The 230,686-nt window shown below is 40.7% G+C and carries 221 protein-coding genes and 9 pseudogenes (2 of these 230 only partly in view); 96 read left to right on the forward strand and 134 right to left on the reverse strand.

All coding sequences use genetic code 11. From position 1 onward, the window contains the following. From IAE45_RS00565 to IAE45_RS00620, 12 genes are all read left to right on the forward strand, one after another. Nucleotides 1-261 carry the end of a solute carrier family 23 protein gene (locus IAE45_RS00565; protein WP_081118672.1) on the forward strand. Its footprint begins 1,020 nt before the window's first position, so the window shows 261 of its 1,281 coding nt (coding positions 1,021-1,281); its start codon lies off the left edge, out of view; the stop codon is at nt 259-261. Nucleotides 262-308: 47 nt separating this feature from the next. Next, the gene (locus IAE45_RS00570) at nt 309-1,235 is read left to right on the forward strand and encodes an aspartate carbamoyltransferase catalytic subunit (protein WP_096742686.1); all 927 of its coding nucleotides are present in this window, start codon (nt 309-311) and stop codon (nt 1,233-1,235) included. 31 nt (nt 1,236-1,266) lie between these two features. Next, a complete protein-coding gene (locus IAE45_RS00575) occupies nt 1,267-2,550 on the forward strand; it encodes a dihydroorotase (RefSeq protein WP_200124426.1) in 1,284 nt (427 codons plus the stop codon). 1 nt (nt 2,551) lies between these two features. Next, the gene (locus IAE45_RS00580; protein ID WP_200124428.1) at nt 2,552-3,631 is read left to right on the forward strand and encodes a carbamoyl phosphate synthase small subunit; all 1,080 of its coding nucleotides are present in this window, start codon (nt 2,552-2,554) and stop codon (nt 3,629-3,631) included. Nucleotide 3,632: 1 nt separating this feature from the next. Then, the gene (gene carB, locus IAE45_RS00585) at nt 3,633-6,818 is read left to right on the forward strand and encodes a carbamoyl-phosphate synthase large subunit (protein ID WP_200124435.1); all 3,186 of its coding nucleotides are present in this window, start codon (nt 3,633-3,635) and stop codon (nt 6,816-6,818) included. Between the two features lie 21 nt (nt 6,819-6,839). Continuing rightward, complete coding sequence (locus IAE45_RS00590) at nt 6,840-7,616, forward strand: dihydroorotate dehydrogenase electron transfer subunit (protein ID WP_194194543.1); 777 nt, start codon at nt 6,840-6,842, stop codon at nt 7,614-7,616. Further along, on the forward strand, nt 7,616-8,539 hold the full coding sequence (locus IAE45_RS00595) for a dihydroorotate dehydrogenase (protein ID WP_200124437.1): 924 nt from the start codon (nt 7,616-7,618) through the stop codon (nt 8,537-8,539). The genes IAE45_RS00590 and IAE45_RS00595 overlap by 1 nt, the downstream gene beginning before the upstream one ends. After that, the gene (gene pyrF, locus IAE45_RS00600; RefSeq protein ID WP_081118667.1) at nt 8,539-9,258 is read left to right on the forward strand and encodes an orotidine-5'-phosphate decarboxylase; all 720 of its coding nucleotides are present in this window, start codon (nt 8,539-8,541) and stop codon (nt 9,256-9,258) included. The genes IAE45_RS00595 and pyrF overlap by 1 nt, the downstream gene beginning before the upstream one ends. Beyond that, nucleotides 9,255-9,890, forward strand: coding sequence for an orotate phosphoribosyltransferase (gene pyrE, locus IAE45_RS00605; RefSeq protein ID WP_086292399.1), 636 nt, complete (start codon nt 9,255-9,257; stop codon nt 9,888-9,890). The genes pyrF and pyrE overlap by 4 nt, the downstream gene beginning before the upstream one ends. Nucleotides 9,891-10,046: 156 nt before the next feature. Then, complete coding sequence (locus IAE45_RS00610; protein WP_017144366.1) at nt 10,047-10,724, forward strand: carbonic anhydrase family protein; 678 nt, start codon at nt 10,047-10,049, stop codon at nt 10,722-10,724. A gap of 310 nt (nt 10,725-11,034) precedes the next feature. Continuing rightward, on the forward strand, nt 11,035-11,937 hold the full coding sequence (locus IAE45_RS00615) for an AraC family transcriptional regulator (protein WP_200124439.1): 903 nt from the start codon (nt 11,035-11,037) through the stop codon (nt 11,935-11,937). A 14-nt stretch (nt 11,938-11,951) separates the two neighbouring features. Further along, on the forward strand, nt 11,952-12,443 hold the full coding sequence (locus tag IAE45_RS00620) for a pyridoxamine 5'-phosphate oxidase family protein (protein WP_200124441.1): 492 nt from the start codon (nt 11,952-11,954) through the stop codon (nt 12,441-12,443). Between the two features lie 252 nt (nt 12,444-12,695). Here the strand turns inward: IAE45_RS00620 and efbA are convergent, their stop codons facing one another. Together efbA and IAE45_RS00630 are read right to left on the reverse strand one after the other, a co-directional pair. After that, on the reverse strand, nt 12,696-14,396 hold the full coding sequence (efbA, locus tag IAE45_RS00625) for a fibronectin-binding protein EfbA (protein WP_200124443.1): 1,701 nt from the start codon (nt 14,394-14,396) through the stop codon (nt 12,696-12,698). Between the two features lie 107 nt (nt 14,397-14,503). Next, nucleotides 14,504-14,902, reverse strand: coding sequence for a DUF1622 domain-containing protein (locus tag IAE45_RS00630; RefSeq protein ID WP_077453383.1), 399 nt, complete (start codon nt 14,900-14,902; stop codon nt 14,504-14,506). Nucleotides 14,903-15,027: 125 nt separating this feature from the next. Here IAE45_RS00630 and IAE45_RS00635 point away from each other — a divergent pair, with 125 nt between their 5' ends. From IAE45_RS00635 to IAE45_RS00845, 43 genes are all read left to right on the forward strand, one after another. After that, complete coding sequence (locus IAE45_RS00635) at nt 15,028-15,603, forward strand: hypothetical protein (RefSeq protein WP_077453382.1); 576 nt, start codon at nt 15,028-15,030, stop codon at nt 15,601-15,603. 377 nt (nt 15,604-15,980) lie between these two features. After that, nucleotides 15,981-17,033, forward strand: a complete 1,053-nt coding sequence (gene trpX / locus IAE45_RS00640; RefSeq protein ID WP_096742696.1) for a tryptophan ABC transporter substrate-binding protein — start codon at nt 15,981-15,983, stop codon at nt 17,031-17,033. Between the two features lie 76 nt (nt 17,034-17,109). Further along, entirely contained in the window at nt 17,110-17,994 is an 885-nt protein-coding gene (locus IAE45_RS00645; RefSeq protein ID WP_081118660.1) for an ABC transporter permease, read from the forward strand. Next, nucleotides 17,994-18,752 (forward strand): ABC transporter ATP-binding protein, encoded by a 759-nt coding sequence (locus IAE45_RS00650; protein ID WP_200124445.1) that lies wholly within the window; start codon nt 17,994-17,996, stop codon nt 18,750-18,752. The genes IAE45_RS00645 and IAE45_RS00650 overlap by 1 nt, the downstream gene beginning before the upstream one ends. Before the next feature lie 415 nt (nt 18,753-19,167). Further along, on the forward strand, nt 19,168-20,037 hold the full coding sequence (locus IAE45_RS00655) for a shikimate dehydrogenase (protein ID WP_170924090.1): 870 nt from the start codon (nt 19,168-19,170) through the stop codon (nt 20,035-20,037). Between the two features lie 31 nt (nt 20,038-20,068). Next, the gene (gene aroF / locus IAE45_RS00660) at nt 20,069-21,094 is read left to right on the forward strand and encodes a 3-deoxy-7-phosphoheptulonate synthase (RefSeq protein ID WP_077453378.1); all 1,026 of its coding nucleotides are present in this window, start codon (nt 20,069-20,071) and stop codon (nt 21,092-21,094) included. Nucleotides 21,095-21,130: 36 nt separating this feature from the next. Then, nucleotides 21,131-22,186, forward strand: a complete 1,056-nt coding sequence (gene aroB / locus IAE45_RS00665; RefSeq protein WP_200124885.1) for a 3-dehydroquinate synthase — start codon at nt 21,131-21,133, stop codon at nt 22,184-22,186. 19 nt (nt 22,187-22,205) lie between these two features. Continuing rightward, the gene (gene aroC / locus IAE45_RS00670) at nt 22,206-23,372 is read left to right on the forward strand and encodes a chorismate synthase (RefSeq protein ID WP_200124447.1); all 1,167 of its coding nucleotides are present in this window, start codon (nt 22,206-22,208) and stop codon (nt 23,370-23,372) included. Nucleotides 23,373-23,416: 44 nt separating this feature from the next. Further along, nucleotides 23,417-24,502 carry a prephenate dehydrogenase gene (locus tag IAE45_RS00675; RefSeq protein WP_200124449.1) on the forward strand — a complete coding sequence of 362 codons (1,086 nt, stop codon included), beginning with the start codon at nt 23,417-23,419 and terminating at the stop codon, nt 24,500-24,502. Nucleotides 24,503-24,511: 9 nt separating this feature from the next. Continuing rightward, nucleotides 24,512-25,801, forward strand: coding sequence for a 3-phosphoshikimate 1-carboxyvinyltransferase (gene aroA, locus IAE45_RS00680; RefSeq protein ID WP_200124451.1), 1,290 nt, complete (start codon nt 24,512-24,514; stop codon nt 25,799-25,801). Next, nucleotides 25,798-26,304, forward strand: coding sequence for a shikimate kinase (locus IAE45_RS00685; RefSeq protein WP_077453374.1), 507 nt, complete (start codon nt 25,798-25,800; stop codon nt 26,302-26,304). Before aroA ends, IAE45_RS00685 begins: the two co-directional genes overlap by 4 nt. A 1-nt stretch (nt 26,305) precedes the next feature. Next, nucleotides 26,306-27,187, forward strand: coding sequence for a prephenate dehydratase (gene pheA / locus IAE45_RS00690; protein WP_077453373.1), 882 nt, complete (start codon nt 26,306-26,308; stop codon nt 27,185-27,187). Next, nucleotides 27,162-27,632: a GNAT family N-acetyltransferase gene (locus tag IAE45_RS00695; protein WP_200124453.1), complete on the forward strand. Its 471-nt coding sequence runs from the start codon at nt 27,162-27,164 to the stop codon at nt 27,630-27,632. The genes pheA and IAE45_RS00695 overlap by 26 nt, the downstream gene beginning before the upstream one ends. Before the next feature lie 117 nt (nt 27,633-27,749). After that, on the forward strand, nt 27,750-29,024 hold the full coding sequence (locus IAE45_RS00700) for an LCP family protein (protein ID WP_200124455.1): 1,275 nt from the start codon (nt 27,750-27,752) through the stop codon (nt 29,022-29,024). 93 nt (nt 29,025-29,117) lie between these two features. Continuing rightward, on the forward strand, nt 29,118-29,966 hold the full coding sequence (locus IAE45_RS00705) for a DegV family protein (protein ID WP_005235946.1): 849 nt from the start codon (nt 29,118-29,120) through the stop codon (nt 29,964-29,966). A 176-nt stretch (nt 29,967-30,142) separates the two neighbouring features. Beyond that, nucleotides 30,143-30,682, forward strand: a complete 540-nt coding sequence (locus IAE45_RS00710) for a GNAT family N-acetyltransferase (RefSeq protein ID WP_200124457.1) — start codon at nt 30,143-30,145, stop codon at nt 30,680-30,682. Further along, nucleotides 30,679-30,939, forward strand: a complete 261-nt coding sequence (locus IAE45_RS00715; protein ID WP_200124459.1) for a TfoX/Sxy family DNA transformation protein — start codon at nt 30,679-30,681, stop codon at nt 30,937-30,939. The genes IAE45_RS00710 and IAE45_RS00715 overlap by 4 nt, the downstream gene beginning before the upstream one ends. Nucleotides 30,940-31,136: 197 nt before the next feature. Then, nucleotides 31,137-31,616, forward strand: a complete 480-nt coding sequence (locus IAE45_RS00720) for a DUF6530 family protein (RefSeq protein ID WP_005235941.1) — start codon at nt 31,137-31,139, stop codon at nt 31,614-31,616. Between the two features lie 18 nt (nt 31,617-31,634). After that, nucleotides 31,635-33,902, forward strand: a complete 2,268-nt coding sequence (locus tag IAE45_RS00725; protein ID WP_200124461.1) for an AAA family ATPase — start codon at nt 31,635-31,637, stop codon at nt 33,900-33,902. Between the two features lie 125 nt (nt 33,903-34,027). Further along, on the forward strand, nt 34,028-34,663 hold the full coding sequence (locus tag IAE45_RS00730) for a hypothetical protein (protein ID WP_200124463.1): 636 nt from the start codon (nt 34,028-34,030) through the stop codon (nt 34,661-34,663). 84 nt (nt 34,664-34,747) lie between these two features. Further along, nucleotides 34,748-35,416: a hypothetical protein gene (locus IAE45_RS00735; RefSeq protein ID WP_060791926.1), complete on the forward strand. Its 669-nt coding sequence runs from the start codon at nt 34,748-34,750 to the stop codon at nt 35,414-35,416. A gap of 15 nt (nt 35,417-35,431) precedes the next feature. Continuing rightward, a complete protein-coding gene (locus tag IAE45_RS00740; protein WP_200124465.1) occupies nt 35,432-36,280 on the forward strand; it encodes a sce7725 family protein in 849 nt (282 codons plus the stop codon). 126 nt (nt 36,281-36,406) lie between these two features. Further along, complete coding sequence (locus tag IAE45_RS00745; protein WP_189372271.1) at nt 36,407-36,559, forward strand: hypothetical protein; 153 nt, start codon at nt 36,407-36,409, stop codon at nt 36,557-36,559. Between the two features lie 862 nt (nt 36,560-37,421). Beyond that, entirely contained in the window at nt 37,422-37,826 is a 405-nt protein-coding gene (locus IAE45_RS00750) for a type II toxin-antitoxin system RelB/DinJ family antitoxin (protein ID WP_200124467.1), read from the forward strand. A 4-nt stretch (nt 37,827-37,830) separates the two neighbouring features. Beyond that, the gene (locus IAE45_RS00755; protein WP_200124469.1) at nt 37,831-38,100 is read left to right on the forward strand and encodes a type II toxin-antitoxin system YafQ family toxin; all 270 of its coding nucleotides are present in this window, start codon (nt 37,831-37,833) and stop codon (nt 38,098-38,100) included. A gap of 58 nt (nt 38,101-38,158) precedes the next feature. Continuing rightward, nucleotides 38,159-38,455 (forward strand): hypothetical protein, encoded by a 297-nt coding sequence (locus IAE45_RS00760; protein WP_200124471.1) that lies wholly within the window; start codon nt 38,159-38,161, stop codon nt 38,453-38,455. Between the two features lie 17 nt (nt 38,456-38,472). Then, nucleotides 38,473-38,811, forward strand: a complete 339-nt coding sequence (locus IAE45_RS00765; RefSeq protein WP_200124473.1) for a DUF961 family protein — start codon at nt 38,473-38,475, stop codon at nt 38,809-38,811. A 3-nt stretch (nt 38,812-38,814) separates the two neighbouring features. After that, nucleotides 38,815-39,207: a DUF961 family protein gene (locus tag IAE45_RS00770; RefSeq protein WP_200124475.1), complete on the forward strand. Its 393-nt coding sequence runs from the start codon at nt 38,815-38,817 to the stop codon at nt 39,205-39,207. A gap of 233 nt (nt 39,208-39,440) precedes the next feature. Further along, nucleotides 39,441-39,665 (forward strand): hypothetical protein, encoded by a 225-nt coding sequence (locus IAE45_RS00775; protein ID WP_200124477.1) that lies wholly within the window; start codon nt 39,441-39,443, stop codon nt 39,663-39,665. 8 nt (nt 39,666-39,673) lie between these two features. Next, nucleotides 39,674-40,090, forward strand: a complete 417-nt coding sequence (locus IAE45_RS00780; RefSeq protein ID WP_200124479.1) for an antirestriction protein ArdA — start codon at nt 39,674-39,676, stop codon at nt 40,088-40,090. A gap of 10 nt (nt 40,091-40,100) precedes the next feature. Next, complete coding sequence (locus IAE45_RS00785; protein ID WP_200124481.1) at nt 40,101-40,415, forward strand: LPD11 domain-containing protein; 315 nt, start codon at nt 40,101-40,103, stop codon at nt 40,413-40,415. A gap of 11 nt (nt 40,416-40,426) precedes the next feature. Beyond that, on the forward strand, nt 40,427-40,939 hold the full coding sequence (locus tag IAE45_RS00790; protein ID WP_200124483.1) for an antirestriction protein ArdA: 513 nt from the start codon (nt 40,427-40,429) through the stop codon (nt 40,937-40,939). A gap of 119 nt (nt 40,940-41,058) precedes the next feature. Continuing rightward, nucleotides 41,059-42,441, forward strand: a complete 1,383-nt coding sequence (locus IAE45_RS00795) for a hypothetical protein (protein ID WP_200143113.1) — start codon at nt 41,059-41,061, stop codon at nt 42,439-42,441. A gap of 165 nt (nt 42,442-42,606) precedes the next feature. After that, complete coding sequence (locus tag IAE45_RS00800; protein ID WP_200124487.1) at nt 42,607-43,782, forward strand: XRE family transcriptional regulator; 1,176 nt, start codon at nt 42,607-42,609, stop codon at nt 43,780-43,782. A gap of 12 nt (nt 43,783-43,794) precedes the next feature. Continuing rightward, a complete protein-coding gene (locus IAE45_RS00805; protein WP_200124488.1) occupies nt 43,795-44,193 on the forward strand; it encodes a hypothetical protein in 399 nt (132 codons plus the stop codon). Next, nucleotides 44,190-45,152 carry a conjugal transfer protein gene (locus IAE45_RS00810; RefSeq protein WP_200124490.1) on the forward strand — a complete coding sequence of 321 codons (963 nt, stop codon included), beginning with the start codon at nt 44,190-44,192 and terminating at the stop codon, nt 45,150-45,152. Before IAE45_RS00805 ends, IAE45_RS00810 begins: the two co-directional genes overlap by 4 nt. Before the next feature lie 16 nt (nt 45,153-45,168). Then, complete coding sequence (locus tag IAE45_RS00815) at nt 45,169-45,399, forward strand: TcpD family membrane protein (protein ID WP_200143114.1); 231 nt, start codon at nt 45,169-45,171, stop codon at nt 45,397-45,399. A 3-nt stretch (nt 45,400-45,402) separates the two neighbouring features. Continuing rightward, the gene (locus IAE45_RS00820; RefSeq protein ID WP_200124494.1) at nt 45,403-45,879 is read left to right on the forward strand and encodes a TcpE family conjugal transfer membrane protein; all 477 of its coding nucleotides are present in this window, start codon (nt 45,403-45,405) and stop codon (nt 45,877-45,879) included. Beyond that, on the forward strand, nt 45,824-48,328 hold the full coding sequence (locus IAE45_RS00825) for an ATP-binding protein (RefSeq protein WP_200124496.1): 2,505 nt from the start codon (nt 45,824-45,826) through the stop codon (nt 48,326-48,328). Before IAE45_RS00820 ends, IAE45_RS00825 begins: the two co-directional genes overlap by 56 nt. A gap of 15 nt (nt 48,329-48,343) precedes the next feature. Beyond that, nucleotides 48,344-50,329: a CD3337/EF1877 family mobilome membrane protein gene (locus tag IAE45_RS00830; protein ID WP_200124498.1), complete on the forward strand. Its 1,986-nt coding sequence runs from the start codon at nt 48,344-48,346 to the stop codon at nt 50,327-50,329. Beyond that, a complete protein-coding gene (locus tag IAE45_RS00835) occupies nt 50,326-51,408 on the forward strand; it encodes a glucosaminidase domain-containing protein (protein ID WP_200124499.1) in 1,083 nt (360 codons plus the stop codon). The genes IAE45_RS00830 and IAE45_RS00835 overlap by 4 nt, the downstream gene beginning before the upstream one ends. 8 nt (nt 51,409-51,416) lie before the next feature. Then, nucleotides 51,417-51,980: an EF0163 family protein gene (locus tag IAE45_RS00840; protein WP_200124500.1), complete on the forward strand. Its 564-nt coding sequence runs from the start codon at nt 51,417-51,419 to the stop codon at nt 51,978-51,980. A gap of 13 nt (nt 51,981-51,993) precedes the next feature. Continuing rightward, nucleotides 51,994-52,398, forward strand: a complete 405-nt coding sequence (locus IAE45_RS00845) for a hypothetical protein (protein WP_200124501.1) — start codon at nt 51,994-51,996, stop codon at nt 52,396-52,398. Nucleotides 52,399-52,485: 87 nt separating this feature from the next. On the opposite strand, the gene IAE45_RS00850 is transcribed toward IAE45_RS00845, so the two are convergent. Continuing rightward, nucleotides 52,486-54,405: a BglG family transcription antiterminator gene (locus tag IAE45_RS00850; protein ID WP_200124502.1), complete on the reverse strand. Its 1,920-nt coding sequence runs from the start codon at nt 54,403-54,405 to the stop codon at nt 52,486-52,488. A 180-nt stretch (nt 54,406-54,585) separates the two neighbouring features. Between IAE45_RS00850 and IAE45_RS00855 the strand changes: the two genes are divergently transcribed. The 10 genes from IAE45_RS00855 (at nt 54,586) to IAE45_RS00900 (ending at nt 62,093) form a co-directional block, all read left to right on the forward strand. Further along, nucleotides 54,586-54,906 (forward strand): PTS sugar transporter subunit IIB, encoded by a 321-nt coding sequence (locus IAE45_RS00855; RefSeq protein WP_200124503.1) that lies wholly within the window; start codon nt 54,586-54,588, stop codon nt 54,904-54,906. 111 nt (nt 54,907-55,017) lie between these two features. After that, nucleotides 55,018-56,268, forward strand: a complete 1,251-nt coding sequence (locus tag IAE45_RS00860) for a PTS sugar transporter subunit IIC (protein WP_200124504.1) — start codon at nt 55,018-55,020, stop codon at nt 56,266-56,268. 2 nt (nt 56,269-56,270) lie between these two features. Further along, nucleotides 56,271-56,621: a PTS lactose/cellobiose transporter subunit IIA gene (locus IAE45_RS00865; RefSeq protein ID WP_200124506.1), complete on the forward strand. Its 351-nt coding sequence runs from the start codon at nt 56,271-56,273 to the stop codon at nt 56,619-56,621. An 18-nt stretch (nt 56,622-56,639) separates the two neighbouring features. After that, nucleotides 56,640-58,115, forward strand: a complete 1,476-nt coding sequence (locus IAE45_RS00870; protein ID WP_200124508.1) for a glycoside hydrolase family 1 protein — start codon at nt 56,640-56,642, stop codon at nt 58,113-58,115. 77 nt (nt 58,116-58,192) lie between these two features. After that, nucleotides 58,193-59,095, forward strand: a complete 903-nt coding sequence (locus IAE45_RS00875; RefSeq protein WP_200124510.1) for a tyrosine-type recombinase/integrase — start codon at nt 58,193-58,195, stop codon at nt 59,093-59,095. Next, entirely contained in the window at nt 59,082-59,609 is a 528-nt protein-coding gene (locus IAE45_RS00880) for a hypothetical protein (RefSeq protein WP_200124512.1), read from the forward strand. The genes IAE45_RS00875 and IAE45_RS00880 overlap by 14 nt, the downstream gene beginning before the upstream one ends. 1,065 nt (nt 59,610-60,674) lie before the next feature. After that, the gene (locus IAE45_RS00885; protein ID WP_081119453.1) at nt 60,675-61,043 is read left to right on the forward strand and encodes a hypothetical protein; all 369 of its coding nucleotides are present in this window, start codon (nt 60,675-60,677) and stop codon (nt 61,041-61,043) included. Nucleotides 61,044-61,080: 37 nt separating this feature from the next. Next, the gene (locus tag IAE45_RS00890) at nt 61,081-61,359 is read left to right on the forward strand and encodes a hypothetical protein (protein ID WP_077453357.1); all 279 of its coding nucleotides are present in this window, start codon (nt 61,081-61,083) and stop codon (nt 61,357-61,359) included. Beyond that, nucleotides 61,356-61,643 carry a hypothetical protein gene (locus tag IAE45_RS00895; protein ID WP_200124514.1) on the forward strand — a complete coding sequence of 96 codons (288 nt, stop codon included), beginning with the start codon at nt 61,356-61,358 and terminating at the stop codon, nt 61,641-61,643. Before IAE45_RS00890 ends, IAE45_RS00895 begins: the two co-directional genes overlap by 4 nt. Nucleotides 61,644-61,739: 96 nt before the next feature. Then, the gene (locus IAE45_RS00900; RefSeq protein WP_086292379.1) at nt 61,740-62,093 is read left to right on the forward strand and encodes a DUF2200 domain-containing protein; all 354 of its coding nucleotides are present in this window, start codon (nt 61,740-61,742) and stop codon (nt 62,091-62,093) included. 316 nt (nt 62,094-62,409) lie between these two features. Here the strand turns inward: IAE45_RS00900 and rsgA are convergent, their stop codons facing one another. Together rsgA and mgtE are read right to left on the reverse strand one after the other, a co-directional pair. Next, nucleotides 62,410-63,351, reverse strand: a complete 942-nt coding sequence (rsgA, locus tag IAE45_RS00905; RefSeq protein ID WP_081119455.1) for a ribosome small subunit-dependent GTPase A — start codon at nt 63,349-63,351, stop codon at nt 62,410-62,412. Between the two features lie 152 nt (nt 63,352-63,503). After that, nucleotides 63,504-64,868 carry a magnesium transporter gene (mgtE, locus tag IAE45_RS00910; protein ID WP_200124516.1) on the reverse strand — a complete coding sequence of 455 codons (1,365 nt, stop codon included), beginning with the start codon at nt 64,866-64,868 and terminating at the stop codon, nt 63,504-63,506. 407 nt (nt 64,869-65,275) lie between these two features. Between mgtE and IAE45_RS00915 the strand changes: the two genes are divergently transcribed. Then, entirely contained in the window at nt 65,276-66,232 is a 957-nt protein-coding gene (locus IAE45_RS00915; protein ID WP_200124518.1) for a DNA/RNA non-specific endonuclease, read from the forward strand. Here the strand turns inward: IAE45_RS00915 and IAE45_RS00920 are convergent. Further along, a pseudogene (locus tag IAE45_RS00920) lies at nt 66,226-66,396 on the reverse strand (LexA family protein); the annotation flags it as partial. The gene IAE45_RS00915 and the pseudogene IAE45_RS00920 sit on opposite strands and share 7 nt — an antisense overlap. 341 nt (nt 66,397-66,737) lie before the next feature. On the opposite strand from IAE45_RS00920, the gene IAE45_RS00925 reads away from it, so the two are divergent. The 5 genes from IAE45_RS00925 (at nt 66,738) to IAE45_RS00945 (ending at nt 69,767) form a co-directional block, all read left to right on the forward strand. Further along, the gene (locus IAE45_RS00925) at nt 66,738-67,223 is read left to right on the forward strand and encodes an AmiS/UreI family transporter (RefSeq protein WP_081119459.1); all 486 of its coding nucleotides are present in this window, start codon (nt 66,738-66,740) and stop codon (nt 67,221-67,223) included. A gap of 293 nt (nt 67,224-67,516) precedes the next feature. Continuing rightward, nucleotides 67,517-67,909, forward strand: coding sequence for a hypothetical protein (locus IAE45_RS00930; protein WP_200124522.1), 393 nt, complete (start codon nt 67,517-67,519; stop codon nt 67,907-67,909). Between the two features lie 61 nt (nt 67,910-67,970). Next, nucleotides 67,971-68,510, forward strand: coding sequence for a sigma-70 family RNA polymerase sigma factor (locus IAE45_RS00935; RefSeq protein ID WP_077453345.1), 540 nt, complete (start codon nt 67,971-67,973; stop codon nt 68,508-68,510). Then, the gene (locus IAE45_RS00940; protein ID WP_200124524.1) at nt 68,500-69,294 is read left to right on the forward strand and encodes a hypothetical protein; all 795 of its coding nucleotides are present in this window, start codon (nt 68,500-68,502) and stop codon (nt 69,292-69,294) included. The genes IAE45_RS00935 and IAE45_RS00940 overlap by 11 nt, the downstream gene beginning before the upstream one ends. A 305-nt stretch (nt 69,295-69,599) precedes the next feature. Next, nucleotides 69,600-69,767: a hypothetical protein gene (locus tag IAE45_RS00945; RefSeq protein ID WP_170920176.1), complete on the forward strand. Its 168-nt coding sequence runs from the start codon at nt 69,600-69,602 to the stop codon at nt 69,765-69,767. A 244-nt stretch (nt 69,768-70,011) separates the two neighbouring features. Here the strand turns inward: IAE45_RS00945 and IAE45_RS00950 are convergent, their stop codons facing one another. Continuing rightward, entirely contained in the window at nt 70,012-71,337 is a 1,326-nt protein-coding gene (locus tag IAE45_RS00950) for a dihydrolipoyl dehydrogenase family protein (RefSeq protein ID WP_200124526.1), read from the reverse strand. Between the two features lie 181 nt (nt 71,338-71,518). Here IAE45_RS00950 and IAE45_RS00955 point away from each other — a divergent pair, with 181 nt between their 5' ends. Continuing rightward, nucleotides 71,519-71,707: a hypothetical protein gene (locus IAE45_RS00955; protein WP_005226063.1), complete on the forward strand. Its 189-nt coding sequence runs from the start codon at nt 71,519-71,521 to the stop codon at nt 71,705-71,707. A gap of 62 nt (nt 71,708-71,769) precedes the next feature. Here IAE45_RS00955 and IAE45_RS00960 read toward each other — a convergent pair whose 3' ends face one another. The 3 genes from IAE45_RS00960 to IAE45_RS00970 form a co-directional block, all read right to left on the reverse strand. Continuing rightward, nucleotides 71,770-72,747, reverse strand: a complete 978-nt coding sequence (locus IAE45_RS00960) for a Gfo/Idh/MocA family protein (protein WP_200124528.1) — start codon at nt 72,745-72,747, stop codon at nt 71,770-71,772. A 23-nt stretch (nt 72,748-72,770) separates the two neighbouring features. After that, a complete protein-coding gene (locus IAE45_RS00965; RefSeq protein ID WP_325123414.1) occupies nt 72,771-73,211 on the reverse strand; it encodes a heme-binding protein in 441 nt (146 codons plus the stop codon). 72 nt (nt 73,212-73,283) lie between these two features. Continuing rightward, nucleotides 73,284-74,309 (reverse strand): Gfo/Idh/MocA family oxidoreductase, encoded by a 1,026-nt coding sequence (locus IAE45_RS00970; RefSeq protein WP_200124530.1) that lies wholly within the window; start codon nt 74,307-74,309, stop codon nt 73,284-73,286. 204 nt (nt 74,310-74,513) lie between these two features. Between IAE45_RS00970 and IAE45_RS00975 the strand changes: the two genes are divergently transcribed. From IAE45_RS00975 to IAE45_RS00990, 4 genes are all read left to right on the forward strand, one after another. After that, on the forward strand, nt 74,514-75,407 hold the full coding sequence (locus IAE45_RS00975; protein WP_200124532.1) for a MurR/RpiR family transcriptional regulator: 894 nt from the start codon (nt 74,514-74,516) through the stop codon (nt 75,405-75,407). Next, on the forward strand, nt 75,404-76,369 hold the full coding sequence (locus tag IAE45_RS00980; RefSeq protein ID WP_200124534.1) for a Gfo/Idh/MocA family protein: 966 nt from the start codon (nt 75,404-75,406) through the stop codon (nt 76,367-76,369). Before IAE45_RS00975 ends, IAE45_RS00980 begins: the two co-directional genes overlap by 4 nt. A gap of 160 nt (nt 76,370-76,529) precedes the next feature. Continuing rightward, complete coding sequence (locus tag IAE45_RS00985; RefSeq protein WP_200124536.1) at nt 76,530-76,754, forward strand: hypothetical protein; 225 nt, start codon at nt 76,530-76,532, stop codon at nt 76,752-76,754. 177 nt (nt 76,755-76,931) lie between these two features. Continuing rightward, a complete protein-coding gene (locus tag IAE45_RS00990; protein WP_200124537.1) occupies nt 76,932-77,408 on the forward strand; it encodes a GNAT family N-acetyltransferase in 477 nt (158 codons plus the stop codon). A 71-nt stretch (nt 77,409-77,479) separates the two neighbouring features. Here IAE45_RS00990 and IAE45_RS00995 read toward each other — a convergent pair whose 3' ends face one another. Both IAE45_RS00995 and IAE45_RS01000 read right to left on the reverse strand, forming a co-directional pair. Further along, the gene (locus IAE45_RS00995; RefSeq protein WP_200124539.1) at nt 77,480-78,523 is read right to left on the reverse strand and encodes an AI-2E family transporter; all 1,044 of its coding nucleotides are present in this window, start codon (nt 78,521-78,523) and stop codon (nt 77,480-77,482) included. 172 nt (nt 78,524-78,695) lie between these two features. Continuing rightward, nucleotides 78,696-79,034 (reverse strand): triphosphoribosyl-dephospho-CoA synthase, encoded by a 339-nt coding sequence (locus tag IAE45_RS01000; RefSeq protein WP_254844540.1) that lies wholly within the window; start codon nt 79,032-79,034, stop codon nt 78,696-78,698. Between IAE45_RS01000 and IAE45_RS19275 the strand changes: the two are divergent. Beyond that, nucleotides 79,024-79,203: pseudogene (locus tag IAE45_RS19275) on the forward strand (LysR family transcriptional regulator); the annotation flags it as partial. The gene IAE45_RS01000 and the pseudogene IAE45_RS19275 overlap by 11 nt on opposite strands. 63 nt (nt 79,204-79,266) lie before the next feature. Here the strand turns inward: IAE45_RS19275 and IAE45_RS01005 are convergent. The 17 genes and pseudogenes from IAE45_RS01005 to IAE45_RS01085 all read right to left on the reverse strand — a co-directional run bounded on the left by IAE45_RS01005 (nt 79,267) and on the right by IAE45_RS01085 (nt 91,005). Next, entirely contained in the window at nt 79,267-80,016 is a 750-nt protein-coding gene (locus tag IAE45_RS01005; protein ID WP_200124541.1) for an SDR family oxidoreductase, read from the reverse strand. A gap of 14 nt (nt 80,017-80,030) precedes the next feature. Beyond that, complete coding sequence (locus IAE45_RS01010; protein WP_077453319.1) at nt 80,031-80,450, reverse strand: cupin domain-containing protein; 420 nt, start codon at nt 80,448-80,450, stop codon at nt 80,031-80,033. Continuing rightward, nucleotides 80,451-80,795, reverse strand: a pseudogene (locus tag IAE45_RS01015) (carboxymuconolactone decarboxylase family protein). It abuts the gene before it with no gap. Continuing rightward, a complete protein-coding gene (locus IAE45_RS01020) occupies nt 80,764-81,330 on the reverse strand; it encodes a flavodoxin (RefSeq protein ID WP_077453315.1) in 567 nt (188 codons plus the stop codon). Before IAE45_RS01020 ends, IAE45_RS01015 begins: the two are co-directional and overlap by 32 nt. Nucleotides 81,331-81,494: 164 nt before the next feature. Beyond that, nucleotides 81,495-82,376 (reverse strand): annotated as a pseudogene (locus IAE45_RS01025) (LysR family transcriptional regulator). A gap of 416 nt (nt 82,377-82,792) precedes the next feature. After that, nucleotides 82,793-83,497 (reverse strand): flavodoxin, encoded by a 705-nt coding sequence (locus tag IAE45_RS01030; RefSeq protein WP_200124545.1) that lies wholly within the window; start codon nt 83,495-83,497, stop codon nt 82,793-82,795. 437 nt (nt 83,498-83,934) lie between these two features. Next, nucleotides 83,935-84,306 (reverse strand): hypothetical protein, encoded by a 372-nt coding sequence (locus tag IAE45_RS01035; RefSeq protein WP_233618903.1) that lies wholly within the window; start codon nt 84,304-84,306, stop codon nt 83,935-83,937. A gap of 400 nt (nt 84,307-84,706) precedes the next feature. Then, nucleotides 84,707-84,958 (reverse strand): hypothetical protein, encoded by a 252-nt coding sequence (locus tag IAE45_RS01040; protein ID WP_096742733.1) that lies wholly within the window; start codon nt 84,956-84,958, stop codon nt 84,707-84,709. Between the two features lie 272 nt (nt 84,959-85,230). Next, nucleotides 85,231-86,181 (reverse strand): zinc-binding dehydrogenase, encoded by a 951-nt coding sequence (locus tag IAE45_RS01045; protein WP_200124547.1) that lies wholly within the window; start codon nt 86,179-86,181, stop codon nt 85,231-85,233. Nucleotides 86,182-86,500: 319 nt separating this feature from the next. Further along, a pseudogene (locus IAE45_RS01050) lies at nt 86,501-87,647 on the reverse strand (tyrosine-type recombinase/integrase). Further along, nucleotides 87,647-87,838 (reverse strand): DUF3173 family protein, encoded by a 192-nt coding sequence (locus tag IAE45_RS01055; protein WP_200124549.1) that lies wholly within the window; start codon nt 87,836-87,838, stop codon nt 87,647-87,649. Before IAE45_RS01055 ends, IAE45_RS01050 begins: the two are co-directional and overlap by 1 nt. A gap of 404 nt (nt 87,839-88,242) precedes the next feature. Further along, nucleotides 88,243-88,719 carry a family 1 glycosylhydrolase gene (locus tag IAE45_RS01060; protein WP_200124551.1) on the reverse strand — a complete coding sequence of 159 codons (477 nt, stop codon included), beginning with the start codon at nt 88,717-88,719 and terminating at the stop codon, nt 88,243-88,245. Continuing rightward, nucleotides 88,628-88,993, reverse strand: a pseudogene (locus IAE45_RS19335) (recombinase family protein); the annotation flags it as partial. The gene IAE45_RS01060 and the pseudogene IAE45_RS19335, both read right to left, overlap by 92 nt. A gap of 317 nt (nt 88,994-89,310) precedes the next feature. After that, on the reverse strand, nt 89,311-89,481 hold the full coding sequence (locus IAE45_RS01070; RefSeq protein ID WP_200124555.1) for a hypothetical protein: 171 nt from the start codon (nt 89,479-89,481) through the stop codon (nt 89,311-89,313). Nucleotides 89,482-90,003: 522 nt separating this feature from the next. Then, a complete protein-coding gene (locus IAE45_RS19155; protein ID WP_267907339.1) occupies nt 90,004-90,132 on the reverse strand; it encodes a hypothetical protein in 129 nt (42 codons plus the stop codon). 5 nt (nt 90,133-90,137) lie between these two features. After that, on the reverse strand, nt 90,138-90,620 hold the full coding sequence (locus IAE45_RS01080; protein ID WP_200124559.1) for a JAB domain-containing protein: 483 nt from the start codon (nt 90,618-90,620) through the stop codon (nt 90,138-90,140). A 256-nt stretch (nt 90,621-90,876) separates the two neighbouring features. Continuing rightward, entirely contained in the window at nt 90,877-91,005 is a 129-nt protein-coding gene (locus IAE45_RS01085; protein ID WP_233618904.1) for a DUF960 family protein, read from the reverse strand. Between the two features lie 356 nt (nt 91,006-91,361). Here IAE45_RS01085 and IAE45_RS01090 point away from each other — a divergent pair, with 356 nt between their 5' ends. After that, on the forward strand, nt 91,362-92,843 hold the full coding sequence (locus IAE45_RS01090; RefSeq protein ID WP_200124561.1) for an AAA family ATPase: 1,482 nt from the start codon (nt 91,362-91,364) through the stop codon (nt 92,841-92,843). Between the two features lie 431 nt (nt 92,844-93,274). Here the strand turns inward: IAE45_RS01090 and IAE45_RS01095 are convergent, their stop codons facing one another. Further along, the gene (locus tag IAE45_RS01095) at nt 93,275-93,382 is read right to left on the reverse strand and encodes a DUF3789 domain-containing protein (protein ID WP_200124569.1); all 108 of its coding nucleotides are present in this window, start codon (nt 93,380-93,382) and stop codon (nt 93,275-93,277) included. Nucleotides 93,383-93,731: 349 nt separating this feature from the next. On the opposite strand from IAE45_RS01095, the pseudogene IAE45_RS01100 reads away from it, so the two are divergent. Then, a pseudogene (locus tag IAE45_RS01100) lies at nt 93,732-95,023 on the forward strand (ISL3 family transposase). A 127-nt stretch (nt 95,024-95,150) separates the two neighbouring features. On the opposite strand, the gene IAE45_RS01105 reads toward IAE45_RS01100, so the two are convergent. The 6 genes and pseudogenes from IAE45_RS01105 to lepA all read right to left on the reverse strand — a co-directional run bounded on the left by IAE45_RS01105 (nt 95,151) and on the right by lepA (nt 102,093). After that, nucleotides 95,151-96,857 (reverse strand): retron Ec67 family RNA-directed DNA polymerase/endonuclease, encoded by a 1,707-nt coding sequence (locus IAE45_RS01105; RefSeq protein ID WP_200124571.1) that lies wholly within the window; start codon nt 96,855-96,857, stop codon nt 95,151-95,153. Nucleotides 96,858-97,077: 220 nt separating this feature from the next. Further along, a pseudogene (locus IAE45_RS01110) lies at nt 97,078-98,187 on the reverse strand (FtsK/SpoIIIE domain-containing protein); the annotation flags it as partial. A 263-nt stretch (nt 98,188-98,450) separates the two neighbouring features. Continuing rightward, complete coding sequence (locus IAE45_RS01115; RefSeq protein WP_200124572.1) at nt 98,451-98,765, reverse strand: type II toxin-antitoxin system RelB/DinJ family antitoxin; 315 nt, start codon at nt 98,763-98,765, stop codon at nt 98,451-98,453. Then, nucleotides 98,761-99,147 (reverse strand): annotated as a pseudogene (locus tag IAE45_RS01120) (cell surface protein); the annotation flags it as partial. The gene IAE45_RS01115 and the pseudogene IAE45_RS01120, both read right to left, overlap by 5 nt. Before the next feature lie 90 nt (nt 99,148-99,237). Next, a complete protein-coding gene (locus IAE45_RS01125; protein ID WP_200124573.1) occupies nt 99,238-100,149 on the reverse strand; it encodes a helix-turn-helix domain-containing protein in 912 nt (303 codons plus the stop codon). 108 nt (nt 100,150-100,257) lie between these two features. Beyond that, entirely contained in the window at nt 100,258-102,093 is a 1,836-nt protein-coding gene (lepA, locus tag IAE45_RS01130; protein WP_074535928.1) for a translation elongation factor 4, read from the reverse strand. Nucleotides 102,094-102,238: 145 nt separating this feature from the next. Between lepA and IAE45_RS01135 the strand changes: the two genes are divergently transcribed. From IAE45_RS01135 to IAE45_RS01150, 4 genes are all read left to right on the forward strand, one after another. Continuing rightward, nucleotides 102,239-103,453, forward strand: a complete 1,215-nt coding sequence (locus IAE45_RS01135; protein WP_077454510.1) for a GNAT family N-acetyltransferase — start codon at nt 102,239-102,241, stop codon at nt 103,451-103,453. 51 nt (nt 103,454-103,504) lie between these two features. Then, nucleotides 103,505-103,990: a nucleoside 2-deoxyribosyltransferase gene (locus tag IAE45_RS01140; RefSeq protein ID WP_010748216.1), complete on the forward strand. Its 486-nt coding sequence runs from the start codon at nt 103,505-103,507 to the stop codon at nt 103,988-103,990. After that, nucleotides 103,991-104,656 carry a hypothetical protein gene (locus tag IAE45_RS01145; RefSeq protein ID WP_200124574.1) on the forward strand — a complete coding sequence of 222 codons (666 nt, stop codon included), beginning with the start codon at nt 103,991-103,993 and terminating at the stop codon, nt 104,654-104,656. Between the two features lie 276 nt (nt 104,657-104,932). Beyond that, complete coding sequence (locus IAE45_RS01150; protein WP_005226019.1) at nt 104,933-105,118, forward strand: hypothetical protein; 186 nt, start codon at nt 104,933-104,935, stop codon at nt 105,116-105,118. A gap of 56 nt (nt 105,119-105,174) precedes the next feature. Here IAE45_RS01150 and lepB read toward each other — a convergent pair whose 3' ends face one another. The 4 genes from lepB to clpB form a co-directional block, all read right to left on the reverse strand. Continuing rightward, nucleotides 105,175-105,744 (reverse strand): signal peptidase I, encoded by a 570-nt coding sequence (lepB, locus tag IAE45_RS01155; RefSeq protein ID WP_008380056.1) that lies wholly within the window; start codon nt 105,742-105,744, stop codon nt 105,175-105,177. 167 nt (nt 105,745-105,911) lie between these two features. After that, nucleotides 105,912-106,865, reverse strand: a complete 954-nt coding sequence (locus tag IAE45_RS01160) for an ABC transporter ATP-binding protein (RefSeq protein ID WP_200124575.1) — start codon at nt 106,863-106,865, stop codon at nt 105,912-105,914. Continuing rightward, nucleotides 106,862-108,403, reverse strand: coding sequence for an ABC transporter permease/substrate-binding protein (locus tag IAE45_RS01165; RefSeq protein ID WP_200124576.1), 1,542 nt, complete (start codon nt 108,401-108,403; stop codon nt 106,862-106,864). Before IAE45_RS01165 ends, IAE45_RS01160 begins: the two co-directional genes overlap by 4 nt. A gap of 164 nt (nt 108,404-108,567) precedes the next feature. Continuing rightward, complete coding sequence (gene clpB / locus IAE45_RS01170) at nt 108,568-111,174, reverse strand: ATP-dependent chaperone ClpB (RefSeq protein WP_096742745.1); 2,607 nt, start codon at nt 111,172-111,174, stop codon at nt 108,568-108,570. 307 nt (nt 111,175-111,481) lie between these two features. Between clpB and IAE45_RS01175 the strand changes: the two genes are divergently transcribed. Then, nucleotides 111,482-113,008 carry an ABC-F family ATP-binding cassette domain-containing protein gene (locus IAE45_RS01175; protein WP_233618905.1) on the forward strand — a complete coding sequence of 509 codons (1,527 nt, stop codon included), beginning with the start codon at nt 111,482-111,484 and terminating at the stop codon, nt 113,006-113,008. A gap of 38 nt (nt 113,009-113,046) precedes the next feature. On the opposite strand, the gene IAE45_RS01180 is transcribed toward IAE45_RS01175, so the two are convergent. From IAE45_RS01180 to IAE45_RS01235, 12 genes are all read right to left on the reverse strand, one after another. Continuing rightward, nucleotides 113,047-114,078, reverse strand: coding sequence for a lysylphosphatidylglycerol synthase transmembrane domain-containing protein (locus IAE45_RS01180; RefSeq protein ID WP_081118567.1), 1,032 nt, complete (start codon nt 114,076-114,078; stop codon nt 113,047-113,049). 27 nt (nt 114,079-114,105) lie between these two features. Then, on the reverse strand, nt 114,106-114,378 hold the full coding sequence (locus IAE45_RS01185) for a DUF1294 domain-containing protein (protein WP_005235800.1): 273 nt from the start codon (nt 114,376-114,378) through the stop codon (nt 114,106-114,108). A 33-nt stretch (nt 114,379-114,411) separates the two neighbouring features. Then, entirely contained in the window at nt 114,412-115,320 is a 909-nt protein-coding gene (locus IAE45_RS01190) for a diacylglycerol/lipid kinase family protein (protein WP_200124580.1), read from the reverse strand. 100 nt (nt 115,321-115,420) lie between these two features. Continuing rightward, nucleotides 115,421-116,653, reverse strand: coding sequence for a peptidase T (pepT, locus tag IAE45_RS01195; protein ID WP_200124582.1), 1,233 nt, complete (start codon nt 116,651-116,653; stop codon nt 115,421-115,423). Between the two features lie 11 nt (nt 116,654-116,664). Next, nucleotides 116,665-117,783, reverse strand: coding sequence for a Nif3-like dinuclear metal center hexameric protein (locus IAE45_RS01200; protein WP_279612837.1), 1,119 nt, complete (start codon nt 117,781-117,783; stop codon nt 116,665-116,667). Further along, nucleotides 117,780-118,475, reverse strand: a complete 696-nt coding sequence (locus IAE45_RS01205) for a tRNA (adenine(22)-N(1))-methyltransferase (RefSeq protein WP_086292329.1) — start codon at nt 118,473-118,475, stop codon at nt 117,780-117,782. Before IAE45_RS01205 ends, IAE45_RS01200 begins: the two co-directional genes overlap by 4 nt. 95 nt (nt 118,476-118,570) lie before the next feature. Then, the gene (locus IAE45_RS01210) at nt 118,571-119,032 is read right to left on the reverse strand and encodes a hypothetical protein (protein ID WP_200124593.1); all 462 of its coding nucleotides are present in this window, start codon (nt 119,030-119,032) and stop codon (nt 118,571-118,573) included. Nucleotides 119,033-119,058: 26 nt separating this feature from the next. After that, nucleotides 119,059-119,988: a primosomal protein DnaI gene (dnaI, locus tag IAE45_RS01215; RefSeq protein WP_200124595.1), complete on the reverse strand. Its 930-nt coding sequence runs from the start codon at nt 119,986-119,988 to the stop codon at nt 119,059-119,061. Beyond that, nucleotides 119,988-121,364 (reverse strand): replication initiation and membrane attachment family protein, encoded by a 1,377-nt coding sequence (locus IAE45_RS01220; RefSeq protein WP_200124597.1) that lies wholly within the window; start codon nt 121,362-121,364, stop codon nt 119,988-119,990. Before IAE45_RS01220 ends, dnaI begins: the two co-directional genes overlap by 1 nt. Before the next feature lie 13 nt (nt 121,365-121,377). After that, the gene (gene nrdR / locus IAE45_RS01225; protein ID WP_005226004.1) at nt 121,378-121,848 is read right to left on the reverse strand and encodes a transcriptional regulator NrdR; all 471 of its coding nucleotides are present in this window, start codon (nt 121,846-121,848) and stop codon (nt 121,378-121,380) included. Between the two features lie 203 nt (nt 121,849-122,051). Next, nucleotides 122,052-122,693, reverse strand: coding sequence for a FusB/FusC family EF-G-binding protein (locus tag IAE45_RS01230; protein WP_200124599.1), 642 nt, complete (start codon nt 122,691-122,693; stop codon nt 122,052-122,054). Between the two features lie 246 nt (nt 122,694-122,939). Further along, nucleotides 122,940-123,269, reverse strand: coding sequence for a hypothetical protein (locus IAE45_RS01235; RefSeq protein WP_008380072.1), 330 nt, complete (start codon nt 123,267-123,269; stop codon nt 122,940-122,942). 176 nt (nt 123,270-123,445) lie between these two features. On the opposite strand from IAE45_RS01235, the gene IAE45_RS01240 reads away from it, so the two are divergent. After that, complete coding sequence (locus tag IAE45_RS01240) at nt 123,446-124,225, forward strand: ABC transporter ATP-binding protein (protein WP_200124601.1); 780 nt, start codon at nt 123,446-123,448, stop codon at nt 124,223-124,225. Between the two features lie 159 nt (nt 124,226-124,384). Here IAE45_RS01240 and coaE read toward each other — a convergent pair whose 3' ends face one another. The 27 genes from coaE to IAE45_RS01375 form a co-directional block, all read right to left on the reverse strand. Next, nucleotides 124,385-124,978, reverse strand: a complete 594-nt coding sequence (coaE, locus tag IAE45_RS01245) for a dephospho-CoA kinase (RefSeq protein WP_086292322.1) — start codon at nt 124,976-124,978, stop codon at nt 124,385-124,387. Then, nucleotides 124,975-125,817, reverse strand: coding sequence for a DNA-formamidopyrimidine glycosylase (gene mutM, locus IAE45_RS01250; protein ID WP_200124603.1), 843 nt, complete (start codon nt 125,815-125,817; stop codon nt 124,975-124,977). The genes coaE and mutM overlap by 4 nt, the downstream gene beginning before the upstream one ends. Nucleotides 125,818-125,832: 15 nt before the next feature. After that, nucleotides 125,833-128,478, reverse strand: coding sequence for a DNA polymerase I (polA, locus tag IAE45_RS01255; RefSeq protein ID WP_086292321.1), 2,646 nt, complete (start codon nt 128,476-128,478; stop codon nt 125,833-125,835). Between the two features lie 125 nt (nt 128,479-128,603). Continuing rightward, the gene (locus IAE45_RS01260) at nt 128,604-129,296 is read right to left on the reverse strand and encodes a Bax inhibitor-1/YccA family protein (RefSeq protein ID WP_200124605.1); all 693 of its coding nucleotides are present in this window, start codon (nt 129,294-129,296) and stop codon (nt 128,604-128,606) included. Continuing rightward, entirely contained in the window at nt 129,289-129,762 is a 474-nt protein-coding gene (locus tag IAE45_RS01265) for a MaoC family dehydratase (protein ID WP_005225996.1), read from the reverse strand. Before IAE45_RS01265 ends, IAE45_RS01260 begins: the two co-directional genes overlap by 8 nt. A gap of 142 nt (nt 129,763-129,904) precedes the next feature. Next, on the reverse strand, nt 129,905-131,239 hold the full coding sequence (gene murC / locus IAE45_RS01270; RefSeq protein ID WP_077454527.1) for a UDP-N-acetylmuramate--L-alanine ligase: 1,335 nt from the start codon (nt 131,237-131,239) through the stop codon (nt 129,905-129,907). A gap of 114 nt (nt 131,240-131,353) precedes the next feature. Next, the gene (locus IAE45_RS01275; RefSeq protein ID WP_077454528.1) at nt 131,354-131,818 is read right to left on the reverse strand and encodes a SprT family protein; all 465 of its coding nucleotides are present in this window, start codon (nt 131,816-131,818) and stop codon (nt 131,354-131,356) included. Beyond that, nucleotides 131,815-134,001, reverse strand: coding sequence for a Tex family protein (locus tag IAE45_RS01280; RefSeq protein WP_200124607.1), 2,187 nt, complete (start codon nt 133,999-134,001; stop codon nt 131,815-131,817). The genes IAE45_RS01275 and IAE45_RS01280 overlap by 4 nt, the downstream gene beginning before the upstream one ends. A gap of 136 nt (nt 134,002-134,137) precedes the next feature. After that, nucleotides 134,138-134,872 (reverse strand): metallophosphoesterase family protein, encoded by a 735-nt coding sequence (locus IAE45_RS01285; protein ID WP_200124609.1) that lies wholly within the window; start codon nt 134,870-134,872, stop codon nt 134,138-134,140. Between the two features lie 164 nt (nt 134,873-135,036). Beyond that, the gene (locus IAE45_RS01290; RefSeq protein ID WP_081118582.1) at nt 135,037-135,408 is read right to left on the reverse strand and encodes a VOC family protein; all 372 of its coding nucleotides are present in this window, start codon (nt 135,406-135,408) and stop codon (nt 135,037-135,039) included. Nucleotides 135,409-135,430: 22 nt separating this feature from the next. Continuing rightward, entirely contained in the window at nt 135,431-135,844 is a 414-nt protein-coding gene (locus IAE45_RS01295; protein ID WP_042890719.1) for a DUF1149 family protein, read from the reverse strand. 92 nt (nt 135,845-135,936) lie between these two features. Next, nucleotides 135,937-136,989, reverse strand: coding sequence for a SepM family pheromone-processing serine protease (locus tag IAE45_RS01300; protein ID WP_077454533.1), 1,053 nt, complete (start codon nt 136,987-136,989; stop codon nt 135,937-135,939). Then, nucleotides 136,979-137,473 (reverse strand): pantetheine-phosphate adenylyltransferase, encoded by a 495-nt coding sequence (coaD, locus tag IAE45_RS01305; protein ID WP_005231326.1) that lies wholly within the window; start codon nt 137,471-137,473, stop codon nt 136,979-136,981. The genes IAE45_RS01300 and coaD overlap by 11 nt, the downstream gene beginning before the upstream one ends. 1 nt (nt 137,474) lies before the next feature. After that, nucleotides 137,475-138,029, reverse strand: a complete 555-nt coding sequence (gene rsmD / locus IAE45_RS01310) for a 16S rRNA (guanine(966)-N(2))-methyltransferase RsmD (RefSeq protein WP_081118584.1) — start codon at nt 138,027-138,029, stop codon at nt 137,475-137,477. A gap of 100 nt (nt 138,030-138,129) precedes the next feature. Continuing rightward, nucleotides 138,130-138,474: a YlbG family protein gene (locus tag IAE45_RS01315; RefSeq protein WP_200124611.1), complete on the reverse strand. Its 345-nt coding sequence runs from the start codon at nt 138,472-138,474 to the stop codon at nt 138,130-138,132. Beyond that, complete coding sequence (locus IAE45_RS01320) at nt 138,461-138,889, reverse strand: YlbF family regulator (protein WP_200124613.1); 429 nt, start codon at nt 138,887-138,889, stop codon at nt 138,461-138,463. The genes IAE45_RS01315 and IAE45_RS01320 overlap by 14 nt, the downstream gene beginning before the upstream one ends. Continuing rightward, nucleotides 138,876-140,006: a CAP-associated domain-containing protein gene (locus IAE45_RS01325; protein WP_077454536.1), complete on the reverse strand. Its 1,131-nt coding sequence runs from the start codon at nt 140,004-140,006 to the stop codon at nt 138,876-138,878. The genes IAE45_RS01320 and IAE45_RS01325 overlap by 14 nt, the downstream gene beginning before the upstream one ends. A 15-nt stretch (nt 140,007-140,021) precedes the next feature. Continuing rightward, nucleotides 140,022-143,450, reverse strand: a complete 3,429-nt coding sequence (locus tag IAE45_RS01330) for a pyruvate carboxylase (protein WP_200124615.1) — start codon at nt 143,448-143,450, stop codon at nt 140,022-140,024. Between the two features lie 22 nt (nt 143,451-143,472). Then, nucleotides 143,473-144,636, reverse strand: coding sequence for an FtsW/RodA/SpoVE family cell cycle protein (locus IAE45_RS01335; protein WP_077454538.1), 1,164 nt, complete (start codon nt 144,634-144,636; stop codon nt 143,473-143,475). 2 nt (nt 144,637-144,638) lie between these two features. Continuing rightward, on the reverse strand, nt 144,639-144,938 hold the full coding sequence (locus IAE45_RS01340) for a YlaN family protein (protein ID WP_010748186.1): 300 nt from the start codon (nt 144,936-144,938) through the stop codon (nt 144,639-144,641). 369 nt (nt 144,939-145,307) lie between these two features. Continuing rightward, nucleotides 145,308-146,342, reverse strand: a complete 1,035-nt coding sequence (locus IAE45_RS01345) for a diacylglycerol kinase (protein ID WP_081118589.1) — start codon at nt 146,340-146,342, stop codon at nt 145,308-145,310. Between the two features lie 10 nt (nt 146,343-146,352). Beyond that, nucleotides 146,353-147,783, reverse strand: coding sequence for an Asp-tRNA(Asn)/Glu-tRNA(Gln) amidotransferase subunit GatB (gene gatB / locus IAE45_RS01350; protein WP_005225979.1), 1,431 nt, complete (start codon nt 147,781-147,783; stop codon nt 146,353-146,355). After that, nucleotides 147,780-149,252: an Asp-tRNA(Asn)/Glu-tRNA(Gln) amidotransferase subunit GatA gene (gene gatA, locus IAE45_RS01355; protein ID WP_200124617.1), complete on the reverse strand. Its 1,473-nt coding sequence runs from the start codon at nt 149,250-149,252 to the stop codon at nt 147,780-147,782. The genes gatB and gatA overlap by 4 nt, the downstream gene beginning before the upstream one ends. Further along, a complete protein-coding gene (gene gatC, locus IAE45_RS01360; protein ID WP_005225977.1) occupies nt 149,252-149,557 on the reverse strand; it encodes an Asp-tRNA(Asn)/Glu-tRNA(Gln) amidotransferase subunit GatC in 306 nt (101 codons plus the stop codon). The genes gatA and gatC overlap by 1 nt, the downstream gene beginning before the upstream one ends. Nucleotides 149,558-149,772: 215 nt before the next feature. Further along, on the reverse strand, nt 149,773-151,803 hold the full coding sequence (gene ligA / locus IAE45_RS01365) for an NAD-dependent DNA ligase LigA (RefSeq protein WP_200124619.1): 2,031 nt from the start codon (nt 151,801-151,803) through the stop codon (nt 149,773-149,775). Between the two features lie 13 nt (nt 151,804-151,816). Then, complete coding sequence (pcrA, locus tag IAE45_RS01370) at nt 151,817-154,060, reverse strand: DNA helicase PcrA (RefSeq protein WP_200124621.1); 2,244 nt, start codon at nt 154,058-154,060, stop codon at nt 151,817-151,819. Nucleotides 154,061-154,274: 214 nt separating this feature from the next. After that, nucleotides 154,275-155,741: an alpha-amylase gene (locus tag IAE45_RS01375; RefSeq protein WP_081118593.1), complete on the reverse strand. Its 1,467-nt coding sequence runs from the start codon at nt 155,739-155,741 to the stop codon at nt 154,275-154,277. Between the two features lie 205 nt (nt 155,742-155,946). On the opposite strand from IAE45_RS01375, the gene IAE45_RS01380 reads away from it, so the two are divergent. The 3 genes from IAE45_RS01380 to IAE45_RS01390 are packed head-to-tail and all read left to right on the forward strand — an operon-like array spanning nt 155,947 to nt 159,555. Then, nucleotides 155,947-156,702, forward strand: a complete 756-nt coding sequence (locus IAE45_RS01380; protein WP_086292307.1) for a DeoR/GlpR family DNA-binding transcription regulator — start codon at nt 155,947-155,949, stop codon at nt 156,700-156,702. Then, complete coding sequence (pfkB, locus tag IAE45_RS01385; RefSeq protein WP_200124623.1) at nt 156,699-157,616, forward strand: 1-phosphofructokinase; 918 nt, start codon at nt 156,699-156,701, stop codon at nt 157,614-157,616. Before IAE45_RS01380 ends, pfkB begins: the two co-directional genes overlap by 4 nt. A gap of 13 nt (nt 157,617-157,629) precedes the next feature. Continuing rightward, complete coding sequence (locus IAE45_RS01390; protein WP_086292305.1) at nt 157,630-159,555, forward strand: PTS fructose transporter subunit IIABC; 1,926 nt, start codon at nt 157,630-157,632, stop codon at nt 159,553-159,555. Nucleotides 159,556-159,597: 42 nt separating this feature from the next. On the opposite strand, the gene IAE45_RS01395 is transcribed toward IAE45_RS01390, so the two are convergent. Continuing rightward, a complete protein-coding gene (locus IAE45_RS01395; RefSeq protein ID WP_200124625.1) occupies nt 159,598-160,929 on the reverse strand; it encodes a hypothetical protein in 1,332 nt (443 codons plus the stop codon). 129 nt (nt 160,930-161,058) lie between these two features. Here IAE45_RS01395 and IAE45_RS01400 point away from each other — a divergent pair, with 129 nt between their 5' ends. Beyond that, nucleotides 161,059-161,235 (forward strand): SPJ_0845 family protein, encoded by a 177-nt coding sequence (locus IAE45_RS01400; RefSeq protein ID WP_200124627.1) that lies wholly within the window; start codon nt 161,059-161,061, stop codon nt 161,233-161,235. 111 nt (nt 161,236-161,346) lie between these two features. On the opposite strand, the gene IAE45_RS01405 is transcribed toward IAE45_RS01400, so the two are convergent. From IAE45_RS01405 to IAE45_RS01440, 8 genes are all read right to left on the reverse strand, one after another. Continuing rightward, a complete protein-coding gene (locus tag IAE45_RS01405; protein WP_200124629.1) occupies nt 161,347-162,228 on the reverse strand; it encodes a helix-turn-helix domain-containing protein in 882 nt (293 codons plus the stop codon). Between the two features lie 170 nt (nt 162,229-162,398). Then, complete coding sequence (gene yihA, locus IAE45_RS01410) at nt 162,399-162,983, reverse strand: ribosome biogenesis GTP-binding protein YihA/YsxC (protein WP_077454549.1); 585 nt, start codon at nt 162,981-162,983, stop codon at nt 162,399-162,401. A gap of 71 nt (nt 162,984-163,054) precedes the next feature. Further along, nucleotides 163,055-164,299, reverse strand: a complete 1,245-nt coding sequence (gene clpX, locus IAE45_RS01415; RefSeq protein WP_200124631.1) for an ATP-dependent Clp protease ATP-binding subunit ClpX — start codon at nt 164,297-164,299, stop codon at nt 163,055-163,057. A 226-nt stretch (nt 164,300-164,525) separates the two neighbouring features. Continuing rightward, on the reverse strand, nt 164,526-165,809 hold the full coding sequence (tig, locus tag IAE45_RS01420; protein WP_005225965.1) for a trigger factor: 1,284 nt from the start codon (nt 165,807-165,809) through the stop codon (nt 164,526-164,528). Nucleotides 165,810-165,928: 119 nt separating this feature from the next. Beyond that, on the reverse strand, nt 165,929-166,876 hold the full coding sequence (locus IAE45_RS01425) for a hypothetical protein (RefSeq protein WP_140964819.1): 948 nt from the start codon (nt 166,874-166,876) through the stop codon (nt 165,929-165,931). Nucleotides 166,877-166,913: 37 nt separating this feature from the next. After that, complete coding sequence (locus IAE45_RS01430; RefSeq protein WP_200124633.1) at nt 166,914-167,744, reverse strand: RDD family protein; 831 nt, start codon at nt 167,742-167,744, stop codon at nt 166,914-166,916. Between the two features lie 2 nt (nt 167,745-167,746). Next, a complete protein-coding gene (sppA, locus tag IAE45_RS01435) occupies nt 167,747-168,778 on the reverse strand; it encodes a signal peptide peptidase SppA (protein WP_086292300.1) in 1,032 nt (343 codons plus the stop codon). Between the two features lie 31 nt (nt 168,779-168,809). Beyond that, complete coding sequence (locus IAE45_RS01440; RefSeq protein WP_200124635.1) at nt 168,810-169,100, reverse strand: hypothetical protein; 291 nt, start codon at nt 169,098-169,100, stop codon at nt 168,810-168,812. Between the two features lie 445 nt (nt 169,101-169,545). Between IAE45_RS01440 and glmS the strand changes: the two genes are divergently transcribed. Next, entirely contained in the window at nt 169,546-171,357 is a 1,812-nt protein-coding gene (gene glmS, locus IAE45_RS01445) for a glutamine--fructose-6-phosphate transaminase (isomerizing) (RefSeq protein ID WP_140964823.1), read from the forward strand. Between the two features lie 285 nt (nt 171,358-171,642). Here glmS and glmM read toward each other — a convergent pair whose 3' ends face one another. The 4 genes from glmM to nifJ all read right to left on the reverse strand — a co-directional run bounded on the left by glmM (nt 171,643) and on the right by nifJ (nt 179,019). Beyond that, a complete protein-coding gene (glmM, locus tag IAE45_RS01450; RefSeq protein WP_077454554.1) occupies nt 171,643-172,998 on the reverse strand; it encodes a phosphoglucosamine mutase in 1,356 nt (451 codons plus the stop codon). Between the two features lie 39 nt (nt 172,999-173,037). Next, nucleotides 173,038-174,129: a CdaR family protein gene (locus IAE45_RS01455; protein ID WP_200124637.1), complete on the reverse strand. Its 1,092-nt coding sequence runs from the start codon at nt 174,127-174,129 to the stop codon at nt 173,038-173,040. After that, a complete protein-coding gene (cdaA, locus tag IAE45_RS01460) occupies nt 174,126-175,007 on the reverse strand; it encodes a diadenylate cyclase CdaA (RefSeq protein WP_005235688.1) in 882 nt (293 codons plus the stop codon). Before cdaA ends, IAE45_RS01455 begins: the two co-directional genes overlap by 4 nt. A gap of 301 nt (nt 175,008-175,308) precedes the next feature. Further along, nucleotides 175,309-179,019, reverse strand: coding sequence for a pyruvate:ferredoxin (flavodoxin) oxidoreductase (gene nifJ, locus IAE45_RS01465; RefSeq protein ID WP_200124639.1), 3,711 nt, complete (start codon nt 179,017-179,019; stop codon nt 175,309-175,311). Between the two features lie 227 nt (nt 179,020-179,246). Here nifJ and IAE45_RS01470 point away from each other — a divergent pair, with 227 nt between their 5' ends. After that, entirely contained in the window at nt 179,247-179,762 is a 516-nt protein-coding gene (locus tag IAE45_RS01470; protein ID WP_200124641.1) for a DsbA family protein, read from the forward strand. An 88-nt stretch (nt 179,763-179,850) separates the two neighbouring features. Here IAE45_RS01470 and whiA read toward each other — a convergent pair whose 3' ends face one another. The 7 genes from whiA to uvrB form a co-directional block, all read right to left on the reverse strand. Further along, on the reverse strand, nt 179,851-180,786 hold the full coding sequence (gene whiA, locus IAE45_RS01475) for a DNA-binding protein WhiA (RefSeq protein ID WP_005235679.1): 936 nt from the start codon (nt 180,784-180,786) through the stop codon (nt 179,851-179,853). Nucleotides 180,787-180,804: 18 nt separating this feature from the next. After that, nucleotides 180,805-181,806, reverse strand: a complete 1,002-nt coding sequence (locus IAE45_RS01480; RefSeq protein WP_077454412.1) for a gluconeogenesis factor YvcK family protein — start codon at nt 181,804-181,806, stop codon at nt 180,805-180,807. Beyond that, complete coding sequence (gene rapZ, locus IAE45_RS01485) at nt 181,803-182,693, reverse strand: RNase adapter RapZ (protein WP_077454413.1); 891 nt, start codon at nt 182,691-182,693, stop codon at nt 181,803-181,805. The genes IAE45_RS01480 and rapZ overlap by 4 nt, the downstream gene beginning before the upstream one ends. Before the next feature lie 113 nt (nt 182,694-182,806). After that, on the reverse strand, nt 182,807-183,517 hold the full coding sequence (locus tag IAE45_RS01490; protein WP_200124643.1) for an amino acid racemase: 711 nt from the start codon (nt 183,515-183,517) through the stop codon (nt 182,807-182,809). Between the two features lie 3 nt (nt 183,518-183,520). Continuing rightward, nucleotides 183,521-184,774, reverse strand: coding sequence for a carboxylate--amine ligase (locus tag IAE45_RS01495; RefSeq protein WP_200124645.1), 1,254 nt, complete (start codon nt 184,772-184,774; stop codon nt 183,521-183,523). Between the two features lie 308 nt (nt 184,775-185,082). Continuing rightward, nucleotides 185,083-187,899, reverse strand: coding sequence for an excinuclease ABC subunit UvrA (gene uvrA / locus IAE45_RS01500; RefSeq protein WP_077454416.1), 2,817 nt, complete (start codon nt 187,897-187,899; stop codon nt 185,083-185,085). 13 nt (nt 187,900-187,912) lie between these two features. Next, the gene (gene uvrB, locus IAE45_RS01505) at nt 187,913-189,904 is read right to left on the reverse strand and encodes an excinuclease ABC subunit UvrB (protein ID WP_077454417.1); all 1,992 of its coding nucleotides are present in this window, start codon (nt 189,902-189,904) and stop codon (nt 187,913-187,915) included. A gap of 270 nt (nt 189,905-190,174) precedes the next feature. Between uvrB and IAE45_RS01510 the strand changes: the two genes are divergently transcribed. Both IAE45_RS01510 and IAE45_RS01515 read left to right on the forward strand, forming a co-directional pair. After that, a complete protein-coding gene (locus IAE45_RS01510; RefSeq protein WP_077454418.1) occupies nt 190,175-192,328 on the forward strand; it encodes an amino acid ABC transporter substrate-binding protein/permease in 2,154 nt (717 codons plus the stop codon). Nucleotide 192,329: 1 nt separating this feature from the next. After that, a complete protein-coding gene (locus IAE45_RS01515; RefSeq protein WP_077454419.1) occupies nt 192,330-193,067 on the forward strand; it encodes an amino acid ABC transporter ATP-binding protein in 738 nt (245 codons plus the stop codon). 50 nt (nt 193,068-193,117) lie between these two features. Here the strand turns inward: IAE45_RS01515 and IAE45_RS01520 are convergent, their stop codons facing one another. From IAE45_RS01520 to IAE45_RS01575, 12 genes are all read right to left on the reverse strand, one after another. Further along, on the reverse strand, nt 193,118-193,357 hold the full coding sequence (locus tag IAE45_RS01520; RefSeq protein WP_140964833.1) for a hypothetical protein: 240 nt from the start codon (nt 193,355-193,357) through the stop codon (nt 193,118-193,120). Nucleotides 193,358-193,776: 419 nt separating this feature from the next. Continuing rightward, nucleotides 193,777-194,232: an S-ribosylhomocysteine lyase gene (locus IAE45_RS01525; protein WP_008382180.1), complete on the reverse strand. Its 456-nt coding sequence runs from the start codon at nt 194,230-194,232 to the stop codon at nt 193,777-193,779. 12 nt (nt 194,233-194,244) lie between these two features. Then, complete coding sequence (locus tag IAE45_RS01530; RefSeq protein ID WP_077454420.1) at nt 194,245-194,889, reverse strand: class I SAM-dependent DNA methyltransferase; 645 nt, start codon at nt 194,887-194,889, stop codon at nt 194,245-194,247. Nucleotides 194,890-194,891: 2 nt separating this feature from the next. Then, nucleotides 194,892-196,037 (reverse strand): cystathionine gamma-synthase, encoded by a 1,146-nt coding sequence (locus tag IAE45_RS01535; RefSeq protein WP_200124647.1) that lies wholly within the window; start codon nt 196,035-196,037, stop codon nt 194,892-194,894. After that, the gene (locus IAE45_RS01540) at nt 196,027-196,992 is read right to left on the reverse strand and encodes a PLP-dependent cysteine synthase family protein (protein ID WP_077454422.1); all 966 of its coding nucleotides are present in this window, start codon (nt 196,990-196,992) and stop codon (nt 196,027-196,029) included. Before IAE45_RS01540 ends, IAE45_RS01535 begins: the two co-directional genes overlap by 11 nt. Nucleotides 196,993-197,394: 402 nt before the next feature. Continuing rightward, nucleotides 197,395-198,495, reverse strand: a complete 1,101-nt coding sequence (locus tag IAE45_RS01545; protein WP_077454423.1) for a glycerol dehydrogenase — start codon at nt 198,493-198,495, stop codon at nt 197,395-197,397. Nucleotides 198,496-198,682: 187 nt separating this feature from the next. Further along, nucleotides 198,683-199,852, reverse strand: coding sequence for a molecular chaperone DnaJ (gene dnaJ / locus IAE45_RS01550; RefSeq protein WP_005235650.1), 1,170 nt, complete (start codon nt 199,850-199,852; stop codon nt 198,683-198,685). Between the two features lie 126 nt (nt 199,853-199,978). Next, nucleotides 199,979-201,808, reverse strand: a complete 1,830-nt coding sequence (dnaK, locus tag IAE45_RS01555; protein WP_005225936.1) for a molecular chaperone DnaK — start codon at nt 201,806-201,808, stop codon at nt 199,979-199,981. Nucleotides 201,809-201,860: 52 nt separating this feature from the next. Further along, a complete protein-coding gene (grpE, locus tag IAE45_RS01560) occupies nt 201,861-202,448 on the reverse strand; it encodes a nucleotide exchange factor GrpE (protein ID WP_077454424.1) in 588 nt (195 codons plus the stop codon). 38 nt (nt 202,449-202,486) lie between these two features. After that, nucleotides 202,487-203,530 (reverse strand): heat-inducible transcriptional repressor HrcA, encoded by a 1,044-nt coding sequence (gene hrcA / locus IAE45_RS01565; protein ID WP_005225934.1) that lies wholly within the window; start codon nt 203,528-203,530, stop codon nt 202,487-202,489. Between the two features lie 182 nt (nt 203,531-203,712). After that, nucleotides 203,713-204,903, reverse strand: coding sequence for a radical SAM family heme chaperone HemW (gene hemW / locus IAE45_RS01570; RefSeq protein ID WP_081118617.1), 1,191 nt, complete (start codon nt 204,901-204,903; stop codon nt 203,713-203,715). A gap of 440 nt (nt 204,904-205,343) precedes the next feature. After that, entirely contained in the window at nt 205,344-205,991 is a 648-nt protein-coding gene (locus IAE45_RS01575) for a hypothetical protein (RefSeq protein ID WP_200124649.1), read from the reverse strand. 162 nt (nt 205,992-206,153) lie between these two features. On the opposite strand from IAE45_RS01575, the gene IAE45_RS01580 reads away from it, so the two are divergent. Then, complete coding sequence (locus IAE45_RS01580; RefSeq protein ID WP_200124889.1) at nt 206,154-206,975, forward strand: aldo/keto reductase; 822 nt, start codon at nt 206,154-206,156, stop codon at nt 206,973-206,975. Nucleotides 206,976-207,111: 136 nt separating this feature from the next. Here IAE45_RS01580 and iadA read toward each other — a convergent pair whose 3' ends face one another. The 4 genes from iadA to truB form a co-directional block, all read right to left on the reverse strand. Next, nucleotides 207,112-208,296, reverse strand: coding sequence for a beta-aspartyl-peptidase (iadA, locus tag IAE45_RS01585; RefSeq protein ID WP_200124651.1), 1,185 nt, complete (start codon nt 208,294-208,296; stop codon nt 207,112-207,114). Nucleotides 208,297-208,326: 30 nt separating this feature from the next. Continuing rightward, entirely contained in the window at nt 208,327-210,018 is a 1,692-nt protein-coding gene (gene yfcC, locus IAE45_RS01590; protein ID WP_200124891.1) for a putative basic amino acid antiporter YfcC, read from the reverse strand. A 239-nt stretch (nt 210,019-210,257) separates the two neighbouring features. After that, nucleotides 210,258-211,211, reverse strand: coding sequence for a riboflavin biosynthesis protein RibF (ribF, locus tag IAE45_RS01595; protein WP_081118621.1), 954 nt, complete (start codon nt 211,209-211,211; stop codon nt 210,258-210,260). A gap of 2 nt (nt 211,212-211,213) precedes the next feature. Continuing rightward, nucleotides 211,214-212,140: a tRNA pseudouridine(55) synthase TruB gene (gene truB, locus IAE45_RS01600; protein WP_140964845.1), complete on the reverse strand. Its 927-nt coding sequence runs from the start codon at nt 212,138-212,140 to the stop codon at nt 211,214-211,216. A 122-nt stretch (nt 212,141-212,262) separates the two neighbouring features. Between truB and IAE45_RS01605 the strand changes: the two genes are divergently transcribed. Continuing rightward, the gene (locus IAE45_RS01605) at nt 212,263-212,841 is read left to right on the forward strand and encodes a phosphatase PAP2 family protein (RefSeq protein WP_015509588.1); all 579 of its coding nucleotides are present in this window, start codon (nt 212,263-212,265) and stop codon (nt 212,839-212,841) included. Nucleotides 212,842-212,892: 51 nt separating this feature from the next. On the opposite strand, the gene rbfA is transcribed toward IAE45_RS01605, so the two are convergent. From rbfA to IAE45_RS01665, 12 genes are all read right to left on the reverse strand, one after another. After that, the gene (gene rbfA, locus IAE45_RS01610) at nt 212,893-213,243 is read right to left on the reverse strand and encodes a 30S ribosome-binding factor RbfA (RefSeq protein WP_005225925.1); all 351 of its coding nucleotides are present in this window, start codon (nt 213,241-213,243) and stop codon (nt 212,893-212,895) included. Between the two features lie 32 nt (nt 213,244-213,275). Next, nucleotides 213,276-215,981 carry a translation initiation factor IF-2 gene (gene infB / locus IAE45_RS01615; RefSeq protein ID WP_200143115.1) on the reverse strand — a complete coding sequence of 902 codons (2,706 nt, stop codon included), beginning with the start codon at nt 215,979-215,981 and terminating at the stop codon, nt 213,276-213,278. Nucleotides 215,982-215,993: 12 nt separating this feature from the next. Further along, nucleotides 215,994-216,296 (reverse strand): YlxQ-related RNA-binding protein, encoded by a 303-nt coding sequence (locus tag IAE45_RS01620; protein ID WP_015509584.1) that lies wholly within the window; start codon nt 216,294-216,296, stop codon nt 215,994-215,996. Beyond that, the gene (rnpM, locus tag IAE45_RS01625; RefSeq protein ID WP_005225922.1) at nt 216,289-216,585 is read right to left on the reverse strand and encodes an RNase P modulator RnpM; all 297 of its coding nucleotides are present in this window, start codon (nt 216,583-216,585) and stop codon (nt 216,289-216,291) included. The genes IAE45_RS01620 and rnpM overlap by 8 nt, the downstream gene beginning before the upstream one ends. Nucleotides 216,586-216,601: 16 nt before the next feature. Then, complete coding sequence (gene nusA / locus IAE45_RS01630; RefSeq protein WP_077454434.1) at nt 216,602-217,816, reverse strand: transcription termination factor NusA; 1,215 nt, start codon at nt 217,814-217,816, stop codon at nt 216,602-216,604. Between the two features lie 21 nt (nt 217,817-217,837). After that, a complete protein-coding gene (gene rimP / locus IAE45_RS01635; protein WP_077454435.1) occupies nt 217,838-218,311 on the reverse strand; it encodes a ribosome maturation factor RimP in 474 nt (157 codons plus the stop codon). Between the two features lie 207 nt (nt 218,312-218,518). Further along, on the reverse strand, nt 218,519-218,857 hold the full coding sequence (locus IAE45_RS01640) for a DUF2752 domain-containing protein (RefSeq protein ID WP_200124893.1): 339 nt from the start codon (nt 218,855-218,857) through the stop codon (nt 218,519-218,521). After that, on the reverse strand, nt 218,857-219,291 hold the full coding sequence (locus IAE45_RS01645) for a DUF4234 domain-containing protein (RefSeq protein WP_086292276.1): 435 nt from the start codon (nt 219,289-219,291) through the stop codon (nt 218,857-218,859). Before IAE45_RS01645 ends, IAE45_RS01640 begins: the two co-directional genes overlap by 1 nt. A gap of 176 nt (nt 219,292-219,467) precedes the next feature. Then, complete coding sequence (thrS, locus tag IAE45_RS01650; RefSeq protein WP_005235617.1) at nt 219,468-221,408, reverse strand: threonine--tRNA ligase; 1,941 nt, start codon at nt 221,406-221,408, stop codon at nt 219,468-219,470. Nucleotides 221,409-221,720: 312 nt separating this feature from the next. After that, nucleotides 221,721-221,897, reverse strand: coding sequence for a 2-hydroxymuconate tautomerase (locus IAE45_RS01655; protein WP_005225916.1), 177 nt, complete (start codon nt 221,895-221,897; stop codon nt 221,721-221,723). Between the two features lie 70 nt (nt 221,898-221,967). Further along, nucleotides 221,968-222,483: an ASCH domain-containing protein gene (locus IAE45_RS01660; protein WP_140964848.1), complete on the reverse strand. Its 516-nt coding sequence runs from the start codon at nt 222,481-222,483 to the stop codon at nt 221,968-221,970. Further along, nucleotides 222,453-223,325, reverse strand: a complete 873-nt coding sequence (locus tag IAE45_RS01665; protein WP_140964850.1) for an aminoglycoside 6-adenylyltransferase — start codon at nt 223,323-223,325, stop codon at nt 222,453-222,455. Before IAE45_RS01665 ends, IAE45_RS01660 begins: the two co-directional genes overlap by 31 nt. A 140-nt stretch (nt 223,326-223,465) precedes the next feature. Between IAE45_RS01665 and helD the strand changes: the two genes are divergently transcribed. Beyond that, a complete protein-coding gene (gene helD / locus IAE45_RS01670) occupies nt 223,466-225,745 on the forward strand; it encodes an RNA polymerase recycling motor HelD (protein ID WP_096742796.1) in 2,280 nt (759 codons plus the stop codon). A gap of 66 nt (nt 225,746-225,811) precedes the next feature. On the opposite strand, the gene IAE45_RS01675 is transcribed toward helD, so the two are convergent. The 7 genes from IAE45_RS01675 to IAE45_RS01705 all read right to left on the reverse strand — a co-directional run. Next, on the reverse strand, nt 225,812-226,471 hold the full coding sequence (locus IAE45_RS01675; protein WP_077454441.1) for a hypothetical protein: 660 nt from the start codon (nt 226,469-226,471) through the stop codon (nt 225,812-225,814). A gap of 212 nt (nt 226,472-226,683) precedes the next feature. Continuing rightward, complete coding sequence (locus IAE45_RS01680) at nt 226,684-227,406, reverse strand: YebC/PmpR family DNA-binding transcriptional regulator (protein ID WP_200124653.1); 723 nt, start codon at nt 227,404-227,406, stop codon at nt 226,684-226,686. A 79-nt stretch (nt 227,407-227,485) separates the two neighbouring features. Further along, nucleotides 227,486-228,652, reverse strand: coding sequence for a nucleotidyltransferase (locus tag IAE45_RS01685; protein ID WP_140964853.1), 1,167 nt, complete (start codon nt 228,650-228,652; stop codon nt 227,486-227,488). A gap of 27 nt (nt 228,653-228,679) precedes the next feature. Then, on the reverse strand, nt 228,680-229,408 hold the full coding sequence (locus tag IAE45_RS01690) for a class I SAM-dependent DNA methyltransferase (protein WP_140965084.1): 729 nt from the start codon (nt 229,406-229,408) through the stop codon (nt 228,680-228,682). Beyond that, the gene (rsfS, locus tag IAE45_RS01695; RefSeq protein WP_034695537.1) at nt 229,408-229,749 is read right to left on the reverse strand and encodes a ribosome silencing factor; all 342 of its coding nucleotides are present in this window, start codon (nt 229,747-229,749) and stop codon (nt 229,408-229,410) included. The genes IAE45_RS01690 and rsfS overlap by 1 nt, the downstream gene beginning before the upstream one ends. An 11-nt stretch (nt 229,750-229,760) precedes the next feature. After that, nucleotides 229,761-230,360 carry a bis(5'-nucleosyl)-tetraphosphatase (symmetrical) YqeK gene (gene yqeK / locus IAE45_RS01700; RefSeq protein ID WP_200124654.1) on the reverse strand — a complete coding sequence of 200 codons (600 nt, stop codon included), beginning with the start codon at nt 230,358-230,360 and terminating at the stop codon, nt 229,761-229,763. Further along, nucleotides 230,350-230,686, reverse strand: the 3' portion of a protein-coding gene (locus IAE45_RS01705) for a nicotinate-nucleotide adenylyltransferase (protein WP_005225906.1). Its footprint extends 305 nt past the window's final position; only the last 337 of its 642 coding nucleotides appear in the window; its start codon lies beyond the right edge, outside the window — the gene reads right to left on this strand; the stop codon is at nt 230,350-230,352. The genes yqeK and IAE45_RS01705 overlap by 11 nt, the downstream gene beginning before the upstream one ends.

Consider the following 230,686-nt stretch of genomic DNA (forward strand, 5'->3'; position numbering starts at 1 on the left):
CCTGGTCCAGTCATCTCAGGGATCAGCTTCCTGCTCTTTGGCGTCATCGCTGCCAGCGGGTTGAAAATTTTGATCGACAACAAAATCGATTTTGATCGTAAGAAGAATTTGATCATTGCGTCAGTGATCCTTGTGGTAGGAATCGGCGGTCTTGTATTCACGGTCGGTACCTTCACCTTATCTGCAATGGCGTTAGCAACTGTCCTAGGAATCTTCTTGAATCTTATTTTACCTGACAGCTCTCGCAGCGAAGAAAAATAACTTGTGCCAACTCATCGTTTAAACAGAAACAAAGGAGGAATTCATTCATGATTATTCAATCCGAAAGAATCAGCTTAAAGCATCTTTTGACGGTCGAAGCATTGACGGACCGTGAAGTGATGGGACTCATCCGCAGAGGACAAGAATTCAAAAGAGGGGCGAAATGGATGCCCCAAAAGGAACAGTATTTCGCAACAAATCTCTTTTTTGAAAACAGTACTAGAACCCACAAAAGCTTTGATGTTGCTGAGAAAAAACTAGGGATCGAAGTCATTGAATTTGAAGCCTCCACCAGTTCTGTTCAAAAAGGCGAGACCTTGTATGACACGGTCTTGACGATGTCAGCTCTGGGCGTAGACGTGGCAGTCATTCGCCACGGCGATGAAAACTACTACGACGCTTTGATCCAAAGCAAAACGATCCAGTGCAGTATCATCAATGGCGGGGACGGCAGCGGCCAACACCCAACACAATGTTTGTTGGATCTAATGACGATCTATGAAGAGTTTGGGCACTTTGACGACTTGAAAGTCGCCATCGTAGGTGACATCACCCACTCACGGGTCGCAAAATCAAACATGCAAATGCTCAAGCGACTTGGCGCAAAAGTTTTCTTTTCAGGACCGAAAGAATGGTACGACGAAGAGTTTGAAGTGTACGGTCATTGGCTGCCATTAGATGAATTAGTGGAAGAAGTTGATGTCATGATGATGCTTCGTGTCCAGCACGAGCGCCATGATGGAACGGAAAGCTTTTCCAAAGAAGAATACTTAAAAAATCACGGGTTGACCGTCGAACGGGCAGCCAGAATGAAGGAACATGCGATCATAATGCACCCAGCGCCGGTCAATCGCGATGTGGAATTGGCTGATGCGCTAGTTGAAAGCTTACGCTCACGAATCATTACACAGATGTCGAATGGCGTCTTCGTTCGAATGGCGATTCTTGAAGCAGTATTAAATGGTAAAGCCTAACAGTCAAAAGGAATAAGAGGAGGAAGTTTACATGAAAACACTCATTAAAAACGGTAAAATCATCAAAAAAGACAATCACTGTGTTCCTGCAGCAATTTGGATCGAAGAAGGAATCATTCGCGGGATCGGTACAGCATTTCCCGAAACAGATTTTGACGAAGTCATCGATGCCAAAGAGCAATTGATCACACCAGGGTTAGTGGATGTTCATGTACACTTCAGAGAACCAGGCTTTGAATACAAAGAAACAATTGAAACGGGTAGTAGGGCAGCAGCTCGTGGTGGGTTCACAACAGTTTGCGCAATGCCTAACCTTGACCCAGTTCCTGATACACCAGAAAAATTAACAGCTGTATACGAAAAAATCAACGCAGATGCGTCAATCAATGTCTTACAATACGCGCCGATTACAGAAAACTTGCGCAGTGAAACATTGACGGATGCAGCTGGAATGAAAGCTGCTGGCGCTTTCGCCTTGACGAACGATGGCGTGGGTGTTCAGACTGCAGGCACAATGTATCTGGCAATGAAGCAAGCAGCCGAAAATGACTTGGCTTTGGTTGCCCATACAGAAGATGATTCCTTACTCTTTGGCGGCGTGATGCATGCTGGTAAAAAAGCGGAAGAACTTGGATTGCCAGGGATCTTGAGTGTAACGGAAGCATCTCAAATCGCTCGGGATGTGCTTTTGGCGGAAGCAACAGGAGCCCATTACCATGTCTGCCATGTCTCTACGAAAGAAAGTGTTCGAGTGATCCGAGATGCCAAAAAAGCTGGCATTCATGTGACAGCCGAAGTTTCTCCCCACCATTTACTTCTGATCGATGAAGATATTCCTGCCGATGAAGGCTTTTGGAAAATGAACCCACCATTACGTGGGCAAGAAGACCGTGAAGCGTTGATCGAAGGTCTACTGGATGGCACGATCGACTGTATCGCGACGGATCATGCACCGCATGGTTATGAAGAAAAAATGCAAAGCTTTTTAAAAGCTCCCTTTGGCATCGTCGGATCAGAATATGCCTTCCAATTGTTGTACACTCATTTTGTAAAAACAGGACGCTTTACCTTACAGCAATTAGTGGATTGGATGACCGTGAAACCAGCATCAATTTTTGGTCTAAGCGCCGGAACGATGATGGTCGGAGACAAAGCCGATCTCGCAATTTTTGACTTAGAATCAGCTTATAACGTGGATCCTAAGCAATTCCTATCAAAAGGAGTCAATACGCCTTTCGGTGGATGGACGTTATATGGGGATACAAGTTATACATTTGTAAATGGAAAATTAGTATGGCAAAAAGGTGGGCAATAATATGAAACGTTGGCTTATTTTAGAAGATGGAACATACTTTGAAGGCGAAGGCTTTGGTGCCAGTATCAATGTTTTTGGTGAGATTGTTTTTACCACCAGCATGACGGGCTATCAAGAAGCCATTACGGATCAAAGCTTTAACGGACAAATCATTACGTTTACGTATCCGATGGTAGGAAATTACGGCGTCAACCGAGACGACTACGAATCAATTTCACCGACTTGTAAAGGGGTCGTTGTGAAAGAACACGCGCGTCTAGCGAGTAATTGGCGGAAGCAGCTGACGTTAGATGAATTTTTAAAACGCAAAAATATTCCAGGGATCGCAGGAATCGATACACGCGCGCTGACAAGAAAGATCCGTCAACACGGAACCATGAAAGCGAGCATCGTTGATGCGGGAGATGTCTTTGACCATGCCTTTGATCAATTAAAAGCAGCGGTTTTACCAACCAATCAAGTGGCACAAGTCTCCACCTCAAAACCTTATCCAAGCCCTGGAACGGGTCGCAATATCGTGGTCATCGACTTCGGCTTGAAGCATAGTATTTTACGAGAGCTGTCACGTCGCAACTGCAATCTAACGATTTTGCCATACAATACGACAGCGCAAGAAATTTTAGACCTCGCACCAGATGGCGTGATGCTGACGAATGGACCGGGCGATCCTAAAAGCTTGCCAGAAGCAATTAAAATGATACAAGGGATTCAAGGCAAGGTACCGATCTTCGGGATTTGTTTAGGCCATCAGCTCTTCTCATTAGCGAATGGGGCAGATACCTATAAAATGAAGTTCGGTCACCGCGGATTGAACCATCCAGTAAGAGAAATCGCCACTGGTCGGATCGATTTTACCTCACAAAACCATGGCTTTGCTGTGGATGAAACATCCATCGATCCTGAAAAACTAATGGTGACCCACGTCGAAGTGAACGATGGCACGATCGAAGGGGTTCGTCATCGCCGCTACCCAGCATTCAGTGTCCAATACCACCCAGATGCGGCACCGGGCCCGCATGATGCAGTCCACTTATTTGACGAATTTTTAGAGATGATCGATGCATGGAAGGAGCAGAACTAATATGCCAAAACGTACAGATATCAAGAAAATCATGGTTATCGGTTCTGGACCGATTATTATAGGACAAGCGGCAGAGTTTGATTATGCCGGCACACAAGCTTGTTTAGCTTTACGAGAAGAAGGCTACGAAGTGGTGTTAGTCAATTCGAATCCCGCAACGATCATGACGGACAAAGAAATTGCTGACAAAGTCTACATTGAACCAATCACATTTGAGTTTGTCTCACGGATTTTACGTAAAGAACAGCCTGATGCAATTTTACCGACGTTAGGCGGACAAACGGGCTTGAATATGGCGATGGAATTAGCCAACTCGGGTATTTTGGATGAATTAGGAATTGAGTTGCTAGGAACCAAATTAGCAGCAATCGACCAAGCAGAAGACAGAGATCTATTCAAACAATTAATGGAAGAATTGGATCAACCGATCCCAGAATCTGAAATCGTGTCAACGGTGGAAGCAGCAGTTGAATTTGCAAAAAAAATCGGCTTTCCAATCATTGTTCGTCCAGCATTTACGCTAGGGGGAACAGGCGGCGGCATGTGTAACAATGAAGAAGAGCTGCGCCAAATCGCTGAAAACGGCTTGAAGCTCTCGCCAGTGACCCAATGCTTGATTGAACGGAGTATTGCTGGGTTTAAAGAGATCGAATATGAAGTGATGCGAGATTCTGCTGACAACGCGATCGTCGTTTGTAATATGGAAAACTTCGATCCAGTCGGCATCCACACCGGCGATTCCATCGTCTTTGCCCCTAGTCAAACACTGTCAGATCATGAATACCAAATGTTGCGAGATGCGTCATTAAAAATTATTCGCGCATTAAAAATCGAAGGTGGCTGTAACGTTCAATTGGCGCTTGATCCTCATAGCTTCAACTACTATGTCATTGAAGTAAACCCAAGGGTTTCTCGTTCGTCTGCACTAGCAAGTAAAGCAACAGGTTATCCAATTGCCAAATTGGCAGCAAAAATTGCCGTCGGTTTAACATTGGATGAAATGAAAAATCCAGTCACAGAAACCACCTATGCAGAATTTGAACCGGCACTAGACTATGTTGTGGCAAAAATTCCTCGCTGGCCGTTTGACAAGTTTGAAACGGGGGAACGTCGATTAGGAACACAAATGAAAGCAACTGGAGAAGTGATGGCGATTGGTCGTAATATTGAAGAGTCATTACTGAAAGCTGTTCGTTCATTAGAAATCGGCACATATCATATCGAAATGAAAGAACTAGAAGCTCTTTCTGACAATGATCTGATGGAAAAAGTCATCAAGGCGCAAGATGATCGCCTATTCTACGTCATGGAAGCCATCCGAAGAGGGTATACCATCGAAGATTTGAATGAAATGACGAAAATCGATTTATTCTTCTTAGATAAAATGCTTCACATCTTTGAGATCGAACAAGCATTAGCAAACGACCCACAATCCCTTGATGTGTTGAAAAAAGCCAAGCAAAACGGCTTTGCGGATAAAAAGATCGCTGAGCTGTGGGAAACCACAGAAGCTGAGATCCGCACGCTACGCCATGAACAAAAGATTTTGCCAGTCTACAAAATGGTGGATACATGTGCCGCAGAATTTGAATCAGCAACGCCTTATTTTTACAGCACCTATGAGTTTGAGAATGAAAGCAAACGTAGCGCAAAAGAATCTGTTCTTGTCTTAGGTTCTGGACCGATCCGAATTGGTCAAGGCGTGGAGTTCGATTATGCGACTGTACATTCGGTGAAAGCGATCCAAGCTGCTGGCTATGAAGCAATCATCATGAACAGCAATCCCGAAACGGTTTCGACTGATTTTTCTATCTCCGACAAGCTGTACTTTGAACCATTGACCTTAGAAGATGTCTTACACGTGATCGATTTGGAACAACCCATTGGGGTCATCGTCCAATTTGGCGGGCAAACGGCGATCAATTTAGCCGAACCTTTGGTGAAAGCCGGAGTCAAAATCCTAGGCACCAGCATTGAAGATCTTGATCGTGCCGAAAACCGTGATCTCTTTGAGCAAGCATTACAAGCGCTAGATATTCCGCAACCACCAGGGGATACAGCGACGAACGAACAAGAAGCAATCGCCATCGCTCAAGAAATCGGCTATCCTGTTTTAGTTCGCCCAAGTTATGTCTTAGGGGGACGTGCGATGGAAATCGTGGAAAACCAAGCCGATTTAGAAGATTATATGCGTCATGCAGTGAAAGCATCACCAGAACATCCTGTCTTGGTCGATCGTTACTTGGTCGGTAAAGAATGTGAAGTCGATGCTATCTGTGACGGCAAAACTGTTTTGATTCCTGGAATCATGGAACATATCGAGCGTGCAGGGGTCCATTCAGGAGATTCAATGGCGGTCTATCCACCGCAAAATCTTTCGGATGAACTAATTGCTACGATCGAAGAATATACCAAACGCTTGGCATTAGGTTTAAATTGTATCGGTATGATGAATATCCAATTTGTCATCCATGAAAACAAAGTGTATGTCATTGAAGTAAATCCTCGTGCTAGCCGAACCGTGCCATTTTTAAGCAAGGTAACAGAGATCCCAATGGCCCAAATTGCCACGAAGGCGATTCTCGGAGAAGAAATCACAGCGTTAGGTTATCAAGACGGACTTGCGCCAACACCAAATGAAGTACACATCAAAGCACCGGTCTTCTCCTTTACAAAACTTTTAAAAGTCGATACTTACTTAGGCCCTGAAATGAAATCAACAGGTGAAGTAATGGGATCAGACAAAGATTTGGCAAAAGCACTTTATAAAGCTTTTGAGGCATCAGGCCTGCATATTCCTGAATTTGGAAAAGCACTTTTCACCGTTGCAGACGAAAGCAAAGAAGAGGCAGCAGCGCTGGCGGCGCGTTTCGTAGAGGTAGGCTTCACCTTATTGGCTACCAATGGAACCGCTGATTACTTTGAAGAAAAAGGCCTGCAAGTGACACGAGTTGCTAAAATCTCTGATCAACAAGCAGAAGAAACGGTTGTTGATTTGATCCGTAAAGGAACGACCCAAGTAGTAGTCAATACCATGGATAAAGATCGCCAAAATGCAACGGAAGACGGATTTATCATTCGTCGAGAAGCAGTGGAACATGGTGTACCGACCTTTACTTCTCTTGATACAGCGGATGCAATTCTAAAAGTGATGGAATCCCGCAGTTTTTCAACAAAAGCAATTTAACGCAGATAAAGGAGTTTTTTGATGAAGCAAGAAATCATGATCATCAGCAAACAGCGTCAACTGGCACCGCGGATTTTTGAAATGACATTGACGGGTGAGTTAGTCAATGAGATGAGGACCCCTGGGCAGTTTCTGCACCTACGGGTTCCTCAAAATGCCTTTCTTCTTCGCCGACCGATCAGTATCAATCATATCGATACTGAGAAAAAAGAATGCCGTATCATTTATCGGGTCGAAGGAGAGGGGACACGAATTTTTTCAGAAATGACCGTTGGTGATCCAATCGATGTGATGGGGCCGTTAGGAAATGGGTTTCGCTATCATCATTTAAATCAAGGGGACACTGCATTTATCGTAGGTGGCGGTATCGGTGTACCGCCGCTCTATGAATTATCGAAACGTTTGACTCAACAAGGCGTCCACGTCATTCACTTTTTGGGTTTTGCCAGCAAAGACGTCATGTATTATGAAGAGGAATTTCGCGCACTAGGAGACACGAGGATTGCTACCGATGATGGCAGCGCTGGTTTACAAGGTAATGTTGGCAACCTGTTATTAGCTGCAGAGCAAACACCTGCGGCGGTCTTTGCCTGCGGGAATAACGGTCTTTTAAAAACCACCGCCCAGCTTTTCGAAGACCTCCCAGATGTTCAATTATCCATGGAAGCACGAATGGCTTGTGGGATGGGTGCCTGTTATGCCTGTGTTTGCCATACGAAAGATGATGAACAAGGCACAAAAAGTGTCAAAGTTTGTGACGAAGGGCCTGTATTTCAGGCGAGAAAGGTGGTCATTTAATGTCGATCAACGTCGAGCTACCCGGATTGAGTCTGAAAAATCCGATCATGCCTGCCAGCGGCTGTTTTGGGTTTGGTGCAGAATATGATAAATATTATGACATCAGTCAATTAGGTGCGGTGATGATCAAAGCGACCACACCTGAACCACGTTTCGGCAATCCAACCCCAAGGGTAGCAGAAACGCCTAGCGGTATGTTAAATGCCATCGGGTTGCAAAATCCTGGGTTAGAAACGGTCATGAATCAAATATTGCCGGACTTAGCTCAAAAACACCCCGATTTGCCAATCATCGCGAATGTTGCCGGTTCGACTGTCGAAGATTATGTTCTTGTGTGTCAGGAAATCAGTCGAGCAGAAAATGTCAAAGCGATCGAACTGAATATTTCTTGCCCTAATGTCAAGCATGGCGGTATCATGTTCGGCACCGATCCTGCGGTTGCTGGTGCATTGACTGAAGCGGTCAAAAAAGTCTCGCAAGTGCCAATTTATGTCAAACTATCGCCGAATGTGACGGATATCGTCCCAATTGCGCAAGCGATCGAAGCAGGCGGCGCCGACGGGTTTACGATGATCAATACACTTTTAGGCATGCGGATCGATCTAAAAACACGGAAACCAATTTTAGCCAACCAAACCGGAGGCTTATCTGGACCAGCTATCAAACCGGTGGCGATCCGTCTAATCAAACAAGTGGCGCAAGTTTCTCAATTACCAATTATTGGCATGGGGGGCGTGATGTCAGTGGATGATGTACTGGAAATGTATCTGGCAGGTGCTAGTGCTGTTGCAGTCGGAACCGCAAACTTTACCGATCCTTACATTTGCCCGAAATTGATTGAAGAATTGCCTATCCGAATGGCAGAATTAGGGATCCCTTCTTTGGAACAGCTGATAAAAGAAGTGAGAGAGGAGCATATGTGATGAGTGAACGGCCAATTATTGCCCTAGATTTCCCCAACAAACAGGCTATTGAAACATTTTTAGCGCAATTTCCTGCGGAAGAAAAATTATTTGTAAAAGTGGGAATGGAGATTTTCTACCAAGAAGGGCCAGCAATCGTTACTTGGTTAAAAAACAGTGGCCATGATATCTTTTTAGATTTAAAACTACATGATATTCCCAATACAGTAGGACGAGCAATGGAGCGCTTAGCTTCTTTAGGTGTTTCTTTGACGAATGTTCATGCAGCCGGCGGGATCGAAATGATGACTGCTGCTAAAAACGGCCTACAAAAAGGAACCCCGACAGGACAAAAAGTCCCTGACTTGATTGCAGTCACCCAATTGACCTCCACTAGCGAGGCACAAATGCATCATGATCAGCAGATCATGACGTCACTACAAGAAAGTGTCATCCATTACGCCACTTGTGCCCAAAAAGCTGGATTAGACGGTGTTGTTTGTTCCGCTCACGAGGCAAACCAGATCAAGCAAAGGACAACCGATGCCTTCATACGCTTGACGCCTGGTATCCGACCAGCTGGCAGTGAAGTTGGCGATCAAAAACGGATCATGACACCTGCACAAGCTCGTAAAGCAGGGGCTACCATGATCGTTGTAGGACGTCCGATCACCCAGTCTAAGACACCCTATGAAAGTTATTTGCAAATTAAACAAGAATGGAAGGAAGCTAGCCAATGAAGGAACAATCCAATCAAATCGCCAAAGATCTTTTAGACATCGAGGCGATTTTCTTACGACCCAATGAACCATTTACGTGGGCCAGCGGTATCAAAAGCCCTATTTATTGCGACAATCGAATCACCATGAGTTATCCAACTGTGCGTCGTGCCATTGCGAAAGGCTTAGCTGCAGTCATCAAAACCACTTACCCAGAAGTAGAAGTGATTGCAGGGACCGCAACAGCCGGGATTCCCCATGCTGCATGGGTCGCTGAATTGTTAGATTTACCAATGGTTTATATTCGCAGCAAAGCAAAGGAACACGGCAAAGGCAATCAAATTGAAGGACGTATTCAGCCAAATCAAAAAATGGTCGTCATTGAAGATTTATTGTCAACAGGTGGCAGTGTCTTAGAAGCTTGTGAAGCAGCCAAAAGAGAAGGAGCCGACGTATTAGGCGTTGCTGCGATCTTTACTTACGAACTGCCACAAGTTCAAGAGAATTTTGAGCAAGCAGATCTACCATACGTGACTTTGACAAACTATACGGCTCTGATCGAGTCGGCTTTAGAAACGGGTGCTATTCAAGAGTCTGATGTTGCCCTGTTACAAGAGTGGCGTAAAGATCCTGCTGCTTGGTTGAGTGAATAAGGAATTGAAAAAGAAACGGATATGTGAGGGAATGACCAAGCATATTCGTTTTATTTTTACCTATTTTCTGATAGCATTGGGAGAAAGTTTTTTGATAGGAAGGGCTGTTCCTTGCTGTCAACTTGAATTAGGAGGCTGTTTTTTTTGAAAAGAAATATGGACGTTCCCTGGAGTTATTCCGGAGACAATGGACCTGAACATTGGCACACTTTGTGCGACTGGTATGCACAAGGTGCCGAATTTCCGTACCAATCCCCAATCGCTTTAGTCCACGATGAGACCGAAGAACCCATCGATCAGGACTTGGCTTTTCACTATAAACGAGAGCGGTTCACGGAAAAAGAATTCAAAAATACGATTCACTTCGTTCCTTATAATAAAGAAAGCTATGTCACGTTTAAAGGGATCAACTACTATTTGACGGATATTCATTTTCACATGCCGTCTGAACACATTATCGATGACGAGCAGCAAGAATTAGAGTTTCATCTCGTTCATATGAATGATGACGGAGAAAACTTGGTCGTGGGTATCTTATTCAAATTGACGGATAAACTCAACTGGATCTGCAATCAGCAAGACGACAGCATCTGGGACTTTGAGAACCATACCCAATGGTTTGATCCGAGCATGTTCTTGCCAGAGCGCACTCATCATTTTCATTATGTGGGTTCCCTGACGACCCCGCCAACGAAAGGTCCAATCAACTGGTTTGTCTTTGACTGGATTGGTGAGATGAGTCGTCGCTTTATTTTAGAATTCCGCGAAGAAGTATTAGAAAATAATAATCGTCCATTACAAGACCGCAAAGATCGGCCTATTTATTTCTATTGATTTATAAAAATAGTTCCTTTTACGTAGTTTTTCTTGGAATTCTCTAATGATTATCCTATAAAACACGACGTAATGAGAACTTTCAAGGAATACAATAGTTTAAAAATGAACTGACAAAAAAAGACGAAAACGCTCGTCTTTTTTTATTTTTATATCCATCGAGTTCAAAGACTATGCTAAACTAATCAATAAGCAGTTTCTAAGCATAAGTTCTATTGTGAAATAAAATACAATTAAATCAATTGAAAAAGAGCAGACACGGTAAAGCTTTTTTGGCTGAATATTTTATAGTGAAAGAAAGGAAATCCATATGCATGCATGGGAAGCAATCCAAAAATCAATCGATTATATTGAAGACAATCTTGCCGAGCCATTAGAGATCGAAACGTTAGCACAAGTCGCATCCCTTTCTGTATTTTATTATCAACGCTTATTCACCCGTTTAGTTAAAATTTCTGTTAGGGAATATATAAAACTGCGTCGTCTGGCCAGAGCCGCTAATTTATTAAAAGACAGAAAAAGTCGAGTCATTGAAGTCGCTTTTGAGGTTGGTTTTAGCAGCCATGCAGTATTTTCAAGAACCTTTAAAACCGTTTATGGACTTTCGCCTTCTCTTTACCAAAAAGCGCCGATCGGCTTACAAAATTTTGATAAGCCAGATCTATCTTTAGGGTATATTGTCACAGAAGAAGGTAATCCATTGATCAGTGAAGGGGTCGTTTTGGAGATTCAGAAAAAAAGAAACAAGCAACCAATGATTTTTTATGGCGTTATTGGTTATTATCCATTTAAATATGGAAAAATGCTGGGTCAACGAACAGGAATCGACCCTATTGATGAAATTTGGCGTGATTTTTATCAAAAGATTGCAAATCAGCCTCGCACTGATCATTGCCTGATCGGTGTTTCATTTCCGGGAGATGCGCCAGAAGGGTACTCAAGTTACTTTGTTGGCCAATTAAGTGACGGTACGCAATTATCGACCCTCATTGAATGGACGCTACCAGCACGTGATTACATTGTTTGCAGCTTTGATACGATCTCAGAGCAACTGATCATCAATATGGGAAAGGCGATGCGTTATACCCGTTTTTGGCTCAAGAAAAATGGTTGGATTGCTGAGGATTTTTTTCCAGAGCTATATCGAAAAGGAAACAATCGGGTTACACATGTCGAATTATGGATTCCTTTTAAAAAAAGAAGAGAGATGTAAGGAGGAACAGAATAATGACTCACCAGTATGAAGAAGGAATAAAGCTGCTTGAAGAAAAATTTGGGCATTTCAAAGACAATGTGATTGCCCTTGCGACGACAGCTTGTGACAAAACTGCAGAGGGACACATACAACCAGTCGTTCGAGAAGTTGATGCTTTTTATGAAGAGGGCATTTTTTACGTGTCGACGCACGAACAATCCAATAAAATCAAGCAAATCAAAAAGAAGCCAGCAGTTTCTATTGCTGTCAGTGGTGAATGGTTTACCGCGATCGGTCAAGGGGAGAATTTAGGTTGGGTGCTAGACCCTAAAAATGCAGAATTAAGAAGCAAAATTCGCAAAGCCTTTGTTTGGTACGACGAAGTCAACAACGAGAATGATAAGGGCTGTTGCTTTCTGGCGATCCGTTTGACTAAAGGAACCTTGAATATCAATCACTGGGAAAAGCTGTATCATTTTGATTTTGAGAAGAAAGTCACTATGGAGGATGGCGGGATTTATTAGCCAGCAGAAACTATTAGCTGCAGGTGATGTTCAATTGCCATTCTAGCGGATCTAGCAGATATGTCGATGGCTGAATTCTGAGAAGGTTTGCCTTTTGTGATTCAAGCTAAGCAAAATTGTTGTTGAAAGAGCAGTAGATAGAACGAAAAAGCATAAAAACCGATCACAAGCGCGTGCCTCTTCGCACCGCTTGTGATCGGTTTTTTGATTGATTACTTTATGATTTTTTGATCCGAATAAATTTAGGAACAGCTAGGACTGTTTTAATCTTAAAATACCCTCATCAGGTGTTACGTATAAGGTTTTTTGATTCTCATAAATGACGAATCCAGGCTTGGCACCATTCGGTTTCCGAATATGTTTGACTTGCACATAGTCCACCGGTACTTGGGCAGATTGACGATATTTTGAGAAATATGCGGCAAGCTCTGCAGCTTCCATTAAGGTTGTCTCGCTAGGATCGTCCGAACGAATGATGACATGCGAACCAGGAATGTTTTTAGTGTGTAGCCAGATATCACTCTTACGAGCTGTTTTTAAAGTCAGTTGGTCATTTTGTAAATTGTTTTTTCCGACGAGAATTTCTGTTCCGTCTGAAGAAACAAATCGTTCCGGTTGCGAAGGGGCGACTTTTTTACGTTGCTTCGTCCGATTTTTGACATAGCCTTGTGCGATCAGTTCTTCCCGAATAACCGCTAGATCCATTGGAGAGGCAATTTCTAATTGGGCTAACACGGATTCGAGGTACGCGATTTCTTCTTTCGTTTCGGCAATCTGCTGATGGATCAATTTAACTGCGTTTTTCAATTTCTGGTATCGCTGAAAATACTTCTGAGCATTTTGATTAGGAGAAAGAGCGGGATCTAATTTGATCGTCAAAAGCCGATTCTCCTCATAATAATTTTCCAAATTAACGGATGTAGCACCACGAGGCACTTGGCTCATAAAGGTCGTCAAGAGTTCACCCTTTTGGCGAAACTCCTCGGCGTTTTCTGAATCCCTCAAGGTTTGCTGGCGTTTCTTTAACTTCAGCTGGTTACGCTTCAGTTCATTTTCAACCTTTTTCAGTAGTTCGCCACCTTGTTGTTTGACCCGATCTCTTTCCGCCTTATCATGGTAAAATGCATCTAAAAGCTCGCTCAGAGTCTGATAATGGGTGACAGTGGTGGTCGCATCAATCAATGATGCATAGGGAATAGGCGTAAAATATTCCTTTTTCTCTGACCGGAGAAAGCTTGGTGTTAAATCTTCCGTAAGCTCTGAAAAGAAAGTTTCCCACTGACGCAGTTTTTCATTAGGATTGGCACTGATTCGGGCAATCAATTCTTCTGCGGTATCACGGCCTAAGCCTTGGAATCGTTGTTGCAGTTCTTTTGCCGTCAAGGGATCGAGAGTAGATAATTCTTCAAAAATCTTGGTGCGAGAGGCTGTGAAAGGATTAAGCGTCGATTGCTTTGGTGGTGCAACATAGACAGCACCTGGCAATAAGGTGCGATACGTATTTTGTGAATGACCAATGTGTTTAATTGTATCGACAATTTTTCCGCTTGTCTTATTCATTAATAAAATCGTACTGTGACGGCCCATTAATTCGACGATCAAGACAAGGGCTTGCAAATCACCTAATTCATCTCGTCGGGTAAAATGAAAATGGATCACACGGTCATTGTCGATTTGTTCGATTGATTCTAGGATCGCCCCTTCTAAATATTTCCGCAGCATCATCAAGAAATTCGGTGGGGTCTCTGGGTTGCTATAGGCGATCGTTGTGCATTGCACACGGGCATAGGTAGGGTGAGCGGATAGCAAGAGTTTGTGATTTTTCCCTTGGGCACGGATCACAAATACGACCTCGTTTTCATAAGGCTGATGAATTTTGTTCACGCGTCCACTAGTTAATTGACTCTGTAATTCTTTGACCATTAAATGGGTAAAAACACCATCAAAAGACATATTGTTCCCTCTTTTCTTTTAAGGATAGTTTGACTGAGGGATTGATCCTTCTAATGTCAAATATTCCTATCTATTATACCGAAGAATCGGTAGAAAAGCCATGACAGCTAGCTTTCCTTTTTCTTGGCAGGCTGATGATCGGTGGTTTGCAAAGCCCGTTCGATCTCTTTGTTCAAGAAATAAGAGATGACTGTTCGAATAATAACGACTGCAGCTAGACGTACGATGTCTTCGAAGGTGGGGTGGATGATTGTCTCAATTATATCTGCGGCAATCAAAATCTCCAGACCTAACAAGACGTAACTTCCTAAATAATTGCGAATAAAATTGTTTTCTCTGGCTGCTACCAAACGATCCTTTTCTGTTAATTCGTAACGCACAAAATCAATGCCTGCAATCAATACACCCCAAACGATGACGAAAATGGAGAGAAAGTTCAAACAGACAACGATGAAATCGAAGATTGGATTGGCTCCAGTCATCAATGAATCAGCTAGATTATGCATAATGACTCCTTTACCGTTTTCTTTTATCTTACCGAATTATTGAGGAAATGTGAAGTTTCTTGACGTTCTAGAAGGGAATTGATAGTATGAAATAATAGTAGTATTTTTAAAAAGGTGGGCAAATTATGGAACAAGTGAAAAGCTTTGTTCATTACACGAAAGAAAAAGCAGTAGAAAGCTGGCAAGCTTTTTTAGATGATCTCTACCGAGATCAGAAAAAAACGATTTTCACGCTGATCGGGGGGATTCTTTTCGCTTTGATTTTCGCCGGTTTGATCGTCTTTTCTCAAAATCGTATCAACGCTTCTCTAGTGGATCGGATCGCTTTTGATAAGCTACCTTCAGAAAAAGTACAACCATTGCCTTATCTGACAGCTGACAAGACGATTCGCGAAACAAGAGCGATTTCTGTGATGTATAGTAAACCGAGTGGTGCTCAGTTGGATCAAGTGTTTGATCTGATCCAAGCACAAGAAGATGAAATGAATCGGACATTTTTTTATTATCCAATCGTCTATGATGCGGCTTTTTTCTCCAATGAATATGATATTGATCCTGATAAAGTAACCTTTGTCTTTTATGAAGAAGGAGTCGAAAAAAATCGCTTTACCTTTGATTCATTTGACCAGCCAACGACGGAATTTATCCCAGAATTGAATCGTTTACCGATGTGGACGATTCGTACTTCTGCCAATGATTGATAAAAAAATCTGACAATTTGACAGAAAATTGTTGACGTTTTTTTATCAATAAGCTAAACTGAATTCAATCAAGAAAGAAAACAAGTTGAGAAGGAGGAACAATCATGAAACTATTTATTCCATTGCAAGTGAAATCATGGCAAAACTGGCATAGATAGTTGTATTGATGGAACCTCATTCCATAGATACAACTTTTTAGAGAACCTTCTAAAGTGCTGTATCTATGCTGGTAGTTGAATTTATCGCCGCATAGGACAAGCTTCTATGCGGCTTTTGCTTACTTGCAATTGCCGTCACATAGGCAGTTGCTTTTTTTGTTCTCAAAAACCATAAAAAGAAAAACTCGAAAAATGTAAGCAGAAAAAGGAGAATAAAAAATGAAAAACAAGGGATTAATTGCATCAGTTGCCGTTATTTTATTATTTTTAGGAGCGACCTTCGTCTATCAGTTAGGAATGAGAAGTGGGACCAATCAAGCCAGTGAGGCTTCAGAACCAGTAGAGAAAGCTGAAAAAACAGTTGGGATCCTACAATTTGTCAGCCATGAAGCATTGGATGCGATCACCGAGGGGATCAAAGAAGGCCTTAAAGAATCAGGCTATACCGAAGGGGACAACTTGACAATCGAATTCCAAAACGGCCAAGCGGATCAAAGCAAATTGGCAACGATGAGCCAGCAGCTGCTAAATAAAGATGCCGACGTTTTAGTTGGGGTCGCAACACCCGCAGCACAAGCATTGGCGAATGTCACTCAGGATGTACCAATCGTTTTAGGGGCGGTCACTGATCCAGTTGGGGCGAATCTGGTGGCAGATATGGACCAACCCGGCGGCAATATCACTGGCGTTTCAGATAAAGCACCAGTAGCTGCGCAAATCAAACTAGCAAAAGATTTGCTGCCAGAGGCAAAAACAGTCGGTATTTTGTATTCTTCGACTGAGGACAATTCGAAATACCAAGTGGCAGAAGCAGAAGCTGCTGCTGAAGAGAATGGCTTGACCAGTAAATCCTATGCCGTTCCTTCGAGTAACGAAATTGCGCAAATGGTGCAAGTGATGGCACGAGAAGTCGACTTTATCTATATTCCTTTAGACAATACGATCGCAAATGCTATGCAGACGGTAGTCCAAGAAGCCAATAAATCAAAAACGCCAATCATCACATCTGTTGATACGATGGTGGAACAAGGCGGCTTAGCAACGGTCGGGCAAGATCAATTTACGATTGGGGTCGAAACTGGGAAGATGGTGGCAGCAATTCTTGATGGGACAGCAGAACCTGCGACAACGCCGATCTATACATTCAGCGATGGCGAAACGATCATTAATGAAACACAAGCGCAGTTATTGGGCATCACTATCCCAGAAAATCTCAAAGACGAGGCAAAATTGATTACAACGACACCAGAAACCGAAGCAAGTGATGAGTGATCAAGAATCTTAAGACCATCTAGGATCACGACGAGGGTTTGAAAGAGAAAACATGTAAGAAAATGGAGGAAAAATGATGATTGTTTCAGCAATTGGGCAAGGACTACTTTGGGGGATCCTTGGTTTAGGGATATTTATGACCTATCGAATTTTGAATTTCCCGGATATGACGACGGAAGGGTCCTTTCCACTAGGCGGTGCTGTCTGTGTGACAGCAATCACCCATGGGGTTTCCCCCGTCTTAGCGACTTGTTTAGGAGTATTGGCTGGGATGTGTGCCGGATGTGTGACCGGACTTCTTTATACAAAAGGCAAAATTCCCGTGATTTTGGCTGGTATCCTGGTGATGTCTTCATTGAACTCGGTGATGCTGTTTGTCATGCGGTCTCCTAATCTGTCGCTGTTAAACCAGCCCAAGATCCAGGATTTCTTTACTAAAATGAACTTACCGAATTATTATGATACCGTCATTATCGGGCTGATCATGGTCTTATTGATCGGTGGCGTACTGGTTTACTTTTTTCATACCAACTTGGGTCAAGCTTATATTGCTACAGGGGATAATGAACATATGGCGAAGTCGATGGGGATTAATACGGATCGAATGAAAATCATCGGTCTGATCGTCTCTAATGGCGTGATCGCACTTTCAGGCGCATTGATCGCTCAAAACGACGGCTATGCCGATATCAGTAAGGGAATCGGTGTGATCGTGATTGGATTGGCATCCATCATCATTGGAGAAGTGTTATATGGCGAATTGACCTTGCTAGAACGTTTGATCGCTATCGTGATCGGCAGCATCATCTATCAATTATTGATCCTATTTGTGATCAAAGCTGGTTTTGATACGACTTACTTGAAAATATTCTCGGCCATCGTCTTGACGATCTGCTTGTTGATCCCTCAATTTAAACAAGCCCTGCATCTACGCACTGGTTTTGAAACGGAGGATGAATAATGTTAGCCTTAAAAAAAGCCTTTAAAGTTGTCGGCAATGGACCGAATGAGAAAAAAGTACTCTTGAACAAATTCGATCTTTCTTTAAAACCCGGTGAATTCGTTACGGTTGTGGGAGGAAATGGGGCCGGCAAAAGCACGTTATTCAACTGCATCTCTGGTACCATGCCTCTAACGAGTGGCCAAGTGACGATCGATGATCAAAATGTGACCACGCTTTCGGAAGAAAAACGCGCGCGCTTTTTGGCACGGGTTTTCCAAGATCCGAAAATGGGGACAGCTCCCCGTATGACAGTGGCAGAAAATCTGCTGTTAGCACAAAAAAGAGGGCAAAAACGGTCACTAGGTCTTCGTCAACTGCAAGGACAAAGAGAATCGTTCTATGCCCTTTGTAAAGAAATCGGCAATGGGTTGGAAAATCATTTAGATACGCCAACGGGTAGTTTATCCGGTGGTCAGCGACAAGCACTAAGTTTATTGATGGCAACGATCCAAACCCCTAAACTATTGTTGTTGGATGAACATACGGCTGCCTTAGACCCGAAAACTTCCAAGCAGCTGATGCAGATCACTGCAAAAAGGGTAGAAGAACAAAATCTAACTTGTCTCATGATCACCCATCGGATGGAAGATGCATTAAAATACGGAGATCGCCTGATCCTGCTTAGAAAAGGGGAAATCGTCAAGGATCTTTCAGCAGATGAAAAAGCACGCTTAAGTTTACCAGAACTATTACTGTTCTTTGAAGACGACTTATAAAACCCTTGATAGAACGGTGTTTTCAAAAAAATTAATCAAATAAATGAAAAAAATAAGAAAAAATCATTGACATCTTTCAAAGTTAAACCTATACTTAGGTCAATCTTACATCAGTTTGGAGCGAAGGACTATGCAAAAATTATTGCTAACGAACCCCACACAACTGAATAAATATTACTTTAGCTATTTTAGATAGGTTTGTATTCATGAAAGCATGGGTACAAACGCTAAGTTTGTATCTATGATGGCTAGAGCATTTCGTAATGAATTCGCAGCCACGTAGATCGTAAAATCTATAGTGGCTATTTTTTATATTCACATATCTGGCTTTGTCGATATGTAATGTTTGAAGGTGTTCACTGTAGATTCTTAAATTTACGGTGGACATCTTTTTTTGTTGAAAGGAATGAACCAGATGAAACAAATGATAACCGGTCACACACGGTTGGCGGCACTGTTTGCCAAACCAGCCAAACACAGCATCTCTCCAGCAATGCACAATCTTTCTTTTGAAGAACAAGGGATCGATGCCGTGTATCTGGCCTTTGATGTTGAGCCGGATGATTTGGCAGCCAGTATTCAAAGCATCCGTCAGCTGGATCTCTTAGGTGTCAATCTATCAATGCCCCATAAAATGGCGGCAGTACCGTTGATGGATGAATGCTCACCCGCAGCAGAGCTGATCGGCGCAATCAATACAATCGTCAATCAAGAGGGACGATTGATTGGGCACAATACAGATGGCATCGGCTTTATGCGCGCACTTGAAGACATTCAAGTGTCGATCATTGGCGACACCATGACTGTGATCGGTGCGGGTGGTGCAGCGACAGCGATCATTAGTCAAGCCGCACTAGACGGTGTCAAAACGATCCATGTCTTCAACCGCAAGGATGAGTTTTATCCAATCATCCAGGATAAATTGACACAGATCGCAGAAAAGACCGCCTGTGAAATCACATTAGCGGATTTAGAAGATCAGACGGCTTTAAAATCAGCCATCGATCAAAGCAGCCTTTTAGTTAATGCTACTGGCGTGGGGATGAAGCCGAATGATACGGTGAGTCCTCTGAAAAACAAAACCCTCTTGCGGGAATCATTAGCTGTCTATGATGTCATCTATAATCCAAGAGAAACGCAGCTTTTGAAAGATGCGAAAGCAGTCGGGGCCAAAACTGCAAACGGCTTAAGTATGTTGCTGTATCAAGGTGCAGCTGCATTTAAACTTTGGACCGGCCAAGAGATGCCCGTTGAAAAAGTAAAAGCACTCATTGAATCCATGTAAAAAAATAAAAAGACGAAAGTAGGAAGAAAAAATGATCGTAATTATGAAACCAGGTGCTACCCCAGAACAAGTTGAAGTCGTTGTAAAAAGAATCAAAAAAGAAGGGTTGGATGTTCAAGTCAACCAAGGAAAAGAACAGGTTGTTATCGGCTTAAAAGGAGATACACGCCGCATCCAAGATGTCGCTTTTCGCAGCTACGAAGGTGTCGAAGATGCCATTCGGATCTCAAATACCTACAAGTTGACCTCTCGTGAATTCCATCCACAAGATACGGTTGTTGATGTAGATGGCGTAAAAATCGGCGATGGCAACTTTGTCACAATGGCTGGTCCGTGTTCGATTGAAGGCTTAGACCAAATTCGTGAATGTGCCCGAATCGCCAAAGCTGGTGGTGCACAAATCTTACGTGGGGGTGCTTTCAAACCACGGACTTCACCATACGCCTTCCAAGGGCTTGAAGAAGAAGGGTTAAAATACATTCGTCAAGCAGCCGATGAAACAGGTATGAAAGTCATCACAGAAGTCATGGACGAAGGACATATCGATATGGTTGCGGAATACAGTGATATTTTGCAGATTGGTGCTCGGAACATGCAAAACTTCAAATTGCTAGCTGCAGTTGGAAAAACTGGTAAACCAATTGGCCTTAAACGAGGCATCTCTGGGACGATCGACGAATGGTTGAATGCAGCGGAATACATCGCCGTCCAAGATAAAAGTGAAGTGATTTTCATTGAGCGCGGAATCAGAACTTACGAAACAGCGACCCGTAATACTTTTGATCTAAGTGCGGTACCAATCATCAAAAAACTGAGCCACTTCCCGATCATCGTTGACCCTAGTCATGGAACAGGCATTTGGGATCTCGTACCACCAATGGCAAGAGCAGGCGTTGCTGCCGGCGCCGATGGCATGATCGTTGAGATCCACCCAGATCCAGCCAATGCATGGTCTGATGGTCCGCAATCGTTAAACGAAAAAACATACATGAATATGATGAAAGAAGTCCATATCATGGAAAAAGCGATGAAAGAAATCAAAGCGTTGCAAGACTAAGCGCTAAGACAACCAATAAAAGAGGTGCAAAAATCAATGCTACACATCCATTTAGAAGAACAATCCTATGACATCCTCATCAAACGTGGGGCGTTTCAAGAAGTCGGAACCTGGGTCCAGCAATTATGGAACAAACAGCGCATTGCCGTCATTACTGACAGCAATGTCGCCCCCCTGTATGGCGAACACATCATCGAAGCATTATCTGCCGCAGGCTTTGAAGCAACACTGTTAGCCGTGCCGGCTGGCGAAAACAGTAAATCCCTTGAACAAGCTGCTTTTTTATATGACCGTCTTGCTCAATCAGGGATGACTAGAAGCGATGGAATCATCGCTCTTGGTGGCGGTGTAATTGGAGATCTTGCAGGCTTTGTTGCTTCTACTTATATGCGAGGCATTGATTTCTTGCAGATTCCGACGACGTTATTGGCACAGGTCGATTCAAGTATCGGCGGAAAAACAGCTGTAAATACTAGCAGTGCCAAGAATCTCGTTGGCACATTCGCCCAACCAGTCGGTGTGATGATCGATCCGGATTTGCTTAAAAGTTTGCCCCTTAAACGCGTGCAAGAAGGCATCGCTGAAATCATTAAGTCGGCCGCTATTGCGGACCCTGAACTTTGGCAAACGTTAGCAGGTTTGAAAGATGAAGTCGATCTTTTGGCCCATGCTGAAAAAGTGATCACAGCTTCTTTAAAAGTAAAGCAAAAAGTAGTGGAAGAAGATCCCTTTGATCATGGCAGTCGTCTGACACTGAACTTCGGTCATACGATCGGGCATGGCTTAGAAAGAACAGCTGCGTTTGACACCAGTCATGGCGAAGGGGTTGCAATGGGGATGATTATGATCACCCGTCATGCTGAAGCCATTGGACTAACACCAAAAGGGACCACCGCGCAGTTAACGAAAATGATTGAGAAATTTCATTTGCCGACCAAACCAAGAGAAATTGAGAAAGAGCAATTATACCAAGCAATCACTCATGATAAAAAAGCCCGTGGGCAACAATTAAAGATCATTCTTTTAGAAAGGATCGGTCAGGCAAAAATCGTGACGATTCCCACGGAAGAAATCAAAGACTACCTATTATAAGAAAGGAAGGTAACGGATCATGCGTTATATTACAGCAGGCGAATCACATGGACCAGAGTTGACCGCCATTATCGAAGGGTTACCGGCAGGATTGCCATTAAAGGCAGAAGACATTAATTTTGAATTAGCGAGACGACAAACCGGCTATGGCCGTGGGGGACGGATGCTGATTGAAAAAGACCAAGTCCGTATCACTTCCGGTATCCGTCATGGAAAAACATTAGGCTCTCCTGTGACTTTAGTGGTCGAGAACAAAGATTGGAAAAATTGGACTAAGGTCATGGCGATCGAAGAAGTACCAGAAAAGGACCGCAAGTTACGACGAGTGGCACGACCAAGACCTGGTCATGCTGACTTAGTCGGCGGGATGAAATACCATCATCAAGATCTACGAAACGTTTTGGAACGTTCATCGGCCCGGGAAACGACCATGAGGGTAGCCATCGGCGCAATCGCGAAGAAAATTTTGAAGGAACTCGGCATCGATGTGGCAGGTCATGTAACGATGTTAGGCGGCATCAAAGCAGAAATTCCTGAAGGGTTGACCGTCAAAGAAATTGCACAGCGCTCGGAAGCCTCGGAAGTAAGGGTCTTAGATCCATCTGTCGAGGAAGAAATCAAACAGTTGATCGATCAAACAAAGAAAAATGGTGATACGATCGGCGGCGTAGTGGAAGTGCTTGTTGGCGGGGTTCCTGCTGGTCTTGGTAGTTACGTGCAATGGGACAAAAAACTTGATGCGAAGATCGCCCAAGCCGTGGTCAGTATCAATGCCTTTAAAGGGGCTGAGTTCGGTGTTGGTTTTGAGGCCGGTGTTTTACCAGGTTCAAAAGTCATGGATGAGATTTTATGGGACGAACAACGGGGCTACACCCGTCGTAGCAACAACCTAGGTGGGTTTGAAGGTGGCATGACGAACGGGGAACCAATTGTGGTTCGCGGGGTTATGAAGCCGATCCCGACCTTGTACAAGCCGTTGCAAAGTGTGGATATCGACAGCAAAGAACCGTATAAAGCTAGTGTGGAACGCTCGGATAGCACTGCCGTTCCGGCAGCCAGTGTTGTTTGTGAGAGTGTGGTGGCAACAGTGGTGGCCAATGAACTATTAGAAAAGTTTCCAAGTGATTCTTTCGAAGAATTGACCGCATCTGTTCAGGCGTATCGGGAATACTTGTTAACCTACTGATTAAAGAGACAGCAAAAATTCCAGTAGAAATGAGGATTCTTTTCATGAACCAAAATATCTTCGTCGCCGGTTTAGGATTGATCGGCGCTTCCTTAGCAAAATGTATTAAAAAGTCACATCCCCAAACCCATCTAATGGGGTGGGATCACTGTCGTAAAACCAATGAGATCGCATTAGCAACAAGTTTAGTAGACGAAGTACCTCCTTCATTTTCTGAGGGTGCTGTTCGTGCCGACGTGATCTTGTTGGCATTGCCGGTAGAGATCACCAAAACGTATCTTGCTCAACTTGGGACCCTTTCACTAAAGCCTTCAGTCCTAGTGACAGATACCGGCAGTACCAAAGCAGAAATTACGCAATTTGCCGAGTCCTTTTCCTTTGATTTTATTGGGGGCCATCCGATGGCTGGTTCTCATAAATCCGGGATCACAGCAGCCGATGAGAACCTCTTTGAGAATGCTTACTATATCTTTACGCCGACGAAAAGTCAGCGGGTGGAAGAATTACAGGTGCTTTTTCGAGGGACGAGGGCCAAGTATGTGGCACTTGCTCCGCAAGAACATGATCAAATCACGGGGATGTTGAGCCATTTGCCCCATATTATTGCTTCAGGATTAGTCAATCAGGCAGATGCCTTCAACCATGAACACCCTAGAGCACAGCAACTCGCAGCAGGCGGTTTTCGCGATATCACTCGCATCGCTTCTTCAGATCCTCGCATGTGGACCGATATCTTATTGAGTAATCGACAGGAACTGCTGCAGCTGATCGATGAGTGGCAAAAACAAATGACGACCATGGCTCACTGGTTGCAGGAAAAAGACGAACGGGCGATCTTTCGGTTCTTTGAATCCGCGAAGGAAACACGGGATCAATTGCCGGTTCATCAAAATGGCGCGATCCCGGCATTCTATGATCTCTTCATCGATGTACCGGATCATCCCGGTGTTGTCGCTGAAGTGACGGGGCTATTGAGCGAACATCAGCTCTCTTTGATCAACTTAAAAATTCTTGAAACTCGAGAAGACATCATTGGTGTTTTACAGATTTCATTCAAAACGCAAAATGATTTGCTGCAAGCAGAGCAGCTGATCCAAAACAAGACGACCTATTCGTGTCGAAAAAAATAGGAGGCTGGGATGAAACTAAAAAAAGCAACACATTTAAGAGGGACGATAGCTGTTCCCGCCGATAAATCGATCTCGCATCGCAGTATCATGTTCGGGGCATTAGCCGAAGGAACAACGACTGTCCGTAATTTCTTGCGGGGAGAAGACTGCTATAGCACTCTTCATGCATTTCAATCATTAGGAGTTCCAATCCATGATGACGGTCAGACGATCACGATTGAAGGACAGGGCTTTAATGGCCTTAAGCCTGCCCAAGACCCAATTGATATCGGCAATTCTGGTACAACAATTCGCTTAATGATGGGAATTTTGGCTGGGCAGCCGTTCACAACCACCTTATTCGGTGATGACTCATTGAATAGACGACCAATGAATCGCGTGATGCTGCCATTAAGAGAAATGGGGGCAAATGTTACAGGGCATGAACAGACGGAATTCCCACCAATCACCGTTAATGGTACTGCTTCTTTACAGCCCATCAATTATCAGATGCCCGTTGCAAGTGCCCAAGTAAAATCGGCGCTGATTTTTGCGGCATTGCAAGCACAAGGTACCTCGACGATCATTGAAAAAGAGGCGAGCCGTAACCATACTGAAGAAATGATCCGTCAATTCGGTGGTGTGATCACCACCCAAGGCAAAACGATTACCGTAACCGGCCCACAAACACTGCACGGCCAAGAAGTAGTCGTTCCGGGAGATATTTCTTCCGCTGCCTTCTTCCTAACCGCAGGTACGGTTATGCCCGATAGTGAGATCATTTTAGAAAATGTCGGAATCAACCCGACACGTACAGGGATCCTTGATGTGTTAGAAGAAATGGGGGCATCGATTGCTTTTTCTAATCAAGATGATCAAAATCAATCGGCTGACCTCACTGTTCAAAGTTCTACCTTGCAGGCAGTAACCATCGCCGGCGACATTATTCCGCGTCTGATTGATGAATTACCGATCATTGCCTTATTGGCTACACAAGCTCATGGTAAAACGGTCATCAAAGATGCAGAGGAGTTAAAAGTAAAAGAAACCAATAGAATTGATGCAACTGCCGAAGAGCTGAGAAAATTAGGGGCGGATATCACTCCTACCGAGGACGGCTTGATCATCAACGGACCTACTCCTTTGCATGGCGGAAAGGTCTCAAGTCGGGGAGATCATCGTATCGGTATGATGTTGCAGATTGCCGCCTTATTGACAGATGAAGAGGTAGAATTAGAAAAAGCCGAAGCCGTAGCAGTTTCTTATCCTGATTTTTTTGAGGATGTCGCGCGTTTGGCCAAAGGAGGAGACAGCGAGTGAAAAAAGTGATATTAATTGGCTTTATGGGTGCCGGAAAGACCACGATTGGTCGTCTTTTGGCTGAAGAAACGAAACAGTCCCATGTGGATTTTGATGACTTGATCGTTGCTGAGATCGGCATGACCATTCAAGAATTTTTTGACCAACACGGTGAGGAAGCCTTTCGCAAAATCGAAACGGATATTTTAGCTAAAACTTTGGCAAAGGAACAAATTATTTCCACAGGTGGGGGCATTGTATTAAAAGAAGAAAATCGTCAACTTTTAAAAGAGATGCCCTTAGTCGTGTATTTAAAAACAGATCCCGAGGAACTGATCCACCGTTTAAAGGCGGATACTGGTAGTATTCGTCCCTTGGTTGTCTCGAAAACACCCGAAGAAATATTGGCTGTTTACCGACCTCGGATCCCTCTTTATGAAGAAACTGCTTCATTGATCGTTGAAACGACAAACAAAGCACCACAAGAAATCGTTCAGGAAATTTTAACTAAAGCGGGTGCCTAAAATGAAGATTGGTTATTTAGGACCTGAAAGCTCTTTTACGTATTTAGCTGCGCAAGAAGCGTATCCAGAAAATACATTTATGCCCTATGGATCGATTCCACTTTGTATTCAAGCACTAGCTAACGGCGTAATCGATCGAGCGGTCGTTCCCAATGAGAATGCATTAGAAGGCTCTGTTCATGCCACGATTGATACGCTATTTCGTCAAAATCAGTTGAGCATTGAACAGGAAATTATTTTACCGATCAATCATCAATTGTTAGTTTCTCAGCAAACAGCAAAAGACAACCGTCCCATCACTAAGATAATTTCTCATCCGCAAGCATTGGCGCAATGTGCCGACTTTATCGAAGCCCGATTTGCTGGCGCTACTGTTGAGGCGGTTGCTTCCACAACGACTGCAGCAGCCTACGTAGCAAAACATCCAGAAGAAGCAGTTGCGGCGATTGCTTCCAAAGAAGCAGCTTTTGCCTATCAAGTAACGATCAAAGAAACCAATATCCAAGATGTTGCCTTTAATCAAACCCGCTTTTGGGTTTTGACAAAGAAAACAGCCAACACCGAAGTACCAGAACAAACAGCCGAAAAAGCAACCATTTTTGTGACATTGCCAGCAAATCGTCCGGGGATCTTGCACAAAATCTTAGCAACTTTTGGCTGGCGGGAAATTGATTTAAGCAAAATTGAATCGCGTCCGTCGAAAACTACCTTAGGGGAATACTTTTTTGTCATTGATCTGGTGATGGACAAACCGTGGCAACTGATTGTAAATGCCTTTGAAGAGATTCAGTTGTTGGGTGGTCAAGTCCATCTTCTCGGCGTGTATGCGGTAAATGTTGTTGAGGAAGTGACAAAAAATGACTCAAGTCAAAATAAAAATTAGCCAAGATGAAAAGCTTTTAGCAACGTTTCATAAAGGGATCCAAGCACAGCACCATCAATGGTACCCAACGATTTTTAAGTCCTTTGATCAGTCAAGATTTGAACAAGCAATCACACAACAGCTACAAGAGCCAAGCCACCACTTTTTTATCGCTTGGTTGGCGGAACAGCCTTGTGGCTTTGTGCATCTTCAAGAGGTCTGTTTGCCACAAAATGCGATGATGCATGAACGAAAGTGGCTGGAAATTGCGGCGATTGCCGTTGACACTCGGTACCAAGGGATGCATATTGGAAAACAATTGTTGGCATTTGCTGAAAACGTTGCGTTGGAAAAAGGCTTCGATGATCTTTCACTAAATTTTTGGTCGGCAAATCCAGTGAAATCATTTTATGAGCAAGCAGGATTTGTGAGCACACGACAAGGTGCATCAAAGCATCTAAGGTAATAAAATGAAGAAATTTCCTAGAAAAAGGTTAAAATTTCAGAAAATAGCTTTCTTTCTATAAGGTCTAGGGTATCCTTATAGACAGAGAGCTATTTTTTAGTTGGAGGATCAGAAGCAATGAGCAGGATGGAAAAAAATAAAAAACTGCATGAGCGGCTAGAAAAGGAATCCAGTCAGGCAGCCAAAGAAAGTATCTTTGCCCGCAGAGAAGCCAAAAGAAGAAACCAGCGCGTCAGACCGAGCGATTCTACTCCGTCTGCTGATGAGGAAGTAGGAGATATTTCTTATCAAAACACCCAGCAGTCTAGGGCAAGCGACCCTCGTGTGGCCCAAAGTTTCCGAGAACAGACACAAGTAGGATCAAAAAAAACTGAGGGACGAAAAAGCGCAATTCCCCCGCTATCTGCTCAGGGGCCTGCGATACATCAAAGTCAGGAACAAAGCAAAAAAAAAGCGCAAAAGCTTAAGAAGAGCAAGCCACCCAAACAAAAGAAAAAGCGGAAGCACCCAGTTCTGCGTATTGTGATCCGGGTACTATTGGTGCTTTTTGCCTATTCATTGATTGCATTTCTTGTCGGTCAGCAAGTCGCAAGAAGTGACGCTGCTTTTGCTACAACTGATGAGGAGACTTTTAATGGTACGGCCGCTGCAAATGGTGCTCGTAATATATTGCTCATTGGTAGTGATAGTCGTGAAGGAGAAGCTGGACGAGCAGACACCATTATGGTTTTGCAATTAGATGGTCCCAGTAAGCAACCGAAGCTGCTTTCCTTTATGCGGGATACTTTAGTTACGATTCCCGGTTATGGCGAAAACAAGATCAATGCGGCATATGCCTTTGGTGGTGCTGATTTAGTCAGACAAACATTAGCGGAGAATTTCGGGCTAGAAACCAACTATTATGCAAAAGTTGACTTTCGTTCCTTTGAAAAAGTGATCGATACACTGTTTCCCTCAGGCGTTGCTATCAACGCGGAAAAAGATATGAGTAAAAATCTTGAAGTTGCCATCAAACAAGGGCAACAACAAATGAATGGGCTTGAGCTGTTGCAATACGCACGTTTTCGGATGGACGAAGAAGGTGACTTCGGTCGCGTAAGACGACAGCAGCAAGTAATGGATGCGATCTTTAGCGAAATGAAAAATCCTTTAGCTGTTTTAAAATTGCCTTATGCAGCAGGAAAAGTTTTAGGCTATGCTTCCACCAACCTGCCAATGTCTTTCCTATTAAAAAATACCTTATCGATTGCTCGTGGGGCAGGGGGGATCGACAGCCTGACGGTACCAGTCGCTGACTCTTGGCAATACGGTTCAAGTGCGAGTGCCGGAAGTGTGTTAGTCGTTAACCTTGAAACCAATCAACAAGCAATCAGGAATTTTCTTAATGAGTAAGCAGAATGAAAAGTTCTGAAAACCATTTGAAAGTAAGTAAATTTATGCTATATTATTAATGACGTTTGAAATTTGTTGAAACGAGGAAAAAGAATGAAATTAGCCGTTGTTACTGACAGTACAGCTTATCTGCCGGAACGGATCAAAAACCATGAAGATTTGTTTATCATACCGATCCCTGTTATTTTAGATGGAAAAGTCTATAATGAGGGCATCGACATTGAAGCTGATGAGTATTACGCTTTGCTGAAAAACAGCAAAGAATTCCCAACCACTTCTCAACCGGTACTAGGTGAAGTGTTAGCCTTATATGAGTCATTGAAAGATCGCGGTTACGACACGATCATTAGTATCCACTTATCAAGCGGTATTTCTGGATTTATCGGAACGCTTTATGGAATCACCGATGAAATCGAAGGCGTTCAAATCATTCCTTACGATTCGAAAATCACAAGTATGCCGATGGGCCACATGGTAGAAACCGCTCTTGATCTGTCAAGTCAAGGCAAAACCGTAGAAGAGATCATTTCCCATCTGGACACTATCAGAGATAATACCTATGCCTATCTGATCGTGGACGACTTGAATAACTTGGTTCGTGGCGGTCGCTTAACCAATGGAGCAGCCTTAATTGGCGGATTATTAAAAATCAAACCGATTTTGACTTTTGATCAAGGAAAAATTGTGCTTTACGAGCGCATTCGTTCCAGTAAAAAAGCATTCAATCGCGCGGAAGATATCATTGGTCAACGGGAGCAAGAAATCGCATTGCCTGTTAAATTTTATGTAATCCATGCCAATAATTTAGAAGTAGCCAAAGAAGAAAAAGCAAAGCTACAAGCGAAATACCCAAATGCAGAAATTGAGATTGGTCACTTCGGACCAGTTATCGGCACGCATTTAGGAGAAAAAGCCATTGGGATCGCTATTTCAGCGCAATAATTTTTATTTTTTCTATGTTTATCACGCCATTATCTTTTCAAGACGATGTATGTAAGAACCAGTTAGACGTTTGTCTAGCTGGTTCTTTTTTCTGCTTTTTTGAGATTCGCTTGTAAAAAATCACACAAACTCGTACAATAGGATCAAAATGAAGGACTGACAAAGGAGGAATTGCTATGAAGTGTTCCTTAAGAAGGTGGCAAATGAGCGATGCGCAAGATTTAGCCCATGCGTTAAATAATCAAACCATCCACGATTATTTACGAGATGGGTTGCCATTCCCCTATACGGTCGCAGATGCACAAGCCTATATTCGATCTGTGGAGGAAGCAGAATTTGCCTTTGCTATCACTGTGGATGATCGAGCTGTGGGGAGTATTAGCGCCCTTCGCAAAGAAAACATCCATTTTAGAACAGCTGAGATAGGCTATTACATCGCAGAAGAATATTGGGGAAAAGGCCTGATGACCAGAGCTGTTCAGCAACTATGTGACTATATATTTACTACGTCAAATATTGTTCGTATTTTTGCTGAGCCTTTTGCTAAGAATCATTCCTCTTGTCGCGTGTTGGAAAAAGCAGGCTTTGAGTTGGAAGGAATTCTACGAAAAAATGCGCAAAAAAATCACCAGCTGTTAGATATGAAGCTCTATTCGTTGATTCGTCAAGAGGAAGATGCGCAGGATGACAACAATCAAAAAGGAGATAGCCTATGAGTGAACTGCAAAAGTTACCAAATGTTGGACAGGTTTTAGCGGATCATTTTGTTAGGATCGGTATCAATACCCCGGAGCAATTACACGCCAAAAAAGCCGAAGCGGTTTTTCTAACGATCCGCCAACAATGCGATGCGGGGGCTTGCCTGCATATGCTTTATGGCATTGAGGGGGCGATCCAAGGCATTCCCAAAGCCCAGCTCACAAGTCAGAGAAAGCAAGAATTGCGCCTTTTTTTCAATCAATTGAGTGAATAAATCAAGGCGACATAGCAAAGCACTTTTTTTAGAGGCTTCTTTTTTAGAAGCTCCTTATCAAGGTGCTTTTTCTATAGACTTCTGTTTATGTTGTCTATGTATAGTAGAAAAGACCTTTTGCTTGTTCCAGAACCGCTTCCTTATTATACTTACTCTATCTAGTAAATTACTAATTTACTAAACAAGGAGTGAAAATAATGAAAATACCAGAAAACTTGAAGCATAAACCTGTCATTAAAGTAGAAGACTATGATACTGTTGACGGAAAAAATGCGTTACATACAGATGCAAAAGGCCTTTCCCTCGGATTGGCGCAATGGAATGATCGCGGGAAAGTCGATATCTCCGGCAAAGTCTGGCGCCATACTGGTGAAAAATGGTCTCGACAATCCGAAGAATTGCCGCTTACGAGAATTTTGGATCTAGCGATCTTAGTGGCTCAATCCAGTTTGTATTTTCAAGAGGCCTATCGCCATGAAAAGTTTTACGATCCTGAAAATCCTTTGATTGAAATCATTGGCCTACAAGGAAATCGCATGACCGTCGAAGTAGACACCGAAAATCCTAAAATCGATGAAGACATTCTGCTTTTCTATGATTCCTTGCAAAAAGATGGTGAGCTATACGGCGAACGCTTCAAAATCCTGAAACGGCTTTTAGATGAGCTAGGTTATTAAGAAAAGGAGCAGATTGCCATGACACAACATCAACCATCTTTTGTCGTAACGGAAGGACGCGCTTTTAGTAAATTAGAACAAACAATGATTTGGAAAAAACCACAAAGTCATCAGACCAGTGATGAAGAACTACGAATTGCATCAGAGATCGCGTTGAATTGGACGGATCCAGAAATGAAAATTTTCAATGTGTTGCTGGAAGGCGATGCTGGGTCTGGTAAAACTCAGTTGGCAAAGGCACTTTCTGCCGACCTGCAACTGCCCTACACCAAAATCACCTGCTTTGCGGATATGGATAAGTCAGATGTGTTTGGTGCTTTATTACCAGTGATCAACACCGACCAAGAAGAAGATAAGGACTTGCTGGATGCGATTTATCAAAGTGATTGTTTTGAAGATGTCTTGGCGTTGATCCAGCGGCATTTTTCCCTGACTCGTGAGCGGGCACGGGCGAAATTTGCGGAACTGATCGAGCGGATCGAAACCAGCGATCAGCAACCAACGATTCAATACAAGTTTTATCCCTCGGAAATCGTACGGGCGCTGGAAAAAGGTTATTTGCTTGAGATTCAAGAGCCAACGGTCATTCGTGATGCTTCGGTACTAGTGGCCTTAAACTCTGCTCTTGAACAAAATGGAATGCTGAATATTCCCACTGGCTTTGTTCGTCGGCACCCTGATTGTGTCGTAGTCATCACCACGAATCGGAATTACCAAGGCAACCGCCCCTTGAACGAATCCTTGCGAGATCGGATGCAGCATGCTGAAAAAATGGATTTACCTGAGCTGGCAGTCATGGTGCAGCGAGGCATTGCCAAAACCAATTATCCAGATAAAGCAACAGCCGAGAAAATGGCTGAGATCATTCGCTTATTGGATGTGACCGCTAAAGCCAATGCCATCAAAGGGGTGGCGGGCATGCGTTCCTATTTTTATTGGCTAAATGCAGTCAAACAAGGACAAGATCCCTTTACAGCAATTGATAGCAAAGTGCTCTACAAAATCACGACCGATCCAAATGAGCTTGCTCTTTTACAACAGGCGCTAGAAGCTTCAGGGTTATTGGCGCAATTGCGGCTTTTGTTTTCTGGACAACCGTTAAATGCCTTTAAAGAACAAATCAAAGGACGCCGAATCAGCAGCGAAGAGGCGGACCAGCGCAATGTAGTGGAAGAAGGCACGACCGTCCTAAAAAATGAACAAGTCCTTGAGACCCCCAATCAAGAAACTGAGGCGGAAACGATGGAAACCAGTGATTCTGACAAACAAGAAGCGAAAAACGCAGCAACTGAGGCGATGTTTTCAGAAGAACTAGAACGCAATAGTCATGATGGCCAAGCAAAAGCTGGGAGTGAGACACAAGAGGCAGGTCCTACTGCTCATTCTTTGTCGATCGAAGCGTATGAAACCCAGGAAAAAGAAAAGAAAACCACGGCATCAAAGGTAGCACGACAAGCATTAAAAGAATCGATCCATGCCAAAGAAGGGCTGATCGTTCATCGACCACCCGTCGATTTAGAAAAAGCGGCTGAAGCCCAGCAGCGTTTGCAGCCGTTGTTGCCGATCGTAGAGTCATTGATCAAGCAAACCCAAGAAGTTTTGGAAAACGAACAAGCTTCGGCATACAGTAAAGGTAAGTACAGTGGCACACGCTTTGATGCCAGTAAGGTCGCGTATCAAGATTTTCGGACCTTTGACAAGAAGAATCCACCTCACGAACAGCCTTCCTTAGCTCTCGCTTTGCGCATTGATGAATCAGGTTCGATGATTAGAGATGATCGGATACAGTATGCGCAACAGGCGGTCTTAGCGGTGAATGCGTTCGCGGAGCGTTTATCTTTGCCATTGATGATTTATGGCGATACAGCAGATGTGACCGCTCGTGAAAAGACCTCGCTTTTTGCTTACAAAGAATTTAACGAAGGTTTTGAATTTGTGCCAGAGAAACTCATGACAATGAAGCCTCGGCAAAATAACCGTGATGGGGCAGTCTTGCGCGTACTAGCTGAAAAGCTCGCTCATCAGCCGGCAACTACTAAATTACTCTTGAATATCAGTGATGGCCAGCCAAAGGCTCTTCCTGATTATACAGGGGTAAAAGCCAAAGAAGATATTCAGCAGGTGATCGCTGACTACGAACGACAAGGGGTGCTGTTTCTGGCAGCTGCCATTGGCCAAGACAAAGAAGTGATCAAAGCGATTTATGGGGAAGAACGCTTCATTGATCTTTCCAATCTAACAGAATTTCCGCAGCGTTTGTTGCAGCTACTGACTAGGTATTTGTAATAGACAAAAAAGAGTGTAGGCCGAGTGCTGCATTCTTTTTTGTCTATAATTATATTATGTAAACAAGATGGTGTTTGTCTAAATTCGGAAAATTCTGTAAAATAGATGCCAAAAGGAGGAGTACTATGGACAAATGGCGTTATTTCTATCCTTACCAGTTTGGCTGGCACGCAGCTCTTCGCAGGCGCAGTTTACTAATGAGTGGTTTATTGGCTGTTTTCTTGCTGATTCTTACCATCTTTGCAGAAAATTGGCTGTTGTTTTTTCATGACTGGTTGCAGTATGAATCAAATAACAGCGAAATCCAGACGGATCTCACCTATGCCAGTTGGATTTTCTTCTTGCAATTGTTGCGCGTTGCGTTAGGAATGTTAACATTGGGATTGATCAGTGCTTTTTTGTGGCAGTGTAACCACATGTATCATTATCACTTAATCGGTGAGGAAGATCAATCCCTGCATATACGTTTATTATTAGGACAAACACCTTTACTGGTCACGTTGGAAGAACTTGTCTTTATCACCATACAAAGCACCGTCATTTATGTAATAGGATTTGTCAGTGGTTTGTGGCTTTGTAAAAAAGCACTGCATGATTTTTTCGGGTTCTTTCATCTTCCCGCAGGCTTTACATTTGATCTTCCTTTTAAGCGTCTATTCCTAGTTCAACTTAGTGTGCTCTTGTTGCTTGTCGTGTTACGTTTCCGCGGTACAAAGAGGACGGTTGAAGAGATTCTCGTTAACGGATGCCCTAATGGGTGAGGGAATAGGCTGCCTTTATTTCCCTCTTTCAAAATGCGAACGTATGTTTTATAATAAGTGAAACAAGACAAAGGTCGTGAAATTGTGAAGACATCCTTAACTTTAGAAATGGAAGAGGCACTTTATTATTATTGTCGTGAAAACAGTGATATTGTGGTAGAAGAGGTAGTCATGCCCGACGATCATGGCATCGTGGATACCTTAAGTTGTCGCTTGACGGCAGAAAACACCTTTGAATGGCGTTGCTATGAACTAAAAGTCAGTTTGGCAGATTTTCGCTCAAAAGCAAAACTATCCTTTATTGGGAATTATAATTATTTTGTCTTACCCAAGGCATTGTACGAAAAAGTCAAAGATCAGATTGCTCCTACAATTGGTGTCTTGGTCTATCATGCGTTTCTTGAAAAAGAAACGGGCAGCAAAGGGTATTTCAGTGTCGAAAAGAAACCCCAACGGCAAGAGCTGCAGGTTCCAGAAAATGCCTTATTGTTTCGGCTGATTTCGGCACAAGCAAGAGAAGTCGGCAAAGCAAAACAGACTGCTCGAGGATTGCGGGTATTTTCAACAGAACGTTTGTACCAAGAACTGAAGAAACGTCAGCCTGAGTATGACTTGTTCGGTGGTGGGGTCAATTACTATGATCGATTTATTGAAGATACTCAGCTACAAGCGATCGAAGCGTTGAAGGAAGAATTGGCCGCTACGAGAGCAGCCTATGAAGCGCTGGAAAAACGTTTTTTATCAGGCGAGTAAGAAGGAGAGAAGCAGATGTACTTCCCATATATTCGTGGCAAACAATTTGATTTGTTGGCATTAAAAGCTTTATTGGAACAAAATCGCTTATCAGAAGCGATCCAACCGATCATTGAACCGGTCAAGCAATCAAAAACGTTCTGGACAACCATCGATTTATTTCAAAAGAAACAACATCCTTTTTATTTGATTCGCAATCCCCAGGCAGGGGCTTTTCTGACGGCAGAAGGGTTATCAGAGTTGCGAAATGTTGCTGGGCCTAAAGCAATGATCGTGGATCGTCCCATTGAAACAGTGGAAGAAAAGCCTGACCTTTGGATTGTTCATCAATCGGATCAAGCACTCGCTAGTGATTGGCGGGAAAATACGCTGCCGGTGTTGGTAGGCAAAGAGTTTCGTTTGTTAAATAAAATCAACGGTCCCAAGCTACTGATGGAAGATCCTTTCACACGTTTACCCAAAAATAGTTTCTATACAGAATGTCTTGACGAAGGATTTTCAAATGCCCATCACAGTTATCAAAAATTGGGCTATGCGGGTTTTAGTGATTTTTCTGTCGATAGCAAAATTTATTATGAGCACAGTTATCCCTCAAAGCGGTTGGTTTTGCATTGGATTTATCCAACAACTGAGCAAGCATTGCGTATCGCTCACTTATTTTCTGAGGAAGAATTACCAAACCAGAAAGAAAAGTTTTTCCAAGTCATGGAGGCTTTATTGCAGCACGAAGAGCAACATCCTACCCAAACCGCTGGTCTGCAACTGTTAGTTGCTGCTTATCAGCAAGGCTCATTTCCAGGCATGGGGGTTATCCGAAAAGCTGCCGTTATGAATCACTTGGAGCTCGTCAGTCGACTTATTTAGTTTCTATAAGATACGATTGTAGGTTCTCAGTCAGATCCTGCCACTTTAGTTAATCGTACAAATTGCCTTGATTGCACCATATGATTTCAGGATAGCGATAAAATCAGGGAAAAGGAGTTGGCACTTATGGGAACAAAAGATAGAGAATATTATCGAAACGAAGTAAAAAAATCTGAAAAAAACAAGAAAAACCTGCTTATTCAACGTTTAAATCAACTAGCATTTGTTTTGGTCGTTTCGATCATTGTTCTTTTGGCGATCCTGTATTACATAGTTTGAAACCTTTCGTAGCTGTCATTACATTATCGGCAGCAATAGGAAGAAATTGTACTTAAATGACTGTGATCCCTTGATTAGGACTCGCTATGGGAATCTGATCCGTTAGGTGAAAACTAAAAGCAATGAAACGTTTCTTGTTTATCGTTGCTGGTTTATCTGTGATCAAGATTCCCATAGGCTATATAGTTAGAACAAATTTGCTGGGTTATGTACGAATCATTACGAGTCATTTCTGATAAGATCGTTAACAACGATTCATTGAGTGATTCATTGAGATTGGCCAGCAGCTGCAAACAAAGTTTGAATTCAAAGATTCAAGGATCAACAAGATTAAATATAAACGTTGCATTTCGTTTCACTCGTAGAAGAAACAAAAATCAAAAAACTATCGCTCAAATGAGCATTTATTTTTATTATGCTGCCAATTAGCTGAATTTGAAGGAAATAATCATGAATAAGAGGGAGGAGAGCCGTAAAATTACCAGTTAAATACGGTGTTCGAAAAATTTTCTATTTTAGTTTACATAATATATAGTGTACCGTATACATAAAAATGCAATTCTGAATGGCAAAAAGGTTACTTGTTCATTCAAAATTGCATATTTTTCTGTTCAACAACCTAATTAATGAATAAAAATTCATTTTTGTTAACAAAGTTGTCGAAAATTTCAGTTGTGTGTAAATATATTGTAGCATTTTTTAGGTTTGTTGTCAGGATTGGACTAAATACCTGAACCAATATTCAAAAAAAGGTAGAATCGTTTTGTCAGAGTAGGCAAGGCGTTGATGATACTAAAGTGTATTTGATCTTGTATCTATCGGTTTTTTAGCATTCAACGTAACTACCTAGCATTTCTTGAAAATGCCGAAATGGGAGAGTGCCGAGATAAAAATTCAAGATCACAGTTTTGATAGAGAAAGGGAAGGTGAGTATATAATCATTCAATTGGCATGCTATTGTATTGCTAATGGCATGAAAAGAGTATATAATCTAATTGAGGTGATTTATATGAAAAATATGGTTCAAGCAAGAATAGAAAAAGAATTAGCAGAAGAAGCAGAACAAATTTTGTCAGATTTAGGTCTAAATAGAACAACTGCAATCAAAGTCTTTTACCAACAAATCGTTTTAAATCAAGGATTACCTTTTGAGATCAAAAAACCTTATCAACCGAATGAGGAGACAGTTGCTGCAATCAATGAAGATTTAAGCAACCAAAAGAGATATACTGATTTAAACGAAATGTGGAACGATTTAGAGGATTAGCTCTATGTATAAAGTTGTCTTTACGAATCGTTTCAAAAAAGATTATAAATTATGTATGAAAAGACGATTGCCTGTTGATCAACTCCATGATATTGTAAATCAATTGCAAAAGGGTGATGAATTAGAAGCAAAGCACAGAAATCACATTTTAAGTGGGAACTATGCAAAATGTATGGAATGTCATATACAGCCTGATTGGTTATTGGTTTATGAAATAGTGGGAAATGAATTATATCTATTGAGGACTGGCACACACGCTGATTTATTTAAATAACTTTGATTAAGGTATGGGAGATAAATTCTTTCATACCTTTTTTATTGGAGGTGAGGGAGTGAACTATGCAACGATTGAAGCCCTAGAAGCTGAAAAAGACGATTTATTAAAATCAGTTATTCGAGAATTGGACAGTAATTATGAAGGTATGAAAGAATCAGTGAGACAAGATATATTAGATAATGTGATGTTATATCTTCAAATGCTTTTTGATCGAGTGTCAGGTGATGATTACACAGACGTTCATTTTGCTAATTCAATAGATTATCAATTAATTAGTCAGTTTTCTAGTCAATTCAATGATTGGTACGAAGAACATTATAATGCGAATAAAATTAATGAACTTAATAAATAATGAATGGAGAGAATACTATGCCAGTAAAATTTTTAGTTCCAGAAAATGAAATGTTTGGTCGTTTAGAATTTGGTAGTTACAACGAAGACAAGAATGTTATAGAATTTCGAGGGAGACAACGGGAAGTAACGCACCGTTGTTTTTCTGTTTTTTCAGACAAGTTGGGTGGTATTGATGTATTTGTTGACGCAACTGTAGGGAACAAAGTATTTGATTATGAAGCACCTGTTGAGTTAATCAATCCACGCCTATTCATTGGTGGTGGGGTCATTCAAGGAAACAATCAAGGTAGGAATCAACAAACTTATTCAGAGTGGACGGTTTATGCTGAAGACATTAAGAAAGTGGGGGCTTAATTTATGAGAATCAAAGATGAAGATATTAAAATCAATATTCCATCAACTTTTGGTACTTTAAAATTTATGGGATTAGCTAGAATCAGTGAAGAGTACGTTTATGACGAAGAAGAAGATCGTCGAGTGTCTACTGGTGAATTATTAGATCGTCGTTATGAAGTGAGAAGTTCAGTACAACGTGATTATTTTCAAGTAATTGTTCCACCAAATGTAGAACTCGATTTACCTATGAATTCTGAAGTCGAATTAATCAATCCAGCATTCAATGGTTACACTTTAGCACGTGGGAATCGTGGTGAAGGGGGTATTCGTGTACTTGCTGAAAACATTGTTCCAAAACGTGGGGGCTTACCTAAGAAGGAAGAACCTAAAAAAGAAAATGACAAGCAAGGTTGATAAAATTTAGAAAAAATAGTCCTATAAAAAAACATATGGGTCTCTATTAATCCAAAAATAATCACAAAGTTTTGAAATTTTAAGTCTTGATAAATCAAGAAAAAAATATTGAAATCACCTATACCAATTTTATTTCACAATCTTATCTCTTGAATCCCTTGGTAATAGGGCTACTTGATTTAAACAACCTTATGTAAACTAGCTTTTAAAATAACAAAGAATGGAGTGGTGCAATGATTCAGCATAGAGAAACCTTACGATCGGCTCAACAAGTTTTTTGTCATACAGCGATTTATTGTTGCAATGACGTGATTAATTTATTAACTAGAGTTCAACGAATTGATGGACGTGATCCAAAAGGATGTTCCACAATTGCTAATCATTTAGTTGAAATTGAAGATCAGCTAAATGTTGCTAAAGCACAAATTCATTATATTCGTAACTTATATGAAAGATAGGTGATTGAATGGAAACTACTATTTCTGTATATATTTCAGATTTAAGTCGCTTTGAATATGATGGCTTGATTGTCGGAAAATGGTTCACACTTCCTGTTTCTGAATCAGATGTGTTTAATCAACTAGAAATGAATGCTGATGATAGTTATGAGATAGAAGATTGGGAATCACCGTTTCGTTTTTATGGTAGGGAGTCGCTAGATGAATTGAATCAATTAGCTATTTTGATAGAAAATGCTGGAAACAATCAAGCGTTGTTCTATTTAGATGAATTAGTTGAAAAAGGAATGATTTCAACCATTCCTGAAGGTTTAGAAAAATTAACTGAAGGTAAAATCCAACATTTTTCTGAAACACCTTTGAATAATTTTTTAGGGATTGTTTATCAGATGGCTGATGGCTCGTTTATTGGTATTAAGAGATAAGGGGGAACGTATGAGTGTAAATGCAGATTTAATGACAAGAGACAAAACTTTTCGGTATCAATTACTAGATAGAATGCGAATTGATATAGATTATTGTAAACGACAAATAACTGGATTTAAGGAAGATCAAACGTTTGAAAATAAGAACGAATGGTCTTCCTTTTTGAATAATCATTTATGGGGTGGTACAGAAACACATTTTTCCACTATGAAAGGTTTATTAGAAAGTTTTTCTGAAGATGAATTACCTGAATGGTATTCTATTCAACAGCTACAATCAGATAAACGTGAACTAGAAGAAATATGTGGTATGGAATTAAGTTAGGAGAGGAGAGAATGACGGATTTATCAATAAAAATTTTCGTTGTTGAAGATACGCAATATAGAGAAGGTCAAGCAATGGGGGCATGGTTTGAATTGCCTGTTTCAAGAGCTGTCATAGCTGAAAAGATAAATTTACAAGGGCAATATGATGGCTTTGAAATTCTTGACTATGAAGCACCTTTTTTGATTGATCCTTTTACACCAATTGAATTTCTAAATCATGTTGCTACTTTGTTTGAAGAATATAAAGGGCATGAATCGTTAACTTATGTAAGTGAACTAATGAATTATGATATTTTTAAAGACTTTGACGAAGCAATGCAACGACTTAATGATATTGAAATACATTCGGAGATCACTTCTTTTGTGGAATTTGCACAATATTTCATTGAGGACAATGGTTACTTATCAGGACTACCAGAGCTAATAAGAAACCATATAGATTATGAAGGCATTGCTGGGGTATTGCGGAATGAAAAACATTTATATCGAATGTCTGATGGTGTAATTGTGGAAGTCCATTGATTAACATATGATCCCGTAGAAATGGTGTGAAATATCGAAGGAACAAGTGACTGATATTTTATAGCATTTAGAGGGCAAACGTGAGCGATAGCGAATGTACAGAAAGGGCGTGAGACTTATTGTTTAAAGGTTATAGGATTAGAAAATATCACAGCAAGATATTACTTATACTTCTTTCAGTCGTTCATTTGATTGTTGGAATAGTGTTAGGTCTGCTGTATTACTTTTTATTTTATGAAAAATTGGAATTAGTTTTGTCGTTGGTAATTTTAGTAGGTGGTTTATTCCTATTTGAAATTGCCTTTTTTGTTTTGTGGCGTCGATCCAAAATGAATGGATCGTTTTTAACAAGCCTGAAGCATATGGATTACTTAGGTAAGATGGTTATGAATAATCGTATGTATGTTTCAAAAAAAGTAACTGCTACAAATGGTAGAGCAAAAGAGAAGATCGTTTATTTTCCTAAAATTTATTATCGTAGAAAAAATGGATATATTACCGTTCGTTTTCCTACTGATTTACAAGCAAATCAAGAACGATTTCTTAAAATTGGAGCTAATTTAGAGCATGCTTTTTTTGGTGATATGGTAGCAATTGTCAATGAACAAGATTACATTCGCTATAAATTGCTATATTCACCAAAACATGCAAGATTAAATGTTGAAAAAATTAGTCTATCAGAAGGGCAAGTTCCGCTAATGAAAGAATACAACTGGAACTATATTAAATTCCCTCATGCGTTGATTTCTGGAGTCACTGGTGGTGGAAAGTCCTTCTTTATGATGTATCTTTTAAAAGTCTTTGTGGCATTAGGTTTCAAGTGTGAAATTTGTGATTTTAAAATGGCGGATATGTCATACTTTCAAACAATTCCTTCTTTTAACGGTCATGTCTTTGATACTAAAAATGGCATTGATATGTGTATTCGTAAGTTTAGAGAAGATATGGAAGAGCGTAAAGTTGAATTGAAAGAATTGAGTGGCGGTCAGTCTGGACTTGATTATCGAGATTTTAAAATGACACCACGAGTCTTGTTTTTTGATGAATATGTTGCTTACTTATCTTCTCTTGATTTTAAAGAACAAAATAAAATTATGGAAAATTTGAAACAGATTATTTTACTAGGTCGTCAACTCGGCTTTTATTTGGTTATGGGTATGCAACGTCCTGACGCAAAATTTTTACCTGATGGTATGCGTGATCAATTTGGTTTGCGTGTCACTTTGGGGAAAATGCAACCACAGGGCTATGCTATGGTTTTCGGTGATTCGGACAAAGCATATAAAGATCAAGGGGAAGAAGTGAAAGCGTGGGGATATGCTTATAGTGGTGGTTCATATGTGCGTCAGTTATTCGCTCCTCTTGTTCCAAAAGGCTATGATTTTGTTCAAGAAGTCGCTACGTTGCTAGGTGAATCCACGTCTGCGTCCGAGACGGAGTCTCAGGCGGTAGACGTAGCAGACGTGGATTCACCAGCGATCAATACTGAAGCGAACGATTGACAAAATAATTGACCCCCCCTTTTCTAACAGGGGGGTAACTAGCCGAAGGAAACTGACCATTAAACCGTAATGAATCTTGATATAAAAGCATTTTATAAAAACTAACGTGACACTTTTTACCTTTGAACGTGGGTTTTGCGGTGTCACGCTTCAGTGAGGTGAAACATGAGTATAGTTGCGGTATTAGGTGAAGCAGTAAAAGAAACAAGGAGTAAGCTAGGTTATTCTCAAAAAGAATTCGCTAATACCGTTGGTATTTCAAAAAGTACGCTAGTTCGTTTGGAAAAAGGTTTGACTGAAACAAGTGAGAAAAACCAAAAGAAAATTTTGGATAAATTAGCAGAATTGGATCGAAAAAAATCGTTAGAGATTTGTTTTGACTATGTACGAATTCAATTTCCTACTAGAGATTCAAATTTAATCTTTGGAAAAATACTGCGAATGAAACAAGAATATTTTAACAATGAAACGACTGCACAATTCGGTTATATCGAGTGTTTTCGTATTGATATGATTAAAGTTTTGCGTTGTGCAGAAAAGGACAATCGAGGTATGTTAATTGAATTAAGTGGTCGTGGTTGTCGGCAATTTGAAAGTATCTTGAAAGCTCAAAATCGTACTTGGATTGAGTTTTTCCAATTATGCCGAGAACATAATTGTCATTTTACAAGAATTGACGTAGCAATCAATGACTATGAGGAGAAAGTAAGCATACCAATGCTTCTCAATAAAATATTTAATCAGGAATGCGTTCCTAGATTTCAAGAGTATAGTTATCAATCATCTGGTTCATTTGCAAATAGTGAGAATCAGGGAACAACAATCTATTTGGGTTCGCAAAGTTCAGATGTTTATTTTTGTTTTTATCAAAAGAATTATGAAGTCGCTAAAAAACAAAAAATTCCGGTGGAAGAGGTGGATATAAAAAATCGCTATGAAATTCGAGTAATGGACGATCGAGCAGAAGAATTAATTCGCAAGATTTGTGAACTAGGCAATGTTGCTGAAATCGTTATGGGATTTGTCAATTATCAAATACGCTTTATTGATAAAGTTGACGGTGTGAGAAGGAAAGATTGTCCTATGAATCCTGAATGGAAAAATTTAATCGGCACTGCTAAACGTATTCCTTTGACGGTTGCTCCTAGAGAAGATTTCTATGAGAAAAAATTGAACTGGCTACGGACTAAGACTTCTGCAAGTATGAAAATTGTACGTGAAGTTGATATTTTGGAAGGCACAACGGAATTAGAGGACATGATTGAAAATGCAAATCTGACCGATAAGGACTACCATATCATTGAAATTCGAACTGGTAGACCGCTAGATTGGGTTATTTAAGGAAGTGGGGCAATGAATGCTAAATTAAAGTTGATTAAGAAGGAAACATTGAACGAATTTTTACTTCGTCAAGGCTTCTCTAAAACAAAAGGAGAGCCTACTCAACAAGATTATGAAGATTATTTTCGAGTAGTAGAATTGTTACAACGTGATGATTTACCTTTTACACCAAGTTTACCAGTCATTTATGAAAAAAGATTAAGTGACGTTACTACGTTGTATGTTGAGAAAAAAATTGTTCGAATGTCAACTTCTCGATCACTATATGATTTTTATAAAATAAGAAGGATTAAGTCATTTAATAGTCAAGAAATAAAGGTTTATGCAAGTGATCTTTATTATACAGATATGCTTCAAAAAGTAAGACAATATTTTAATTTTCTTGAAAAGGGGAAAAGGGGGTTCAAATGAAGCTCAAATTTAAGCGTAAAGAAAAAAATCAAAAATTAAAAGTACCGATGGCCAAAAAGCGAGTGAATAGTAAATTTCTTGCTTTTTTTGTTTGGTCGCTTTTAGGTCTTTGGTTCGTATTCAATATTTTGTCGTTTGTCCGCATGAATGGTGTAGTTGCAATCAACCGAGATTTGCATAAAGAAATTAGTCAGTTAAAAAAATCAAACTTGAATGAAAATTTATTGAATCAAGATAGTGCTTTAGATACTTTTTTGAGACGTTTTTCTACAAATTACTTCAACTTAACAAATGACGAACAAGCAATGGAAAATCGTGTAAATGTCTTAAATAATATGTCTGCCAATGGATTAACTTTTGAAGAATTACGACTTCCTGAAAATCAGCGTCAATGGTTAGTAAATATTTCAACATGGAAATATCAGAACTTTAATTCCTATGGTATTGCTACTTATAACGTGACGTACAGATTTTCTGAAGATGATCGAGAAACTTCTTACTCTGTTGCTTTTAATATTCCAGTTATGCAAGATAATGACCAATTTGTCGTTGTATCTGAACCATATATTAGTAACTTTGATATAAATTCTCTAAATGGCAATGGTGAAAATCTAGTAACAGATTCACTAAGGGCAGAACAAATTACTGATCGAGCAGATGTTGAACAAATTACAGGATTTGTCGAACAATTTTTAACTATCTATCAATCAGGTGACTTAGAACAACTGAAATATTTAATGAATGAACCACAAGGTCTGAACGGTGAGTTTGAGATTCTACTTGAAGATTTGAAAGCGTTCGGCTTAAAAGATGAACCTGTTGTTGATTTATCTGTTCGTTTGAAGCAAAAAGACTCAAATATATCTTATAAACAAAAAATGAAATTGAAATTAGGATTACGAGATCAAAAGTATTTTGTTGAGAAGTTTCAACAAACACTAGATCAATTTAATGAATAAGAAAGAAGGAAAAATTATGAATTTACCATCATTAAAAGGAATTTACGAATACTTTCAAGGTGAAGTTGGGTATGCAGTGATTATCGGATTGATTATTTTTTGTGGAATCAGTGCTTTTAAACGTGATACTTCAAGAGCTATCGTTTCTTTAATTGCGTGTGGCATGTTCTATGTATTTGTTCAAAATCCTGAAGGAACAATTATTGCTTGGATGGAAGGTTTAACCAATTTATTAAGTGGGAGATAGTTTATGAAGAATAATCGAACGATTAATTACACTGGTGTTATGTATGCACCAACTACGTTTAAAATTTCTTTTTGGAAAATAAATTTGCCTTGGACATTTCGTTTAGATACCACAATGATTTTTATTTTTACTTATCTTGTATTTAATTTTTTATTCAAGATACCTGTTGAATTTTCTGGAAAATTATTTCCTAAATTAGATTTAGCTGTCTCATTGGGAATTCCATATTTAATTACTATGTTCTTGATAGGCTTGCCTTGTGATGGTAAGCCTATTTGGTTATATGTGTGGGATCTGACTGTCTATTTTATTCTAGAAAAAATGCCGAGAAAAATATACAATCACGAACAGTCTATTGAATTATTGGAAGAAGAGGTTGTATTTACTTCACTAGAAGTGCTGGACGAACAAAGGGGGGCAACGAATGAAGTTAACATTACCGCAAAAAACAATTCACAAAAATTTATTGCTAACAAGTAAGGGTGATATTTGGGCGTATTACAAGGTTAGACCTAAATATATTGCCAATCAAAATACAGAACAAAAAGAACAATCAAAAGAATTATGGGCGTATCTAATTAACTCTTTGAAGGATTATAAAGATTTTCATTTAGAACTTTATCCACCTGAACGAGATTTAACAGCTCAATTTCATGATTTGGAAGATGATCTTGCTACGGATAATAAAAAAATAGGTCAATATTATGCAAAAGAAACTGTTCGGTTACTTGAAAATGAAATGGGCATGATTACACATTCTTCTTTTGTTTTAGGTGTCAAACTGAAAGAGAATCAGTATGCTGATGATTTAAAAGAAGTATTCAAAGATACCTATGAGCAAGTCACTAAGCGTTTGTTTTTAGCTTTAGGTTATGACATGGAAACTGATTCAACTTTTTTTGATCGTTATGAACCAGCAGAGGAGAATTTATTTTCTTTGCTTCGAGTCGGAAAAGTCATTCGGTTGGAAGAAGATGAAATGATCTATTTGAATCGATACAATTTTATTCGTGATATTCAGCATTCTATGGAAAAAGAAAGTCGTCATGAAACGATTTTTGAATTGTCGGATTCAATTCTTGATCCAACAGAGCGTGCTGGTTTCATTAAATTACGAAATTTTGATGGTGATAGCTACGTCAGTTTTCTTCCAATTGCAGAATTTCCAGTGAATTTTGCAAATAATCACTTATTCTCGCTGGCACAAGAAATGAAATTCCCTTGCGAATTACACGTCAAAGCTCATTTCGAACAAGCAAATGGAATCAGTGGTTTAAAAAGTAAGGCAAGTGGAAAAAATAGAAAGTTTAAAGTGAATACAAAAGAAGCAGTTCAAGATGGTGATAATGTCAGAAAATCGCTAGTTCAGAATCGAGCAGTTTTACAAATCATGCAAGATGATTTAGAAGTTGGTACACCTATTTTACGATGGTTTGCTTGTTTTGTTGTGTACGGAAAAACACTGGAAGAATGCAAACGTCATGGTGATACATTGAAACAATTATTAGGTGTAAGGAATATAAAAGTTTTTCGTCCTTTAAGCGATCAATTGGAACTTTTCTATAAATTATTACAAGGAGAGAGCGTCAATAATTACAAAAAGTGGATTCAATACAGTAATAGCTATGGATTAAGTGAAATGTTATTTGGTGTCACCAATATGATTGGAAATAATAGTGGTTGGTATATCGGACGTGTAGACGATACGAAATCTAGTAAAGATCGTTCAGTGTCATTATACGGATCACGAAAAATTGTGTTACTCAATCCGCTGGCAACCAATCAAAACATTAAAAATTCAGTAACCGCTAGTCCACATATCACGATTACTGGGCAAACTGGTAAAGGAAAGTCTTACTTAATTAAACTACTGTTTTATTATTTGTCTTTCCTGAAATTGAAAATTTTATATATTGATCCTAAGAAAGAATTGCGTCGTTGGTTTGAACGTGTGATCCACGATCCAATCATGCAAAAAAAATATCCAATGTTTATAGAGCATTTAAAATCTTTTCATTATGTCACTCTGGACGCTAGCAAGAAAGAAAATTGGGGAACATTAGACCCTATTGTATTTTTGAAAGGTATGGAAGCGAAGGAAACAGCAGAAAGCATGATTTTCCAGTTATATGATACTCGTGACAAAGATCATATCAAGTTAGCAATCATTCGAGCGATTCGAGAAGTTATTTTACAACGTGAGCGTGGTGAGAAGGTCGGTTTATTAAATGTCATTCAGCTTTTAATAGAATCTAAACAACCTGACATTGCAGCTGCTGGCGAATTGCTCTCTGAATTGATTGAGGACAGTATTCTTCGCTTAGGCTTTAGTTGGGGCAAAAATGATGGTGTTTCTTTAGAAAGACGTGTCACAATCCTTGAAATTAGTGGATTGGAATTACCAAAAGAAACAGATGATCCAGAATATTATTCAGATGTTGAACGAAAATCTATTTGTTTAATGCTTCCATTAGGGAAGTTCTGTGAAATGTTTGGGGCGTCTAATCCTGAAGAATTTACTGTAGAAATTTTTGACGAAGCATGGATTTTCAGCGTTGCTAAAGGTGGAAAACGAGTTTTGAAAAGCATTAAACGTGTGGGGCGTTCCATGAGTAATATGTGCGTGCTTGTCACACAATCTATTTTTGATGTATCTGACGAGGAGAACAAAGGACAAGATGGGGTTATTTTTGCATTTGACGAAGCCAGTGAGCGAAAAGAAATCTTGGAACATATGCAAATTGAAGATACTGAAGGCAATCGAAAATGGCTAGAAAGTATGTTACAAGGTCAATGTTTGTTTAAAGATATTTACGGAAGAGTTGGCAAAATTACTGTTCACTGTCTATTTGAAGAAATGGACAAGGCTTCAGAAACCATTAAGAAAAGTACGTCTGGAAGTATCGAAGAAAAATATGCAGTCATATAGAAGGGGAGTGAACCTTTGAAACAATCAAGAAGATATTTATTGTTTGCCTTGCCTATTGGAATGTTGCTAATGATTTTCTTCTTTACTCAAACAGTATTTGCTGATGTTGTTCTTGAAAAAGTTTCTTCTCTTTTATCTGAACAATATGATCTCGATAGCTATAGTAGTTACTTAGATTCCTCTACTGGCTTTACTGGTTTCATGTTTGGTGATACGCAACCGAACATGATTAATGGGATAGCTAATCTTTTATTTTCCTTGCAAAAGGTCGCATGGTCTGTTGTAGATGTTGCTTTAAAACTTATGTTTGAAGCTGACGCTTTGGGTAAGCTATCAGGAATAGTTACTTCACTGTCCGAAGCTCTGTGGAATGAATTTAAAGCAAATTTTCTACCAATTCTTTTAGTAATTGCTTTAGGTATGATTGCCTTTAGCTTTTTTATCAAAAGCAGTATACAAGCCTATAAAGAATTTGCAAAACTACTATTTGTTTTATTCGTTAGTATGCTTTGGTTTCAATCTGGTGAATCTATATTGAATACGTTCAATAATATTTCTAGTGATATTCAAGTTAGTGTAATGTCTGTTGCGAATCAAACAGATTTTGCAAATGAGGTTGCAAGCACTGATGGGGATATGACTGATAGTGTCACCGTTATTCGAAATATGTATTTTGATACTTCTGTTCAAAAGCCTTATTTTTTAATGAATTATGGTACTGCCAATGAGAATGAAATCAATGAAAACTATGGTGATTCAAGAGAATATTTAACAGAAGACGCTAGCAATGAAGACAATATCAAAGAAATCGAAACAAAAATTAAGCAAAATGATTCAGATAATCCTTTTATTACAACAAATAAAGTGGGATATAAATTGACTGTTTCATTCTTTTCAATGTTCTCAACTGTTTTGTATGGTGTACCTTTATTTGTCATTGCTTTTTGCAACTTGCTTTTACAATTAGCTGCTTTAGTTCTATATTATGCGTTACCTGTGCTAGTTTTATTAAGCATTATTCCTCGATACAGTAACGCAATATTGAATGGGATTGTGAAAGTGATTAGTCTGTTACTTATGAAAGGTTTGTTAGGTTTGGCAATTCTGATCGTTTCTTTCATTTCAATTGGGGTCGATCTATTGTTTGAACCGACAAATGTAGGCGTGTTTATCGTCAATATTATTGTAAAAGGTTTGATTTTAATTTTTGGCTGGAAATATCGAGACAAGATTATTCAGACTTTGACAAATAATCTTGTACAAACCACGACTCCTAAAGCAATACATGAAGGCTTTAACAACACAAAAGAACGAATTCAAGAACGTGTGAAAGAAATTAAGTATAAGACAGGTTCTTCTGAAGACTCCAGTAGTATTACTACGGAATATCCAGATGTTGCTACAGTTGAAACAGGATCATATTTCAATCAATTTGAGAATATGTCTCGAAGTCAACAAGCGGTTCAAACAGAAATAGAAACTGAAGCCGTAAAGACAAATCAAAAGAATCGTGACATAAAACAGGAAGTGGTTACTTCTGAAGGCGAATCACAAAAAGTAAATGAAACGAAAACAGAGGTTTCTAACGAAAAGGAATCTGTTTCTAGTCATTTTGTTTCAAATTCTAATGATCAAAAAAATGAAGATATTCATTCAACGCCGATTCGAGAAGAACAGGAAATCGAACTCACACCGATTATCAATCATTCGCAAATAGATGAAAGTATGGTTTCAGCAGAACTTCCAGTCATAGAACGTGAACAAGAAATACATGAAACGGAACATATTGTTTCAGATTCTACACAAAGCGATTCTTCAGCGATTCCTGAATCTACGGTTAAAGAACAAGAGATTAGAGTTGAACAATCTGTTCAGACGGAAAGTGTTGAGGTATCAAATGAGTTAGATCATTCCTATGATCTATCGGAAGTAGAAAGACAAGTTGATTTTGATGAAAGATTAAAACAATTACGGTCTGATAAAAAGTGGGTGGTCGAATGAAAAAGACATTAATAATTATTTGTTTATATGTTGGGATTTTTCTAGTTTTTGTTTTAACTTTAGGCTTTTCTGGTGAAGAAAGTTTATCAACTGGTTCTCAAAATGTTGAATATACAGGAGAATTTACAACCGAACTACCAATTTTCAAAGAAATCAAAGGTAAAGGTAATGTAACAGATGAAGTGGCACAATTAGCGGTGGGAGTAGGTGTGAAATATCGCCTTCTCCCTTCTGTTGTCTTAGGACAATGGGCTTATGAAAGTATGTGGGGAAGATCATTTTCTGCTAAAAACGATAACAATTTTTTTGGTATTACATGGTTTCAGGGTGCGCCCTATGGAAAAGGTTCTGCTCGTGGAATCAATGGCAGTGAAGGTGGAAATTATGTGAAATTCCCAAATATTCAAGCGTCTTTCTCTTATTATGGTCATATGATTGCTAGTCAAAATAATTTTAATCAGGCAGTTGGTGTTACCAATCCACGAGAAGCGTTAGTTACTATTGGAAATGGTGGCTATGCAGCTTCTGGAATTGGAGAAGAAAGTCCTTACTTAAAAACTGTGCTGAATTTTATTGATAATGAAGATTGGTCTGAATATGATAAGTTCGCACAGCAACGCTGGGGCAGTGGGGATCAAAATTCTCGTGAGTCAGAACAAATGGTTAGTGGTGGTGGAACAATTCAAATTTTAGAAAATACACTTGGACAAACACTTAACAATGGTGAATGTTATGGACTAACTGCTTTTTATGTTGAAAAATTGGGCGGTCCAATTATGATGGGATCTGGTTTCTTATTTGCTGAACGTATTGGCGAAGACTATGATTGGGATTCGTTGGGTTGGTCGGTCATTATGAATCCAAAAGCAAGTGATTTAAAAGCTGGTGATATTGTCAATTGGCAACATGGAGGAACATTAAGCCCAGGGATTTATGGACATACTGGTGTGATTTATCGAGTAAATTCAGATGGTTCTTTTGATACTTATGAACAAAATGCTGGTCAAGGTCGAATAAATGCTAAGTACACAAGAACGTTCGATATGACGAAAATTAGAAGTCTAGTAAGGAAAAATTAAGGGAGTAGGTGAGTACCATTCGAATAAGAAGACGTAATAAAATTATTGTAAACTTGTTCATTTTTTTAGCGGTGATCTTATCATTATTTCTAATTCAACGATACTTAGTTGAAAAGGGAAACAATGAAAAACAAGAACTACAATCTCAATTATTAATTGCTGAAGAAAAAATCCAGTCTTTGGAGAATCGATTACAACAGCAACAAATTATAGAAATACAGCAGAACAAAACCGCTGAAAAGCCTGATAATTCAACAATAAAACTTTTAAAAGATTTTGGCTACAAATGGACTAACTATCATTCAATCTATGATAGAAACCAATCTGTCAAAAGTTTTTTAACTAATCGAGCTATTGAAGAGTACACGATAGACGTTGATCCAAAAGTTGAATATAAAGCAGAAGGGAAGATATACAGCGTATTTAAAGACACAGAAACCAACGATCGATTCTTGATTTTTGGTGAAGAAAAAGTAAACGGTGAATGGAATAAAATTTTGTTAGAAGTTATTGTTGCAGACAATCAAAAAATAGATGATTTGTCGATTAATTATATGCGTCAAGTTCAGTAGAAAGGAGAAATAAATGAAAAAGAAAAATTTAGTTCATCTGATTTTTTTAGTAATTGCTAGTGTATTCTTTGTTGCTTGTGGTGACAAATCGAATGAATATGACGAGATTATTGATCTAGCTTATGCTGATTTAGCTAAAATTTCAAATGAAGATACTCAATATGGTACTCGTGAAGAAAGTAATACCTATGTTTCAATTGCTGAAGAATACAAACATGAAGGTGTGATTCTTCGTCTGAATGTTCCTGTAACAAATAAGAAAATACAAGAAGTAAAGGTGATTGAATACTGGTATTTGTATGAGTTCGGTTCGGAAAAATTGGAATATATTTCTACAATCAATAGTAATATGGATCTTAAAAAGTTAAAATCATTAGAACTAATATACAAAGAAACAAATTTAAATCCTAAATCCTGAAAAGGATTTAGGATTTATCAAAAAATTGCTTCTAACTTTAATTTACACAATAAAAAGTGTAACTAATTTATAAATAGTTACACTTTTTTAATTCCATAAGGAAAGTATGGATTCCTTGAATTCTGAAAATCTTTTTGAGTAAATAACTTGTTCTAAATTGTTTGTTTCTGACAAAGTATCTACTAAATTTTCATACATCTTACGAAAGACAGTATTATCTTTTTTACTAACAGAGATAAGTAGAACTAATTTTACTCGTTGATTTCCCCAATCGATACCATACGGATTTATACAAATAGATACCATTGTTTTAGGTGCATTCATTACAATACTATGTGGTATTGCTATTTCTCTAAAAGCAGTAGATGACATTTTTTCTCTAGTGATAACTTCTTCATTAAAAGTATCTGTAACATAACGAAATTCTCTCATTTTTTTTGACATTGCATAAATAATATCATACTTATCTTTATAATCTATATTTAAGAAAAAAAGTTCTTCGTTAAGAAATCTTTCTAGATTAATCTTCATAAATCTTCTTTCAGTATTCTTTCTTATTCTTATAATTGTCTCTCTAATTTGATTTTGATCTTTTTCAGAATAGAAAGGAGATATAATAATGTTTCGTATATTATCAAAGGCTTTTATATCAATTTTTGATATTGAAATAATTAATTGAATGTTATCAAACATATTTAATTTTGAAGAGTCTTGAACTACCGCAATAATGTTCAAATCACTTGCAAAATCTTCTTTTAATGATTCAAAAATATTTTCAGAATAATTAAGATAGTCTGGTAAAATTAAGACTACATTAACTTTTTCCATATTAATTTTGTCTTTATTAATAGCATTACCTAGATGAAGAGCTATATAGCCAATTTCATCTTCAGGTATTTTAGTGCTTAATTTCTTATTTATAATATCAGCTATGAATAAAGCTATATCATATAAAATAGGAGAAGATATTTTTATATCTTTTAGTAATGGATTCTTATTAAATTTTTTGATTTCAATCCTTTTATATAAACCTTTTAAATGGATTGAAAAAGGTATTACAAAAGATTTGTAATTAATAGGAAAATAGTAATAGTTTTTTAGTTGATTTAAAATATCCTCAATTTCATTAAGTATACCGTTATCAATTAATTTATTTGCATTTAGTTCATTTGAGTTTGTTTGAATCAAAATTGAAATTTGATGTAGTTCTGACGTTGCTAAATCTATGTCAAATTTTTCTAAGAAGAATTCGTAAATGAATTTTTCCAATTTAATAACTGTAATAACAGGATCATCTAAACCAAATTCAACAATCTCACTATCTGATAGATATTCACCTTCTTTATTTCTGCTGGCAATTATAGCCAAATGTAGTAAAACATTTCTCAAAGAGAAGTCATTCATCTGTAAACCAAATTTTTCATTAATTTGTTCAAAAAAAGCTAAAATAGTTTGTATTGTATTTCTCCCAAAGAAATTTTCCAAATATTTTATAGAAAGAATATTTTCAGTCGAATTATTATATAAATAGTACCTCATTAAAGCTCTTTTATTTTGTTCTGTACCAATTAAAATTAATTCACTTTCTTTAGAAGATAGGTAAAGATTGAATTCTTCCAAAAAATAATTTGTATTTTTGATAGTTTTTTTCAGAGTAGCATAGCTTATTGCTAATTCTTCTGATAAATCAAATAAATTGATTTCTAAAATAGACTTCAAAAATTTTGAAAGAATAAAATCGATTCGTTCATCTTCTGTTTGAGGAAGCATTCGCTCATTTTTTTCTATAGTTTGATTTAATAAATATCGAGCTTTGTCTTTGTCAGCTATAATGTATCCATTTTTTGTACTGTCGATTATTTTTGAACTGTAAAAGGAATTTATTTCTTGGATATAATTCCTAATAGTTCTTGTCGATACGTTTAAATATGAAGAAAGTACTTTTGAATTAGTTACTTCTTCAGCTTTGATTAAGTATAATATTAAATTAGTCAAATTTTCTTTCAAAAATATCCCTACTAACTCTTTGAATTTTACTTTAATCTTATGGAATAAAAATAAAAGTGTCAATTATAGTTTTTCCTAGTCAGTGGAAAACAGCTTTTCCTAATTGGCGGAAAATTAATAGATGATTTATATGGAAAATATTTGGCATAATATATATATCAAAAGAAAGAGGTGTTAAACATGGAAGAAGTTAAAATTTTATTATGTTGTGGAGCAGGAATGTCTAGTGGATTTTTAGCAAGTAAAGCCAGAAAATATGCTAAAAAGAAAAAAATAGCAGCAACAATAGAAGCTCGAAGTACTTCGGAAGTAACGGAACTATTTAACAATATCGATATTTTAATGTTAGGTCCACATTACGCTCCAGAATTAACTGATTATCAAAAATCTGCAGAACCTTATGGGTTTCCTGTAGTAGTGATTCCTCAAGATATGTATGCTCAACTTGATGGACAACGTCTAGTTGATTTAGCTATTAAAACTATCGAAGAAAACAAATAAAAGCTAGGATTGCACTCCTAGCTAAAAAAGAAATATCATCGGAAAAATGAAACTCTTTGTATCTAAGAATACACTGATACAGGGAAATAAACAATAAGGAGAACACTGAAAATGAAAAAGTTTATGAACTGGCTATCAAATTCTTTTGCACCAACAATGAATAGTTTATTTTCAAGACCGTGGTTGTCTGCGATATCCACGTCAATGCAAAAAATCATTCCATTTATTTTAACAGGGTCAGTAATTTATTTATATAATGTTATTGTCTCATTTGTACCTGTACTTCCGGATCTCTCGCCAATTTTGAATTATAGTTTCGGCCTTATTACAATGGTAATCGCATTCACTGTAGCTAATCAAGCAATGGAAAAATTAAAGCATGGAGCATATAGTACGGTTGCTGGTATAGTCGCAATTTGTGTATTACTTATGGTAGTAATGCCAAATTCTGATGACACTGAGGCTTTGTCAACTCTATTAACCAATTTAGGTCCGACTGGTATTGCTGTAGGAATAATAGTTGGTTTGTATGTAGCAGTAATTTTTAATTTATGGGCAAAACTAAAGTTTTTAAAAGATAGCTCAATTCCTGATTTTGTTACGGGTTGGATTAACAACATTATTCCTATTTTTCTTTCTCTTGGAATAGCAATGGTATTAGTCACATATTTTAACTTAAATTTATTTAGTTTAATTTTAGGTTTATTTCAACCTTTAGCTGCCATTGGTCAATCATTTCCAGGATTCGTTTTGATGTGCGCTATCCCTGTATTTTTCTACACACTAGGTGTTTCCACTTGGTTATGGAGCGCTGTTACATTACCTATATATTTATCAGGAATTCAGGCTAATATTGACGCTGTAGCTGCTGGAAATCCAGCAATGTATATTGCCACAAACGAGACAGTTTTTACATTAGGTTTTATTACTATGGGTGGGACTGCTGCTACCTTGGGATTAAATGTTTTAATGTGTTTCTCAAAATCAAGACAACTTAAGATTTTAGGAAGAGTTTTTATTATCCCTTCTATTTTCAATATTAATGAGCCAGTAGCGTTCGGAGCTCCAATTGTATTTAATCCATTATTGATGGTACCAGCTTGGATTAATGGAATTGTCGGACCGACATATGTGTGGATTCTAATGAAATCTGGATTGTTGAATATTCCTTCTCAACTATTATTCGTTGGTCAAATACCAGCACCATTTAGCAGTTGGCTAGTTACTGACGATCTTAGAGCATTTTTATGGTGGGCAGTACTATTTGCATTATATTTATTAATTTGGTACCCATTCTTTAAAGTTTATGAAAAACAAAAAATTCAAGAAGAATTAGTTCAAGACACTGCTGTGGAGGGATAAAAATGGAAGAAATTGAAGAAAAAAAAGAACAACTAATTACAGCTGCAATGCAAATTATTTTATATGCTGGGAATGCTAGAACTTTTTGTAGTCAAGCTGTTGATCAAGCAAATGATGATAATTTTGATGAAGCCGATAAATTGATGAAACAAGCAAAAGAAGAAATTACGAAGGCGCATGTATCTCAAACAAATATTATTCAGGATGAAGCACGTGGTATTGAATATCCACATTCATTGCTTTTTACTCATGCTCAAGATACATTGATGACAATTAAATCTGAACTAAATATAAGCGAAAAAATCATAATGGCTTTACGTAAGATTTCTTTCTTTATTAACGACAATAAATAAAAGGGAAGGGGATATATAATGAATGAATTAAAATTTCCAGAAGAATTTTTGTTTGGTGGTGCTATTGCAGCATGTCAAGCTGAAGGGGCTTATGATGTAGATGGCAGAGGTTTATCATCTTCCGATTTACACAAATATATTTCAGAAACTGATACAAGCGATATTAAATACGAAGGTGGCGGAACTAAAGCTACTATTGAAGCTCGTTTGAATGATAAAGTCGGATATTATCCAAAACGCTATGGGATTGATTTTTATCATACTTATAGAGATGACTTAGACTTATTAGCAGAATTAGGACTAAAGGCATTTAGAACGAGTATTTCTTGGTCAAGGATCTTTCCTAGAGGTGACGAGGAAATGCCTAATGAAAAAGGACTAGAATTTTATGATAATTTAATTGATACAATTATTGCAAAAGGTATGGTTCCGATTATGACAATGGAACATTATGACTTTCCTCTTACTCTAATCACAGAATATGGTGGCTTTGCAAATGAAAAAGTAATTGATTTCTTTGTAAAATACGCCAAAGTTTTATTAGAGAGGTATGGGGATAAAGTACCATATTGGATTATTTTTAATCAAATTAATCTGGTACCAACAGTTAATTTTGGATCATTGGGATTAATGGATGATCAAGCTGAAAATATGGAAGAACTTATGTATCAAGCAGTCCATAATCAGTTTGTTGCTCAAGCTAGGGTTAAGGAATTAGCAACTAAAATGGGATTAAAAACTCAGGTTGGTACAATGGTATCAGACAATACACGTTATCCTGCTAGTTGTAAACCAGAAGATGTAGTTTGGACAATGAAGAAGAATCGCATGCAATATTTCTTTACAGATGTTCAATTTGAGGGTAAATATCCACAATATGCTTTACAATACTTTAAAGAAAATAATATAAACTTAAATATTACTGAAAAAGATAAAGAGTTATTGAAAGAAAATACAATGGATTTTCTTGGTATTAGTTATTATGCAACCTATATTATTGATTACGAAAAAAATACAATGGCGATTAATGATTATGAGCAAAATCCACATTTGAAACCAACACCTTGGAATTGGCGAGTTGATCCTTTAGGTTTTTACAACTCATTATCTCAATATTGGGATAGATACAAAATTCCAATGATTATTGCAGAAAATGGCTATGGCGCAATAGATACAGTAGAAGACGGAACTGTGCACGATGACTATAGAATGGATTACTATAGAACTCATTTAAAAATTGTAAAGCAGTGTATAGATGAAGGCGTAGATATTTTATCATTTTTAGCTTGGGCTCCAATAGATATTGTTAGTTCCTCTAGTGCAGAAATGAGTAAAAGGTATGGTTTTATCTATGTAGACATGGATAATCTTGGCAATGGTACAAAAAAACGATTTAAGAAAGATAGTTTTGAATGGTTCCAGAATGTGATTGAAACACACGGTGAATCATTGTATGAAGTAAGCGATAATTTGTTACCTGTATTGGATAAATAATTTAAAAAAAGAGAACTGAGAGTTGACTTTCTTGGTTTTCTTTTTTTAATACAAAAACAAAAATAGGAGGAGAGTCAATGAGTAATAGGTTAATTATCAACCAATATTGTGATTTTTTGAACAATAAAGGTTTAGCAAAATCCACTATTGAAGAAGTCAGATATATATTAATTAATTTTATTTCATACTTATCTTCAGATAAATACATGATTGTTACAAAACAAGAACAATATAACTATATGGAAGATATTTTAAAAATAAATAGCAAAGTAACTGTTTATTCTAAAGTCCATTTCATATCTAATTTTTTAGATTATTGTGTGGATCAAGGTATTGTTACAGAAAATATTTTTGCCTACACAACTATTAATTATCATTATCAGCCTTCGAAAGATATTTTGTATGAAAATGAATTGTTTCGGTTCATAGAGTCAATTGAATCTGATCAACAGTTGTTCTTCAGGGAACGTTTTATCATAGAAATGTTTCTTGCTACACTTGCAAAGAATAGAGAGCTATTAAATCTAAAGATAGATCAAGTTTCCTTTGAAGATGAATCCATTTATTTTTATACTACTGAAGCCAATCGTTTTCTGATCGGAAATGACTATCTATATAAATCATGGTATGATTATTATGACTTCCGACTATCCAGAATGGAAGAATTTAATCACTCGCATAAACAGCTCCTCATAAGTCGTAAGGGTGGGGTATTAACACAAAGTCAGATTACTGGTTTATTTAAAAAAATTAGTGATCGATACAATCTCTATGTCACACCGCTAAAACTAAGGCGAAGTATCATTGCGTATTTGATTAATGAGGGAGTCAATCTACGATATATTCAAGTATTGGCTGGACATAAAAATATTCGCTCAACCAACTACTACACACAACTAGAATTTAAGACGTTGCAACGGACTATTTATGATTATTTACCGAGAGGAAGGATAAAGAAAGAGGATGATGAAAGAGACTGATGGCTATAGCAAAAAACGTCATGAAATTAAACAACTTTTTGATCAAAAACAGTTATTGACCACAAAAGAAGTTGCTGAATACCTTCATGTTCGACCAAATGCAGTATTGATTCATATTCAAAAAAGGCATTTAACACCAGTTTATACCAAAAAATTAAGTGAAAATCGAACGTTTCGTTTGTTTTCTCGTAAAGATATTGAACTGTTTGCCGATTATGTACAAACAAAAACACATTTTCAAGGGTATGCTGATTATCATACGTTGATTAAGGAGAAAAATAAAGATCGTAACTATATCAGAGATTTATTAGATACTTACGTTTGGTCGCAACATGAATGTATTGAATATACAGGATTAAGTCAGATTGTGTTCAATCGACACGTCAAAAAGAATCGTTTACCATATTTGGTTCGTTTTAATGAGTTCAATAGTTTGCGTTTATTTTTTTCACTAGATGTAAAAAAATTCAGGATTGAATATGGGCAATTTAGAAGTTTTTTAGATAAAAAATAGGTTATCACTTGTAAAACACGAAAAAATATGCTAGTTTAGTATTGTAATCAATAAGTCATTCAGGAAAAGCGGGCGAGACCACTGGTATCATGCGCTTTAACATTTTTATTTATACTGGTTTACATAATATATATTATACAAAGATGTATTTGAAAAAGAGTTCGTGCCATTCTAGACAGTTCATATCAATTCTGCATCATTTTACCTCCCTCCGAATGACTTTTATCAGTAAATTGTCATTAATTCACCTAATATTCAACTAAAACTAAGCTTTCTTTTTTTACAAGTTTTTTCAGATTTTTTTATGATTTGCTGATCAACAGATTGTTAACTGTCTTGTAGCAAGTTACTTGCGGATTCGTCTTTTTTATCTCAGCAAATACAGATTCAAGCTATCAGCCTTGATTCACGAACCGATCGGTTTGATTGTATGCTATAATCATTTTGAAAATCTTTAAGTTTTTTTCTATAACTTTATTCATATATAGCCAATCCGTTTCAAAGTTCTTATACAGGTGCTTAGACGTTGCAACTGCTAACACATATCTATTACATGATTCGATAAAAAAGAACCCTAGAGTCATGTAGGTAAATCGGGTAATTTTGTTATTTAATATAATTGTAATGTTCATAGGTCATCATAAACGTCCATATTTTGCTAAAAAAGTCTGAATAAAGCGCCGTTGATCATTCTTTGGAAAAATAGAATCATTTGCCAATAAGATCAAACCTGCTACTGTCCACTAGCTTTTCGACGGCTAGTGAATGGATTTTGCTTTAAAGTGCCGCTAGTTAGGATAAAATACATAAGGTTCGGATTGATCCAAAAGCAATTATTCTAACGATTCAACGCCCCTTCTCCTTTCTAAACCTCTTTATCAGCTGATACAAATTCAAAATTAAAAACAGAAAACCAATTGTTGCTGCCCATTAGCTGCAACAAGTACGGAACAGAATGTATCCTATTACGTATTGAATTTGCATAGAAGAATTGGAAATTTAAAAATCTGTTCGCTTTACAAAAGGGAACGTATGTTTGTATTATATAGATAAGAGGTGATTGCTATGGGTATGCTGCAACCATATGAAGATCGAAAAAAGCTAAAGTGGCAAGGATTCTTTTTATCTGAGCATACAACTGAAATTGAAGAAGAGCCGACACGTAAATTTGATTATCCACCTAAGCCGTCACTCACAACGGAAGAAATCAATCAGTGTTTATTTGAAGCCATGAAAAAGAACCTAACTGTGGCGATCCAACGAGAAGAAGTCAATGAAGAAGGCGGCTATCCTCCAGATATTATCGGGAAAATCAGTGGTTATGATCCATTAGGTATTTACTTGACGGGAGAAACAACAGAAAAAATCCATTATGATGAGATTCGTCATGTTGCTTTTTATGAAGAGAAAAAATGGTTTGATCTCAACGAATGATGCTGCTTTTTACTACTTACTAAAGGAGGAACACCTGATGCAAACACAAAAAGGCACTGTCTCAAAAATAAGGATCGTTTCCTTTGCCCCCTCCCCTTTGGTCCGCTTTACACTAGGTACCACCAACTGTTTGATTGCGAAACACAGTTTGAACTTTTTAGGGGATGTTGATGACGGCATGTTTCTAACTGTAGGTGGCTATTGGAATAAGCGCCACCAATTCGTGGTGCAAAAGTATACGGTGTACGGCAAAACAAAAATCATGTTGGATATCGATGCCTATCGACAAAAAACAGTAAAGGCGGGTTCATTATGAGAGCAAGAGACCTCTTAACAGCACTGACAACGTCATCGAGTGCAGCGGATTACCAAGAAATTTATTTAACGTACAAAGAAAACCTGATTCCTTTTACGACGATCGCTCAAGATAGCCATAACCAATTGATTTTATTTTTCGAACCAAAAAAGCCTGCTCTGACGCTGAAAGAATTATATACACAGCTAATGCTGCATAAGAATTTGGACTTGCTCTATTGGGATGGCGAGTCACGTCAAAAAGTACTAGGGTTTCGTGAACAAGAAGAAAAGATCATTCTTTAGTCCCCTCGCCTATTTTGGGCACACAACAAGTGTCGAAAATCTCGGCAAAACGAAGAAAATAACGTATACTTTGTGTAAAGACTAAAGGAGCATATCATGAAAAATCAAAAGATCACCCAAATGAGTTTCGCGAAAGTCTATCCCCTATATATTGCCAAAGCAGAGCGGAAAAATCGAACAAAAGAAGAAGTGGATCAGATTATTACGTGGCTAACTGGTTATGACCAAGAAACGCTGCAACAGATGAATGAGGAGCTTTCTTTTGAAACCTTTTTTAGTCAAGCCCCACAGCTCAATCCAGCGCGAAAACAGATCACTGGTGTCATTTGTGGGATTCGGGTAGAAGAGATCGAAGAGCCAATGGTTCAAGAAATTCGTTATCTAGATAAACTAATTGATGAACTGGCGAAAGGAAAAGCCATGACGAAAATTTTGCGCTCTGTCGAATGACCCCCTCTTTTTTCAAGTTGTCATTTGCAGATCAACCCTTTATACTGGAAAGTACCTTGGCAGGGGCAAATCATTGCTCAAAACACAGTGGGAAATCACCCCACTGTGTTTTTTATGCTGCGCTTCTTGACGACAGCTTGTAACCAGCTAGGCAACCTTAGCTTAGTTCAACCACTTAGCATGTAGTGCCCTTTGGAATTGGCCGCCTTTTTCGTGAAAACATAAGGACATTGTCTATAGCTCTCCTCTTCTCCACTTAACCAGACTCTTTGGAAACGCACAAAAAAGCACTCCTAAATGAAAGGAGTGCTCATTGTTACTTTTTCAATTCTTTGATCTGTTCTTTTCGCTTCAAATACGCCAGTTCTTTTTCCATTTTACGATAGCGGGCGAAGGCGTCTTCTGAAAGCTCACCGGCAGCAATGGCTGCTTTGACCGCGCACTTCGGTTCTGTTTCATGACGACAGTCTCGGAAGAAACAACCTTCAGCATACTGGCTGATCGCTTCAAAGGATTGGTCGATCGAAGCTGAGCGGACGGTACTGATGCCAACTTCCCGCATACCAGGAGTATCGATGATCATTGCGCCAGAGGGCAGAGTGAATAACTGACGACTCGTCGTCGTGTGTCGTCCTCGACTATCTTCTCGTATGTCATTGGTTTTTTGAACGTCTTGCGCCATAAGCTGATTTAATAAGCTGGACTTTCCGACCCCAGATGAACCGATAAATGCGCTGATCTGTCCGTCAGAAAAATACGTTTCCATCAGCAATTCGTTTGGTTCAAAAATGGACGTAGCAAATGTTTTCACACCAAATGCATCGTTTAATGCTTGCAGTAGCTCTGCTTTTTCATCAGCTGTGACTTGATCGGCTTTGGTCAAGAGAATCACCGGATTAGCCCCGCTGTCCCAAGCGATCGTGACAAAGCGCTCTAACCGAGCGAAATTGAATTCTTCATTGGCGCTAGTTGCAATAAAAACCGTGTCGATATTCGCCGCGATCCCTTGTTCATCCGTCCGATTTCCGGCTACTTTTCGTTGTAAAAAACTCTTTCGTGGGAGCAAAGCATCAATCAAGAAATGATCTTGATCATACACCTGCCCTTGTACAAAATCACCAACAATAGGATAATCCTTGGGTGCTAGTGCCTGCTGGCGAAATTTTCCTGTAACTGTTGCTAAACATTCTTCTCCTGTAGTCAAGCGGACTTTTGCGATATCTTTGGCCTGAAAGACCACAATTCCTTGTTTTTCCATGATTTCCCTCCAGTTAATTAGGAGGCCGCACTTAAAAAGAGAAACCTCCGAGTTGATGTTGCTTCATTTGATTTGTCATAAGACATTTCCCCTTTCTATTTTGTGCTCATCATGTGATGTCGCTTTATTATACCATCGGAACGGACGGATGGCTAAAGTAAATGTCCCAAGAGAGCATTTACAGAAATAAAGTAGATAAACAAGCCGGCAATATCTTTGATTGAGGTAATAATGGGTGCCGAACCGGCTGCTTGGTCGATGTTCAGTTTAATAAGTACAAACGGAACTAAGAAACCAAGTGCTGCGGCTAAGGTCATGGCAAAAACTAACGAAACACCAACAGCCACACCTAACATGGGGATCCCTTGCCATAGTGAAGCGGCGGTGCCGGAGATGATTCCTACGATCAAACCTAAACTCAAGCCAATCCAAACCTCTTTAAAGAAATGGCGGGTGAAGGTCGAAAGATCAATATGCCCTAATGACATCCCGCGAACAAAAACAGTTGAGGACTGTGTTCCAACGTTCCCCCCCATATCCATGATCAAAGGAATAAAGATTGCAACAGCTGCCACCGATTCCAATGTTTGTTCAAATTCATCAATGACTACCCCAGCTAAAAGACCAGCAACCAAAGTGATCACTAAAAACGGCAATCGGACTTTCCAAATTTGCCAAAGGCTGCCGTTGATCAGAACATTACTACGGTCTGCTTCATTAGAAGCAACATCGACTAAACCTGCGGCATTAAACATGTCTTCCGTCGTTTCTTGCTCGATGACATCGATGGCGTCATCGACAGTGATGATCCCAACGATTCGTGATTCCTTGTCTACGACTGGTAGCGCAATGATATCTAGTTCATTTAGCAAACGTGCCGCTTCTTCTTGGTCCGTGTCAGTAGTCACATAGATTACTTTTCGTGACATGATTTCACTGATGAGTTGCTCCCCTTGTGCCATCAAGAGATCTTTCAATGACAAGACCCCTTCTAAGGTTTTCGTTTGGTCGGTCACATAGAGCGTATAAATCGTTTCTTTTTCTTTGGCTTGCATCCGCACTTTTTCTAACGCTTGATTGACTGTCATGTCTTTTTTCAGTGTGATGAATTCCGGTGTCATTAAACGGCCAGCAGTCTCAGCTTCATATCCTAATAAGAGGTTTGTCGCGGCTCGTTCATCGGGGGCCAACGATTGTAAAAGTTTTTGCGTGACGGTGGCTGGCAGCTCATCCAAGAGCCTTACACGGACATCGGGGGCCATTTCGTTTACAAATTCGGTTGCCCGCTCATCGGTGAAAGAGCGTAACAAGTGTTGTTGTGTGGCTGGTGTCAAATCTTCAAATAGGATAAGGGCTTTATCTTTCGGTAATAGTCGGAAAACGATCACTTTTTCATCCGCGGATAAATTACTGAATAATTGTAACAGCGGCAGCTCTTCCATTTCTGATACGAGTTTTTTTAATTTTTCAGAGTCTTTCTTATTTAAATAATGTAAGATAGTTTCTTGCTGGTTCATGGGATACACTCCTTCTCCTATAATTTTGCCCAAAGAAAGAAAGGAAATCGTTCAGAAAATTGTCCGGATTTCTTTCGTTTGAAGGTTGTCTGCTAGACAGCTGAAATTTCGTTCCGCAGCTGGAGATACCTGTTATTAAAACAAGCACCAAAGGGATAGAGCAGCAACTTTACTCATTATATCACATAGTTTTTTTAAAACATGAAAAATATGGCTTGCAGACGAAAAATTTTATTCTAATATATTCCCTTTGTAAGGAGCGTTGATTGGAAACAATCAAGAGTAAAAACAAAAGCAGCAGGAAAGCTCTGTCAAACGCTCCATGCAAATGGTATGATGAATGGGTTGCAGTTTTTTTACTCCCCGTTTATGCTAACTATACATCAATGAAAAGAGAGGCAAAAAAGATGGCAAAGAAAAAAACATTTATCGGATCGGTCATTGCGCTTCTCACACTCGCAGCAGTTGGCTTTGGATTCCTACAAAATAATGAGCTATTCCCAAACCATAACACACCATCATCAGAGGTGACTGCCACTTCTGCTAAGGATATTCGTGCAGATGAACTGGCACAGTTAACGTACCAAGGCACCCAAACGATTGAAGTCAATCAGAACATTCCTGAGTTTTCAGAAGATGATCTTTCACTTGAAAATGGTGCCTGGGAAGTATACGGCGACCTTGACCACCTCAATCGTGCGACCTCTGCTGAAGCAATGTTGAATCAATCCTTGATGCCAACGGAAAAGCGTGGCGATATCTCTAGTGTGAAACCAACGGGCTGGCGTAATAAGCAACTCCCCAATGGAAAATATTTATATAATCGGACCCATTTGATTGGGTTTGCTTTAGCTGGCGAAAATGCAAACTGGAAGAATCTGATCACGGGGACTAGTCAGTTGAACAATCCCGAGATGTTGCGCTTAGAAATGGATATCAACTATTATCTCAAGCAAGATAAAAAGCATTATGTCCGATATTCCGTCACTCCGATCTATCGCGAAGACGAACTGGTTGCTCGTGGTGTCCAGATGCAAGCAAAATCCATTGGTGATGACACGATCCAATTTAACTGCTATATCTTTAACATCCAAGATGGCGTCACGATCAACTATGCGGATGGTACCAGCGAGATTTCAAGCGAAGAAATGCCACAATCGGAGAAGGATGCTTCAAGTAGTGAAAAAACCACAGCTTCGACTTCTGCCGGCAATAAAAGCAATGAAGCAGATGAGAAACAGAAACAATATGTCGATGAACAAGGCAACGGTTTAATTAAAGGGTCAAAAAGTGGCATCTATCATTTGCCAGGATCTAAATACTACGAGGATACTACCAACCCGAAAGAATGGTTCAAACGGTAAGCTCGGTAAATCAGGCCTCTTTTTTCAAGACGCAATAAATGACGATAAACCAAAGAAGTTGTTTTTATCTCTTCATTGGCACAGATTTCCCGTATGGTAGGTGCACAACCCTGTTCTTGCATATAGTCGTCAATAAAAAGTAAAATTCGGTCTTTTCTCGGCATAATTCCTCCTTTCCACGAAGCAGTCCTCGCTGCTGCAAATTTGTAAAAACTGATAAACTACTGCTTCGTCTGCTTTTTGTCCGATCAATACTCTGAAAATATATTGATGCTGTCTCTTTTCCCATTCTTTCAACGAGTAAAAGTTCTTATTATACGCTGAAATTTTCCCCTTATCGAGAAAAACATCGGCAAGCAACACTCTTTGCTATTGATTTTATCAAATTTAACAGCAAATAATAGCAGATTTATCGATTATTTTTATTTTTATTGACACAAAAGCAAATAGAGCTATTATTTTTTCTTAGAATTTGTTATTCTAAATTTAATTAAAGGAGGATTTTATGTTAGGGATTGGCTTATTTTTCGTAGGAATCACCTTGATAATCAATGGTTGGGGCAGCTTACTTCACATTGACTATCGCTCACTTGCTTTAATCAATCTTTTTACAGGTTCGTTATCTTTTATTATCAACCTAGTCTATATGCTTCAAGGCGCTTATTATGAAGCAGGCACTGGCTTTCTCTTTGCATTCACGTATTTGTTGGTAGGGATCATTTACCTCTTTGATTTAGATCTACGTATTTATGGGATTTTTGCGCTATTCGTAGCCATCAATACCTTGCCTTTTGCCTGGGTTTCTTGGCGATGGGAGCAAGATCCCCTTTTTGCACTGATTTGGTTAACATGGGGAGCATTATGGTTTTGCGGCTTTTTAGACACAATAGTAAAGGTAAACTTTGGACGTAAGATTCATTATTTTGCGATCGCTTGTGGTATCTTCACTACGTGGGTCCCGGGTTTGCTGATGCTATTAGATCTCTATTAAAAAAAGAGTGATTATCTCAATGATAATCGCTCTTTTTTTTAGTAGGAAAACTGTTTTTTTCTAAAAAGTGTTCAATCTTCTGCATCGCTTTCTGAGGACCATTTGGCAGGTGCAAAAAGAATCATTGGCATGAAATCCTCCTCATGTATCGAGTCCATCCACTGGTTTCTTTCAAGTATACTAAAAGTAGGCACATGTAGGAGAAGTTTTTTTGCAGACTTTCTCGTTCATCTTTTTACATTATTTAACTAAAAATTTGCTATAATAAAGAAAACCTTTCAAGGAGTAAACCAATGCGAAAAAAAATATCTTCCTTGCGGCTTAGTACATTCTCAAGCGGGCTGATTCTCTTTGCTTTCTTTTTCTTGATTCAACAATTGAGGGAAATGGTTGTTTCTGGCTTTGCACTTCTGCCTTCGCTGGCATTCATCCAAATTCTCTTGATGATCCTTTCAACCTTTCTCATTAGCAAGTTTGTTAAAAAACGCTTGTGGCGGCAAGTGCTTTTTGGCAGCTACTTATTGATCATCGGTTCGCTGTTTTCTTTCTGGCTAGCAAATAATCCAATGGAGCTGCAAGCAGTCACTCTTTATATGATTGGTGCTTTTTTTGGCGGCATTCTTTGGGAGTATTTAGCACAGCGCTTGGCAACAGATCTTCTGGCCAAAGAACATAAACCTCGTTAACAGAGGTTTTTTTCTTTTTCTGATAGAAAAGGCAAAAATTCTTCGTATATAGTGTGAAGGGGTGAAAAAGGTGCAGGATGAAGAAATCATTGAACGAATCAAAAAGAAAGACTATGCCGGCTTAGAAGAACTGTTAGCGGTTTATGGTGATAGCATGCTGAGGACGATTCATAGTGTCCTCTCGCAACCGCATGAAGTGAGCGAGCGACAAGATGTAGCGAACGAAGTTTTTTACGAGGTTTGGCAAAAGATTGCTGCGTACCAACCAGAAAGAAGTCGTTTGATTACGTGGCTGCTTTTGATTAGTCGCAGTCGTGCGATTGACCACAAGCGGAAGCTGAACAAACGCTCGCTGGAAGAAAAGCCGGTTGATGAGCAGGAACTAGCGATCGAAGATTCACCTTTGACAAAGGAAAACTTTTTGGGCTTTATTGAAGACCTTGAAGCCCTCGATCAAAGGATCTTTCTGCTCTACTATTTTTATCAGGAATCACCCGAAACCATCGCAGAGCAGACGGACTTAAATATCTCAGCAATTTACAATCGTCTTTCCCGTGGCCGCAAACGCTTAAAAGAAAGGATGACTATCGATGGATTTTAAACAGTTAGTTTTAAATGAAAATAAACCACTGACAAAAGTATCTGAACAAGAAAAAGCAACAACCTTCGAGCTGACCAAACAATATGTTTTCTTGCAAGATCTATTAGAGGAGCTTCGGACGCTTTTAGCAAAAGACGAAACGATTCTTGGCTATCTGCCCTTGACGCCAGATGGAAACCTCGCCTTCGCCAATCAAGGGCTTGGCGCCTATGCCTATGCAACAACCGAAAAAGCAAAAGCATACCGTGACATCTTTCATGACACCCGTGGCAATCGTTTGTTGGTTTTCACAGAGACCCGAATGCTTTTTTTGGTCATCATCGACTATCTAGAAAGCAACACCTATTTCAGTTACCCCTACGAGACCATCAAAGCCTTCACCATCAAGCCAAGAAAGCTGATGAAGCATGAATCGCCAGATGATAAAGAGCAATTCCATTGGGGCTATTTCGACTTTCAAGCGGGGACGAACATATTCTCAGAAGTGCTGACAAAAAAAGACTACGAGTTATTTACGTCCTATCATGAATCCATTCCTGCACTCAAGAAAATTCCGATTCAAAACAAAATTTACCGAGCAGCGAAATATCAGTATTTCTTGAGTAATTGGCATTTCAGTTTTCGCTTAATGACCATTTTCAACCTGCTCTTCCTGCTGCTGTTTGTATTAATGATTCTCGGATTTTTCTTACACTTTGGGCCACTGAAAGGATTTTATTATAAGGATTTATTGGACATAGGTATGGTCATTTCCCTTTTGTATAGTAAGAACATCTTGCCATAAAAAAAGACTGCCGTTCCTTCCTAATCATTTCTTTGATACCAATTGAATAAAGCACCAGATTTTCTACGAAAGAGCACCTCTTGCAGGATTCAAGTGAAAACGAATGCTGCAAGAGGTGCTTTTTTCTCGGCCTATTGGGACATTCCTAATCGCTCGATTTTCATTTCCTTTTGAAATTCTCAGATTTCTTGTGAACTTTTCAGAAGACTCCACTCATAATTTCATACGTGCCTAATGGGATTATTTTTTCATTCACGCTTGCTTTTTAGGAAGAAACGTTATGATGATTTTACTTGCTAGGAGGTGTGAAAAATCGAACTTATCGGACATCTGATCTTCTGGGTCCCATTTTGTCTTTTTCTAGTGATTGGATCGTTTTTCATACAATGGCGGAAACGTTTCGTTTCAACCCTTATTGCAGCGATCCCGTTTCTCTTTTTTATGATAAAAATATTCAATTATCGGCATTATGAGCCGGATTTTATTTTCATCATCTATTTGATCGGACTCTTCTTGTCATCGATCGTACTAATCATTGCGGTACGCCGGCTTTCAAAGAGAGCCTGAAAATTTACTTTTACTAGGAAACAAACCCGTTTCTTAAATAATCCTCAGACCAACTTTAAGGTTCATTTAAGGTTGGCAGACTATAGTCAATTCGGACATAATAATTTAGAGCCTGTGCTAGCGGAAACTAGCGCAGGCTTGTTTGGTTATCTATAGAAAATAAGGCAAATCGCTGGCAGGTGTTGGATACGCGAAAATCATCTTGGCAATCGCTTCTTTCGATAGCTGATTTTCTAATACAAAAACAAAGTAGTTGATCAACTCATCGGCCAATGTAGAAAAAATCGTGACAGCAACGATGGTATCAGATGTGTCATAAACCAATTTGATTTTTGCCTCTTGATCATTGATTCGTCGATAGGTGTACCAAGAAGATAGATCCATCACCTCGCTATGATATTCTGAGGCATTATCGGCAATTTCTTGCTCACTGATCCCAATTCTTGCCAGTTTTTCCGCACCAAAAACTAGTGTAGGGATCAGCGGATAACGGATAGGCATTTTCTGGTCATCTATATGCTCGACAAGATAGGCGGCTTCAAAGCTGGCAACAGGGGTCAGTTTGGGCTGCTTTTTCGCGAGCACATCCCCGATGGAATAGATGTGTCTTTGACTAGTCTGCAAAAACTCATTTACTACGATCCCTTGTTTTGACGTTTCTACCCCTGCCTTTTCCAGTTGCAGCTGATCGCTATTGGGTCTGCGTCCCGTGGCACCAATCACTGCTTCTACGTTGAGAGACAATGCTTGTGTCTGGATCGTATAGCGGTTTTGTTCTTTCGTGATTCGCTGCGTATTCTGATTAAAGTGAAACGAAACGCCTTGGTCCTGCATTGAGCGAACCATTTCTGTGGTTAATTCTGCATCAAATCCTTTTAGTGGCTGGTCATTATGATGGATCACATGAACTTCAGCACCTGCTGCTTGAGCGATCATCGCCAATTCGAAGGTAATATACCCAGCACCTATGAAAGCAATCGTTGCTGGCATCTTTTCAAAGGAAAGAAAATCAGTACTGCTTTGTAAATGCTCCTTGCCGACGATTGGCAGTACGGCTGGACGCTGTCCTGTCGCAATAATTATTTTTTCTGCTTGAATCTCTTCTGCGTCCACGACGACCGTATGGGCATCACGAAAAGCGGCTTGTCCGTAGTAAGTAGTGATTCCTTCTGCTAGTAACCCTTGTTTGGTTGACTCCGGCACACGATCAGTATACGAGCGCTTAAACGCCATCAGTGCCGGCCAATCAATGGATACCTCCTCTTGAACGCCATTGCCATGCATACGTTTCGCCTCTGTTTTGACTTCTACGCCTCGCATCAGTAGTTTTTTCGGATCACACCCGCGATTGGGACAAGTGCCACCCCATAAATCGGCTTCAACGATCGCCACGGTCCTTCCTTTGGCTTTTAACCCGTAGGCAGCAGCCGTTCCAGCTGGACCCGCTCCGATAATCAGTACATCCACCTTTTTCATCTGTCTCCTCCTTCTCCTAAAAAAATTCCTACGCTTTCTCTTCCCTTCAAGTATAGCGAATCACGGTCAGCCCACAAAACAATTCGCCTTTTGCGGCTCCTACGAATGTTCACAATCATCCCTTGAAGTTGCGTTTGATATGGTATACTTTTCTAGTCAGTTTAACAACAAAGGAGAATGAATGACTGTGAGTTTTAAACGCTTTTTTCAGCTCTTTCTTTTTTATTTTCTCTCGATTCTGGTGGCCTATGGTCTGATTGCGTTTCTAGCAGTAGATAACTTTTGGCTGGTCGTCTGTTTGATGACGATTGTCGGCTATCTCACCCTGGGTATCCCACTAACCTTATTGAGTTTAAAGAAGAAAAAATAAGAAAACAAACAAAGACACCAGCAACTTTTCTAAGAAACTGGTGTCTTTCCTCATTGATGCGATTATCCTAATATAATCTGGGCATCTGCCAATGCTTTTTCAACTACTTCCATCACCAGCTTGCTATGGGCAAGGCGTTCCTTGACAAAGGCCTGATCATTTTCGTGAATGGCTTGTGCAAAACGGACAAATTCTTCAAACATACGATGTCCGTGAACACTTTGATCCTGATGGCTTTTTGCCCCGTTGATCGGTTCAACGTCATAGCTGGCAAGCATATTCGTTGGCCCATTGACGATGATCGATCCTTTCGTCCCTTGGATCGTTGAGCGAATCGTCGCTGTCGAATCTTTGGCGCCAATACAAACGACTTTTGTTTGTTCATAATCTAAAAACAGCATGCCAGAAGTATCGATCCCCTGTTCGACATTAGCAAAATAGCGGACACTTTTGGGTTTTCCTAAAAGCCCGACGACAAAATGAATATTATAGATATTGATATCCATCAATGCCCCACCACCCATTTTCGGGTTAAATGCAGGTAAAACGGTTCCCTCTTTGAATAAATCATAACGAGAAGAATATTGCGAATAGTTGCATTCAATCACTTTCAGCTCTCCCAATGTTTCAAGCTGCGCTTTTATTCCTTGGTAGTTGGCTAAGTACTGATTCGTGATTGCTTCCATCAAAAGCACCTCATGGGCAGCAGCCAATTCTGTTAATTCTTCTAATTCTCGTGTCTGCAACGTAAATGGCTTTTCACAAATGACGTGTTTGCCAGCGAGGATCGCTTCTTTGGCAAAGGAATAATGCAAATGATTGGGTAATGCGACATACACGGTGTCAACGGATGGATCCGCCAAACATGCCCCTAACTCTGTGTAGACGGTTTGAATCCCGTATTGCTGTTTTAAGTGATTCATTTTCTCTAAATCACTTTCTGTCCCAAAAATAGCGGACAGTTCAAGCTGCGGGACATCCCCCGCCACCGTCAAAAAATCATGGACGATCATGCCTGCGCCTAAAATCGCTAAGTTCATCTTGCTTCCCCTTTTCTATCTTCTTAGATCATTTGTTTCAATACCTCGGTGATCACTTTATGATCCTCGAAATGGGCCAAACCTGACACACAGATAGCACCAGTGACTTTTCTGTCTTCGATAATTGGAAAACCACCGCCACAAACCGCATAGTGTTCGTCTTGTGCCCATTTAGCAAAACGTGTATCTCTATCTTTTTGCGCATAGACGTATAGTGAACTATGCCCGCTTTCAAGTACCGTTCGTTCTTTTCTTTCAAGCCAAGGACTTTCTTTTCGCCCTACCATTAAAAATCGAATGATCGGCAAGCCATGATGAACAACTTTGATCCCTACCGGCTTCGGATAGTTCCTTTTAACGTACTGATCAATGGCAATTACCAACCGCAATGCGAGGTCATTGTCAAAATGAGCAAACTGCAGCTGCTGTTCTTCTTGCAGGATTTCTGAAGGTTCGATTCGTATCTCCTCCTTTACGTTGAGTCAGTTGATGCCTTCAGGCGCTTAGTTTGTCAAAAGCCCCGTAATCACTCTGCCTTATGATTCAGTGATCACTTGATTGATACCTGTTTCTAGCATTTCGATTTGCAAAATCGTTTCTTCGTCTTTTACGATTTTCTCTTTGCCATTGATGATCGTTTCATAGACGCCCTCATACACGCGGCTATAATCACCAATTTCAGAGATGACTTTTCCTTCATGGTAGTCACCGTTAGCATCCATATAAGTTAGTGTGCCATAGTGCTCTGGCAAATCGATCCCAAAATCTGCATGATCCGGGAGATAAAACTGTTTTAGATGCTCTTCTTGTCGATCCTTCGTTTGTTTTACAAAAACGCCGTTTTCGCCATAAACGACAAAACTAGGCCGCTCTTTTAATCGGAAGTAACTAGATTTGACTGAGACTTTCATTCGACCATAAAACAGATCCAAATCGAAGTAATCGTTCATACGATTTTTTCCAAGCAATTGCCGAACCTCATAATGGACATCGTCAGGTTGCCCAAAATAGGAGATCACTTGGTCCAGTGTATGACAAGCGTGTCCGTACAAATAGCTAGTATTCAATGAAAATTCGGTCACTGACCGTGGAACCTCTGGACGAAAATAATCATAATGCATCTCTACCTCTAAGAGATCTCCGAGCACGCCGCTTTCGATCACTTTTTGCGTGGTCAAAAAATCAGAATCAAAGCGGCGATTTTGATAGCATTGCACAAACAAGCCTTTCTCCTGCGCCAGTGCGAACAATTCCTTTGCTTGTGCCGAAGTTTCCGTAAAAGGTTTTTCGATCAAGACATTTTTCCCATGAAGCAAGACATCCTTGCCTAATTCATAATGCAAATGACTGGGGGTCGTGACCACAACTAATTGAATTTCAGGATCACGGTAAATATCCTCTAAGTCAGAGGTGTAATGAACGCCTTCCAGTGTTGGCCAGGTCAGCTTGCCGCTTGGTGAATAGATCGTCTTCACTTTGATCTTATCCTGCAGCTTGGTTGAAAAAGGCAGATGGTATCGATTGTTGCTTTTTCCATTTCCGAGATATGCGATAGTTAACATTGTGACGCCTCCTATGAATTGATAGCTTGATTATTGATGAAATCCTTCGAAATAGGAAGTCTTTTGCCAAAAACAGGTGCTTTTGACCAGACTTTTTCGCAAACTGCTGAGTGCTTCTGAACATTTTTACCAAATTGCCAAAAAGGCACAGTTTTTGCTTTTGGTTTTCTTTGTCCTAGGCTATGATTAGAAAGAGGTGGTTTGATGTTATTAGGAGATAAATTACGGCTTCAAGAAGGATTGACCAATACGGAGAAACGGATTGCCGATTATATTTTGCAAAATATCAATGATGTGCCTTCGTTGACGATTGAAGTCATCGCCAAGCATACGTACACATCCCACTCTTCCGTCATTCGTCTAGCCAAAAAGATGGGTTATGAAGGATTTAAAAGTTTTCGCTTAGGTCTGGCTGAAATTGCCCATAATCAGATGTTCAATCCAACCTTTGTTGACGCGAATTTCCCCTTTTCGCCCAAGGATCAAACGCCTGACATTTTGAAAAAAATGGCCGATCTAACGATCAACTCGATCCACAAAACCCATGCTCAGGTCGCCCCAGAAACGATGGAAGCAGTGGTACAATCGTTGGAAGCTGCCCAGCGGATTTTCTTATTTGCTCGTGGTGATTCTCAGATCCGGGCAAGAAGTTTTCAAAATAAGTTGGTCAAGATCAATAAGTATCTGATCGTTGCTGATGAGTATGGAGATGATGCGTGGAATGCGTCGAACGTCACGAAAAAAGATTGTGCCGTGTTTATTACCTATCGTGGGAAAAATACGCAATACGAAAAAATCATGCAGCACTTTCGTGATGTCGGGGTACTAGTGATCGTGATCTCTGGCAACGCCCATGCAAAAATCATCCCATTAGCGACCCATGCGATCATCGCTTCTCATGATGAACGTGATTTCCTCAAAGTCGGTACCTTTTCTTCGCAGGTCGCCTTTGAGTATATTTTAGATTCACTGTTCGCATTGATGTATGCCAAAGAATACCAAAAAAATATTGCTGAACTAAGAAAAAAACAAACTGTTTTGGAATCAGGGATTCTCTCAGAATACCCGTCAACTGAAGAAAAGAGGGAAATGAAATGATCAATTGGGGAATTATTGGTGCCGGAAATATCGCCAATCGCTTTGCTGCAAGCTTAGAAAATTTTCAAGATGCCCAGCTTTATGGGGTTGCTTGTCGTACGATGGAAAAAGCGCAAGCGTTTCAAGCAAAATTTCCGTGTGATGCTGTCTTTGATGACTACCAAAACCTATTAGATGATCCAGCTATCGATGTCGTTTATATTGCTTTGCCGCATTTGTATCACTATGAATGGATCATCAAAGCCTTTCAAGCGAAAAAAGCTGTTTTATGTGAAAAACCAGCAACCTTGACTGCACAAGAGATGCGCAACGTGCAAAAACAAGCCCAAGCACACGAAGTCTTCTTTATGGAAGCTATGAAACCGCGCTTCACTCCGGCATATCGCAAACTAAAAGAACTTGTGGATGGTGGTTATATCGGTGAGCTAACAAGTGTCACGACTACTTTCCGCCGCCATTTACCAGTCGAAGGCAGTACTTATCATTATCTGCCAAAGCAAGGAGGTGCTTTATTGGATATGGGGATCTATAACTTAGCCTTTATCCAAGATTTTTCACCAGAAAACTTAACTGCCGAATTGATCGATTACAGCCTTTATGAAACTGGGGTCGATACCTACGTTGAAGCACGCTTTGTCAGTGAAGACTTTGTTGCAGTTATTGAGACCGGATTTGACCAAACAAAAGAGACGGTGGCGGAATTACAAGGAACAAAAGGGAAAATCACGGTCCCAAACTTCCATCGCCCCGCTTCTTTTACCGTAACGATTGACCAAGAAGACACGATCTATGATATTGGGTACGAGATCGATGATTTCCATTCAGAGATTCAAGCAGTTCATACCGCACTTGCACAAGGACAACTCGAAAATCCCTTGATGTCCTTAACAGATAGTATTGCCTGTATCGCTTTAGCTGATGAACTAAGAAGCTTACTAGATGCAGAAAAAAAAGACATTTAAGATCATACCCCATCGTTTTTGAATAGAACTGACCAGTGGCTACCATTGGGTCAGTTTTTATGTGTCAAAAATTGAGCGCTTTCTTTGACGGTTTCGAAATGGTTATATTATATTTATTGAGTATATTTTTATACAAATAGAAAAAGAAAGGAAAACGCCCATGACACCAGAAATTATTACGTATCTTATTTGTTTATTGACCTTCGCTTATCTAGCTGTGACGATTTTTACTTTTGTAAAAAATCGCCGGACAGGTGACGGTTATCGCCTCCGAATATTTTACGTGCTGGCAGCAGCCCTCGTCTTTTTGTTTTCTGTTTATGCAATCGCTACCGGTCAAACCTATGACGACTTGGTTACATCGATAAATGATCTTTTTCAATAAAACACCGTTGGCACGAAGCCCTGCGGATCTCTTCGTTTTTGAACCTCTGGTTGAGGGAAGGATCAAAACGGAAACGAGCCAATGAAAGACTGCTATTCGATGGCTTTTTCATCAGGACCTTCTATACCGAATCAATGTCTTTCAACAAATGATGTCTGACTTTTTATGGAGGTGTGCATGCTCATTCAGCTTAAAGAAGCGAAGCTTTCCGATGTACTTTCTATCTACTTGATACAAAAAGCTGCCTTCAAACCACTCTTTCTCCGTTATCAAGACAAAGAAACTTCTCCCTACTTACAAAGTTTCGAGAAGCTAAACGCAAAATTTTCTGCGTCGAGTACAACTTATTATTTAATCATGACCGCTCAGAAAATCGTGGGCTTCCTAAAACTGACGGTTGAGCAGGAACATACGACGAAGCTATCCTCCATCGCCCTTCTTCCCTCCTACGAGAACCGCGGGATCGGTAGACAAGCAATGACCTTGATTGAAAGGAACGTACAAACAGATACGATTCGTTTACATACGATCCTGCAAGAACCCAAGCTGGTTCACTTTTATCACTCGTTAGGGTATTCAGCAACAGGGAGGTTTCAAAGCCCCTCTTCAGCAATCTGCTTTGTCTCCTTTACGAAAAAAATTGCGGCGAAATAAAAAAACCATCTCGCCTTTCATCGGCAGAGATGGTTTTTTCTATCAATTGGCATCCTTTACAGCAATCATTTTTATTGGTCCTGCAAGGTGTCATCGGATTTTTTACGCAATCGCGGAATCTCTTTCACATTCATTAAATCTAAAAAGAAAGTGAACAATGGGATCCCGATGATCAAGCCCCACAAGCCAAAGAGATGTTCGCTAAGATACAGGAGAATAAACGTGTAAAACATCGGGATCTCTGTTTTATTGGCCATCAAGCGGGGATTTAAGATATAGGATTCCAACGCATGAACAAACACAATGATCAGTAAAATGTAGATCACATCATTAAATCCGCCGATAGAATAGGCAATAAACGTTAATGGAATACACGAGATGATCACACCAGCAACAGGAATCAAGCTGAGAAAGAAAATCATCAACGCCAAACTCAATAGTTGCGGAAAGCCCATCACCGCTAAGGCGAAGACAGTGATTGCTGTATTAACTAAGGCGATCACCAACTGCGTCTCAATCACATTTCCGAAAGCCCGCGTAAACTTAGCTCCTAAATAGTAAACATCTTCAAAGAACCACCCCCCTCGCCCTTGCAAAAACAGCTGAGAAAACGCAACGGTTTTTTTGTTATCGATCATAAAGAAGAAACTAAGCAGAAATGAGATCAGCACCGTCAATGCCAGTTCACCGAAATTATACAGATAATTGATCACGACTAAAACGCCGCTTTGTAATTTCTGAATATATTCACTGGTTTGCAATAAATTTAAGACATATTCGATCAATTCATTATTGGAGTCTGTCCGTTGGTAGAAATCAGCAACGGAATTGACTAATTGGACGGATTGTTTGATGATGATGGGAACATAATTTGTTGCTACTAAATAAAGAATAAAAACAATCAAGCTGTAGGTCAGGATGCTCGTAAGCTTGATGGGCAGTCGGCTTTTTCGATGGAGCAAAAGAACCAGCCGATAAATCAAATACGTAAAGATAAAGGTCAGCAAAAGAATGGTCATCATACTGCGAAACAAAAAAAGAATGCCCGCAAGCATAAACAAGACCGTCCAGCGCCGCAACACAAGATTTTGAAGAAAAGCATTATAGTATTTCATCTGTAACTCCTTTTTTTCGTTGCAATGAAGCAACGAAGCATTTCAGTAGTGCCTAAGAATTATCTAATCATTAAACTATGCAAATAGCAAGAGATTTTATTTTTCTTAAACGAGTAAAAAATGAAACAAAAAATCCTTAGAAGAATCGTTGCCTTTCTTCTAAGGAAAAGAATTATTGATAAACGGTCCTTCCTTCAATTACGAGTAAAATCGAATTGATGGACAATAAAAAGAAGCTGGCAGCCAACAGATCCGTACTGCCTCCGGGAGATACATTTTCTGACTGGCAGAAGGCTGCTAGTGCCTGAAATGCTGGATTCGGCAACGCTTGTTGATTGGCTTTTTGTGCGAGTTGCTGAACCAGTGCCAATACCTCTTGATTGCTGCGGTATAAAATGCACGTATCGTCCAGCGTAGCGATGATCGCCAACAGCATGTGGAGTCTTTTTTCAGTCTCATTGGTACAATCCCGAGAAAAATAATCCGCTAGAGCGAAAGAACTAGCAATCACGTTCTTTCCTAAAATTACTTGGGGTTATGAAGATGAGGCACCTTTTGTTCTGCATTCACTAACGGACATTCCCTTATCGCGGACGATTTATTTAGCTTCAAGCTTTACTAAAGGTCATTCCATGACGAAACTAATTGCAAAAACGTTGATTGAATTTTATCTTGGCTAAATAAAAATAAGCTCCCACTCGCGTATTGGTTATGCAAGCGGAAGCTTATTTTCTCCTACGTATTTACCAAGGTTGGGAGGTTGCCCCGACGGTAAATTCATTCACATTGACATCTTCTGGCTGGTTGATTGCAAAAGCCACGATATTGGCTACTCGATCGGGTGATATTCCATGTTCTTTGTATAATGCGTTCATACCTTTGGCTGCTGTTTCATCTGTGATCGTGTCTAATAATTCAGTATTGATCGCTGCTGGATAGATGGTGGCAGTTCGAATGTTTGTTCCTTCTTGTGCCGACTCCATCCGCAGAACTTCCATTAGATTACGCACAGCCCATTTTGTAGCCCCATAAACTGCTGCGTTCGGATATGCTTTTAATCCGGCTACGGAAGAGGTTGCGATCACCTGTCCAGATTTTTGGGAAATAAAATCTGGCAGAACAGCAGCTAGACCATGCAATACCCCTTTGATATTGATATCGATCATTTGATCCCACTCCTCTGTTTTTAAAGCAGACAAAGGAGAACTAGGCATAATGCCCGCATTTAAGAAAATCACATCGATTTTCCTATAGATCTCTTTTGCATAGTCGATCAGCGCTTGATTATCCGCTGGTTTGGTCACATCGGTTTCCTTATAGACAGCCTCTCCATTTTTCTCACGTATTGTTGTAACAATCTCCGCTAGTTTCTCTTTCCGCCGAGCAGCTAAAACCAATTTGGCACCTTTTTCTGCTAAAAGTAACGCTGTTGCTTCACCAATTCCGCTTGATGCACCCGTAATGATCACGACTTTTCCTTTGATTCGATTCATCCCTTTTTCCTCCTTTATGCGTCAGGCAACTGATCATATTCTTCATCACTGACTGCTTCTAACCATTCTGAAGCACCAGCAGTAATCGCTACATGAGCAAACCAACTATTTTTCGCTGCACCATGCCAATGTTTGACCCCTTCCTTGATGACTACAACATCACCAACAGTAAGTTTTTGCGGTTTCTTCCCTGCTTCTTGGTACCAGCCTTCTCCTGAAGTCACCAACAACAATTGATACCCACCATCGATATGCCGATGCCAATTGTTGCGGCAACCTGGTTCAAAGGTCACATTGCCAACGTTGACTGGAATCGCTGGATCAGCTACTAAAGGATTCAAGTAACTCTGACCGCTAAAATATTGTGCATAGGCGTCATTTGTGTTGCCCAGTGAAAAGATTCCAGATTCTTTTGCTGCATCGAGTTCTGACATTTATTTTTCCTCCAATTCAGCTAGCTCTTCTTGATAAACCGTTTTGGCGATGTTAAAAGCAGACCAAGCTTTAGGTCAGCCAACATAGAAAGCCAGATGAGTGATTACTTCTGCAATTTCCTCTACAGTGATCCCGTTTTCCTTGCCAATCGTTAAATGGGCAGTCAACTGTTCGAAATTGCCACCGGAAATCAAGGCAGATATCGTCAATAAACTTCTCGTATGAGGAGCCAATTCTGCCTCACGTGACCAAACTTCACCAAATAATACATCATCATTCAGTTGCGCAAATTTCGGCGCAAATTTGCCTAAGTTATCTCTTCCTGCTGTTTGTTTCTTTACCATATCGATCGACTCCTTCATCTATTTTAATAAAATGCTGATTTAACCAATTTCGAATAGCTATATCCGCTTTAGCTACTCTTGAACCACGAACAGCTAATCCAGGATAAACAGTTGCTTCAGGACAAGTCTTTTTAAAGTCTTCTAGGCTGTTGCCAAATCCTGAGCCTTCATGAGTACAAAACGGAAAAATACTCTTCCCTTCCAACCGATGATCTTTTAAAAAACTCGCTAGGATCATCGGGTATGTGCCCCACCAATTTGGAAAACCGATAAACAAAACCCGTTCTTTAAAAAACGCTGCCGATACCTCTTGATAGAGGGGGAAATCATTAGCCGCTTTTTCTTTTTTTGCTAGCTCGACCATTGCTTGGTAGCTTTGAGGGTAAGGATAAGCCGGTTCAAGAGAATAAAGCGGACATTGTAATTTATCTGCTATTTTCTCTGCTAGAACCCGGGTATTTCCCACTATCAGCTTTTTTCGCTGCCCTTCAATAAGATTCTCTCCTGCTCGTGAATACACAAGTATTGCCGGCATTTTGTCACCTCCTTGGTTTCTCTTCTTGGTATATTTAATAGTAAGGCAAAGCGGAGCCTTTGAATAATGCTTTCTATAAAAAGTCCCTATGCTTATAAAGCATAGGGAGAGGTGGAAGAAAAAAGAAGCGAATTACTCCACTTCTTTTGGCTTTTAGGATGCAATTATTCAAAAGCGTCACGAAAGCGGGAAATGAACGCCGTCACAACAGGCGACATCACACGATTTCTTTTCTACACCAGGACACAGCTGGTTTCGATTTGTGGGACTAAAGGCAAAAATTTGATCGTTTCATCCCTCCGTTCTCCGACTGCTCCGCTGATGGTCAACGCCGAACCAACATGGTTTTCTACTAAGGAAAAGACATTGAAAATCAAGTTATATGTTCCAACGATCGGTAATTCTTCTATTGGTATTTTTGACCATTGACTGAACATTTGCTGCACTTCCGGACGCCTTGACACTAGCAATGGCACCCCTTTGATATCTTCTGGTGTAATCTCTTCTTTATGGGCGAGAAAAGAATCAGCCGATGTCAGCATGCCCCAAGTTTCTTTTCTTGGTAGAACAACTTTTTTGTATTTCTCGATTTCGATGGGTTCGATCAAAATCGCCAAATCCAATAAGCCTTTCTCCAAACGCTCGTTGATATCATCTCCTGTGCCACTGTGGATATGAAAGCGGACATCTGGAAAGTCACTGATAAATTCTTCCAACATCAAGGAAAGCGTGTCGGAATTATCTGCTTCGACACAGCCAATTGTGAAATGACCACTAAACAACTGTTTCTTACGATCTTCAAACTCTTGCATGGTTTGATCCGTTAGACTCAATATCTCCTCGGCACGGCTTTTTAAAAAACGACCGGCTTCCGTTAAGAGCATTGTACGATTATCACGAATGAAAAGAGCCGTTCCTAATTCATCTTCTAATTCTTTTAATTGGCGGCTCAATGTCGGTTGGGTGATGTGGAGCACTTCTGCGGCTTGTGAGATCGTTCCCTCCTCTGCAATCGTGAAGAAATATTTTAATAAACGAAATTCCACTAAATCGCCTCCTCTTTTTTGCAACATTTTAACTCTTAGCAATGAAAAGAATCATCCTTCTTTTTGGTCTATTCATTTCTAATAATAACAAAGAATCGCTATTCCAGCGAATCATACTAATAAAAAAGAATAAAACTGCAGAATTTTAAGAGGATCGTTTTATGGAATGACATCAAAAATGTTCGCACAAACGAACAGGTTTATCAGCTATATACTTTTGCGACACTTGGTATAGGTTATATGAGTATCTTGGTATGATTCTTCTTACAATGACTTGAAGGAATACTATTTTCTCGTTCTCATAGGATTCATGAGTCAAACACACTTGTTTACCATAATAACATTATGTTTCTTTTAGTTTTAAAACATAATGGACTATTAGCCGGTCAAGAAATATCTATTAAACCGTAATGTTCCTAGTACCCAAGTTCATCGAGCCAATTCAACAGATTGGGTTCAGCGTCTTCAACACTTCCCGCTCTTGCTGCAAAGCCTTCAAGAAAGTCATACGCTGGATACAACGTTTGAAGTTCATTTTGACTATTGGTCAGTCCACTTCCCCCATGGGTTGCAAAAGGAATAATTTGTTTATCCGTAAGATCATAGGCTTCAAGAAATGTTAACACGGCTCTTGGGGCACGGTTCCACCAAACGGGAAAGCCGATAAAGAGAACATCCACTTCAGTCATTTGGGCAACGTCAGTCATCAATGTTGGTCGGGCATCTTCTTCCACCTCTCTAGTGGCAAAAGCTGTATGTTCATCGTAAACGTTAGGGTAACCTACTTCTGTTTGAATCGAAAATAACTCACCTCCTGTTTGTTCAGCGATCATCTCTGCTATGACTTGGATATCTCCTACTAAAGTGTTATCGATCACATTAAAACTACTTCCAGAAACTGCTTCGACTGCTGGTTCATGCTCTAAATTTTCTGGTCTTGTGAAGTAGGCGATCAAAATATCGGCCTCCCCATCAATCCCTGCTTCTCTCATTTGTTGCGTAACGGTGTCACTAGTACTTGTTTCCGTTGTACCAATGTCTAGTTCTTCATTCGTTAGATCACTGCTGCATCCTGCAAGAAAAATCATAGCCAGATAAAGACCTTTTGTCCATTTTCTCATCGTACTGCTCCTTTCATCTTCCATAAGTAATGGTAGTTTCAGTATATTTCTTGAAGTGGACTTTAAGGCAAGGCATTCAGATATATCTTGTCTTAATTTTTACACTTTTCTCACAACTCCCTCACAAAAAGTCATTCCTGCAAAAGCACTTATAAAGCCGTAAACAGTATTTTGTCTAACAACTTTTCCATTTATCTTTCGGGTTTTCTCAAATATGCGACGAAAAAGTCAACGCATTTATGGTAAAAAACGTTAGACAAGCAAAAATAAAATAGAAGCGCGTAAGACGGATTTTAAAAGGATCATTATATGATAAACTAATCCTAAATAGGATAGGAGTGATTGAATGAACGTTTTCTTTAGACCACCAAAAGAAGATGATATTGATCAAATCATGCAGATCGAAAATGCAGGATTTACAGCGGATGAAGCAGCATCTAGATATGAGAGATTTCAAGAACCCCATACATTAATCCTAACGGTGTTTCAGCGCACACTTTTACTTTATCTGGCGATACGAAAAGTATATGAAAAGCATCCGTTTTATTTTTTTCATCAAGTAAAACCAATTCAATTTCATTTGTTTTCCTCGTGTCTGTCACAACGGTTAAAATATCACGCTGTAATATCTCGCAAGCATGTCCAATCACTTCATTTTTCAACTGTTTTGACGTGACAGAAGTATTTTTAGAAATGAAAAATGTTGTTTCCATGTAATCACCCGTTTCATCTATATAGTTTATTATTTTATCTTCAATAAAGAACTTTCTACTATGTTGTAATAGACAATCGAATTGCTTATCAGCCATAAACCTCTCGTCACTATTTTCTGCAAAGATGTTTTTCAGATGGTCTAAACGTTTTGTTAACTGTTTACTATGATACCGCTCATAAATTTAGAATAAGCGAAAAGCTTGTCTAAAAAAATAGAGAAAGTCGATGAAAAAAACGAAAAAACAGACTTTCTTTGTTTTTGGATTTTCCTCGTCCCCCTTTAACTAATGTTTTATCTTGTCGTTGTAGAACATGATTTTTCATGCCTATTCACCTTGGCGTGGTTAATCATATGTACAGCAAACAAGCCCACACTCATAAGAGCATGGGCTTAGTGAGATTATTGTCAAATCTAAATCTTCAATTGAAATCAAACTTTTATCATTTCAGATTTCAATTACTGAATAATGGTGACAATTTCTTATTTTTGTTCAATTACATATACTTCTCAACTTCATCAATTTCTTTTTGTAGTGCTTGTTCATCGTACTTTTCATACTTACCGGCTTCGTGTGCGATCTTTTTGATTTCATGAATCGCTTTTTTCTCAACGATCCATTTCTTCATACTATGTTTTTTTGCGTCTGCATCTAGTGTGTCTAATTCAGCTAAATTCTCATCTAACTTATCAAGAACCTCTGCAATCTTTACCAATGCTTTTGCTTCCTTTTCTTCATAGTTTGTCATAGATATCACTCCTTAAGTATTTGATATATTTATCTTACTGCTGTAATTAAATATTTTCAAATTAAATGTACTGTGTATCACAAAGTTTTATCTTATTCTCACTGAAGAGATAGAAGCTATTAGATTCTTGCAATATTCTATTCATTTTACATTTATTTTTATCCTTAAAGATGTATCATAAGAGAAATATCGATAATATAAAAAAATGCCTTAGTGAAACATCAAACATTTGGTGTATAGTTTGCAATAAAAACATCTAGTTTTTTACCTTCTTATGGTTGCAGCAGAATTTTACCGATACTTTTTCCAGATTCTAAATAATCATGGGCAGCTTTTCCGTCAGCTAATGAAAAAATGGTTGGTTGACTGATCTTCATTTGATCCTTGCTAAAGTAGTCAAACAATCGGGTGCTTCTTCTCTCCCGCTCTTGAAAACTTGTCAAGTAATCCCAGAGATCTCCTGTCAAAATACTTTTTGATTTAGATAACAAGGGAATAAAGTCGATCGCTGGCGGATTTCCGCCGGCCATACCAAAAAAGATAACCTTGCCTCTATTTTTGAGCAAGTCGACACTTTCGGCTAATGTATGCCCAATTCCATCATAAACGGTATCAAAGAAAGAAGTGTAGGTATCTTGCCATTCTGTATTTCTTAAAAAGACTTGTTTTGCTCCTTGGTCTAAAGCCAGTTGTCGCTTTTCTTCCGTAGAAGTGACGCCATACACTTCTAGACCATCAGCCGTCAATAGTTGCGATAAAATTTGTCCGACGCCACCACTTATCCCATGGACGAAGACCTTACTATGATTCACATTATTGCCAAGATCATGAGCTAAAAAATCAGCTGTCAACCCTTGCAGACCGATACTGGCGGCTAATTTAGGTGGTATACCTGATGGAATACGGATGGCATTTTCCTCAGGGACAGCCACCAATTCTGCATTGGCAAAAGGAACATCTACAAAAAGAATCGTTTCCCCTAGCTGAAACTTGGAGACAGATGTTCCTTTTTGAATAATCCTCCCTACCCCTTCATAGCCATTAATAAGAGGGTCTCGGGATTCAATATGATAGTTACCCTTTCTCCGATAAATATCAGCATAATTCAACCCAATATACACCATTTCTACCAATAGCTCATTTTCATGAATGATGGGATCAGGCAAATCCCCATATGTTAAAACAGTTGAATCACCAAATCCATTAAAATACAACACCTTCATGCGCAAATCATCTCCGATCTTCAATCTATCAAAAGCCACGCATCAATCGATTGAAACTATCTACTAAACAACCAGTGTATGTCCCTTCGGTCATTTTATATTTTTCCTTTTATTAAAAAAATCACCTTCTCTCGAAGGTACTTTCATTCTATTCCTCTTACTGACATCCGTCAAAACAGATTGTTTCTTCGGTTCGTCCTCATCCATCTTCGATTCCGACAACTGGCCTTAAAAGCCCCATATATCAATACCCTATATTCAAAATTTGACTAAAAACGGCTCGTGACAGTAATTTGACAGCAGTAATCTGTAAAAAAAATTAAACTTCAAATTTGGTGAATTCATTTGCCAAAGTTTGATTTGTTTCTGGATAAAGATGACCGTATTTATCTAAAGTAGTCTTAACAGTGGAATGGCCCAATCGCTTCGATACTGCATAGATATTGTTATTATGCTCAATTAAAAATGCAACATGAGAATGTCGAAGTCCATGTAAATGAATAGGTTTGACTCCTGCCACTTCAGCCAATTTTTTTACTCGCCCTAAAAATGTCTTTGGAGACGGTGGCAACCCATCAAATGTAAAAACAAAGTCAAGGTCATCTCCGATTGTTTTTTGCATTTCTTTCCATTCTTTCAAATCCTCAACGGTTTGTTTGTCTAATGTGATGGTTCGGATACTCGAAGCATTTTTGTATCCGAGAAATCATAATCTGTTCTTGTTCGAATATAGAGTGATTTACTCACGCTGCAAGTTCCTTTACGGAAATCGATATCCGACCATTGAAGTGCAAAAAGCTCTTCGCTTCTTAGACCGGTTACGAATAAAAAGCGCATCATTTTTTGTAAAACGCTTCTTGGAAATCGCAATGATAAGAGTAATTGTACACTTTCTTGAACTCTTCAACTGTCCAGAATGCAACCACTGATCGCTCTGTTCGAATTTTCCCTATAGTATCTACTGGATTCTCATCAATGATTTCCAAAACTACCGCTCGATTAAAAATAATCCGTATCTTATTGAATATCTGTTTAATATAATTGTTCGATAAAGATCTCATTACCCCTTCTTTACTTGTAACAGAACATTCTTGAACCAGATATTGTTGAAACTCTTGAATATGAATGGGTCTAATTTTTTCTATTTGCATTTTCCCAAAATAAGCTAACGCGCGTTTTAAAGTTGTATCAGTTTTTACATAAGTTTTCTCAATCGTCCCAAGCCTATACCAAGGAAAAAAATACTTCTTATAAAATTCTCGGAAAGTGATTCCTTGTAAATAAATCTCTTGAGAGTCAGAGTAATTCTTTTTTAATTCCTCCATCGCATCTTTTGCTTCTTTTTGCGTTTTAAACCCTCTTCTAGTAGGTTGTATTCTCTTTCCGAAACGATCATAGCCCAGAGTTAAAGAAAAATACCAAGTCCCCCTTTTTTCATCCTTATACACATTTGCAACTCTTCTCATTAGTATTCATCCTTCCAAGAAATGTTTAAGACCTTTTCTATGACACTGACCGGTATCCTTTTAATCTTGTTGTTTCGATAAAAAGAATATTTATTAGCAATCAAAAGAGCTTTGTATTCCTTGAAGATTTTGTCAGCGTAATACTGCGAAAACCCCATCTTAATTAAATCTTGCCGAGTGGCTGTCTTCATTCTATCGCCTTCTCTTTCTTATGTCAGCGCCTCCCTAAAAATCATAAGTTATTGATTGATAAAATCTCTACTAATCTATCAGCTGCTCCTGTCAAAAAGCACATAGGATTCTCACCTCTCCCCAGTAATGGCGAGCCAGTTTAGTTACGGAAGTATCATTATTACATTTGCAGATCATGGCTCAAATTTGACAATTCTTACCTTAATTATTTTTCGCTCCGATAATTCATCATGACGTAATTAAGAAATGCTCCCTGCAAATGGAAAGTACTGATAGATTTTGTATTTAGTTTTCAAAGGTCATTTTCTTTACACTAATAAAGACAATTGAGAGCACAAAAAAGCAACTCTCTTTAAAAGAAAGATACTTTTTAAGGAAATTTTATTATTATGGTATTTGTAAATTATAGGAGTATTGAAAGAAAAGTTCCTTTTGGTGATGAGTAATCGTATGGTAGTTGATACCGATCGTATAGTACATTTAAAGCATATCTCAGACCTGTAGGATCTATAGATAGATCCCAATCCGTTTTTAATAAATAAGGATTGTCTGCACCATCGATAGAACTTCCCACCAGATTCATTTTTACTTCTATGCTTGCAGAGGAACACATTGTCATATAATAAGAAAAAGCAATGTAATCAACCTTTCCTTGAAGTAAAATCTTTTCATCCTCATCTGCAATATCTATCTGAATTCCGTTGTTCTTCCAAAACATCTTTGCTTTATTGTCATAATAACCTCTGCACATTGTATTTGGAAAATATAAATACCTGTCCATGTCTTTTTCATAAGCCATTACATCTTCTGGTTTGCATGTATGAGGATATGAGAATATTCCTCCATACATCATACCAACCTTGATACCAGGATAAGGCATGTTGCCGGCTCGTCTCTAAATGTGCTTGGGCCACTGCACCTAGCGAATAGATATAGAATGTACGTGTTGAGCGTGACATTGTAGCAGGGATTTTTTCTTTCACTGAATGAACGGTAATAGCATGTTGATCAAATAGATTGAGTACATAGTTTAAGTCAGTTATTTCTCTGATCAGTCGATCGTAACTAGGAACGAACAAATGACCATGATCCAGTACATCTGAGCGAATCCAGTCTAGTAATACCTTCATTTGTGGACGATTCAATTTTCGTGCAGATTGTCCTTTTTACAATAAGAAATTCTCCTTTGGAATGATCAAGTTGGACTTTTTTGCTTCTGTTTCGCACAGGTCTTTCTGAGACTGTAAAGACACTTTTTCTTCTTTCCAAACAGAGTTTCTGCAGTAGGCCACGTTCATCTTGGGTCCTCCCTAATGAAAAAAGAGGACGATCTGTCCCCCTTTTCACGTGTGTTCTATGGTTGTAAATAGTACATCAGACCCTTGGCTAATTCCTTTGCCAAAGGTTCAAACTGTTGAGTATACTCCTCATCTAGTGGAAGATGATGGCTATTTTCTGTTTTGCGTTCACCCTAGTTGATTAGCAATCCTTTTTTCTTTAGGCTATTTAGTGCTGCACCTATGCTTGCTGGGTTATCACCGATAACATCTGCTGAATTGTAAATCTGCTCTGTAGTGAAGGGATCGTCCCCGTATACCCTATACACATACTCGTAAACTTTTTGATCATTTGTTTTTTTCATTTAATTACCACCTTTACAGTTATTTTGATTACTTGATACTGGAAAACCTGTTAAATGCATTGTCTGTCTTCACTAAACCATGACTCTGATTGCATGGTGATTACTTCTTTCTTAATCATATGATTCTCTCCTTTAATTAAATTATTTGCGCATTAATCAATGTCACAATCACTGCTGTTGCAATCTTCGCAATCAATCTGAACCACTTCATCGTTGTCACCGATCCTTTCATTTTTCTCTAACGCCAATAGGATGTCCTGTAGGCATTCAGCTATCGTTTTCCATATTTCAGGGCTAATCATAAGACTCACCATTTGAATACCAATGAAGCTTTCCTTCTATTAATAACCCACGAGTAATTTCGCGCTCACTGTTTATATCCGTCAAGAAGTACACCACATAATCCTTGCCAGATTCTTGATCTACGTATACGTACAAATGAGGCATTACTAATGCTAGTAACTTCGTTTTGTTCATCTGAATAATTGCTGGATCCAATTCTTCACGTTCAGCAGTAACCGATTAAAAGCCCCAGGCCTTTTCAGTTGTTTCAATCCCCGTTTTTTCTTTGAGTATGTTGATTGCTTGATGTAACATTTCGATCCGTCCTCTCTCTGCAAAAAGAAAACCCCAATGACCAATATCAGTCATTAGGGTTATTCGTCCTCTTTAATATGTCCTTCAGCTCTCATCGATAAGTACTCTCCACCTGAACCAATGATGATATGATCTTGTAATTTGATCTGTAGTAACTTAGCAGCTTTTTCTAAACGAGCGGTAAGTTGAATGTCAGATAATGAGGCAGTTACGTCTCCTGAAGGGTGATTATGTGCGATGCAAATTGACACGCTATTAGATAACAATGCAGCTTTCAAGATATCTCTTGGGTAAGCTAACGATTGATTGATCGTGCTAATGTGAATCGTCTGAATAATGGTTGGTTCTAACTTTTGAGAAAGCCCCGCCATCACTAAAAATTCTCTATCTTTATGCTCTATAAAGGGAGAAAATAACTGGTACAACGCTTGTGGGCTATTGCATTTTCTTCCTGCATACAATACTGATGACTCCTTTACTAACTGCAAAGAAACGACATTCACACGTTTTTTGGGTTCAGATTTCACTTGTTGGTTTGTCATTGTCAATACCTTCTTTCGATTAATTTTGGAAATTTCTTACTTGTGCGCTTACTATCTGCGATCAATACACTTCTGGTAACAACATCGTCTGATGGGTCTGATCATCAATCACCCAAATCTTCTTTCGTCAAAAGTTCTTCGCTAAGTCGTTTGATATTCGGCATTCATAATAATCAATGAAGAATGGCTCTTCTTATCGATGAGTAATTGTGATCGTTCTCCGTTGATCATCACGATTGAACTCGAATATCTGTAGTTAATCTAACTGAACATCCTCTTGTTTCACCTTCTCATCAATCAACTGAAAACAACGTAGCTGTATTTCCTTTGGTACTTGTTCGCTCACTACCTTCGTGATGTAGCGATTTTCTTGTGTATCGAACATTGTATAATCCTCCTTTACCACAAAAATAGCCCAATCATCAATTAAGATGATTGAGCTTCATAGTAATAATATATATTTATTTTTCAAGTTATATAATTTAAATAGATATACCGCTCTCCAAGAATTTGGGTTTTAACATAAATACCAACACTTTCAAAAACGATAATTATTATTTAATGTAATTTATCAAAACATTACCTGAACTCCGATTGAATCAACATCAACCTTATGATAACATAATTCTATTAGTTGGAAGTTATCACTTGTTGAATCACAACTACTCCTCTTCAGACAACTAGCATTTAAGCAAGCATTAAAGTAACGACAGTTATCAAAAAGGAAGGTTTGTTTAATAAATGATCCATAAAATAATAACTTTAAGCAATTACGCTAATTTTAGTCCTTCTCTTTATGACAGGCATGATTGGGATGGCTGCTTAAAAAAAAACAATCTAATATTTGCTCCTAATGGGAGTGGAAAAACTAGTTTTTCCATCTTATTGGAATCCTTAAACAATAAAGAATACCTTATAAAAAAGAAAAAAAAATATGGAGCTAAAGAAAACCCAAAAATTATTTTTATCGATGATATAAATAAAGAGATAAGTTATAAAAATGGCACATGGAACAAACAACTTGATGTTGAAGTTTTTAACAGTCTATATTTAGAGAATAATGTTTATTCTATAGATGTTACAGATGCAGGTGACATTAGTTTTTTAGAAGCTATAGTTTTTGATGATTTGAAGGACAATATAAGACGTATTGCTAATTTAAATAAACAAATTACTAAACTAAGACAAAAACGACATAACTATAGAAACAGAAGAAACAAACGGATAAAAGCAAAAGATTCTGCAAAAAATATCTCAGAACTACAAACGTCCATGGATTCTCTGCAATTAGAAATAAATAACAAAATAGACGAAATTAATGTACACATGGAAAAAAGAAAAAAAAGAACAGAAATAGCTATTCAAAAGTATATGAGTCAAATTAACAAATTACTCACTTCCTTTGCCCCGTATCTTAGTATAAGTAATATTAAACCAGTATATAAATCAAAATATGGACTGCTTAAAAAACTTGTTTATGAAATTATTGTAAATAATCATCCTATTTCAATTAATGATCGATCTGAAACTTCATTAAAATACTCCTTAAGTGAAGGGGATAAGAACTCTTTAGCCCTTTCATTTTTCATAGCAAAACTCAATTTGCTACCGAATTTAGATAATAGAATAGTTGTAATTGATGATCCTTTCACTAGTTTCGATGCACATAGAAAACAGATCACTATCAATGAAATAGCAAATTTATCTGAAAAGGTAAAACAATTATTTGTTTTATCACATGATATACAATTTCAAAACGATTTATATAAAAAAATCAATAGTGAATGTGTTTGCTTAAAATTAAAGAAAACAACTCAAGGAACTCGAATATCTTCCATTGTTCTTGAAAAGGAAAGCATGACGGGGTTAATTAAAGACATTACCTTCCTACATGATTTTTTAGTTCATGGTGAAGATAACGAAACGGAATTACTTTTTGTTTGTAGGACAATTCGACCTAGCCTAGAAGGTATATTTAGAATCAAATATTTTAATTTGGTATCCTCAAACCAGTGGCTAGGTAATATCATTGAAATGATCAGGGACTCACAGAAGGGAGAACCCTTTTATCGTTTAAAAAAAAGTTTACCTGAAATAGAGTCTATTAATGACTTTTCAAAAAAGTTTCACCATTCAAATCCTGGATATCTAGAATATCCTTTAAATTTCAATGAAGTTGTAAATTATGTAGAAAGAACGATTAAATTAATCACAGAAATCTAATAGCTCTTACCTTCAATGACCCTGCAGTACATTTACTTATTCATATTGCAGGGGTATTTAAGTTAATATTTATCATTCTTTTCAATTTAATGTTTATTATTAATTCTTGTAGAAAATGACTAAAAAATCTTTTCTAAATTTTAATAATTATTTACTTAGTTTAAATATCCCTATTTATGATACGGCTCGTCTCACCTAATCCGAAATAGCTTTTTGATTTATCTAAAAAGACTTCTTTTGAATCATATCCGAAAGTACCTATTTTCAAAAGTAATCCAAGAAAACTTATAGTTTTTGTCAAAAAAAGTATTGCCATTCCATATAGATAGCAGTAGTAATGAGTATTGTTAACAAAGTCTTATCGTGTCACCACAATGATAGTGAAACAAATCTAAGTAATATTTATTTAGCCACATATATCTACGTCAAAGCTATTCCCTTCCAGAAGTTATATCATCATATTTTCCAGTAGCTAAACAACTCATTATAATTACTCCTAATAAGCCACCTAAAAATACCCCTAATAAAAATAGTAACATAATAAGACCTCTTCCCTTTCAAATCTCTTCAGTTGAACTATAGTCATAAAACGTAATTTACATAAAATGATCATTACTTTCATCAAAGAAAGATAGGTCAACTTAAATAGACCTACCTTTCATAAAAACTAATTACACACAATATGAACTGATGTTTCAAAAATAAATTATTTTCGGATCTCAAAATTTTTCAATGCTAAAAATAGTGGTTCTACAATATTTAGTGTTGGTGGAAAATCTACGGATTTTCTACTGACACTTTTTTTGTAAAAAAAGATAGCAAAAGAGATAGCCTAACTGGTAGAATTTAGTCGTCTAGAACAAAACCACACCAAGAAAGGATATCTCCATGGATCATTGTACTAGAAAATTATTAGGTTTAACAGATGAAAATTTATTCTTCGAAGAAGAATGGTTAGATACTAAAGAAGAAGAGGGGTTCCGCACCAATCTTATCCATGCCAAACTTAGCTATATACCAAGTCATTGTCGTAAATGTGGCATCAAAAATGAAGGACAAATCATCAAGAATGGCTCACACAAAACAAAAGTCCAACTTTTGCCTTATCGAGCAACAAAAACAGAATTACGCTTGGTACGTACGCGCTTTTACTGTAAGGAATGTCAGTCGACATTCAACGCTCAGACAAATTTGGTGGATTCTTTCAAAGGAATTAAAGGTTCAAATTGCCTTGGAGCTGGCGAAGAATACAACAAGAAAAGAAATTGCCGATCGCTATTTTGTCTCTGACGTAACCGTTCTGCGTGTCCTGAAAACCTGTTTAAAAACGTATCATCCTCGTTTTGATACGTTACCTTCGGTCCTTTGTTTTGATGAGTTCAAATCGATGAAGTCCTGCAGTGGAAAAATGAGTTTTGTTTTTATGAATGGGCAGACCCAGCAATTAATCGGTGTATTGGAGAATCGTCGCCTGGCTTTCTTAAAACCCTATTTCCTTAAATTCACTCGAAAAGCACGAGCGAACGTGAAATACGTCGTGATGGATATGAATGCCCCTTATTTTGAACTTGTAAAGGCGGTCTTCCCAAACGCAAAAATCGTGACTGATCGCTTTCACATTGCCCAACAAATCACTCGTGCGTTAAACCAGTTGCGAATTAAAACAATGAACAGCTTAAAAAAAACGGAACCGACAAAGTATCGACGTTTGAAGCGATTCTGGAAATTACTCCTTAAGCATGCCTATGATCTGGATAGTTCCAATTATCAATATGATCGATCCTTTCGTAGACCAATGACGCAAAAAGCGATCGTCGATGAACTTTTGAGCTATGACGAGCAATTAACAAGGGCTTACGAGACTTGTCAGCTCCTCCTCTATCACTTTAAACAACAAGGACAGCCAAAGCTTTTTCGATACGATCAACAGCTTAGATCAATGCCTCCCACAATGGTTTTGTAAGAAACTGACGTTTTTAAATAAATACAAATTAGGGATTCAATATGCTTTAAAAACCAGGTATAGTAATGGTGCATTAGAAGGAACAAACAACAAGATAAAAGTGATAAAACGAGTAGCCTACGGCTATCGAAATTTCCACAACTTTCGAGCAGGAATTTATCTCATTCAAGGCTTGATCTTCCAAGTAAAACAAAAACCAGTTAAGCAATCTGCCTAACTGGTTATAACTAAATTTTCAGTTGTATCTTTCTCTACCAACACTAAATGTCGAAGAGCCTATAAAATTTTATTCACGCTTAATTCATCATAAAAAATATACTCTTCATCCGAAATATCATTATTATTCAAGGAATTACAGAATCTGATCTATAATTTCGTACAATTAAAGTCAAGTTATCTAACATGGGTTTAAAATTTTCAAAATCAATTCTCTCATATTCATTAACAATAAAATTTGAAAAAATTTCTTTCCCATAATATTTTTCTGGATCCACTTTTTTATCTCTGCAGAACGTTTTTCCATTAATTTCCTTTTTTAGGACATCTTCGCTAAATAGATCTTCTATTTCACATTCTTCTGCTCCATTAGAAAGTGGATTAGTTAACAAAAATAAATTATCATGTAATAGTGTTTGTTGACTGCTTTTCAGACATTCTTTTTTATATTCTGTCAATTTTACACCATTTATAAATTTACAAATCGGCTTGTCTTTATTAGCTATTTCATTATCAAAAATCCAGATGACTGGATTTTTTGGCTTATTTTCACTCATTTTCTTAAAATGCATCAAATAGTTAATTGCCCCCTTTTCAGGATAAGAGTTAGACATAAAGCGTTTGTAAAAATCAGTCAACGTATCTGCACCATCTAAAGAAAGATCAAAAAAGTAACGCAATCTTTTGCTTCTTCTTAAAAAGCTTATCTTAAAATCATAATTATTTTTTTCATCTTTTGTAACTAATTCCGGATACTCATTATAATATTTCTTGAGTGCTGATTTAAGGTACTTAATATCAGTTTTCCCTTCAGTTATAATTAAAGGTTTGTTATTGGCAAAAAAATATTTATAAAACAATAAAGCTTGATATTGCTTTTCCTTCGTATTCAGAGATCTAAAGTTATGCTTTTCATTATCAATCCTATTGTTATACCACTGTATTTGATTGATAAACGCAAATCTACCCTCTAATTGTTTGATATCCGCTTCTTCATTATCAATTGTAAAGCTGCCAGTTTGATAAAGCCTATGAGCCATGGCTCTAGTTTCTTTATAGAAATTTCGGTCCACATTAATCATCTTATTGACTACTAATCCAGTAACCATTTGTCGAGAATCTTTATACTGAAAATTGCTTTTTTTCTCATTTAATTTAAAACCAGCTTTTTTAATTTCTCCATTTAATTCATAATAAAAAGCACTTTTCAAATCTAAAAAGTGTCTGTCATTTGTAGAAAAAGTCAAATCATCCGCATATCTCGTATAATCCAATCTATATTTTTTTGCAAGCTTTAGTAATCTTAAATCTAAAATGTTACATATAAGATTGGTTATTATTGGTGAAGTAGGTGCGCCTTGAGGTAAGACCCCTTGGTAACAACATAACTGAGCTAATATAACCGCAACTTCCGTAGGTAGCTGGAAGTTTTTATTCTTTTCAAAATAGCCTTTCACTCGACCAAAATGAAAACTTTCAAAAAAATTTTCTAAATCAACATTAAAAACAAAACGTTTATTTCGATGAATTTTAGCATTTGTTATAATGCTCTTATTTTTTTCAAATCCATGAGAAATATTTAACTTGATTCTGTTTTCCTCTTGAAATACATTTTTTTGTGTAGCTAATAGTCTTGCAATTTTCTTTTGTATATCGAGTAAATCTTCGTGTGGTGAATAAATTCTTCTATACCCACCGCTTTTCTTTGGGATCGAAAAGGAAGAGTACAGATTTTCTACCTTTTTCTTATAGAGAATAAAGGTAAGCTTCTGAATTGGTACATTGATTAAGTTTGCAAAATCACTTCGATTGTTTATTTCGTTTAATTTTCCCATCATTTACTCTCCAAATCAAACATGTGGCTACTCATTACGCGAAATAGCATAAACTCCTTAATACAATTACACAAAGAGTCTAACCGGTAAGTTGATAAGCCAGCAAATCTGCCCACCATTTTAGTCAAGACTTGCGAATCACAAGCCAAAAAATCTAGCCACATGTCATTATACGAGTATTATATCGGAAAAATCATACTTTATGAACATAAAATTTTCATCATTTTAAATTTCTCATGTTGACCTCTTCTGTTAGCTTTCTAATTTTTTCCAAAAAATCATACCCCTTCGGAACTAAAGGCGTGTAAAACTCACTAATCACACTACTTCCTGTATCTACATATCCTCTTCCTTTGATTTTCTTCATGAAGAAGTTTTTATCGACCTCCCCAAACATCATGGAGTAACCAAGTTCACTCATTCGACCTAATGCTACTCGAAAATTAAACTGGTCCCGAATGCCATCTCCAAGATATTTTGCATCTGGTCTTTGACAAGCTAGAATCAAGAAAAAGCCCGCTTACCTGCCTAACATCACGATTTGTTTAAATTTATTGATAATTCCTGCACTTTCCTTACTCGTCAACATTTCCATAAAAGCTACATACTCATCAAAAATTAAAAAATTGGGTGCTAATCCTAAATATGCATAGTTTTCTCCTATTTTGTAATGGGGCTGCTCTTTCATTTCTTGACTTCGTGTCATCATGCGTTCATAGAAATTTTCCACACAAGCTGAAATGTCTTCTTTCTGCGAATAAACATGAGGCATCACGGTTGAAAGATCTGCCAAATCTGCATTTTTAGGATCTAGAATATAAAGTTCCGCTTTTGATTTTCATAGAGCTTCAATAATCGTTAACAAAAAATACGTTTTGCCCCCACCAGTCCCACCAGCAACCAACATATGGGGTAAGGTATCATATGCCCATACCAAATTTTTCATTAAGCGTAATTCGCCTTTTTCTGCCACGACTTCATCAATACCTATTCGGTTTTCAATCATATTATAAAGAAGTGTGTATTCTACATAAGATTCCTTTAGTTCTTTCTCTACTAATTCACAGTACAAGCCACTTTCTAATTTTTTTTCGAGTTTGAGTAACTGTTCTTGATAGTTTCCTAAAGAAATTTCAACACGAATCGACAATAATCCTCTTTTCATCTGATAGTATATTTTAGGAAAATAAGTGATTCGTTCCTTTTTTTGACTACTTTTTAAGTCTTTAAAAAATCCTTCGGTCTGTGTTTGTGTCACTTCATACCAATGATTTTCTAGAATCATCCGTGCTATTTTTTGACGATGCCACAAACTTCGCCAGTGATCAGGTGCATAACGAGAATAAAGCCAAGCAACCGTACCTGTTAAAAACGCACTACTTAAAACAGTAAATGATTCTCTTGTTGACCATTTAACCGGAAACTGAGACAATGCAAAATTGGATTGTCTCAGTTCCCACAATGGTTTTAATTAAAAAGGAGCGGGCACGTTAAGAAAAAGAATAACAACCATCGAAGTGCAAAATGATACACTAAGTGTTGATCCTTCGTTCGAATTCGATATCCCTTATAGTGAAATAACCGCATCAACAATTAAAATCGAGCCAAGCTTTTCAATGGAATAAAAAGTTGGACTGGAACCATAATCGTATCAGTATCTTTTGCATATACAGGTAATTTCTTTTGTCGAACAATCTCAGTTAAAAAATACTGAATAGCTGTTGTCATCTCGATTTCGAGCGCTTCTAAAACTGCCTCCGCTTCATGACAAATTGTCTCATCCATCTCAATTAACATAAAAAATGCATCTGATTTTTCTACATCAGCTAACCATTGAAGTACTTTTTCTTCTGATTTTGCTTCAAGTGCTTCTTGTAAAAGACATACAAACTTATCCTCATCTAACATTGGTGTCCATATCTGTTCCTGCCTTTTTCCAAAGAATGGAAACTAGCTTAGCTTTTTCAGACATTGAAGGTAATGGATTTTTTTCATAACCTGAAGTAACTTCTGTTGGAATACTAATACCTGGTTCAATACAAAATACTGTTTGTTTTGAACCATTATATTCTGCATATAATGACGTAGTACGTTCTGAGAGTGTTCTACCATCACTAAAGGTTCCATCAACTTCATAAAGTTTACTTACGTCATAATGAATTGTTACCTCTTGAGGTTGAATAATCTCATCAGCAAGAACAATCGCAGGGCCTATTAATCCACTAACTGTTTGACCTAACAAAGCTAAAGCCGCGAACAATCGTAAATTTATAAATCTCGGCTTTTTCATAAAATGATTCTCCTTTCAAAATTGGATATAAAAAAAGAGACATCCATTTATGAATGCCTCAAATGTTAAAACTATTCTTTTCAAAAATTATCAGATACCGTATACCAAAAACTCCAAAGAGACTTTTCCTATATAGGCATACTGAATAATACGATCCGTATTTGGGATATCTTTTCCATTCTCGTATCTGTCCATCGACCATTTTGTAATAGGAGGTGAAAAAAACTTTCCAAAGTCTTCTCTTTCTAAATGATAATCCCTTCGAATCTTCCTGAATCTTAGTCCCATTCGGAAAGGATCCAACTTTTCAAATTGATTAATCTTATATCCACTTTTCAACATCTTACTAAAAGTATCTCCATCTAAAATATAAGGGACCGTCACTTTACCCAAGTTAGCTAAATTCATCAATCTTTCAATATCAGGAATGTTCGTACCCTTTTCCCATCTATTCACAACATTCTTACCAACTGGTCGAGTAAAGTACTTACCAAATTTCTCCAGTGTCTCACCTCGATTTTTCCGAATCTCTTGGATTCGTTTACCCATCGCTATTTTATCGACGATGGGTAATTTAAATAAACCATCATCTTGTTTTATATTCATCAAAATTTCTTTCCCATCGTTAGATAGCAACACTGCAATTTTTTGCTGTACATCCTTCGATGGCTTTCGACTATCGCTCAATATACGACTCATCAAAGGTGCATCAATTTCAATACTTTGCACTAACTGCTTACTTGGTAAATTGCAATTTTCTTTGAAAGACAACAATCGATTTACTGTAGTTGTTACTAAGTCAGATTGATCACCCCAAAGTGTATCTACATTGAAAATCTCACTTAAAACAGTATCAATATCCTTCGAGATTTTTCTTGTTCCATTTTCATGACTTACTAAAGTACTTTGTGATAAACCTGCTAAATCAGCCAAATTCTTTTGAGATAACTTCCGTTCTTCCCTTAAAGATTTAAGTAAATCACCACTTGGGTTTTCAGACATGAAAAAAGCACCTCCTAATGAGATGCTTTCATCATACGCTGACGGTTAAATCACACTTTACCGCCACACGGAAAGTGTGATTTAATAGGATTTTCAATTTAAAACAATCTATTTCTTCGGTTCATCCTCATCCATCTTCAGAACTGCCATGAAGGCTTCTTGCGGTACTTCGACGGAGCCGATTTGTTTCATCCGCTTCTTCCCTTCTTTTTGTTTCTCCAGAAGTTTGCGTTTCCGAGAAACGTCACCGCCATAACATTTCGCCAATACGTTCTTACGCAAGGCTTTGATGTCGGAACGGGCAACGATTTTTTGTCCGATGGCTGCTTGGATCGGTACTTCAAATTGTTGTCGTGGGATTAGTTTTTTCAGTTTTTCAACGATGGCTTTGCCGCGTTCATAGGCAAAGTCACGGTGAACGATAAAGCTTAACGCATCGACTTTTTCAGTATTCAGCAAGATGTCCATCTTCACTAGCTTGCTAGTGCGGTAACCAGACATTTCGTAATCGAGTGATGCATACCCTTTGGTGCTGGATTTTAATTTATCAAAGAAGTCAAAGACGATTTCCGATAATGGGATCTCATAAACGACGTTTACGCGATAATCATCCAAGTAATCCATCGTGACAAAGTCTCCCCGTTTGCGTTGGGACAATTCCATTACTGCACCGACGTAATCATTAGGCACCATGATTTGTGCTTTGACGTAAGGCTCTTGTACGTTGTCGATCGTGACTGGTTCAGGAAATTCTGCTGGGTTATCAACGACGACCATTGAGCCATCTGTCTTGTTGACGTGATAGATTACGGATGGTGCAGTCGTAATCAACTCAAGGTTAAATTCACGTTCTAGCCGTTCTTGCACGACATCCATGTGTAATAGGCCCAAGAAGCCGCAACGGAACCCAAATCCTAATGCTTGAGAGGTTTCTGGTTCAAATTGCAATGCTGCATCATTCAATTGTAATTTTTCCAATGCTTCTCGAAGGTCGTTGTAACGTGAGGTATCGATTGGGTACAATCCGCAATAAACCATCGGATTCATTTGACGATAACCGGCTAAGGCTTCTTCTGCTGGATTGTTGGCTAAAGTCACCGTATCCCCGACTTGGGTATCTTTAACAGTCTTGATGGCAGCAGTGATATACCCAACATCGCCCACCATCAACGCATCTCGTTGAATGGCTTTGGGTGAAAAGACGCCGACTTCTGTGACATCAAAGGTCTTGCCATTACTCATCATTTTGATCTTGTCACCTGGTTTGACCATCCCGTCCATGATGCGGACGTTTAAGACCACCCCACGATAGGAATCGTACACGGAGTCAAAAATCAACGCTTTTAACGGTGCTTCAATATCACCTGCTGGAGCTGGGACATACTCAACGATTTGTTCCAAAATGTCTTCGATCCCAATACCTGCTTTGGCACTCGCTAAAACAGCTTCACTAGCATCGATACCGATCACATCTTCGATCTCTGTTCGTACTCGCTCAGGATCGGCAGCTGGCAAGTCTATTTTATTAATGACTGGTAGGATCTCTAAATCATTGTCTAACGCCAAGTAGACGTTTGCCAATGTCTGTGCTTCGATCCCTTGAGCCGCATCAACGACGAGCACGGCGCCTTCACAAGCGGCCAAACTGCGGGACACTTCATAGGTGAAATCGACGTGCCCTGGAGTGTCGATCAAATGGAAGATGTAGGTTTCTCCGTCTTTGGCGGTATAGTTAAGTTCCACGGCATTTAATTTGATCGTGATTCCTCGTTCACGTTCAAGATCCATGGAGTCTAATAATTGGTTTTGCATTTCCCGTGACGTCACTGTATGGGTTTGTTCCAAAATACGGTCCGCCAATGTTGATTTCCCATGGTCGATATGGGCGATAATGGAGAAATTACGAATCTTCTCCTGTCGTTTTTTCATTTCTTCTATGTTCATGGATACGTTCCTCATTTCTTTTAGTCAGCTTTTCTATTATACCAACGAAACGCCAATAGTTAAAGTATTTTTCTTAACCGTTATTTAGACATATTCATTCAGGTTTTGCTATACTAGAGCTAGCAAATAAATTGGAGTTGAAAGAATGGACAATAATTTTCATCAAAATCTACATATTCGAGCGGTGGATGAAAAAGACGTTGATCAGTTCAATGAACTGTTAAGCTACGTTTTTCAGATCACTGAATCGGATATTGAAGAAAGCGGCTATGAGAGCAAACGGGAAATGATCAAATCTAAGCGCCCGATCTTAGAACTTTCCAAGGTCTTTGGCTGGTTCAATGAAGACAAGTTGATCTCGCAAATCGCCGTTTATCCTTGTGAAGTCAATATACACGGCAAATTGATCAAAATGGGCGGAGTGACCGGTGTTGGGACCTACCCTGAGTATGCCGGACATGGCCTGATGAAAGACCTGATCAAGCTTGCCTTAGAAACCATGCGGGAAGATCAGCAATGGATCTCCTATCTTTATCCATACAATGTGCCCTACTATCGTCGCAAAGGCTGGGAGATTATGTCCGACAAGCTGACCTTCAAAATTCGTGATACCCAACTTCCGAAAACCAAAGAAGTCCCTGGGATCGTAGAGCGCAAAGAAGTGGATGACCCTGATGTCTTTACTGTCTACAACCAATTCTCCCGCGACAACCATGGTGCCTTGCAGCGGACCTCTTTTCACTGGGAAGAGTATTGGCGCTATGAAAATGAAGAAGAGCGCACCGCGGCTGTCTATTACAATGCCAGCGGTCATCCGACTGGTGTACTTTTTTATTGGGTAGCCGAAGAAGTCTTCCACGTAAAGGAAATGTTCTACTTGAATCAAGAAGCCCGCAATGGTCTTTGGAATTTTATCTCTGCTCATTTCTCAATGGTTTATTGGGTCAAAGGAGACATTTATTCAAATGAACCTCTGTCCTTCTACTTGGATGATAGTCAAATCAAAGAAACCATCGAGCCTTATTACATGGCGCGGATCGTCGATGTAGAACAGTTTTTGAAAAACTTCCCATTTGAAGCCTTCCAAACACCTTTTCACTTTGTTGTATCCGACCCAGTTGCCGATTGGAACAACGGAATCTTTGGTGTCCAATACAATCACGGAGAGATCGTAGTTTCAAGAGAAGCTACCGGAAAAGCGGTCCAGCTGGATATTCAGACATTGTCGTGTCTGTTGATGAATTACCGCCGTCCGGCTTACTTAGAGCGTGTGGAACGGCTAAATACCGATTCAGAAACACTGGCATTACTGGAATCGATCATCCCTGATATGGAAGCCTATTTCAGCGATTATTTCTAAACAACAATTCAACAAAACATACAACTATGAATGATTAAGGAGTGTTTTTGAATGAAACTATATTTTGCTGCTCCCCTGTTTGCTGCTAGTGACCTGCGCTACAACGCCGAACTTGTTGCGTCGATTCGCCAGCAGTATCCGCAGCTGGAGATTTATTTACCTCAAGAAAATGCCGCGATCAATGATAAATCCGCCTATGCGGATAGCAAAATGATCGCTTTGGCAGATACCGAAAAAGTACTGGAAAGTGATTTGATGATCGCATTACTGGATGGTTTGACCATCGATGCTGGGGTTGCCTCTGAGATCGGTGTCGCCTATGCAAAAGGCATTCCTGTTTTAGGGCTTTATACAGATAGTCGCCAACAAGGAGCCGACAATCAGCAAAAGCTGGCAGCATTACAAACCGTTGCGGAAAACCAATTCCACTATGTCAATCTTTATACGGTGGGTTTGATCAAACTAAATGGTGAGATTTATTCCTCTGAAGCAGCCCTTTTAGCTGGCTTAGCCGACTATCTTTCGGAGGACAACTAAATGGGACAAACTTATCAGCGACTGCAAAAGGTATTCACTATTTTTGGTATTCTCGTGTTTTGTTTTTCTTTGTGGGAATTTTTCCGTGGGGTCTATCCGCAAACACAAGGATTGATTTTCTTAGGTCAAGCATTGCTTGGGATTTTATTGATTTTCGTCCCAGAAATGAGTAAAAAGTTCTTAAAAATCCAGCTACCAAATGCCACCGTCTACTTTTATTGGTTTTTCTTGCTGATCTCTGTATTTATGGGGACAATTCTGCATTTGATTGAAACCATTGCTTTCTGGGATAAAATTCTACATGCGGTGAGTCCTATGGTCTTGACGGCTGTTGGCTATGGATTGATCTGTCTCTTACTAAAAGAAGTCCCCGTTTCAAAAGTTTCTCCATGGTTATTTTTATTAATGGGCTTTGCTTTTGCTGGCTTATGTGGTGTTTTCTGGGAGTTTTGGGAATTCATCTGCGATTCCGTTGGTGGAATGAATCTCCAACGTTATGCAACTTTAGATGGCACACCGTTTATCGGCCGTGAAGCATTGATGGATACGATGGGCGATTTACTGACCAACACGATTGGTGCTGCTCTAATGGGCGTGTTCGCTTACGTACAAGGACGAGGCAAACCTGATTACTTTGAAAGTTATCGGATTCGGAAATTATCATAGTCTACCTTTAAAAGCCGGTTGAAAAGCATCGTTTTTCAACCAGCTTTTTTCTGTTGTTCTTTTATTGATAAAGAAAAATTTATAAAAATACTTAAATGGTAGCTCTTGTTTTTGCTGATTCACTGTATACCAAGGGTTCCTATCGTGTGTAGAAACTAATAAAACGTTTACAATCTAAAAAAATTCCCTCGTTTAATCATTTTTATTTCCCCAAAAAACCTTGGTCTGTTATAATTACATTATTCATTTGACATTGCGTCAGTAAAGGAGAGGCTTATGGTCCTAACAGTGTTTTTCATTTTATGCTGCTTGATTTTTTCATCGATCACCTATGCGTTCTCTAAAGATGCCCGGAAATTTGTCCAACCTTTATCAATCAAAATTATTTTTATTGCATCAGCTATTATTGCGGTTTGGACAATGTTCTTCTCAATGGTTGCCTTTGTCGCTTGGGTGATCTAAAAAACATTCTTACCAGTTGCGGCGTTTTCGCTGCATTGGTAAGAATGTTTTTTTGGTTAGAAAAGTTTGATTTGATTCAATGGCCAAAAGCGCAGCAGCACTTTCCCTTCCATTTGATCTTCTGTTACAACCCCGAAACTGCGACTGTCCCGAGAGATCAAACGATTGTCTCCCATCACAAAATAGCTGCCTTCAGGAACCGTTACCGTGAAATCATCGGTAAAGTGTTCGGCACCAGCGGCGATTTGCTGAAACATTTCGCGATAAGAATATTCATCTTGTAATTGATCGTCCGCAAATTTTTCTTTAAAATCATCTAAATAGGGTTCTTCGTATACTTCTCCATTGATTGTTAAGACATCATCTTTCATTTCGATAGTATCACCGGGTAAACCAATCAGCCGCTTGACAGCGATTTTGCTTGGATCATCTGGTTCAACGCAGATCACGATGTCTTGCCGGTCATATGAAGAAATTTTTGATGCAATCAGCCGCTGTTTATCGGCCAAAGTCGGGTCCATAGAATGGCCACTGACTTGAACAGGCGTCAGGACAAACAGACGGATGAGAACCACGGCGACGATAAAGAAAAGCAGTAACCAATTCTCTTTTAGGATTTTTACCATAGCTGCTCTTTCGCTCCTTTACTGCATCTTTTGTCATTATCAAAGCTCGTTTCTGGCATTCTAACAAAAGATATCTTCCTCAATCTTACGTGGAATTTTTACATTGAGCAAGAGAAATCATCGATTTTTAAAAAAATATGACATTTCTAGTGGCCATAAAGAACCTTTTACGTTCGATCACGACTCAAGAAAGCAAACACATCTTTTCGACTTAGACTTCCTACCAGTTTCTGCTCTTCTTCAATCACTACCGTGTCATGAGTTGCAAATAAGGTATACAACTCATTTAAAGTAGTAGATGCAGCGATTTGAGGAGCCCCAGGGTTGACTTCATCGCTGAAAAAGTTCATCCGCATCAAATCCCCTGCTGTGACCAGTTTTGCTTCGTCTTCACCGGTCTCTTCAAAAAAGCTTTTCACAAAGGCAGTTTTTGGTTGCGAGACAATCACTTCCGGTGAATCACATTGGACGATCTTCCCTTGATTCATGACAGCAATTCGCGTACCTAGTTTTACCGCTTCTTTCATGTTATGCGTGACAAAAATAATCGTCGTCCCAAGTTCTTGGTGCAAATCAAGGACTAACTCCTGCAAGGAATTACGAGAAATTGGATCAAGAGCACTAAATGGTTCGTCCATCAGAATAATTTCTGGGTTAGCAGCTAACGCTCTTAAGATCCCGATCCGTTGCTGTTCTCCTCCTGACAACTCTTTAGGCATTCGATGGCGGTATTGCTCTGGGTCAAGTTTGACCTGTGTCAGCAAACGATCCACGGCTTCTGAGCGATCTTTTTTTGACCACCCTAACATCTCTGGAATCACTTCGATATTTTGTTTGACATCCATCGTCGGAAACAGGGCGATTTGCTGGAGAACATACCCCATTTGCCAACGCATTTTTTGGATATTGTATTCTTTGATCCGTTTTTCTTTGAAGTAGATATCGCCATCCGTTGGTTCTGACAACGCGTTGATCATCTTCAAGGTCGTCGTTTTCCCACTCCCAGAAGGACCGACCAAAACAAAGATTTCCCCTTTATTGATGCTCAGATCTAATTGATCGATCACTAGTTTTTGATCAAACTTTTTACTGACGTTTTTAAATTCAATAATTGGTGTCATTCTTGTCCCTCCTTAATTAATCCTTCATCTATCAGGAAGGTACGCGCGACTTCTGCTGGATTTTTTCCTTCGACATTGACCTGATAATTCATTTCACTCATTTGTTCTTCGGTGATTTTCCCTGCCAACTTTTCCAATGCACGGACGACTTCTGGATGTTCCTTAGCAAAGGCTTCTTTCATCAAAGGCGCTCCTTGATAAGGTGGAAATAGTTCCTGATCGTCTTCTAGAATAACTAAGCCATATTGACGCAATTCACTGTCCGTGGAATAGGCATCCAGTAGATTGATATCGCCATTATTGATGGCTTGGTAACGCAATGCTGGTTCCATACTTTGGACACTTGGAAAATCTAGCCCATAGCGTTCTTGGATCCCCGCATACCCGTCTGTCCGATCAATGAATTCGAGGGTGAAGCCAGCTTTAATTTGATTTTCGATTTTCTTCAAATCAGAGATCGTGGTTAGTCCATTTTCCTCAGCAAATTCTTTTTTCACAGCCAACGCATAGGTATTTTGATACGCCATCGGCTGAAGCAAGGTCATCTCAAACTGATCCTTCAATAGATTGACTGCTTCGGTATAGGTTTCGTCGGAGTCAAGTTTTTGACTCGCAAGCTCTTCTGGTACCTCAACTAAGCTCTCCAACACGGTACCGGTAAACTCCGGATAAATATCAACTTGGCCATTGTCTAATGCACTGAATAAGAATGAGGTCTTTCCGAAATTTGGCTCTAGTTCAACTTGGGCATCAGGGTCTTCTTGTTCAATCAATTCTTTGTACATGTTGATTAAGATATCAGGTTCGGACCCTAGTTTCCCTGCGATGGTGATGGTTTTCGGCGCGAAAAATCCGCTCTGTGAAAAAGAAACGCCGCCAATCAGCAAGATGATGGCTGCCAGCGTAATCAAGGTATAGCGCGGTTTCAGGTGTTGTAGATATCGGATCAACGTACTGAAAATAATAGCCAGTAAAGCAGACCCGATCGCACCGATCAGCGTTAATTCAGGGGCATTCCGATCGATCCCTAACAAAATAAAGGAACCTAGCCCACCAGCGCCAATCAGAGCGGCTAAAGTTGCTGTTCCGATGATCAAGACCAGCGCCGTGCGAATCCCCGAAATTATGACAGGCAAGGCAATCGGCAACTCGACTTTGATCAATCGGCGCATCCGAGACATACCAAATGCCGCCGCAGCTTCTTCGATTGATGGATCGATCTCCGAAAGGCCAATATAGGTATTTTGAAAGATCGGCAATAACGCATAAATAACTAGTGCGATCAACGCAGGCGGCGTTCCGATCCCCACGAATGGAATCAATAAACCTAACAGTGCCAGTGATGGAATCGTTTGTAACACACTCGTTATTTGTAGGCCGACTTCCGCTGCCCGTTTATGATTAACCAGCCAAATGGCTAACGGGACAGCAATGACGATCGCGACCAGCAGCGCAATGATCGACAATGACAAATGCTCAAAGACAGCTGTCAGCAATTCCCCTTTTCGCTCATTCAACGTTTCAAAAAAAGTATTCATCTTTTCATTCCTCTCCTACTCCATAAGAACAGTATAATCGAAGTGCGAATTTCCTCCAAACAACAAGCAAGGGGAACTTTTTTGTCTTATGTTGAGCGACAAAAAAACGATGGCTGCCACTTAAACGGCAACCATCGTTTTGCATTTATCCATTTTTTATCTTTTTATTCTTCGGTAATTGGCGTATTTTCAAAAACCAGTTGATCGTTCAATAATTCAATCGTGACTTGGGTCTTTGGTAAGACTCTGCCGGCAACGATTTCTTTTGCCAATGGGGTTTCGACTTCTCTCGTGATAAACCGACGGAGAGGACGCGCACCATACGCTGGCTCATAAGCATTTTCAGCGATCCAGCGTTTGGCTTCTTCAGTGATCGTCAACAGTATATCTTGGACTTCCAGTCGTTGTGAAAGCTGTGCGATGATCTTGTCGACGATGCCTGTCACATCGTTTAGACTAAGCGGTGTGAATAAAATCGTATCATCGATCCGATTTAAGAATTCTGGTTTGAAATGCCCTCTCAAGAGATTACGGACATTTTCAGCAACGTTTTCTGGGATCGTCCCTTCTGCGGTCACGCCATCTAGCAAGACTTGAGAGCCGATATTGCTAGTCATGATCAAGACTGTATTTTTGAAATCAACGACTCGCCCTTTTGAATCTGTCAAACGGCCATCATCAAGCACTTGTAACAAGATATTAAAGACATCAGGATGGGCTTTTTCGATTTCATCTAACAAAACGATCGTGTAAGGATTGCGGCGGACAGCTTCAGTCAATTGCCCACCTTCTTCAAACCCTACATAGCCTGGAGGGGCACCAACTAAACGAGACACTGAATGTTTCTCCATGTATTCGCTCATATCGATCCGAACCATATGCTCTTCTGAATCAAAGAGGTTGACCGCCAACGCTTTCGCTAATTCGGTCTTACCGACGCCGGTCGGACCTAAGAACAAGAAGGAACCTAATGGTCGATTTGGATCTTGCAGGCCAGCTCGTGAACGAATAACTGCATCACTGACAGCATCGACGGCCTCGTCTTGTCCGATCACTCGTTGATGTAAGGTCTCATTTAATTTCAACAGTTTTTCTCGTTCGCCTTCCACTAATTTAGCGACTGGAATCCCTGTCAAACGTCCCACGACTAAGGCGATCTCATTTTCGGTCACTGACTCTTGGACCATCCGAATGCCTTCGTCTTGGTTTTTTTCTTCTAGTTCAGCTAGTTCTTTTTCCAATTGGGGAATCGTCCCATGGCGAAGAACAGCGGCCCGTTCCAAATCATAGTTATTTTCAGCATCTTCCAACTCATGCTTGGCTTTATCGATCTCTGCCCGTTTGTTGGAAACTGCATTGACTTCTTCTTTTTCCGTTTCCCACTGCATTTTCATGGTATTGACTTCTTCACGCAATTCCGCCAATTCTTCTTGTAAAATGCCTAAGCGTTTTTTCGATGCATCATCGGATTCCTTTTTCAATGCGGCTTCTTCGATCTCAAGTTGCATCAAACGACGGGTAACTTGGTCGAGCTCAGTAGGCATCGAATTCATTTCCACCCGAATTGTGGCACTCGCCTCATCGATTAAGTCAATGGCTTTATCTGGTAAAAAGCGGTCCGTGATATACCGATCAGATAAGGTCGCCGCAGCAACAAGCGCGTTGTCATGGATGTTGACACCATGATGGATCTCGAACCGTTCTTTCAAGCCACGTAAAATCGAAATCGTATCTTGAACGGTTGGTTCCTGTACCAGCACTTTTTGGAAACGACGTTCCAAGGCTTTGTCCTTTTCCATGTATTGACGGTATTCATCAAGGGTGGTTGCGCCAATCGTATGCAATTCTCCCCGTGCCAGCATTGGTTTCAGTAAGTTTCCAGCATCCATGCTGCCTTCCGTCTTACCAGCACCTACAATATTGTGGATCTCATCAATAAAGAGAATGATCCTGCCATCGGCTTTTTTCACTTCTTGTAAGACGGCTTTCAAACGCTCTTCAAATTCACCTCGGAATTTAGCACCTGCGATCAAGGCACCCATATCCAGAGAAAAGATCGTTTTGTCTTTTAGGTTTTCTGGGACGTCTTTTCGCACGATCCGTTGAGCCAATCCTTCAACGATGGCTGTTTTACCAACCCCCGGTTCACCAATCAAAACGGGATTGTTTTTTGTCTTCCGAGAAAGGATGCGAATCACATCGCGAATTTCTTCGTCTCGTCCGATAATGGGGTCCATTTTTCCGCTGCGGACTTGTTGGACCAAGTCAACGCCGTATTTTTCTAATGCTTTGTATTGTTCTTCTTGATTTTGTGAGGTCACACGATCCCCTCCTCTTAATGTTTCGATCGTTTGCTTGATTTCTTTTGCGGTGATTCCTTGTTTCTTTAAATACACCGTCAAGGGATGATTTTTCAATTTCATCAACGCATAAAGGACGATTTCTGTGGAAAGATACTCGTCTTGAAATTCATTTTTTAATTGATCTGCCTCAGACAAAAGATGAAACAGATTTTGACTCATGGATTGACCATAACGAACATTTCCTCCTTCAACGGAAGGCAGTTCATCTAATAATCGGTCGACTTCTTTTTCAAATGCATCGACATCGAGCCCTGTGTCCGTATAAAAATTGCGGCCGAATTGATTGGCTTGCAATAAAATCTTCCATAAATGCGGAATATCAATTTCTTGATGGTGACGGGTCATGGCAATCTGCTGGGCTTCAGCGATAGCACTTTGTAATGTAGTCGTCATTTTTTCTGGGTTCATACTTTTCCCTCCCAAAATGGTAGTCAGAAAAAAGTACGCTGCAAGCAGTATCCTTTTTTCTACTCTTCTATTATACAATATTGGTCAGTAATGGTCAAAAGATTTCCCTCGAACATCAAAAATTTTTTCAGTATTATTTCATGAAAATTGACAGATGGGAAGTAGCAATGGTATGCTAGGTCGTGATTGGTCAGGAACAACCGATTTTCCCGATCTTTTTAAGCGCTTTTTGGCGTATTTTATTCAGTAAGATTATCTACTTAGCTGTAACGTCTACTGTTTACAGCTTTTTTATATGGAGGAAACGATGTTAACATTAACGAATATTAGCCAACAATTTGGCGACAAATTGCTTTACGAAGATGTTTCCGTTCAAATCAACCGTGGGGAAAAAGTCGGTTTGATTGGACGGAACGGCGCTGGCAAAAGTACTTTAATCAAAATCATTACAGGAGAAATTCTCCCCGACGATGGCTTTGTTCAATTTCCGAAAAATTTGAAAATGGGCTACTTGGATCAATACGTCAATGTTGATGAAACGCAATCGATCCGTGATTTTTTGCGCTCTGCCTTTGCAGAAGACTTCGAAAAAGAACAACAGATCGCAGACCTTTATACTGCTTATGGCGAAAGTCTCGACGATAAGCTTTTAGAAAAAGCGGGCGAATTGCAAAATCAATTGGATCAAGGAAATTTCTATCAAATGGATACATTGATCGATGATTTAGCTGAAGGGTTAGGAATTTCGGTTCTTGGAATGGATACGCCCCTTGCTTCCTTAAGTGGTGGTCAACGCTCGAAACTGATTTTAGCGAAAATGCTCTTAGAAAAACCCGACATGCTGATTTTGGATGAACCAACCAACCACCTAGATGATGAACATATCAAATGGTTAGTTGAATTTTTACAAAACTTTACTGGTACCTACTTAGTCGTTTCTCATGATCGTCAATTCTTGAATGAAATCACGACCCATATCATTGATATTGAATTTGGCAAGCTTTCTAAGTATACTGGGAATTTAGACAAAGCATTAAAACTAAAAACGTTGCAAAACGAAAGCTACATGAAGCAATACGAAGCACAGCAAGAGCATATCAAGAAAACTGAAAGCTATATTCGTAAATACAAAGCTGGTTCTCGTTCAACGATGGCGAAGAGTCGTGAAAAGCAGTTGGCAAAAATTGAACGTTTGACCCCACCGCAAGATGTCCCTAAACCCCATTTAGGATTTGATTTGGCACCAATCGTTACCACCTTGGCCTTGGAAACCACCAATCTAGTCATTGGGTACGATCAAAAGCCCTTACTCTCCCCAATCAACCTAACGATCCGCTATGGCGAAAAAAATGCGATTCGGGGATTTAATGGGATCGGTAAATCAACATTGATCAAAACGATACTTGGTGTGATCCCTGCAATTGAAGGAACCGTTTCTTACCCGCAGCATACAAAATTCAATTACTTTTCTCAAGACCTTGACTGGGAATATCCCTTGCAGACCCCTCTTCAATACCTTGAGGATCTTTTCCCAAAGGCCACTAACAAAGAATTGCGGCGGCAACTTTCTCGGGCGGGATTACCTAGCCAATTAGCCCAGGAAGAATTGAAATTATTAAGTGGTGGCGAACAGACAAAAGTGAAGTTAGCTGAAATGATGTTGATCAAAAGCAACTTTTTGATTCTTGATGAACCGACCAACCATATCGATCAAGACACGAAAAACAATTTGGAAGAAACCCTGGCAGCTTTTCCCGGAACCGTTCTGATCGTTTCCCATGAAGCTGAATTTTATGAACCCTTTGTTGATCGGATCATTGATTTGAAAGACTAAAAAACACGCTTATCCTCTACTCGAAGATAAGCGTGTTTTTAACTTTCCACTTTTTCTTTTCTTAATTCAGTCAACTCTTGGCTGATATCTTTGCGCTTTTCTTTCATTACATAAGCAAAACCAATAATGAAGGGCCAAATGAATGTTGCTAAGCGGTACAGTAGCATGGAAGACGCAGCATCGACCGTGCCAACTAATGGACCAAAAAGCAGCATATAAATAAATTCAAATGATCCGATCCCTGCCGGTGTTGGAATCACCCCGGACAAGACGACGGCAAAGCTGATGAAGGATAACGTCAACAAGAAATCGATCTCTGGATGCTGCACAACAAGAATCACATAAGGAATCACATACCAAGGTAGCATCTTCAAAAGATTCCAAAGGTAGATGCGCAAGAAAGCGGTGCGGTCGGTAATGATTGCATTGACCGTTTCTCGCAAAGAATAGATCTGGGTGTTGCATTTGTCAACGATCCCTCTTAACGTTGCACTTTTGAACAGCTTATTGCTGATGATCACAAAAAAGACTTGAATGTTGATACTGACAGAAAGTGCCAATAAAGCGGCAATGATCAAAAAGACGAGTACGATCCCCACCAAAATTACCCAAATCATATTCGGCGCATTGTCATAGAATAGCGAGAATTGAATAATCAACCCAGCGATTGCATATGTCAATATGGCAAACTTATACATCACCATGTGTAAGGTGGTGACACCAACCCCTTGTGACAATTGCAAACCATTTTTACGATAAAAATTCACCTCTGAGATCAAGGTGCCCGCCCCAAACGTCACGATCCGGTAAAAACCACTGTAACAAACCGTTAAAAAGCCTGCCTTAGTAGTAAATTCCGGTTGAAACGTCACAGCGATCTCTTTCACTGTCCGTCCTTCGATCACCAGGTACAATGTGCCAAGTCCCATAACTAATAAGACGACGAGAAAGCTGGTCTCTCTTAGCCCCGCCAAAATATCCATCATCGAGTTACGGACAAAAAAATACATCACACCCAGAATCCCTACTAGTAAAAGTAAATTAAGGGCGAACTTCACTTTAGTTTTCATATTAACTCCTTGCTTGTTATACCGAATTTATGCAAAAAAGACCATCAGCAGGATAGCAAAAACGGTGCCAAAAGCAAAAAAGAGGTGAAACTTCTTCTTTCTTGTTTTGTGGCGAAATACGCGTTGCGCAATTAAACCGCCTAATCCGCCGCCAATCGCCCCCATAAAAAGGAGATTTGCTTCGGGAACCCGCCAACCTTGTTTCACTGCCTGATATTTATCATACCCCATCAGACAGAAAAGATAAAGATTGACTGCAATTAAATAAAACCACAATGGATTGTAAATCAGTGCATTCATCCATTTCCTCCATATGATTGATCGTAGGGACCATTATTTTGATTCTTTTGCTTCCTCAGGTACCAGCATCGTCAACCCATGTTTGATGACTTTCATCTCAATCGGCAGATCATCCGTTGGGTCGCCATCGGTTCGAGTATGAACCGTTTTTTCTTTGGCCTTTATTGAGACCTTTGCGGCAGTGAAATATTCAACACTTGGTACTTTGGCAATTCTACCACGAATAATTCTTGGTAGATACAAAATAAACCGTAAAATATTCAGTTTTGGCAAAAGAATGACATGAAACAACCCGTCATCAGGTTTTGCTTCTTCATCAAAGTTCTTAAACCCACCTGCTGAATTCGACATGACGATCGTCAGTAATTGACTTTTCCCCTGCCATTTCCGTTCGTCAGCAATAACTTCTAATTTGTATTGTTTCTTTTTGATCAACAGATGAATGAACCGTTTCATAAACGCTAACGGCCCATACTGCTGTTTTTCTTCTTGGGAAGTTGCGGCGGCGGTATCTGCCAGAAGACCAATGGTCATCGTCGAGATCATTACTTGATCATTGACCATCCCATAATCGATCGGACGTTCAACCCCTGTTAAAACATTCTCAAACGCTTCTTCTGGCTTGACTGGTATACCCAACATTCGAGCGAAATTATTTACCGTTCCTCCAGGAATGATCCCGATCTTCAGCTCATCCAGCTTTTCTTTGAAGGTTTGCAGCCCATGATGGATCGTGCCATCTCCGCCGATGATCACAATCGTATCGACTGCGTGTTTTTTGGCAGCCTCTCGAACGTCTTTTGGATCCACGTCTGGATTTGAGGCCTGCAAGAACGCTTGATGCTCTTCGCCTTGTTCTTTCACATAGGCTTGGAATTTTTCTGCTGTTTCTTTTGCTTCACTTTTCCCCGCTGTATCATTGTATAAAACGAGAATTTTCATCCTATTCACATCCTAAAAAGGCCGGGTCTTACGCAAGACCTGCGTGAAGAGTTCCCAGCCCAAGAGTTTTTCATTTATTCCATCAAATCAAAAGCAACGTTTATGCTTGAGCATTCAGTTCGGCGATTTTCACGATCACATCGGTCGCCTTCATCATTGATTGTAGCGAGACGAACTCATAACGACCGTGCATGTTTTCTCCACCAGCAAAGATATTCGGTGTTGGAATCCCTAGATAGGAGATTTTCGACCCATCGGTCCCACCACGAACAGGTTCTGTTACTGGAGTGATTCCCACTGCTTCCATCGCATCTTTTGCTAAATCAATGATACTCATATCTTTTTCGATGATTTCTTTCATGTTGTAGTATTGATCATATAGATGAACGTGCACTCGCGGTTCATCAAAGCGGGCATTCAAGCTTTCTTGAACCGCTAATAATTGTTCTTTTCTTTCTTCAAAACGGGTCCGGTCATGGTCTCGAATAATGTATGCCATTTTCGCTTCTTCTACTGAGCCGCTGAGACTCATCAAATGGAAGAACCCTTCTGTCCCTTCGGTTTTCTCAGGAACTTCATCAGCCGGTAGCGCATTTTGAAAATCGACTGCTAGTTGCAAAGCGTTGATCATGGTGTCCTTCGCAGTTCCTGGGTGGACATTTTTTCCTTGGATCGTGATTTCAGCTTGCGCCGCATTAAAGGTTTCATATTGCAATTCTCCTACTGGACCGCCATCCATTGTATAGGCAAAATCAACATTGAAATCTTCAACATCGAACTTATCTGCACCAACACCAATTTCTTCATCAGGGCCAAAAGCGACTTTGATTTCCCCATGTTTGATCGTTGGGTTTTTAAGTAAGATTTCCATAGCTGTCATGATTTCTGCAATACCAGATTTATCGTCAGAACCTAATAAAGTGGTACCATCAGTAGTGATCAAGGTTTCGCCAGCATAATTTTTTAAATTCGGAAAATCTTTTGTGTTTAATGTGTATTTTCCTTCTTTATCTAATTTAATGGTCGATTCGCCATCGTAATTTTCGATGATCTGCGGATCAACATTTTCTGCATTAAAATCGGCCGTATCCATATGGGCGATAAATCCAATGGAGCGTACGTCATGATCCACGTTACTTGGCAATGTCCCAATCACGAAACCATTGGATTCGTTGTAGTGAACATCGCTTAATCCTAATTCTTCTAGTTCTTTTTGCAGTTCTTTGGCAAAAGCGACCTGTGTTTCGGTGGAAGGTGTTGTCGTGCTTGTCGCATCCGAACGGGTTTCTGTTTTTACATAGTTCAAAAAGCGAGGCAATAAATTTTCGTACATAAATAATTCTCCTATCTATAGTCAAATGGATTTGTTGAAGTGGTGGAAGGAACAAAGGTCACAGCCCAGTTCTCTTCTGCTTTCCACTGGTTGAATTTCTCAATAAACCGAGGAATACATTCCTTTTCGATGTTATGCCCTGGATCGATCCCAATCAACCCATTGGCTTGCATGTCATGGGCGAAATGGTAACTGATATCGCCAGTGATGTACACATCCGCTTGATGGTGTAAGGCATCCGAATAAAAGGATTGGCCACTGCCGCCGCAAATGGCGATTCGCTGAATTTTTTCAGGTGCATCAGGAAAGCTGACGAGGCGTAAAGCAGACAAACCAAAGCGTTCTTTGACACGTGCAACAAACTGATCAAGGGAAAGAGGTTCAGCAAGGTTACCAACCCGCCCGATCCCATAAGTCTTCGGCAAATTGTCTAAGGCATACAGATCATAAGCCGGCTCTTCATATGGATGCGCGGCGATCATTGCCGAAAGCACCTTTTTCTCGATCGTTTCTGGAAAAATGACTTCGATTTTCGCTTCTTGCACCTGTTCTTCTTTTCCAATCTCACCAATCGCTGGATGAGCAGCTTGTTGCGGCGTAAAGCGACCGGTGCCAATCAAGGAATAGCTGGTATTTTGATAATTTCCTTGCTGACCGGCGCCAGCTTTACCTAATGCCTTTCGTAACGCTGGTGCCGATTCAACAGGGGTAAAAACAGCTAGTTTCTTCATTTTTACTTGATGGGTTTGCTTCAAATACGTGTCGGGTTCAACTTCTAATAGTTCACAAAACCAATCGTTCAAACCATCTTCAATAATATCCATATTGGTGTGGGCAGCGTAAACGGCGATATCATGCTTGACGAGATCCATCAACATCTTTTGTTGCGGATCATCTGCCAGCAAGCGGTTCAAAGGCCGAAAGATCGGTGGGTGTTTGGCAATGATCAAGTCGATCTTTTTCTCGATGGCTTCTGCCACCACTTCTGGACGTACATCAAGAGTCATCATGACTCGCTCGAGGGGTTTGTTTAATGTGCCAACATGTAGACCAACAGGATCGCCTTCTTCTGCCAACCATAACGGGCAGTATGCTTCAAAGCGTTTGATAAATTCTTGACCAGAAATCATGCCAACACCTCCTTGATCCATTCGATTTGTTCCTTCAATTCATTCATTTTCTCAGCAGGTGGTTCTTTGGCTTTCTCTAACTCTTTGACCACTCGTTGACGCTGCTTCAATTCATGCTGCCATTTTTTTAGGAAAACTGGATTTTTTTCTTTTAATAAAAAAGGACCAAAAAATAATTGCTGGGTCGTGTACGTCGCTTTTCCAGTTTCCGCAACGATGATTTCATAATTTTTATCATTTTCTTCTAACAGCACTTCATGAATGATCGTAAAATTGTGATCAACAAGCCATTCTCGCAAGGTCCTTTCGCCAACATTCGGTTGTAAGACCAAACGTTTGACCCCCGCTAAGCGATTTTTCCGGCTTCCTTCTTCTAAAATCGAACGTATCAGTGTGCCGCCCATTCCAGCAACAACAACCGTGTCGATCTCATCTGCTGGCTGAACAGCGTCCAATCCGTCTGCTAAGCGCACCACGATCTTCTCTGTGAGCCCGTTTTTACGTACTTGTTTACTGGCAGAATCATAAGGTCCTTGAACGACTTCTCCAGCTACAGCATAAGTGATTTTGTTCTGCAGCATTAATGCCACAGGTAAATAAGCATGGTCGGAGCCGATGTCGGCGATACGTGCTTGGTCGGGAATTTGTTCGCCCACGCAAGCCAAACGATCCGATAATGCATGTTCGTTCATATTGTCACTCCTTCTTTCGTAGTATAACACGCTTTCCAAAAATAGAAAAAAATGTGCGTCTTGACTGTGGTGCCATTGCCAAGGCGCACATTGCATTAATCCTTCACTAATTCAACCTTTTGAATCGAGTTGCCGGGAATTTGCGGTGGGATCGACATCGTCATGATCGGGACGCCTTGCAGCGACACTTGGACCTTGTCTCCTTCAACTAACTCCTCGATCTCTCCTGAATAGGCCTCAACAGGGACATGGAGAATGACCCCATCATTTTGAAAACTTTGGACGACTTGATCCTCATCTTCAACTGCCGCTACGTCTTTCAAAAATAATTGAAAGGTATCATCCGAACCTGCTTGGGCATCTTCTTGGATAATACCAGTAAAAACCGTCGCTGTTTCGCTCTTTGAAGAACTATTGGCAACGGAACTAGCATTCTCACTTGATTCAGAAGGCGTGTTATCGCCACTTGATGCATTGTTGTTTTCGGGACTGCCACAAGCCGTTAACAGCAGCACTGTTGCTAAGGACAAGCCTAGAATCAGTTGTTTTTTCATCATCTTCTTCCTCCAGTAATGGTCATTTTTTAGGCATCGTTTCGTCGATTTTTGCCCGTCATTTGGATCTCTTGTGTCAAGTAACGAATACGCTCCATAATACGTTTGGCTTTCAATGGTTCTGATTCGCCGCGTTGCGTTACCGAAAGATGCTGTTCCAACTCATGCATGGTAAAATTCGAGGTGAAGAACGTCGGGAGTTGCTCTTGCATTCGGTATTGCAGAATCACACCGAAGACTTCATCACGAATCCAACTACTCATCGCATCCGCACCGATATCGTCCATCATTAAGATTGGGGCTTTTTTTACTGCATTCAGCTTATCCCCCACCTGATCTTTGCCGATTGCTTGTTTCATCTCAACTGCAAATGTTGGGAAGTGAACCAATGTCGTCGTATAGCCTGCCTCCGCTAAATCTCTGGCGATCGCGCCAAGCAGATAGGTTTTTCCGATCCCAAAACTCCCCACAAAGTACAGTCCTTTATGAAACTCCTGTGGATTGGCTGTCAACTCACTAATAAAATCAACGGCAGCTGCGACGGCCTCCATTCGGCCAGGCGTTTGCTGATAATCTGCAAAACTTGCTTCTTGTATATCTTTAGGCATATCCATCGCTTTGATGCGACTGCGGATCTCTTCTTGTTTCTGATATGCCAGTAGTTCTTTCGTTGGTACATAGGTGACGTCAATAAAATGAAAATTTAACGCTAAGCGCGGCTCATAGCCCGGTGCGATCATGGATGGATCATTGATGCGGAATTTCCGCTTTTCTTGGACGAACTCATACAGTTTCGCATAGCTTTTTTGAATATCTGCTTCGGTCAATACCTCTTCATTTTCGGCAATAAACGCTTTAACATCAGGATCTTGTAAAACCTCTGCCATCATTGCTGAAAACTGATCACGGTAATTGCGTTTATCCAATAGTTTTCCTAAGTTTTTCCCTACATCTTCCATTACTTGTCACCAGCTTTCTTATGCAAGTAGTTTTGCAGTTTTTTATCTAATTCTGCTTGTCGCTCTGGTGTTAATGCTGTCTCTTCCACTGGTTTTTCAGCCCAAGAAGGCAGCTTTTCTTCGCGAATGATTTTTTTTCCGTTGGTTTGTGGTCGGCTGCGCTTTTCCTTGGCACTTCGAACAAGACTCCGGACATGTTTGATCGCATCTTCTGCCGTACCGATTTTTAATTCTGACCACTGAGCGGCAATATTATTTACATAATTTCCTGACAAAGCGGCGTTGTTTTGGACTACCAAAACGTAATGAACCAAAACATTGATCACACTATTCGGCAATGGTGATCGTTCGACAAGGCTTTTGATCAACCATTGTTCTGAATCTGTCATAAAACTGTTTTTCTCCGCTTTGATCGCTTTTAAAAAGGCGATTGGCGCATTGTTTTCACTTTCTTGAATCAATAATACATCATTTTCTGAAAAACCATTCTGCTTTAGTGTATTGAAGCGGCGTAATTGGCTTTCTGCTTGAGGATCTTCCCTTTTTGTTGTTTTCGTGAAGGTCTGCCGCGATTTTTTCATGATCGCTTGCTCCAGCTTCTTCTGATCGATCTCGCCTGTTGTCAAAGAAACATTGTCCGCCATCAAATCCAACAATTCCATCACATCATAGCCGTATAAAGAATGGTATAGAACTAACTTTTGTCGAAAACTTGGCGTGAAATTAGCGGCACGGATATACCGGCGCTGCGCTTCATATAAAAGAAAGTCCCAATCCAACTGCTTTTCGTCAAGCACCAAGTTCGCATTGGTTTCCTGAAAAGAATCACTGACTGCCTGTAGCGTTTCTTCCTGGGAAGCAAAACGAGCAGTATTTAACCCATAAGCGGCTGAGAAGGATTGAGTCACTTCCTGATAATCGGTTAAAGAACATTGTTTTGGTTGATAAAGCTTGACCAGTTGATTAAATTTACGCTCCCCGACTCTTTCCAACAAAAGATAAGCATACAATTCATCTTGAAAAAACGCTGCTGGATGAACCGGTTCTTGCAACCAATACAGATACGAGCTCCCGTTTTGAGCATCTGCTTTCTCATACGACTTTAGCAAGCCGATGCCCTCTAAGTTTTGCTTGGCTTTTATGAAGCGAGGCATTCCGGCATTCATGGCATTCAAGATATCTAAATGCACCGTCGTTATCGCCTCCTCACCATAAAAGGTTTGGGCTTGGACATCGCTTGCGAGTGTCAAATACAATGCTAAAGCATCACTTTCAATAATTGGTTGATACAAATAAATGAGGGCGTCTTTTCCTTCCGTTGTAAGTGGACGGCTTTTAAACACTTTGTACGTTTGATTCGGTAAACTATTGCCCACTTGCTGTCCCCCTCTATTCTTGTGGTTCTTTCGCTTTCTCGACAATGTCTTGCAGTTCTTTTAAGAAAACTGACATGTCTTTAAATTGCCGATACACACTGGCAAAACGAATATACGCAATCTCATCTAAATCAACTAAATCTTCCATCACATATTCACCAATTTGCGTAGTTGAAATTTCGTTTTCTCCAAGAGCACGAACACGGCTTTCAACATGATCGACGATCGTTTCCATTTGATCCATTGTCACTGGTCGTTTTTCAGCAGAACGAATCAAGCCCCGTAAAATTTTTTCTCGGTTAAATTCTTCACGGGCACCATTTTTCTTGATTACAAGAAGGGGTGCCTCTTCAATACGTTCGAATGTTGTAAAGCGATAGCCGCAATTTTCGCATTCACGACGACGGCGAATCACACGTCCATCATCGGCTTGTCGACTATCAACTACCCTCGAATTGTTATGATGACATTTTGGACATTGCATAGTTCCACCTCATTTTCTCTCTTATGCGCTTACGTTTTCACGTAAAGTCATCGATTTCTATGATTAATTATAACATGAAATCCATTGGTACAATAGCCAAAGTGGTTTATTCTGTTCATTTAATACAAAATTTAAATAATGTTATAACTGTTGTTTTTTTCAATGTAAAAAAACGACAGAAATCTTTCTGCCGTTTCATTTCGTTATTTATCTTTCATTTGCAGCAAAGAAACAAACTCATGCAAATTCTCCGGCTGCTCCAACTGCTGATTACACTGTTGACTATCACGGCAAATATAATTTCCGCGTTTCGTATACGTCCCATCGCCGTTGCTCTTGGTCAAAGAAAGAAACATTGACACATTTCCTTCCTGCTGGCACAAGGGACAAATTCCTTTTTTGACTTCCGTTGAGACATGACCGTGAAGCCCTGTAAACCCTTGTTCAGTGGCAATGATCATAAACTTGCTTTGACTACCGATATCATCCCAGGCAAGATAAGTGGTCTCCTTCAAATCCACGGAAGCAAAATCAGGTACTTTCAGTTTTTTTACTTTCCGAAACATTTTTTCAATTTGCTTCGTTGTCGGCACCTGAAAGGGGCGAACGTATTCTTTAAGTTCAGCTAACAGCTCGTTACTCCGGCTGATCGTCATTCCTGGTTGGAAGAAAGCAGTTAAAATGGCTCGGGGTGCGGTTTCTTCTTCAGGAAAAAATTTTTCAATTGCATCTTTGGTCATCGATTCGACCGTTTTGATCGTTCGAGGGTCGTTGACCGATTGATAGGTTCGGACTAATTGGTACACTTGGTGTTTAATCGCGTGAAATTGGTAAGGTTCAATCATTGAAAAGCCTTCTTTCTATTTTCTCATTTATTCTCGCGGCTGTTCTACTTTCTTGACAGTCGTACACAATGCATAAATAAGCATTTGATGACCACCTCCCAATTTCTTTGCTTCTCGCTATGCGATCTTAATGGATTATAATGAGATGTTGAGCAATTGTCAACTGAGCAGTAGTCTCTTGACTCTTCATCCACTCTGGTTAACCAAAAAATGCCTCGTCTAGAAGACGAAGGCATCCGTGTTCAGTTATAATTTATCTTCAATTCCAGTATAATGCTTCAGCTGGTCTGCATCTCGACGATCCGCAGAAGAAATTTTATTGGCATCAGGATTTTCAGCTCGCAACAATTCTTCACTGCTGACATTTTCTGGGGTAGTTCGATCATTGCGGGCATCGCGCTCGTCATTTTGATCTTCTAATTCGTTGACTCTTTTTTGATCGTGCTCTTTCTTGATCTGACCTTCGTGTGCTTGTTCTTTCCCAGAATGGGCAAGTTCTTCATTATTGGTCCATTCACCGATTTTTTCTTTAGCCTTGCCAACGATCACATCTTTTTCGTCTTTAAAAGTACCCATAGTTATCATCCCTCCTGTATAGTTTCATCATAACAAGCATTCTGAATTCTGACAAAAGATATGAATGCGATACCAACAAACCAGCGAAATTTGGAAGGATGTGTTATAATAGCAGGTATTATTTTCTGAATATTCTTATAAATGGAGGTGAAGAACCTAATTAGGTTCAATTATCGATGACAGTCCTTGATTTTCAACAGGTTTCATTCATTCGCAACCAGCAATTTTTATTAGAAACTATCAATTGGCAAGTGAAAAAAAATGAACATTGGGCGATTTTAGGCCTGAATGGCGCAGGCAAAAGCTTACTATTGCAACTGATAACAGGAACCTTATGGCCTTCTTCTGGTCAACGAACAGTCCTAGGTGAACGATATGGCAAAACATCTGTCCCGGATCTTCAACGGCGCATCGGTTGGGTTAGTTCCGCTTTACAAAATAAATTTTATGGACGAGATCTTACTGAAGAGATCGTTCTATCTGGGCTTTATTCCAGTATTGGTCTTTATGAAACTTATGATGAAAACCAATTAGACCAAGCAAAAGCGCTTTTGACTGACTTGGGTCTGACTCATCTGATCCATCGTTCCTATCACGTCCTTTCTCAAGGAGAAAAACAATTTGTCATGATTGCACGTGCCATGATGGCACAACCAGAGATCCTGATTTTGGACGAACCTTGTACGGGTCTTGATTTATTTGCGCGAGAAGAACTGTTAGCACGATTGGAGGCTTTTTCAAAGCTGACAAATACACCCACCATTCTTTACGTTACCCATCATACAGAAGAGTTGCTACCGATTTTCACTCATTTGCTGATGCTAAAAAACGGCAAGATCCATGCTGCAGGTAAACGAGAGGCCATTTTTACTGAGGAGGTTCTCACTACTTTTTATGATCAGCCTATCCTTCTTCACCCCTTCACAGGTGACCGAATCATTGTGACACCCAAGTAAGAGGTACGCATCAATGCATGGTAAACATTGGACACACAATGATTTTTGCCACAAGTCAATTTTTCAGAAACGATAGTTCTTTGTAAGATTACGAAGATTTGCTGTTGTACAAAAAAAGACAGCAGGTTTCCTTTGGTGAAAGGGAACCTGCTGCTTTATCTATTTGTTTATAGATGCAAACCAATCATCGATCTGCTGATTGAGTTGGGCGATCGTTCCTTGATTGTCAAAGACAATATCGGCCCGTTGTTTCTTTTTCTCAATTGACAGCTGACTGTCGATTCGTTGTTGCGCTTCTTGCTCAGTCAACTGATTGCGTGCCATCAACCGCTCTTTTTGAATGGCTTCTGGCACATAAATGACTGCGGTTTGATCCATGTATTGGTCATAGTCGGCTTCATAAAGCAAAGGAATGTCAACGATCAACAATGGCACTTCCTGCTTTTTTTCTTCGATCTGAGACAAAATCTCTTGTCGAATAAAAGGAGATAACGTCTGATTCAGTATCCGGCGTTTCTCTGGATCGTTAAAAATCAAAGCACCAAGGGTTTGCCGATCTAGGTGTCCATCATCGGTCAAAATCTGCGGACCAAAGGCTTGCGTCACCGCCTGCAAGCCCTCCGTATTCGGTTCAACGACTTCTCTTGCGATGATATCGGCATCAATAATCGGTAAACCCAGTGATCGAAAATGCGCGACTGCGGTACTTTTTCCGGTGGCAATCCCCCCCGTGACTCCTAAGACAAAACTCATTTGCTGGACCTCACATGCAATTTTTGGCACTGAGGGCAAAAGTGCGTCCCCCGTTGGGCAACTTTGATCTTGACGATTGGTGTACCGCATCTGCCACAAGGATTGCCCGTCTGGCCATAGACATTTAATGACATTTGGAATTTCCCGGCTTCTCCTAGTGCATTGAGATAGGTACGAATGGTGGTTCCGCCTGCTTCAACAGCTCGTTCTAAGACATCGATAATTGCTTCATGCAGCACATCTACTTCAGTTGGCATTAATGAATCCGCTGGTTGCTCTGGATGAATTTTCGCTTGCCACAGCGCCTCATCTACATAAATATTGCCCAAACCAGTAACGAGCTTTTGGTCAAGCAATAACGGTTTGATGGCTTTTTTAGACCGCTTCAATCCTTGTTCAAATGCTTCTAATAAAAACAACTCAGGCTTAGGCTCAGGACCTAATTGCAGGATCCCTTTATAGGCTGCGCTTTGGTCTTTATCCACTAAGGTCATACGACCAAATTTTCTTACATCATGATAATTTAACTGACTGCCATCTGTAAAATGGAAAATGACATGTGTATGTTTATCAACAATTGGTTCTGACTCAAAATATTCATACTTGCCTTCCATTCGCAAATGTGAGATCAAATCATAATCTGTCAATTTAAAAATCAGAAACTTTCCGCGTCGTTCGAATTTTTCAAAGCGTTGCCCTTTCAAAAGCGCCGAAAAGATCGGCACTTCAGGACTTTCGATGATTCGCGGCCACAGGATCTCGACCGATTCGATCGTTTTATTCAAAACAAGTTTTTCAAGTCCTTTACGGACCGTTTCAACTTCTGGTAATTCCGGCACCTCTGTTCACCTCATTTATTTAGCATCGTACCATGTTTTGCCCCAATTGCTGTCTGTCAGTAAAGGGACATGCAATGCAACGGCTTGCTCCATCACTTCTTTCACTAAAGCGTCAAGACGAGGCAATTCAGATTCAGGTACTTCAAAGACTAATTCATCGTGTACTTGCAGCAGCATCGTTGCTGCTAATTTTTCTTCTTTCAAACGTTTCGCCAGATCGATCATGGCAATTTTTAAGATATCCGCCGCACTGCCTTGAATCGGTGTATTGATGGCAGTTCTTTCGGCAAAAGTTCGAATATTGAAATTGCGCGAATTGATATCAGGTAGGTAACGACGGCGATGATACAAGGTTTCAACGTACCCTTTGTCCTTCGCCTCACGAACGACATCCTCCATATACGTTTTCACCCCAGGATACTTTTCAAAATACGTATCGATGTATTGTTGGGCGGCTTTTCTGGTGATTCCTAGATTCTGGGATAAGCCATAATCAGAAATACCATAAACGATACCGAAGTTGACTGCTTTGGCTTGACGACGCATATTTGGTGTCACATCTTCTGCTTTTTCGATACCAAAGACTCGCATCGCTGTGCTTGAGTGGATATCTTGACCTTCGATAAAGGCTTCTTTCAAATGGGTATCATCTGAAATATGTGCCAACACCCGTAATTCGATTTGAGAGTAGTCAGAAGAATAGATCACCCAATCAGCTTCGCGTGGCACAAAGGCTTCGCGGATCTTTCGACCTTCTTCTAAACGAATCGGAATGTTTTGTAAGTTTGGATCGACAGAACTTAAACGACCAGTTTGGGTCAAGGTTTGCACATATCGCGTATGGACTTTGCCATCTCCTTGGATCACTTTTAACAAGCCTTCTACATAGGTTGATTGGATCTTAGCGATTTGACGATAAGTCAAAATGTCTTCAACGATCGGTGCTTGCTCTTTTAGTTGTTCTAACACATCGACTGCGGTCGAATAGCCAGTTTTGGTTTTTTTGATAACTGGTAAGCCCATTTTTTCAAATAATATCACACCCAATTGTTTCGGTGAGTTTAAGTTGAAGGTTTCACCAGCTTCGGCATAGATTTTTTCTTCAATTTCATGCAACCGTTGCGCAAATTCGCCCTTCATCTGATGCAAGCGAGACGCATCAACTTTGATCCCAGTGATCTCCATCTCAGCTAAAATCATTGATAAAGGCAATTCCATTTCTTCAAATAGCGCTGTTTGATTCTTCGCTGCCAATTCTTCTGTAAGTTTTGGGGTTAGGTTTGTAATCGCCGCTACTTTACGGGCTAAATGAGCAAAGAAGTCTTCCTCATCCGCCGGCAGCCCTTTTTTCGCGCCTTTTCCATAAATCGCTTCATCCGATTGGATCGCATCATAGCCATAGTGAGCGGCAACACCTGCGATGTCATTATTCGTATCATTCGTGTCTAAAAGATAAGCTGCCAATAAAACATCAAAAGCGATTCCTTTTGGTGCTGTCGTGTACCGGTTTAACGCCACGTACGTGCGTTTGGCATCATAGACGAATTTTTTACGTTTCTCGTCTTTTAACCAATCGGTAAAGACTGGACTTTCAAACAATTCTTCACGATTGCTGACATAAATTTTTTCTTGATTGCCCCAAGCAACACCGACGATGTCTTCCAAATGATAGTTATCCCCCATCATCTCGACATACAATGCTGTGTCTCCCTGGAACATATCCTCCGTTACTTCTTCAACGACCGAAAACAAAATGTCTTCCATCTCAACTGGTTCAGCTGTAATCTGCAGCTTATCTAAGAAGCTATTAAAGTTCATTTCTTGGTAGAATGGCACCAATTTCTCTAAATCTTTGCCTTCATATTTGAGTTTGTCGACATCGACCTCAATGGGCGCATCCACATCGATGGTTGCTAATTGTTTTGAAAGAAAGGCGATCTCACGATCATTGATCAAGTTTTCTTTCATCTTGCTTTTTTTCATTTCATCGATGTGTTCATAGATCCCCTCAACAGAGCCATATTCTTTCAATAGCTTGATGGCTGTCTTCTCACCAATTTTGGTGACGCCGGGAATATTATCGGAAGCATCGCCAGCTAGTCCTTTCATGTCGATGATTTGTAAGGGCGTTAGGCCGTCATATTTTTCAGCCACATGAGCGGGCGTATAACTTTCAATTTCGCTAACTCCTTTGACCGTAATGTCAACTTTCACGTGCTCCGTTGCCAGCTGGGTCAAATCGCGATCGCCAGATAAAACGACGACATCAAATAGCTCTTTATCGACTTTATTTGCCAATGTGCCAATGATATCATCGGCTTCATAGTTATCTAATTCGTAGTATTGAACACCTAACGCGTTGATCAATTCGCGAATGTAAGGCATTTGTTCTTTAAATTCCCCAGGGGTTTTTGAACGTCCACCTTTATAATCTTCATACATCGCTGTCCTGAAGGTGGTTTTTCCAGCATCAAAAGCCACTAAAACATGTGTTGGCTGTTCTTTTGCCATCACATTTTCAAACATAGTATGAAACGCATAGATGGCATTTGTGTGCAGCCCATTGGCATTTTTAAACCGTTCTAATGAATTATGCAACGCAAAAAACGCACGGAAAGCCACACTATTCCCATCAACGAGTAGTAATTTATTTTTTGGCATTTGATTACTCCTTTTCTCAAAAAGTTCCTCTTTATTCTATCAAAGAACGGGCACAAAAGCGATGAATTGCTTTGTTTTCTCTCTCATTTTATACAAAAAAAAAGGCGAGTTTCCTCGCACTTTTTTTAGTTGTTTTTTCCAAAGATACGCAATAACGCAAGGAATAAGTTGATAAAATCTAAATACAGTTGTAGTGCCATGAAAACGGCCACTCCAGTATTTGCGCCACCATTCGTTGCGAAGTATACATTGCGGATTTGTTGGTTGTCATAAGCGGTGATTCCCATAAAGACAAAGACGGTCACGATCGATAAAAAGAAGTCAACCGGTTGACTGCGTAAAATAAATACATTCAAGAGCGTCGAGATGATGATCCCGATCAACAGACCATAGCCGATACGTCCAACCACACTTAGATCACGTTTGGTCATGATCCCAAATGCTGACATGACACCAAAAGTGACAGCTGCGGAAACAAATGCCCCCACGATCGATCCAAAGTCATAGATCATCAGTGTCACAGACAAGGTCAATCCATTCAAGAGCGAATAGACTAAAAAGCCAGCAACGGTCAAGGAAGGATTTTTCTGCGCCTTCACCCCTAATACAATAACTAGAATGATCTGTACGATCCAAAGACCAGTAAATCCTAGCGGAAAGTTACTGATAAATTGCAGGGTTTGCGCTTTGAAGACTTCCCCAAAAATATAGGCCGAGATCGCACTGATCGCAAGCCCAACGCCGAAGAATAAATACACTTTTGAATAAAAGCGATTTAAGCCTTGGGCTTGGACGGTTTCATTGTTTAAATTATTCATCTTGTTGTTCCTCCTCATTTTCTGCTACTGCTTTTGGTGGCTGGACCATGACCACAGCATCTAAAATACGATGATCTTCTGTGTTGATCGCTTCAACCGAAATAGTTACCACGTCTTTCATTTTATCCACTTTGATCACTTCGAATTCAAAGGTCAACGTTTCATAATGATATACAGGTTCAATAAAGTTTACCGAAAAATTGACTACATGAGAACCAGGACCAGGCAAATGTTTCGATACGGCACTGGTGATGATCCCCATCAACATAATGGATGGCACGATGGGACGCTGATACTCAGTTTTTTGCGTGTAGTCATGTTGTATATACAAAGGATTTGCATCATTAGTAAGCCCTAAATATAACAACAGTTGATTGTCTTCGATCGATTCTGTTAAGGATAACGAATCGCCTTCCTCGATATCTTCAATACTTTTTCCTATTTTTCGCGGTTTCCCTATATTCAAAATTTAATTCCTCCAAAAAGAATAGTTTCATCTGAGTATATTCTATCAGATGCCGACAAAAGTGCAAGTTCGCGGTGCTGCTTTTGCAAAAACTTCAAAGGTAAAAAAACTCTTGCAGCAAACACGCCACAAGAGTCTTTGACTACAATACGTTACGAGTTGTATTGCTTAATAGTTTTTCATAGGCTGTTTCAAATTTTTGCACATCGCCTGCTCCCATGAAAATCACGACAGCATTTTGATGATCCAATAGCGGAGATACGTTCTCTTCTTTGATCACAGTTCCGCCTTTTTGAATTTTATTGCCTAGATCTTCAATTTTAACATCTCCTCGTGATTCACGAGCAGATCCAAAAATGTCACATAGATAGACATGGTCTGCAAGATCCAAGGCTTCCGCAAATTCATCCATTAAAGCGATCGTACGAGTAAAGGTATGCGGTTGGAAGACAGCAATTATTTCTTTCTCTGGATATTTTTGGCGAGCGCCATCGATCGTTGCTTTGATTTCTGCAGGATGATGGGCGTAATCGTCTACGATCGTCATATCCGCTACAATTTTTTCACTGAAGCGACGTTTCACTCCAGGAAATGAAATCATCTCCGCAGCAACTTCTTTCATGTCCAATCCTTCTTTGTAAGCAACAGCGATCACACTGAGTGCGTTGTTGATGTTATGTTGACCAAAAGCTGGCAAGACAAAATGGCCAATATTTTCACCATGGATAAAGACGTCGAACTCTGAACCTTGGGTGGTGCGTTCAATGTTTTTAGCTTGCACATCGTCGTTATCGTTGACGCCGTAATAGTAGATTGGGACATCTGCTTCAAGTTTACGCAAGTATTCATCATCCCCAAAAGCAAAAATGCCTTTTTTCACTTGATTTGCCATCGATTGAAAGGCTGAGAAGACATCTTCAATCGAGTGGAAGTAGTCTGGATGATCAAAATCGATGTTGGTCATAATTGCATAATCCGGTGAATAGGCTAAGAAATGACGACGGTATTCACAGGCTTCAAACGAGAAGAATTCCGCATCGGGTTCCCCATGACCGGTACCATCGCCAATCAAGAAACTTGTGGGACGGATGCCGCTTAAGACATGAGAAAGCAAGCCTGTCGTACTGGTTTTCCCGTGAGAGCCCGTCACAGCAATACTCGTATAGGGCTGAATGAATTGGCCGATAAAGTCATGATAACGAGTAACTTCTAAGCCAAGTTCTTTGGCTCGTACGATTTCTTCGTGGGTATCAGGGAAAGCATTTCCTTGGATAATGACCATTTCTGGTTGAATGTTTGCTTTATCGAAAGGCAACAATTTGATCGCTGCTTTTTCTAGATCACGTTGAGTGAAGAAATATTCTTCCACATCAGAGCCTTGTACTTGGTAGCCTTTTTCGTGCAGAATCAAAGCCAATGAACTCATACCGGAACCTTTGATTCCAACAAAATGATGTATTTTGTTTTGATTTTCCATTATTATAATCCTCTTTTCTCAAATCCGCGTCGTAAAAAAACGCGTGTATTGACAAATATCAGGTTGTCACACGACCTACATTATCATACAAAATAAAAAAAATAGCAATGAGTTTTATTTTTCGACTTGACTTTTCTCATCATTTCCTATTTCTAGCAAACGTCCGCGACATTTTCCACAAACATATTTTTTGATATCCACACGTCGCTGCCGCCGAATCACACAGCCGCAATTTTGGCATTGATAGCGATGTTTGGCTGTCCTTTTGGCAGGAGGTGCATATCGCAAGCCTCCCGTTCTTGCCAGCAATGCCTTGAAGGCAGGGTCTTGGTGACGGTGACCAAGACCTGCTAAATGCAAATGATAGTGACACAATTCATGCTTGATAATGCCGATAAAAACCTCCATCCCGTGTTCTGTGAGCATGGCTGGATTGAAATCCAAGTGATGATCACTTAGATGGTAACGGCCACCGGTTGTTTTTAAGCGAGAATTAAACACCGCTCGATGCGTGAATGGTTTATTGAAAACAGACAGCGACAGCTCTTCCACCAAACGCTGCAATTCTTGTTGGGTCATTTAGCATTTCCAGGATCGACCATTGTTAAACTGATACGGCCTTTTTTGACATCTACTTGCTCGATCCAAACGGTTACGACATCACCGACGGAAACAACATCTTTCGGATGTTTTACAAACGAACGGCTTAGCTTCGACAAATGGACCAGTCCGTCTTGTTTGACACCGATATCGACGAAGGCACCAAAGTCGATCACATTTCGAACCGTTCCTTTCAGTTCAATTCCCGGTTTTAGATCTTCCATACTCAACACATCTTTACGCAATAATGGAGCTGGCATTTCATCTCGCATATCGCGTCCAGGCTGCATTAATGCCTTTAAGATATCCGTGATGGTTTCTTTCCCGACTGACAATTTTGCAGAAAGCTCTGCTGGGCGCAGTTGGGCAAGCTTCGCTTTATTTTCTTCCATTTGTTCTTTCCCTAGTTTCGCTAAAGAAATGCCGGCGATCGCCAAAATTTCTTTAGCAGTGTCATAACTTTCTGGATGGATCCCGGTATTATCCAAAATGACTTTTCCGCCAGGAATCCGCATAAACCCGATTGCCTGTTCATAGGCCTTTGGCCCTAAGCGAGGGACTTTTTTCAGTTGATTTCGCTGCGTAAATACCCCGTTTTCTTCTCGATAAGTCACAATATTTTGAGCGGTCGTTTTATTTAGACCAGCCACGTGCTGTAAGAGTGCCGCACTTGCGGTATTGACATCAACGCCTACTTGGTTGACGACTGTTTCAACGACAAAATCCAATTGTTCGGCTAAGCGTTTTTGTGAGACGTCATGCTGATATTGCCCGACACCCACCGATTGTGGATCAATTTTGACTAATTCTGCCAGCGGATCTTGCAGACGGCGACCAATACTGATGGCACTGCGTTCTTCCACTTGCAGATCAGGGAATTCTTGCCGGGCGATCGGACTGGCCGAATAAACAGAAGCCCCTGCCTCATTCACGATCACATAATATACTTCTTGATCGATCAATTTTAATTGTTCAGCGACGAATTGCTCTGATTCCCGACTCGCCGTCCCATTACCGATTGCGACCATCTCGACTTTATAGGTTTGCAATAAGCGACGAAACGCTGGTCCAGCCGCTTCTCGCTTATTCATAGGCGCTGGTTTATGAGGATAGATCACTTCGATCGCTAGTACTTTTCCTGTCTCATCAATGACTGCTAGTTTACAGCCTGTACGATACGCTGGATCAAAACCTAAAACGACTTTGCCCTTTAGTGGCGGCTGCAGCAACAGATTGCGAAGATTTTCGCCAAAAATCGCAATGGCTTGTTCGTCGGCTTTTTCTGTTAATTCATTGCGGATCTCTCGTTCGATGGCTGGTGAAATAAAACGTTTCAGCGCATCAGCAGCTGCAGCTTCAACAAAACTGGCTGCGGGTGAATCACTATTTGTAATCAGTTTACGCCGTAGGTAATCCATGATTTTTTCTTCATCTGCCACAAGTGCGACCTTCAAGATGTCTTCTTGTTCCCCACGATTGGTGGCTAAAATTCGGTGGGATACCATCTTATTGATAGGATGCTGGAAATCGTAATACATTTCGTAAACGCCTTTTTCATCTTTTTCAGCATTTTTGACCGTGCTTTGATACAGCCCTTTGTTTGTGTAATAGCTGCGGATCCAACTACGAAACTCTGCAGTGTCACCAACGCCTTCTGCAATGATCTCGTGCGCGCCTGCTAAGGCATCTTCTACAGTAGGAACAGCATCACTCATAAATTCGGCCGCTTTTTCTTGTACGTCATCTGTTTTTGGAAAGCTTAACAGCCACTGAGCAAATGGTTCCAAGCCGTTTTCTTTAGCGATCGTCGCTTTGGTGCGTCGTTTTTGTTTATAAGGACGATACAGGTCCTCGACGGCCTGCATTTTTGTCGCAGCTAAAATCGCCTGAGATAGTTCAGGCGTTAGCTTTTCTTGTTCTTCTATTAAACGCAAAACCTCTTGCTTGCGCTTCTCTAAGTTTTCTAAGTACTGGTATCGCTCTTCGATTTCTCGAATCTGAACTTCGTCAAGTCCATTCGTCATTTCTTTACGGTAGCGGGCAATAAAGGGGACGGTATTTCCTTCTTGCAATAACTGCAACACCGTACTGATTTGTTTTTGGGTAAAAGCGGTTAATTCTTGTTTCACTAAATCAAGTACCTCTTGATTCATTTCTGCCATTTGTTCTCACCTTTCCTTTGTTGCTTTTGCTATTTTAACATAAAAAAGACAGCCATTGAGCGAACAAGATTGCACGAAAACAACGTTGCTTTCACGACTCTTGTTATGGCTGCTTTTGACTTTTCAAAAAAGACTTTTAAAAGTCTGGTTGCCAAGGGCCTGCTAAATTTTGGTATTCGATGTCCTGAACGATCCCTTTCTCATCAAAAATCACGCCATGCACCGATCCACCAAATACTGCCCCGCCATCGATGCCGATTTTTTCATCTTGTTGCCAAAGATCCGTCGTCTGCATATCTCCATGCAGCATTGGCGTGATGGTATGACCAAAAACGATCGTTTTTCCTGTACGGTTTTTTCCTTTATGAAATGGCTCGCGAATCCAGATAAAATCGTGGTCGGCGGTCTTCCGCCAATCTTTTTTACTTAAATCCACGCCCGCATGGACAAAAAGATACTTCCCCCATTCGTAATAAAGCGGCCGTTCCATCAAAAACTCTATTAAGTCTCCATATCTACTTCGGATCATCAAGGCAATTTCCGTTGGAGAATACTCTTCAGTAGCTCCTGAATGCAAAAGACTTTCAATCGTTTCTTTGCCGCCATTGCGTACGTAGGCGGCGAACCAATCCTCTGGGGCATTTAGAAATTGCAGAAAATACTCTTCATGATTGCCACGTAAATAAATCGCTTGATGTTCTTCAACTAATTTCTTTCCGAGCATTAAACACTCTTTGGACTTTGGTCCTCGGTCATTTAGATCACCAATCAAAAGCAACTGATGGATTTTAGGATCATATTCCGCAAGAAGACTTTTAAAAAGATCGGCCATTCCATGAATATCACTGATTGCATATAGATAGTTTTGCATAGTCATTCCCTCCTTAAAGGCAATTGAGTCTCTTATTATCAATTTTAGCCCTTTGGCTGCAAAATGTCTTGCATTAAAATCAAAAAACAATCATTCGTCTTGAACGGTTCGACAGCATAGAGTCGGGTTCATAAAGACGAATGATTGATTACGATCGGTAAAACCTATTTTCCTGAAACAGCAAAATAATTGCCATCCGGATCGGCAAAATTGAAAACCAGCTGTTCTTCCATCTGAATCAATTCACCGACTTCTGCTTCCATCTCTAGAAGCTTCTTATAAAGTGTCGTAATATCTTCTGCAAAAAACATGATCGATGGGGAATTTAAAGCGACTTCAGGTGAGTGCGTTTCGATGAACTCACGGTCATATAAGACAAAATGAGCCTCTGCCTCTTTTGATGGCGCGATTTCGACGACGGATGTTCCATCAACGGTTTGTTGTTCAATGATCGCAAACCCTAGTTCTTGCCAAAACTCAACTGCTTTCGTCACATCATCGACGTATAGCATCACTTGCATTTGATTGGAAAACAATGGGCATCCCTCCTCTTTCTCGTTATTTGTCTTCTTCCTTCGCTTCTTGCGCAGCATTCGAATTGGTATTAAAGTTCAATTGTAAACCTGGTTTGTCGGTTACGATCTCTGTCACTTCATAAGTCAAGCGTTTGACGATATCAAACAATGGTTCCACCAAGCGGTCAGTTTCGGCTTTTGTTAGATCTTCTCCGGAATTGACTTTACGATTCAAAATATGATTGACCTGTCCGACACGTCCTGACAAAACATAATCAGGGAACACCAATTGGAATTCTAGCCGAGCGCCAATAATACTATTTTTTTCCATATATTCTTCATCTTTGACTTTTAACGGCGCAAAGCCGACATTCAATTTGGTTTCCATTTCTTTGTCTTTCGGTTTCATATCGAAATGATATGCTTCAACGATCGGTTGTTGTCTTTTTAATTCCACTAGATTCACACTCCTTATCTAAAAGTATAGCATAACCTTTTCTTTGAGCCTACTGTATTCTTTAGACAATAAAAAAAACGGCGAGTGCCGTTTTAATTTGCTTCTTTTAGTGTTGCTAGATAATCCAAAGCATCTTGGACATTGGCGATCGGAACGATTTTCATATCCGTGTCTAACTTCTTCGCTGCTGCCACTGCCTCTTCATAATTCGTTTTTATGGAAGGATCTATTTCACGCTCTTCGTCAGTGATCTCATCATCTGGGGCAAAGAAGATTTCTGCACCACTTTCACTGGCACTCGCTACTTTTTTATCGATCCCACCGATTCGACCAACGGTTCCGTCAGCTGAGATCGTTCCTGTCCCAGCTATGTTGTGGCCTTTACGTAGGTTATCTCCGGTCAACTGTTCATAAATTTCAAGGGTGAACATCAAACCAGCGGAAGGTCCTCCGATATTGCCAGAATCGATCACGATCTCTTCATCAGAAGTGATCTCTGTATGATCGACGAGGGAGATGCCGATACCGGCTTTTTGATTGCTCTCCAGTTCAATTAGTTTGCCCGTTGCTTCTTTTTCTTCGCCATCTTGCAAGTAAGTCACGGTGATTTCATCACCAATGGTTTGACTTTGGACGTAGTCGATAAAATCTTGACTGCTTTTAAATTCTTTACCGTTGACTGCGGTGACGGTATCTCCAACGGATATTTTCCCAGCAAAGCTGGAATTTGGATCGATCCCCATGACATAGACCCCTTTATAGGTCATTTCATAAGGTAAGTCTGCCAGCTTTAATGCTTGCTCAATCGCACTATTTTGCGAGGATTCCATATAGTAACGTTGAATGCGGTTGTACTCCTCATCTGTCGCACCGCCTAAAAGTTCTTCCTCACTGATCAAGTCTTGGAATTCATTGAATTTCGTTCCAATCGCTGTGAACACGGTAGCTTGTCGAATCCCAACACTGGTCAAAGAAAAGGAGCCGGCTGAGGTGTCTTCTTTTTGATTGACGGTAATCAGCTCTTTTAAATCGATCGTTGCTCCTGGTTGCTCGATATAATAGGGAATCGGCAAAAAAGCACAAGCTGCGATGATCAGCGCTAAAACAAACAGAAGAAGATATTTGATCGTTGATTTAAGATTCATTGGTATCACGCTTCTTTACTATAGCATCGTAGATATTTTGAGGTAAATATTCGGCAACATCGCCGTTAAAGGTTAAGATTTCTTTCAACAAACTGGAACTGATGAAACTGTGTTTTGCGTCTGCTAAAAGAAAAACGGTCTCTAATGAGGGTTCTAGGTGATGATTCATCTCCATGATGTCCCGCTCATATTCATAGTCTTTCACACTGCGAATGCCTCTTAGCAGAAACTGAGCACCTAGTTTTTTTGCGATCGTAACCGTCAGCTCCGTTTCTTGTGCCAGAATCTTGACGTTAGGAATATGGGCGAGGGCTTCTTCGATCAAATGAACTTTTTCTTCACTCGTAAAAAAACTTTTTTTATTGGTGTTTGTAAAAACGCCGACGATCAATTCATCGAAAAGCGTGGCTCCTCGCTCGATCAGGTCAACATGACCGGACGTCAATGGGTCAAAACTCCCTGGAAATAAAGCAATCTTTTTCACGTTATCCCTCATTTCTATAGATCGTCACTGCCGATATGCCATAGGTTTGGGCACGGACCAAATGCAACGAGCCGATTTGTTCTGGTAAGTCGATGGACTTGTCTGTTTCGCAAACTACGTATGCAGACGGGCGAATCAATTCATCCTTCAGCATAGCTTCCAACTGTTGCAGAATCTCTTGCTTTGCGTATGGCGGGTCTAAAAACAAATAGTCAAAACTTTGTCCCTCAGCTGCAAACTGCCGTAAAGCTTGATTCGCATCCATTTTTAACACCGTGAACTTTTCGGGTTCTTTGGTTATAGCAATATTTTCGCGGATCACTTTGGTTGCTGGAAAACTACGGTCGACACAAACCGCATGATCGGCTCCCCGAGAGACCGCTTCGATAGCTAAGCCCCCGCTTCCGCTGAATAAATCCAGTACAACACCTCCATCTAAATATTGTCCTAACATGTTAAAAATCGCCCCTTTTACTTTGTCTGTCGTGGGGCGAGTGTTGTCTCCAGCGAGACTTTTTAATCTGCGGCCACCATATTCTCCGGCTACTACACGCATGCATTTTTCCCTCCAAGATCTTCGTAAATACAAATATAGCACTGTTTCTATAAATAGCAATAAAAAAATGGCGGTGACTCAAGGCACCCCCACTTTTTTATTACACGTTTTCTGCCAATCGAATCACCGTATTTTTTTCTTCGATATCAAACCCTTCATCTTTCACTGGATAGGCTGCTGAAGTACCAATTTTTTCAGCAAAATCCATTTCGACATCTGGTCGATAGGAAGCTTCAACTTGTCGAACAAAGTGAAATTGCTCGATTTTTGCTTTTTTGCTTTCGTATTCTTCTTCGTTCAAATACATGACCACGTATTTCATCTTACGTGATACATAATGAACAAAACCAAAACGACGCAAATTTTTTAGTTGGCGTAGGCTGTAAACCCATACGATCAATCCTCGACGCTTTTGCATCGTAAAAGGCTCTTTATCCTCGTGCATGACAATTTCCTCCACAACTTGATTTTGATTGAAAAAAGGGACTCCCAGCGTCCACTTTGACAGAGGGAGAAAAACAAGTAGAGATCGCTACGGTCAGTTCATCCAGCAAACGCTGTAGTTGTGTTTCACTCCAGCGATACTCACTTACTTGTTCATTAAGATCCAACTGCCGCTTGGCTGTGCGCAACGCCCGTTTTTTTTCTTTGAAATCAGGCGCATACTCACCGTAAGCTTCAATTCTTTCAAAATCCAGCTTCTTTTCTAAAAACGATGACATCAATTCCTGAACAACAGGATCTTGATGCATAATTGTTTTCGCTTTTTGATAGGTTCTACACGTTTCACTTGCTTTGATCGCCATCACAAGTGAATCGATTTGATCTTCAATCTCGAAAAAGGCTTCATCGTAAATCATCTGACGTACTATCCTCGGTCCCTTCCACATCTTCTTGCACTAAGACTACCATATTTGCTTCAGAAAAAGCAATTCCTATCTTTTCTGATTGTTCATAGGTCAGACGTTCAGCAAATCTTGGGTTACTGAACCAAGACAAAATCGTAAAAGTCGGATCGTAAACAGGCGCTTCGAAGATCGAAGCAGATGCTTCCAATTCCTTATCCGCCAACAACTCTCGCCACTCGTCGTTCGTTAAAACAAAATTACTCGTTTTTTCTGAAGAAAGAGCGCGTTGATAAGAATGGATTCGTTGAGAAGTCAAATAGTCTGATAGATTATTCGTCAAATCAAATAAAAGTCCAGCTGCTTCTTGATGTGTTTGGGTATCCTGTGAGAAGCTTTCTAAGCCGATTTGCTGGCGAATTTTATCGATGATAACAAACGCCAGGGTCTCTTTTTCAAGGTTGGCTTGGGCTTGGTCAATTGTTTGCGAAACTTGAAACAGCGGTCGCTGTCCTTCCGTCAAGGGATAAGGTGCCAGTTTAAGTAGCGTGGTCTGATCCAAGTAAGTGACGGCTTGCAGTTGGGCAGTCTCCTGATCGAAGAACAAAACAGCAAAAGTCCCGTTGTCAAAAGCCACTAATGGACGATAGTTCATATCTTCTTCCATCAATTCGAAACTGATCGCACGATCATTTTGTGTCAAGGTAAAGTTAGGATAAATCATGGTCAACTCCGTCAAGTCAGTCAAGGTCATGCCCATCGTAAAAGGTGCCAGGGAAGAGCCCCCGGCGCCGATTACTTTGATTGCTTGCACACTTTCACCATCGGTATTGATCTCAACATACTGTTGATCGTCTAATTGATTGTAGACCCGAATTTCAAACTCGTAGCCCGAGCGATAGGTTTGAATGGGAAGACCGTAGACTTCTTCAAAATCCGAAACAGGCTCCCCAATCATTTCAGCTAATCCTTGGGCTGCGATCGGTTCGTAATTCATGGTTGTTGGCGCTTTGATTGGGTTTTCGATCGTCATTCTTGAATCTGAAGCGTTTTGCATGAATACTGGCTGCAAATACACGATTATTAGGGCCAGGACAAATAAGCCGCAAAACAATAATCCTCTCCGCTTCATCTGTGGATCGACTCCTTACTTCTCTTTGACTTCAATCAAAAGGTCTCCTGACTGAATTGGTTCACCATTGGTTACATACACATGTTCAACGACACCTGAGAAGCGAGCTTCGACAGAAGTTTCCATCTTCATTGCTTCCGTGACCATCAAGGTCTGTCCACGTGCCACTCGGTCGCCTTTTTTGACTAATACTTCTAAGACTGAGCCACTCATGGAAGCACCGATCTGTTCTTTATTTGTTGGCTCCGCTTTACGTTTTGTTTGAACAGAGCTGATGATAGAGTTGTCCTTAACGACGATTTCTCGACGTTGCCCGTTCAAGTTAAAGAAGAGGGTCCGGTTGCCTTCAATGTCTGCCTCACCGATCTCATCGAGACGAATAATCAAGATTTTGCCTTTTTCTAATTCAACATTGATCGTTTCACCTAAGCGCATGCCGTTAAAGAAAGTTGGCGTATCAAGGACTTTCACATCGGCAAACTGATCATAAGCTTTTCGATAGTCAAGGAAGACTTGCGGATACATCAAGTAGCTTAAGACTTCTTCATGTTTTGGTTCATAGCCGATTTTCTCCGCTAGTTCTTGCTTCACTTCAGCAAAATCAACTGGCTTCGCAAATGTTCCGGGACGTTCTGTAAAGGCTGGGCGTCCTTTTAAGATAATGCGTTGCAATTCTTTCGGGAAACCACCAACTGGCTGACCTAACTCGCCTTGGAAGAAGGTGATCACTGATTCTGGGAAGCTCAATGTATCGCCTTTTTCAAAAATATCTTTTTCTGACAAGCCATTTTGTACCATAAAGAGTGCCATGTCACCAACGACTTTCGAAGAAGGTGTCACTTTTACGATGTCTCCAAACATCATATTGACTTCATGATACATTTCTTTGATTTCATCCCATTTTTCGCCTAAACCAACGGCTTTGGCTTGCTGCTGGAGGTTGGTATATTGTCCCCCCGGCATTTCATGCTTGTACACTTCTGTTTGAGGTGCGTTCAAGCCATTTTCAAAGGAATGATAGTACATGCGGACATCTTCCCAGTAGTGGTTCAACTGTTGGATGTTGTCTACATTGATTTCTGGGAAGCGTTCGCCGTTCAATAGTGCATAATACAAACTACTCATACTTGGTTGACTCGTTGCTCCACTGACCGCTGACATAGCGACATCCACGATGTCAACACCGGCTTTAGTAGCTGCTGAGTAAGTAATGATCCCATTTCCACTGGTATCATGGGTATGCAGATGAATCGGCACATCGATCGTATCCTTTAGCTCACTGATCAAACGATAAGCTGCTTGCGGTTTTAATAATCCAGCCATATCCTTGATAGCAATGATATGGGCACCAAGGTTTTGCAATTCTTTCGCCATATCTTTGTAGTATTGTACTGAATATTTTTGACGGGTCGGATCATTGATATCCCCGGTATAACAAATCGTTGCTTCTGCGATTTTTCCTGTATCGCGAACGGCTTGAATACTTTTCTCCATTTGTGGAACCCAGTTCAAACTATCAAAGATTCGGAACACATCAATTCCTTGCGCTGCAGATTCTTTGATGAATTCTTCCAATACATTGTCTGGATAATTGGAATATCCCACAGCATTGGAGCCTCTAAACAACATTTGCAACAAGGTATTCGGCATTTTTTTCCGGAACATCCGCAATCTTTCCCATGGATCTTCTGTTAAGAAACGGTAGGCAACGTCGAACGTTGCTCCACCCCACATCTCACTTGAGAACAATTGCGGCAGGCCAGCTTCCGTCAACGCGGCAATTTTCTTAAAGTCATGGGTTCTTACACGAGTTGCCAACAAACTTTGATGGGCATCTCGGAAGGTTGTATCCGTCAGTAAGACATTCTTTTGTTGACCGATCCATTCAACGACACCCTCGGCACCTTTCGTATCTAAAATATTTTTGGCGCTGACGAAATCAGGTGTTGCTTGGATATGTTGTGGCATCCGTGGTTCATTGTAGAAAGGTTTCTTTTGTTTTTCGATTCCCGGGAACCCATTGATGGTGATTTCACCGATATACTTCATGGTTTTGTTTCCACGATCACGAATCCGAGGGAAATTGAATAGTTCCGGCGTATTGTCGATAAAGGTGGTTTTGGCTTCACCCGAACGAAAGGCTGGATGAGAAACGACATTTCGCATGAAGAGAATGTTTGTTTTTACCCCACGTACACGAAATTCTTTCAAACAGCGCATCATCTTTTGAATCGCTTGATCAAAGGTTGCCGCATGTGTACAGACTTTTACAAGCAGCGAGTCGAAATAAGGGGTTACCACCGCACCGGCATAAGCATTTCCAACATCCAAACGAACCCCAAATCCACCTGGAGAACGGTAGGTATCAATCTTACCAGTATCTGGCATAAAATTATTGGCTGGATCTTCCGTTGTCACCCGACATTGAATCGCAACCCCTTCGAAGCGAATATCTTTTTGTTCAGGAATCCCAATTTCTTTATGCAGATCCTTGCCTTGTGCAATTAGTATTTGTGTCGTCACGATATCTAAATTGGTGATCATTTCAGTGATCGTATGTTCCACTTGGACCCGAGGGTTTACTTCGATAAAGTAAAATTTATCGCCTTCAACTAAAAATTCCACTGTTCCGGCATTGATATAGCCAACATGCTTCATCAATTGAACGGCAGCTTGACAAATTTTTTCCCGTTGTTCAGTCGTCATTGACACACAAGGTGCCACTTCGACTACTTTTTGGTGACGGCGCTGAACAGAGCAGTCACGTTCAAATAGATGGACGACATTTCCGTGCGTATCCCCTAGAATTTGGACTTCAATATGTTTTGGATTACTAATATATTTTTCAACGTAAACTTCGTCACTACCAAATGCCGCTTTCGCTTCACTTTTGGCACGTTCGTAGCCATCACGTGCTTCTTTTTCATCATGAGCGACACGCATGCCTCGACCACCGCCGCCAAGAGCTGCTTTGATCATGATTGGATAGTCATGTTCGTCAGCGAATGCTAAAACGTCGTCAATCGATGCCACTGGACCGTCAGATCCGGGAATGGATTGAATTCCCGCATCGATCGCCGCTGCTTTTGCTTTGATCTTGTCGCCAAAAATATCTAAGTGGTGAGTGGATGGTCCGATGAAAATCAAACCTTCTTCTTCACAGCGCTGCGCAAAGCTCAGGTTTTCTGATAAAAAGCCGTACCCTGGATGAATCCCTTCGGCCCCGGCTTTTTTCGCTGTGCGAATAATATCTTCAATGTCTAAATACGCATCGATCGGTCGTTTGCCTTTCCCTACTAAATACGCTTCATCTGCTTTAAAGCGATGGACGGAGTATTCATCCTCCGCAGCATAAATACCGACTGTTTTGATTCCTAACTCCGCACATGCGCGGAAGACACGAATCGCGATTTCTCCACGATTGGCAACAAGAATTTTCTTCATCTAATCCACTCCATTCAATTGATCAATAATTCAAATAATATTGTTTCCTCTTTTCTTCGGCACTGATATTTAATACAAAACCAATACAAATCGACAGCATCAGCAAACTTGATCCTCCCTGACTTAGAAACGGAAATGTGATTCCCGTCAATGGGATCAAACCAGTGATCCCCCCTAAGTTGATAAAAATCTGGGACATAAATAGAGCCCCTATGCCGATACACATCATGGAATTAAAGGGATCTCTTGAACGAATACCGACAAGAAAGATCCGTCCCACCATATAGAACAAAACACCTAAAATGATGATCGATGGGATCAAGCCTAATTCTTCCATAACGATCGAAAATATATAATCGGTGTGCGCTTCGTTTAAGAAACCACGTTTTTGGATACTATTTCCAAGCCCGCGCCCGAACAGCCCACCGTTGAACATTGCGTAATACCCATTGACCATTTGATGACCAGTATCGTATTCATCAGCAAACGGGTTCAAAAAGGATGAAAAGCGACTGTAGACATACGCTGGCAAAAGCTTACCGCCGGTTAGATTCACAAATAGGACGATCAATGCGCTACCAACGATACCTGCCACGCCTAATATCAAGGTATACAGGTAATTCAGACCACTAGATAATAAAACGACAAAAGCCAGTAACATGACGATCACGGCATTCCCAAAGTCTGGGTAAAGGGCCATGATCCCGGTATAGACGAAAACGATTCCGATTGGGCGCCAAACCGTTTTCCAAAACTCCTGTTGAATGCCTTTTTGCCGATAAGATAGCGTCACAGATAAGAACCAAATAACAATAAACTTCAAGTACTCAGCTGGTTGAATGGAAAAACCAGCAATCGACAACCATCCTAGTGCCCCATTTCTTCTTGGAAAGAAGAAAGCAGCGATCAATAAGAATAAGATCACGATCATGGCGATCTGGACAAATTTTTTGTTCCGAAAAACATCCGTTTTCATTTTATACATGACAGTGATCGCTACTAGACTCAACAACCAAAAAATTGCTTGATTGATGACATAAGAAGCAGCTGTAGTTGGATTTGTAGCAGTCATCGCGACGTAGGACGTGGAGCTATAGACCATCATCAAACCCGTGACACACATAAAAATATACGGCAAGAGAATACTATAATCTAATAAATGTCTTTTCTTTACTTTTTCTGGCAAGTTTATGCCTCCTTGCCGATGTCAGGTGTCCGCTGGTCTTCATAGACCTCGCTGTACAATTGGTTCAAATCTTTTTCAAGATCCGCCATCAATTGTTGTCCTGTTTGATTATCGACGATCCCCAAGCGGATCGCAAATGCCACTTGCCGTGATAGACCATACATCTGAGTATCAACCACTTCTTCAAATGCTTTGCATTGTGCGATACATAAACTATTTTCTTGGTTTCGGATCAGCTTTTTGATTCGTTCTGCGTCATCTCTCAGCAGATCAAGCGCTTTTGTAGAATCGATTTGCTCCATTCCGGTCCCCCCATTTCTTCGTTTCACCATTATAGCATATTCTCCTCCGCTTTTGCATCCTTAGATTGCATAGAAATACGGAAATAACGAACTTTAATGAGCATATATTCTTAACGTTCGTTTTTTTAGGATAGAATGTCCTTTTTTCGTAATTTTTATTCGTTTTATCTTTGACTGCCTTCGACACTTTCGTGAAACAAACACACTTCGTGAAACACCGTTCGAAAAACGTCCTTTACAAAAATTTAAGAAAAGCTGTTCTATCAACTTTCCGAAAAAATAATCCTATTACTTTTTCCACAATTCATTTTAAAAAAAGAACAGGTCCAAAAGTCCCTGTTCTTCCACTTTGCATGAAAAGAAAATCCTTTACTGTGTTTCGTCGCCGATTTTGCCATCGCCATTGATGTCCTCATCGGAAAGACGTTCGACTTCTTTAATAAATCCTTCGCTCATTTCTTGATAGTTCTGCTCACCTACGACCGCATCATCAGGGATTTGATCAACATTTGCAAAAAATTCGATATGATTGTGTAGATTTTCAAAGCGCATAGGAGCATCTCCGCCATATTCACCATCAAGGTTGATCATTAAACGATTAACCTGTTCTGGCGCGTCTACTTCAAGAAAAGATGTCTTCGTATAAATCAGACGACGATCGTTGATGTGCTTGCCACCATTCATCATCAAAGCGACTAAATGGACGATCTCAAAAATATTGGCTGTTTTGACAATAATCAGTGAAAACTTCCCATCGTCAAGCTTAGCGTCAGGGGCAATCTGTTCAAATCCCCCTACAGAATTCGTTAGTCCTAAAAAGAACATTGAGGCTCCGCCAATGTATTCTCCGTCTTCATACTTTAGATGCATTTTGATTGGTTTGACGCGGGGCAGTAATTCGGCTCCTTTTGCTAGATAAGCTAAGTAGCCAAAAACACTTTTCAACTCAGAAGGAACATCATAGGTCAGTTCCGTTAAGTGTCCACCAGCAGCAATGTTGATAAAATACGTATTGGGTGTTTTTCCGACATCCATCTTCACCGTCTGCTGTTTTAAAATCACTTCCGCAGCTGCTTTGATATCGGTCCGAGGAATCTTTAGTGCACGTGCGTAGTCATTGGTGGTTCCTCCAGGAATAATCGCCATCTTCGGGCGTTTTTCTAATGGAGCGATTCCGTTGACGACTTCATTGATCGTACCATCGCCACCGGCCGCTACCACCAAATCAAAACCAGCTTCACCGGCTCTTCTTGCTTCATCACGGGCGGAAAATGGTGCAGCGGTCGTGGCAAACGCACTCGCCTCATAACCGCCTCTTTCCAAAACATCTAAAATGTCTGCTAAATTTTTTCGAATCAATTCTTTCCCAGATGTCGGGTTATAGATTACTCTTGCTCTTTTCATCGCTTGCCTCTTATCGCTTTGCTAGTTCTTCTTGCAACAGCTTGTTCACAACGCCTGGATTCGCTTGTCCTTTGGTTGCTTTCATGATTTGACCAACTAAGAAACCGACTGCACGGTCTTTTCCGTTTTTGAAGTCATCGACGGATTGTTGGTTGTTATCTAGTACTTCATTGATCATTGGTAGTAATTGCGCAGGATCTGATAATTGGATCAATCCTTTGGCTTTTACGACTTCTTCAGCGTCGCCGCCGTTTGTGATCAATTCTTTGAAGACTTTTTTCGCAATCTTCGAACTGATCGTGCCATCGGCGATCAAACGAATCATTCCCGCTAAATTATCTGGTGTCAATTTCGTTTCTGGCAGTTCCAATTTCTCACTGTTCAGATACGCTGAAACTTCACCCATCAGCCAGTTAGAAGCTTGTTTGGGATCCGCACCGGCATCAATGGTTTTTTCAAAGAAATCGGACATTTCTTTTGATAAAGTCAAGACCATTGCATCGTATTCTGGTAAGCCCAATTCAGAGATGTAACGAGCCCGGCGTTTTTGCGGCATTTCTGGCAAGCTTTGACGTACACGTTCAATCCATTCATCATCGATCACAAACCGTGGGATATCTGGTTCTGGGAAGTAACGATAATCAGAAGAACCTTCTTTGACACGCATCAATAATGTTTTGCTGGTTGCTTCATCAAAACGACGAGTTTCTTGTTGGATCTCGCCTCCAGAAAGCAATACTTTGGCTTGGCGTTTTTCTTCAAATGCCAGACCTTTTTTCACGAAGGACATAGAGTTTAAGTTTTTCAGTTCTGTTTTTGTTCCGAATTGTTCTTGGCCGTAAGGTCGCAACGAAATATTCGCATCGCAACGCATAGAACCTTCTTCCATTTTCACATCGGATACTTCTGTAAACAAGATGATTGAACGCAATGCTTCTAGATACGCATATGCTTCTTCTGGTGAACGCATATCCGCTTCGGAAACGATCTCGATCAACGGGGTTCCTTGACGATTTAGATCAACATAAGAATAACCGCCTTTGCCGTGCATGTTTTTCCCGGCATCTTCTTCCAAATGAACTCGCTCGATGCGGATTTTTTTCTTTTTACCTTCCACTTCGATCTCGATCCACCCATCATGACCGATCGGTTGATCGAATTGTGAAATTTGATAGGCTTTTGGATTATCAGGATAGAAATAGTTTTTGCGGTCGAAATGCGTTTCTTTTGAGATTTCACAATTCAACGCAAGCGCAGCTTTCATCCCAAATTCGATAGCCGCTTTGTTCATTACTGGTAAAACACCTGGATAGCCCCAGTCAATCACATTCGTGTTGCTATTTGGTTCAGCGCCAAAGTGAGCAGGTGCTGGAGAAAAAATCTTTGATTCTGTTTTTAATTCTACGTGGACTTCAAGCCCAATGACTGTTTCGAAGTTCATGCCTTATCCCCTCCTAAAATCACTGGTTTTTTCGTGTGGAAATCAGTTGCTTGTTCAAAGGCATAAGCCGCTTTATACATGGTTGCTTCATCAAAATGTTTCCCAATGATCTGCAAGCCGACAGGCAGTCCTTCAGAAAAACCTGCTGGAATCGACATCCCTGGCAGTCCTGCTAAATTCACAGGAATGGTTAAAATATCATTCAAGTACATAGTGATCGGATCATTGATATTTTCTCCAATACCAAATGCTACTGTTGGGGAAGCTGGGCCAATGATCAAGTCGTATTGACTGAAGACCTTATCGAAATCTTGTTTGATCAACGTTCGTACTTGACCGGCTTTTTTGAAGTAGGCATCGTAGTAGCCAGCACTTAGTGAAAACGTACCTAACATGATCCGACGTTTTACTTCTTCCCCGAATCCTTCACTGCGAGAATTAACATAGACATCTTCTAAATTGCTGACATTCTCTGAACGGAAACCGTAACGGATGCCGTCAAAACGTTGCAAATTAGAACTTGCTTCTGAAGAAGCGATGATATAGTAAACAGCTACCCCATATTTTGAATGTGGCAAGCTGACTTCTTCCACGGTCGCTCCTAACGCACGGAAAGTGTCTGCAGCTTTTAAGATCGCTTCTCGGACGCCCGCTTGAATTCCTTCGCCTAAGTATTCTTTTGGCAAAGCGACTTTCATGCCTTTGATATCACCAGTCAAACCTACTGTAAAATCAGGAACAGCTGCCCCGGCTGACGTACTATCTTTTGCATCAAACCCACTGATGGCATTTAATGCGATGGCATTGTCTTTCACCCCACGGGTCATTGGACCAATTTGATCTAACGAAGATGCAAACGCGATCAAACCAAAACGAGAAACCCGTCCGTATGTTGGCTTCAACCCGACGATCCCATTGAAAGCTGCTGGTTGGCGAATCGAACCACCCGTATCACTACCTAATGATAAAGGGACTTGTCCCGCTGCAACGGCAGCCGCCGAGCCACCTGATGAACCACCAGGTACTTTTGTCTCGTCCCAAGCGTTTTTTGTTTTCTTAAAGAACGACGTTTCCGTACTCGCCCCCATCGCAAATTCATCCATGTTTAACTTACCTACTGGAATCATGTCTGCTTGGTAAACTTTGTCCATGACGGTTGCATCGTAGATTGGGTCAAAGTTGCCTAAAATTTTAGAAGCAGCTGTTGTGCGTAGATCTTTGGTAACAATGTTATCTTTGATCCCAATGGGAATCCCTGCCAACACATTGCTTTCAGTGATACCTTTTTGATCGATAGCTTGCGCTAGCGCATGGGCTTTTTCTTCGTTCAATGCAAGAAACGCATCGACTTTTGGCTCTGTTTCTTTAATGCGAGCAAAGGTTTCCCTCGTTAGATCTGTCGCAGTAATTTCCTTTGACACTAATAAGCTATGCAATTCTTCTAAGCTTTTATTATATAGTTCAGTCATTAGGCACCCGCCTCCCCATTGTCAATGATTGCAGGCACTTTAATAAAGCCTTCTTCGGATTCTGGAACATTTTTCATTAATTCATCACGGTCCCAGCCACCTGTCGTTACATCTTCACGCATCACATTGATCGTTTCTGCGACATTCGATGTAAAGGGTACTCCTGTAGTATCCACTTCTTCAAGTGTTTCTACCATATCAATAATTTTTCCTAGCTGAGAGGTAAACTCATGTAATTCATCATCTGAGAATGAAAGTTTTGCTAGTTTGGCAACGTGTTTGACTTGTTCTTCGCTGATCGCCATAAAATCCTCCTCTTTCTCGCATCCGTAATCTACGTTTACGTTTTTCCAATGTATTGTATCATTTTTTTAACAAATCATGAAATAGAATTTTAAAATTATCAAATATAATTGCAAATAAAAGCAGAAATCATTTCTTTCCTCGTATTGCAGGGAAGAAATGATTTCAATTAGACAAGAAGAAACAACTGCTTCTCATCTGTGACAATACTTAACAGTTATTGATCTGCCGAATGACTGCCTTCGATCGCAGCCACCATTTGAGCTTCATCCCAAACGGTAACGCCTAGGGACTGTGCTTTGGTCAGTTTGCTGCCTGCTTCTTCCCCGGCAACAACGATATCGGTCTTTTTCGACACACTTCCGGTGACTTTTCCACCAAGGTTTTCAATTCTTTCTTTGGCTTCTTCGCGGGTGAAATGACTCAATTTCCCTGTCAAAACGACGGTTTTCTCTTTAAATGGCGACTCCACTTCTTCCAATTGATCCATTCTCAGCCCTAGATAAGCAAAGTTAACACCCGCTTTTTCAAGTTCATCTAAAAGGTCGTGAACTTCTTGATTGTCAAAATACGTAACGACACTTTCCGCAATTGTAGCACCAATGGTTTCCAACGAAATGATCTCTTCTTCTTTGGCTTTGCTAAGGGTTCGAAGGTCACCAAAATGTTCCGCTAAAATCCGAGCCGCTTTGGCACCAACATGACGGATGCCTAGTCCGAAAATCAAGCGCTCAACTGAATTTTCTTTGCTTTGATGGATGGCACGCAAAAGGTTATTAGCTGATTTCTCTTTGATTTTATCGAGGGTCAGCAATTGTTCTTCTGTTAAAAAGTACAAGTCGGCCACATCTTTGACTAATGATTTATCGAACATTTGCTCTAAAACACGTGGCCCTAAACCATCAATATTCATAGCATTTCGGGAAACAAAGTGGCTTAACCCCTCTTTGATCTGCGCTGGACACTTCGGATTGATACAACGCAAGGCAACTTCTTCATCTAAATGGATCAGCTCACTCCCGCATTCGGGACAATGTGTAGGCGATTCAAAGGGTTGACTTGCTTCCGTGCGTTTTTCTTCCAAAACTTTCGCAACCTCTGGAATAATGTCCCCCGCCTTATAGATGATGACCGAATCGCCAATGCGAATGTCCTTCATTTTAATGAAATCTACATTATGCAAACTGGCACGGCTGACCGTCGTTCCGGCAACCCGGACAGGGGTCATAACAGCGGTCGGTGTCACAACACCCGTTCTTCCCACGGTCCATTCGATCGTTTCGATCACTGTTTCCGCTTCTTCCGGTGGAAATTTATATGCCGCCGCCCATCGGGGTGCTTTTACGGTAAAGCCTAGCGCATCTTGATCTTTAAAATTATTGACTTTGATGACAACACCATCTATCTCGTAAGGAAGCTCACTGCGCTTGTCATGAAACTCTTCGATATATGCCCACACCTCATCGATGGTGTGGCACACTCTGCGTTCGTGATTTGTACGAAAGCCTAATTGATCTAATTCATTCAATGCCGAAAATTGATCATTGGCTTCAATCGGACCAAAATCAGCCAGTGTGTACAAGAAGGTGCTTAAGTTTCTTTGGGCTGCGATTCGTGTGTCTAATTGTCGCAAGCTTCCAGCAGCTGCGTTTCTCGGATTGGCGAAAACTTCCACCCCTTCTTCTTCTCGCTGTTGATTCAACTTCAAAAACGAAGCCTTTGGCATATAGCATTCGCCACGAACTTCCAACGAGATTGGTTCTTTTAATTTTAGTGGGATCGATTTGACGGTCTTTAGGTTTTCTGTAATGTTTTCACCTACCGTACCATCCCCTCGAGTTGCTCCCCGAACAAAGCGCCCTTCTTCATATTTTAATGAGATAGACAATCCATCGATTTTTAGCTCGCAGACATAATCTACCGCTTTCCCCAATGCTTTTTGAACACGGGCATCAAAAGCCACGATTCCTTCTTTATCAAACACATCGTTCAAACTATAAAGTGGGATATCATGGGTGACTTTTTCAAAGCCAGGTAAAATGATGCCACCTACTCGTTGGGTGGGCGAGTCTTCGGTTACTAGCTGCGGGTAGTTGGTTTCAATTTCAACCAGTTCTGCATACAGCTGATCATAGAGATAATCTTCAACAGAAGGTTGATCTTTTACATAGTATTCGTAGGCGTACTGATTTAATTGCGTACGTAGCTCTTCTGCTCGTGATTGGATTTCTTTTGAAGGGACATCCATCCTAATATCCTCCTTATTTTTCAACTTTTTCAATCGGCGCAAAGGCCGCCAACAGTCGTTTGACGCCTTGTTGTGGGAATGCCACATCTAATTCGATGTCTTGCGCGCTGCCAGTCGTCCGAACGACCGTACCGATTCCCCATTTTTTATGTTGAACTTTCTCGCCAACTTGCCATGTATTCCCCGCTGCAGAGGTCTGTTGCTTAGAAGCGACGGTCGTTTGACGCGGCTGTGTATAGCTCGGTTTAAAGACTTTTGGTTGAAACGGTGCAGCAGCTTTAGGCTGTGAACGCTCGCCTAATGATTGCAGCAGATCTTGTTCGATTTCTTCGATAAACCGTGACGGACGATTGTATTGGGTACGGCCGTATAATGTTCTGGAAAAAGCGTTGGTCATAAAGAGCTCTTCCTCGGCACGAGTGATCCCCACATAAGCAAGGCGCCGCTCTTCTTCGAGTTCGCTTTCTTCCATTAAAGCTCGAGAAAGCGGGAAGATATTTTCTTCCAACCCAATTAAGAATACCACTGGAAACTCTAGGCCTTTTGCCGCATGCAAGGTCATCAAAGTCACTTGACTACTTTCTTCTTCATAACTATCGACGTCTGACAATAAAGCTAAGTCATTTAAGAAAACACTCAACTTCTCATCTGGTGCATCTGCATCGTCTTCGTTTTGCGCCTCAAACCGTTTGTCGAATTCTTGGGTAACCGATAAAAATTCTTCCAGGTTTTCAAGTCTAGCTTGTGCTTCTAAATTATTTTGGTTGACTAACTCTTGACGATAACCCGTTTTTTCTAATATTTCTTTCGTCAGTTCAGTTACTGAGAGGTAAGGAACCATTTGGGCGAAGCCATCCATCATCATCCCAAAGCTTCCTAATTCTTTGCCGGCCTTCCCCGAAATATTCGCCAACTCGACGTTCATGGCTGCTTCTAACAATGACCATTCATGAAGATTCGCAAACGCTCGTAGTTTCTCGACGGATGTCGCACCGATCCCACGTTTTGGTACATTGATGATACGCTCTAAGCTGATGGAATCTCGTGGATTGGCGATCGCCGATAAATAAGCCAAAATATCACGGATTTCTTTGCGGTCATAGAACTTTCTGCCGCCGACCATCGTATAAGGAACGTTGGCTTTTAAAAGCATTTCTTCAATGATCCGTGACTGGGCGTTGGTCCGATACAAAATCGCAAAATCACCGAATTTACGGTTCTTTTCTGCAATTTGTTTCTGCATTTCACTGACGATAAATCGCGCTTCATCTCGTTCACTATCCCCGCGATAATAAGTGATCTTTTCCCCATCACGATTTTCTGTCCACAGATTTTTATCTGGACGGTTGCGGTTATTTTTGATTACTTGGTTTGCCGCATTTAAAATCGTTTGCGTTGAACGATAGTTTTGCTCTAACAAAATCGTCGCGGCATCTGGATAGTCCTTTTCAAAGTCTAAAATATTTTGCATGTTGGCACCACGCCAACCGTAAATACTTTGGTCCGCATCCCCTACAACACAAAGATTTCGAAAACGAGCGGCCAATAAATTGACCAGCGTGTATTGGGCGTGGTTGGTATCTTGGTATTCATCGACATGGATATAGTGGAATTTCCGTTGGTAAAATTGCAGCGCATCTTCATTGTCTTGGAAGAGGCGGATCGTATTCATGATTAAATCATCGAAGTCCATGCATTGATTATTGCGCAGCTCTTTTTGATATTTTTCATAACAACGACCTACGATCTGCTCAAATAGACTACCTTCCATGGCTTGGTAAGCTTCAGGTGTCAATAGCTCGTTCTTTGCATGAGAGATCGTTCCCAAAATGGAACGAGGATCATATTTTTTGGGATCGATATTCAATTCTTTTAATACCCGTTTCATCAGGGTATTTTGCTCAGAAGAGTCAATGATGGTAAAATTCTTCGAATAACCGATTCGATCAACATCTCTGCGCAAGATTCTGACACACATCGAGTGGAAGGTCGAGACCCAAACGTCTTCTCCACCGGAACCTAATAATTGGCTGACCCGTTCCTTCATTTCCCGCGCCGCTTTATTGGTAAAAGTGATGGCTAAAATGTTCCATGGATTTACATTTTTTTCTTCTATTAAATAGGCGATTCGGTGGGTTAGGACACGGGTCTTCCCGCTTCCTGCCCCTGCCATCAGCAGCAACGGTCCTTCCGTATGCATAACGGCTTCTTTTTGCCGTGGATTCATGCGTTCAAGTAATTCACTTTTGGATGACATGATTTTAAACATCCTTTCTTTCTCAATCTTCTCAATTATAGCATTATCCGGGAAAGGGGAAAACCGAACGCTTTGAAAACTTTTAATTAAAAGCGCTTTGATTTTTTTCCTTACGATGCCTTCCGTTTTGAAAGAAAAAAGTCAGTCCATATTTGTTTACATAATAAAGAGGCTGTAAACTTACCAGCCTCTTTATTAGTTTTATTAATGAAAATCAGCTAAAATATTTCTCCACTAGCTTTTCATTCACATAGATCGATACTTGTCCATCATTGACCGGGAAAAGTCCTTTTCCGGTATCATCTAAAACCACTTTCGCTTCATTATTCTTTAAAATATCCACGAAGGTCTCTCCACCATGGATCGCGCTGATGGTCATTTCTTTTTCCGCACCTTGGGCATTGGTCATCACGACCGCTAATCCAGAAAGCTCATGTTCATAATCGCCAGTTAATACCCAGCCGATACAGTTAGGATCATCAAAATAGTCCACTTGATTCCCAAATGCAAGCTTCTCTCGAAGTTTCAGCATATGGACCAGCGCATCCCCGACAGGGGCGATTTCTTGCGCGGGAATCCCAAATAAATCCCCCCAGAAAACTACTGGTACGCCAGCTTTACGTAAAAGGATCAATGAATAGGCATGGACTTTGAACCATCCGTCTATCCAAGATTGTAAACTTTGCCCAACCTGCGTGTCATGATTATCCACAAAAGTCACTGCATAATCTTCGCGAGCGGCGGTCAACGTACCTGCAAAAATTTGGCTCATATCGTATTCGCCATTTGAGTGAGATGCTTCATATAAATTGTAGTGCAATGGCACATCAAATAAATAAATCAAATTTCCTGAAGAATCCAAATACTCTTCTAATTTTGGCAGATCCCCTGACCAATATTCTCCGACAACAAATAGTGGTTTGCCTTTTTCCTCGCGTCGGTTTAAGATCCAATCCGCGTAATAGTTGAACTCAATGTGTTTCACCGCATCTAGTCGATACCCATCAACGCCGGTCAGTTCTTGGTACCATTGGCCCCATTTATTGAGTTGTTCCACTGTTTCGGGATTTTCCATGTCCAAGTCACAACCCATTAAATAGTCGTAATTGCCCATCTCATCATCCACTTGGTTTTCCCAGCCCTTATCAGCGAAGTTAAAAATCCCGTGGTCTTTGTTGCGGTCATCATAATCGACACCAGAAAAATTATGCCACGTCCAAACGTAATCATTGTACGTCCCCTGACGTCCTGGGAAGGTGAACTTGGTCCAGGCTTCGATTTCTTCCTCATCACTGATCGGTTCATTCCGGTTTTCGGTATTGTATTTGACCGCCGGAACGACTTCTTTTTCATCGGCACCAATCAAGTGATTGAAGACGATGTCGGCATAAACCTCTACTCCTTGTTCTTGCAGTGCTTTGATAGCTTCTAGATATTCATCCTTTGTCCCATATTTTGTTGGCACCGACCCTTTTTGATCGAACTCGCCTAGATCATAATAATCATAGACACCATACCCAACGTCTTCGGACCCAGCTGTCCCTTTATAGGCAGGCGGCAGCCAAATTGCGGTAAATCCATACTCTTTGATTTCTTTACTCATTTCTTTCAATTTGTTCCAATGCTGGCTATCTGCCGGCAGGTCCCATTCGAACCCTTGTAAAATGACTTTGTTATTCATTTATTTATCCCCCCTTACTTCAATTAAGCCAAATAATAGTAAAAATTGTCAAATATAAGGATAGCGATCAAATCAAAATGACGGTTATCATGACCGTTTATGACCGATTATAATTATTCACGCTTACATTTTGAATGTTTTTTACTGTTTATGATTGAATTTGGATGAATCATATGGTATCATGGCAAGTGAAGAGGTGATGAAAATGCTTACAGAGGAGCGTCATCAAGCAATTTTGGCACGATTGGAACAAGAAGAGATCGTCAAGGTCAGCGAACTGATTCAACTGTTGGATGCTTCAGAATCAACGATCCGTAGAGACTTGCAAGAATTGGAAGACAAAGGATTTTTAGTCAGAATTCACGGTGGAGCCAAGAAAAGCCAGCAATTAGGCTTCGAACCAAACATGTCAGAAAAAACGGCGAAGTTTCAAACGGAAAAGCAAAAAATAGCAAAAGCAGCTGCCCAGACGATCAAAAATGGTGAAGTCATTTACTTAGATGCTGGAACAACGACCCTCGAAATGATTCCTTTCCTATCGGCTATCACAAGCCTTAAGGTGGTCACAAACTCCGTCAAGCACGCTTCCCTACTGATTGATCACGGGATCGACACCATGATTTTAGGGGGAACCATTAAGATAGCTACGAACGCTGTGTTAGGGATCAATGCTGGAGAACAACTGCGAAAACTACGCTTTAATCGTTGTTTTATGGGCATGAACGGGGCTCACTCTGAGGCTGGGTTCACCACACCCGATCCTGAAGAAGCCCTGATCAAGCAGATTGCATTAGAGCACAGTCAACAAGCCTATGTCTTGCTAGACCATTCCAAGTTTCAGCAAACAACTTTTGCTCAAGTTGCCTTTATCGAAGGGGCTACGATCATCACCGATTATTGCCCAAAAAACTATCTAACGAAATTCAGAGCAAAAACAACCATTATGGAGGTAATACAATGATTTACACAGTAACACTCAATCCATCGATCGATTTTATCGTCCACGTCGATCATTTGGAGATCGGCGCCCTTAATCGAATGAAACAGGACTTTAAACTACCTGGTGGCAAAGGAATCAATGTCTCACGGATTTTGAAGCGAATTGGCATCTCCTCGACTGCCCTTGGTTTTGTTGGCGGATTTACTGGTCGTTTTATTGAAGAGTGGCTGACTAAAGAGGAAATCAACAGCAACTTTACACAAGTCGCTGCCGATACCCGAATCAATATCAAATTAAAATCTGGCGAAGAAACTGAGATCAACGGGCTTGGTCCAGTGATCAGTGACAAGGAAATCGGAGAACTAAAACAACAACTAGCCGCTCTTTCTGCCGAAGACATCGTCATCCTATCAGGAAGTAAACCAGCTGGTCTTCCAGCCGACTTTTATAAAGAATTGATCAAAATCGTTAAAGAAGCCGGTGCGGAATTTGTCATAGATACGACCGGTGCGGAACTTTTTGATGCTTTAACGGATCAACCTTTGTTGATCAAACCAAATAATCATGAATTAGCCGAACTATATGAAACTTCTTTTTCAACAATCGAAGATATTTTGCCTTATGGTCAAAAAATGTTAAAGGATGGTGCTAAAAATGTCATCGTCTCTCTAGGTGGTGATGGTGCCCTGCTCTTTACTGGCAATGAGATCTATCGCTCCAATGTGTTGAAACGACCTTTGAAAAATTCAGTTGGTGCTGGAGATTCCATGATTGCTGGATTCATTGGACGTTACACGAAGACCAAAGATGTGGTTGACGCATTCAAATGGGGTGTCGCTTGTGGCAGTGCTACTGCTTTTTCTGATGATTTAGCTGAGGCGTCATTTATCGAAGAACTACTACCGGAAGTCATTATTGAACAAGTAAATTTATAGGAGGATGGAAAAAATGAAAATCAACGAGTTGATGCTGAAAGATGCCATGATCATGGACTTGCAAGCAACAGACAAAAAAGGTGCCATTGATGAAATGGTCGCAAAATTATATGCTGTCGGACGAATTTCAGATATCGAAGTCTACAAAGAAGGAATTCTTGCCCGAGAAGCCCAAACGTCAACAGGGCTAGGTGACGGCATCGCAATGCCCCATGCCAAAAATAGTGCGGTCAAAGAAGCGACGGTCTTATTCGCAAAAAGCAATGCGGGTGTCGACTATGAGGCGTTAGATGGACAACCAACGTACCTCTTCTTTATGATTGCAGCACCAGAAGGAGCAAATGATACTCATTTACAAGCATTAGCAGCTCTCTCTCGCTTATTGATCGATCCAGATTTCGTTGCTAAATTAAAAACAGCGACAACTGCTGATCAAGTACAGCAACTTTTCTCAGAAGCTGAGGCACAGCAAGAAGCCGATGCTTTAGCAGAAGAAGCGGCAAACCAAGAAGCAGCACCTACTAGCGAACGTCCCTATATCGTCGCAGTTACAGCTTGCCCAACAGGGATCGCTCATACCTACATGGCAGAAGATGCTTTGAAAAAGAAAGCCAAAGAACTTGGCGTTGACATCAAAGTTGAAACAAATGGTTCAGAAGGAATCAAAAATCGTTTAACAGAAGCTGATATCGCCCGAGCTACTGGTGTGATCGTAGCTGCCGATAAAAAAGTTGAAATGGATCGCTTTGACGGCAAACATTTAGTAAACCGTCCAGTCAGCGATGGTATCCGTAAAACCGAGCAATTAATCAATGAAGCAATGAGCGGAACTGCTCCTGTTTTTCATGGTAGCGGCCAAGCTTCTGATAAAGAGGACGCTTCTGCTGATGGTTCAGTCGGTCAACGAATCTATAAAGATTTGATGAATGGTGTTTCTCACATGCTACCATTTGTTATTGCCGGTGGAATCATGATCGCTATTTCCTTCATGGTTGACCAGTTCATGGGTGTCCCTCAAGATGCCTTGAGTCAATTAGGAAACTACAACCAAGCAGCTTCTTGGTTCAATCAAATCGGTAGCGCGGCATTTGGTTTTATGCTACCTGTCTTAGCTGGATTTATCGCTTCAAGTATCAGTGACCGACCTGGATTGATCGTCGGTTTCGCAGCAGGTGCTTTAGCAAATACAGGTGGTGCTGGTTTCTTAGGTGCCTTGATCGGCGGTTTCCTAGCTGGTTACGTCATCAAGTTCTTACGTTCATTATTCAAAGGCTTACCAAAATCATTAGAAGGAATCAAAACGATCCTCTTCTACCCTGTTTTCGGTCTTTTGATCACTGGTTTCTTGATGTTATTGATCAACGTGCCAATGAAAGCCATCAACGATGGTTTAAACAGCTTCCTGACCGGCTTAAGTGGCACAAATGCTGCTTTGCTTGGTGCGTTGCTAGCAGCGATGATGGCAGCCGATCTAGGTGGCCCAATCAACAAAGCCGCTTATGTTTTCGGTACTGCAACATTGGCAACCACCGTTGCTGAAGGTGGTAGCGTCGTGATGGCATCAGTCATGGCCGGCGGAATGGTTCCTCCATTGGCAATTTTTGTCGCAACACTATTGTTCAAAAACAAATTCACGAAAGACCAAAAAGAAGCAGGTTTGACAAATATCGTCATGGGGCTATCCTTCGTCACTGAAGGTGCGATCCCATTTGCAGCAGCAGATCCACTACGGGCGATCCCAAGCTTTATCGTCGGTTCTGCACTGACTGGTGCGCTTGTCGGTGCCTTTGATATCCAATTAATGGCCCCACACGGTGGGATCTTCGTTGTCCTATTATTATCTAAACCAATTTTGTTCTTGCTATTCATCTTGATCGGTGCAATCGTTTCTGGCGTCGTATTCGGTTTGTTGAAAAAAGCGCCTGAGCAAACAGCCTAATTGAAAAGACCCGCAAGATCCTGGTGATCTTGCGGGTCTTTTTCATTCTTGATTGGTAAAGAGCTGCTGTTCGACTAGCTTTTGGGTATTCATAAAATATACTCGTAGTTTTTTCCCATCCTTCTTTAGGTTAACCCACGTATATTTGCGCGTGCGGTGCAAATACCCAAAATGAACATCCGGCATCGCTGCTTTCAATCCGTCTATCGGCAGCTCCTTCAAGGCTGTTTCTGGTAAATAAAATTGTAAGCAAGCCGTGTAGTCTTTAAAGCGATCCTCTGAGTAATCAATTTCGAGGTGATTCCGAATATAAAAGGCATATGCCTCGACCCCATCATCTACAGTCAATTCCGGTTTTAATACGATATAATCCATCATGCGCAACCGCTCTTGATCAATCCAAGGAAAATATGCTTGTGCATTCAAGTAACCTTTTACCCGACGCTCCTGGTACTCTTCATTCACCAGGTCGAAGCTTCGAGTGACGAAATGTGTCGCGTTACGCTTAGTTGTCGGCTGCATCCGATCATTTTGGTATTGGATGGTTTGGATCAAGTGATCGCCAAAGGCGTATTCAATATATGGTTCTCTTAAAATACCGACGCCGTTATCCCATGTCAATTGATCAATCCCAGTTTGATCACGAAACAAACGCTGGTAAGAAAGATTCAACTCGTGATCCCACTGAAATGGATCGCGATACAATTCCACCATCACGATTCCTTGATCTCTCACTTGGACTTGCTCAACTTGTTGCGCATCCGTAATGATCACCTGAGGAATGATATGCGCGTAGAATGCCGAAAAGTACATTCGCCAGCAAGAGGTCAGTGTATAGCCATTGTAAAAAACATCGTAACCAGAAAACTGATTGCAGTCGATGACGATTTCTTGTTCAAAATTTTTCCGCTTCGGTAACGCGTTGATTTCAGCAATCGATTGAAAATTTTGTCTTTTCTCGATTCGCTCGACGTTATGCATCAAGTACTCGTCATATGAACGCAAATAGCCGAACAAGCCATCTCTTTGCATCGTTTCATCGAAGTAACTTAAAATCACTGGTTTTTGCGTGGAAAATACGTCTTTTGTAAACAGATGTCGTTGCAACACTGCTTCTTGAATGACATGGATACTGGACTCATTTTGGCCATCCGTCACAATAATTTCTGTATTGATTTCTTCAGGGGCATTATGCAACAACCGACTGATTTCATTAAAATAGTAGGGTTTCTTTTCTTGCTGATTGTAGTAATATTCCGTCGGCTGATAGCTAAGACGAACCAAAGTGAACCAATTCTCAATCAACAAACGCAACTGTGATGCTTCCATTTGTGTCGATTGTAGAAAGCCATAGATTTTTTCAGTTTTGATCATCGCTATCCCTCTTTTCTATCCCCTTTCTTTAATTATAGTAAAGGGAGAAACGATTGAACACTATTTCGCTTTTTTTTGATGAAATCTCACACCTTTCGTGGTAAACTAAAGGCGCTTGGAGGTGAACCTATGGGCTTAAAATTCCAACGAGAAGACTCGCTAGATAAAATGTTTGATGATTTTGCCTTTCTTCCCGATAACGATAAGGACAATAAAAAGGAACAAAACGATATTGAACGTTTCTTAAAAAACGAACCTGATGATGAGGAAAAAACACAAACAAAAGATAGTAAGAAAGCAGACTAATAAAAAAGGCAAAGGACGCTTCCGTCCCTTGCCTTTTTACTTATGCGAATAGAAAATGAGCCACTGAGTCTACTTAAATGCAACAATCAGAATTGGCATCTAACGATTTCCTTATAGCTCTTCATACATCATGCTTTGACGTAAGCGCACCAAGCCAATGGTCAACAAGCAGAGAATAAGGAAGACGGCTACTAAGATCGTCATCACGAAGATCACCACAAAAATCGGTGAATTTGTAAAATGAATCATTGGTTCAAAGATAGTGGTCTTGATCAAGTCAGGGATCTCCGAGGCTAAGAGTTGTTGAATCGCTTGGTTAAAATCTTCCGTGGTTGAATTTGATGGCAAAACAGCCATAAAATTCCCCACACCATAATTGGCAACCCCAATCCACGCAATTGCAACATTCGCTAGAGCGAGCCAGCCAATGCCAAGATTACCGACAACAATCGAGCCGACAGCAAGATTGCCGATCCCAACTAAAAAGCCAAAACAGAGGTTCCCTATTGCAATAACACCGGTGCTGACTGTCCCAATCCCTACCATTCCGAAGGACAATAAGCCAATCGATAAAAAACCTAAGCTGACAATTCCCAAAGCAATACCCCCTTTGGCTTTGACACCAAGGCTGAACCAGCCGCTGGCAGTTGGTAACTCTTTTATCAGAACAAAAAACTCTCGAACACTCGTCACTTGATTCAGTAATAAGAATAAATTGGGAATCAAAATGTGCATTAACGGAAGCCGCAGAACCATCCGTTCACTTTTGTATTCATAATAATAGGTTTCTTTCTTTTCTTTTAGTAACTCTTCCACTGGTGTCCCTAGTAAATCGGCTAGATGAACCAATGTCTCGATATCTGGCAATCCATTCCCTCGTTCCCATTTTGAAATGGCCTTATCAGAAACAAATAACCTTGCAGCTAATTCCTTCTGAGTTAAGTTATGCCTTGATCGATACTCTTTTAGTTTTTTACTCAATGTTTCATGCATTCGACCACACCTCCTTGTTACAAGTTTAACAAATAACAAGGAGATTTTCGCTAAAATTGGGCAAATTTAGCACTCTACGCTACGTAGAGTAGCATAAATCAGCTAATTTCCACTATAAAATGGGAAAACCGAAACGAGTGACTTCCTCGCTTCGGTTTCCGAATTAATAATTATTTTATTGCTGCTTCAATCGCTTTCCAGGCTTCTTCTTTTCCTTGTTTGGTAATAGAAGAAAATAGGATAAACGTATCTGCTGGATCAAAGGACAATGCTTTTTTGATCATACTCTCGTGCTTGTTCCATTTCCCACGAGGAATTTTATCTGCTTTGGTAGCAACCACGATCACCGGGATCTCATAATACTTTAAAAATTCATACATTTGAATATCTTCTTGAGAAGGTGCATGACGTAAATCAACCAAAGATACTACTGCTCGCAGCTGCTCTCTTTGTTCGAGGTACGTTTCAATCATTTTCCCCCATTTCGCTCGCTCGGTTTTCGATACTTTTGCATAGCCATAGCCAGGGACATCGACAAAATGCAGCGTATTTTCAATCAAATAAAAGTTCAACGTTTGGGTCTTCCCCGGTTTTGACGAGGTACGGGCTAAGTTTTTACGGTTAATCAATGTATTGATAAAGGATGATTTACCGACATTGGAACGCCCTGCTAAGGCAATCTCCGGTAAGGGTGTGTCTGGGTATTGTGCTGGTGATACAGCACTGATGACGATCTCAGCATCATGTACTTTCATTAAATCGCTCCTTTTCATTTTTTTTCAAAAAGAAAGCCGGATAGCAATGAAACTATCCGACTTGGTCTCGATTAGACTGCTTTTTTGGTCTCTTCATTGTAAATGATTTTTGGTTCGCCAAGTCCTTTCGCAGCTTCTTCCGTAATAGTGACTTTTTGAATCGACTCATCAGAAGGAACATTGAACATGACTTCCATCATAATATTTTCGATGATCGAACGTAATCCACGAGCTCCGGTGTTTCGCTCAATTGCTTGCGCAGCAATCGCACGTAAAGCCTCTGGCTCAAATTCGAGTTCTGTATTATCTAATGCCATCAATTTTTGATATTGTTTGACAAGGGCATTTTTAGGTTCAGTCAAAATATGCACTAAATCATCTACCGTCAATTTCTCTAAAGCAGCCATCACTGGCAAGCGACCGATAAATTCAGGGATCAAACCGAATTTAAGCAAGTCTTCAGGAATGATCTGTTGCATCACGCTCTCGCCTTCTTCAAGACGTTTGTTGTTTGTACCAAATCCAATAGTTTTTTCACCTAAGCGGTTTTTAACAATTGTTTCGATCCCGTCAAACGCCCCACCAACGATAAAGAGGATATTGGTCGTATCGATTTGGATCATCTCTTGATGCGGATGTTTCCGTCCACCTTGAGGCGGCACACTAGCAGCGGTTCCTTCTAGGATCTTCAATAAAGCTTGCTGAACACCTTCACCAGAGACATCACGAGTAATCGATACGTTTTCACTCTTACGGGCGATTTTATCGATCTCATCAATATAGATAATCCCTTTTTCGGCCATCTCTACATTATAATCAGCAGCTTGTAACAGTTTCAAAAGAATATTTTCCACATCTTCACCGACATAGCCGGCTTCTGTCAAACTAGTTGCATCAGCGATTGCAAATGGCACATTCAGAGAACGTGCTAACGTTTGTGCTAAGAATGTTTTCCCTGAACCCGTTGGTCCAATCAAGCAAATATTGCTTTTTTGTAATTCTACATCTTCAGCTGTCGTTTCTACATTGACCCGTTTGTAGTGATTGTAAACCGCTACAGCCAATGTTCGTTTGGCACGATCTTGTCCAATCACATATTCATTGAGAACATTCAATAGTTCTTGCGGTTTCGGCACTTCAGTAAATTCCCGAACTGCTTCTTCGTAAAACTCTTCATCAATGATTTCTTTGCACAAATCGATGCATTCATTACAGATATAGACCCCAGGACCTGCAACGATCTTTTTCACCTCTTCTTGTGTTTTTCCACAAAAAGAACAACGAACAGCTTCATTACCGTTTGTATTATCGTACATACTGTTCACCCCTTGAAAATTTTCCAACCTATTTAAAGGAGTGGAATTTGGTTTACTAACTTTGCAGTCTTAAACAATCATATCATAACTTTTTTGAAAGAAAAAGTTCTTTTTACTTTGCCTAATGTTTTCTTATCATTTGTTAGTAATTCCCAAAATCTCCATTTTTACTCCCATGAAAAAACGGCAAACACCGGTAGATGTTCGCCGCTTTTAAGAGTTTTGCTTACGCTTCTTTTGCAGTACCTGTTACAAGTTCAACTGCTTTTTTCATTGTGATATCATGTTTCAACATGTCTTCTGTTAAGACGCGTTTGATTTGATCCACCGGCATGTTGTAAGCTTCAGAAAGTTCTTTGATTTCGTTTTCGATATCTTCTTCTGTTGCTTCCAAACCTTCTGCTTTAGCGATTGCTTCGATGACAAGGTTTGTTTTCACGCGTGTTTCTGCTTCGCCTTCGAATTGTGTGTGCAGATCAGCTTCAGTTGATCCAGTTAATTGATAGTACATTTCTGGTGAGATTCCTTGACGTTGCATGTTGTTTAAGAATTCATCCATTGAACGGTGAACTTCGTCATGCACCATTGAATGTGGTAATTCAACGATTTCTGCGTTTTCAACTGCTTGACGAATTGCAGCTTCGTCTTTTGCATCTTCTGCTGCTTTTTCTTTTGTTTCTGTCAATTCAGCACGGTATTTTTCTTTTAATTCAGCTAATGATTCAACGCTGTCATCAACGTCTTTTGCGAATTCATCATCTAATTCAGGAAGTTCTTTTGCTTTGACTTCATGAACCGTTACTTTGAAGACTGCTTCTTTACCAGCTAGATCTTCTGCTTGGTAATCTTCTGGGAAAGTCACGGTAACGTCTTTGCTATCGCCAGCTTTTGTTCCCACTAATTGTTCTTCAAAGCCAGGGATGAATGAGTTTGAGCCAAGTTCAAGTGAGTAGTTTTCACCTTTGCCGCCTTCAAATGTTTCTTCCCCTAAGAAGCCTTCAAAGTCGATAACGACTGTGTCGCCATTTTCAGCTGCTTCGTCTTCTTTGATAACTAATTCAGCTTGTGCTTCTTGTTCACGTTTGATGCGTGCATCCACGTCTTCTTCTGTTACTTCACGGTCTTGTTTTTCAACTGTTAATTCTTTGTAATCACCAAGTTTAACTTCAGGTTTTACAGTAACTTCTGCTTTGATTACCCAATCTTGGCCTTTTTCCATGCTGTCAACGTCGATTTTTGGTTGCGCAACAGGATCGATCCCTGCTTCTTTTACAGCAGCTTCATAAGCTTCTGGAAGAACAGCGTTCAATGCATCTTCATACAACGCTTCTTCGCCATACATACGGTTAAATACTTGGCGTGACACTTTTCCTTTACGGAAGCCAGGTACGTTAAGATTGCCTTTCACTTTATTGAATGCAGTCGTCAAGCCTTTTTGGATTTCTGCTTGAGCGATCGTAAATGTCAAAACACCATCATTGGTGCCTGTTTTTTCCCATTTTGCAGTCATTTATTTCCCTCCGAATATTAATTGATTTACATATGAAATAGCTTCATGCATACCTTTAAATAGTACACTAACGTTGTTTAATTGTAAACATTTTACCATGAAAGTTGCGAATTTTTCTTTCAGCGAATGCTCAATCGTAGGATATTGCGCAAGTGTCGTTTGCGCTCTTCTATTTCATTCGCTGCTTTTGGCTGTTCTTTTTCTTCAAATAACCCGCGATAATCTGCAACGTAGCTTGCCACCCACGCTTTTGCCTCTTCTTTTGCTGGTAAAAATGGGTAGCTGATAGCTAAATGATCATTGATTTCTGCTGAGACACTTTCTGCTAAAATCGGATCCTCTTGGGCGATCGTTTCGTCAATCTCTTTCTTGATCGCCTTAACAGCGTCATCCTCTTGCAAAAGTTTCACCTTTTTCGGAACGATCTGCCGCATTTGACCAAGATAATCGATCAAATCAAATGGTTCGTCTACTTCTAAACGCACCAGCTCATCCACTAATTTAGGCAGTAAATACGGATTTTTGATGGAAGCCAGCGTTTCATGCATCAGCGTGACAAATTGTGGTTTAGTAATGGCTTGGGTAAAAACGTGCCATTCTGTTGCACTCACCGGTTGATTGGCTTCGTCCAGTGCACGTAGATGCTTGCGTTTCCCATGAAAATCTTCCAGCCCTAAAATTTGCTGCACTTCTTCTACTTTAGCTAATTCACTTGCTAACTGTTCCTGGTAGCGGCTCGCAATTTTTGTTTTTTTACCTAATGTAAGCCAGCGCCGAGCTTTTAAATACTGTCCATCCAAGATCAGCAGATGACCAATTTGTAAATACCCATCGGTTTCTTTTAGATAGTCATCCAAATAGTCTTCCGCCAGATCTAACGCTTTGGCAAAATCATTCAGCTGCTGCAGACATTCAACCAGCCATTGATTGATCTCAAAATTGGCGTTTTTTTGATACAGTTCATTGTACAGGCGAAAAGCTTGCAAAAACTCTTTTGACTGGTAGGCTTTTTCTGCCGCCAGACGAAGCCGTTCATTTGGTCCTGGGAAATCAATCGTCTCACCCATTCACGATCCCTCCTTTACTACTTGCTTGATCTGCTGGTTAGTTCTGTGCACCAACCATTACATGATTGGCATCTACCTGTTTATTAAAGGCTTTGATCAGATTGATGGTCACCACACTCGTCTCAGCAAAATAATCCGCAGCTTGTTGCTTATTTTTATTAAAAATGATTGGCAGGTAACCGAGATAAAAGAAAACATTGAATTGCAGCACATAGCGCCCGCAAAGTTCGCGGATCAAGACCGTTTGCCAGCTGAGTTCTTCTTCTACGAAAGAAATAACGCGGATGCCAAAGAGCATTTTCCCAATAGTTTGGCCATGATTCAGCTTTGTCATCAGAACAAAATAGCCGAGATAGATCGCTAAGGCACAGATGTTGTAAAGGCCAAACCGCTGGTTAGTTGCCGTTAGATTCGCTAGATTATAGATACTGCCGATCGTTATTTGCGTGATTGCCCGGATCACTAGAAGATCCACTAAAAAAGCAAACAGACGGATCCAAAAACCGGCAAAAAAGTAACTAGGAAAGTCATTAAAGAACCGTTTGTCTTCGGTCTGTTTTTCAGGTTCTTCAAAATGTTGCCACGCTTTTTGTCTTTCTTCGATCTCGCTTTGGGTATACTCTTCTTCTTGAAAAGACGTCAAGACTTGTTGATAAAAATCATCGGGATGGTTTACTTGTCCGTTTCTCATCGCTTTGCTGGCGTTTACTGGTTCGGTTGTTTCTGAAACCTGTGCTTCAGTTGGCACATCCGTTTGACCGGTTGCCGGTGTGGAGGGTTCCCGCTGTTCCCTTTGATCGAATGGCATACTTGTGTGATTGTCATCCGTTGACGATGCGCCAGCGGAATACTTGTTTTTCTCTGTCATAGTTATTCACCTCCATAGTAATAAAGAGGTTTAGGAGCATCGCTGGTTCCAAGGCTTTCCATCAATTGGATCACTCGCTCTGTGTTTGATTCTTTTAATCCTTGCAGTTCGGCTAAACTTGAACCTAACCAAGTAGAAGCAAATCCAGTAGATGAAACGTCATAGCTGAAAATCTCGGCATCTTCCAAGCCTAGATCTGCTTGCATTGCTGCTAATGTATCTTCAGGAAAGCCGATTTCATCTACTAAGCCAACAGACACTGCTTGCTGACCATCATAGATGCGGCCATCAGCGATTTTTCTGACAGCTTCTTCTGTCATGCCACGTCCTTCTGCTACGATTTTAACGAACCGACCATAGGCATTGTCGACATAAGTTTGCAAGACTTCTTTGTCGGCTTCTGTTGGTTCTCTCGTTGCTGAACCTACATCTTTTAGTGCACCACTTTTATACGTATTGTCTTCGATCCCTAGCTTTTCGAATAAGCCGGCATAGTTGAGCCCTGACATGATCACCCCGATTGAACCGGTAATCGTTTCATCCGTTGCAAAAATTTTATCAGCACCTGCCGAGATATAATAACCGCCACTAGCTGCCATATTTTTCATGCTGACATACATCGGAATCCCTAACTCTTTGATTTTTGCTAACTCACGAGCAATCTCGGCACTTTCATAGACGCCGCCTCCAGGGGTATTGACTTCCATCAAAATGCCCCCAATAGTTGGATCTTCTTGGATCATCCGTAGTTCTTCTAAAAACCGCTGATGATCATAAGATTCTGTCGTGAATAAGCCGCCACTGGAGCTGCTGGCGATCGTTCCTTCTAAAGATAAGCGAACGATGCGATTGTCTTGATCTCCGGCAACTAACGTTGTCTCTTCGATCGCATTACTTCCATAGAACAAAGCATTTAACCCTTGCAGCGTCTGAGTTTCCTCTTGCTCTGGACGATTTGTGATTGCTGAAAAAATCCCCGAGCAGATAAATAACCCTGCTGCGATCGCCACTGCGATCCATCTTCTTTTATTCATTTTCCCACCTAACTTTTCACCTTTCCCATAATTAGTATAGATTTTTAATGACGATCACTGCTTCTTCGTCTCCAACCGCATCAAATTTTCCACTTTTTTCAGCTAACACATAGCCACCAAAAAATTCCTTTGTTAGTTCATCCTGGACTTCGAATGTTTGCGCGGTTTCAACGGTGACTGACCCGGGCAAAATTTCTTGCAAGCTGTCCCAGCCCGTATCCAACATGACCTTTGTTTCATCTGAGACATTAGGATCTGTTTCTATCGAAGCTACCATTTTCTTTAGCTCTGAAAAAGTCATACAATTTACAAATTCTGGCATTTCATTCCCTCACTTTCTTACTTTTTTATTGTATCGAACTTAAAAAAAAAAACATAGCTTTATGAGGAAATTTCTTGGGAATCTTATTCGACAAAGCTATGTCAGCTGTTTTGATTCCCTTTAGACAGGTTCAGATCAGCCTTACCAATAACTATACCAATTATTTTTATATAACTTTCAGTTGACAGAAACAGGAATAGATATTATGATATTGCTTGTATTTCTATAAAATATCTCACAAGGAGGATAGATAGACCAATAAGGATAGCGCCTGATCTGGAAACAGATGACGAGGAAAGAGTTTATCGAAACATTCGGCGGATGACTCTAGGGACTGCACTCTACAGGCAAGAACAAATCTCATCGCAAGATGATGACAAAGACTTGCTACGCAGATAGAAATACATAATGTCAAACTAAATTTTTTGAAAGTAGGATTATCATTATGTGTGGAATTGTAGGAATCGTAGGAAAATCAAATGCAGAACGGATTATTTTGAACGGATTGGAACGCTTGGAATATCGTGGCTATGACTCAGCAGGTCTTTATGTCGCTGATCGCACTTCAGATCATTTAGTGAAAGCCCAAGGAAGAATCAAAAACTTGGAAGAAAAAGTGACTTCTGAAGTAACAGGAACGATCGGTATCGGACATACCCGTTGGGCGACCCATGGCAAACCATCAGAAATGAATGCTCATCCTCACACTTCAGCAAACCAAGCACTCGTTTTGGTTCATAACGGTGTGATCGAAAACTTTGAAGAGCTTCATCAAGAATATTTAAGCAACCACCAGTTTGAAGGTCAAACAGATACCGAAATCGTTGTTCATTTGATTGAAGTGTTGAAAGAGCAAGACAACAGCACGACCAAAGCAGCCTTCAAAAAAGCTTTGTCCTTGATTCGCGGCTCTTATGCCTTTGCTTTAGTCGAAAAAAATGATCCAGAAACCATTTATGTTGCCAAAAACAAAAGTCCTTTATTGATCGGTTTGGGAGATGGATTTAATGTCATCTGTAGTGATGCCTTAGCAATGCTTGATCAAACGACTCATTTTGTTGAGATCGAAGATGGCGAAATGGTGACCGTAACCGCCGATGCGATCGAAATCGAAGATCCAAAAGGAAACCTTGTGTACCGTGAATCTTATGAAGCACAACTAGATCTGACTGACATCGAAAAAGGAACGTACCCTTACTACATGTTAAAAGAAATTGATGATCAACCAACCGTCATGCGCCGCTTGATCCAAGAATATCAAGGTGAATCCGGCGAAGTGGTGATCGATGCAGCGTTAAAAAATGAACTTTTAGCGAGCGATCGGATCTACATCATTGCTTGTGGTACCAGTAATCATGCTGGTTGGGCAGCAAAATCCATTTTAGAAAAACTAACACAGATCCCTGTTGAGGTTCACTTATCTAGTGAGTTTGGTTACAACATGCCATTGTTGTCAGCAAAACCCTTCTTCTTGTTCTTATCACAAAGTGGTGAAACGGCAGATAGCCGTCAAGTATTAGTGACGATCAACCAGTTAGGTCTTCCTAGTCTGACGATTACCAACGTTGCTGGTTCTACTCTTTCTCGAGAAGCGAACCATACCTTGTTGCTTCATGCTGGTCCAGAAATCGCTGTTGCCTCTACAAAGGCGTATACTGCGCAGATCGCAGTGATGACGTTATTAGCAAAAGCCATTGGTGATGAAAAAGCCGTCCCTGAAGCATTGGACTTTGATGTCTTCCATGAACTAAGCATCGTTGCTTCTGCAATGGAAGCTCTAGTAGATGAAAAAGCTGTTATTAGTCAATTTGCTGAAGATTTCTTATCTGATACCCGCAACGCCTTTTATATTGGTCGTGGGAATGATTACTATGTATCGATGGAAGCGGCATTGAAATTAAAAGAAATTTCTTATATCCAAGCGGAAGGTTTTGCGGCTGGTGAATTAAAACACGGCACCATCGCGTTGATCGAAGAAGGTACACCAGTGATCGGTGTGATCACGGAAGAAGTGACCGGCTCTCATACGCGAGGCAATTTAAAAGAAGTTGAATCTCGTGGGGCTCATACCCTTGTGATCGTTAGCCAAGAATTAGCAAAAGCGACCGATCAAATCATCTTGCCAAACGTCCACCCATTGGTAACCAGCTTAGTGGCAGTCGTTCCAACGCAACTGCTAGCATACTTTGCTACTTTACAACGTGGATTCGATGTTGATAAACCAAGAAACTTAGCAAAATCCGTTACGGTCGAATAAGTTTTTTAAAAGATTAAAAGCAAATTGATTAGACTCTACAAAATAAAAAGACCGGCTAAGTGGATCTCTCGATCTTACTTAGCTGGTCTTTTTCCCTTGATGCTTGCCCAATAAATACAAAAAGACTTTTAAAAAACTAGCTCCACTTGTTGAAACCGCGACTTACCTTAAATGAGCACCCTTCATTCCGGTGATAATTAGGACGATCCTTTTTCACTTTTTTCTGACTAGCAACTGAAAAAAAGACGATCAAAGCCTTCCTCTGATCGTCTTTTTTTCGTTTAATTATTCCGCACCGATTTCTTCTCGAACGACCGCTGCGATTTTTTCTACATAATAGTCAACTTTTTCAATCGTTGGCGCTTCCGCCATCACCCGAAGCAATGGTTCTGTTCCGGAAGGACGAACTAAGATGCGGCCTTCACCGTTCATTTCTGCTTCTGTCTCTTCTACGATTTTACGGATTGCAGGAACATCCATCGCACCATTCTTATCAGTCACCCGAATGTTGACCAGTTTTTGTGGATAGATCGTTACTTCTCCTGCTAATTCAGACAATTTCTTTCCTGTCTGTTTCATGATATTCAATAGTTGGATCCCCGAAAGCAAGCCGTCTCCGGTCGTATTAAAATCTAAGAAAATCATATGTCCAGATTGCTCGCCACCGAAATTATAATCATTTTTACGCATTTCTTCTACGACATAGCGATCACCAACTTGTGTGATCACATCTTTCAAACCAATGGCTTCGACTGCTTTATGGAAGCCTAAGTTACTCATGACCGTCGTAACGATCGTTCCTTGGTTCAAGCGTTTTTGTTCTGCTAAATATTTTGCACAGATATACATAATTTTATCGCCATCAACAATGTTCCCTAATTCATCAACTGCAATGACCCGATCACCATCTCCATCAAATGCAAGACCAGCATCTGCACCTTTTTCAACGACGAACTCAGCTAATGCTTCGGGGTGCGTTGAACCAACACCATCATTGATGTTCAATCCGTCTGGGGAAGTACCCATCGTGAAGAATTCTGTTTCTAGATCGGCAAACAGTCGATTGACACTGGTAGCTGTTGCGCCATTTGCTGCATCAACGCAAACCGTGATCCCTTCCAAATCGTCAGGAATCGTTTGACGTAGAAATTGAGAGTATTTCAATAACCCTTCTGGGAACTCATCCACCGTTCCTAAGCCATCGGCAGAAGGTCGCGGAAGTGTGTCTTCAGGCGCATCAAGCAATGCTTCAATTTCAGCTTCTTGTTCATCAACTAATTTAAAGCCATCATTTCCGAAGAACTTGATCCCATTGTCTTGTGCGGGATTGTGAGAAGCAGAAATCATTACACCTGCGCTTGCTTTTTGTACTTTCGTCAAGTAAGCCACTCCCGGTGTGGAAATAACGCCTAGCTGGAATACTTCGATCCCAACGGATAATAGACCAGCAATCAATGCGCTTTCTAACATCTGTCCAGAAATCCGTGTGTCCCGCCCAACCAATACGCGAGGACGACGGTCGCCGGTTTCGTGCTGACTTAGTACATAGCCGCCATAACGACCCAATTTAAATGCTAATTCAGGTGTCAACTCCTTATTCGCTTCTCCTCTAACACCATCTGTACCAAAATATTTTCCCATTTTAATAACCTCTCTTATTCATTCTCTACAGTCAAACGACTAAGGACTACTTGTCGTTGTGCTGCTTGCGGAATTCTCTGTTTGCTCGTTTGTCGTGTCGACTGCCGAAGAATTATCTTGAGAATTCTCACTATTCTCTGCTTCATTGCTATCATTGTTTGATTGATTCTCCGTAGTAGTTTGTGCAACTGGTGTGATTTGGATCGTCACGACCGTCGGATTAATCGTCGTCCCATCAGGCACTGGAATGGTTACTGTCCGTTCCGTCGTTGTCGTGATCTCACTAACGTCCACCGGCACACCAATCTGCTGTGTTTCATCCAAGATACTTTGTGGTCCTGTCAAAACGGCACTAATACTGCTCATGCGGTAGATATAATGGGAGACCCCTTCTGGTGTCGTCCCTTGTTGCGTAACAAACAACTCAATTTCTTTACTTGGTGCTTCCATCATCAAGGCAACATCTACCGAATCAGGGTCAGCGATGATCGCTAGTGGATTGTTGTCACTATCCCATGCTTCGATCGTTCCACTGACAGTGATTGAATCACCTGTGATATCATCGGGATTGACGATTGCTACCACTCGGTCGATTTCCGCTAACGTTTGATCGCCGGTCGTGATTTCTACTTTCTGCGGATCGACACTCATTGAATCGACGCCGTAGCCGCTGGTTGCTCCGTCGGTGGAGATGACGGGTTCAACGGTAAAGGTTTGGGTGACTTTTTTCTCGATCGTCACAGTGACTGTTTTTGGTTCGATTTCAGCTGTGACACTTGAACTAAGATTTTTTACTTCTAAAGGGACCTCGTGCGTTCCTTCATCGAGACCAGTCAAATCAGCTACGACTCGAAAGCTCCGTGTTTCCTCACTACGTTCTGCATTCAATTGTACACGATTTCGACTAGATAAGGTCACATCCACTGTTGTTTCAAATCCTTGGATGAAGTATTCATCCGTATCGTAGGTGGTCTGAATCGGTACATTATCGATCTCTTCCTCATAAGGATTTGATGTTGCCGCAAGATTGACTTGCAGACTTGATCCGCTGGCAATGAAAAACAGAACCAGACTAAAGAACAGCGCTAGTATACCATAAAATACGTTTTGACGACGTTCTTTCTTGATCATTTTCTTCCTCCTTTGTTGACCCCTTCAAAGAAAGATTGCAGCAAGTTGCGTTTACCAGGTTTTTCTTCCGGCACTAATTCGCGATTCAACACGTCAAGATACTCTTGGCGAGAAAGTTCGGTCAACATGCGATTATTTAGCGTAATACTAACATCACCGGTTTCTTCTGAGACGATAATAGTCAATGCGTCACTGACTTCTGAAATCCCGACAGCCGCTCTATGGCGTGTCCCGAATTCTTTCGGAATCAGCGGACTTTCCGACAATGGCAAGTAGGCACTAGCAACAGCGATCTTATCATCTCTTAAAATGACTGCGCCATCATGAAGCGGTGTATTGGGAATAAAAATATTGATCAGCAATTCACCCGTAACATCCGCATCTAAAGGAATCCCGGTTTCGATGTATTCTTCTAATCCCGTCGTCCGCTCGATCGTGATCAACGCACCGATCTTTCGTTTAGCCATATATTGAACAGCTTTGTCTAACGCTTGGACCAAAACTTCATCCCGTCGTTTTTCATTCTTAGAAGTCTTGAAGAAAGAGCTGCGTCCGAGATGCTCTAACCCTCGTCGAATTTCTGGTTGGAAAATAACAATTGCAGCAATCACACCATAAGTGATGACTTGATCCATCAACCAAGATAGCGTCTTTAATCCTACAATACCTGCCAAAAACCTTAGAACAATGAACAGGCCGACTCCTTTGAATAACTGGATCGCTTTTGTGCCTCGCACAAGCTGGATCAGCTTATAAACCAAGTACCAAACAACGATCACGTCTAAAACATTTACTAAAAATGACCAAGAAAATATATCAAATGAGAGCAATTCTCTCCAATAATCTAAATTAAAAAAATCCCTGAAATTTATCAACATAAACAGCCTTCCTTTATTCTTAAGACTTCAGATAATAGTATAACATAGGACTTCTTCAAAGATTTGAAAAAAAACAAATTTATGAAAAAGTTTTGAAAAAATAAACAGCTCTTTTACTTAGTTTACCATTATCCTGAAATCATTGTTTGTCAAAGGTCTTCGAAGATTTCATCTAAGGAGTCATCGGTACCCATTTCATAGAAAAAAAACAAACGACCCTGAAAAAACAGCACAAACCGTTTTTCAGGGTCGTTTCTCCGCAATCGATTGATTCCTCAAAGAGCGATTAAGACCACTTAGCTTACTCTTGCTGACGGCGCTTCGCGCGTGCCGCTCGCCGCGCAGCCCTTTCAGCTAACTGTTCTTCGCTTAGGGTCTGTCTTTCTCTACGCACACGAGTCGATTTTACAGCCGATGTTTGTTCCGGGTGACCACTTTCCACTGGGCTATTTTCGTCCGTAACGTCTGTTTTTTCAAGTTTTGCTCGTATTTTTTCTTCTTGACCTGCTAAACGGGCATAGTTATAGAAACGAGTTTTGGCATCTGAAACGGTTTTTTCAAACAATGCTTGCGCCGCATTGGGGTTGGCACTGTGTAAAGATGCAAAACGAACTTGGGTCTGCATAAAGGCGGGCATTTGGTCAAATGCCGGCTTTTTGAAATCAAGGGTCATTGGCTGTTTCCCTTTTTCTGCCAGAAGCGGATTATAGCGGTAGAGACTCCAATACCCCGATGCAACTGCTTCTTGTGCTTCCTTCAAGGATTGACGCATTCCACCAGCAAGACCATGAGTGATACATGGTGTATAGGCAATAATGATTGACGGCCCAGGGAATCGCTCGGCTTCTTCAAAGGCTTTGATTGTTTGCATTTGATTGGCACCAGATGCGATTTGTGCGACATAAACGTGGCCATAGGTCATCGCCATCATTCCCAAGTCTTTTTTGGAAACAAACTTGCCACTCGCAGCGAATTTAGCAATTGCCGAAGTCGGTGTTGCTTTAGAGACTTGTCCCCCTGTATTAGAATAGACTTCATTATCTAACACGAGAATGTTGACATCTGCACCAGAAGCGAGGACATGATCAATACCACCAAATCCGATATCGTACGCCCAGCCATCCCCGCCAATCATCCATTGGCTTGGCTTAACGAATAAATCTTTCTCCTTCAAGATTGGAGCCAGCTGCGGAGTATCGAAGACTTCCACTTCTAAGGCGGCGATCAGTTTCGCTGCTCGCTGCTGGGTCCCAGCACTTTCTTCTCGATGAAAGTCCCAATCCTCAATCAAAGCCTGCAATTCTTCTGATACAGCGGCTTTCAATGACTGCAACTGGGCTGCTAATTTCTCCCGTCTCGTTTGATTGGCTAAGAACATGCCATAGCCATATTCGGCATTGTCTTCAAATAACGAGTTTGACCAAGCTGGACCTTGTCCTAAGTGATTGGTTGTATAAGGGGATACTGGTGAGGTTCCACCCCAAATCGAAGAACAGCCGGTCGCATTGGCGATCATCATGCGATCCCCAAACATTTGGGTCAATAATTTGACATAAGGGGTTTCCCCACAACCCGCACAAGCACCAGAGAACTCCAATAAAGGTTTATTGAATTGGGAGCCTAGGACCGTCCCAGGTTTTGCTGGATTTTCTTTTTGACGTAAAGTCATCGCAAAAGCCCAATTTAAAGCTTGTTCCTTTTGTTCTTCGTAAGGACGCATCGTCAAAGCTTTCCCTTTGGCGGGGCAGGCTTCCACACAAAGACCGCAACCTGTACAATCTTCAACGGAAACTTGAATTCGATATTTTTGCCCATTCGCGCCTCGCATCTCTCTGACGATAAAGCCTTCCGGCGCTTCGGCTAATTCATCTTCATCTGCCAAAAACGGACGGATCGCCGCATGAGGACAGACAAAGGCACACTCATTACACATGGTACAGCGATCTGATAACCACTCGGGGACTTCAACAGCGATCCCCCGCTTCTCAACCGCTGTTGTCCCGACAGGAATCACCCCTTCAGTCATTTGATTCCGTACGAGGGTACCCACGCTTAGTTGATTGCCTTCTTGACGGTTGATGGGTTCCACGATTTCTCGCACAAATTGTGTTGTCGCAGTGGATGTCCTTTCCGGCACTTCGATCGTTGCCCACATGCTTGGAACAGGGATTTCTTGTAATAATTCGATGGTGCGATCAATGGCTGCTTGGTTCTTTTCAACGATCGCCATCGATTTGTGCCGATAACTTTTCAGCGCCTCTTCTTTTAAAATCGGCAAGATTTCCTCGGTCGGAATGATGTTTGCCAAGTAAAAGAAGGCTGTTTCCATCGCGGTATTGATCCGTCCACCTAAGCCAACTTCCATTGCCAACTGCATGGCGTTGATGGTATAAAAACGGATCTCGTTTTCAGCAAGATAACGTTTCATCTTTTTTGGTAGATTTTTTATGATTTGCTCTTGTGACCAAGTCGTATTTAACAAAAAGGTTCCGCCTTTTTTGAGTCCTTTCAGCAAATCATACGTATGCAAATACGCAGGCGTATGACATGCAACGAAATCCGCGTGTTCGATCAGATAGGTGGAACGAATGGGGGTATCCCCAAATCGCAGATGGGAAACCGTTAGACCACCAGATTTTTTCGAATCATAGTGGAAATAGCCTTGCACATATTTTCCGGTATGGTCACCGATGATTTTGATTGCTGACTTATTCGCCCCGACGGTCCCGTCAGAGCCGAATCCCCAGAATTTCGCTTGGAAGGTGGATGGATCAGTTAGATCTAGCGTTCCCTTTGATGGCAACGACAATTGCGTCACATCATCCGTGATTCCAATAGTGAAGCGTTTCTTTTGACTGGCTTTTGGCTTGAGCAATTCGTCATAGACAGCAACGATTTGATCAGGCGTCACATCTTTTGACCCCAGACCATAGCGTCCACCAATGATCGTCGGCCGCATCGCTGCATCATACATGGCACTTTGCACATCTAAAAGCAAAGACTCGCCATTGGCGCCAGGTTCTTTGCTGCGATCCAATACAGCGATACTTTTAACGGTAGCAGGCAGTTTTTCTAAGAAGACTTCTAATGGGAATGGTCGATACAAATGGATCGACAAGACCCCAACCTTGCGGCCTGAAGCGCACAGATGATCCACCGTTTGCTGGATCGTTTGCGTCGAGGAGCCCATCGAAACGATCACTTCTTCGGCGTCTGAAGCACCATAATAATCCACTAAATCATAGTTGGTTCCTCTTAAAGCATTGATTTTTTTCATGTAAAAACGAACGATCTCAGGCAATGTTTGATAATGCTGATTGATCGTTTCCCGCTGTTGAAAATGGATATCAGGGTTTTGATTCGTTCCACTCGTAGTTGGGTGATTCGGATTCATGGCTTTTTGACGAAAAGCAGCCAATTTTTCATGATTAACCAGTTGTGCGAGTTCTTCATAGTCCAAAACCTCGATTTTTTGAATCTCATGACTGGTTCGGAAACCATCAAAAAAATTTAAAAAAGGTATATTGGCTTCGATAGCTGCTAAATGAGCGACTGGCGCTAAATCCATTACTTCTTGAACACTGCTTTCCGCTAACATAGCAAAGCCTGTTTGTCGGGTGGCCATTACGTCGGTATGATCTCCGAAAATATTCAAGGCGTTGGTCGTCACTGCTCGGCTGGCGACATGAAAGACGCCTGGCAGCATTTCACCAGCAATCTTATACATATTCGGCACCATCAGTAAAAGTCCCTGTGACGCCGTATAGGTTGTCGTTAAGGCACCTGTTTTTAAAGAGCCGTGAACCACTCCAGCAGCCCCTGCTTCGGATTGCATCTCAACAACCTTCACCGGCTGCCCAAAAAGATTATGCTTTCCTTGAGCAGACCACTGATCCACTAATTCGGCCATGGTTGAACTAGGGGTTATCGGATAGATCGCCGCAAGTTCCGTAAAGGCATAGGAAATATAGGCAGCTGCCATATTGCCATCCATTGTTTTTCTTTTTCTCATCTATATAACTTCCTTTAATCATCATTTTGCACAATAAAACACAATTCATTATAGCTGAAAATTAAGGAATGTAAAAGCATTCCCAGTATAATTCTGTTAATTTCGTGAAACGAAATACATAGATTCTCGCTCTTTTTTCCTCTCATTTCACAGAGTTTGATGAAAAGACCTGTGGCTTTTCTTTCAATAGAAACTTCGGTAAACTAAGAGAAAAAGGAGGAATTTAAATGGATATTTCAATTATCAAAGCACAAGAAACAAATGCGGTAACAGGGATACATATCGGAGACCCGTCTGCAAAACCAATCGTAGAATTTATGAATTTGCGCTGTCCTTATTGTCGGCAATGGTTTGAGGAATCGTTACCGATCTTAAGTGAAGCTGTCGCAGCTGGGAAACTACGCCGTGTCATCAAATTATTTGACAAAGAAAAAGAATCCTTGCAACGAGGCAATGTGATGCACCGCTTTGTTTCTAGTACAGACCCACAAGCAACGATCGCTGAGATCACAAATATTTATCAAACACAAGACGAATGGGGTCATTTGTCTTTACCTGAAGTGGCAGAATATGCGAAAAATACCTTAGGGCTAGCTGAACAAAACCATCCTGCGATCGCCGGAGAAATTGTGGAAGAAGCGAAAAACGCCAACATTCAATTTGTGCCAACGATTATCTTAGGTGGGCACATTTTTGATGAATCGATCTCTGCTGAAGAATTAACTGCATTGATCAATGAATAACCTCTAACAAAAAAACAGGAGCTGATTTGACACTAAAATCCATGTCAAATGCAAGCTCCTGCTTTTTTGATTTCATTCACTACTTAGATTAACTCACTTGTTCACGCAAATGATCCGCAAATTCATTGATTTTGCGAATACGATGATTGATCCCTGATTTCGAGATCGCTCCTGATGGAATCATTTCTCCTAGTTCTTTCAAGCTGACCTCGGGATGTTCCAGTCGTAATTCGGCGATTTCTTGCAGCTTTTCAGGTAAAGCTTGCAAGCCAACTCGATCTTGAATAAATTCAATATTGTCGATCTGCTTCGAAGCAGCGTCGATCGTTTTGTTCATATTGGCGGTTTCACAATTCACCAAGCGGTTGACTGAGTTACGCATATCACGCACGATCCGCACGTCCTCAAATTTCAACATGGAATTGGTGGCACCGATCAGGGTCAAAAAATCAGCGATTTTCTCAGCGCCTTTCAAGTAAGAGATATACCCGTTTCTACGCTCTAATGCACGGGCATTCAATCCATATGCGTTTAGCATATCGCAAATATCTTGGTTATGCTCCTCGTAGATGGAATAGATCTCTAAGTGATAGCGGCTGGTTTCTGGATTATTGATCGATCCAGATGCCATAAAAGCTCCTCGTAAATAGGAACGCATTTTTTGAGTATTGCCCATGATCTCATCAGAAACATGGCTTTGAAACATCAGCCCGTCCATGATATCTAAGTCCAAAAGCACGCGCTTTGTCTCTTGCTTCAAACGAACGATGTAGACGTTATTCTTTTTTAATTTCATTTTGCGACGGACCAGCAATTCGCTGCGCACGTCGTAATGATCTTTTAGTAAAGAATAGATGCGTCTGGCAATCGCCGCGTTTTCTGTTTGAACGTTTAAAACAAATTGCTGGTTGTTGATACTTAATGACCCATTCATCCGAATCAAAGCTGCCAATTCTGCCTTGGCATGTTCGCGATGAACTTCTAATGCAGTCAATTCTTTTTTCACTTCTGCTGCAAAGGACATAAAAAAATCCCTCCTTTCTTAGATTTTGGCCCCGTAAACGATACGTAGAAGTTCTTCAATCACTTTATCTCCGTCATGAAAAACTCCGCCATCTCTAAGCTCCAGAAAGTCAGCTGAAATGACACGGCTGGCTTCTTCTCGCAGTCCTTGGAAATCGTGTTTCACTTGTACAAGATATTCATCATAAATCTCTGGGTCCATATACCCTTCTGGAACTTTCTCGGTATTAACTAACACCGTATCAATAAAGGGTTTGCCTAAATGCTTATGCAGGACCCGCACATGGTCGGCATCACTAAAGTGTTCGGTTTCACCTTTTTGGGTCATAATATTACAAATATAAACGGTTTCCGCTTGGGTTTCCAACATTGCTTGGCCAATCTCGCTGATCATGAGATTGGGCAAAATACTAGTAAAGAGACTACCAGGACCCAAGACGATCATATCTGCCTCCATAATTGAAGAAACAACTTTACGAGCTGCTTTCGGCTCATCATTATTTTCTTGATTACGAACAAAGACTCGATCGATTGTTTTGCGATCGACCGCTATCTTGGACTCGCCTACAGCTTCAGTGCCGTCTTTAAACACTGCATGTAAGACTAACGGCAGATCAGAGGAAGGAAAAACCCGTCCGTCGATATGCATGATTTTCGATAAAATCTGAATGGCTTCGTAGGTGCTGTTGCGCATTTCGGCAATCGCCGCAATAATCAAGTTCCCAAGGGCATGATTGGCTAAAAATTTGTCTTCTGCTTTAAAACGATATTGAAAAATATCGTTATACAGTTGCGGCATATCAGATAGAGCCGCCAAAACATTGCGCAGATCCCCCGGAGGTGAAATCGATGAGACCAAATTGCGGATTTCGCCGCTGCTGCCACCATCATCAGCGACCGTAACGATCGCTGTGATGTCAACACCTTGGTTTCGTAAACTTTTTAAAATGACTGGTAACCCAGTTCCGCCACCCACCACAACGATCTTCGGCTTTCTGATCCGGTATGTTTTCATTTTCATGAGCGATTCACCGTCTCTTTACGCTTATCTTTGTCACGATGGGTAATATTTACACGATAGTCTTCAGACAAAGTTGCCCCGATTCGCTCCGATAAAGCAACCGATCGGTGTTGCCCACCGGTACAACCAATGGCAACCGTCAAGCTGCTTTTTCCTTCCTTGACATACCCTGGCAAGATGGTTTGCAACAGCGTAGTAAATTGCTGATAGAATTCTTCCGTTTCCGGAAAAGACATAACGTAGTCATAAACCGGCTCATCTTTACCAGTTAAAGGACGCAACTCAGGAATGTAATGAGGATTTGGTAAGAAACGCACATCCATAACGATATCAGCATCGATCGGCAAACCGTACTTAAACCCAAAAGATACGATCTCAACACGAAAACCCGTCTCATGGGAAGCCCGAAACTCTTGATTGATTTTTTCTCTCAGTTGCCGTGGAGTTAACGTCGTTGTGTCGATAACGATACTGGCACGAGTCTTCAAATCATCCAAGATCGCACGCTCTTTGCGGATCCCTTCCGTAATTAAGCCATCCATCGCTAAAGGATGAGCTCTTCTCGTTTCTTTGTATCTTGATACCAGTTCATTGTCCGATGCATCTAAAAAGAGCATCCGGGTGTCGATAAAATTCGTATTTTCAATATCGATCAGCATACTCTGGATTTCTTCAAAAAACGATCTAGAGCGCAAATCGACAACTAAGGCAATTTTTGTCACTTTCCCTGATTCTTTGATCAGTTCCCAAAATTTAGGAATCAAGCTTGGGGGCATATTGTCGATACAAAAGTACCCCATATCTTCAAAACTCTGGATAGCGACCGTTTTGCCGGCTCCGCTCATCCCAGTAATAATAACCAATTCTAAATGATCCACTTCAGTCATAGGTAAAACTCCTTTCTGAAACAACTCTATTATATCATGCCGGGCGTATCATTGGAACACCGGCATAAAAAAAGACGTTAGCTCAAAAGATGCCGCTAACGTCGCTATCAGCTTTAGATTGCTTGGCGATCTGCCAATGCTTTTTCGATCGTCCGATCAACCAATATGGATTGAGCATCCACGACTGGATAAGGATTGTCAGTCACAAACTCATCCATCAAGGACAACTCGGTACATCCAAGCACTACGCTTTCACAGCCGATGCGTTCGGTGACTTCTTCCAATATCTCAAAGTAAAGCCCTTGATCAAGATGATCATTTTCTTTGATTCGATCATAGATCAATGTATTGACCTTTTTTTGGATCGCTGGCTCTGGCAGATAGACATCAAGTCCCAACTGGCGCAGTTCTTTCTCATAGATGCCGGCTTTGACGCTGCCTTCTGTCCCAAGAAAAGCCACTTTGCCAGTAACGCCTTTTTCAAAAACGACTTTCGCCGCCTCCCGAGGCATATGCAATATCTCAATCTCAGTGGCTGCTTGTAAATCATCAAAGAAATAATGAGCCGTGTTACAAGTCAGTACAATAAAATTGGGTTTTAATAGATTTTGCTTTTCGATATCATCCATTAAATAAGGAACCGGATTTTCTAACGTATTATCTAAAATATACGCGGTCCGATCTGGAACTGTCGCATGATTGAATAAAACATAGTTCAAATAGTCTTGGTCTTTATGGGTCTGCGTCCGTCGGTTTAAGATGCGAACAAAACTTTCCGTCGCTAACGTTCCCATGCCGCCTAAAATACTAAAAAAATTCTCCATCTTCTAGCCTTCTTTCGTATGGAAATACGTTTTGAATCGTTTGTTGTACAGATGGAACATTCTCTTTAATAGAATCCAACGCTTTAAAGATAAGTCTTCTTTGTAAAAAACAGTCGTTCCCCAACGATCTTCTGCTAATAATTTTTTTGCCCGTTCTTTCGCAGGATTTTCTTTTGCATAGGTCAAGAAGATGTTTTTTGGTACACCTAACCATAATTTCGCTTCTGGCGCGTCAGCTTTGCCATAAACCGTTTCTGTGTAAGGTTTATCGAAGACTAAATCTTCTGTGATAAACTTCGCCAGATTCAATCCGCTTAAGGTAATAAAGAAACTGCTTCTTCCTTGACGCAAGTTGATTTCAAATAATTTGTATTGCCCGTCTCGTGCATCATATTTCAAGTCAAAATTGGCAAATCCAACATATTCGATCTCTTTTAGAAACTTGCGGATCATTTGATAAATTTGCTCATTTTCGTCTGGAATAATCACGACATAGTTCCCAACAGCACCTGGGGTTGGGTCTTCTAGTAACGGATGACCTAAGCCCATCACGCGAACTTCATGATTCTCATCAACATACGCATTTAAAACCCGCATGTTGCTGTCGTCACCAGGGATAAAATCTTGGACGATCATTTCATATTGATACCCCGCTTGATAAATGCGAGAAACGATTTCTTCAAATTCTGCTCGATCATCAATGATGAAAGCTTTTTTGCGACCTTCAAAATCAACCGAAAGCCACGCGACACTATTTGCAGGTTTCAAGGCTACAGGAAAATCAAACGACAACTCTCCTTTAAACGTTCCTTCCGTCAACAGTTCAGGCGTTAAAATGAACGTCTTTGGATAAGGCAAACCATACTCCTCGCAAACTTCGTAAAAACTTACTTTATTGATCAACCGTTTTAATAAGGAATAATCATTGGCGATAAAGGTATAATAAGGTTGCAATTCTTCTTTGTGTTTTGCCAACAGTTCCGCATAGCCATCGCCGCAAGGAATCAACAAATACTTCATTGTAGGATCGTTGTAAGTGTTTTTCCCTAACTCGATTAGCGTCTCAGTGAATCCGGGATCATGGTCAAAACCTTCCACTTGATTGATTTTTACAATTTTACTAAAGCGGGTTGGCGCAAGTTCCGCACCAGCATAGGCAACTGATTGAATGCCATAAGCTTCGTGGAATGCTCTGGCCATACCATAAACATTCATATCGCTTCCTAATAATATGGGAAGAAAATTTTCCTGACTCATCAAAAATCACTCTCTCTTTTGAATACGAAAAACGACCGCTCTCGTTTCGTTTAATTACAATAGCATTATCATACCACAAAGAAAAAAGCAATCAAAGTATCTATCTTTGATTGCTTTCTCCCACTTTGAACGGATAGAACTTATAGGCAGTTTATTCAATGCGAATATACGTATACCTATTGCTATTCTATCAAATAAATTTTTGATTTCAAGCCTTTATCATGAAATTTACAGATATTTCAGGCTTCCTTAAACTTTAGCGAAACCTATTGACAGATAAGTAAAAAAGTGGAAGCTTTCCCTCTTGATCATAGGACTTTTTTCAAATAATGACCGGTATAGCTTTCTGGAACGGCAGCAATTTCTTCTGGTGTACCAGTTGCAATGATCGTTCCACCGCCTTCGCCACCTTCTGGACCTAGGTCAATCACATGATCCGCTGATTTGATGACATCCAAGTTGTGTTCGATCACTAAAACAGTATTGCCTGCGTCAACAAACCGTTCCAAAACTTTCAACAAACGGGCAATATCATCCGTATGCAGACCTGTTGTCGGCTCATCTAAAATATAAAAACTCTTGCCATTGGAATTTTTGTGCAGCTCACTTGCAAGTTTCATCCGTTGCGCTTCCCCACCAGACAAGGTAGTAGCTGGTTGTCCCATAGTGACATAACCTAAACCGACATCAACGATCGTTTGCAATTTCCGATGGATTTTTGGAATATGTTGGAAAAATTCCACTGCATCTTCCACGGTCATATCTAAGATCTCAGAAATATTTTTTCCTTTGTAATGAACTTCTAAGGTTTCTGAGTTATAACGTTTGCCATGACAAACCTCACAAGGTACGTAGACATCAGGTAAGAAGTGCATCTCGATCTTGATAATTCCGTCCCCTTTACATGCTTCACAGCGTCCACCTTTTACATTAAAACTAAAGCGGCCTTTTTTATAACCACGGACTTTCGCCTCATTGGTTTTAGCAAATAAATCACGAATGTCATCAAAGACACTGGTATATGTTGCCGGATTGCTTCGAGGTGTCCGACCGATAGGGCTTTGATCGATATCGATCAATTTCTCGATAGCTTCATAACCAGTAATGGTTTTAAAGCGACCAGGTTTGTTCGAATTCCGATTGATTTTTTGCGCTAACGCTTTTTTCAAAATTTCATTGACTAATGTTGATTTACCAGAGCCAGAGACCCCTGTAACTGCGACGAACTTTCCTAGTGGAAAATCGACTGAAATGTTTTTCAAGTTATTCTCAGAAGCACCGGTCACACGAATCTTTTCACCATTGCCTTTGCGGCGTTCTGCCGGTGTTGGGATTTGTCGTTTTCCAGATAAGTATTGGCCTGTTAAAGAAGACGCATTGGCTGCAACTTCATCTGGAGTACCGGCAGCCACGATCTCACCGCCTGCGTGTCCCGCACCTGGACCAACATCAATCAAGTAGTCCGCTGCCCGCATCGTGTCTTCATCATGCTCAACGACAATCAGGGTATTCCCAAGATCACGCATTTTCCGTAATGAATCGAGCAAGCGATCGTTGTCTCGTTGGTGAAGACCGATCGATGGCTCATCAAGAATGTAAAGTACTCCAGACAAATTGGAGCCGATTTGTGTTGCCAAACGAATCCGTTGCGCTTCGCCACCAGAGAGCGTGCCTGACGCACGGCTCAAGGTCAAATAGTCCAATCCGACATTTTTTAAGAAGCTTAAACGATCATCGACTTCTTTCACAATGGGACGTGCGATCATTTGCTCTTGTTCCGTTAGTTTCAATTCTTCGACAAAGTTCAAGGCATTGTTGATGGCCATCTCACTCATTTCACCAATGTGCTTCCCGTTGACTTGCACGCACAGCGCTTGAGGGTTCAAACGATAGCCATGACAAGTTTTACAAGTCAATTCCGTCATGTACAGACGCATTTGATCCCGGGTAAAATCAGAATTGGTTTCATGATAACGGCGTTTGATATTTGGTAAGATCCCTTCAAAAGCGACCTCAACATCACGTACCCCACCAAAATCATTCTCATAATGGAAATGGAAAATTTCTCCATTCGAACCATTTAAAATAATGTCTTTGTGTTCTTCTGGTAGTTCTTCAAAGGGTGTGTCCATATCGATATTGAATTCTTGGCAAGCCTGTTCTAGCATTTGCGGATAATATTGAGAACTGATTGGGTTCCATGGCAATATGGCACCTTCACGTAAGGTTTTGGTTTGATCGGGAATCACTAAGTCTACATCGACTTCGAGTTTCACACCAAGACCATCACAGTCTGGACAAGCACCAAAAGGCGCATTGAATGAAAAGAGCCGTGGTTCTAATTCACCAACTGTAAAGCCACAATACGGACAAGAATAATGTTCACTGAAAAGCATCTCTTCTTGACCAATCACATCGACTACCGCATAGCCATCCGCTAAACGTAATGCTGCTTCAAAGGAATCAAACAGACGAGAACGGATGCCTTCCTTTACAACGATTCGGTCAATGATGATGGCAATATCATGCTTTTTATTTTTTTCTAATTCAGGCGCTTCGGAGACATCATAGACTTCGCCATCCACCCGCATCCGAACATAACCTTCTCTTTGGATACGTTCGAAGACTTTTTTGTGCTGCCCTTTCTTTTGATAAACGATCGGTGCCAACAATTGGATCTTGGTGCGTTCTGGTAATGCCAAAACTTCATCCACCATCTGCTCAACCGACTGACTAGTAATCTCAATATGATCATTGGGACAAATCGGGTGACCGATTCTGGCGTAAAGAAGCCGCAGATAATCATTGATTTCAGTAACCGTTCCTACTGTTGATCGCGGGTTCTTGCTGGTGGTTTTTTGATCGATAGAAATCGCTGGACTAAGTCCATCAATGCTATCTACGTCGGGTTTATCCATTTGCCCTAAAAACTGACGGGCATACGCCGATAGACTTTCGACATATCGGCGCTGTCCTTCGGCATACAATGTATCAAATGCTAAGGAGCTTTTCCCTGATCCCGAAAGACCAGTTACAACCACGAGCTGGTCTCTGGGAATCGTCACATCGATATTTTTTAAATTATGGGCCCGTGCCCCATGGATCACAATTTTATCATTTGCCATATTGTTTCTCCTTCTAATCAGCAGCCTTCAGCTCAAGAATAGTATCTCTTAAGGTAGCAGCCGTTTCAAAATCCAATGCTTTTGCAGCATCTTTCATTTCTTTTTCTAATTTCAGCAACAAGGTTGCTTTTTCTTCACGACTTAGTTCTTCATAAGATGTCGTAGTGTATTCACCGGTCTCTTCCGCCACTTTCGTGATCGCAATCAGATCGCGAATCTCTTTGATAATAGTTTTCGGTACGATCCCATGTTCTTTATTGTACGCTTCTTGAATACCACGGCGTCTGGCTGTTTCATCGATTGCTCGCTGCATCGAATCCGTCATTTTATCGGCGTACATGATTACTTTTCCTTCTGAGTTACGAGCTGCCCGTCCAATAGTTTGGACTAATGAACGTTCGCTTCGTAGGAAACCTTCTTTATCGGCATCAAGAATCGCAACCAGAGAAACTTCCGGTACGTCAAGACCTTCCCGTAGCAAGTTGATCCCCACTAGTACATCAAATTCACCGAGACGTAGATCGCGAATGATTTCTGTTCGTTCCAACGTTTTGATATCACTGTGTAAATACTTGACTTTGATTCCTAATTCTTTGAAGTAATCCGTCAAATCTTCTGACATTTTTTTCGTCAAGGTCGTTACAAAGACCCGTTCGTTTCGCTCAACGCGCTCATTAATTTCTCCCACGAGATCATCGATTTGACCCATAATAGGTCGTACTTCGATCACCGGATCTAACAGACCAGTTGGACGAATGATTTGTTGAACGACGGTATCGGTTTGATCGTACTCATAAGGACCAGGCGTGGCCGAAACATAGACGATTTGATTGACATGTTTCTCGAATTCTTCCAAACGCAACGGACGGTTATCCAGCGCAGAAGGCAAGCGGAAACCGTAGTCCACTAGCATTTGTTTTCTCGCCCGGTCACCGTTATACATCCCACGAACTTGCGGCATCGTTACGTGTGATTCGTCGATTACTAATAGAAAATCATCTGGGAAGAAATCCAATAACGTATAGGGCGGTTCCCCTTCTTTTCGTCCATCCATGTGGCGAGAGTAGTTTTCGATCCCTGAGGTGTACCCCATTTCCCGCATCATTTCAATATCATAATTGGTTCGCTGCTCTAAACGCTGTGCTTCTAGCAGCTTATTTTCCGCTCGCAAGACTTCCAGTCGGGAATCCAGCTCACTTTGAATCGAGGCGATCGCATGTTCCATATGGTCTTCATTGGTCACAAAGTGGGTTGCCGGAAAGATCGACACATGTTCGGTGTCACTCATGATCTCACCCGTCAAGGCATCGACTTCACGGATCCGATCAATTTCATCCCCAAAAAACTCAATGCGTAATGCTCGCTCGTCACGAGAAGCTGGAAAAATCTCCACAACATCGCCACGCACGCGAAAACGTCCCCGTTGAAAATCGATGTCGTTTCGCTCAAATTGGATCTCGATCAATTCTTTTAATAGTTGGTCTCGAGACTTTTCCATCCCTACTCGTAAAGAAACAACTTGTCTCGCATACTCAATCGGCGAACCTAAACCGAAAATACAGGAGACGGACGCTACAACGATCACATCGTTTCTTTCTAATAAAGAACTGGTTGCCGAATGCCGTAGCTTGTCGATTTCATCATTAACACTGGAGTCTTTTTCAATGTATGTATCACTGGAAGGAACATACGCTTCTGGTTGATAGTAATCATAGTAACTGACAAAGTACTCGACCGCATTATTTGGAAAAAAGTCTTTGAACTCGCCATATAATTGTCCAGCCAATGTCTTATTATGGGCAATGATCAATGTCGGTTTATTGACTTCCTTGATTAGATTAGAAATCGTATAAGTCTTACCAGTACCAGTGGCTCCCAACAAAATCTGTGCTTTTTTTCCACCGACCACCCCGTCAACCAACTGACGAATCGCTTCCGGCTGATCACCTGCTGGTTGATATTTTGATACTAAGTCAAATTCATGGGAAGTTGTTCTTTCGATCATCTTCATTCCCCCTCGATTATTCTAAACGACAACAAAAAAAGAAAAACTCGCTGTCGCTTTTCCATAAATAAGTATATCATAGCGAACATACTTTCGCCATCATTTGCTATGAAAGTTTCATGCGATTTAGCATAACTTAACATGTTCGTTTTTCTAACATCCAATGTGAGGTTTGAAGGAATTTGTCATATTTTTAAAGAGAAAGACTTGTGTGTTGAAGAAAAAATCCATATAATTTATAGATACGTTATATCTAAAGGAGGAATTTTCTTGAAAAGAAAACACATGACCTTCGCTATAATCGCGCTGATCATCAGCTTTTTTACTTTTTCGGTAAAGTCAGCGAATGCGGAGGAAACTACGTATAAGATAGGAACAGATTTAACATTTGCGCCTTTCGAATTTCAAAATGAAAATAATGAATATGTTGGGATCGATATAGATTTATTAAACGCGATCGCTGAAGATCAAGGTTTCGCAGTCGATTTACGTCCTTTAGGTTTTGACGCCTCCATTCAAGGAGTGCAATCAAATCAGCTAGATGGCATGATCGCTGGGATGAGTATTACAGAGGAACGTAAAGAAACCTTTGATTTCTCTGACCCTTATTTTGATAGCGGGATCCAAATGGCTGTAGCTGCAGATAATGACAGCATTACTAGCTATGAAGATCTTGAGGGCGAAACGGTCGGTGCAAAGGTTGGTACCGAAAGTGCCCGCTTTCTAGAAAGCAATAAAGACCAATATGGCTACGACATCAAATTATATGATGACGCTACTGGACTATATGGCGCTGTACGCAATGGTACTGTGGCAGCCGCTTTTGATGATTATCCAGTGCTTGGCTATGCTATTAACAATGGCGAACCGATGAAACTTGTCGGCGAACCTGAAAAAGGTGCTTCTTACGGATTCGCTGTCAGAAAAGGCCAAAATCAAGAGCTACTTGAAAAATTCAATGCTGGTTTAGCCAATATGAAAGCTTCCGGCAAATACGATGAAATCGTCAATACTTACATCACAACGTCTGATTCAGATGCAGACACTAGCGAAATGGTGAAAGTCGAACCAAAGAAAGATGTTTACCGCATTGCCAGTGATTCCGCTTTTGCCCCATTCGAGTTTCAAAACGAAGACAACGAATATGTGGGAATCGATGTTGATTTAATGAATCGGGCTGCAGAATTGCAAGGGTTCAACATTGAATTCAATTTCATCGGTTTTTCAGGAGCTTTGCAAGCGTTGGACGGTAACCAAGCAGATGGGATGATCGCTGGGATGACAATCACTGATGAGCGTCGTCAATCCTATGACTTTTCTGATTCTTACTTTGAAAGTGGTATTCAGATTGCTGTAAAAGAAGGCAATGATTCCATCAAATCCTATGAAGATTTAGATGGGAAAACCGTCGGTGCGAAAGTTGGGACAGAAAGTGCAGACTTCTTGATCGCCAACGAAGAGAAATATGGCTATTCCATCAAATATTATGATGCCGCCGATCAATTATATGCGGCTGTTAACGGTGGGCAAATTGATGCCATGATGGATGATTATCCAGTGATTGGTTATGCCATCAGCCAAGGACAAAAACTGATGACACCGATTGAAAAGGAATCTGGCGGTCAGTACGGATTTGCGGTGAAAAAAGGCCAAAATCCTGAATTGATCCAAATGTTTAATGAAGCATTGAAAGAAATGAAACGTACTGGGGAGTACGATCAAATCATCAACAAATACATTGAAGATGGTTCTGCCACAGAAAAACGAGTAGATGAATCAACGATCACTGGTTTGATCAGCAACAACTATAACGTCTTATTAAAAGGATTATGGAATACCCTTTTACTAGCCTTGATTTCATTTGCTTTAGCATTAGTGATCGGGATCATTTTTGGACTATTTAGTGTCGCACCAATCAAAGCTTTACGGGTTTTTGCAGGAATCTATGTAGATATCATTCGTGGTATCCCGATGATGGTATTGGCTTTCTTCATCTTCTTCGGTCTTTCCGATGCGATTGGTATCACAATTCCGGACTTTGCAGCCGGGGTCATTACATTGACCTTAAATGCCAGTGCTTATATCGCTGAGATCGTTCGTGGCGGGATCAATGCGGTGCCAAAAGGTCAGATGGAAGCTTCTCGAAGTTTGGGGATGACCTACACTCGGACGATGCAGAAAATCATTTTACCGCAAGCGATCAAAATCATGATTCCATCTTTCGTTAACCAATTCGTTATCTCGTTGAAAGATACAACGATCATCTCGGTTATCGGAGTCGTAGAATTATTGCAAACCGGGAAAATCATCGTTGCTCGGACCACGCAAAGTACCTATGTTTACTTGATCATCGCGATTATTTACTTAGTCGTGATCACAGCTTTAACGAAACTTGCAAAAGTTTTAGAAAAGAAGGTGAAATAGCATGAAAGAAAAAATATTAGTTGAAAACCTTGTGAAAAAATACGGAGACAATACCGTATTGAACAATATCAATGTTTCAATCGCTGAAGGAGAAGTTGTTTGTGTGATTGGTCCTTCAGGATCTGGAAAATCGACGTTCTTACGCTGTTTGAACCGCTTAGAAGAACCAACCAGCGGTGATATCATCATTGATGGCGCGCATCTGATGGATAAGAACACCAACATCAATGCTGTACGACAACATATCGGCATGGTGTTTCAGCATTTCAATCTCTTCCCGCACTTGTCAGTTTTAGAAAACATCATTCTAGCCCCGATGGATCTAAAAAATGCTTCTCGGCAAGAAGCGGAACAAAACGCGATTCGTTTATTAGAGACGGTAGGTCTGGCTGATAAAAAAGACATGTACCCTGACAATCTATCTGGAGGACAAAAACAACGGGTGGCGATCGCGAGAGCTTTAGCGATGAATCCCGATGTGATGCTGTTCGATGAACCAACCTCCGCACTCGATCCCGAAATGGTTGGGGATGTACTAAATGTTATGAAGGATTTGGCAAAACAAGGAATGACCATGGTGATCGTCACTCATGAGATGGGCTTTGCCAAAGAAGTAGCGAACCGCGTGATGTTTATTGATGGCGGTAATTTCTTAGAAGACGGCACACCTGAGCAAATTTTTACCAACCCTAAGCACGATCGTACGAAAGATTTCTTAGACAAAGTATTGAATATCTAAAAAAACCCTCTGGAACAGTTCTTTTCTCGGACTGTTGCAGAGGTCTTTTTTCATTGATTTTTTCTTTTTGTTTCTTCTGAGATCCGTTTTTGATTTTCACCTAAAAATACTTTTGTATCGATCGGGTTTGCTTTGTTTGCCCCACCGATGCCGGTATCAACCATCTTTCCCCAACCTTTCAATGGCTCTTTTCCTTGCGCACGAAGCCTCGCATTTTTTAAACGTAACGCTTGTTTTTTCGCTTCTTTTTTCGCTTGATGTTTTGCTTGCCATTGCTTTAAGATGCTCATCTTCTTGTCCTCCTCTCCTTCTTTATTAAAAAAGAATTGCTTATATACATTCTTGGCAAACCGCGTGCTACTTCCTATCGACCTGAGAAGAGCCTCTAGGATTCACCGTTGATACAGCATATTTTTATTGAATAGTTAAATCTATTATAACATTTCCTTTTCACCCGCGTAAGCTGCAGCTCATAATTTATTGAAACTATCAAATAATATTTGAAATCCAGTGAGCAGATCAGAAGCGACATATTACACTTATTTACCAACGTTCACCCCAAAACTAATAAGCCTTACAAAAAGATAACAAAAATGCAGCTTATCACTTTGAAGAACCCCAAATATTGAATCCTCTTCTTATTGCTTAGCCAACAAAAAAAGTGCCCGTGAATACAAACACAGGCACTTTTTTCTATGATCTTTTTCGTTTAGGCAAAAACGGTCGACCAATTGTCACGTTCATCAAGAAATTCTTGCGCTAATTTTTGCGCACCTTCTAAGGTATGGTTCGCCGCCCAACCGCATTGCACTTCATTGCTGGCAGGTACTTCAGTTGCTTGCAAAACATCCTTCATGGTTTTTTCAAGGACTGTCAAAATCTCTTCATAATCGTCATGATTCAAGACAGTCAAATAAAAGCCGGTTTGGCAGCCCATTGGTGACCAATCCACGATATAATCTGCATGATTACGAATCAATTCTGCCGTCAAATGTTCTAAAGAATGCAGACTTGCCATATCCATATGCGCTTGGTTCGGCTGCTTCAAACGGACATCATATTTGATAATGGTATCATTCGTTCCTTGTTTTTTATCGGCAACCCGTACATAAGGTGCTTTGACTTTCGTATGATCCAAATTAAAGCTTTCAACGTTCATTTTCATTGTACTTCTCTCCTACTCTCTTTGTGCTTCCACAAGCCAAACATACTCATTGATTTGCTTAAAACGACTGGTAAACCCATGTTGGCGAAAGTACCGTTCGATATCCGCAGTAACTGGATAGTACTCCCGTTCCAGATCAGCGGCTAGTCGCTGGTGACCAGCTTGACGCGCTTCGTCGATTAGTTCCATTTTGCGGGCTAAAGAAAGAAACATCGTATCACCGAAAAGCACTTTCCCGCCTTTTGGCAGCATCGCCGCATACTTGCCGATCACCCGTTGTTTTTCGTCCTCCGTAAGATGATGAAAAACATAGGTAGAAACGATCGTATCAATCGCATCCGTGATCTCAGGAAAAACCTCCATATCACCATCAACAAAAGTCACTTTAGAAAGACTGGGTTTTGATTTGGCGATCCGCCGCATCTCTGGCGATGGCTCGATCGCCAGCACATTTTTTCCTTGATCAAGTAGAGCTTGTGTTAGATTTCCAGTTCCACTACCAAATTCTACCACAGACCGCCCTGCCTTTTCAGCAATTTCTGCTAGTAACTGTTCATATTTTAAAAAAACTGCTCGATATTCTTCATCCTTACCTGCAACTGTTTCATCGTACTCAGCTGCCCAGTCTGAAAAAATTGGAATAAACTCTCTCCCCATCACTAGTTACCTGCCTTTTCAAACGCTTGCTCTAAATCTGCCTGTAGATCCTCACTGTCTTCGATGCCGACCGACAATCGAATCAAGCCATCTTTGATCCCAGATTGCTGGCGAATTTCTTTAGGGATTGAGGCATGGGTCATCACGGCTGGCACTTCTACCAAACTTTCCACGCCACCTAAACTTTCTGCTAAAGTAAAAATCTTTAATGCTTCAACAAAGCCGGCTGTTTTCGTTTCATCGGTTAGTTCAAAAGATATCATACCGCTATAGCCAGACATCTGTGATTTGGCGATTTCATGTCCTTCATGGTCAATCAATCCTGGATAATAAACCTTTGCGACAGCTGGATGTGCTTGTAAGTAGTGGGCAATTTTCATCGCGTTGTTTTGATGTGCTTCCATCCGCAAAGCAAGTGTTTTGATGCTTCGTTGGATCAACCAGCTATCATGAGGCCCCAATACACCACCAATGGCGTTTTGTAAAAAAGCAATTCTTTTGGCGATTTGTGGCTCTTTGGCAACCGCTAACCCAGCTACTACATCACTGTGTCCACCGAGATACTTGGTAGCGCTGTGAATCACAATATCTGCGCCTAATTGCAGCGGCTTTTGAAAATATGGCGTCGCAAAGGTATTATCCACGATCGTCAAAATGTCCTGTTTTTTAGCTAGTTGGGCAACGATTGCGATGTCCGTAATCTTCAATAATGGGTTCGTCGGTGTTTCTAGAAAAATCGCTTTGGTCTCAGGAAGAATTGCTGCTTCAATAGCAGCTAAATCATCGGTTTTGACTAGCGAATAAGTCAACCCGCTTTTTTCTAATACTTGATGAAGCAAACGAAACGTCCCGCCATACACATCATCCCCTAAAATGACGTGATCTCCTGTCTGAAACAGCGAGAAGACCGCATGGGTGGCCGCTAATCCAGAGGCAAAAGCAAACCCTTGGGCGCCTTCTTCAAGATCCGCAATCAATTCTTCTACGGCAAAACGAGTTGGATTGCCTGAACGACTGTATTCATATTGCTTTGGCTGACCAAGTGCGTTTTGCTTGTAAGTTGATGTTTGATAGATCGGCACACTGACCGCCCCAGTCGTTTCGTCTTCACTGATACCACCGTGGATTACTTTTGTATTAAAGTGCATTGTATTCTCCTCCTGTAAATGGTGTAATTGTGGATTCGCCAGCATAAATATGTTTTGATAGATAGCGGTCGCCACCATCGGGAAAAACTGTGACGATCGAGCTGCCCGTTGGCAAAACAAAACTTTCTTTGACGGCTGCTGCCATGGCGGCTCCACTTGAACTCCCAATAAGCAGACCATAGTTTTTTGCCAAGTAACGAGTAAAGGCAAAGCCTTCCGCATCACTGATCGTATAAATTTGATCAATACGTAAATCGTCAAAAAATTGTGGAATGAACTCAACACCGATCCCTTCAATCTCATGGCCGTGGGCGGGACCGCCATTCAAGATTGATCCTTCTGGTTCAACAACAGCAAGACGAGTACTAGATTTTTGTTTCTTTAAGTATGTTGCGACACCTGCGAAGGTTCCCCCGCTACCAGCGCCGGCAACAAAGCTATCAATCTTTCCAGATAGCTCCTGAAAGATCTCTGGGCCTAAGGTTGCTTGGTAGGCTGCAGGGTTGTTTTGATTGTGAAATTGCATTGGCATAAAACTATTTGGCAGCTGTTTTGCTAGTTCCTTTGCTTTTTCAATCGCCCCTTGAATGCCTGCTTCAGTGGGCGTATGAACGATGGTCCCGCCTAATGCTTCAATCAATTGCTGCTTTTCAAGGCTGAATTTTTCAGGAATGACAAAAATCATTTTTAAGCCATACTCGATCCCAGCTAAAGCCAAACCAATTCCAGTATTTCCCGCTGTCGGTTCGATAACGGTTGTCTCATGATCGATCACATGCTCACGAAACGCTTCATCGATCAAATATTTTCCTAACCGGTCCTTGATACTTCCGCCAGGGTTTAAATACTCAAGTTTTGCATAGATGGTACTTCCCTTTTTGCCACCAAATGCTGCGGCATCAAATTCAAAGAATGGGGTTTGCCCAATCAATGCTTTTATATTATTAACGATCATCGCTCGACTCCTCGCTCAAGTTTTTGGTACAACTCGTATGCTTCATGTACTCATTTTCGTTTGCAATCACCAGCCGTCGCCAATGAAAGCGGTAAAAATAGCAAACAAAAAGGGGTACTGACTATTACATCAGTACCCCAAAAATGTCGTCTTATCCGGATAGAAGCGAATCACTAAAAAACTCAGCGATCTGCTGCGACAAAGGAACTAATAATAGGCATGACAAATGGGTATGCTGCTTTTTGCACCATACAACAACAACATGTAGTTTGTGTGTTGAAGTTCGTCATGTCTTGTTCCCTCCTTTAATTTGCTTGTTAACAAAATAGCACGACTCTTTTTCATTGTCAAACGTTTTTTTTAATCAACAAGTATCGATCAATGAACGTTTATAAAATAACATCATAGAGGATAATAAGCGGTCACATAGGCATCCACGGCTTTGATCGCGGCTACAACATCTTCTGCAGATACCGTGAACGGCATATTGTGGATCGTCTCCCCTTCGATGGTTGCTTGTTTGCCGACTTTCATAAGGTCTGCATCACTGACATCCGCAAGATGCATTTCAGCTAATGTCGTTGGTAATTCCAACGCCTGATACAACTCAATATATTGGTCAATTTCATCAGGATCCGCGTTTTCCAGCATCAATTGTGTAAGTGTCCCGTAAGCAACTTTCTCTCCATGAGTCAAATCATGGACGTCTCCTTCAAGGGCTGTCAAGCCATTATGGATCGCATGAGCTGCTGCCAGACCAGCACTTTCAAAACCTAAACCACTTAACAGAGTGTTGGCTTCCACGATTTGTTCAAACGCTTCGGTAACGACTTGTTTTTTATTTGCTTGATAGGCTTTTAAGGCATTCTCAAAAAGGATCTCTTCGCATTTTTCAGCGATCGCCATGCCGGCAATTGGTTGAATGCCGCCAACCATATTCTGACTATGGCTTCGGGCAACGGCGCGTGCCTCGACATAGGTTGCGAGTGCATCCGCAATACCCGCTGCCAATAACTTGGCAGGCGCTTTCGCAATAACGGCTGTATCCACTAAGACAAGTTCAGGATTTTTGTGATAAAAACGATACTTTTCAAAGCGACCTTCATCTGTATAAATAACAGAAAGTGCCGAAGTTGGTGCATCAGTAGAAGCGATCGTTGGCAAAACGGCAATCGGTATGTTTAATTCATCTGCAACAGCTTTCCCAGTATCGATGGCTTTCCCGCCACCTAATGCAGCAATCACTTCAATGGATTCGCTTTTGGCTTTAGAGACGATACGATCGATTTCATTTGCAGAAGCTTCTCCACCAAAAATTTCTTTTACCGGATCTAAATCAGCTGCTTTGAGATTATCAAATAAGTCTTCACCGGCAATTTTCCAAACTGTTTCATCGGTCAAAAGCAGCACTTTCTTCCCTAGATCTTTAATGTGGGATAAACCATCTTTCAATACACCTTTTCCTTGAACGTATCGTGACGGACTCGCAAATATTCTTTCCATTGTATCTCCTCCTTTAATTGGTCTACTTTCATTGTGACATACTAAGCAAGCGATTTCAAAGGAAAAGAAAAAAAGATGGACAAGAAGATTCGATTCTCGTCCATACTGCACATTTATATTCTTTCAACCACTCATGCCCTGATAAAACGGATGGTTTTATCAGGGCATGAATTGGATTATTGACTTGTTATTTCTTTTTCCCACCAAAAGCATCTTTCATTTTATCAAAAAATCCTTCTGGTTGTTGTTCGGTGGTTTCATGTCCACTGGCTTTTGCATAAGCCCGCAATGCCTCTTTTTGTTCCTCATTTAAGTTCTTCGGTGTGATCAGCTTTACTTTAACTTGTTGATCGCCATTGCCGCCTCCCCGTAAGCGAGGGGCTCCTTTACCGCGTAAGCGGAAGTTTGTGCCTGTTTGGGTACCAGCTGGGATTTTTAATTTCACATTCCCGTGAACCGTTGGTACATTGACTTCGTCACCTAAAGCAGCTTGGACAAAGTTCAGCGGTAGCTCGTAATAAATCTCAGAACCGTCACGATCAAAAATATCACTTTCTTCCACACGGAAAACAACGTATAGGTCCCCATAAGGACCACCGTTGGTCCCAGCTTCTCCCTGGCCAGATAAACGCATTTGTTGTCCATCTTCGACACCTGCTGGTACGTTGACTTTTACATTATGTTTTTTCTTTTCATGACCAGTACCATGACAGGTTGTACATGGTTCCTTGATTTCTTTCCCAGTTCCATGACAAACATCACAAGTTTGACGGCTCATCACACGACCAAGTGGTGTTTGACGTTCAACATTGATAGTACCTGCACCATGACATTTATGACAGGTTTCTGGTGAAGTACCTGGTTTTGCCCCATTCCCGCCGCAGGTATGACAGGTTTCTTCACGGTTGTATTGAACAGTTTTTTCCACTCCGAAAATCGCTTCTTCAAAGGAAAGATCGACCGCATATTGCAAGTCCGCTCCTTGTCGAGGTGCATTAGGATTGGCTGCTCTGCCGCCTCCACCACCGAAAAATGATTCGAAAATGTCTTCAAATCCACCAAAACCGCCACCGGAGAATCCACCACTGTTAAAGCCGCCGAATCCACCGCCATAACCGCCTCCGTAGTTCGGATCGGTACCAGCATGCCCATACTGGTCATAAGCAGCTCTTTTTTGGGAATCACTTAATATTTCATAGGCCTCAGAAATCTCTTTAAACTTTGCTTCTGCATCAGGTTCTTTATTGATGTCTGGATGATATTGTTTTGAAAGCTTACGATAAGCTTTTTTGATTTCGTCATCCGAAGCCCCTTTTTGTAGACCTAAGACCTCATAATAATCTCTTTTGTCTGCCATTGGCTTCCCTCCACTCTATTCTTGCGTCTCTCGTATTTTAGCATATAATTCGCTCTAGAAAAATACGTTTCGCAAATTCATAAGAAAAAGCCAAAGTGGTGACTTTGGCTTTTTCACAAACAGCGATTATTTATCGTCACCGTCTACTTCTTCAAAGTCGGCGTCAACCACATCGTCTGCGCCGCCTTGTGCAGCTTCTGGATTTTCTTGTGCTTGTTGTTGTGCTGCTTGTTCGTATAATTTAACGGTTAAGTTTTGTACGATTTCATTCAAAGCATCACGTTTGGTTTTCATTTCTTCTAAGTTGTTTGCTTCAAGTGCAGCTTTCAACTCATCACGAGCTTCTTCCGCTTTTTTGACTTCGTCTGCATCCACTTTGCCTTCAAGCTCTTTCAATGTTTTATCAACAGTGAACAACAATGCATCGACGTCATTGCGTAGATCAACTTCTTCTTTGCGCTGTTTGTCGGCTTCAGCGTTTGCTTCAGCATCTTTTACCATGCGTTCGATTTCTTCATCTGATAGACCTGAAGATGATTTGATCGTGATTTTTTGTTCTTTTTGTGTACCTAAATCTTTTGCAGAAACATTGACGATCCCATTTTTATCGATATCAAATGTTACTTCGATTTGAGGGATGCCACGAGGTGCTGGTGGAATATCCGTCAATTGGAATCTTCCTAATGTTTTGTTGTCAGCAGCCATTGGACGTTCCCCTTGCAAGACATGGATATCAACGGCAGGTTGATTGTCTGCTGCAGTTGAGAAGACTTGTGATTTACTTGTAGGGATCGTTGTGTTACGATCGATCAGTTTTGTGAAGACAGCACCCATCGTTTCGATACCTAATGATAATGGTGTAACGTCTAGTAAGACAACATCTTTCACATCCCCAGTGATCACGCCACCTTGGATCGCAGCACCCATCGCTACCACTTCATCTGGGTTTACTGATTTGTTTGGTTCTTTATTGGTTTCTTTACGTACAGCATCAACTACTGCCGGAATACGAGTTGAACCACCAACTAAGATCACTTCATCGATTTCTGATTGTGATAAGCCAGCATCTTTCAAAGCTTGGCGTACTGGAATTTTTGTACGTTCTACTAAGTCTGCTGTTAATTCATCAAATTTCGCACGAGTCAAGGTCATTTCCAAGTGCAATGGACCAGCATCACCAGCTGTGATAAACGGTAAGCTGATTTGGGTACTTGTTACACCTGACAAGTCTTTTTTCGCTTTTTCAGCAGCATCTTTCAAACGTTGCAAAGCCATTTTGTCTTTTCCAAGATCAATGCCGTTTTCTTTTTTGAATTCTGCTACCATGTGATCGATGATTTTGTTATCAAAGTCATCCCCACCTAGGTTGTTGTCCCCAGCAGTTGACAATACGTCAAAGACGCCATCGCCTAATTCAAGGATCGATACGTCGAAAGTACCGCCACCTAAGTCAAAGACTAGGATTTTTTCATCTTTATCTGTTTTATCTAACCCATAAGCTAAAGCTGCGGCAGTTGGTTCATTGACGATTCGTTCTACTTCAAGCCCGGCAATTTTACCAGCATCTTTAGTTGCTTGACGTTGTGCATCGTTGAAGTATGCAGGAACAGTGATGACTGCTTTTTCAACTTTTTCACCTAAATAGTCTTCAGCAAATCCTTTGATGTATTGAAGAACCATTGCGGAAACTTCTTGTGGTGTATAAGATTTGCCTTCAACTTCTACTTTGTATCCTGCTTCACCCATATGGCGTTTAATAGAAGAAATCGTATTCGGGTTTGTCACTGCTTGGCGTTTTGCAACTTCCCCTACTTGGATCTCACCATTTTTGAATGAAACAACAGAAGGTGTGGTACGGTTTCCTTCTGGATTCGTAATGATTTTTGCTTCGCCGCCTTCAAGGACAGCAACAGCTGAGTTTGTTGTTCCTAAGTCGATACCGATAATTTTACTCATAAGTAATACACTCCCTTTTTTAATTTAAACATCTACTTATAGATAGAAAGAACTATTGTGCAACGATGACCATGCTTGCACGCAAGACACGATCATGCAATTTATACCCTTTTTGCAAGACAGTAACGATTGTGTCTGCCGGTGTTTCATCAGAGGCAGGTACAGTCTGCACCGCTTGATGCAAGTTCGGATCGAACATTGCACCTTCAGCAGGAATCTCTTCGATTCCCTCTTCTTTTAAGGCTTGACGCAGACTTTCAAGAACCATTTCAACGCCTTTTTTCAAATTCGCCGCTTGGTCTTGATCGACATCTGCTGCCATCGCTCGTTCCAAATTGTCGATTGCTGGCAACAGTTTTTTGCCAAGATCTTGCGAGCGGTATTTTTGTAAAAGTTCCCGCTCATTGCGGTTACGTGAAGTGATATTTGCGATCTCTGCACGAGCACGCAGGAATTGATCTTCCAATTCGTTATTCTTTTCTTGCAAAAGTTCCAATTCGCTTTTTTCCACTGCTTCTTCCTCTGGTTGAGGAGTCTGTGCTTCAGTTTCAGTTGATTCATTTGAAGATTCAGGTGTTTCTGCGGTTTCTTCAGCAGTTTTAGCTAATTCTTCATCTAAACGCTCTTCTTTTTCCGTCACGTTTCAACCATCCCTTCTACGATTTGTTTCATTGCCGCTTATTCATTGGCAGCGTCTAATGCGCGATAATAATCGGCCAATTTTTTTGCTAACTCGCCTCGAAAAACTTCCATCAGTCCAAACATCCGTGAATACGGCATACTTGATGGACCTAATAAAGCGATCGTTCCTTGTCCATGACCTTCGATTTCATAGCTGGCTTGGATCAAACTCATATTTTGTAACAAGTCATTGCCAAGCTCAGAGCCGATTCTGATTTGAATCGCAGAATCTCTTGGCGCCAGCAGCTGTGTCAGCTGATCTGCGTTTTTCATAAATGAATACATCGATTTGAACTGACTAACATCTTGCGTCGGTTCAAAATCCAGAAGATTCATTCGCCCGCCGACGAAGATTTTTTCTTCAAAAATATGGCTCAGCATCGTATCAAAGAGATCAACGATTCCGTCAGTCGTTTGAAAATACTTATGCAGAATCATCGGAATCTCGGTTCTTAATCGATGGTAGACCGTCATTAGAGGTTCACCGATCAATTTGTCGTTGATGATCCTTACCATTTTTTCCAAATCTTCGCTACTCATCGATTCAGGAAGGGTAAAGACTTGATTTTCGACATTCCCTTTATCCGTCACGATGATCGCGATGATCTGTCGTGCATTCAAAGGGACGATTCGAAAGCCCGTCAATTTCCTTTCCTTCATATCTGGCCCGAGAGACAACGCTGTATAGCTAGTCAAGTTGGACAAGATCGTGGCAGACTGCTGGATGATTTCATTGATTTCATGAAAATCTTTTCCAAAAGAATGACGAATGGTTTGAATTTCGTTTTGGTCAACTTCAGATGGCTTCAATAAGTGATCAACGTAATAGCGATACCCTTTTATTGATGGCACACGCCCTGAAGATGAATGTGTCTTTAATAGAAGTCCAGCTTCTTCCAGCGCCTTCATCTCATTACGAATGGTGGCAGAGCTAGCTTCAACCCCATCTTCCATCAATCGCTTCGAGCCCGTGGGCTGACCAGTATTCGTATAGTTTTGGATGATGAGGTGTAAAATCATTTGTTGTCTAGGTGTCAACATTTTATCCACTCCTCCGTTAGCACTCATTCCTATTAAGTGCTAACACGATTATAAATATACCATATTTGCTAGGAATGTCAAGTATTTGCATCACTTTTTTAGCACTCTTTCTAAGAGAGTGCTAAAAAAAGAAAGCAAAAAAGAAGCAGCGCGAAATGGCTACTTCTCTTCCTTGTTCTTTCTTATTTTTCTCCATCCAAGAGAAATGCTTCAAACACTTCGTTGCCAATGAACATCCCAGATTTCGTTAAAAAGACACGATCACCTTGACTAGCCAACCAGCCTTTTTGAATCAACTGTTCGCTAGTTGAACCATAGATTTCCTGAAAAGACTTCCCGAATTTTTCTGCAAAGCGTATTTTTGAAATGCCAGCCTTTTTACGGAGGCCTAAAAAAAGTTCCTCTTCCATTTGATTGCTGGTTGTCAATTCTTCGATTTCGTGGATTGGCAACTGATTTTCCTGCAATGGTTTCAAATAATGCTGGATCGGTCCTTTATTCTTGTAGCGAGACTGTCCAAGATAACCACTAGCGCCTGCCCCAAAGCCAAAATAATGTTCATTGTTCCAATACACTAGATTGTGCAAGGACTCATACCCTGGTCGGGCAAAATTACTGATTTCATATTGGGTCAAGCCAGCTTTGTTCATCGCGGCGATTGCTTCGTCAAACATCTGTGTTTCCGCTTCTTGAGAAGGCAACGCCATTCTTCCTTGGCGAACCCAGTTCATAAACATGGTTTTGTTTTCTAAGATTAAGGAATACATGGCATAATGAGGCAACCCGAGATCAATCGCTCGCGTCAGCGTATCACGGAAGCTTTCAATGCTTTGTCCCGGAAGTGCATAAATCAAATCGATCGTCACATTCTGAAAATCATGTTTTTCTAGCAGTTGGATGGTTGAATAAACATCTTCAGCAGTATGCTTGCGACCAATTTTTTTTAGCAAGCGATTATCAAAGGTCTGGACCCCCATAGACAATCGATTGACTTGGTGGTTTTTCAACACCAGCATTTTGTCTTCGCTCAAATCACCAGGATTTGCTTCCACTGTAAACTCTTTCGTTGTGTGAGTCGGCAATAATTCGTGTACGCCTGACAGCAATCGATCCAGCTGGCTTGCCGAAAGCGACGTTGGCGTCCCACCGCCAATGTAAATCGTTTCCGCTTCGCTGACTGGCTGGTGGAAAAGAGTCAACTCAATTTCCTTCAACAGTGCTTCGATGTATTCATCTACTGGCTGGCCTTCTAAAAACACTTTGTTGAAGTCACAGTAGTAGCAAATATGTTCACAGAAAGGTATATGTAGATACGCGGAAATATTTCCTGCGCTTTTTGTAGATGGATCATTTATTGTTTGACCTTCAAGCATTACTAAGTGATTCTCCTCTATCTTCTTTTTCACTCGCATTGCTGAGAGTATCGGCACTTATTGTAGCACAGATCTGTGAATTCTCCTATCACTTGAAATAGCAATAAGCAAAAAAACACCACTTCAAGAAAGTGATGTTTCAGAACAATCATAGAAAAAACCAAGAGGACTACTCCTATTAAGTACGGTAAACTACCGTTTTTGTTCTTATGGCAAACAGAAAAATTACGGTCTGCTACAAGAACTAACACTTCCCCCAAATTGTTAGCGCCACAAAAGATAAGCTGTTGTCGGCGGCTTACTGAATAAGAGTAGCTCTCTTCTTGAAAGACAATCGCTTGCCTTATCTGACTCTAGTATACCTTGATTTAAAAATTAAGTCCTATCATCTTTTTCATCAGTCTATGAAAACAGTGAGGAATGTAAGGACGCTTGATCGATTAAAAAACATGAAGCAAGATGTCGATCAAGTAACGGATCAACCGATAGGCGATAAATAAGAAAAAAATATTTCCTAGCAAAAATTGAAAAACATTTCCGATAGATCCTTTAAAGGAGCGAAAACTGAAATACCGGGACCAACGACTGAACCCATTTTGGCGATTTCGCTTTAATCGATACGCTTCATCATACTTCATCTCTAAGAGATCATAATAAAAGATCATTAGGGGTTGTTGCACAAAAAACACTTTCTTATACCCTGCCATCAGCGTGTACTGCTTATTATTGGAAGGAAAGTTGCGATTGCCGTTTTTCTTCACGCGCATCGTTGTTCCATCCTTCATGTGGAATGCATAATGATCCTCGAATTCTGTCAGTTGATAAATTTTCGGCACCTGATTTTCTTCTTCGAAAGCAAGTACGACCTCACTCGCTCGCTGATAAAGTGAAACTAACCATGCCATCATCCCTAGCAAAATAACCAACAAAATGATATTTAAAAGCAAACTTTCTTGTAACAAAAATAGGTAACCTAAGATAATCAAAATCGCCACGCCAAGAGCAAGCATTCTTCTACGGAAATAACTACGATACATCAATTCAAAAGAGCGCCGATAGTAGGCAAAATCTTCTTTTACAAAATCCATTCTTACCACATCTTTCCAGCTTGAGGTTGCTGCTACTGTATCAAAGATCCCTTTGAAAGTCAATTTACCGAAAAAGTTTCAGCGTCAGATTTGTATCAAACAAGAAAACGTTTTATAATAAAAGATGTAACTAAAAAAAGCGACGAAAGTAGGTTGAAATACGTGATATTACAAGAAACATTTACTTTGCAGAACAAACTGACGATTCCTAAGATCGGCCTTGGGACCTGGCAATCTTCGCCAGAAGATGCTTACAATGCAACAAAATTTGCCATCCAAGATGGTTATCGACATGTCGATACAGCTGCTGCTTATAAAAATGAAGAAGCAGTTGGGAAAGCTGTCCGCGATTCAGGCGTTGCTCGTGAAGAGATTTTTGTTACCACGAAAGTACCTGCTGAGTTAAAAACTTATCAAGAAGCGGTTGATAGCATTGATGCTTCTCTAAAAAAACTTGACTTAGGGTATATCGATTTGATTTTGATCCATGCCCCTCGTCCTTGGAAAATCATGGGAAACAATCCAGAAAATAAAGATTTTTATCTTGAAAACATCGATGTTTGGAAAGCATTAGAAGAAGCCTACTTAAGTGGAAAAGTAAAATCGATCGGTGTTTCAAACTTCGATCAAAAAGATTTACAAAATATTTTCGATCATTGCGATGTGAAACCAATGGTCAATCAGTTTATTTACCATATTGGTCGCACAAATGAAGAATTATTGGCATTTTGCAAAGCGCACGAAATTTTAGTGGAAGGCTATTCACCAATCGCTACTGGTCGTTTACTAGACAACGATGCGGTCAAAACGATTGCGGAAGCCTATGGAAAATCGATTCCACAGCTTTCTATTCGTTACCTACTACAAAAAGATATTTTGCCATTGCCAAAATCCGTTCATGAAGAATACATTTCAGATAATGCCAAAGTTGACTTTGAAATTTCTGAAGAAGACATGAAGAAATTAGATGAGCTGCAAGCATAAGAATTTTTGCATTTAAGTGAAAAAGCAGCCCGATCAAGTCCAGCAAATGCTGGTCATAGATCGGGCTGCTTTTTTGTCTTTTACAACTCTGTTTAGAAAAACAACCGACTCTTAGTCTGCCAAAATTGGCTTCTTTTTACGCTAGTTGCTCAAAGGTACCCCATACTTTCACTTCTTGTTTTTCTACCATCGTTTTGCCTTTTGCTAGAACTGTTTCTACAGCGAATGATTCTTTGTTCAGCAAGCAAATATCAGCATCCATCCCTGCTGCAAGGCGCCCCTTTTGATCAAGCTTCAATACTTTCGCTGGATTAGAAGTGATTGCACGAATGGCGATCTCCAATGGAATCTGCTCTTTTTGGACTGCTTCTTTAATGCCTACCATCAGTGCTCGCGAACTGCCGACACCCAGACCTATGAATTGATTGTTTTCATCAAAGTAAGGGAGACTGCCTTGCCCATCAGAGGTCATGGTAAATTGATCCAGCCCGATCCCTTCTGTTAACAAACGTTTCAATCCTTTACTGAAGCGAACCTCATCGTCTTCTTTTTCCCAGAAATCAGGATCTTCACTCGCCGTAAAATCGATCGTTCCACCCATTTTTGCAAAAGCAATACTCGCTTCGAAAAGCTCACTGGTCCGATTGGCATGTGTAGGTAAAAATTGGCTGATTGGAATCTCTGTCTCTTCGATGGTTCGTAAAAGCAGCTCATATTTTTTCTTTCCTCCACCTAAGTGGACGTTTACGATGCCTGCTTTTCCAGAAAGCATCCCACCGACACGAGCATCCGCAACCGCGCGGGTAAATTCTTCGAAACTTGGTTGTGAAGAACGATGGTCAGAAACGGCTATTTCACCGATACCAATAATTTTATCGATAGTCAAAAAATCTTGGATGATGGAATCCGTGACAGGCGTCAATGGCAATCGATAAGAACCGTCATACAAGTAAGTCGTGATACCTTCCGCCTCTAGTCCACGGGCCTTACTGATCAAGGCAGTCATATCTCTGCCTACTCCGTCAGTACCTAAACAGCCAACCACTGTCGTTACCCCCGCAGAGGTCAGCTGAGACAATTTCACTTCAGGTGTCCGGTTTTGAAAACCACCTTCCCCGCCACCTCCTAAGATATGAAAGTGACAGTCAATAAAACCGGGCACAGCAAGCAACCCTCTGCCATCGATTTCTTCAAGAGCAACGCCTGAGAATCCTCCTTGAATCGAATCTTGAATGGCAATAATCTTGTCTTCATTTAATAAAATATCTTTTTTTCCTAAATAGTCAGGAGCGTAAACTTCCGCTTGTCGTATCACCTTCATGAGTGCTTCCTCCTTGTGCCTAATTACTTCTTATTGCAAGCCGATCGCGACCGCAATAAAGATGAAGATCGTTCCTAATACAAATAAGAACCCTTGCATTTTGATCTGGAATTTCGCCCATTTCACCCATTCGATTCTTGCGACACCTAGGACACCGATTAGACTTGCTGATACTGGCGTGAAGGCATCCATAAAGCCTGAGCCCAATTGGTAAGCCAAGACAGCGATCTGTCTAGATACACCCAAAAGATCGGCTAACGGTGCCATGATCGGCATGGTTAATGCAGCCTGACCTGAATTTGAAGTCACGATCAAATTGAAGAAACTTTGGAAAATGTACATGAACCAAGCCCCAATAAATGCTGGAACATTGCTTAACAAACCGCCGATGCTATGCAAAATCGTATTCAACGCTGACGGCACGTTGGCATCAGAACCGCCGAGAACCAGAAGAATCCCTTTGGCCATCCCTACAACGATTGCAGTTCCTGCCAATTCTGAGGCACCTGATTGAAAAGCACTCGCCACGTCATTCAAGCCCATATTTTCTAATTTGAAGAGAACTGCTATGATTCCTGCCCCTAAGCCCATAACAAAGAATTGGGAAGCAATCTCAGGAATATAATAGCCTTTTTGTGTCACACCCCAAACGATCCAGATCAAGACTGCTAGCATTTCAACCAAGATCAATTTATGACCTAATAGAAAGGGTTTTTGCTCACTAGAGGTTTTCTCAAGATGATTTCTAAAATATGCATCCGATTGATAGGTTAGTGACTTCTCCGGATTCTTGCGGATTCTTTCGGCATAGATCATGAGGTATGCTGCAGATAATGCGGTAACCACGACCCACATGATGATTCGGAACGTTGCCCCTGAAAGAACCGGAATACCTGCGATCCCTTGAGCCACTGCCACACTAAATGGACTCATCCACGAGGTGGCATTCCCAATCTGGGAGGCGACATAAGTGACAGTGACCGCCACGATCGAATCATACCCTAATGCGATCACGAAAGGTACCATGACCATCGAAAACGGAATGACTTCTTCTGCCATCCCAAAAGTAGCACCCCCAAATGAAAAAGCAAAGAACAATAACGGCAATGCCAAACGTTCTAATCCACGGGTTTTGCTGATAAACGCAAAGATCCCTGCATCGATCGCTCCGGTTTGCATGATAATACCAAATGCACCCCCGACCACTAAGATCAGCGCTGCGATTCCCACTGCTGATCCATATTTATCGCCAGAAACCAACCCTTCAAAAACAAAATTTAAAAAACCGAAACCGTTAAAGTCATCAGTTCCCCAAAGCTTGGCTGTTTTATGCAGTTTTTCAGAAGTATCATAAATTTTTTCCCCGTAAAGACTGTAAAGCGTATCATCGGTTAGTCCCACCTCATCTAATTGACTCTGGGATAACTCTTTAGGCCCTTCAGCCAGAACAGCTGCCAAAGCCTCAGGATCGACATCTAATTCTTCTAGCTCTTGTGGATCGTCTTCCAATTGATTCAACTGTTGATAGACGTATTCGTTATCTAACGGGTAGGCATAACGAAACGAATCTTGCATTAAGACCGTTCTGGTACTGATTTCCCCATTTGCATCGGTATACTCGATTTCTTGTGTACTAAATTTCCCAGCGGGAACTAAGAAAGTCAGCAACCATGCCAACAGCACAACCCCAAAGATGATGACATACGTATGCGGCGTTTTCATTTTGGTTAAATCTTTCTTTTCTTTCCCCTTTTTTACTTTTTTTCCAATTGTCACTTTTTCTCTCCCTTTCCCTTTGCAGCGTACTGCATAAATTATCATTTTAGCCTATTTTTTAGTATATCGAAAAAACGTTTTTTCCTCATGGGGAAAGCATTAGAATTCAAATAAACTACGTTATAAAAAGAGAGAAAAAGAAAAAGTGAAAAGAAGCCAGAAGCGCTTCTTTTCACTACGAATGATTAGTTTTCTTCTGAAAGGCCATCAAAATAAGCTTCAGTGTCTCGTTCGTCTTGCTTTAATTGTTCGATCAATGCTTGCGCACCATTGAAAGCCACTTGATCACGCAAGAAATGATGCCAGCGGATTGCCACAGTTTCCCCATAGATATCTTGGTGAAAATCGAGAATATAGATTTCAACTGTTAACTGGCGCCCTTGACCAAAGGTGTCATTGTGACCAATCGATCCCATCGATGGATACCACTTGTCACCGACTTTGATTTCCGTCACATAGACACCTTCTTTTGGCAACCGAACAGTGCTCTTCACTTTGATATTCGCGGTTGGAAACCCAAGTTCTCGTCCTCTAGCATCACCGTGAACGACGGTTCCTTCAAATTCATAAATATACCCTAACAAGCGATTGACTTGCGCCATATCGCCATTTTGTAGCGCAGAGCGAATGCGTGTGGAGCTAACCTTTTCTTCATCAAACGATTCTTGCGCGACAGTCACAACTTCAAAACGTCCTTCTGCATAGGTTGGCAACAGCGCCATGTTGGCAATTTCCTTCTTGCCATAGGTATAGTCAAAACCTGCAACAACAACTTTTGCATGCAGTCCGATCATGTATTCATCTACAAATACTTGCGGTGCCAAATTTGCAAAAGCAGAAGTAAATTCAATGATATAAAGAATGTCTACCCCAAGTTGTTCCATATGCGCTTCCTTTTGAGCCAAACTGGTCAGGTATTGCATTTTTTCAGGATCGACTTTTTGAAACACGATCGAGGGATGTTGATTAAAGGTCATCAACGCCAATTTTAACCCTTTTTCCTCTGCAATCTTGCGCCCTGTTTCAATGACTTTCTGATGGCCTAGATGCACACCATCGAAAAAGCCTAAAACTAAGACGATCTCCTCTTCAGGAATCGTTGCGTGATCATAAGGGTGTCTCATTTCAATGATTTCCATGTTCATTCTCCTATTTCTGTACGGATGACTTTTACCGGTTTCATCATATCGTGGTATTTGTCATGAGCTTTATAAATACTAATTAATTGTTCTTGATAGAAAATCGCCACTAACTCTTCTGGGTGCTCTTGTAATCCAAATGCACGAAACGGCAAACGCATGCCATTTTTTACTTTCTGCCAGAGGTCCGCATCGATCGTCACTTGAACAAACTCCGATACCCCGTATTCTAAAGGTAGTAGTAGTTCCGAAACACGTTGTTCATCGACTGCCTTTTGAACCTCTGCAATCGTGTAAGATTGTTCTTTAGAAAAACCACCGCTTTTTAGGCGAGTCAAATCAGACATATGCGCGGGTACGCCCAGCAATTTCCCTGTGTCGACCGCTAATGTGCGAACATAAGTCCCTTTTCCACAAGAAACTTCAAAACGCCAGCTTTGCGTATTGTCCTCATGAGTAACCGGCTCTGAAATTCGTTCAAAGGAATAAATTTCGGCTTTGCGTTGTGGCCGCTCGACAGTTTCATTGTTGCGGGCATATTCGTAAAGTCGTTTGCCATTGACTTTGACCGCCGAATACATCGGGGGGATCTGGGTAATCGTCCCCGTCAACTGTTTCATTGCCTGATCGATCTCTTCCTTCGTAAAAGGACGAGTTAGTGCTTGTTGTTCAACGATATCCCCCGACCGATCTTCTGTAGTGGTACTGAAGCCCAAAGTGATTTCCCCGGTGTAGACTTTTCCAGAATCAACCAAGTATTCGACGATCTTCGTTCCTTTTCCGATACAAATGGGCAAGACACCATCCACGTCAGGATCTAGTGTGCCGCTGTGTCCGATTTTTTTTGTCTTTAATATTTTTCGTAATTTAAACACGCAGTCGTGACTTGTTTGTCCACGCTCTTTCCATAATGGTAAAATCCCGTCCATCGTATTCCTCCATTTCACTTCAACTTGCTTATTATAACATATAAAAAAAATTCATTGCACGACAAAATCCTTTTCGCACCTTCTCATTACATGATAAACTAAGCATATAAGGAGGTCCTAAAATGGTTGTTTTAACGATAGGGTCATTTATTGGATTTGCCATTTTTTTGATCATGATTCAGCTCGGCACGATGCAGCGTTGGGAAGAAGCGTTTGCTTTGCAGATCATCCAAAGCCGTACGCCCTCTTTGACGCGCATGATGCACTTTTTTACCAATTTAGGAAAAGCCTTTCCGACAGTTGCGATTGCTTTACTGTTGTTTGCCTTTCCATCATCGCGGGCGGATCTTGCACCAAAAACAGCAGTCAGTATCTTCATAGTATCAGCAGCTGCTTACTTGATCAAACGAATCGTCCGACGAGATCGTCCTATTGATCATCGTTTAGTTGAAGAAAAAGATCACAGCTTTCCTAGTGCTCATGCTGCCACATCCGCTGCCATGTATGGAACGATCGCCTTGAATCTTGGACAATTGGTTCCCTCAGCTGTCATCCCGATGACCTTACTGGCAATTTTGCTTAGCTTTATGATTGGCTTTAGCAGAGTCTACTTAGGGATCCACTTTTTAACAGATGTGATCGGTGGTTGGCTCTTAGGGGCAGGTGTTGCTGGACTGGTTACTTTACTGATGAATTCCTGATGCTTTTTCCAAATAAAAAAGAACAGCTTCGACTGGAAGCTGTTCTTTTTTTTATTCTTCTGAGTGCAATGCGCGAATCATTTCATCAATTTTATTCCCGTATTGTACAGATTCATCCAACTCGAATTGGATTTCTGGAACTTTGTAGAGCGTTAGCGCTTGGCCTAGTTCACGACGAACCAACCCAGTTGCTTTTTCCAGTCCTGCTTGGGCTTTTTGCTTATCTGAAGCCAAGTCCGTCAAGGTGCTGTAAAAGATCGTTGCTTGCTGCAAATCTCCAGTTACTCGTACATCTGTGATCGTCACATCTTGCACGCGAGGATCACGAACTTTTTTACGAAGAATTTGATTGACTTCTTTTAAGATTTCTTGTGCCACTCGGCGATCTCGATAATTAGCCATTCAAAAAGCCTCCTTGTATAGTTGTCATTCCGTTATTTTGTTGGTACTTCTTCCATCACATAGCCTTCGATCACGTCATCAACTTTAAGATCGTTGAATTTCTCGATCATCGCGCCACATTCAAACCCTAGCTTCACTTCTTTGACATCGTCTTTGAAGCGTTTCAAGCTGGCAAGTTTGCCTTCATAGATAACGATACCGTCGCGGATCACGCGGACGCCACTGTCACGACGAATGCTGCCTTCCGTCACATAGCAACCAGCAATCGTACCCACTTTAGAAACTTTGTATGTTTCACGAACGATCATTTGACCAGTGATTTTTTCTTCGAATTCAGGATCAAGCATCCCTTTCATCGCAGTTTCGATTTCTTCGATCGCTTTGTAGATGATGCGATGCAAACGAATATCGACTTTTTCCGCTTCCGCTTGCTGTTTGGCTTGCGGTGTTGGACGGACGTTAAATCCGATGATGATGGCATTGCTTGCCGCTGCTAGCGTTACATCACTTTCATTGATGGCGCCAACGGCTGAATGGACGATGTTTACTCGCACACCTTCCACATCGATTTTCTTCAATGACGCAGCTAATGCTTCAGCTGAACCCTGTACGTCTGCTTTGATGATGACATTTACTTCTTTCAGTTCGCCTTCTTTTAGACTTTCAAACAAGTTATCTAATGTCACACGACTACTTGATGCGCGTTGCTCCATTAAAGCACGTTTTGCCCGTTCTTCCCCTGCTGCCCGAGCTGTTTTCTCGTCTTCAAAAGTAACGAAACGATCACCTGCTTGAGGGACATCGTTCAATCCTGTGATTTCGACAGGTGTAGCAGGTCCTGCTGTTTTATCACGACGACCTAAGTCATTCGTCATTACCCGAACACGACCGAAGGTATTCCCTACAACGATTGGATCACCTACATGAAGCGTTCCTTGTTGAACCAATAGGGTAGCCACAGGTCCTTTTCCTTTATCAAGGCGTGCTTCAATGACGGTACCGATTGCCCGTTGGGTAGGATCAGCTTTCAAATCTTCCACTTCTGCTACTAAAAGAATCATTTCAAGCAATTCTTCAATGTTTTGCCCAAATTTCGCTGAGATTTCAACGAAGATCGTATCGCCACCCCAGGCTTCTGGGATCAACTCATGTTCACTTAATTCTTGCATCACGTGTTGTGGGTTGGCACCTGGCTTATCGATTTTGTTTACTGCAACGATGATCGGCACTTTTGCTGCTTTCGCATGGTTGATTGCTTCCACCGTCTGTGGCATCACACCATCATCAGCTGCGACAACTAAAATCGTGATATCGGTGATACTTGCTCCCCGTGCACGCATACTGGTAAAGGCCGCGTGTCCAGGAGTATCTAAGAAAGTGATTGGTTTGCCATTGATGTCGATTTGGTAAGCCCCAATATGCTGGGTGATTCCTCCAGCTTCACCACTCGTCACTCGTGAATGGCGTAAAGTATCAAGCAAGGTTGTCTTCCCATGGTCAACGTGTCCCATGATCGTCACAACAGGTGGTCGTGACACCAAGTTCTCTTCGACTTGTTCTTCTTCTTCAAAGAATTTATCGATGTCTGCGATATCCACTTGGACTTTTTCTTGTGGTTCAATTCCGTAATCAGTAGCAAGCAGTTCAATCGTATCTTTATCTAAAGGTTGGTTTTGATTGACCATAACCCCCATCATAAAGAGTTTCTTGATGATTTCAGCTGGTTCACGGTAGATTTTTTTCGCGATATCCGCTACGTTCATGCCTTCTGTGTATTCCAATACTTCTGGTAACTCACGGAATTTACGTGCTGGAACTGGCGGTTTCTTTTCCGTCTGCTGACGGCCTTTTTTGCCTTTTTTGTTAAATTTGTTGCGATTGTTATTGTTGAAATTGTTATTGCGTCCACCGTAATTTGACTTGCCGCGGTTTTGATTTCCTCCACGGGAATCATTCGATCCTTGCGTACGGTTATTGTTACGGTCTGCCCCTTGCGTATTTCCTGCAGATTGAGCGGCCGGACGGTTTTGCTGCCCTTGATTGTTCGGACGGTTTTGTTGTCCTTGGTTTGTTGGGCGATTTTGTTGCCCTTGGTTGTTTGGACGGTTTTGCTGTCCTTGGTTTGTTGGGCGATTTTGTTGCCCTTGGTTATTCGGGCGGTTTTGTTGCCCTTGGTTATTCGGACGATTTTGTTGTCCTTGATTGTTTGGACGGTTTTGCTGTCCTTGGTTTGTTGGGCGGTTTTGTTGCCCTTGATTATTCGGACGATTTTGTTGTCCTTGGTTTGTTGGGCGATTTTGTTGCCCTTGATTGTTACGATTCTCTTGGTTATTCACTCGATTATGACTTCCTTGGTTATTTGGTCTGTTACTTCCTTGACTGTTCGTGCGATCTACTTGTCCTTGACCAGCAGGACGGTTATTACTTTGCGCAGTTCGCTGTTGACTTTGATTGTTATGACGGTTTTGGAAGTTAGGATTATTTCTTTGCGTTTTAAATTTCTTTTGTTCTTGTTTTTCCGGCTGGTTGGCTGGTTTCTGATTTGCGGGATTTGAGTTTGCAGATGTTTTACCATTTGGATTGCCGCCTAACGACTGCTGCAATTTCTGCGCCTCTCCATCTGAGATCGCGCCCATATGATTTTTGACATCAAAGCCTAAAGATTGTGCTTTTTCGACAACCTCTTTGCTCGATTTGTTCCATTCTTTTGCAAGTTCATAAATTCTTTTTTTCCCCATGCAATCACCTTCCTAACCTAATATTAATTCCTGCACCTTCCTTGCAAATCCTTGATCTAAGATGCCAATGACCATTCTTGGTTTCCCAATGGCCGCACTGATTTCATCAGCAGAAAATGCATCTAGGAGCGGAATTTCGTAATAAGAACTTTTGTCCTTAATTTTCTTTTGTGTATTTTTACCAGCATCACTGGCGACAATGACCAAAGCAGCTTTCTCATTGCGAATCTCTTTTAAGGTCATTTCTTCACCAGTCACTAATTTCCCAGCACGCATGGCTAGTCCTAACATATTTAATGCTTTGGTTTTATTCATTTGCAAATAACTCTTTTCGCGCTTTTTGGTGCGTTACATAGTCCAATAGTTCTTGGTAAAATTCATCTGTCAATTTCGTTTCCAACACTCGATCTAAAATACGTTTATCCCAAGCTTTCTGGGCTTCAGCCGGTTCGATCGCTATATAGGCACCACGACCAGGCATTTTTCCGGTTGGATCAATAGAAACAACGCCTTCTTTTGAACGAGTGATACGAAGCATTTCTTTCTTAGGCAACATTTCACCTGAAATCACTGATTTTCGTAAAGGAATTTTTCGTTTTTTCATCACGATCTCACCTCAACTATTTCTCGTCAAACTCAACATTTTCGTAATCATCTGCAGTCATGTCTGATGAAAGGATTGCTTCATCGAGCGTTTCTGTAGATTCCGTTGCTTCTGTGCTGATTTCTTCAGCAGCTTCTGAAGCATTTGCATCATACTCATCGATATAGTCGCCTTCATCCAACTTCGCATAAAACTCTTCCATATCTGTTTCTGATTTGATATCGATTTTGAAGCCAGTCAATTTCGCTGCCAGGCGGGCATTTTGTCCCCGTTTACCGATCGCCAATGACAATTGGTAATCAGGCACGACAACGGTACAAGACTTCGGATTATCAACATCGAAAATAACGTCGCTAACTTCCGCCGGATTCAATGCATTGGCAATGAAGATCGCTGGATCTTCATTCCATTCCACGATGTCCATGTTTTCGCCTTTTAGTTCATTGACGATTGCTTGAACCCGTTGCCCTTTAGGACCTACACAAGTGCCGACAGGATCAACGTTAGCATCAAAAGAACGAACAGCCACTTTGGCACGATCCCCTGCTTCACGAGCGATACTTACGATCTCTACAGTACCATCATATACTTCTGGCACTTCTTGTTCAAATAATCGGCGTAGCAAATCTGGATGGCTACGGCTAACAAATACTTGAGGCCCTTTAGACGTATTTTCAACACGAGAAACGAATACTTTGATCCGATCATGGGGTTGATAAAACTCATTTGGCATTTGGTCTTGTTTTGAAAGCACTGCTTCAATTTTACCTAAGTTCACATAAATATAACGATTGTCTTGACGCTCTACGATTCCTTGTAGAATGTCTTTTTCATAAGCACTAAATTCGTTATAGATAATGTTTCTTTCCGCTTCACGGACCCGTTGCAAAATGACTTGTTTGGCCGTTTGCGCCGCAATACGACCAAAGTCTTTAGGTGTTACTTCAAAGCGGATTTTGTCGCCGATTTCATAAGCGGGGTTGATTGTCATCGCTTCTTTTAATGAAACCTCTAGTTGCGAGTCCATGACTTCTTCTGTCACTTCTTTGACTGCATATACGTGGATGTTGCCTTTTTTCTGATCAAATTCCACTTCCACATTTTGTGCTTGCCCGTAATGACGTTTGTACGCTGAAACCAATGCCGCTTCCAAGGCATCGATGACAATCTCTTTTGAAATGCCTTTCTCTGCTTCTAATGCATCCAATGCATTCAACATTTCTTTACTCATGATTCTTTCATTCCTCCGTGTTTAAAATTGAATGGCTAAACGAGCTTTGGCAATATTTTTCCGGTCGATCGTTCGTTCTTTTTCTCTGGTTTTGATTCGGGTCTTCATAACTAGCTGATTTTCGTCGAATGACTGTAAAAAGCCTTCGAACTGTTTTTCTCCATCAATCGGTTGATATAAAGAAACATGAATGTACTCGCCGACTGCCCGTTGATAATCTGCTTCTTTCTTCAATGGACGCTCGGCGCCAGGGGAAGAAACTTCCAAGAAATAGGCTTGTGGAATAGGATCAGGATCGCATTGGTCTAATTGTTCACTAAGTTGTTCACTGACAAAGGCACATTCCTCGATATCGATTCCGCCTTCTTTATCGATGAACACACGAAGAAACCAATTTTTCCCTTCCTTCACGAATTCTACTTCAACTAATTCAAATTTTTGCGCATCCAGAATAGGGGTCACTATATCTGTAACAGTTTCCACTACTGTACTCACAACATCGCCTCCTTTATTTCTCAACGAAACGAACTTCATTCCATTAAAAAGAGTGAGCGAAAAAACCGCTCACTCACTCTAAGTATCATTACATTGTAAATATAACACAATTTTCATAAAGATTCAACTACTGTCGCATGTTCCCTTCGCTTTCAGAAAAAAACAAAGCATTTTCTTAATGTTTTTTAATGCTTGGGTGAATGGATGTTAGTGAATCACTTGACCAATCCGACGTAGTAGTTGTGGGAAAATACTTTCTGGATCAAAGTCCATGGGCGCTTCATGTGGGAAATGAAGCCAGAGCCGACCGCCATAAACCACTAGTACTAAAAGTGTCAATGTCACCCACAGGTTTTGACTGTGGTAAAGTTTGCCGATTTTCGGATTTTTTTTGAATAAAACGATCCCGAATGCGATCGGCACTAACCAAAACAAGGGATGAAAATGTAGCGCGCCTTGAAGATCGCCTTGGAATAAATGTAAATATGCGCGCGTCATGCCACAACCTGGACAAGGAACCCCCGTTATCCATTTAAACGGACAGATCAATAATCGACCCAATCATCTGAATCAAACGGATCATTTGAAGCATCAGATGATGTCATAGTATTTTGATCAGCTGCTTCCCACATTTGGTTCATGTCTCCTTGTAAAATCGCCATATTGATAAAATCAAAATTAAAGAGGCTTAAGACAACAAATAGAATTTTGTTGTCACTCAAACGAGGCATTTTCGCTCGTTGTTGCGCACTCATAAAGATATCCGCGATTCGATACCACCAATAAATTTGATACAACCCACAAGTAAGGATCGTTAATAAAATCGACGTCTCTGGTGAAAGACGATTGTCCCCACTGTACTCTGCTAGTTCTTTGGTTGTTTGGTACATCCAAAAGAATGTATAAATGCCACAAGTAATAAATGTTAATAGAATGACCGATACAACCGATTTTTTTCTTACTCCATAATTATAGTTCATCACATACCCCTTCTATTTTTCTCCTTGTTGCTACCTGTTAATTATATATGATTTTATTCACAAAAACAAAATTTTCTGCATTTTCCACAGTTTTTATAGAACAAAAATAGATAAACAGCACCTGCTAAAAAGCAGGTGCATATACTATAAGACAATTATCTTCTTTGTAACAAAAACTATGCGCGGCTATAATTTTTCACTTCTGCAGCCATAGCATCAACAAAAAGATTCAACTCTTCCACTTGAGTTTCTTTGCTGCCATAGCGACGGATATTGACTGTTGCGTCATTGACTTCTTGATCCCCAACAACGATTTGGTAAGGAATTTTTTGTGTTTGCGACGCACGGATCTTGTACCCCATTTTTTCATTGCGATCATCTACTTCCACTCGCAGACCTTGCGCTTGCAAACGTTCTTTGATTTCGTAGGCATAGTCGCTGTGGGCTTCGACTGAGACCGGAATGATCGATGCTTGGATTGGTGCCAACCAAGTTGGGAATGCGCCTTTATAGACTTCTGTCAAATAAGCCACAAAACGTTCCATCGTTGAAACGATCCCGCGGTGGATCACCACTGGACGGTGGTTGTTTTCGCCATCTTCACCAACGTATGTCAAATCAAAACGTTCTGGCAATAAGAAATCCAATTGGATCGTTGACAATGTTTCTTCCATACCTAAAGCTGTTTTCACTTGGACATCTAGTTTAGGTCCGTAGAAAGCTGCTTCACCGTCAGCTTCAAAATAATCCAATTCTAATTCATCCATGGCTGCTTTTAGCATTGTTTGCGCATTTTCCCACATCGCATCGTCATCAAAATATTTGTCTTTATTTTGTGGATCGCGATAGCTTAAACGGAAACGATAGTCAGTAATATTAAAGTCTTCGTAAACGCCCACCATAAGATCCAGTGTCCGTTTGAATTCTTCTTTGATTTGATCAGGACGAACGAATGTATGACCGTCATTTAAGGTCATTTCACGAACCCGTTGCAACCCTGATAGCGCGCCAGATTTTTCGTAGCGATGCATCATCCCTAATTCAGCGATTCGAATTGGTAGTTCACGATACGAATGGATGTCATTTTTGTAAACCATCATGTGATGCGGGCAATTCATTGGTCGTAGAACCAGCATTTCGCCATCACCCATATCCATTGGTGGGAACATGTCCTCGTGGTAATGATCCCAATGCCCTGATGTTTTGTATAAGTCCACGTTTGCCATGATTGGTGTGTATACGTGTTGGTACCCAAGGCTAACTTCTTTATCAACGATATAACGTTCGATCGTACGACGGATCGTTGCTCCTTTTGGCAGCCAGAAAGGCAGACCAGCGCCGACTTCAGGAGACAACATAAACAATTCTAATTCTTTCCCTAGTTTACGATGATCGCGTTCTTTTGCTTCTTCCCGTAAACGGATAAATTCCTTCAAGTCTTTTTTATCGAAAAAGGCTGTTCCGTATACTCGTTGCATCATCTGGTTATCAGAGCTTCCACGCCAGTAAGCACCTGCCACTGATAACAATTTGTATACTTGGATACGGCCAGTTGATGGGACGTGGGGACCGCGGCAAAGATCGACAAATTCACCTTGCTGATAGGCAGTAATCGTTTCGTCATCTGGTAATTCAGTGATCAACTCTACTTTGTATGGATCTTCGGCAAAAAGGGCCAACGCTTCTTCTTTTGTTAATACACGTCGTTCGATTGGCAGATTTTCTTTGATGATCTTCATCATTTCTGCTTCGATTGCCGGTAGATCTTCCGCAGTTACTGGGTTTTCCCCATTATCTGTGTCATAGTAAAAACCAGAATCAATTGCAGGTCCTACCCCAAAATGGATCGATGGATAGAGTCTGCGCATAGCTTGAGCCATTAAATGAGCTGTCGAATGACGAAGTAAGCCTAAGGCGTCTTCGTGATCGGGTGTCACGATCTCAATCGTTGCATCTTCTTCGATCGGACGTGAAAGATCGATCAGTTGTCCATTGACTTTTCCAGCTAAGGCTTTTTTTGCAAGACTTTTCGAGATACTTTCAGCAATCTCTTTGGTTGTTACCCCAACAGCAAATTCTTTTTTTGCGCCATCAGGAAATGTAATAAATAATGACATATGAATGTCCTCCTTTGAATGATTTCAATCAATAAAAAAAGTCCTAGTATCGGTTACGATACTAGGACGATCACTCGTGGTTCCACCTATTGTTTAAAAACAGAAAAAGTCTGTTTTCCTCTTCATGAGATAACGGTTCAACCGCCTCTGTTTCGACAGAGGTCTTAAAAAAGTGGTCATCCTTTGGTTTTCTTCTAGGAAATTTTCAGCCAAGATTTCCCTCTCTTATCGAAGACTCTCAAATTCAGGTGTCTTTTTTATTGATCGATTATGGCTCAATTAAACCACTACCTACAAGAAAAAGCAAGAGAATTATTTCCAATCGCCATTCACAGCATAGGTTCCTTGCTTCATTTCATTGATGATAACGTGGATATGCTCCTTAGGGGCACCCGTATTTTTATGGACTGCCTCAGTGATTTCTTTCATCATATTCGTCAGTTGTTCTTGTGAACGCCCTTCAACTAGTTCGACATGGATAAATGGCATACGATTTCCTCCTTTGTTTGCTTTTGATTATACACCTTTTTCAAAAAGACAAAAGCGATTGTCGCGCTTTTCATTGAAAATCATGGCCTTCATCTTCTTGATACACAACAGAAAACTTCTCGCAAACACACAGCATTTGAGCATGAAAAGACAAACCCGCTGAGGCATAAGCTCGTCGAAAAAAAGCTTCATGAACACGGCGCCAATAAGCCAAAGTGCGATCTCCTTCCCCTTCTAAAAAGGCGAACGCTGCTGTCACCTCATCAAAAGGCACGATCGACACTGACTCTAAATAAAGAACAGCTCTTGGGACATCCGAACCATCTAAAAGAACACTATACGTTCCTGATTGCGGCAATGCTTCTTGCTCGATTTCATAGAGCGCAGCGGCAGATGTCGTTGCCGTCTTTTTGCCAGCTAAAACCAGTGCTGCCAGTTCATCGGCCATTTGTGGGGTATCACCAAAGGACCAAGCATCTTCATAGGTCAGAGCAGATTGGTTTCTTGAGTTTACTTTTAAAAATCGTTGCCAAAAAGCCTGAATCTGACTGTCTTTTATTTTTGGTTCTCTGGACTCATCTGCCAATTTTTTTCACTCCAATACTTCGTATATGTTTGGACATTCTCAGCTTCTTGCCAATCATAAGCCAATCCCAATTTCTCGCTGATTTTCTTTGCTTGGTCATCAAAACGTTTTTGCATCTTCAAAAGTGACTGACCGCAAGCAGTGATCGTGGAAAAATCAAGCAATGAGGTCAATTCCCGCCACTCCTTTTCCGTGAGAAACGACTGCAGGTATTTATGATTTTTTCCAGTACTCACCTGAAATTGCTGAGTGTGGGCAACAAACAAATCTTCAATCCATAACAATTCTTGCCAACAAATGGTGTATAAATGATCCGCAGCATAAATCAGCTGCTTTCGAAGCAGCCCTTTCACGACATACGTGCTTACCCACCAAAATTCGTTGCAATGTTCCCGAAAAGCGGCTTGGGTCGGACGCTTGATCCAGTAATGCGAATGATTTGCTTGATTAGTAAAACTTAGTAATTGGTCTGGATCAAGCAGCGGCTGCAAGCCTGGTTCGTTAGCCAGCCGATCGACCAGTGCAAGAGGACAAAGCATGAGATCGATTCTTACTCCGTCTAAAAAATGCATCAAGTACGTAAAACAACCACCCAGACTGGGCGGATAGATGGTGCTAGCTTCCGGTGTTTGCCTGATCATGAGCGGTCCAAAGGCTTCTAACCATGAAGGATCATCGACCAAGGGCTGAATATCATCCATTACATAAACCACATCAAAGTCTTGCAAAAAATCTTTTGGCGCCTGCGGATCGGTCCGTGAACCAGATAAACCGATGGCACGTGCCCCAACACCTTCGCCCACCGATTGGATCAGTCGGAGTAGTTCTGCTTCTTCCCTCACTCTTTCCACCTCTAATTCGACTAATTTTTGAATTACTATGCTCTTTCTATAAATATTAGCATAGTTTCTTTTTTTCCACGACATTCGCAGGGAAAATATGCTATAATTTTATGTCGCAATTTTTTTAAGGAGGATCCTTCGTGAACGAACGTCAAAAAGAACAACAACATGTTAATGAAACCATTGCTCTGATCCACAGAGAACAAGCGATCCTTTCGCAGCAAAAACAAGAATTAGCCGCTAAAATGGATGATCAATTAAAAGAAATCGCCGATAAGAAAATTCGCGGGGGCGACAGTGAAGCCTTTTATGAATCAGTTATCGAGTACCAGCAGCATGAACAAGAATTGCTGATAAAATACCAAACCGCAGAATCGCAAGAAAAACGCGTCAAAACCTTAACAACGATGGCGGGCAATCCGTATTTTGCTCGAATCGATTTCAAAGAAGAACAAGAGACCGAGACCCTCTATTTGGGGATCGCTTCATTGCGAGACAAAGATGAAGAAACGATCGTCATTGACTGGCGCGCACCGATCGCCAATCTTTACTATGAAGGAGAGCTTGGTGAGACCTTCTACGAAACAGACACTGATCGGTTTACGGTAGAATTGCTTTTGAAACGCCAATTTAAAATTCAAAATGGTGAAATCTTGTCGATGGTCGATACTTCGGAGATCATCAATGACGAATTTTTGTTGGAAATTTTGGATGAAGCCTCTTCTTCTCAAATGCGTAACATCGTTTCAACGATCCAAAAAGCGCAGAACCAAATCATTCGTGATACCACCAATAAATTCTTACTGATCGAAGGGATTGCTGGAAGTGGGAAAACCTCTGCTTTGTTGCAGCGGGTCGCCTTTTTACTTTACCGTAATCGCAAATGGCTGGATGAAAAACAAGTCTTGCTGTTTTCACCCAATCATTTGTTTTCTGATTATATTTCCATGGTCCTGCCTTCTTTAGGGGAAAGTGAAGTGCCCACAAGAACCTTCCACCACTTTATCCAATTGATTCTGACTGGCTATGAAGTGACGAAAGAAACCCAACAAGAAGAAACCTTTTTAAGCGGAGACGACGACGCCATTGAAAAAATCAAAAGCAGTCTTTTCTTGGTGGAAAAAATCAACCGTTATGTCCGTTCCATCGCACCGATTGGTCCCTTGTTCCGCGATCTAAAAATCCAAGGGCAAACCTATTTGACAAAAGAACAAATTCGCCGCTGGTATCAAGAAACCAATAATGAACTGCCGATTTACCAAAGAACCCAACTGCTTCAAACGAAATTATTAAAAAAAATCGGCGGCTTGGAAAAAGATGAAGCCAAAAAAGACTGGGTCAAAGAAGCGACCGAAGAACAATTGCAACAAGTATTCGCCAACGATCCTCATCAAGAATACAGCGAAGAAAACGAACGCCGTTTGCGGAAGAAGCTCAGACAGCAAATCGTCCGCAAGAAGTTCCGTTCCTTGACGCGGGGAGTGAAAAACTTTCAGTTTATCAACCAAGCCAAACAATACTTACACTTTCTACAATCGGTTGAGTCTGCTGCAGTCAAGGAAACTGGCATCGAGGCTGCGGCTTGGCAGCAAAGTATTGCCGACATTCGTCAAGGTATGCGCCAAAGACAGATCAAACAAGAAGACGCCGTTTTGTTTTTCTTACTGATTAAACAGCTCTATCCTGTTCACGTCGAAGAAAAAGCTCGGTTTATCTTTATTGATGAAATGCAAGATTTCCCACCTGCCCAAGTGGCATTGCTGCGTCAGCTTTATCCAAAGGCTGGTATCACCCTTTGCGGCGATTTGAATCAAAAAGTGTATGGCAATGAAACGATCGTCGGGGCATTAGCAGAATTATTCCCTCACGAAAGTGTGAAACGTTATCAATTGAAAACCAGCTATCGTTCGACTAAGGAAATCACAGATTTCGCCAATCAATTTTTAGTGGGCAGTGATCAAGTGGAATTGACGGCTCGTAAAGGGGCGGTACCAGTAATTACTAAAGGAACTGCAACTGAAAATCTGGCTTTCCTAGAAACTAGTATTCGTGACGCAGCTGAGAATCAGCGTTGGCGCACCGCGATCATTTGTAAAACCGCAAAGGATTGCCAACAATTATATGATCAATTGGCAGAAACAATGCAGGATCAAGTGCAGTTGATTACTTCTGAAGAAGACTTCATGAAACGCAATGTGATGATCTTCCCCGCCTTTTTAGCAAAAGGGCTAGAGTTTGACCAAGTCTTTGTCTGGACGCTGGGGGCCGCTTTTGAGACCGAACAAGACCAATTGATTTTCTATACGATGGCGACACGGGCCATGCATCAGTTGACAATTCTTACAAACGAAGAATTGCCGCTTTTAGCAAAAGCCAATCCTGCCACTTATCAGTTCCAAGAAGCATCAAAGATTGACTAAAAAACTAACAAAAAAACATCACGATCGGCTTGTTTCTTTTGAAGAAACAGTCGAAAGTGATGTTTTTTAGCCTTTTAATTCGCCGATAAACAAGCGGGTTTCTGGATAACGCATCCCGACGATGGTTAAAATCATTTGCAGCTCAGAAACGTGTTCTGGATCTTCTGGAACGAATAATTTTGTATGTCGGCCGATACTGCCGTTATCGATCAAGCGATGGGTACGATTCCATTGACTGAATTCCTCAATCGTCGTAAAGCGACTAAGAGGGAAGCCAGCCCCATCAAGAATTTCTGTCAATCGAAAAAGTACATATGAACTATCGATAACAAATTCTTTTCTGTGAGGCAAAGCACGCGTTCGTTTATAATCAATAATTGCTTTTTCTGGTCGGTGCTCTAAAAGCCAATCCAACAGCAAGAAGAACCCTTCCATTCGGTACTCATCGATAAAAAGTCGTTCAGAGTATTCCGACATGCGAAAGACTAATGGAATCAAAAAACGCTCTTTATAAATCAATAATGGTGCGCGATCAACCACGACGTTTAAATAACGATTTAAGTAGGAAGAACCACGATAATCGCCCAAACGATACCCCTCTACCCCATACTTTTTATATTTTCGGCAAAGGGCCGAACAGTCAGAAATCGATACAGACACTTCTGCTAGCTTCTCAAAACCACTTAAGATTCGATTAAATGGCTCTAAAACGATTTTTTCTTCCATGTCTGCCCCCCTAACGAGTTGTTTGCTTATGTAGTAAATCATAACATATAAAATGCCTAGAAACCAACTGAAAAGATAATGAATCTGGAAGAATTTTCAAGAGAAGTGCTTCTCGCTCTCTTGTTTTTTCACTTGGCTAAGCAGCGGAAAACCCATTGAAAAAAAACACCAAAAAATGGCAGCCAGATTACCTCTAGGCTGCCAAGTGCGTTTTATTCTTCGGCGTCTGCCACATTGTGATAGACGTTTTGTACGTCTTCAAGATCTTCTAACACATCGATCATTTTTAAGAATTTTTCTAGATCGTCACCCGTCAAGGTTACTTCATTTTGAGGAATCATTTGCATTTCTGCAATTGAGAATTCAGTGATACCTTTTTCTTTCAAGGCTTCCTGGATGGCATGAAAGTCACTTGGTTCACCGTGAACGATGATTTGTCCATCTTCTTCAACAACATCACGAACATCGATCTCTTTGTCCATCAAGTATTCTAAGATCTCATCCGCATCGTCACCGGCAAAGCCAAATAATGCTGTGTTATCAAACATATAAGCAACTGCACCTGAAACGCCCATGTTTCCGCCGTTTTTACCAAACGCGGCCCGAACATCAGCTGCAGTCCGATTGACGTTGTTTGTCAACGTGTCGACGATCACCATAGATCCGTTTGGTCCAAATCCTTCATATCGAAGTTCTGAGTATTGTTCATCGCCAGAACCTTTGGCTTTTTCAATCGCACGGTCAATAATGTGTTTTGGCACATTGTAGGTTTTCGCACGTTCGATAACAAAGCGTAATTTTTGGTTCGCGTGCGGATCAGGATCACCCGATTTTGCTGCTGCGTAGATTTCGATTCCAAATTTCGCATAAACTCGGCTATTGTTTGCATCTTTAGCAGTTTTCTTCGCTACGATATTTGCCCATTTACGACCCATGATTTCACTTCGCTTTCTTGTTTTTAAAAATCCTTATTCATTATACTTGTCAAATGGCTTTCTGTGAAGTAATTTTCACTTATTTATCAATAAAAAGCGGAATTCTTCGAAAATTTTGTTCTGTGATTTGAGCATTCCCTTGTTGATAGATCTGGTCGATCCGCAATGACAAGCCATAGCGCTGTGCTTCTTGCTTACCGAACTTAGCAATCAGCGGCAGGGTCAGCTCTTTTTTGACCTCTTTTAAATAGTGCTGCCCTTGCTTCGTATACCCTAAAACCCGAATAAAGGAATGTTCTTGGGCTTCCTTCATTTCAGCTTTTGTCACTTGGAACAATACATAACAAGCAAGACGCTGCAGCCGCGTTTGGGTATAACGTTTCGTCTTTAACAACTTGATAAAATCTGCAAAAGAATCCGCCGCCGTCACATATTGTTTTAGTCGATACTCTAATCCTTCTTCCATCTGGTAAATAGCCGCTAATTTTTCGATTGGGGCAGAGATGATCTGGTATTGAAGATACGGCCAAAAGGCTTCCCAGTCAACTGTTGCTTGTGAAAGAAAATTTTGTGTGGCTTCAGGAACAAAATCCGCAACAGCTGCACCTTGTTTGATTGCTTGGCGAATGGCTGTTGCACTGGCGATCGTGGGATGATTGAATTGTTCTGAATGATAGGACGCCGCAACACGTTGGATGGGGACCAAACGCATTGGTTTTTCATAATGTAACACTTCCCGTGCATACGCCATACCTAACAGATGATTCGGCTGATCTTTTTCTACATGGTACTTAGGATAAAGCTCACTGAGGACCGCACTCATATTTTGACTATAGGTAGCATTTTGCCTAGCTATGCGTTGGAATGCGTCATCGATCATCCGCTGATTTTCTTTTTCAAACTGAGCGAACTTTGCATAGTCAAAGGGTTGTTTCGCATCAGTTCCAAAACACAAAGAGTCACATTGCAGATCTTGTAAGATCTTAATCGCTCCCGCTGCAAAAAAATCAGCAGACTGGACGGCCCAAGCGGATGGCAGTTCAACGACCAAATCGACGCCATTTTGCAATGCCGCTTGGGCTCGCTGCCATTTATCGATGATTGCCGGTTCACCACGCTGTAAAAAATTTCCACTCATCACGGCTACAATAACCTCGGCGTTGGTTTCTTGCCGGGCTTTGTCCACGTGGTATTGGTGTCCATGGTGAAAAGGATTATATTCTACGACTAGTCCGCAAGCCTTCATCGACATCCCTCCTGTTTTACATAACGGTTACTTATGGCAGACAAAAAACCAGCGACGGCTTTTTTCATTTGGTTTCGTATCGATAAAATCGGCGTAGCATTCAACATTAGCAAAACCAGCATTTTCTAACATTCTTAAATAGCTTTCGAGAGGATAGGTTCTTTCTTGATGAAGCTCATCTAAGCGTTCAAACAAGCCACTCTCTTGTGCAACAAAAAAGGTCAAGAAGTGTTCAATGCTATGGTCTTTTTCGCCTTGATAGCTTTCCCAAAGAAAGGCAAATTCATCGGTTTGGTAATGATAGCTATAATCAGGAAAGACTTCATCGATTTGATATAAAGAATGCACATCAAATAAAAACACGCCATCTTCTTCTAAACAACTGTAAACACCATCAAAAACTTGCTGCACACTCTGCTCGTCTTCCATATAGCAAAGGGAGTCAGAATAACAGGTAATTGCTTGATAGGTGCCAACATCTACGAGATCCAGCATGTCACCCGCAACAAACTGCACAATTGCCGCTTCTTTTTCAGCCCGTTGACTAGCGATCATCAGCATCTCTTCTGAAAGATCCAACCCAGTCACATCAAAACCAGCCTTGGCAAATTCAACGGCTAACGCACCGGTTCCACAAGCCAATTCTAACAGCTGTTTTCTTTCTCCTAAATGACGACAAGAAAAATCCAGCCACTTTTTATAGAGACTGGAATCCATTACTTCGTCATAGACAAATGCGAAGGTTTCGTAAGCCATTACGCCACGACCCATTCATTAAGATCCACAAGCGGCGCATCAGACCATAATTTTTCTAGGTTGTAAAAAGCACGTTCTGAGGCACTGAATACGTGAACGATCACGTCACCTAAGTCGATCAAGACCCATTTTCCACCATCTTTTCCTTCGACACGACGAACAGATACTTGATTTTCTTCTTCTTTATCGATGACTTCATCAATGATCGCATTGATTTGACGTTCGCTATTTCCTGAACAGATCACAAAGTAATCTGCTAGCAAAGAGATTTCCCGCACATCTAATGCCATAATATCTTCGGCATGTTTTGAATCGGCGGCTTTTACAGCAATTTCTAATATTTTCTGACTATCTATGGTAATTCCCTCCTATATTTGGCTACCCAAAAATTGTAGGTTTCGATCGTTTTTGGGTAAATAACTGCTTCTGTTTCGATCAAATGAAGCAAGGTATGTTTCGTTTCGTAAGCAACAGCGGCATCTAAGTCAATCATTGCGATCTCTCTGGCTTCAACGACTCCAGGAAACGTACGTCCGGGTTCGATATAATCTGCCACATAGATGATTTTATCTAGTAGGCTCATCTTAGCAGCTCCGGTGGTGTGCAAACGGATCGCTTGTAAGATTTCTTCGTCATCGATCTCTAATTCTCGTTGAACGAAATCAGCACCGACAAGTCCATGCCAGATGGCATTGTTCCAGTTCAAGAGATCCACATCAAATCCATCTCTACGAATGACTAATTGAAATTCTTCATCGCTGCGTTCCTTTGCATAATCATGCGTCAAGGCGGCGATGCTGGCTTTGACCGGTGAAGCGCCATATTTTTCCGCAAGGGCAACGGCCGTTTTTTCGACACCTAACACATGCTCAAAGCGCTTTTGACTCATCTGCATTTGGACCTTTTGCATCAAAAGTTCCCGTTCTGCTTGTGTGTAGTGTTCACTCTTCATCCAAGTACAACCCCTTTTCTTGAATATAGTGTAACACATTATCTGGCAATAAGTAGCGAACGGAACAACCTTGTTGTACTTTTTTACGAATTGTCGTTGAGCTGACATCCATTAGCGGGATATCGATCCAAATAATCGGGTATGGGCTATCGATAGGCACTTCTGGACGACGAACCCCCACAAACGTTACCAATTCCATCAGCTCATCGATTTGATGCCATTTTGGTAAATAGTTCACCATATCCCCGCCAATGATAAAATAATAATTAGTATCTGGATTCTTAGCTGTCAATTCCCGCATCGTATCAACCGTATAACTCTTCCCT

The sequence above is a fragment of the Enterococcus sp. S53 genome, from assembly GCF_016516865.1.
Classification (GTDB): Bacteria; Bacillota; Bacilli; order Lactobacillales; family Enterococcaceae; genus Enterococcus_D; species Enterococcus_D innesii.

Coding starts and splice junctions, on each gene's coding strand:
- IAE45_RS00570 (WP_096742686.1), top strand. CDS start 309: ATGATTATTCAATCCGAAAGAATCAGCTTAAAGCATCTTTTGACGGTC.
- IAE45_RS00575 (WP_200124426.1), top strand. CDS start 1,267: ATGAAAACACTCATTAAAAACGGTAAAATCATCAAAAAAGACAATCAC.
- IAE45_RS00580 (WP_200124428.1), top strand. CDS start 2,552: ATGAAACGTTGGCTTATTTTAGAAGATGGAACATACTTTGAAGGCGAA.
- carB (WP_200124435.1), top strand. CDS start 3,633: ATGCCAAAACGTACAGATATCAAGAAAATCATGGTTATCGGTTCTGGA.
- IAE45_RS00590 (WP_194194543.1), top strand. CDS start 6,840: ATGAAGCAAGAAATCATGATCATCAGCAAACAGCGTCAACTGGCACCG.
- IAE45_RS00595 (WP_200124437.1), top strand. CDS start 7,616: ATGTCGATCAACGTCGAGCTACCCGGATTGAGTCTGAAAAATCCGATC.
- pyrF (WP_081118667.1), top strand. CDS start 8,539: ATGAGTGAACGGCCAATTATTGCCCTAGATTTCCCCAACAAACAGGCT.
- pyrE (WP_086292399.1), top strand. CDS start 9,255: ATGAAGGAACAATCCAATCAAATCGCCAAAGATCTTTTAGACATCGAG.
- IAE45_RS00610 (WP_017144366.1), top strand. CDS start 10,047: ATGGACGTTCCCTGGAGTTATTCCGGAGACAATGGACCTGAACATTGG.
- IAE45_RS00615 (WP_200124439.1), top strand. CDS start 11,035: ATGCATGCATGGGAAGCAATCCAAAAATCAATCGATTATATTGAAGAC.
- IAE45_RS00620 (WP_200124441.1), top strand. CDS start 11,952: ATGACTCACCAGTATGAAGAAGGAATAAAGCTGCTTGAAGAAAAATTT.
- efbA (WP_200124443.1), bottom strand. CDS start 14,396: ATGTCTTTTGATGGTGTTTTTACCCATTTAATGGTCAAAGAATTACAG.
- IAE45_RS00630 (WP_077453383.1), bottom strand. CDS start 14,902: ATGCATAATCTAGCTGATTCATTGATGACTGGAGCCAATCCAATCTTC.
- IAE45_RS00635 (WP_077453382.1), top strand. CDS start 15,028: ATGGAACAAGTGAAAAGCTTTGTTCATTACACGAAAGAAAAAGCAGTA.
- trpX (WP_096742696.1), top strand. CDS start 15,981: ATGAAAAACAAGGGATTAATTGCATCAGTTGCCGTTATTTTATTATTT.
- IAE45_RS00645 (WP_081118660.1), top strand. CDS start 17,110: ATGATTGTTTCAGCAATTGGGCAAGGACTACTTTGGGGGATCCTTGGT.
- IAE45_RS00650 (WP_200124445.1), top strand. CDS start 17,994: ATGTTAGCCTTAAAAAAAGCCTTTAAAGTTGTCGGCAATGGACCGAAT.
- IAE45_RS00655 (WP_170924090.1), top strand. CDS start 19,168: ATGAAACAAATGATAACCGGTCACACACGGTTGGCGGCACTGTTTGCC.
- aroF (WP_077453378.1), top strand. CDS start 20,069: ATGATCGTAATTATGAAACCAGGTGCTACCCCAGAACAAGTTGAAGTC.
- aroB (WP_200124885.1), top strand. CDS start 21,131: ATGCTACACATCCATTTAGAAGAACAATCCTATGACATCCTCATCAAA.
- aroC (WP_200124447.1), top strand. CDS start 22,206: ATGCGTTATATTACAGCAGGCGAATCACATGGACCAGAGTTGACCGCC.
- IAE45_RS00675 (WP_200124449.1), top strand. CDS start 23,417: ATGAACCAAAATATCTTCGTCGCCGGTTTAGGATTGATCGGCGCTTCC.
- aroA (WP_200124451.1), top strand. CDS start 24,512: ATGAAACTAAAAAAAGCAACACATTTAAGAGGGACGATAGCTGTTCCC.
- pheA (WP_077453373.1), top strand. CDS start 26,306: ATGAAGATTGGTTATTTAGGACCTGAAAGCTCTTTTACGTATTTAGCT.
- IAE45_RS00695 (WP_200124453.1), top strand. CDS start 27,162: ATGACTCAAGTCAAAATAAAAATTAGCCAAGATGAAAAGCTTTTAGCA.
- IAE45_RS00700 (WP_200124455.1), top strand. CDS start 27,750: ATGAGCAGGATGGAAAAAAATAAAAAACTGCATGAGCGGCTAGAAAAG.
- IAE45_RS00705 (WP_005235946.1), top strand. CDS start 29,118: ATGAAATTAGCCGTTGTTACTGACAGTACAGCTTATCTGCCGGAACGG.
- IAE45_RS00710 (WP_200124457.1), top strand. CDS start 30,143: ATGAAGTGTTCCTTAAGAAGGTGGCAAATGAGCGATGCGCAAGATTTA.
- IAE45_RS00715 (WP_200124459.1), top strand. CDS start 30,679: ATGAGTGAACTGCAAAAGTTACCAAATGTTGGACAGGTTTTAGCGGAT.
- IAE45_RS00720 (WP_005235941.1), top strand. CDS start 31,137: ATGAAAATACCAGAAAACTTGAAGCATAAACCTGTCATTAAAGTAGAA.
- IAE45_RS00725 (WP_200124461.1), top strand. CDS start 31,635: ATGACACAACATCAACCATCTTTTGTCGTAACGGAAGGACGCGCTTTT.
- IAE45_RS00730 (WP_200124463.1), top strand. CDS start 34,028: ATGGACAAATGGCGTTATTTCTATCCTTACCAGTTTGGCTGGCACGCA.
- IAE45_RS00740 (WP_200124465.1), top strand. CDS start 35,432: ATGTACTTCCCATATATTCGTGGCAAACAATTTGATTTGTTGGCATTA.
- IAE45_RS00745 (WP_189372271.1), top strand. CDS start 36,407: ATGGGAACAAAAGATAGAGAATATTATCGAAACGAAGTAAAAAAATCT.
- IAE45_RS00750 (WP_200124467.1), top strand. CDS start 37,422: ATGCCGAAATGGGAGAGTGCCGAGATAAAAATTCAAGATCACAGTTTT.
- IAE45_RS00755 (WP_200124469.1), top strand. CDS start 37,831: ATGTATAAAGTTGTCTTTACGAATCGTTTCAAAAAAGATTATAAATTA.
- IAE45_RS00765 (WP_200124473.1), top strand. CDS start 38,473: ATGCCAGTAAAATTTTTAGTTCCAGAAAATGAAATGTTTGGTCGTTTA.
- IAE45_RS00770 (WP_200124475.1), top strand. CDS start 38,815: ATGAGAATCAAAGATGAAGATATTAAAATCAATATTCCATCAACTTTT.
- IAE45_RS00775 (WP_200124477.1), top strand. CDS start 39,441: ATGATTCAGCATAGAGAAACCTTACGATCGGCTCAACAAGTTTTTTGT.
- IAE45_RS00780 (WP_200124479.1), top strand. CDS start 39,674: ATGGAAACTACTATTTCTGTATATATTTCAGATTTAAGTCGCTTTGAA.
- IAE45_RS00785 (WP_200124481.1), top strand. CDS start 40,101: ATGAGTGTAAATGCAGATTTAATGACAAGAGACAAAACTTTTCGGTAT.
- IAE45_RS00790 (WP_200124483.1), top strand. CDS start 40,427: ATGACGGATTTATCAATAAAAATTTTCGTTGTTGAAGATACGCAATAT.
- IAE45_RS00800 (WP_200124487.1), top strand. CDS start 42,607: ATGAGTATAGTTGCGGTATTAGGTGAAGCAGTAAAAGAAACAAGGAGT.
- IAE45_RS00805 (WP_200124488.1), top strand. CDS start 43,795: ATGAATGCTAAATTAAAGTTGATTAAGAAGGAAACATTGAACGAATTT.
- IAE45_RS00810 (WP_200124490.1), top strand. CDS start 44,190: ATGAAGCTCAAATTTAAGCGTAAAGAAAAAAATCAAAAATTAAAAGTA.
- IAE45_RS00815 (WP_200143114.1), top strand. CDS start 45,169: ATGAATTTACCATCATTAAAAGGAATTTACGAATACTTTCAAGGTGAA.
- IAE45_RS00820 (WP_200124494.1), top strand. CDS start 45,403: ATGAAGAATAATCGAACGATTAATTACACTGGTGTTATGTATGCACCA.
- IAE45_RS00825 (WP_200124496.1), top strand. CDS start 45,824: ATGAAGTTAACATTACCGCAAAAAACAATTCACAAAAATTTATTGCTA.
- IAE45_RS00835 (WP_200124499.1), top strand. CDS start 50,326: ATGAAAAAGACATTAATAATTATTTGTTTATATGTTGGGATTTTTCTA.
- IAE45_RS00845 (WP_200124501.1), top strand. CDS start 51,994: ATGAAAAAGAAAAATTTAGTTCATCTGATTTTTTTAGTAATTGCTAGT.
- IAE45_RS00855 (WP_200124503.1), top strand. CDS start 54,586: ATGGAAGAAGTTAAAATTTTATTATGTTGTGGAGCAGGAATGTCTAGT.
- IAE45_RS00860 (WP_200124504.1), top strand. CDS start 55,018: ATGAAAAAGTTTATGAACTGGCTATCAAATTCTTTTGCACCAACAATG.
- IAE45_RS00865 (WP_200124506.1), top strand. CDS start 56,271: ATGGAAGAAATTGAAGAAAAAAAAGAACAACTAATTACAGCTGCAATG.
- IAE45_RS00870 (WP_200124508.1), top strand. CDS start 56,640: ATGAATGAATTAAAATTTCCAGAAGAATTTTTGTTTGGTGGTGCTATT.
- IAE45_RS00875 (WP_200124510.1), top strand. CDS start 58,193: ATGAGTAATAGGTTAATTATCAACCAATATTGTGATTTTTTGAACAAT.
- IAE45_RS00880 (WP_200124512.1), top strand. CDS start 59,082: ATGAAAGAGACTGATGGCTATAGCAAAAAACGTCATGAAATTAAACAA.
- IAE45_RS00885 (WP_081119453.1), top strand. CDS start 60,675: ATGGGTATGCTGCAACCATATGAAGATCGAAAAAAGCTAAAGTGGCAA.
- IAE45_RS00890 (WP_077453357.1), top strand. CDS start 61,081: ATGCAAACACAAAAAGGCACTGTCTCAAAAATAAGGATCGTTTCCTTT.
- IAE45_RS00895 (WP_200124514.1), top strand. CDS start 61,356: ATGAGAGCAAGAGACCTCTTAACAGCACTGACAACGTCATCGAGTGCA.
- IAE45_RS00900 (WP_086292379.1), top strand. CDS start 61,740: ATGAAAAATCAAAAGATCACCCAAATGAGTTTCGCGAAAGTCTATCCC.
- rsgA (WP_081119455.1), bottom strand. CDS start 63,351: ATGGAAAAACAAGGAATTGTGGTCTTTCAGGCCAAAGATATCGCAAAA.
- mgtE (WP_200124516.1), bottom strand. CDS start 64,868: ATGAACCAGCAAGAAACTATCTTACATTATTTAAATAAGAAAGACTCT.
- IAE45_RS00915 (WP_200124518.1), top strand. CDS start 65,276: ATGGCAAAGAAAAAAACATTTATCGGATCGGTCATTGCGCTTCTCACA.
- IAE45_RS00925 (WP_081119459.1), top strand. CDS start 66,738: ATGTTAGGGATTGGCTTATTTTTCGTAGGAATCACCTTGATAATCAAT.
- IAE45_RS00930 (WP_200124522.1), top strand. CDS start 67,517: ATGCGAAAAAAAATATCTTCCTTGCGGCTTAGTACATTCTCAAGCGGG.
- IAE45_RS00940 (WP_200124524.1), top strand. CDS start 68,500: ATGGATTTTAAACAGTTAGTTTTAAATGAAAATAAACCACTGACAAAA.
- IAE45_RS00950 (WP_200124526.1), bottom strand. CDS start 71,337: ATGAAAAAGGTGGATGTACTGATTATCGGAGCGGGTCCAGCTGGAACG.
- IAE45_RS00955 (WP_005226063.1), top strand. CDS start 71,519: ATGACTGTGAGTTTTAAACGCTTTTTTCAGCTCTTTCTTTTTTATTTT.
- IAE45_RS00960 (WP_200124528.1), bottom strand. CDS start 72,747: ATGAACTTAGCGATTTTAGGCGCAGGCATGATCGTCCATGATTTTTTG.
- IAE45_RS00970 (WP_200124530.1), bottom strand. CDS start 74,309: ATGTTAACTATCGCATATCTCGGAAATGGAAAAAGCAACAATCGATAC.
- IAE45_RS00975 (WP_200124532.1), top strand. CDS start 74,514: ATGTTATTAGGAGATAAATTACGGCTTCAAGAAGGATTGACCAATACG.
- IAE45_RS00980 (WP_200124534.1), top strand. CDS start 75,404: ATGATCAATTGGGGAATTATTGGTGCCGGAAATATCGCCAATCGCTTT.
- IAE45_RS00985 (WP_200124536.1), top strand. CDS start 76,530: ATGACACCAGAAATTATTACGTATCTTATTTGTTTATTGACCTTCGCT.
- IAE45_RS00990 (WP_200124537.1), top strand. CDS start 76,932: ATGCTCATTCAGCTTAAAGAAGCGAAGCTTTCCGATGTACTTTCTATC.
- IAE45_RS00995 (WP_200124539.1), bottom strand. CDS start 78,523: ATGAAATACTATAATGCTTTTCTTCAAAATCTTGTGTTGCGGCGCTGG.
- IAE45_RS01005 (WP_200124541.1), bottom strand. CDS start 80,016: ATGAATCGAATCAAAGGAAAAGTCGTGATCATTACGGGTGCATCAAGC.
- IAE45_RS01010 (WP_077453319.1), bottom strand. CDS start 80,450: ATGTCAGAACTCGATGCAGCAAAAGAATCTGGAATCTTTTCACTGGGC.
- IAE45_RS01020 (WP_077453315.1), bottom strand. CDS start 81,330: ATGCCGGCAATACTTGTGTATTCACGAGCAGGAGAGAATCTTATTGAA.
- IAE45_RS01030 (WP_200124545.1), bottom strand. CDS start 83,497: ATGAGAAAATGGACAAAAGGTCTTTATCTGGCTATGATTTTTCTTGCA.
- IAE45_RS01035 (WP_233618903.1), bottom strand. CDS start 84,306: ATGGCTGATAAGCAATTCGATTGTCTATTACAACATAGTAGAAAGTTC.
- IAE45_RS01040 (WP_096742733.1), bottom strand. CDS start 84,958: ATGACAAACTATGAAGAAAAGGAAGCAAAAGCATTGGTAAAGATTGCA.
- IAE45_RS01045 (WP_200124547.1), bottom strand. CDS start 86,181: ATGAAGGTGTTGTATTTTAATGGATTTGGTGATTCAACTGTTTTAACA.
- IAE45_RS01055 (WP_200124549.1), bottom strand. CDS start 87,838: ATGAAGACAGCCACTCGGCAAGATTTAATTAAGATGGGGTTTTCGCAG.
- IAE45_RS01060 (WP_200124551.1), bottom strand. CDS start 88,719: ATGCCTTATCCTGGTATCAAGGTTGGTATGATGTATGGAGGAATATTC.
- IAE45_RS01070 (WP_200124555.1), bottom strand. CDS start 89,481: ATGAAAAAAACAAATGATCAAAAAGTTTACGAGTATGTGTATAGGGTA.
- IAE45_RS19155 (WP_267907339.1), bottom strand. CDS start 90,132: ATGACTGATATTGGTCATTGGGGTTTTCTTTTTGCAGAGAGAGGACGG.
- IAE45_RS01080 (WP_200124559.1), bottom strand. CDS start 90,620: ATGACAAACCAACAAGTGAAATCTGAACCCAAAAAACGTGTGAATGTC.
- IAE45_RS01085 (WP_233618904.1), bottom strand. CDS start 91,005: ATGTTCGATACACAAGAAAATCGCTACATCACGAAGGTAGTGAGCGAA.
- IAE45_RS01090 (WP_200124561.1), top strand. CDS start 91,362: ATGATCCATAAAATAATAACTTTAAGCAATTACGCTAATTTTAGTCCT.
- IAE45_RS01095 (WP_200124569.1), bottom strand. CDS start 93,382: ATGTTACTATTTTTATTAGGGGTATTTTTAGGTGGCTTATTAGGAGTA.
- IAE45_RS01105 (WP_200124571.1), bottom strand. CDS start 96,857: ATGGGAAAATTAAACGAAATAAACAATCGAAGTGATTTTGCAAACTTA.
- IAE45_RS01115 (WP_200124572.1), bottom strand. CDS start 98,765: ATGTTAGATGAGGATAAGTTTGTATGTCTTTTACAAGAAGCACTTGAA.
- IAE45_RS01125 (WP_200124573.1), bottom strand. CDS start 100,149: ATGTCTGAAAACCCAAGTGGTGATTTACTTAAATCTTTAAGGGAAGAA.
- lepA (WP_074535928.1), bottom strand. CDS start 102,093: ATGAACATAGAAGAAATGAAAAAACGACAGGAGAAGATTCGTAATTTC.
- IAE45_RS01135 (WP_077454510.1), top strand. CDS start 102,239: ATGGACAATAATTTTCATCAAAATCTACATATTCGAGCGGTGGATGAA.
- IAE45_RS01140 (WP_010748216.1), top strand. CDS start 103,505: ATGAAACTATATTTTGCTGCTCCCCTGTTTGCTGCTAGTGACCTGCGC.
- IAE45_RS01145 (WP_200124574.1), top strand. CDS start 103,991: ATGGGACAAACTTATCAGCGACTGCAAAAGGTATTCACTATTTTTGGT.
- IAE45_RS01150 (WP_005226019.1), top strand. CDS start 104,933: ATGGTCCTAACAGTGTTTTTCATTTTATGCTGCTTGATTTTTTCATCG.
- lepB (WP_008380056.1), bottom strand. CDS start 105,744: ATGGTAAAAATCCTAAAAGAGAATTGGTTACTGCTTTTCTTTATCGTC.
- IAE45_RS01160 (WP_200124575.1), bottom strand. CDS start 106,865: ATGACACCAATTATTGAATTTAAAAACGTCAGTAAAAAGTTTGATCAA.
- IAE45_RS01165 (WP_200124576.1), bottom strand. CDS start 108,403: ATGAATACTTTTTTTGAAACGTTGAATGAGCGAAAAGGGGAATTGCTG.
- clpB (WP_096742745.1), bottom strand. CDS start 111,174: ATGAACCCAGAAAAAATGACGACTACATTACAAAGTGCTATCGCTGAA.
- IAE45_RS01175 (WP_233618905.1), top strand. CDS start 111,482: ATGTTAACATTAACGAATATTAGCCAACAATTTGGCGACAAATTGCTT.
- IAE45_RS01180 (WP_081118567.1), bottom strand. CDS start 114,078: ATGAAAACTAAAGTGAAGTTCGCCCTTAATTTACTTTTACTAGTAGGG.
- IAE45_RS01185 (WP_005235800.1), bottom strand. CDS start 114,378: ATGAATGCACTGATTTACAATCCATTGTGGTTTTATTTAATTGCAGTC.
- IAE45_RS01190 (WP_200124580.1), bottom strand. CDS start 115,320: ATGAAAATTCTCGTTTTATACAATGATACAGCGGGGAAAAGTGAAGCA.
- pepT (WP_200124582.1), bottom strand. CDS start 116,653: ATGTACGAAAATTTATTGCCTCGCTTTTTGAACTATGTAAAAACAGAA.
- IAE45_RS01200 (WP_279612837.1), bottom strand. CDS start 117,783: ATGATTTCTGGTCAAGAATTTATCAAACGCTTTGAAGCATACTGCCCG.
- IAE45_RS01205 (WP_086292329.1), bottom strand. CDS start 118,475: ATGAACGAACATGCATTATCGGATCGTTTGGCTTGCGTGGGCGAACAA.
- IAE45_RS01210 (WP_200124593.1), bottom strand. CDS start 119,032: ATGATGAAAAAACAACTGATTCTAGGCTTGTCCTTAGCAACAGTGCTG.
- dnaI (WP_200124595.1), bottom strand. CDS start 119,988: ATGGAAGATGTAGGGAAAAACTTAGGAAAACTATTGGATAAACGCAAT.
- nrdR (WP_005226004.1), bottom strand. CDS start 121,848: ATGCAATGTCCAAAATGTCATCATAACAATTCGAGGGTAGTTGATAGT.
- IAE45_RS01230 (WP_200124599.1), bottom strand. CDS start 122,693: ATGATTGAACCTTACCAATTTCACGCGATTAAACACCAAGTGTACCAA.
- IAE45_RS01235 (WP_008380072.1), bottom strand. CDS start 123,269: ATGGGTACTTTTAAAGACGAAAAAGATGTGATCGTTGGCAAGGCTAAA.
- IAE45_RS01240 (WP_200124601.1), top strand. CDS start 123,446: ATGACAGTCCTTGATTTTCAACAGGTTTCATTCATTCGCAACCAGCAA.
- coaE (WP_086292322.1), bottom strand. CDS start 124,978: ATGAGTTTTGTCTTAGGAGTCACGGGGGGGATTGCCACCGGAAAAAGT.
- polA (WP_086292321.1), bottom strand. CDS start 128,478: ATGCCAAAAAATAAATTACTACTCGTTGATGGGAATAGTGTGGCTTTC.
- IAE45_RS01260 (WP_200124605.1), bottom strand. CDS start 129,296: ATGAATAATTTAAACAATGAAACCGTCCAAGCCCAAGGCTTAAATCGC.
- murC (WP_077454527.1), bottom strand. CDS start 131,239: ATGGAAAATCAAAACAAAATACATCATTTTGTTGGAATCAAAGGTTCC.
- IAE45_RS01275 (WP_077454528.1), bottom strand. CDS start 131,818: ATGACCCAACAAGAATTGCAGCGTTTGGTGGAAGAGCTGTCGCTGTCT.
- IAE45_RS01280 (WP_200124607.1), bottom strand. CDS start 134,001: ATGGCAGAAATGAATCAAGAGGTACTTGATTTAGTGAAACAAGAATTA.
- IAE45_RS01285 (WP_200124609.1), bottom strand. CDS start 134,872: ATGCAAAACTATCTATATGCAATCAGTGATATTCATGGAATGGCCGAT.
- IAE45_RS01300 (WP_077454533.1), bottom strand. CDS start 136,989: ATGAATCTTAAATCAACGATCAAATATCTTCTTCTGTTTGTTTTAGCG.
- rsmD (WP_081118584.1), bottom strand. CDS start 138,029: ATGCGTGTAGTAGCCGGAGAATATGGTGGCCGCAGATTAAAAAGTCTC.
- IAE45_RS01315 (WP_200124611.1), bottom strand. CDS start 138,474: ATGCACGAGGATAAAGAGCCTTTTACGATGCAAAAGCGTCGAGGATTG.
- IAE45_RS01320 (WP_200124613.1), bottom strand. CDS start 138,889: ATGATTTACGATGAAGCCTTTTTCGAGATTGAAGATCAAATCGATTCA.
- IAE45_RS01325 (WP_077454536.1), bottom strand. CDS start 140,006: ATGAAGCGGAGAGGATTATTGTTTTGCGGCTTATTTGTCCTGGCCCTA.
- IAE45_RS01330 (WP_200124615.1), bottom strand. CDS start 143,450: ATGAAGAAAATTCTTGTTGCCAATCGTGGAGAAATCGCGATTCGTGTC.
- IAE45_RS01340 (WP_010748186.1), bottom strand. CDS start 144,938: ATGGAGCAAATCGATTCTACAAAAGCGCTTGATCTGCTGAGAGATGAC.
- IAE45_RS01345 (WP_081118589.1), bottom strand. CDS start 146,342: ATGAAAAGAGCAAGAGTAATCTATAACCCGACATCTGGGAAAGAATTG.
- gatB (WP_005225979.1), bottom strand. CDS start 147,783: ATGAACTTCGAAACAGTCATTGGGCTTGAAGTCCACGTAGAATTAAAA.
- gatA (WP_200124617.1), bottom strand. CDS start 149,252: ATGACTGAACTATATAATAAAAGCTTAGAAGAATTGCATAGCTTATTA.
- gatC (WP_005225977.1), bottom strand. CDS start 149,557: ATGGCGATCAGCGAAGAACAAGTCAAACACGTTGCCAAACTAGCAAAA.
- ligA (WP_200124619.1), bottom strand. CDS start 151,803: ATGGATGTCCCTTCAAAAGAAATCCAATCACGAGCAGAAGAGCTACGT.
- pcrA (WP_200124621.1), bottom strand. CDS start 154,060: ATGTCATCCAAAAGTGAATTACTTGAACGCATGAATCCACGGCAAAAA.
- IAE45_RS01375 (WP_081118593.1), bottom strand. CDS start 155,741: ATGAATAACAAAGTCATTTTACAAGGGTTCGAATGGGACCTGCCGGCA.
- IAE45_RS01380 (WP_086292307.1), top strand. CDS start 155,947: ATGCTTACAGAGGAGCGTCATCAAGCAATTTTGGCACGATTGGAACAA.
- pfkB (WP_200124623.1), top strand. CDS start 156,699: ATGATTTACACAGTAACACTCAATCCATCGATCGATTTTATCGTCCAC.
- IAE45_RS01390 (WP_086292305.1), top strand. CDS start 157,630: ATGAAAATCAACGAGTTGATGCTGAAAGATGCCATGATCATGGACTTG.
- IAE45_RS01395 (WP_200124625.1), bottom strand. CDS start 160,929: ATGATCAAAACTGAAAAAATCTATGGCTTTCTACAATCGACACAAATG.
- IAE45_RS01400 (WP_200124627.1), top strand. CDS start 161,059: ATGGGCTTAAAATTCCAACGAGAAGACTCGCTAGATAAAATGTTTGAT.
- IAE45_RS01405 (WP_200124629.1), bottom strand. CDS start 162,228: ATGCATGAAACATTGAGTAAAAAACTAAAAGAGTATCGATCAAGGCAT.
- yihA (WP_077454549.1), bottom strand. CDS start 162,983: ATGAAAGTACATGATGCTGAGATCGTCATCAGTGCTGTATCACCAGCA.
- clpX (WP_200124631.1), bottom strand. CDS start 164,299: ATGTACGATAATACAAACGGTAATGAAGCTGTTCGTTGTTCTTTTTGT.
- tig (WP_005225965.1), bottom strand. CDS start 165,809: ATGACTGCAAAATGGGAAAAAACAGGCACCAATGATGGTGTTTTGACA.
- IAE45_RS01425 (WP_140964819.1), bottom strand. CDS start 166,876: ATGGGTGAGACGATTGATTTCCCAGGACCAAATGAACGGCTTCGTCTG.
- IAE45_RS01430 (WP_200124633.1), bottom strand. CDS start 167,744: ATGACAGAGAAAAACAAGTATTCCGCTGGCGCATCGTCAACGGATGAC.
- sppA (WP_086292300.1), bottom strand. CDS start 168,778: ATGAATAAAAGAAGATGGATCGCAGTGGCGATCGCAGCAGGGTTATTT.
- IAE45_RS01440 (WP_200124635.1), bottom strand. CDS start 169,100: ATGCCAGAATTTGTAAATTGTATGACTTTTTCAGAGCTAAAGAAAATG.
- glmS (WP_140964823.1), top strand. CDS start 169,546: ATGTGTGGAATTGTAGGAATCGTAGGAAAATCAAATGCAGAACGGATT.
- glmM (WP_077454554.1), bottom strand. CDS start 172,998: ATGGGAAAATATTTTGGTACAGATGGTGTTAGAGGAGAAGCGAATAAG.
- IAE45_RS01455 (WP_200124637.1), bottom strand. CDS start 174,129: ATGATCAAGAAAGAACGTCGTCAAAACGTATTTTATGGTATACTAGCG.
- cdaA (WP_005235688.1), bottom strand. CDS start 175,007: ATGTTGATAAATTTCAGGGATTTTTTTAATTTAGATTATTGGAGAGAA.
- nifJ (WP_200124639.1), bottom strand. CDS start 179,019: ATGAGAAAAAGAAAAACAATGGATGGCAATATGGCAGCTGCCTATATT.
- IAE45_RS01470 (WP_200124641.1), top strand. CDS start 179,247: ATGGATATTTCAATTATCAAAGCACAAGAAACAAATGCGGTAACAGGG.
- whiA (WP_005235679.1), bottom strand. CDS start 180,786: ATGTCCTTTGCAGCAGAAGTGAAAAAAGAATTGACTGCATTAGAAGTT.
- IAE45_RS01480 (WP_077454412.1), bottom strand. CDS start 181,806: ATGAAAATGAAAACATACCGGATCAGAAAGCCGAAGATCGTTGTGGTG.
- rapZ (WP_077454413.1), bottom strand. CDS start 182,693: ATGACTGAAGTGGATCATTTAGAATTGGTTATTATTACTGGGATGAGC.
- IAE45_RS01490 (WP_200124643.1), bottom strand. CDS start 183,517: ATGGAGAATTTTTTTAGTATTTTAGGCGGCATGGGAACGTTAGCGACG.
- IAE45_RS01495 (WP_200124645.1), bottom strand. CDS start 184,774: ATGAGTCAGGAAAATTTTCTTCCCATATTATTAGGAAGCGATATGAAT.
- uvrA (WP_077454416.1), bottom strand. CDS start 187,899: ATGGCAAATGATAAAATTGTGATCCATGGGGCACGGGCCCATAATTTA.
- uvrB (WP_077454417.1), bottom strand. CDS start 189,904: ATGATCGAAAGAACAACTTCCCATGAATTTGACTTAGTATCAAAATAT.
- IAE45_RS01515 (WP_077454419.1), top strand. CDS start 192,330: ATGAAAGAAAAAATATTAGTTGAAAACCTTGTGAAAAAATACGGAGAC.
- IAE45_RS01520 (WP_140964833.1), bottom strand. CDS start 193,357: ATGAGCATCTTAAAGCAATGGCAAGCAAAACATCAAGCGAAAAAAGAA.
- IAE45_RS01525 (WP_008382180.1), bottom strand. CDS start 194,232: ATGAAAATGAACGTTGAAAGCTTTAATTTGGATCATACGAAAGTCAAA.
- IAE45_RS01530 (WP_077454420.1), bottom strand. CDS start 194,889: ATGGGGAGAGAGTTTATTCCAATTTTTTCAGACTGGGCAGCTGAGTAC.
- IAE45_RS01535 (WP_200124647.1), bottom strand. CDS start 196,037: ATGCACTTTAATACAAAAGTAATCCACGGTGGTATCAGTGAAGACGAA.
- IAE45_RS01540 (WP_077454422.1), bottom strand. CDS start 196,992: ATGATCGTTAATAATATAAAAGCATTGATTGGGCAAACCCCATTCTTT.
- IAE45_RS01545 (WP_077454423.1), bottom strand. CDS start 198,495: ATGGAAAGAATATTTGCGAGTCCGTCACGATACGTTCAAGGAAAAGGT.
- dnaJ (WP_005235650.1), bottom strand. CDS start 199,852: ATGGCAGACAAAAGAGATTATTATGAGGTCTTAGGTCTACAAAAAGGG.
- dnaK (WP_005225936.1), bottom strand. CDS start 201,808: ATGAGTAAAATTATCGGTATCGACTTAGGAACAACAAACTCAGCTGTT.
- hrcA (WP_005225934.1), bottom strand. CDS start 203,530: ATGTTGACACCTAGACAACAAATGATTTTACACCTCATCATCCAAAAC.
- hemW (WP_081118617.1), bottom strand. CDS start 204,903: ATGCTTGAAGGTCAAACAATAAATGATCCATCTACAAAAAGCGCAGGA.
- IAE45_RS01575 (WP_200124649.1), bottom strand. CDS start 205,991: ATGGATTTTGTAAAAGAAGATTTTGCCTACTATCGGCGCTCTTTTGAA.
- iadA (WP_200124651.1), bottom strand. CDS start 208,296: ATGAAGGTGATACGACAAGCGGAAGTTTACGCTCCTGACTATTTAGGA.
- yfcC (WP_200124891.1), bottom strand. CDS start 210,018: ATGAAAACGCCGCATACGTATGTCATCATCTTTGGGGTTGTGCTGTTG.
- ribF (WP_081118621.1), bottom strand. CDS start 211,211: ATGGAAATCATTGAAATGAGACACCCTTATGATCACGCAACGATTCCT.
- truB (WP_140964845.1), bottom strand. CDS start 212,140: ATGGACGGGATTTTACCATTATGGAAAGAGCGTGGACAAACAAGTCAC.
- IAE45_RS01605 (WP_015509588.1), top strand. CDS start 212,263: ATGGTTGTTTTAACGATAGGGTCATTTATTGGATTTGCCATTTTTTTG.
- rbfA (WP_005225925.1), bottom strand. CDS start 213,243: ATGGCTAATTATCGAGATCGCCGAGTGGCACAAGAAATCTTAAAAGAA.
- infB (WP_200143115.1), bottom strand. CDS start 215,981: ATGGGGAAAAAAAGAATTTATGAACTTGCAAAAGAATGGAACAAATCG.
- IAE45_RS01620 (WP_015509584.1), bottom strand. CDS start 216,296: ATGAATAAAACCAAAGCATTAAATATGTTAGGACTAGCCATGCGTGCT.
- rnpM (WP_005225922.1), bottom strand. CDS start 216,585: ATGAAAAAACGAAAAATTCCTTTACGAAAATCAGTGATTTCAGGTGAA.
- nusA (WP_077454434.1), bottom strand. CDS start 217,816: ATGAGTAAAGAAATGTTGAATGCATTGGATGCATTAGAAGCAGAGAAA.
- IAE45_RS01645 (WP_086292276.1), bottom strand. CDS start 219,291: ATGAACTATAATTATGGAGTAAGAAAAAAATCGGTTGTATCGGTCATT.
- thrS (WP_005235617.1), bottom strand. CDS start 221,408: ATGTCATTATTTATTACATTTCCTGATGGCGCAAAAAAAGAATTTGCT.
- IAE45_RS01655 (WP_005225916.1), bottom strand. CDS start 221,897: ATGCCATTTATCCATGTCGAACTAGTTGAAGGGCGTTCACAAGAACAA.
- IAE45_RS01675 (WP_077454441.1), bottom strand. CDS start 226,471: ATGGAAGAAAAAATCGTTTTAGAGCCATTTAATCGAATCTTAAGTGGT.
- IAE45_RS01680 (WP_200124653.1), bottom strand. CDS start 227,406: ATGGGTCGTAAATGGGCAAATATCGTAGCGAAGAAAACTGCTAAAGAT.
- IAE45_RS01685 (WP_140964853.1), bottom strand. CDS start 228,652: ATGAAGGCTTGCGGACTAGTCGTAGAATATAATCCTTTTCACCATGGA.
- IAE45_RS01690 (WP_140965084.1), bottom strand. CDS start 229,408: ATGGCTTACGAAACCTTCGCATTTGTCTATGACGAAGTAATGGATTCC.
- yqeK (WP_200124654.1), bottom strand. CDS start 230,360: ATGAAGAGTGAACACTACACACAAGCAGAACGGGAACTTTTGATGCAA.